This is a genomic window from Neolewinella marina (genome assembly GCF_002631205.1).
In the GTDB taxonomy this organism is placed as follows: domain Bacteria; phylum Bacteroidota; class Bacteroidia; order Chitinophagales; family Saprospiraceae; genus Neolewinella; species Neolewinella marina.
In genome coordinates this window covers 230687-461372 of sequence record NZ_PDLO01000002.1, presented here as the reverse complement: position 1 = coordinate 461372, position 230686 = coordinate 230687, and the positions used below count along the sequence as shown (strand labels likewise).

Annotated in this window: 194 protein-coding genes, 2 tRNA genes and 1 other RNA gene (2 of these 197 cut by a window edge); 110 read left to right on the top strand and 87 right to left on the bottom strand. The window is 61.9% G+C overall.

The window, feature by feature from the left end:
• On the top strand, positions 1–2067 hold the 3' portion of the coding sequence (locus tag CGL56_RS07375; RefSeq protein ID WP_099105883.1) for a PQQ-dependent sugar dehydrogenase. The gene continues 1065 nt to the left of window position 1, outside the view; only the last 2067 of its 3132 coding nucleotides appear in the window; its start codon lies off the left edge, out of view; the stop codon is at positions 2065–2067.
• 37 nt (positions 2068–2104) lie between these two features.
• On the opposite strand, the gene accC is transcribed toward CGL56_RS07375, so the two are convergent.
• The 5 genes from accC to CGL56_RS07350 all read right to left on the bottom strand — a co-directional run bounded on the left by accC (position 2105) and on the right by CGL56_RS07350 (position 5907).
• On the bottom strand, positions 2105–3457 hold the full coding sequence (accC, locus tag CGL56_RS07370) for an acetyl-CoA carboxylase biotin carboxylase subunit (protein WP_099105882.1): 1353 nt from the start codon (positions 3455–3457) through the stop codon (positions 2105–2107).
• 8 nt (positions 3458–3465) lie between these two features.
• Complete coding sequence (gene accB / locus CGL56_RS07365) at positions 3466–3990, bottom strand: acetyl-CoA carboxylase biotin carboxyl carrier protein (RefSeq protein ID WP_099105881.1); 525 nt, start codon at positions 3988–3990, stop codon at positions 3466–3468.
• Between the two features lie 17 nt (positions 3991–4007).
• Positions 4008–4568 carry an elongation factor P gene (efp, locus tag CGL56_RS07360; protein WP_099105880.1) on the bottom strand — a complete coding sequence of 187 codons (561 nt, stop codon included), beginning with the start codon at positions 4566–4568 and terminating at the stop codon, positions 4008–4010.
• Positions 4569–4652: 84 nt separating this feature from the next.
• Positions 4653–5375 (bottom strand): RadC family protein, encoded by a 723-nt coding sequence (radC, locus tag CGL56_RS07355; RefSeq protein ID WP_099106091.1) that lies wholly within the window; start codon positions 5373–5375, stop codon positions 4653–4655.
• Between the two features lie 106 nt (positions 5376–5481).
• The gene (locus CGL56_RS07350) at positions 5482–5907 is read right to left on the bottom strand and encodes an NUDIX domain-containing protein (protein ID WP_099105879.1); all 426 of its coding nucleotides are present in this window, start codon (positions 5905–5907) and stop codon (positions 5482–5484) included.
• Positions 5908–6027: 120 nt separating this feature from the next.
• Here CGL56_RS07350 and CGL56_RS07345 point away from each other — a divergent pair, with 120 nt between their 5' ends.
• The 7 genes from CGL56_RS07345 to crcB all read left to right on the top strand — a co-directional run bounded on the left by CGL56_RS07345 (position 6028) and on the right by crcB (position 11193).
• Positions 6028–7113 carry a PLP-dependent cysteine synthase family protein gene (locus tag CGL56_RS07345; RefSeq protein WP_099105878.1) on the top strand — a complete coding sequence of 362 codons (1086 nt, stop codon included), beginning with the start codon at positions 6028–6030 and terminating at the stop codon, positions 7111–7113.
• 34 nt (positions 7114–7147) lie between these two features.
• Positions 7148–7810 carry a sterol desaturase family protein gene (locus CGL56_RS07340; RefSeq protein ID WP_099105877.1) on the top strand — a complete coding sequence of 221 codons (663 nt, stop codon included), beginning with the start codon at positions 7148–7150 and terminating at the stop codon, positions 7808–7810.
• A 19-nt stretch (positions 7811–7829) separates the two neighbouring features.
• Positions 7830–8144: an MGMT family protein gene (locus CGL56_RS07335; protein ID WP_099106090.1), complete on the top strand. Its 315-nt coding sequence runs from the start codon at positions 7830–7832 to the stop codon at positions 8142–8144.
• Entirely contained in the window at positions 8141–8824 is a 684-nt protein-coding gene (gene tsaB / locus CGL56_RS07330) for a tRNA (adenosine(37)-N6)-threonylcarbamoyltransferase complex dimerization subunit type 1 TsaB (RefSeq protein WP_099105876.1), read from the top strand. Before CGL56_RS07335 ends, tsaB begins: the two co-directional genes overlap by 4 nt.
• A complete protein-coding gene (gene truA / locus CGL56_RS07325; protein ID WP_099105875.1) occupies positions 8821–9588 on the top strand; it encodes a tRNA pseudouridine(38-40) synthase TruA in 768 nt (255 codons plus the stop codon). The genes tsaB and truA overlap by 4 nt, the downstream gene beginning before the upstream one ends.
• 109 nt (positions 9589–9697) lie before the next feature.
• A complete protein-coding gene (locus tag CGL56_RS07320) occupies positions 9698–10816 on the top strand; it encodes a glycosyltransferase family 4 protein (RefSeq protein ID WP_099105874.1) in 1119 nt (372 codons plus the stop codon).
• Positions 10813–11193, top strand: a complete 381-nt coding sequence (crcB, locus tag CGL56_RS18230) for a fluoride efflux transporter CrcB (protein WP_167641605.1) — start codon at positions 10813–10815, stop codon at positions 11191–11193. The genes CGL56_RS07320 and crcB overlap by 4 nt, the downstream gene beginning before the upstream one ends.
• Here the strand turns inward: crcB and CGL56_RS07310 are convergent.
• Together CGL56_RS07310 and CGL56_RS07305 are read right to left on the bottom strand one after the other, a co-directional pair.
• Positions 11147–12598 (bottom strand): O-antigen ligase family protein, encoded by a 1452-nt coding sequence (locus CGL56_RS07310; RefSeq protein ID WP_099105873.1) that lies wholly within the window; start codon positions 12596–12598, stop codon positions 11147–11149. The two genes, crcB and CGL56_RS07310, sit on opposite strands and share 47 nt — an antisense overlap.
• Positions 12595–13710 carry a GumC domain-containing protein gene (locus CGL56_RS07305; protein ID WP_099105872.1) on the bottom strand — a complete coding sequence of 372 codons (1116 nt, stop codon included), beginning with the start codon at positions 13708–13710 and terminating at the stop codon, positions 12595–12597. The genes CGL56_RS07310 and CGL56_RS07305 overlap by 4 nt, the downstream gene beginning before the upstream one ends.
• A 276-nt stretch (positions 13711–13986) precedes the next feature.
• On the opposite strand from CGL56_RS07305, the gene CGL56_RS07300 reads away from it, so the two are divergent.
• Positions 13987–16896: a SusC/RagA family TonB-linked outer membrane protein gene (locus CGL56_RS07300; protein WP_099105871.1), complete on the top strand. Its 2910-nt coding sequence runs from the start codon at positions 13987–13989 to the stop codon at positions 16894–16896.
• 76 nt (positions 16897–16972) lie between these two features.
• On the top strand, positions 16973–18277 hold the full coding sequence (locus CGL56_RS07295) for a RagB/SusD family nutrient uptake outer membrane protein (protein ID WP_099105870.1): 1305 nt from the start codon (positions 16973–16975) through the stop codon (positions 18275–18277).
• Between the two features lie 160 nt (positions 18278–18437).
• Here the strand turns inward: CGL56_RS07295 and CGL56_RS07290 are convergent, their stop codons facing one another.
• Entirely contained in the window at positions 18438–19019 is a 582-nt protein-coding gene (locus CGL56_RS07290; protein ID WP_099105869.1) for an RNA polymerase sigma factor, read from the bottom strand.
• 636 nt (positions 19020–19655) lie between these two features.
• Here CGL56_RS07290 and CGL56_RS07285 point away from each other — a divergent pair.
• From CGL56_RS07285 to CGL56_RS07265, 5 genes are read left to right on the top strand one after another with little or no spacing between them, the layout of a single operon-like run.
• Positions 19656–21776, top strand: coding sequence for a nitrite reductase (locus tag CGL56_RS07285; RefSeq protein ID WP_099105868.1), 2121 nt, complete (start codon positions 19656–19658; stop codon positions 21774–21776).
• A gap of 5 nt (positions 21777–21781) precedes the next feature.
• Entirely contained in the window at positions 21782–22585 is an 804-nt protein-coding gene (gene cobA, locus CGL56_RS07280; RefSeq protein WP_099105867.1) for a uroporphyrinogen-III C-methyltransferase, read from the top strand.
• The gene (locus CGL56_RS07275; RefSeq protein WP_099105866.1) at positions 22578–23366 is read left to right on the top strand and encodes a precorrin-2 dehydrogenase/sirohydrochlorin ferrochelatase family protein; all 789 of its coding nucleotides are present in this window, start codon (positions 22578–22580) and stop codon (positions 23364–23366) included. Before cobA ends, CGL56_RS07275 begins: the two co-directional genes overlap by 8 nt.
• Positions 23367–23368: 2 nt before the next feature.
• On the top strand, positions 23369–24055 hold the full coding sequence (locus tag CGL56_RS07270) for a phosphoadenylyl-sulfate reductase (protein ID WP_099105865.1): 687 nt from the start codon (positions 23369–23371) through the stop codon (positions 24053–24055).
• A gap of 42 nt (positions 24056–24097) precedes the next feature.
• A complete protein-coding gene (locus tag CGL56_RS07265; RefSeq protein ID WP_099105864.1) occupies positions 24098–25132 on the top strand; it encodes an NAD(P)/FAD-dependent oxidoreductase in 1035 nt (344 codons plus the stop codon).
• A gap of 65 nt (positions 25133–25197) precedes the next feature.
• On the opposite strand, the gene CGL56_RS07260 is transcribed toward CGL56_RS07265, so the two are convergent.
• The 4 genes from CGL56_RS07260 to CGL56_RS07245 form a co-directional block, all read right to left on the bottom strand.
• The gene (locus tag CGL56_RS07260) at positions 25198–26064 is read right to left on the bottom strand and encodes an alpha/beta fold hydrolase (protein ID WP_099105863.1); all 867 of its coding nucleotides are present in this window, start codon (positions 26062–26064) and stop codon (positions 25198–25200) included.
• Positions 26065–26135: 71 nt separating this feature from the next.
• Positions 26136–26774, bottom strand: a complete 639-nt coding sequence (locus tag CGL56_RS07255) for an O-methyltransferase (protein WP_099105862.1) — start codon at positions 26772–26774, stop codon at positions 26136–26138.
• A 4-nt stretch (positions 26775–26778) separates the two neighbouring features.
• Positions 26779–27102, bottom strand: coding sequence for a hypothetical protein (locus tag CGL56_RS07250; RefSeq protein WP_099105861.1), 324 nt, complete (start codon positions 27100–27102; stop codon positions 26779–26781).
• Between the two features lie 67 nt (positions 27103–27169).
• Positions 27170–28186 (bottom strand): hypothetical protein, encoded by a 1017-nt coding sequence (locus tag CGL56_RS07245; RefSeq protein ID WP_099105860.1) that lies wholly within the window; start codon positions 28184–28186, stop codon positions 27170–27172.
• Between the two features lie 228 nt (positions 28187–28414).
• Here CGL56_RS07245 and CGL56_RS07240 point away from each other — a divergent pair, with 228 nt between their 5' ends.
• Both CGL56_RS07240 and CGL56_RS07235 read left to right on the top strand, forming a co-directional pair.
• The gene (locus CGL56_RS07240) at positions 28415–29785 is read left to right on the top strand and encodes a lactate utilization protein B (protein ID WP_099105859.1); all 1371 of its coding nucleotides are present in this window, start codon (positions 28415–28417) and stop codon (positions 29783–29785) included.
• Positions 29782–30348, top strand: coding sequence for a LutC/YkgG family protein (locus CGL56_RS07235; protein ID WP_099105858.1), 567 nt, complete (start codon positions 29782–29784; stop codon positions 30346–30348). The genes CGL56_RS07240 and CGL56_RS07235 overlap by 4 nt, the downstream gene beginning before the upstream one ends.
• Positions 30349–30429: 81 nt before the next feature.
• Here CGL56_RS07235 and rplS read toward each other — a convergent pair whose 3' ends face one another.
• Entirely contained in the window at positions 30430–30777 is a 348-nt protein-coding gene (gene rplS / locus CGL56_RS07230; protein WP_099105857.1) for a 50S ribosomal protein L19, read from the bottom strand.
• Positions 30778–31019: 242 nt separating this feature from the next.
• Between rplS and CGL56_RS07225 the strand changes: the two genes are divergently transcribed.
• Positions 31020–31415, top strand: a complete 396-nt coding sequence (locus CGL56_RS07225; RefSeq protein WP_167641606.1) for a DUF4783 domain-containing protein — start codon at positions 31020–31022, stop codon at positions 31413–31415.
• Here CGL56_RS07225 and CGL56_RS07220 read toward each other — a convergent pair.
• Genes CGL56_RS07220 through hemH form a run of 3 tightly spaced genes read right to left on the bottom strand, consistent with a single transcriptional unit; the run spans position 31395 to position 34152 of the window.
• Positions 31395–32378, bottom strand: coding sequence for a glycosyltransferase family 9 protein (locus CGL56_RS07220; RefSeq protein ID WP_209280327.1), 984 nt, complete (start codon positions 32376–32378; stop codon positions 31395–31397). The two genes, CGL56_RS07225 and CGL56_RS07220, sit on opposite strands and share 21 nt — an antisense overlap.
• 53 nt (positions 32379–32431) lie before the next feature.
• Positions 32432–33073, bottom strand: coding sequence for a dethiobiotin synthase (bioD, locus tag CGL56_RS07215; RefSeq protein WP_099105855.1), 642 nt, complete (start codon positions 33071–33073; stop codon positions 32432–32434).
• Complete coding sequence (hemH, locus tag CGL56_RS07210) at positions 33070–34152, bottom strand: ferrochelatase (RefSeq protein ID WP_099105854.1); 1083 nt, start codon at positions 34150–34152, stop codon at positions 33070–33072. The genes bioD and hemH overlap by 4 nt, the downstream gene beginning before the upstream one ends.
• 70 nt (positions 34153–34222) lie before the next feature.
• Between hemH and CGL56_RS07205 the strand changes: the two genes are divergently transcribed.
• From CGL56_RS07205 to hemA, 5 genes are all read left to right on the top strand, one after another.
• Positions 34223–34999, top strand: a complete 777-nt coding sequence (locus tag CGL56_RS07205; RefSeq protein WP_143470648.1) for a hypothetical protein — start codon at positions 34223–34225, stop codon at positions 34997–34999.
• Positions 35000–35063: 64 nt separating this feature from the next.
• Positions 35064–36131 carry a tetraacyldisaccharide 4'-kinase gene (lpxK, locus tag CGL56_RS07200; RefSeq protein ID WP_245851940.1) on the top strand — a complete coding sequence of 356 codons (1068 nt, stop codon included), beginning with the start codon at positions 35064–35066 and terminating at the stop codon, positions 36129–36131.
• 63 nt (positions 36132–36194) lie between these two features.
• Positions 36195–37499, top strand: coding sequence for a 1-acyl-sn-glycerol-3-phosphate acyltransferase (locus tag CGL56_RS07195; protein ID WP_099105851.1), 1305 nt, complete (start codon positions 36195–36197; stop codon positions 37497–37499).
• A gap of 3 nt (positions 37500–37502) precedes the next feature.
• On the top strand, positions 37503–38432 hold the full coding sequence (locus CGL56_RS07190; protein ID WP_099105850.1) for a calcium/sodium antiporter: 930 nt from the start codon (positions 37503–37505) through the stop codon (positions 38430–38432).
• Positions 38433–38541: 109 nt separating this feature from the next.
• Positions 38542–39753 (top strand): glutamyl-tRNA reductase, encoded by a 1212-nt coding sequence (gene hemA / locus CGL56_RS07185; RefSeq protein ID WP_099105849.1) that lies wholly within the window; start codon positions 38542–38544, stop codon positions 39751–39753.
• Positions 39754–39919: 166 nt separating this feature from the next.
• On the opposite strand, the gene CGL56_RS07180 is transcribed toward hemA, so the two are convergent.
• Entirely contained in the window at positions 39920–41476 is a 1557-nt protein-coding gene (locus CGL56_RS07180; RefSeq protein WP_099105848.1) for a hypothetical protein, read from the bottom strand.
• 202 nt (positions 41477–41678) lie between these two features.
• Between CGL56_RS07180 and CGL56_RS07175 the strand changes: the two genes are divergently transcribed.
• The 7 genes from CGL56_RS07175 (at position 41679) to leuB (ending at position 48539) form a co-directional block, all read left to right on the top strand.
• Complete coding sequence (locus tag CGL56_RS07175; RefSeq protein ID WP_099105847.1) at positions 41679–42833, top strand: 2-isopropylmalate synthase; 1155 nt, start codon at positions 41679–41681, stop codon at positions 42831–42833.
• A gap of 86 nt (positions 42834–42919) precedes the next feature.
• Complete coding sequence (locus CGL56_RS07170) at positions 42920–44371, top strand: PQQ-dependent sugar dehydrogenase (RefSeq protein ID WP_209280328.1); 1452 nt, start codon at positions 42920–42922, stop codon at positions 44369–44371.
• On the top strand, positions 44368–44733 hold the full coding sequence (locus CGL56_RS07165) for a c-type cytochrome (protein WP_099105846.1): 366 nt from the start codon (positions 44368–44370) through the stop codon (positions 44731–44733). The genes CGL56_RS07170 and CGL56_RS07165 overlap by 4 nt, the downstream gene beginning before the upstream one ends.
• 81 nt (positions 44734–44814) lie before the next feature.
• Entirely contained in the window at positions 44815–46203 is a 1389-nt protein-coding gene (gene leuC / locus CGL56_RS07160) for a 3-isopropylmalate dehydratase large subunit (protein WP_209280329.1), read from the top strand.
• Positions 46204–46366: 163 nt separating this feature from the next.
• Complete coding sequence (locus tag CGL56_RS18625; RefSeq protein ID WP_099105844.1) at positions 46367–46738, top strand: four helix bundle protein; 372 nt, start codon at positions 46367–46369, stop codon at positions 46736–46738.
• 140 nt (positions 46739–46878) lie between these two features.
• Complete coding sequence (leuD, locus tag CGL56_RS07150) at positions 46879–47472, top strand: 3-isopropylmalate dehydratase small subunit (protein ID WP_099105843.1); 594 nt, start codon at positions 46879–46881, stop codon at positions 47470–47472.
• Positions 47473–47483: 11 nt separating this feature from the next.
• Positions 47484–48539 (top strand): 3-isopropylmalate dehydrogenase, encoded by a 1056-nt coding sequence (gene leuB / locus CGL56_RS07145; RefSeq protein ID WP_099105842.1) that lies wholly within the window; start codon positions 47484–47486, stop codon positions 48537–48539.
• A gap of 176 nt (positions 48540–48715) precedes the next feature.
• Here leuB and CGL56_RS07140 read toward each other — a convergent pair whose 3' ends face one another.
• The 3 genes from CGL56_RS07140 to CGL56_RS07130 form a co-directional block, all read right to left on the bottom strand.
• A complete protein-coding gene (locus tag CGL56_RS07140) occupies positions 48716–49237 on the bottom strand; it encodes a YfiT family bacillithiol transferase (protein ID WP_099105841.1) in 522 nt (173 codons plus the stop codon).
• A gap of 44 nt (positions 49238–49281) precedes the next feature.
• A complete protein-coding gene (locus tag CGL56_RS07135; RefSeq protein ID WP_099105840.1) occupies positions 49282–50364 on the bottom strand; it encodes a DUF4837 family protein in 1083 nt (360 codons plus the stop codon).
• A 75-nt stretch (positions 50365–50439) separates the two neighbouring features.
• A complete protein-coding gene (locus CGL56_RS07130) occupies positions 50440–50901 on the bottom strand; it encodes a regulatory protein RecX (protein WP_245851937.1) in 462 nt (153 codons plus the stop codon).
• A 159-nt stretch (positions 50902–51060) separates the two neighbouring features.
• Here CGL56_RS07130 and CGL56_RS07125 point away from each other — a divergent pair, with 159 nt between their 5' ends.
• Complete coding sequence (locus tag CGL56_RS07125) at positions 51061–51885, top strand: mechanosensitive ion channel family protein (protein WP_099105838.1); 825 nt, start codon at positions 51061–51063, stop codon at positions 51883–51885.
• A gap of 12 nt (positions 51886–51897) precedes the next feature.
• On the opposite strand, the gene CGL56_RS07120 is transcribed toward CGL56_RS07125, so the two are convergent.
• A complete protein-coding gene (locus tag CGL56_RS07120) occupies positions 51898–52701 on the bottom strand; it encodes a pseudouridine synthase (RefSeq protein WP_099105837.1) in 804 nt (267 codons plus the stop codon).
• A 120-nt stretch (positions 52702–52821) separates the two neighbouring features.
• On the opposite strand from CGL56_RS07120, the gene ytxJ reads away from it, so the two are divergent.
• The 8 genes from ytxJ (at position 52822) to def (ending at position 61922) form a co-directional block, all read left to right on the top strand.
• Positions 52822–53145, top strand: coding sequence for a bacillithiol system redox-active protein YtxJ (ytxJ, locus tag CGL56_RS07115; RefSeq protein ID WP_167641607.1), 324 nt, complete (start codon positions 52822–52824; stop codon positions 53143–53145).
• Positions 53145–54023: a nucleoside phosphorylase gene (locus tag CGL56_RS07110; protein ID WP_245184073.1), complete on the top strand. Its 879-nt coding sequence runs from the start codon at positions 53145–53147 to the stop codon at positions 54021–54023. The genes ytxJ and CGL56_RS07110 overlap by 1 nt, the downstream gene beginning before the upstream one ends.
• 234 nt (positions 54024–54257) lie before the next feature.
• Entirely contained in the window at positions 54258–54863 is a 606-nt protein-coding gene (locus CGL56_RS07105; RefSeq protein ID WP_143470646.1) for a TetR/AcrR family transcriptional regulator, read from the top strand.
• A 12-nt stretch (positions 54864–54875) separates the two neighbouring features.
• Complete coding sequence (locus tag CGL56_RS07100) at positions 54876–56222, top strand: TolC family protein (RefSeq protein ID WP_099105833.1); 1347 nt, start codon at positions 54876–54878, stop codon at positions 56220–56222.
• A complete protein-coding gene (locus tag CGL56_RS07095; RefSeq protein ID WP_099105832.1) occupies positions 56219–57445 on the top strand; it encodes an efflux RND transporter periplasmic adaptor subunit in 1227 nt (408 codons plus the stop codon). The genes CGL56_RS07100 and CGL56_RS07095 overlap by 4 nt, the downstream gene beginning before the upstream one ends.
• Complete coding sequence (locus CGL56_RS07090; RefSeq protein WP_099105831.1) at positions 57438–60890, top strand: efflux RND transporter permease subunit; 3453 nt, start codon at positions 57438–57440, stop codon at positions 60888–60890. The genes CGL56_RS07095 and CGL56_RS07090 overlap by 8 nt, the downstream gene beginning before the upstream one ends.
• A gap of 18 nt (positions 60891–60908) precedes the next feature.
• Entirely contained in the window at positions 60909–61319 is a 411-nt protein-coding gene (gene ruvX, locus CGL56_RS07085) for a Holliday junction resolvase RuvX (protein ID WP_099105830.1), read from the top strand.
• 45 nt (positions 61320–61364) lie between these two features.
• Positions 61365–61922 (top strand): peptide deformylase, encoded by a 558-nt coding sequence (def, locus tag CGL56_RS07080; RefSeq protein ID WP_099105829.1) that lies wholly within the window; start codon positions 61365–61367, stop codon positions 61920–61922.
• A gap of 3 nt (positions 61923–61925) precedes the next feature.
• Here def and CGL56_RS07075 read toward each other — a convergent pair whose 3' ends face one another.
• Entirely contained in the window at positions 61926–62585 is a 660-nt protein-coding gene (locus CGL56_RS07075; RefSeq protein WP_099105828.1) for a ribonuclease H1 domain-containing protein, read from the bottom strand.
• Positions 62586–62635: 50 nt separating this feature from the next.
• On the opposite strand from CGL56_RS07075, the gene CGL56_RS07070 reads away from it, so the two are divergent.
• From CGL56_RS07070 to CGL56_RS07045, 6 genes are all read left to right on the top strand, one after another.
• Positions 62636–63427, top strand: coding sequence for a TatD family hydrolase (locus CGL56_RS07070; protein ID WP_099105827.1), 792 nt, complete (start codon positions 62636–62638; stop codon positions 63425–63427).
• Between the two features lie 334 nt (positions 63428–63761).
• Positions 63762–63849, top strand: a tRNA-Ser gene (locus tag CGL56_RS07065).
• 78 nt (positions 63850–63927) lie between these two features.
• Positions 63928–64656: a MotA/TolQ/ExbB proton channel family protein gene (locus CGL56_RS07060; RefSeq protein WP_099105826.1), complete on the top strand. Its 729-nt coding sequence runs from the start codon at positions 63928–63930 to the stop codon at positions 64654–64656.
• A 27-nt stretch (positions 64657–64683) separates the two neighbouring features.
• Positions 64684–65190 (top strand): hypothetical protein, encoded by a 507-nt coding sequence (locus CGL56_RS07055; protein WP_143470645.1) that lies wholly within the window; start codon positions 64684–64686, stop codon positions 65188–65190.
• Positions 65191–65212: 22 nt separating this feature from the next.
• On the top strand, positions 65213–65770 hold the full coding sequence (locus CGL56_RS07050; protein WP_099105824.1) for an ExbD/TolR family protein: 558 nt from the start codon (positions 65213–65215) through the stop codon (positions 65768–65770).
• 111 nt (positions 65771–65881) lie between these two features.
• Positions 65882–66358, top strand: coding sequence for an ExbD/TolR family protein (locus CGL56_RS07045; protein WP_099105823.1), 477 nt, complete (start codon positions 65882–65884; stop codon positions 66356–66358).
• Positions 66359–67162: 804 nt separating this feature from the next.
• Here CGL56_RS07045 and CGL56_RS07040 read toward each other — a convergent pair.
• Genes CGL56_RS07040 through CGL56_RS07020 form a run of 5 tightly spaced genes read right to left on the bottom strand, consistent with a single transcriptional unit; the run spans position 67163 to position 72349 of the window.
• Positions 67163–68473 (bottom strand): MFS transporter, encoded by a 1311-nt coding sequence (locus CGL56_RS07040; RefSeq protein ID WP_099105822.1) that lies wholly within the window; start codon positions 68471–68473, stop codon positions 67163–67165.
• Between the two features lie 26 nt (positions 68474–68499).
• Positions 68500–69282 carry a 3-keto-disaccharide hydrolase gene (locus CGL56_RS07035; protein ID WP_245184074.1) on the bottom strand — a complete coding sequence of 261 codons (783 nt, stop codon included), beginning with the start codon at positions 69280–69282 and terminating at the stop codon, positions 68500–68502.
• 55 nt (positions 69283–69337) lie between these two features.
• Positions 69338–70465, bottom strand: coding sequence for a glycosyltransferase family 4 protein (locus CGL56_RS07030; RefSeq protein WP_099105821.1), 1128 nt, complete (start codon positions 70463–70465; stop codon positions 69338–69340).
• Between the two features lie 46 nt (positions 70466–70511).
• Positions 70512–71648 carry a glycosyltransferase family 4 protein gene (locus CGL56_RS07025; protein ID WP_099105820.1) on the bottom strand — a complete coding sequence of 379 codons (1137 nt, stop codon included), beginning with the start codon at positions 71646–71648 and terminating at the stop codon, positions 70512–70514.
• 17 nt (positions 71649–71665) lie between these two features.
• Positions 71666–72349 (bottom strand): DUF2461 domain-containing protein, encoded by a 684-nt coding sequence (locus tag CGL56_RS07020; RefSeq protein ID WP_099105819.1) that lies wholly within the window; start codon positions 72347–72349, stop codon positions 71666–71668.
• 69 nt (positions 72350–72418) lie between these two features.
• On the opposite strand from CGL56_RS07020, the gene CGL56_RS07015 reads away from it, so the two are divergent.
• The gene (locus CGL56_RS07015) at positions 72419–74269 is read left to right on the top strand and encodes an ABC transporter ATP-binding protein (protein WP_099105818.1); all 1851 of its coding nucleotides are present in this window, start codon (positions 72419–72421) and stop codon (positions 74267–74269) included.
• 37 nt (positions 74270–74306) lie between these two features.
• Here CGL56_RS07015 and CGL56_RS07010 read toward each other — a convergent pair whose 3' ends face one another.
• The 6 genes from CGL56_RS07010 to CGL56_RS06985 all read right to left on the bottom strand — a co-directional run bounded on the left by CGL56_RS07010 (position 74307) and on the right by CGL56_RS06985 (position 81986).
• A complete protein-coding gene (locus CGL56_RS07010) occupies positions 74307–75281 on the bottom strand; it encodes a potassium channel family protein (RefSeq protein ID WP_167641608.1) in 975 nt (324 codons plus the stop codon).
• A gap of 205 nt (positions 75282–75486) precedes the next feature.
• On the bottom strand, positions 75487–78558 hold the full coding sequence (locus CGL56_RS07005) for a GEVED domain-containing protein (RefSeq protein WP_143470644.1): 3072 nt from the start codon (positions 78556–78558) through the stop codon (positions 75487–75489).
• Between the two features lie 687 nt (positions 78559–79245).
• Complete coding sequence (gene argH / locus CGL56_RS07000) at positions 79246–80583, bottom strand: argininosuccinate lyase (protein WP_099105815.1); 1338 nt, start codon at positions 80581–80583, stop codon at positions 79246–79248.
• Positions 80584–80615: 32 nt separating this feature from the next.
• Positions 80616–81035: a DUF5655 domain-containing protein gene (locus tag CGL56_RS06995; RefSeq protein ID WP_099105814.1), complete on the bottom strand. Its 420-nt coding sequence runs from the start codon at positions 81033–81035 to the stop codon at positions 80616–80618.
• 48 nt (positions 81036–81083) lie between these two features.
• A complete protein-coding gene (locus tag CGL56_RS06990; RefSeq protein WP_099105813.1) occupies positions 81084–81743 on the bottom strand; it encodes a nitroreductase family protein in 660 nt (219 codons plus the stop codon).
• Between the two features lie 36 nt (positions 81744–81779).
• On the bottom strand, positions 81780–81986 hold the full coding sequence (locus tag CGL56_RS06985; RefSeq protein WP_099105812.1) for a hypothetical protein: 207 nt from the start codon (positions 81984–81986) through the stop codon (positions 81780–81782).
• Between the two features lie 265 nt (positions 81987–82251).
• Here CGL56_RS06985 and CGL56_RS06980 point away from each other — a divergent pair, with 265 nt between their 5' ends.
• Entirely contained in the window at positions 82252–84717 is a 2466-nt protein-coding gene (locus CGL56_RS06980; protein WP_099105811.1) for a TonB-dependent receptor domain-containing protein, read from the top strand.
• Positions 84718–84792: 75 nt separating this feature from the next.
• Positions 84793–85137, top strand: a complete 345-nt coding sequence (locus CGL56_RS06975; protein ID WP_099105810.1) for a hypothetical protein — start codon at positions 84793–84795, stop codon at positions 85135–85137.
• On the opposite strand, the gene CGL56_RS06970 is transcribed toward CGL56_RS06975, so the two are convergent.
• Both CGL56_RS06970 and CGL56_RS06965 read right to left on the bottom strand, forming a co-directional pair.
• The gene (locus tag CGL56_RS06970; protein ID WP_143470643.1) at positions 85109–86107 is read right to left on the bottom strand and encodes a YqcI/YcgG family protein; all 999 of its coding nucleotides are present in this window, start codon (positions 86105–86107) and stop codon (positions 85109–85111) included. The two genes, CGL56_RS06975 and CGL56_RS06970, sit on opposite strands and share 29 nt — an antisense overlap.
• A gap of 201 nt (positions 86108–86308) precedes the next feature.
• A complete protein-coding gene (locus tag CGL56_RS06965; RefSeq protein ID WP_209280330.1) occupies positions 86309–87484 on the bottom strand; it encodes an exo-beta-N-acetylmuramidase NamZ family protein in 1176 nt (391 codons plus the stop codon).
• Positions 87485–87606: 122 nt separating this feature from the next.
• On the opposite strand from CGL56_RS06965, the gene CGL56_RS06960 reads away from it, so the two are divergent.
• Positions 87607–89016 (top strand): exonuclease domain-containing protein, encoded by a 1410-nt coding sequence (locus CGL56_RS06960; RefSeq protein WP_099105807.1) that lies wholly within the window; start codon positions 87607–87609, stop codon positions 89014–89016.
• Positions 89017–89334: 318 nt separating this feature from the next.
• Here CGL56_RS06960 and CGL56_RS06955 read toward each other — a convergent pair whose 3' ends face one another.
• The 5 genes from CGL56_RS06955 to CGL56_RS06935 all read right to left on the bottom strand — a co-directional run bounded on the left by CGL56_RS06955 (position 89335) and on the right by CGL56_RS06935 (position 96822).
• Positions 89335–90141 (bottom strand): sterol desaturase family protein, encoded by an 807-nt coding sequence (locus CGL56_RS06955; protein ID WP_099105806.1) that lies wholly within the window; start codon positions 90139–90141, stop codon positions 89335–89337.
• Positions 90142–90270: 129 nt separating this feature from the next.
• Positions 90271–91413 carry a T9SS type A sorting domain-containing protein gene (locus CGL56_RS06950; RefSeq protein ID WP_099105805.1) on the bottom strand — a complete coding sequence of 381 codons (1143 nt, stop codon included), beginning with the start codon at positions 91411–91413 and terminating at the stop codon, positions 90271–90273.
• Between the two features lie 78 nt (positions 91414–91491).
• Positions 91492–95175, bottom strand: coding sequence for a methionine synthase (gene metH / locus CGL56_RS06945; protein WP_099105804.1), 3684 nt, complete (start codon positions 95173–95175; stop codon positions 91492–91494).
• 251 nt (positions 95176–95426) lie between these two features.
• Positions 95427–96419, bottom strand: coding sequence for a YihY/virulence factor BrkB family protein (locus tag CGL56_RS06940; RefSeq protein ID WP_099105803.1), 993 nt, complete (start codon positions 96417–96419; stop codon positions 95427–95429).
• Complete coding sequence (locus CGL56_RS06935; protein WP_099105802.1) at positions 96400–96822, bottom strand: acyl-CoA thioesterase; 423 nt, start codon at positions 96820–96822, stop codon at positions 96400–96402. Before CGL56_RS06935 ends, CGL56_RS06940 begins: the two co-directional genes overlap by 20 nt.
• 177 nt (positions 96823–96999) lie before the next feature.
• On the opposite strand from CGL56_RS06935, the gene CGL56_RS06930 reads away from it, so the two are divergent.
• Positions 97000–97788 carry an NINE protein gene (locus CGL56_RS06930; RefSeq protein WP_099105801.1) on the top strand — a complete coding sequence of 263 codons (789 nt, stop codon included), beginning with the start codon at positions 97000–97002 and terminating at the stop codon, positions 97786–97788.
• Between the two features lie 24 nt (positions 97789–97812).
• Positions 97813–98964: a DUF819 family protein gene (locus CGL56_RS06925; protein WP_099105800.1), complete on the top strand. Its 1152-nt coding sequence runs from the start codon at positions 97813–97815 to the stop codon at positions 98962–98964.
• A 10-nt stretch (positions 98965–98974) separates the two neighbouring features.
• Here the strand turns inward: CGL56_RS06925 and CGL56_RS06920 are convergent, their stop codons facing one another.
• From CGL56_RS06920 to map, 11 genes are all read right to left on the bottom strand, one after another.
• Positions 98975–100357 (bottom strand): sodium-dependent transporter, encoded by a 1383-nt coding sequence (locus tag CGL56_RS06920; RefSeq protein WP_099105799.1) that lies wholly within the window; start codon positions 100355–100357, stop codon positions 98975–98977.
• Positions 100358–100371: 14 nt separating this feature from the next.
• Positions 100372–101580: a multidrug effflux MFS transporter gene (locus tag CGL56_RS06915; protein WP_209280331.1), complete on the bottom strand. Its 1209-nt coding sequence runs from the start codon at positions 101578–101580 to the stop codon at positions 100372–100374.
• A gap of 34 nt (positions 101581–101614) precedes the next feature.
• A complete protein-coding gene (locus CGL56_RS06910; protein WP_099105798.1) occupies positions 101615–102652 on the bottom strand; it encodes an LLM class flavin-dependent oxidoreductase in 1038 nt (345 codons plus the stop codon).
• 108 nt (positions 102653–102760) lie between these two features.
• Entirely contained in the window at positions 102761–103300 is a 540-nt protein-coding gene (gene rplQ / locus CGL56_RS18620; RefSeq protein WP_099105797.1) for a 50S ribosomal protein L17, read from the bottom strand.
• Positions 103301–103520: 220 nt separating this feature from the next.
• Positions 103521–104522 (bottom strand): DNA-directed RNA polymerase subunit alpha, encoded by a 1002-nt coding sequence (locus CGL56_RS06900; RefSeq protein WP_099105796.1) that lies wholly within the window; start codon positions 104520–104522, stop codon positions 103521–103523.
• 160 nt (positions 104523–104682) lie between these two features.
• Positions 104683–105297: a 30S ribosomal protein S4 gene (gene rpsD / locus CGL56_RS06895; protein ID WP_099105795.1), complete on the bottom strand. Its 615-nt coding sequence runs from the start codon at positions 105295–105297 to the stop codon at positions 104683–104685.
• Positions 105298–105407: 110 nt separating this feature from the next.
• Entirely contained in the window at positions 105408–105806 is a 399-nt protein-coding gene (gene rpsK / locus CGL56_RS06890; RefSeq protein WP_099105794.1) for a 30S ribosomal protein S11, read from the bottom strand.
• The gene (gene rpsM, locus CGL56_RS06885) at positions 105806–106183 is read right to left on the bottom strand and encodes a 30S ribosomal protein S13 (RefSeq protein ID WP_099105793.1); all 378 of its coding nucleotides are present in this window, start codon (positions 106181–106183) and stop codon (positions 105806–105808) included. The genes rpsK and rpsM overlap by 1 nt, the downstream gene beginning before the upstream one ends.
• 17 nt (positions 106184–106200) lie before the next feature.
• Entirely contained in the window at positions 106201–106317 is a 117-nt protein-coding gene (ykgO, locus tag CGL56_RS06880; protein WP_072010990.1) for a type B 50S ribosomal protein L36, read from the bottom strand.
• Between the two features lie 38 nt (positions 106318–106355).
• Positions 106356–106574 (bottom strand): translation initiation factor IF-1, encoded by a 219-nt coding sequence (gene infA, locus CGL56_RS06875; RefSeq protein ID WP_099105792.1) that lies wholly within the window; start codon positions 106572–106574, stop codon positions 106356–106358.
• A 127-nt stretch (positions 106575–106701) separates the two neighbouring features.
• Positions 106702–107556, bottom strand: a complete 855-nt coding sequence (map, locus tag CGL56_RS06870; protein WP_099106084.1) for a type I methionyl aminopeptidase — start codon at positions 107554–107556, stop codon at positions 106702–106704.
• 225 nt (positions 107557–107781) lie between these two features.
• Here map and CGL56_RS06865 point away from each other — a divergent pair, with 225 nt between their 5' ends.
• Positions 107782–108564, top strand: coding sequence for a ParA family protein (locus CGL56_RS06865; RefSeq protein ID WP_099105791.1), 783 nt, complete (start codon positions 107782–107784; stop codon positions 108562–108564).
• Positions 108561–110069 (top strand): glycosyltransferase family protein, encoded by a 1509-nt coding sequence (locus CGL56_RS06860; protein WP_099105790.1) that lies wholly within the window; start codon positions 108561–108563, stop codon positions 110067–110069. The genes CGL56_RS06865 and CGL56_RS06860 overlap by 4 nt, the downstream gene beginning before the upstream one ends.
• Positions 110070–110071: 2 nt before the next feature.
• On the opposite strand, the gene CGL56_RS06855 is transcribed toward CGL56_RS06860, so the two are convergent.
• Positions 110072–111343 (bottom strand): metal-dependent hydrolase family protein, encoded by a 1272-nt coding sequence (locus CGL56_RS06855; RefSeq protein WP_099105789.1) that lies wholly within the window; start codon positions 111341–111343, stop codon positions 110072–110074.
• Positions 111344–111394: 51 nt separating this feature from the next.
• Between CGL56_RS06855 and CGL56_RS06850 the strand changes: the two genes are divergently transcribed.
• Entirely contained in the window at positions 111395–112813 is a 1419-nt protein-coding gene (locus CGL56_RS06850) for a sugar porter family MFS transporter (RefSeq protein ID WP_320056740.1), read from the top strand.
• Between the two features lie 106 nt (positions 112814–112919).
• Here the strand turns inward: CGL56_RS06850 and CGL56_RS06845 are convergent, their stop codons facing one another.
• Together CGL56_RS06845 and secDF are read right to left on the bottom strand one after the other, a co-directional pair.
• Positions 112920–114077: a Gfo/Idh/MocA family protein gene (locus tag CGL56_RS06845; RefSeq protein WP_245184076.1), complete on the bottom strand. Its 1158-nt coding sequence runs from the start codon at positions 114075–114077 to the stop codon at positions 112920–112922.
• A gap of 137 nt (positions 114078–114214) precedes the next feature.
• The gene (gene secDF, locus CGL56_RS06840; protein WP_099105786.1) at positions 114215–117280 is read right to left on the bottom strand and encodes a protein translocase subunit SecDF; all 3066 of its coding nucleotides are present in this window, start codon (positions 117278–117280) and stop codon (positions 114215–114217) included.
• Between the two features lie 274 nt (positions 117281–117554).
• Between secDF and CGL56_RS06835 the strand changes: the two genes are divergently transcribed.
• On the top strand, positions 117555–118265 hold the full coding sequence (locus CGL56_RS06835; RefSeq protein ID WP_099105785.1) for a hypothetical protein: 711 nt from the start codon (positions 117555–117557) through the stop codon (positions 118263–118265).
• Here the strand turns inward: CGL56_RS06835 and CGL56_RS06830 are convergent.
• On the bottom strand, positions 118236–118847 hold the full coding sequence (locus CGL56_RS06830; RefSeq protein WP_099105784.1) for a hypothetical protein: 612 nt from the start codon (positions 118845–118847) through the stop codon (positions 118236–118238). The two genes, CGL56_RS06835 and CGL56_RS06830, sit on opposite strands and share 30 nt — an antisense overlap.
• Before the next feature lie 28 nt (positions 118848–118875).
• Positions 118876–120720, bottom strand: a complete 1845-nt coding sequence (locus tag CGL56_RS06825; RefSeq protein WP_099105783.1) for a glycoside hydrolase family 13 protein — start codon at positions 120718–120720, stop codon at positions 118876–118878.
• Positions 120721–120885: 165 nt separating this feature from the next.
• Here CGL56_RS06825 and CGL56_RS06820 point away from each other — a divergent pair, with 165 nt between their 5' ends.
• From CGL56_RS06820 to CGL56_RS06810, 3 genes are read left to right on the top strand one after another with little or no spacing between them, the layout of a single operon-like run.
• Positions 120886–121596, top strand: a complete 711-nt coding sequence (locus tag CGL56_RS06820; RefSeq protein WP_099105782.1) for a hypothetical protein — start codon at positions 120886–120888, stop codon at positions 121594–121596.
• Positions 121597–121645: 49 nt separating this feature from the next.
• Entirely contained in the window at positions 121646–122236 is a 591-nt protein-coding gene (locus CGL56_RS06815) for a 3-keto-disaccharide hydrolase (protein WP_099105781.1), read from the top strand.
• Positions 122236–123231 carry a Kelch repeat-containing protein gene (locus CGL56_RS06810; RefSeq protein WP_099105780.1) on the top strand — a complete coding sequence of 332 codons (996 nt, stop codon included), beginning with the start codon at positions 122236–122238 and terminating at the stop codon, positions 123229–123231. Before CGL56_RS06815 ends, CGL56_RS06810 begins: the two co-directional genes overlap by 1 nt.
• A 4-nt stretch (positions 123232–123235) precedes the next feature.
• On the opposite strand, the gene CGL56_RS06805 is transcribed toward CGL56_RS06810, so the two are convergent.
• The 3 genes from CGL56_RS06805 to CGL56_RS06795 form a co-directional block, all read right to left on the bottom strand.
• Positions 123236–123979 (bottom strand): MIP/aquaporin family protein, encoded by a 744-nt coding sequence (locus tag CGL56_RS06805; RefSeq protein ID WP_099105779.1) that lies wholly within the window; start codon positions 123977–123979, stop codon positions 123236–123238.
• Positions 123980–124099: 120 nt separating this feature from the next.
• Positions 124100–124741 (bottom strand): response regulator transcription factor, encoded by a 642-nt coding sequence (locus CGL56_RS06800; protein WP_099105778.1) that lies wholly within the window; start codon positions 124739–124741, stop codon positions 124100–124102.
• 10 nt (positions 124742–124751) lie between these two features.
• A complete protein-coding gene (locus CGL56_RS06795) occupies positions 124752–125354 on the bottom strand; it encodes a CopD family protein (RefSeq protein WP_099105777.1) in 603 nt (200 codons plus the stop codon).
• A gap of 350 nt (positions 125355–125704) precedes the next feature.
• Here CGL56_RS06795 and CGL56_RS06790 point away from each other — a divergent pair, with 350 nt between their 5' ends.
• Complete coding sequence (locus CGL56_RS06790) at positions 125705–126403, top strand: glycosyltransferase family 2 protein (RefSeq protein WP_245184078.1); 699 nt, start codon at positions 125705–125707, stop codon at positions 126401–126403.
• A gap of 75 nt (positions 126404–126478) precedes the next feature.
• Here CGL56_RS06790 and CGL56_RS06785 read toward each other — a convergent pair whose 3' ends face one another.
• From CGL56_RS06785 to CGL56_RS06775, 3 genes are all read right to left on the bottom strand, one after another.
• Positions 126479–128614 (bottom strand): M16 family metallopeptidase, encoded by a 2136-nt coding sequence (locus CGL56_RS06785; RefSeq protein WP_099105775.1) that lies wholly within the window; start codon positions 128612–128614, stop codon positions 126479–126481.
• A 40-nt stretch (positions 128615–128654) separates the two neighbouring features.
• The gene (locus CGL56_RS06780) at positions 128655–129989 is read right to left on the bottom strand and encodes a M16 family metallopeptidase (RefSeq protein WP_099105774.1); all 1335 of its coding nucleotides are present in this window, start codon (positions 129987–129989) and stop codon (positions 128655–128657) included.
• A gap of 61 nt (positions 129990–130050) precedes the next feature.
• The gene (locus CGL56_RS06775; RefSeq protein ID WP_099105773.1) at positions 130051–130461 is read right to left on the bottom strand and encodes a hypothetical protein; all 411 of its coding nucleotides are present in this window, start codon (positions 130459–130461) and stop codon (positions 130051–130053) included.
• Positions 130462–130590: 129 nt separating this feature from the next.
• Between CGL56_RS06775 and recQ the strand changes: the two genes are divergently transcribed.
• From recQ to CGL56_RS06755, 4 genes are read left to right on the top strand one after another with little or no spacing between them, the layout of a single operon-like run.
• Positions 130591–132759 (top strand): DNA helicase RecQ, encoded by a 2169-nt coding sequence (recQ, locus tag CGL56_RS06770; protein ID WP_099105772.1) that lies wholly within the window; start codon positions 130591–130593, stop codon positions 132757–132759.
• Positions 132756–133196, top strand: coding sequence for a gamma-glutamylcyclotransferase family protein (locus tag CGL56_RS06765; RefSeq protein WP_099105771.1), 441 nt, complete (start codon positions 132756–132758; stop codon positions 133194–133196). Before recQ ends, CGL56_RS06765 begins: the two co-directional genes overlap by 4 nt.
• The gene (locus CGL56_RS06760) at positions 133196–134452 is read left to right on the top strand and encodes an exonuclease SbcCD subunit D C-terminal domain-containing protein (RefSeq protein ID WP_099105770.1); all 1257 of its coding nucleotides are present in this window, start codon (positions 133196–133198) and stop codon (positions 134450–134452) included. Before CGL56_RS06765 ends, CGL56_RS06760 begins: the two co-directional genes overlap by 1 nt.
• On the top strand, positions 134449–137547 hold the full coding sequence (locus tag CGL56_RS06755; protein WP_099105769.1) for an AAA family ATPase: 3099 nt from the start codon (positions 134449–134451) through the stop codon (positions 137545–137547). Before CGL56_RS06760 ends, CGL56_RS06755 begins: the two co-directional genes overlap by 4 nt.
• Here CGL56_RS06755 and CGL56_RS06750 read toward each other — a convergent pair.
• Positions 137522–138406, bottom strand: a complete 885-nt coding sequence (locus tag CGL56_RS06750) for an alpha/beta fold hydrolase (RefSeq protein ID WP_099105768.1) — start codon at positions 138404–138406, stop codon at positions 137522–137524. The two genes, CGL56_RS06755 and CGL56_RS06750, sit on opposite strands and share 26 nt — an antisense overlap.
• Positions 138407–138529: 123 nt before the next feature.
• Between CGL56_RS06750 and hpf the strand changes: the two genes are divergently transcribed.
• From hpf to ssrA, 4 genes are all read left to right on the top strand, one after another.
• Entirely contained in the window at positions 138530–138832 is a 303-nt protein-coding gene (gene hpf, locus CGL56_RS06745) for a ribosome hibernation-promoting factor, HPF/YfiA family (protein ID WP_099105767.1), read from the top strand.
• Positions 138833–138962: 130 nt separating this feature from the next.
• The gene (locus CGL56_RS06740) at positions 138963–139913 is read left to right on the top strand and encodes a phosphoribosylaminoimidazolesuccinocarboxamide synthase (RefSeq protein WP_099105766.1); all 951 of its coding nucleotides are present in this window, start codon (positions 138963–138965) and stop codon (positions 139911–139913) included.
• A gap of 46 nt (positions 139914–139959) precedes the next feature.
• Positions 139960–140586 (top strand): fumarylacetoacetate hydrolase family protein, encoded by a 627-nt coding sequence (locus CGL56_RS06735; RefSeq protein WP_099105765.1) that lies wholly within the window; start codon positions 139960–139962, stop codon positions 140584–140586.
• 419 nt (positions 140587–141005) lie between these two features.
• Positions 141006–141378: a transfer-messenger RNA gene (ssrA, locus tag CGL56_RS06730) on the top strand.
• Positions 141379–141458: 80 nt separating this feature from the next.
• On the opposite strand, the gene CGL56_RS06725 is transcribed toward ssrA, so the two are convergent.
• On the bottom strand, positions 141459–144551 hold the full coding sequence (locus tag CGL56_RS06725) for a DUF4961 domain-containing protein (RefSeq protein ID WP_099105764.1): 3093 nt from the start codon (positions 144549–144551) through the stop codon (positions 141459–141461).
• Between the two features lie 96 nt (positions 144552–144647).
• Entirely contained in the window at positions 144648–145337 is a 690-nt protein-coding gene (locus CGL56_RS06720) for an RNA recognition motif domain-containing protein (RefSeq protein WP_099105763.1), read from the bottom strand.
• Between the two features lie 174 nt (positions 145338–145511).
• Between CGL56_RS06720 and CGL56_RS06715 the strand changes: the two genes are divergently transcribed.
• Complete coding sequence (locus CGL56_RS06715) at positions 145512–146711, top strand: C40 family peptidase (protein WP_167641609.1); 1200 nt, start codon at positions 145512–145514, stop codon at positions 146709–146711.
• Here CGL56_RS06715 and CGL56_RS06710 read toward each other — a convergent pair.
• The 4 genes from CGL56_RS06710 to CGL56_RS06695 form a co-directional block, all read right to left on the bottom strand.
• Entirely contained in the window at positions 146687–147022 is a 336-nt protein-coding gene (locus tag CGL56_RS06710; RefSeq protein ID WP_099105761.1) for a 2TM domain-containing protein, read from the bottom strand. The genes CGL56_RS06715 and CGL56_RS06710 overlap by 25 nt on opposite strands.
• A gap of 7 nt (positions 147023–147029) precedes the next feature.
• The gene (locus CGL56_RS06705) at positions 147030–147680 is read right to left on the bottom strand and encodes a phosphatidylserine decarboxylase family protein (protein ID WP_099105760.1); all 651 of its coding nucleotides are present in this window, start codon (positions 147678–147680) and stop codon (positions 147030–147032) included.
• 115 nt (positions 147681–147795) lie between these two features.
• Entirely contained in the window at positions 147796–149229 is a 1434-nt protein-coding gene (locus CGL56_RS06700) for a pyridoxal phosphate-dependent decarboxylase family protein (RefSeq protein ID WP_099105759.1), read from the bottom strand.
• A gap of 9 nt (positions 149230–149238) precedes the next feature.
• The gene (locus tag CGL56_RS06695; protein ID WP_099105758.1) at positions 149239–150648 is read right to left on the bottom strand and encodes a phosphohexomutase domain-containing protein; all 1410 of its coding nucleotides are present in this window, start codon (positions 150646–150648) and stop codon (positions 149239–149241) included.
• A gap of 123 nt (positions 150649–150771) precedes the next feature.
• On the opposite strand from CGL56_RS06695, the gene CGL56_RS06690 reads away from it, so the two are divergent.
• The 3 genes from CGL56_RS06690 to CGL56_RS06680 all read left to right on the top strand — a co-directional run bounded on the left by CGL56_RS06690 (position 150772) and on the right by CGL56_RS06680 (position 153939).
• On the top strand, positions 150772–151398 hold the full coding sequence (locus CGL56_RS06690) for a LysE family transporter (protein WP_099105757.1): 627 nt from the start codon (positions 150772–150774) through the stop codon (positions 151396–151398).
• An 80-nt stretch (positions 151399–151478) separates the two neighbouring features.
• The gene (locus tag CGL56_RS06685) at positions 151479–152585 is read left to right on the top strand and encodes an acyl-CoA dehydrogenase family protein (protein ID WP_099105756.1); all 1107 of its coding nucleotides are present in this window, start codon (positions 151479–151481) and stop codon (positions 152583–152585) included.
• Positions 152566–153939 carry a bifunctional PIG-L family deacetylase/class I SAM-dependent methyltransferase gene (locus tag CGL56_RS06680; RefSeq protein ID WP_099105755.1) on the top strand — a complete coding sequence of 458 codons (1374 nt, stop codon included), beginning with the start codon at positions 152566–152568 and terminating at the stop codon, positions 153937–153939. The genes CGL56_RS06685 and CGL56_RS06680 overlap by 20 nt, the downstream gene beginning before the upstream one ends.
• Here CGL56_RS06680 and CGL56_RS06675 read toward each other — a convergent pair.
• The 3 genes from CGL56_RS06675 to CGL56_RS06665 all read right to left on the bottom strand — a co-directional run bounded on the left by CGL56_RS06675 (position 153848) and on the right by CGL56_RS06665 (position 157907).
• Entirely contained in the window at positions 153848–155023 is a 1176-nt protein-coding gene (locus tag CGL56_RS06675) for a glycosyltransferase (RefSeq protein WP_099105754.1), read from the bottom strand. The genes CGL56_RS06680 and CGL56_RS06675 overlap by 92 nt on opposite strands.
• A 65-nt stretch (positions 155024–155088) precedes the next feature.
• Entirely contained in the window at positions 155089–156090 is a 1002-nt protein-coding gene (gene murB / locus CGL56_RS06670; protein WP_099105753.1) for a UDP-N-acetylmuramate dehydrogenase, read from the bottom strand.
• The gene (locus CGL56_RS06665) at positions 156087–157907 is read right to left on the bottom strand and encodes an ABC transporter ATP-binding protein (protein ID WP_099105752.1); all 1821 of its coding nucleotides are present in this window, start codon (positions 157905–157907) and stop codon (positions 156087–156089) included. Before CGL56_RS06665 ends, murB begins: the two co-directional genes overlap by 4 nt.
• A 296-nt stretch (positions 157908–158203) precedes the next feature.
• Here CGL56_RS06665 and CGL56_RS06660 point away from each other — a divergent pair, with 296 nt between their 5' ends.
• Both CGL56_RS06660 and CGL56_RS18340 read left to right on the top strand, forming a co-directional pair.
• Complete coding sequence (locus CGL56_RS06660; RefSeq protein WP_143470642.1) at positions 158204–159067, top strand: DUF6089 family protein; 864 nt, start codon at positions 158204–158206, stop codon at positions 159065–159067.
• A 92-nt stretch (positions 159068–159159) separates the two neighbouring features.
• Positions 159160–159576 (top strand): YqaE/Pmp3 family membrane protein, encoded by a 417-nt coding sequence (locus CGL56_RS18340; protein WP_209280332.1) that lies wholly within the window; start codon positions 159160–159162, stop codon positions 159574–159576.
• Here the strand turns inward: CGL56_RS18340 and lpxB are convergent.
• Positions 159573–160664 (bottom strand): lipid-A-disaccharide synthase, encoded by a 1092-nt coding sequence (lpxB, locus tag CGL56_RS06650; RefSeq protein WP_099105750.1) that lies wholly within the window; start codon positions 160662–160664, stop codon positions 159573–159575. The genes CGL56_RS18340 and lpxB overlap by 4 nt on opposite strands.
• A gap of 125 nt (positions 160665–160789) precedes the next feature.
• Between lpxB and CGL56_RS06645 the strand changes: the two genes are divergently transcribed.
• Both CGL56_RS06645 and CGL56_RS18560 read left to right on the top strand, forming a co-directional pair.
• Positions 160790–161245: a GNAT family N-acetyltransferase gene (locus CGL56_RS06645; protein WP_099105749.1), complete on the top strand. Its 456-nt coding sequence runs from the start codon at positions 160790–160792 to the stop codon at positions 161243–161245.
• A 753-nt stretch (positions 161246–161998) separates the two neighbouring features.
• A complete protein-coding gene (locus CGL56_RS18560; protein ID WP_099105748.1) occupies positions 161999–163276 on the top strand; it encodes a replication-associated recombination protein A in 1278 nt (425 codons plus the stop codon).
• Here CGL56_RS18560 and CGL56_RS06635 read toward each other — a convergent pair.
• On the bottom strand, positions 163273–164154 hold the full coding sequence (locus CGL56_RS06635) for an alpha/beta fold hydrolase (RefSeq protein ID WP_099105747.1): 882 nt from the start codon (positions 164152–164154) through the stop codon (positions 163273–163275). The genes CGL56_RS18560 and CGL56_RS06635 overlap by 4 nt on opposite strands.
• A 268-nt stretch (positions 164155–164422) precedes the next feature.
• Here CGL56_RS06635 and CGL56_RS06630 point away from each other — a divergent pair, with 268 nt between their 5' ends.
• Entirely contained in the window at positions 164423–165169 is a 747-nt protein-coding gene (locus CGL56_RS06630; protein WP_099105746.1) for a phenylalanine 4-monooxygenase, read from the top strand.
• Positions 165170–165252: 83 nt separating this feature from the next.
• Here CGL56_RS06630 and CGL56_RS06625 read toward each other — a convergent pair.
• From CGL56_RS06625 to folP, 3 genes are all read right to left on the bottom strand, one after another.
• A tRNA-Arg gene (locus CGL56_RS06625) sits at positions 165253–165326 on the bottom strand.
• A 55-nt stretch (positions 165327–165381) separates the two neighbouring features.
• Positions 165382–166566 carry a DUF4230 domain-containing protein gene (locus CGL56_RS06620; RefSeq protein WP_099105745.1) on the bottom strand — a complete coding sequence of 395 codons (1185 nt, stop codon included), beginning with the start codon at positions 166564–166566 and terminating at the stop codon, positions 165382–165384.
• A 59-nt stretch (positions 166567–166625) separates the two neighbouring features.
• A complete protein-coding gene (gene folP, locus CGL56_RS06615; protein ID WP_245184082.1) occupies positions 166626–167492 on the bottom strand; it encodes a dihydropteroate synthase in 867 nt (288 codons plus the stop codon).
• A 54-nt stretch (positions 167493–167546) separates the two neighbouring features.
• On the opposite strand from folP, the gene CGL56_RS06610 reads away from it, so the two are divergent.
• Both CGL56_RS06610 and CGL56_RS06605 read left to right on the top strand, forming a co-directional pair.
• Positions 167547–169076, top strand: coding sequence for a hypothetical protein (locus CGL56_RS06610; RefSeq protein WP_099105744.1), 1530 nt, complete (start codon positions 167547–167549; stop codon positions 169074–169076).
• Between the two features lie 45 nt (positions 169077–169121).
• Entirely contained in the window at positions 169122–170480 is a 1359-nt protein-coding gene (locus tag CGL56_RS06605; protein WP_099105743.1) for a pyridoxal-phosphate dependent enzyme, read from the top strand.
• A 206-nt stretch (positions 170481–170686) separates the two neighbouring features.
• Here the strand turns inward: CGL56_RS06605 and CGL56_RS06600 are convergent, their stop codons facing one another.
• A complete protein-coding gene (locus tag CGL56_RS06600) occupies positions 170687–171319 on the bottom strand; it encodes a metallophosphoesterase family protein (RefSeq protein WP_099105742.1) in 633 nt (210 codons plus the stop codon).
• 329 nt (positions 171320–171648) lie between these two features.
• The gene (locus CGL56_RS06595; RefSeq protein ID WP_099105741.1) at positions 171649–172794 is read right to left on the bottom strand and encodes a Gfo/Idh/MocA family protein; all 1146 of its coding nucleotides are present in this window, start codon (positions 172792–172794) and stop codon (positions 171649–171651) included.
• 362 nt (positions 172795–173156) lie between these two features.
• Between CGL56_RS06595 and CGL56_RS06590 the strand changes: the two genes are divergently transcribed.
• The 14 genes from CGL56_RS06590 to CGL56_RS06525 all read left to right on the top strand — a co-directional run bounded on the left by CGL56_RS06590 (position 173157) and on the right by CGL56_RS06525 (position 192222).
• A complete protein-coding gene (locus CGL56_RS06590; RefSeq protein ID WP_143470641.1) occupies positions 173157–176201 on the top strand; it encodes a T9SS type A sorting domain-containing protein in 3045 nt (1014 codons plus the stop codon).
• A gap of 47 nt (positions 176202–176248) precedes the next feature.
• A complete protein-coding gene (locus CGL56_RS06585) occupies positions 176249–176653 on the top strand; it encodes a nuclear transport factor 2 family protein (RefSeq protein WP_245851935.1) in 405 nt (134 codons plus the stop codon).
• 39 nt (positions 176654–176692) lie between these two features.
• A complete protein-coding gene (locus tag CGL56_RS06580; protein ID WP_099105738.1) occupies positions 176693–177199 on the top strand; it encodes a DUF3124 domain-containing protein in 507 nt (168 codons plus the stop codon).
• A 65-nt stretch (positions 177200–177264) separates the two neighbouring features.
• Positions 177265–177915, top strand: a complete 651-nt coding sequence (locus CGL56_RS06575) for a Crp/Fnr family transcriptional regulator (RefSeq protein ID WP_099105737.1) — start codon at positions 177265–177267, stop codon at positions 177913–177915.
• A gap of 117 nt (positions 177916–178032) precedes the next feature.
• Positions 178033–179745, top strand: coding sequence for a SulP family inorganic anion transporter (locus CGL56_RS06570; RefSeq protein ID WP_099105736.1), 1713 nt, complete (start codon positions 178033–178035; stop codon positions 179743–179745).
• 90 nt (positions 179746–179835) lie between these two features.
• A complete protein-coding gene (locus CGL56_RS06565; RefSeq protein WP_099105735.1) occupies positions 179836–180417 on the top strand; it encodes a YeeE/YedE family protein in 582 nt (193 codons plus the stop codon).
• Between the two features lie 4 nt (positions 180418–180421).
• Positions 180422–180835: a DUF6691 family protein gene (locus CGL56_RS06560; protein ID WP_099105734.1), complete on the top strand. Its 414-nt coding sequence runs from the start codon at positions 180422–180424 to the stop codon at positions 180833–180835.
• 61 nt (positions 180836–180896) lie between these two features.
• Entirely contained in the window at positions 180897–182240 is a 1344-nt protein-coding gene (locus CGL56_RS06555) for an MBL fold metallo-hydrolase (RefSeq protein ID WP_099105733.1), read from the top strand.
• An 85-nt stretch (positions 182241–182325) separates the two neighbouring features.
• Positions 182326–182778: a DoxX family protein gene (locus tag CGL56_RS06550; protein WP_209280333.1), complete on the top strand. Its 453-nt coding sequence runs from the start codon at positions 182326–182328 to the stop codon at positions 182776–182778.
• Positions 182720–183160: a sulfur reduction protein DsrE gene (locus CGL56_RS06545; protein WP_099105732.1), complete on the top strand. Its 441-nt coding sequence runs from the start codon at positions 182720–182722 to the stop codon at positions 183158–183160. Before CGL56_RS06550 ends, CGL56_RS06545 begins: the two co-directional genes overlap by 59 nt.
• Positions 183157–183801 carry a TlpA family protein disulfide reductase gene (locus tag CGL56_RS06540; protein WP_099105731.1) on the top strand — a complete coding sequence of 215 codons (645 nt, stop codon included), beginning with the start codon at positions 183157–183159 and terminating at the stop codon, positions 183799–183801. Before CGL56_RS06545 ends, CGL56_RS06540 begins: the two co-directional genes overlap by 4 nt.
• Positions 183802–183892: 91 nt before the next feature.
• A complete protein-coding gene (locus tag CGL56_RS06535) occupies positions 183893–184480 on the top strand; it encodes an SET domain-containing protein (RefSeq protein ID WP_099106080.1) in 588 nt (195 codons plus the stop codon).
• Between the two features lie 342 nt (positions 184481–184822).
• A complete protein-coding gene (locus CGL56_RS06530; protein ID WP_099105730.1) occupies positions 184823–191170 on the top strand; it encodes a T9SS type A sorting domain-containing protein in 6348 nt (2115 codons plus the stop codon).
• 197 nt (positions 191171–191367) lie between these two features.
• Positions 191368–192222 (top strand): phosphatase PAP2 family protein, encoded by an 855-nt coding sequence (locus CGL56_RS06525; RefSeq protein WP_099105729.1) that lies wholly within the window; start codon positions 191368–191370, stop codon positions 192220–192222.
• A 75-nt stretch (positions 192223–192297) separates the two neighbouring features.
• Here the strand turns inward: CGL56_RS06525 and CGL56_RS18225 are convergent, their stop codons facing one another.
• Positions 192298–192444 carry a hypothetical protein gene (locus CGL56_RS18225; RefSeq protein WP_167641610.1) on the bottom strand — a complete coding sequence of 49 codons (147 nt, stop codon included), beginning with the start codon at positions 192442–192444 and terminating at the stop codon, positions 192298–192300.
• Positions 192445–192675: 231 nt separating this feature from the next.
• On the opposite strand from CGL56_RS18225, the gene CGL56_RS06520 reads away from it, so the two are divergent.
• Complete coding sequence (locus CGL56_RS06520; protein WP_099105728.1) at positions 192676–194250, top strand: carbon-nitrogen hydrolase family protein; 1575 nt, start codon at positions 192676–192678, stop codon at positions 194248–194250.
• Between the two features lie 281 nt (positions 194251–194531).
• On the opposite strand, the gene CGL56_RS06515 is transcribed toward CGL56_RS06520, so the two are convergent.
• Positions 194532–195428, bottom strand: coding sequence for an aminotransferase class IV (locus tag CGL56_RS06515; RefSeq protein WP_099105727.1), 897 nt, complete (start codon positions 195426–195428; stop codon positions 194532–194534).
• Positions 195429–195437: 9 nt separating this feature from the next.
• Positions 195438–196163, bottom strand: coding sequence for a sulfotransferase (locus CGL56_RS06510; protein WP_222837662.1), 726 nt, complete (start codon positions 196161–196163; stop codon positions 195438–195440).
• 337 nt (positions 196164–196500) lie between these two features.
• Here CGL56_RS06510 and CGL56_RS06505 point away from each other — a divergent pair, with 337 nt between their 5' ends.
• The 9 genes from CGL56_RS06505 (at position 196501) to CGL56_RS06465 (ending at position 208577) form a co-directional block, all read left to right on the top strand.
• A complete protein-coding gene (locus CGL56_RS06505) occupies positions 196501–198312 on the top strand; it encodes a UbiD family decarboxylase (RefSeq protein ID WP_099105725.1) in 1812 nt (603 codons plus the stop codon).
• 310 nt (positions 198313–198622) lie between these two features.
• Positions 198623–200236, top strand: coding sequence for a T9SS type A sorting domain-containing protein (locus CGL56_RS06500; protein WP_099105724.1), 1614 nt, complete (start codon positions 198623–198625; stop codon positions 200234–200236).
• 226 nt (positions 200237–200462) lie between these two features.
• Complete coding sequence (locus CGL56_RS06495) at positions 200463–201650, top strand: molybdopterin molybdotransferase MoeA (RefSeq protein ID WP_167641611.1); 1188 nt, start codon at positions 200463–200465, stop codon at positions 201648–201650.
• Positions 201651–201661: 11 nt separating this feature from the next.
• Positions 201662–202768 (top strand): NTP transferase domain-containing protein, encoded by a 1107-nt coding sequence (locus CGL56_RS06490; RefSeq protein WP_167641612.1) that lies wholly within the window; start codon positions 201662–201664, stop codon positions 202766–202768.
• 119 nt (positions 202769–202887) lie between these two features.
• The gene (locus CGL56_RS06485) at positions 202888–203490 is read left to right on the top strand and encodes a DUF4202 domain-containing protein (protein WP_099105721.1); all 603 of its coding nucleotides are present in this window, start codon (positions 202888–202890) and stop codon (positions 203488–203490) included.
• Between the two features lie 3 nt (positions 203491–203493).
• On the top strand, positions 203494–204492 hold the full coding sequence (locus tag CGL56_RS06480) for a PAS domain-containing protein (protein WP_099105720.1): 999 nt from the start codon (positions 203494–203496) through the stop codon (positions 204490–204492).
• Between the two features lie 87 nt (positions 204493–204579).
• A complete protein-coding gene (locus CGL56_RS06475) occupies positions 204580–205665 on the top strand; it encodes a GNAT family N-acetyltransferase (RefSeq protein WP_099105719.1) in 1086 nt (361 codons plus the stop codon).
• A gap of 37 nt (positions 205666–205702) precedes the next feature.
• The gene (locus tag CGL56_RS06470) at positions 205703–206503 is read left to right on the top strand and encodes an enoyl-ACP reductase FabI (RefSeq protein WP_099105718.1); all 801 of its coding nucleotides are present in this window, start codon (positions 205703–205705) and stop codon (positions 206501–206503) included.
• A 94-nt stretch (positions 206504–206597) separates the two neighbouring features.
• Positions 206598–208577, top strand: a complete 1980-nt coding sequence (locus CGL56_RS06465) for a putative porin (protein ID WP_099105717.1) — start codon at positions 206598–206600, stop codon at positions 208575–208577.
• A 157-nt stretch (positions 208578–208734) separates the two neighbouring features.
• Here CGL56_RS06465 and CGL56_RS06460 read toward each other — a convergent pair whose 3' ends face one another.
• A complete protein-coding gene (locus CGL56_RS06460) occupies positions 208735–209997 on the bottom strand; it encodes an NAD(P)/FAD-dependent oxidoreductase (protein ID WP_099105716.1) in 1263 nt (420 codons plus the stop codon).
• A gap of 211 nt (positions 209998–210208) precedes the next feature.
• Here CGL56_RS06460 and CGL56_RS06455 point away from each other — a divergent pair, with 211 nt between their 5' ends.
• Entirely contained in the window at positions 210209–215752 is a 5544-nt protein-coding gene (locus CGL56_RS06455) for a DUF7619 domain-containing protein (RefSeq protein ID WP_099105715.1), read from the top strand.
• Positions 215753–215782: 30 nt separating this feature from the next.
• Here the strand turns inward: CGL56_RS06455 and CGL56_RS06450 are convergent, their stop codons facing one another.
• The gene (locus CGL56_RS06450) at positions 215783–216574 is read right to left on the bottom strand and encodes a M48 family metallopeptidase (protein WP_245851934.1); all 792 of its coding nucleotides are present in this window, start codon (positions 216572–216574) and stop codon (positions 215783–215785) included.
• Positions 216575–216918: 344 nt separating this feature from the next.
• On the opposite strand from CGL56_RS06450, the gene rnr reads away from it, so the two are divergent.
• On the top strand, positions 216919–219168 hold the full coding sequence (gene rnr, locus CGL56_RS06445; RefSeq protein ID WP_245184084.1) for a ribonuclease R: 2250 nt from the start codon (positions 216919–216921) through the stop codon (positions 219166–219168).
• Between the two features lie 404 nt (positions 219169–219572).
• On the opposite strand, the gene CGL56_RS06440 is transcribed toward rnr, so the two are convergent.
• Complete coding sequence (locus tag CGL56_RS06440; protein WP_167641613.1) at positions 219573–220049, bottom strand: transposase; 477 nt, start codon at positions 220047–220049, stop codon at positions 219573–219575.
• A 1314-nt stretch (positions 220050–221363) separates the two neighbouring features.
• Here CGL56_RS06440 and CGL56_RS06435 point away from each other — a divergent pair.
• The 4 genes from CGL56_RS06435 to CGL56_RS06420 are packed head-to-tail and all read left to right on the top strand — an operon-like array spanning position 221364 to position 223735.
• Positions 221364–221882 (top strand): OmpH family outer membrane protein, encoded by a 519-nt coding sequence (locus CGL56_RS06435; RefSeq protein WP_099105712.1) that lies wholly within the window; start codon positions 221364–221366, stop codon positions 221880–221882.
• A 43-nt stretch (positions 221883–221925) separates the two neighbouring features.
• On the top strand, positions 221926–222432 hold the full coding sequence (locus CGL56_RS06430; RefSeq protein WP_099105711.1) for an OmpH family outer membrane protein: 507 nt from the start codon (positions 221926–221928) through the stop codon (positions 222430–222432).
• An 8-nt stretch (positions 222433–222440) separates the two neighbouring features.
• Complete coding sequence (gene murI / locus CGL56_RS06425; protein WP_099105710.1) at positions 222441–223256, top strand: glutamate racemase; 816 nt, start codon at positions 222441–222443, stop codon at positions 223254–223256.
• A gap of 11 nt (positions 223257–223267) precedes the next feature.
• Positions 223268–223735: a DinB family protein gene (locus tag CGL56_RS06420; protein ID WP_099105709.1), complete on the top strand. Its 468-nt coding sequence runs from the start codon at positions 223268–223270 to the stop codon at positions 223733–223735.
• A gap of 11 nt (positions 223736–223746) precedes the next feature.
• Here the strand turns inward: CGL56_RS06420 and CGL56_RS06415 are convergent, their stop codons facing one another.
• Together CGL56_RS06415 and CGL56_RS06410 are read right to left on the bottom strand one after the other, a co-directional pair.
• Positions 223747–224163: a response regulator gene (locus CGL56_RS06415; RefSeq protein WP_099105708.1), complete on the bottom strand. Its 417-nt coding sequence runs from the start codon at positions 224161–224163 to the stop codon at positions 223747–223749.
• Positions 224126–225577 (bottom strand): sensor histidine kinase, encoded by a 1452-nt coding sequence (locus tag CGL56_RS06410; protein WP_099105707.1) that lies wholly within the window; start codon positions 225575–225577, stop codon positions 224126–224128. Before CGL56_RS06410 ends, CGL56_RS06415 begins: the two co-directional genes overlap by 38 nt.
• Before the next feature lie 469 nt (positions 225578–226046).
• Between CGL56_RS06410 and pnp the strand changes: the two genes are divergently transcribed.
• Positions 226047–228359: a polyribonucleotide nucleotidyltransferase gene (pnp, locus tag CGL56_RS06405; protein ID WP_099105706.1), complete on the top strand. Its 2313-nt coding sequence runs from the start codon at positions 226047–226049 to the stop codon at positions 228357–228359.
• A gap of 136 nt (positions 228360–228495) precedes the next feature.
• A protein-coding gene (locus CGL56_RS06400) for a glycosyl hydrolase (RefSeq protein WP_099105705.1) crosses the window boundary here: on the top strand, positions 228496–230686 show its 5' portion. 341 nt of this gene lie beyond the right edge of the window; only the first 2191 of its 2532 coding nucleotides appear in the window; it begins with the start codon at positions 228496–228498; the stop codon falls past the right edge of the window.

The window sequence follows — 230686 nt, the reverse complement described above, 5'->3', positions numbered from 1 at the left end:
CTGCGCATCCAACCGCTGGCGGAAGGGGGCTACGCCATCCCCGAGGGCAATCTATTCCCGGCCGACGGTTCCGACGGGGCGCCGGAGATCTACGTGATGGGGGCCCGCAACCCATTTCGGGTAACCGTCGATCCCTGGACGAACTACCTCTACTGGGGCGACGTGGGCCCAGACGTAGGGGAGGCCGGTCGCTACGGCCCCCAGAGCTACGACGAGTGGAACCAGGCCCGGGAAGCCGGCAACTACGGCTGGCCGTACTTCGTAGGGGACAACTTCGCCTACCCGGACCGCGACTTCGCCACCGATGCCGTGGGGGTTCTCTTTGATCCCGCGGCACCGCTGAACGACTCCCCCAACAATACCGGCCGCCGAGAACTCCCCCCGGCCCGCCCCGCCCTCATCTGGTACCCCTACGGGCCGAGCAGCGAATTTCCCCAGCTGGGTCAGGGATCGCGATCGGCCATGGCCGGTCCCTTTTACGATTCCACTCGCCTGCTCCCCATCGCGGGGCGGGCCCTGCCGGCCTACTACCACGGCAAGTGGTTCATCTACGAGTGGGCCCGCAGCTGGATCAAGGTCGTCACCCTCGACAGCGCCCGCCAATCGGTCGTCCAGATCGAGGATTTTCTGCCCGACTGGCCCGTCAGCAAACCCATCGACCTCAAGATTGGCCGCGACGGCGCCCTGTACGTCCTGGAATACGGCAACGACTACTTCATGAATAACCCCGACGCCCGGCTGGTACGCATCACCTACAGCCGGGGCAACCGGCCCCCGGTGGCCATAGCCGAGGTGTCGGAAACCGCGGGCGGTATTCCCTTCCGCCCCCGCCTGAGCGCGGAGCAGAGCTACGACCCCGACCCCGCCGACAGCCTGTCCTACCGCTGGTTTGTCGACGGAGCGCCCGCGGGAACTACGGCCGTATTTGAGCCCACCCTGACCTCTCCCGGGCCCCATCTGGTACGGCTGGAGGTGCGCGACCCGAGCGGGGCCCGCAGCGAAACCAGCCGGGAACTGGTGGTGGGGAACGCCCGCCCCCGGGTGACCCTGGCCACTAACGGCAACGCCAGCTTCCTCTTTCCCGACCGGCAGGAGATCAGCTACCGCACCCTGGTGGAAGACGAAGAAGATGCAGCCGGCGGAACGCTCGACGTCCGTCAGGCCGTGGTCAACGGCGACTGGATCCAGGATCCGGAGCTCGTCTCCGCCCTCCGGCTGGGCAAGCGCAGCCTGCCCGCCGGCGATCTGCGCTACGTCGCCGGTCAGGCCCTCCTCGCCGAAGGGGATTGCTCCACCTGCCACCGGGAGCGCTCCGCCAACGTAGGGCCCTCCTACCTGGAAGTAGCCGAGCGGTACGACGATGCCCCCGCCACCATCGACCGGCTGGCGGAGAAAGTGATCCGGGGCGGCAATGGAAACTGGGGAGAGCGGATGATGTCCGCCCATCCAACCCTTTCCCGGGAGGATGCGCGTGCTATGGTCGGCTACATCCTTTCACTGAACAATCCGGGACGGATGCCGCTGGCCGGCACGGTGCGTCCCGGACAGGGGGAGGGGAGCTACGTGCTGTCGGCCAGCTACCGCGACGCGGGGGGTAGGGGAGATGCTCCCGCCCTGACGGGGCAGGGGCTGGTGGTGCTGCGCGATCCAAGCCTCGAGGCGGAATCGGCCGCCGACGAACTCTACCGGGCCGCGGTGCCCGGCAGCGGCCAGCGCAACGCCTTCCGGGTGGTGAGTTTCCGGCCCGGCGGCTGGATGAAATTGGCGGACATCGACCTGACGGACCTCGGTGGTCTACGGCTGCGGCTGCACGCGGAAAGTGAAGGGGAGCTGGGCCTCTACCTGGGCGGACCGGAGGGGCAACTGCTGACGCAAACGACCGTCGCGGCCGGGGAGGGATACCGGGAGGTTGACCTGCGGTTGCCACCCCGGCGTGAGCGGGGCGACCTGTACCTGGTCTGGAAAGGAGAAGGTGGGGTGGTTACCGACGACATGGGCCACCACCGGCCAGCGGACCTGGGGTGGATCGATCAGTTGACCTTCTACCCCGGGAAGCTGGGAAAATAAAATAGCCACCCGACCCTTGCGGGCCGGGTGGTCTTGGTTAGTTACGGGGCAGCTCCTGCTTGCCGAGCCAGCCGGTATCGAAGTTGCCGTCGCGGAAGTCATTCTGCCGCAGCAGCCACTGGTGGAAGGGAACCGTGGTCTTGATGCCCTCTACGATGAATTCGTCCAGGGCGCGCTCCATCTTGGTGATGGCCTCCGCACGGGTGGGGGCGCGGACGATCAGCTTGGCGATCATGCTGTCGTAGTAGGGGCTGACGGTGTAGCCGGCGTAGACGTGGGTATCTACCCGCACGCCGTGGCCCTTGGAGCTGTGGAAGCTGGTGATCTTGCCCGGGCTGGGGCGGAAGTCGTTCCAGGGGTCCTCGGCGTTGATGCGGCATTCGATTACGTGCCCCTTGGGCAGGTAGTTCATTCCGGACAGCTTCTCGCCGTAGGCCACCTTGATCTGCTCCTTGATGAGGTCGTGGTCGATCGACTCCTCCGTTACAGGGTGCTCCACCTGGATGCGGGTGTTCATCTCCATGAAGTAGAAGTTCCGGTCGGCGTCGACCAGGAATTCCACGGTGCCCACGCCTTCGTAGTTGATGGCTTTGCCGGCCTGGATGGCCGCCTCGCCCATGCGTTCCCGCAGGTCGTCGGTCATGAAGGGGCTGGGGCACTCCTCCAGCAGTTTCTGGTGGCGGCGCTGCACGGAGCAGTCCCGTTCGCTCAGGTGAACGACGTTGCCGTACTGGTCGCCAACCACCTGGATCTCGATGTGACGGGGCTGGACGATGTACTTCTCCATGTAGATGCCGTCGTTGCCGAAACTGGCCTTGGCTTCCGCGCGGGCGCTGTTCCAGGCATTGACGAAGTCTTCCTTCCGCTTGACGATGCGCATCCCCTTGCCGCCGCCACCGGCGGTGGCCTTGATCATAACGGGGTAACCCATAGTCTCGGCGCGTTGCATGCCGTCTTCGGCGCTCTTGAGCAGGGTGCCGTCGCCGGGTACTACGGGTACGCCGGCGCGAATCATGGTGTCCTTGGCCGTGATCTTGTCGCCCATGGTCCGGATGTGCTCCGGGCGGGGGCCGATGAACTTGATGCCGTAGTCCTGGCAGATTTCGGCGAAGTCGGCGTTCTCGCTCAGGAATCCATAGCCGGGGTGAACGGCGTCGGCGTTCGTGATCTCCACGGCCGCCATGATCTTGGGAATGCTGAGGTAGCTGTCGGCGGAGGCCGGAGGCCCGATGCAGACGGCTTCATCGGCGAAGCGCACGTGGAGGCTTTCGCGATCGGCGGTCGAGTAGATGGCCACGGTCTTGATGCCCATTTCCCGGCAGGTCCGGATAATGCGCAGCGCGATTTCGCCGCGGTTGGCGATGAGTATCTTGTTGAATTTCTGGGCCATACTGGGGGTTAGGAGGGGTCTACCAGGAACAGGGGTTGATCGTATTCGATGGGCTGGGCGTCTTCGACCAGTACCTTGACGATCTTACCGGCTACTTCCGATTCGATTTCGTTGAAGAGCTTCATGGCTTCCACGATGCATACGGTATCGCCTTTGGCGATGCGGTCACCTACTTTCACGTAGGGGGGCTTGTCGGGGGAAGCCGAGCGGTAGAAGGTGCCGATCATGGGCGACTTCACCTCCAGCAGTTTGGCGCCGGAGTCACCGCTGCCACCACTCTTGGCCGGTGCCTCGGGGGCCGCTGCCTGGGGGGCGGCGGGCGGGGGTGCCGGTGCCGGAGCGTAATTCTGGGCTGCGGGGGCGGGTACGCTGATGATGGACGGCCCGGCGGGCGCCGCGTTCCCCGATCCGGAAGCCGGCGAGTAGGATTTTCCGCGGATGTGCAGGGATACCTGCTCGTCCTTGTATTTGAACTCCGAGACCTCGGTCTTGGTGATCAGTTTAATCAGTTCCTGAATGTCTTTAAGCGTCATGCGTAGGGCGTTGTGAATTACACACGGCTCATGTAGGAGCCACTGCGAGTATCTATCTTAATTTTGTCTCCCGTGTTCACAAACAGGGGAACGCGAACTTCGGCCCCGGTTTCCAGGGTGGCCGGTTTGAGGGTGTTGGTGGCGGTGTCGCCCTTGATGCCCGGTTCGGTGTAGGTAACTTCCATTTCCACGTACTGGGGCAGGTCGACCGTCAGGGGAGTATTGTCTTCGGTATTGTAGAGTACCTCGATGGTGTCGCCCTCCCGCATGAAGCCGGGGTTATCGATCATGGCTTCCTGGATGGTGGCCTGCTCGTAGGATTCGGCGTTCATGAAGTGGTAGCCCATGTCGTCCTTGTAGAGGAACTGCATCTTGTGGCGTTCCACGCGGACTTCGTCGACCTTGTGGCCGGAGGGGAAGGTTTCACTGAGGACGCGGCCGGTCGAGAGGCTCTTGATCTTGGTGCGCACGAAGGCGGCGCCTTTGCCGGGCTTGACGTGCTGGAATTCGACAACGCTGTAGATATCGTGGTTGTGCCGGAAGGTGAACCCGTTCTTAATATCTGAGGTGGAAGCCATAATTTTCGGTTTAGAGCACGGGACAATGTAAGCATTTGGCCCGTATCGGATAAGGAAGCGCGAAGATAGGTTTTCTCGACTTATCTATTCGGCCGCTTCCAGCATTTGGTGATCGGCGAAGCTGTAGTAGCGGTGGCCAGCCACGATGAGGTGGTCCAGGAGGTGGAGGTCGAGGTGGCGGGCCGCCCGCCCCAGTTTGGTGGTGAGCCGCAGGTCAGCGGCACTGGGTTGTACCTGTCCGCTAGGGTGGTTGTGGGCCAGGACCACCGAGGTAACGCTGCCGTGCTGGAGGGCGGTGCGGAAGATGGTGCGGGCGTCGGCCACGGTACCGGTGGTGCCACCGCGGCTGACGGTGTGGGCGCCCAGCAGGCGGTTGGCGCGGTTGAGGCAGAGGAGGTGAAATTCCTCGTGGTGGAGGTCGCTCAGTCGCGGCCGCAGGAAGCGAAAGCAACTGGCGCTGTCGGCCAGCACGGGCTTGCCCCGCCGGGGCGCGGCTTCCCGGCGGCGGCCGAGTTCAAAGGCGGCCACGAGTTGCAGGGCCTTGACGGGGCCCACGCCGGCGGTACGTATCAGGTCCTGCACCTGCCGGCCGGCCAGTTCGTGCAGGTCGTGGCCGGCCTGGAGCAGGAGGCGGCGGGCTAGATCAACGGCGGAGACGCCCCGCATGCCACTGCGGAGCAGGATGGCGAGGAGCTCAGCGTCGGTCAGGTTGCGGGGGCCGTAGCGGAGCAGTTTTTCGCGGGGCTGTTCGTCGGCCGCCAGGTCGCGCATTTGCAGGGGCGCGGGCGTAGGGGGTGGGTAGGCCATGGTTGGGCGGTTGGCGGACCGCCGGGGAGGAAGCAACGTCCCTAAGATATGCCCTGGTGGGATAATCTGCTCCCGCCGGGAGCCAGAACGGCCATCAAAGCGGGGGCTATTTCTCCATTTCCGAGTACAGCCGCCCCCGGCTGTAGGCCTTCAATACGTGGCGCACGGTGGAGGTCAGGTTTGGCGGCAGGTCCCCGTAGGGATGCCATTCCACGTTCTCGAATTTCTTGCGTTCCCGGCTTTCCGGCTCCCCCTCGTAGTGGTGGGCGCGGAAGTAAAGGACGATACGGTGGGCCTTTTTGTACCGTTTGTGAAGCACGTGGACCAGGGTGAGGTCGGCGGGGGTGAGCTCGATTCCGGCCTCCTCGAAGCTTTCGCGGATGAGGCTTTCCACGGCGTACTCCTTGCGTTCGATGGTGCCCCCGACCAGGCTGTAGTTGCCGCCGTTGGGCTTGGTCTGCTTCAGCAACAGGATGCGGCCGCGGTCCTCAAGGATAAGACGTGCCTTAAGGGAGACGTTAAATTTGGCCATGCGGGGGTTGGGCGTATGTTTGCGAAGGCTTGGGGGGCGCAATATACCCAACCCCGGGTACTGCCGCGACGTTTACGCGCTAGCAACTACCTTTGCCCGGCCTTTAATACCCCTTATTCTATGCGCCACGACAGTGTTCTACAAGCCATCGGCAATACCCCCCTCATTCGTCTCGATCGCATTTGTGGCACCCGTATTCCGGCCACGGTTTACGGCAAGATGGAATCGATGAACCCGGGGCAGTCGGCCAAGGACCGCGCCGCCCTGTACATGATCGAGCAGGCCGAGCGCAAGGGGCGCATCCTGCCGGGCGCTACCCTGATCGAAGCCACCAGTGGCAACACCGGCTTCAGCATTGCCATGATCGCGGCCATCAAGGGCTACAAGTGCATCCTGACGCTTTCCGACAAGGCCGGCCCGGAAAAGCAGGCCCTGCTGAAGGCCCTGGGGGCCAAGATCGTGCTCTGCCCCAAGGACGCCGCCCCCGAGGATCCGGCCTCCTACTACAGCCGGGCCGAGGAACTGGCGGCCACGATTCCGAATAGCTTCTACCTGCGGCAGAACTGGAACCTCGACAACAGCGGGGCCCACTACCACAGCACCGGCCCGGAAATCTGGTCGGATACCGAGGGCAAGGTGACCCACTACGTTTGCTGCGCCGGCACCGGGGGTACCCTGTCGGGCACCGCCCGCTACCTGAAGGAGAAGAACCCCGACGTGACCGTGGTGGGCGTCGACGCCTACGGATCGGTGCTGAAAAAGTACTGGCAGACAGGGGTGTTCGACCCCGAGGAGATCTTCAGCTGGAAAGTGGAGGGACTGGGCAAGACCATCATTCCCGATAACGTAGCCTTCGACCTCATTGACGAATTCATCAAGGTAGGCGACCGGGCCGCGGCGCTCCGCGCACGGGAACTTGCCCAGCGGGAAGGACTGTTGCTGGGCTACAGCAGCGGTGCGGCCCTGGAGGCGGTTTTCTCGCTGCGCAAGCAGCTTACGCCGGACGACGTGGTGGTGGTGCTCTTCCCCGACCACGGCAGCAAATACCTGGGCAAGGTCTTCAACGATGCCTGGATGCAGGAGCAGGGTTACCTGAAACCCAATGGGGAGCCCGCCTCGTACAGCGTCAAGCATTTGCAGCGGATGTACCGGGTGTACAAGCGGATGTACGGGCGCAAAATCAAACAACGCCTTAACTTGGTATAAGCCCGGGACATCCCGATCAACCTAACTGGCACCCATGAAAGCCCGAACACAAAAATTCAAGTCGAACGCGGACATCTCCCCGCCGATGTTCGAAAACAAGATACTGAACCGGCTGACGCAGACCCACATCGCCACGCCCATCATCATCTTTTTTGTTTACGCCATCGGCCTGCTCTGGTATACCGAGGTGCGTACAGATATCCCCGCCCTGGTGGTCGCCGCGGTCTTCTTCGCGGGCACCCTGGGCTTCACCTTCATGGAGTACGCCGTCCACCGCTGGGTGTACCACCCGCCCCACGGCGCCTCGGACACCTACAAGAAGGTGACCTACAAGATGCACGGCATGCACCACGATTATCCCAAGGACAAACGGCGGCTGGCCATGCCGCCGATCGTCGCTATCGTGCTGGCCACCAGCTTGCTGTTCCTCTTCGAGCTGGTGCTGGGGGAGTACTCCTTCAGCTACCTGGCCGGTTTCGTGGTGGGCTACGCCCTCTACCTGGTGGTACACTACACCGTTCATATCTACGCCCCGCCCCGGAATTTTCTGCGGGCCCTGTGGGTGAACCACTCCATCCACCACTACAGCGAGGACGAAGTGCTGTTCGGGGTTTCCCAACCGTTGTGGGACTACGTCTTCGGAACGATGCCGAAGTCGGAGAAGGATAAAAAGATGGCCCGCGAAATTCACCGCTAGTTTGGCCGTAGGGGGCTATATGGAAGACGTGCGGGCGGTGACCCGCCACATCCCGCCCGGGCGGGTCACCACCTACGGAGCCATCGCGGAATTCCTCACCCTGGGCAGCGCCCGCATGGTGGGCTGGGCCTTGTTCCAAGGGGTATCCCTGACGGACGATCTGCCCGCCCACCGGGTGGTCAACCGACGCGGTGAACTCAGCGGGCGCAACCACTTTTCAACCCCGACCACCATGCAGGAACGCCTGGAAGCCGAGGGCGTGGTGGTCCGCAACGATCGGGTGGAAGATTTTGCCACCCGATTCTGGTCTCCCAATGAGCTACTGAACCTATGATGCAATTATTGCTGGAAACCGCCACGGAGGTGTGCTCGGTGGCGGTGGCCCACCACGACCGGATACTGGCCGAAGTGACCGCCTCCGCTCCCCAACAACACGCCAGCCACCTCACCCTGCTGATCCAGGAAGTCCTGGAGCAGGCGGACTGTCCGATTACCGAACTGGAAGAAGTGGTACTCAGCGACGGCCCCGGAAGCTACACGAGCCTGCGGGTAGGGGCGGCCACGGTGAAGGGACTGTGCCTGGCCTTGCCCGGGCTCCAGCTCAGCGTAGTGCCTACCCTGGCCGCACTGGCTTGGGCGGCCCCCACCGACGGTGTGGACCGCATCCTGGCTACCGTAAACTCCCGCCGCGGTGAGGTGTACGGTCAGGTGTTCGCTGCGGATACCCGCGCCCGGGAATCGGAGGTGATGAACGTACGGCTGAAGGACAGTCAGTGGCGGGGGAAATTGCTGAACGGCCGGGGACTGGGCAAGATCCGGGTCTGTGGCCCGGGGCAAGATCGGATCCGTGAGGTACTCGATGGCGACAACGCCTTTTCCTTTGCCGCGCCCCTTGCTCCGGCGGCGCGATTCCTCCTGGCACCCGCGCGCCGCCGCCCCGCAGTGGCAGCTTACGAACCCCTTTACCTGAATCCGCCTTTCGTGACCCAGTCCAAGAAGAAATCCCTGCTGTGACGACCCGCCGCTACCTGCTGGAACTGGCGTACTGTGGAACGGCCTACGCCGGCTGGCAGCGGCAGCCCAATGCCCTGTCGGTGGAGGAAACAGTGGATACGGCCCTGTCCACCATGCTGGGCGCACCCATCAAGCTGGTCGGCTGCGGGCGGACCGACGCGGGAGTCCACGCCAGCGACTACGCCGCCCATTTCGACTTCGACGGAGCGCTGCCCCCGCGGTTGCTCGGCCGCCTGAACCGCTACCTGCCCGTCGACATTGCCCTGCGGGGGCTGTACCTGGTGCCGGAAGAACTGCACGCCCGCTTCAGCGCTACGGGGCGGGCCTATGCCTACCACCTGAACCTGGAAAAGGACCCCTTCCGCCCGGATACCGTAGCCTGGGTACCCGCGCTCGGAGCACTGGACTACGACCGGATGCAGGAGGCGGCGTCCCTGCTGCTGGACTACGGTGCCTTTGCGCCCTTCTGTAAAACGAACTCCGACGCCTACACCATGAACTGTACGCTGACGGAGAGCCGCTGGGAATTCGGGGAGCGGGCGCTGACGTACCACATTTCCGCCAACCGCTTCCTGCGGGGGATGGTCCGGCTCATCGTAGGCATGTGTCTGCGGGTGGGGGAGGGGAAGCTCGCCCTGGACGAGGTGCGGCGGGCGCTGGACGGGCAGCAGCGCTTGCCCCGACCGTGGAGTGCTCCGGCCTCCGGGTTGTACCTTACACGGGTCAGCTATCCGGACCGAACGTATTGGCAACGAGTTCCGTAATACTACCGCCGTGCGTTATCTTTGCGCCGGACAACACCCCCGCCCACCCACCCATCTGATACCTGGCGGCCCCTATGGGACTAGTCTTCCCCACCCAAAGCACACCTAGATGTTCGTATTTATACTCAGCTTTCTGATAGCGTTTGCCCTGGTCTTTGCGATTATGCCCAACGTAATCCGCATTGCTATCGAAAAGAAGCTCGTGGCCACGCCGGAGGCCCGCAGCAGCCACGCCATCATCACCCCCTGTCTGGGGGGCATCCCGATCTTTCTGGGCATCCTCTTTTGCGCCCTGTTGCTCACGCCGCTGGACCAGTGGGGCGGGCTGCAGTACATCCTGAGCGCTCTGGTGATCGTCTTCATGATCGGCACGAAGGACGACATCAGCCAGCTTTCGGCCGGCAAGAAGACGGCTGGGCTATTCATCGCCATTGCCATCCTGGTCACCCGGGGAGAGATCCGGCTGGAAAGTATGTATGACCTCTTCTACATTTCCGGTGACCTGCCCTTTTGGTTTTCCATTGCGGCCAGTGCCTTTACCCTGCTGGTCATTTCCAATGCCTTCAACCTGATCGACGGCATCGATGGACTGGCCGGCACGGTGGGCGTGATTGCCATGGTAAGCTTCGGTACCTGGTTCTTCGTGGTGGGCATGGTACACCTTGGCATTCTGGCCCTGGCCGCCGCGGGCGGACTGCTGGCCTTCCTCTACTACAATGTTTCGAAGGTGCAGAAGACCTTCATGGGCGATACCGGGGCCCTGGTCGTTGGTATGCTGCTGGGTATCATGACCATCGAGTTTATTGACGTGTGCTCCCGCGGGGCGATTCCTTCCGTTTACCGTTTCAATCAGCCGATCGCCGTGGCGGTGGGCATCCTGATCATTCCCCTGTTCGATACCATCCGCGTATTTATCACCCGGATCCTGAAGGGGCAAAGTCCCATGAAGCCCGATCGGCGGCACATCCATCACCTGCTGATCGATTCCAACCTCTCCCACATCCAGGCCACCTTCGTCCTGGCCCTGGTCAACCTGAGTTTCATCAGTCTGGCACTGCTGCTGGATCCGCTGCTGGACCTCCACCTTATCCTCCTCATCGAAATCGGAGTGGCGGTCACCCTGACTTACCTCCTCAACCGCCACGCCGTACGCATCAAGCGGCAGAAACGCGAGCTGACCGAGGGGCGGGAAACCACCGCCCCGGCACCCCAGCCCCAGACGGTGTGAGTGCCCTGCTGGTCTTTCTGGGTGGCGGGGTCGGAGCCCTGTCCCGCTACGGAATCGGCCGGCTTTTCCCTTCGGAAGGGGTAGGGGAGGGCGCTTTCCCCTGGGCTACCTTTCTGGCCAATCTGCTGGCGTGCATCATCCTGGGGGTGGCCCTGTCGCTGGTGGCCCGCGATCAACTGCCCCGCGGCGGACAGCTGCTGCTCGTAACGGGCTTTTGTGGGGGCTTTTCCACCTTTTCCACCTTTGCCGCCGAACTGGTGGGCCTGCTGCAGGCGGGTCATGCCAGCGTGGCCCTGCTGTACCTGGGGGCCAGTCTGTTCAGCGGACTGGTCAGTATCGTTGCGGTGGTGTACCTGTCGTCACCGGCGGCAGGGTAGCCGGCCTGCGGAACTTGCCCATCGTGATAAGGATGGCGGTACTGATGAAAAACAGTGAGCCCACCTTGTCGGTCTCGAGCAGGTCGTTGATGATGCTGAAGGCCGCTACGATGGTTACCGACAGCAAACTGGCTACTACGGCGGCCCGGGCGGCGGGGTCGGATTGCCGGGCGTACAGCGACTGACCGTAATAGAAAATGCCGATCAGGAAGGCCAGCAGGAAGAGCAGTCCCGGATAACCCTGTTCGACCAGCGTCATCAGGAAATAGTTATGGATCCCGCTGCGGTCCTCATTGTCGCTGACGTAGGTCTGGAAGTTGTTGTTGGTATAGGCCTGGTAGAGTTCCACGAAGCTGCCCGGGCCGAATCCGGTCCAGGGGCGGTAGGGAACCATATTTCCCCCCGCTACCCAGCGGTAGAACCGCTCCATGGTGCTGATGTCCTCCAGCTTGTAGGTGGCGGAGATGAGGTTGTCGAATTCCTGGTGGGCAATGGTGGTGTCGTAGTTGGGGGCGTACTCCAGGTAGTTGTTGTCGTAGACGAAGTACACCGCCACCGCGGCGGCGGCCACGAAGGCCAGGGTAACGGCTGGGCGCAGCAGGTGCCGGCGAATCAGCAGAAAGCCCATGCCGGCCAGGAAGAGGGCGATGTACGCCGCCCGGGTGTAGGAAAAGAAGATGGCCGCGACCCACAAGGGCAGCAGCAGGTAAACCATCCACCGGTAGGTCTTGCCCTCCCGCCGCCGGTACCAGATGAGGTACCCCAGCCAGGGGGAAAAGGTCGCCAGGCAACCGGCGTAGGAGACGTGGTTGCGCATGAAGGGGCTCATGGTGCGGAACTGGTCCGCGAAGCTGAAGCCGTAACCCGCGTGGCGGACCAGGGTCTGCACGGCCACGAACAGCAGGGGCCAGAAAACGCAGTGTGCGAAGAGGGTTACCGCCCGCGGCGTCCGCAGCAACAGGAGCGGCAGCAGGAAAAAGGCCCCGACGTACCAGAGTTTGGCGAGGGAAAACTTGAGGCTGATGAGTTTGAGTTCTCCGAACCCACTGGCCACCAGGATCCAGGCTACGTGGAGGTAGAGCAACAGGGCAATGGGGTGGAGGAAGGTGCGATGATCGTACTCCGGCCAGTGACGGGCGGCGTGCAGCAGCAGCCAACCCGTCAGCCCTACGGCAATGGGCTCGGTGGGCAGGTCGGTGCCCATGCCGCCGGGCAACTGGATCTCGGTGCCCAGGGGGATCATTACCAGCAGCAGGCCGAAGAAGGGGCGGATGTCGACCGCGGCCTGTATGCAGATCCACAGCAGCAGGGGCAGCCCCGCCAGCCAGTAGTGGCCGCTGCCGGCCGCCAGGGCGATGCTGAGCACCACCACCGCCGCGTAGCCGGTGTACAGCCGCCGGTTCATCGCGTGATGCTTCCCCAGTCGTAACGGCGGCTGCTATCCAGCAACAGTACCCCGATCACGGAGCACAGGAAGGTCAGTACGGTTGAAGCTACCACGATCAGCCACCGGATGGGGGAGCTCTTTACCAGGGGCGTGCGGGCCTCCTCGATGACTTCCAGGGTGCGGCGGTCGCCGTCGAGGATACTCTGGTACTGCTTCAGGCGGGTGCGGCTGTCGCTGAGGGCCTCGTTGGCCTGCAGGCGTTCCTCTTCCAGGTTGTCGATCTGCCCGATGCTGGCATTGAGCTTTTCCAGTTGAGTGGTCACCGCCCCGCGGGTTTCCCGCAGGCCGGCCAGGTCCACCGTCAGTTTGGCGATGCTGTCGCGGAGGCTCATCTCCCGGAAGGCGGCAAGTCGTGCCTGGGTGCCGGCAATCTGTCGGTCCAGGGTGCTGGCCGCAGTAGCCAGCGCCTCGCTCTGGGCTTCCGTGTTGTAGACGCCCGACGTTTGCCGCAATTCGGAAAGCCGCTCGTTGAGGGCATCCAGGCGGCGCTGGCTTTCGTCCGCTTCCCGTTGCAGGCCGCTGGCGTTGCGACCGTGGGTAGCGCGGATCAGCCGCAGGTTCACTTCGTTGATGCGCTCGCGGGCCGCGTTGGCCATGGCGGCCGCCCGTTCCGGATCGCGGTCCTCCACGGTCAGCTCGATGATGTCGCGGGGGTTGCGCTCGACGGAGAAGCGGCGCTGGAATTCCTCCACTACCCGCACGGGGCCCTTGCGGTTGGTGCTGTCGATGTTGTACACCCCGTACAGGTTGAAGGTGTCGATCAGGTAGTCGACCACTTCGTTGCTTTCAGCGATGCTCAGCAGTCGGTCGATGTCGTCGCCGGTGCCGTAGAACTGGATCCGCCCACCGTTGGTGCCGAAGGTGCTTTCGATCGATACCTGCTCCGGGCTGATGGCCACGAAGGAGGTATAGCCGGTGAAGTAGACCGGTAGCAATAGCGAGATAACAATTGAGACAACGGCCCCGATGGCGGTGGTGATCAGGATCGACCGGCGCCAGCGCCAGAGGGTACGCAGCACGCCGAGCAGGTGGACGGGTGGGGGAGTGGAAGTCGGGGGGGTAGGCAGCATAGGTCAGCTTGAAGCACGCTCGCCGACAAAGGTAACACGCGCCGGTTGGGACCGGTGCCACCGGGTAGTTCACCACCGCAGATGCTGTCACCTGAATCGATCCGAACAGGATACCGCCTAGGTCAGCCTAGGTAAACTATTGTTGCGCTTTATTTGAATTGTCACGACAACTATTTGTTGAATGTGAGTGTCAACGTGTACATTTAGGCACTTCAAGCAGCGGAATTCCCCCTAACCACGTTCTGGCTGCGTACCTCAAACTCACTAATAATCATTATGTTACGAAATCAACTGCCGCTCGCGGGGAGTCTCCTGCTGGCGCTCTTTTTGCCCTGCCTGCTGTTTGCCCAGTACCCCGTGAACGGAACCGTCACCGATCGGGATGGGGAGCCACTGATCGGGGTATCCATCCTGGTGGTCGGAACCACCACGGGAACCATTACAGATTTTGATGGACAATTTCAGCTGGACATACCCACCGATCCGGCCGAATTGCGGCTCACCTATACGGGATTTGCCCCCCAGGTGATTGAAGTTTCGCGTGGCATCGGACCGATTGAAGTGGTCATGCAGGAAGACATTGCCAACCTGGAACAGGTGGTGGTGACCGGCCTGGCGTCCACCATCAAGCGGTCTAACCTGGCGAATGCCGTGGCCACCGTATCGGGCGACGAGCTCAGCGGGGTAACCAGCCAGCAAACGGTCGACGGAGCCCTGTACGGCAAGCTGACGGGGGTGAACATCACCCAGACATCGGGCGCGCCGGGGGGTGGATACGCCGTCCGCCTGCGGGGGGTGTCGTCCCTGTCGGGTAACAACCAGCCCCTGTTCATTGTCGACGGCGTCTATATTTCCAACGTGGAAATCCCCAACGGCTCGCGGAATGCCTCCGGCGCCAACAGTGCCAGCGAGGAATCGGCCTCCAACCGCATCGCCGACATCAACCCCGACGACATTGAGAGCATCGAAGTGCTGAAGGGCGCGTCGGCCGCGGCCATCTACGGTACCCGGGCCAACGCCGGGGTAATCATCATTACCACGAAGAAGGGGGTATCCGGTGAAACGCGGGTATCCTTTAACCAGGACCTGGGCTTCAATACCATCATCCGCAAGGTCGGGCGCCGCTCCTACAACGCCGACCAGATCGAAGAGGCCTACGGTGCCTCCGCGCGGGCTGAATTCGAAGCAGCCCAGTCCCGCGGGGAGATTTTCGACTACGAAGACATCATCTACGGAGAGCAAGGCTTTATTACGGACAGCCGCCTGCGGGTAAGCGGCGGAGACGACAAGACCAACTTCTTCGTCAGCAGCAGCTGGCGCGACGAAGCCGGCATCATCAAAAATACCGGTTACGAGCGCTTTACCGCCCGCCTCAACCTGTCGCACAAGATCAACGACCGCCTCCGCATCCAGTCGAACACCAACTACATCCGGTCGTCGGCTTCCCGCTCCTTCAGCGGCAACGAGAACGAGGGCGGCTTGTCCTACGGCTACACCCTGGCCTTCACCCGCGACTACGTCAACCTCTTCCCAGACGAAAACGGAAACTACCCGGATAACCCCAACTTTTCCGGCAACCCCCTGCAGACCCGCGACCAGACCCGCAACGAGGAATACGTGGACCGGGTGCTGGAAGGCATCAACATCAACCTGAACCTGCTGCAGACCAACCAGCACTCGCTGAACGTGGTCCTCAACGGGGGACTCGACTTTATCCTGAACAAGACCTTCGTCTACGTTCCGGAGAACTTCCAGTCGCAGCGCGGCCGCCAGAACGGCTTCATCGCCGAGGGCAAGAACGACCTGTTCAACTACAACTACAGCGCGATTGCCGTCCACGACTACTACACCGACGGGGGCATCAACTTTACCACCCAAGCGGGTATCACCTACATCAACCAGTCGGCCGACCAGCTGCTGAGCCAGACCACCCAGCTGATTCCGCTGCAGACCAACCTGAGCCGTGGTGCCGCCCAGGAAACGGACCAGACGCTGCTCAACGTCGAGGAGTTCGGTTACGTGGTACAGGAGGAAGTAAACCTCAATGACCGGATCATCGCTACGGCCGGCATTCGCTTCGACAAGTCTTCGCTGAACGGCGACCCCAACAAGCTTTATGCCTTTCCCCGCGCCTCGGTGGCGATGAACCTCCACGAGTTCGATTTCTGGACGATGGGCGGTGGTTTCGTCAACCAACTCAAGCTGCGCGCCGCTTACGGTGAAACGGGCAACAGCGCCAGCTTCGGCCGCCTCTTTACCTCCCTGACCAACACCAGCATCGGTGGTCGGGCGGGCTTCACCGTGAACGGACAGCAGGGCAACAGCGCCCTGGAACCGGAAACGAGTTCTGAAATCGAGTTCGGTACCGACATCGGACTGGCCGACAACAAGGTCAACATCACGGCTACCTACTACGTCCGCGACGTAACCAACCTGCTCTACGACCGCTCCCTGCCCACTTCGTCGGGCTTCAGCAACGAGATCCGCAACGACCTCGACCTGCGCAACCGCGGCTTTGAGTTCCAGCTGGGCCTTAACCCCCTCCGGACGCCGGCGGTCGACTACCGCACCACCTTCAACTTCTGGCTCAACCGCAGTGAGATCACTCGCCTCGGCGTGGTGGACGGAAGTGAAGGCAAGGACATCCCCAGCTTCGTGCCGACCGGTGTTGCCTTCGGACTTGGCCTGGGTACCTTCTACATCAACGAAGGTTCCCCGATCACCGGACTGTGGGAGAACGTGAACGGCGTACCCACCCAGACCGGCAATACGGAGCCCGATTTCCAGTTTGGCTGGAACAACAACTTCACCTTCTTCGAGAACCTGGACGTAAACTTCCTTTTCCACTGGCGGGAAGGCAGCGAACTGCTGAACCTGACCCGTCTGCTCACCGACCTGGGCAAAACCACCCCGCGGGAGTTTGACGACCTCGGCGGCTTCATTGAGGATGGTTCCTACTTCCGGCTCCGGGAGGCCGGCGTGGCCTACCGCTTCCCCCTGGACAATAAATTCATCAAGGGGCTGAAGGTCGGCCTGTCCGGCCGCAACATCTTCACGATCACGGACTACAGCAGCTACGACCCCGAGACTTCGGTCAAGGGCGGTGGCGGACTGTCGACCAACATCGAGGTAGCTCCCTTCCCCAGCAGCAAGCAGTTTTACCTGCAGATCGGACTGGACTTTTAATCAATCAACCTAACTCATTGCTTTCGGGCGGACCTGGCACCCGCGCCCGCGCCCGAAAGCCGGAAACTATAGATTTATGCAACCATACGTAATCATTCTGCTGGCCGCCCTGTCGCTGGCCCTGACGGGATGCGAAATCGAGGAACAATTCGACCCCAACGGTCCGAGCCTCAGCGGCGTACTCAACAACGCCACCGAAGTGGAACTCGACCTGTTGGCCACCGGCGTGGAGGCGGGAATGCGCAACGGCTTCACCAGCTACGTCACCGCCTCCGGTACGATCGCCCGCGAACTGTACATCTTTGACGCCGACCCCCGGAATACCGAGGACCTGCTCGGCAAGGAAGACCTGACGCTCGACGCCAACACCTTCTACATCACCGGCCCCTTCGGTTCCCGTTACGCCGTGGTCAAGAACGCCAATGTACTCCTGGAAGCCGTGGCCAATACCGACGCGGTGACGGAAGCGGAAAAGCAGGGCTACCGGGCCTTCGCCAACACGATCAAGGCGTATATGCTGAGTCAGGTGCTGGACCTCCTCGGTGACAACGGCGTCCGCGTTGACGTGGCCGACCCCGAAAACCTCGGTCCCTTCCTGGGCCGGGAAGCCGGCTACGATGCCATCCTGGCCCTGCTCGATGAGGCCCACGGGCAGCTGCAGGGGGCGGAATTTGCCTTTACCCTTTCCAATGGATTTGCCGGCTTCAATACGCCGGCCACTTTTGCCCGCTTCAACCGGGCCATTGCCGCCCGGGTGGCCACCCACGCGGGGCGTTACCAGCAGGCCCTCGCCTACGTGGAGGACAGCTTCCTGGACCTGGACGGTGATATCTCCGTCGGCCCGGAGCACATCTTCAGCACGGTTGCCGGAGACCTCCTCAATCCGCTCTTCAAGGCGCCCGGCCAGAGCGGCGACCAGATCATCGTGCATCCCCGCATCATCGAAAACGCCACCAATGGCGATAACCGCCTGAACAAGTTCCGCCGCCGTGTGCAGTCGACCAGCCAGGATGGCCTCAACGGAGATTTTGAAACGGCCCTCTACGCCAGCGCCACTTCGCCCATCGACATTATCCGCAATGAGGAGCTCATCCTGATCTACGCCGAAGCCAACATTAACTTGGGCAACCTGGAGGAAGCGGTCGACGCCCTCGACGTCATCCGCACGGCCGCCGGGCTGGATGAATACGATGGCCCCGAGACCCAGGAAGCCCTCATCGACGAGATGCTCTACCAGCGCTGCTACAGCCTGTGGGGTGAGGGGCACCGGATGTTCGACCTGCGCCGCTACGGCCGGCTGAACGCCCAGTTCCTGCCCATCGACCGGGCGGGCGACGACGTGTTCACCAAGTTCCCGATCCCCCTCTCCGAAGGGGTGTAGGCCCTGGCTATTCTTGATAAACGAAGCCCCGCTGCACGTGTGCAGCGGGGCTTCGTATTTGGAGACATGCCTTTACGTTACCGGACCTGGACAGAAAAAGCCCCGTTACAGCTGGGTAACGGGGCTTTTTGTGTTGAGTAGCGTCGGGGAAAGGGCAGGGTTACTGCAGGACGATGTCCTTCTCCTCGATCATCTTGCGCATGTTGATCAGGGCGTAGCGCATCCGTCCGAGGGCGGTGTTGATGCTTACGCGGGTGAGCTTGGCGATTTCCTTGAAGCTCATGTCGGCGTAGTGGCGCAGGATGACCACTTCGCGCTGCTCGGGCGGCAGGGCGTCGACGAGCTTGCGCACCTTGTCGTGGGTCTGGCTGCGGATCATGCCTTCCTCGGCATTGTCTTCGGGGGACTGGAGGACGTCAAAGATGTTGAACGTCTCGGTCTGTCCAACCTGGGGACGACGCTTGTTGCGGCGGAAGGAATCCACGCACATGTTGTACGAGATCCGCATGGCCCACTGAAGGAACTTGCCCTCGTGGTTGTACTTGCCGCGGCGCAGCGTGTCGATGATTTTGATGAAAACCTCCTGGAAGATGTCTTCCGCTTTGCTGTGGTCCTTCGTGAAAAGGTAGATGGAGGTGTAGATTTTCTGCTGGTGGCGGTTGAGCAATTCTTCGAATGCACGGTCTTGGCCAGCGAGGTAGAGGTTGATCAGTTCCTGATCATTGATTGACTTGACGTCCATAACTAACACAGTTTCAAATTGGGATTATTCCCCGAAGCGGGATCCGGCGCTAATGCCAGTGGCAGTTAGTGTAGACGTAAGACGATAGTAAGACTTTAGACGATGAGAAGGGGGGTGCAACCCCTTTGCCTTTCAAAGATAAGCAAATCCCGTGCACATACACAAAGTGCATTGTTGCCTTAACCGATTTTAACACGACCGGTTTCCCGGGATCGGAAAAAAGCAATGGGGGGGTGATAAATTTTTAAAAGCTTAGCTATCAATGGGTAAGGGGCGTATTGCCGCCCTCTGTACCCCATGATTCCAGGCCGAAGAAAGGTGAAAAAAAAGTGAAATTACATGCAAAAAAACCTCATTTAACTCCAATCTCCTCGTCTTTGAGTTCCTGGGACTCAGCCGATTGACGCGTGACATTAGGAGAATGGATCTTCTCAATGGTAGGAGTGTGAGAGAGGGCTCCGCCGGGAATTCAACAAATAGGCATTTAAAATATATGTTAATGTTGGATGGTATCTGAATATGAAAATGTATAAATTACACAAGATCAAGTTTTTGCACCCTTAATTTGTTCGTTCATATGATCATTTCATCCTGATTCGACTCGACCGGGGCCATCGCTGACGGGTACCTTGGAGTATGAAATCGACCGAAGCCCCCGAACTCACCCACCTGGATGCCGCCAATCGCGCGGACATTGCGGAGCTCTCCGCCCGGATCGTCGCCTATCAGCGTGGCCGGGAGGATGAAGACCGCTTCAAGCATTACCGGCTCACCCGCGGGGTGTACGGGCAGCGACAGATGGGCGTCCACATGTTCCGGACCAAGATCCCCTTTGGCCACATCACCCCGGACCAGTTGGTGGCCTTGGCCAACATATCCGAAAAGTACACGAACGGCCGCCTTCACATTACCACCCGGCAGAACGTTCAGCTGCACTACGTGAAGTTGAACGACAGCCCGGCCATCTGGCAGGAGCTGGTGGAAGCGGGGATGACCGCCCGGGAAGCCTGCGGCAACACGGTGCGTAACCTCACCGCCAGTCCGCTGGCCGGCGTTGACCCCGAGGAGCTGTTCGACGTGAGTCCTTATGTATACGCCGCCTTCGATTATTTCCTGCGCAACCCCATCTGCCAGGAAATGGGGCGCAAGATCAAGCCCGCCTTTTCGAGCAGCGACCGCGACAGTGCCTTCACCTACTTCCACGACTTTGGCTTCATCCCCCGCCTGAAGGACGGGCGCAAAGGCTTCAAGGTGGTCATCGGGGGAGGACTCGGCGCCGTATCCATGGTGGCTCACACGGCCTATGAGTTCCTGCCGGCGGATCAGATCATTCCCTTCATGGAAGCGTCGATTCGGGTATTCGACCGCTACGGTGAACGGGAAAAGCGGATGAAGGCGCGGATGAAGTTCCTGATCAAGGACCTGGGCTTCGACCGTTTCATGGAACTGGTACACGAGGAATGGCCCGCCATTGCGCACAAGTCCTACACCATCGACGAGTCGCTGGTGCCCCAGCTGGGGCAGGTACCCACTGACAACTTTCCCACCGCTGAAGCGGTGCACCCGGCCCTTTACAACGAGTGGTTGAAGACCAACGTACGGCCCCAGAAGCAGGAAGGCTACTACGCCGTTGCCGTGCGGGTGCCCCTGGGCAACCTGGAAGCCGAGCAGGCCCGACTGCTGGCTGGCGTCATCCGCGAGTACGCCAGCGACGACATTCGGCTGAGCGTTCAGCAGGGTATGGTCCTGCGCTACGTGCCACCGAGCGCCCTGCCCCACCTCTTCAATGGCCTCTACGCCCTGGACCTGGGGCTGCCCGGTTACGACACCACGGCCGACATCACGGCCTGCCCGGGCACCGATACCTGCGCCCTGGGGGTGACCAACTCCACCGGTCTGGCCCAGGTACTGGAGCAGCTCGTCCGCGACGAGTTCCCCGAGATGGTGAGTGAAGACGATATCCGGATCAAGATCAGCGGCTGCATGAACGCCTGCGGGCAACATATGGCCGCCAACATCGGCTTCCACGGTTCCAGCATCCGGGTCGGCGACCGCATTGCCCCCGCCATGCAGGTGGTCGTCGGTGGCGGCATAGCCCCGGATGGACGCGGCTTCATCGCCCAGAAGGTCATCAAGGTGCCCACCCGCCGGGTGCCCGAGGTCATCCGGATCCTGTTCCACGACTACAAGGCCGAATCCCGGGAAGGGGAATACTACAACGACTACGCCGAGCGGCAGGGCAAGCGCTACTTCTACGGCTTGCTCAAGCACCTGGGCGACACCGCCGACATCACCGACGAGGAATTCTACGACTGGGGACAGGACGAGGACTACAAGCAGGAAATCGGCGTTGGAGAGTGTGCCGGGGTAAGCCTGGACGTCATCGGGGCCATCCTGAACGACGCCACCAACAAGCTCACCGCCGCCGGGCGCAGCTTGGCCGGCGATGCCCCCGCCGATGCCAGCTACCACGCCTACTCGGCCATGGTTACCGCGGCCAAGGCCCTCCTCCTGGCCGAGGACGTGAAGTGCAATACCCACATCGGTATCCTGAACGACTTCCAGGAGCATTTCGGAGAGCGCTTCGCCGAAATCCGGGATTTCAAATCCTATGTACTGCGCATCAAGGGTACGGAGCCGAGTCCGGAGTTTGCGGCAGACTACATCGCGGACGCCCGCGCCTTCGTGACCAAGGCCATTGCCACCCGCGAGCGGCAGCTGGACAAGCAGGTCGTGAGTGAATACTACAAAGCATAGCCACCATGACCATCAAGCAGCAAACAGCCGCCCGCATCACCCTGGTGGGCGCCGGACCCGGAGACCCTGACCTGATCACCCGCAAGGGGCTGCGGGCCCTGGCCACCGCCGACGTGGTCCTCTACGACGCCCTGAGCAGCGACGAACTGCTCAACGAAACCCCGGACCACTGCCAGCGCATCTTCGTGGGCAAGCGGGCGGGTTGCCACTCCAAGAAACAGGAGGAGATCAACGCCCTGCTCGTGGCCACGGCCCGGGAGTACGGCCACGTGGTACGGCTGAAGGGAGGCGACCCCTTCGTCTTCGGCCGGGGGCAGGAAGAAAAGGCCTACGCCGAGGCCCACGGCATCCCCGTCGAGGTGGTGCCCGGCATCAGCAGCTGCATCAGCCTGCCGGAGTTGCAAGGCGTGGCTCCGACCAGCCGCGGCTACGCCGACAGCTTCTGGGTGATCACCGCCCACACCCGCAACGGGGGGCTGAGCGACGACCTCTTCCGGGCGGCCCGCTCCGGAGCCACGGTGATCATCCTCATGGGATTGGGGCGGCTCGACCAGATTTGCGCCCTCTGGGACGCCGAGGGGAGGGGCGACCTGCCGGCCATGGTGATCCAGAACGGCAGCCGGCCCAACGAACGGTGTTGGGTAGGTACCGTCAATGACATCGGCGAACGGGTGGCCGCCAACCGCGACCGGGGCCCGGGCATCATTGTACTGGGAGAAACCGTGCGGCAGCACCGCGACTTCCCCCAGACCGCACAACTCCTGGCCCTCGCGGATCAGGCCCATCAATCCGACCCTTCCCATGGATAATCCACTGTACCCCGCCTTCTTCCGACTGGACCGCCTGGAAATGCTCGTAGTGGGCGCCGGGCAGGTCGGGGAGGAGAAGCTGAGCTTTATCCTCAAAAGCAGTCCCAACGCCCGGGTAACCGTAGTGGCCCCCTGGATGGGGGAGGAGCTGCAACAGCTGCTGGACCGTTACGCGGCCGAGGCGGGGGCGCAGGTGCCGGGCGACGCCGTGGAAGCTCCGGCCGAAACCCCGGCCGGCCGTTGGCGTACCGCCGCGGGGGGGCGGGTGACCTGGTTCCGCCGTGAGTTCCACCCCGACGACGTGAAGGCGGTGGACCTGGTCATCGCGGCCACCAACTTCCACGCGGTGAACCGCCAGGTGTGGGAGGCCGCCAAGGCGGCGCGGCGGCTGGCCAACATCGCCGATACTCCTTCACTATGTGATTTTTACCTCGGCAGCATCGTCACCCGGGGCCCCCTGAAGGTGGCCATCAGCACCAACGGGCAGAGCCCTACCTTTGCCAAGCGCTTCCGGCAGTGGCTGGAGGCGGAGTTGCCGGCCGCCGAGACCACCGAACTGATTGATAACCTCAAGTTGTTCCGCGACCGGCTCACCGGCGACTTTCGCACCAAGGTGCGCGAACTGAATACCCTCACCAGCGGTTTACTTGCCCCGGCCCGATCGGGGCCCCGCCGCTGTCCCCCCGGTGGTTGTCTGCTGGCCGCCGGCTCCGAACCAAATGACCTTGGACCCGCGTCCCCGCCCGAACTGGACGGTAGCGGAAGTGAAAACCTGAATTGAAGATGAGTTTACCCCACTCCGAGACCGCCCTGAGCTTTGATCTGGCGGCCCTGAATGAAGAATTTGCCGCCCTGGACTTCCAGGAACGCATCCGGCGCCTCTACGATTACTTTCCGGTGAACGAGGTGCTGTTCACCTCCAGCTTCGGCACCAAGTCGGTGGTAATGCTGACCCTGGTCAGCCGCGCCAACGCCGCCCAGAAGGTCCACATCCTGAATACCGGCTATCACTTCCCCGAGACCCTGGCCTACAAGGATACGCTGGCCGAACTGACGGGCCTCGAGGTGGTGGAAATACTGCCCGACGAGGAACGCAACCGCCTGACCCGGGAAACGAAGATGTGGGAAACCCAGCCCGGCCGCTGCTGCCACTATAATAAGGTAATGCCCCTGAAGGCCGTCAAGGCTCGCCACCGCGTATGGATGTCCGGAGTACACAGCTACCAGACAATGAACCGCGCGGCCATGGAAATCTTTGAAGAAGTGGACGGGCTCATTCACTTTCATCCGCTCATCGACATTGAAGAGGGAGAGTTTCTCTACCTTCTGGAAAAGGACAAGCTACCCCGCCACCCCCTGGAGGAACTGGGCTACGGCTCCATCGGCTGTACCCACTGCACCAAACCCGGACAGGGACGGGCCGGTCGCTGGGCGGGCACCGAGAAAGACGAGTGTGGGCTCCACCTCTAACGGGTGCGTGAACCATCTGATTACTGACTAAAAGATCTATATATGATTTCCACGGATATACTGATCATCGGTGCCGGCCCCGTCGGACTCTTCACCGTCTTCGAAGCCGGTCTGCTGAAACTGCGTTGCCACCTGGTCGACAGCCTCGGGCAACCCGGCGGACAACTCACCGAGATCTACCCCAAGAAGCCGATCTACGATATCCCCGGCTACCCCAGCGTCCTGGCCGGGGAGCTGGTCGATAACCTGATGGAGCAGATCAAGCCCTTCAACCCGGGATTCACACTGGGCGAACGGGCCGAGCGGCTCGAGAAGGTAGGCGAAAAGATGTACCGCCTGACCACCTCTCGCGGTACGGTTATTGAAGCCCCGGTCATCTGCATCGCCGGCGGACTGGGCTGCTTCGAGCCCCGCAAGCCGCCCATCCCCAATATCGAACGCTACGAAGACCGTGGCGTGGCCTACGTGATCCGTGATCCGGAGGTGTATCGCGACAAGCGAGTACTGCTGGCGGGGGGCGGAGATTCGGCCCTGGACTGGACGATCTTCCTGGCCGACGTGGCCCGGGAGGTGACCCTGGTGCACCGTCGCGACAGCTTCCGCGGAGCCCTCGACAGCGTGGAGAAGGTACACGAACTGGCCCAGGCCGGCCGGGTGAACCTGATCACCAATGCCCAGGCCGTAGGCATCGTCGGCACTGATGAAGTACAGGGCGTGACGGTGAAGCACAAAACCGGAGAGGAGGTAGTGGTCGCCGTGGATGATTTCGTGCCCCTCTTCGGCCTTTCCCCGAAGCTCGGTCCGATCGCCGACTGGGGGTTGACCATCGACAAGAACGCCATCGAGGTGGATACCCGCGATTACAGCACCGGCGTACCCGGCATCTACGCTATCGGCGACATCAATACCTACCCGGGCAAGCTCAAGCTGATCCTGTGCGGCTTCCACGAAGGAACCCTTGCCGTTCAGTCGGCCTTCAGCTACATCTACCCCGACAAGAAACTAAGCTTCAAGTACACCACCGTAAACGGGATTGAAGGCCTCCCGAAGGAGGAGGAGGCAACGGTTACCGCCTAGACAGAAAAACCGGCCGTCCCCCAGGGGCGGCCGGTTTTTTTTGCGCGATACCCTGGAGCTGCCGATTAGCGAACCGGAATATTCCGGTCGACGCTGGCCTTCGTCATGACGAACGACAGAATGTCCCGGTTGAGTCGCTCCCGGTGGGTGTAGAACAAGCCATGGGGCGCGTTGTCGTACTTGTGGTAGATGGCGTTGGGCAGCACTTCGTGGGTGGCGTCGCCGCCGACTTCTGCCGGTACGATCTTGTCGTCCTCCCCGTGAATGATCAGGGTGGGTACGGTAAATTTCTTCAGGTCCTGGCGGAAATCGGTCTTGCCAAAGGCCGTGACGCAGTCGATCGTGGCCCGGCTGGATCCAAGCAGGGCCATGCCCAGCGTCCAGGACAGGAATTCGTCGCTGACGGGGTGGTTGAGCAGGCCAACGCCGTAGAAGTTCTTGGCCCAGGAAGCGAGAAAGTGGGGGCGGTCCTTGCGCAGGCCGTCGATCATACCCTGGAATATTTTCCAGTTCACGCCGTCGTGGCCGTCGGTTTCCAGCATATAGGGGGTAACGGCGCTGATGAGGATGGCCGCCGAAACGCGGTCTTCACCGTACTTGCCGATGTAGCGGGCGATCTCGCCCCCACCCATGGAGAAACCGACCAGGGTAGCGTCGTGGAGATCCAGTTCGGTGAGCACGGCGTGGAGGTCGTCGGCGAACGCATCGTAATGATAGCTTTCGCCCACCCGGGATGAATGGCCGAAGCCCCGACGGTCGTAGGCGATGCACCGCAGCCCCTCCCGGCTCAGGGGTTCGAGCTGGTACTCGTACATGTCGCCGTTGAGGGGCCAGCCGTGAATAAATACTACGGGTTTGCCGCTGCCGTATTCCTGGTAGCGGAGCTTTATTTCCTTGCCCGACGCCTGGTCGGTGGTCTTGATGAATAGCATTGGGTGCAATTATGAGGTCGTGGAGGTGAAAAGCACCTCCACCGCTTAAAGGTCAATGCACCGGGGCTTGTTTACCCTATGTGCCGGCTGACGGACAGGCCGTCGCGGATGGGCAGGGTGACCGATTCCAGGCGGGGGTCGCTGACCACCATTTCGTTGTATTCCCGCAGTTTCCGGGCGGTGCGGTCGGGGGTGGAGCGGCCCGCCTTGCCGTCCCAGAGGACGTTGTCGGCCAGGAGGAGTCCACCCGGCGAAAGCCGGTCCACCAAGGCGGACAGGTAGGCCGGGTAGCCCCGCTTGTCGCCGTCCAGGAAGACCAGGTCGAAGGAGCCCGGCAGGGTAGGGAGGAGATGGCGGGCCTGCCCCTGGTGCAGGGTGATGCGGTCGGCGAAGGGAGAATGTGCAAAATGGCGGCGGGCCAGCAGGGCAATTTCGGGATCCCCCTCGATGGTATCGATCCGCCCTCCGGGGGCGAGGCCCTCCGCCAGGCAGAGGGTGGCGTAGCCGGTGAAGGTGCCGATCTCGAGGATCCGCCGGGGTTGCTTCAGTTTCGAGAGCATGGCCAGCAGCCGCCCCTGTAAGCGGCCGCTCATCATCTGGGGAGCCAGGGTTTTCAGGTGCGTCTGCCGCTCGACGTACTCCAGGTAGTCGGGTACGGGCCCGCTCAGGGCCTCGGCGTATTCGGTCAGGGGATCGATCCGGTCGCGCATACTGCTACCAGGCGTTGGGGTCGGTGAGGGGGCGGGGGCGGATGGCTCTTTTGGTGGCTACCCGGCGGCACTGCCGCTCGTACAGCAGGCGGGCGAGGGCCCGGTGGGGTGGAGTGTCCGCGGCCGGGGAGCCGAGTGCCTGCTGCACCTCCTGCTCGTTCAGGTCGAGGGTGTAGCAGAGGCTCATCAGGTATTCCGGGCGGAGGCGCAGCGCCTCGTCGACGCGGTCGGCGAGCCAGTTCAGCAGCTCGGCTTCCGTCATTCCCCCTTCCGGGAGGGGGAAGTCGCGGCGCAGCAGTTCCAGGGCGGTGGGATCGGCGGGTTTCACGCCCCAAAGATAAGAGGGCCGCCCCCGAACGGGAGGCGGCCCTCTGTGAAAGCTGGTAACCCGGGGGTTACTTCAGTTCCAGCTCGGTGGTACCTACCAGGAAGCCTTTGTTGTAGAGCTCCACGGTGTAGGTGCCCTCCATGTACTCCTGGCCGGGTACGTTCCACTCGGCGCAGTGGTTGGCGGCGTCGCCCTGGAAGTTGAAGGGTACGCTCTTGGTGTAGGGTACCTGCTCACCCTGGTCGGTGGTCAGTACGCCACTGCCGGCGGATTCGATGCTCATGGTTTCACCGTTGGGGTTGATGATGCGCATCTGGAAGGTTTCCTCACCGGCGGCGGCTACGGCGTTGTCCAGGCTGTTAAAGCAGACGTAGATGCGCTCGACGTTTTTGGCGTTGGTACGACCTACCCAGCGACCGCTGTTGCGCTGCTTCTGGCCTTCGGCGGTGATGTTGTTGGTCTTGATGACGCTGGCCACGTTGACCTTGCGGCTCAGTTCGCTGTTGCGGTTGGCGAGTTGCTCGCGCTCGCTGACCAGAACGGCACGCTCAGTGTTGAGCTGCTGGTTGGTCTGCTGGCTCACCTGGAGGTCGTTGCTCAGCAGGTCGCGCTCGTTGGCGATGCGGTCGCGGTCCTCGGTGAGCTGGGCGTTCTTCTGCCGCAGTTCCTCGAGTTCGGCCAGGTAGCCGGTGGTCTTCGACTTCAGGTCGGCCAGTTCACGACGGGCGGCGGCGAGGTTGCGGCTGTCGCGGGTCAGGCTGGTGATCTTTTCGTTCTGCAGGCGGAGTTCCTCCTTCTGCTGGTCGATGAGGGCGTTCAGCTCCTGGTTGCTGCCACGCATCTCCTCCAGTTCGGCCAGCGACTCGTAGTACTGCTTCTCGGCCTGGGCCTTGAACTGCTCCATCTCTACGAGCTCGGTCGAGAGTTGGGCGTTTTCGGTACCGCGGTTCATGAAGCTGATGCCCAGTACCGCCAGGGCGATAAGGAGTACCGCGATGATGCCCGCGAGCAGGGGCGTACGGTTCTTCTGGGACTTGGGAGCAGGGGTGAACTTGGGATCCGGATTATTCTGATAAGTTGCCATAGGGGCGTTGGTTTGATGATGGGCTGCCGCAAAAAATGTGCAACAGGCGGGCAGCCCAGATGAGGTCTGTTTTCTTCGTCAGACGGATTACTAAACGCGTGGTCACGGATTAGTATTACCAAATAATGTTAAAGTTTTCCATTCGCATATTCCCCGCGGCAGGCAAATCGAGGCCCTACCCGGACACAGCGGTACGGTTTCCCGGGGCTGATCGTCTATCTTTCTGCCATGACACACGCCCACCGCGCCGCCGCCTTTTTGCAGAATGAAGACCGGGCCAACTGGCACGACCAATCCCTCTGGCACGTCCGATCCAAGCGCGACGGCAGCATCGCAGGGATCCCCGAGTGGGAGTCGCTGCGTCAACTCGGTTCCGACATCAAGGACAACGTACTCAGTAACCTGGACACCTACCTCGAGGCCTTCGAGGAGAAGGCAACCGCCAACGGAGTGACGGTGCACTGGGCCACCGACGCCGAGGAACACAACCGCATCGTCCACGGCATCCTGCACCGCCACGCCGTTGACCGCATCGTAAAGTCGAAGTCGATGCTCACCGAGGAGTGCCACCTCAATGAATACCTGGAAGCCCGGGGTATCGAGGTAGTCGACACCGACCTCGGGGAGCGGATCATTCAACTCAGGTCCGAACCTCCCAGCCACATCGTCATGCCGGCCATCCACCTCAAGAAGGAGGAGATCGGCCAGCTTTTCCACGAGCACCTGGGCACCGAGGCGGGCGCCAGCGATCCCCAGTACCTCACCGAGGCGGCGCGGCAGCACCTGCGGGAGAAATTCCTGGCCGCCCGGGCCGCCATCACGGGTGTCAACTTCGCCGTGGCCGAAACCGGCGGTGTGGTGGTTTGCACCAATGAGGGGAACGCCGACATGGGCGTCCACCTGGCCCCCGTACAGATTCACTGCATGGGCATCGAAAAGATCATTCCCCGGGCCGAGCACCTCGGGGTGTTCACCCGCCTGCTGGCCCGCAGCGCTACCGGTCAGCCCGTCACCATCTACACCAGCCACCACCACCGGCCGAAACCGGGGGGGGAGATGCACGTGGTGATCGTCGACAATGGCCGCACTACCCAGCTGGCGCGGGAGGATTTCCGTAACAGCCTCAAGTGTATCCGCTGCGGGGCCTGCATGAATACCTGTCCCATCTACCGCCGCAGCGGTGGCCACAGCTACGACCACACCATTCCAGGGCCGATCGGCAGCATCCTTTCTCCCGGTATCGACCTGAAAAAGCACGGTGACCTGGCCTTTGCCTCCACCCTTTGTGGCAGTTGCTCCGATGTGTGCCCCGTCAGGATCGACATCCACGACCAGCTGTACAAATGGCGACAGATCGTCAGCAAGGAAGGCCATCTGCCGGCCACCAAGCGTCTGCCGCTGGCGGGGGCCGGGACGGTGCTGCAGCACAGTGGGCTGTACAATTTCATGGGGCAGGCCGCGCGGGTGGCCCTGCGGATGGCGCCGCGGGCCCTGGTCTACAACCGGCTGAACGCCTGGGGAGCAAGCCGGGAACTGCCCGAGGTGCCCGCCGAAAGTTTCAAGCAGTGGTACAACCGCAACAAAAATGACAAAGCGTGAGCAGCAAAGCCTCCATCCTCGAACGCATCCGGGCCGCGAAGCCGGCCGACCGGCCCCTGCCCAGCCTGCCCTCCGATCCCCCCGCCGCCCTCGCCGAATGGGAGGAAGCCTTCCGTACCGTGCTGGCGGCCAGCAAGACCACCTTCATCACCCGGGAGGAGATTCCCGGGTACGTGGCCGCGAGCGGGGCGAAGACCATCGTCTCCACCCGGCCGGAGTGTGATGGCAACCTGGATCCCCGCACCGTAGCAGATCCCCTGCAACTGGCCGGGGTAGACGTAGCCGTGCTTTCCGCTCGCCTGGGGGTAGCCGAAAACGGGGCCCTCTGGGTGAGCGAGGAGGAGGCCGTACACCGGGTAATGCCCTTCATCACCCAGCACCTGGTGCTCGTGCTGGAGCGGGAGCAGCTGGTGGGCACCATGCACCAGGCCTACCGCCGGATTGATATCGCCGCGACCGGCTTCGGGGTGTTCATCGCCGGACCGAGCAAGACGGCTGACATCGAGCAAAGCCTGGTAATCGGCGCCCACGGGCCACGGAGCTTGGCGGTGTGCCTCTGCTGAGTGGCGGCCAATGACAAAAGCCCGGCCCCCCTGTGGTAGGTGGGGCCGGGCTTCCGATACATGCTGAATCGCCAGTCGGACTTAGACGCGACGCTCCTTGATGCGAGCTTTCTTGCCCACGCGGTCGCGCAGGTAGAACAGGCGGCTGCGACGCACCTTGCCGTGCTTGACGACGGAGATGTTGTCGATGCTGGGCGACGACATCGGGAAGATCCGCTCAACACCAACGCCGTTGGACATCTTGCGTACGGTGAAGGTCTTGGTGAGGCCTTCTCCCTTGATCTGGATCACGTCGCCGCGAAACTGCTGAATCCGCGACTTTTCACCCTCAGTGATGAGGTAGTCGACCACGATAGTGTCACCGGCGCGGAAGGCGGGAAATTCTTTCTTTTTGCTGACTTGTTCGTGTACGAAGGAGATGGCGTCCATGGCTGCTTTAGATTTATACCGCTCGTTGCGGCCCGCAAAGGTAAGATTAATATTGGCAAACAACAAACGTCATGGTCTACTAATTTGGGCCCTACCGGATACCGGCCCGCCGGGCCACCCGGTTGTTAAATCACGTACTGCATAAAGATGCCATACGTTTAATGGCTGTACGTTACTTTAACGGGACCTTATTAACTCTCTCCCCGACCGGAACGTTTTATGTTCCATTTAGACCCTCGGTTATGAAAACGCTCTTCCTCATCCTGGCCATTGCCCTCACGCCCATCCTGGCGACGGATACGGCCACCGCACAATCCCTCGGCGCCATCACCCAGGCCCTGGGCAAGGGCGATACCGATGCCCTGTCAGCCCTGATGGACGGTGAAGTGGAACTGAGCCTGCTGGAAGACGAAAACCTCTATTCCCGTGACCAGGCCAGGAAAAAGCTGGCCGCCTTTTTTGCCACCCACAAGCCCTCGGGCTTCAGCCAGGTACACCAGGGCTCCTCCAAGTCGGACAACGCCGAATACTGCATCGGTAACCTGTCTACCAGTACCGGTGCCTTCCGGGTGTACATCTACGTGGCCAAGCAGGGCGAGCGGATGCTCCTACAGGAATTACGTTTCGACCGCGAGTAGCGCCGCCCGGGCAATTTCCGCCAGGTCCTGATCACGCATGCAGCGAAAGTGCCCGCGAGGACAGGCCGGATAACCAATCTTGGAACAGGGCCGGCACCCCAGGCCGGCAACCTCCGCTTGGGTGTGCGGTTGCCCCCCGGGTAGGTAGGGATACATGCCGAGGGCGGGCACGGTGTTGCCCCACACGCTGACGATCGGTTTGCGGAAAGCTGCCGCGACGTGCATCAGCCCCGTGTCGTGGGTAATCACCACCGCCGCCTGGCGAACCAGATCCGCCGAACCGTTCAGCGAATACCTTCCGCAGGCGTTCTTAATGTGGCCTCCCGTGGCGGCGATCCGCTCGCCGAGCGCTGCTTCGTCCGGCCCGCCCAGCAGTACGATGGGGGAGGGGATGCGCGCGCAGACTTCCACCAGCTGGTCTTCCTCCAGCCGCTTGGTGGCGTGGGCCGCTCCGATGACGAAAGCCACGAAGGGGCGGTCGGGCCCCGCCACCGCTTCTTCCGGCCCGATAAAGTAGTCGAGTCCGCCGCCGTCGTTGGTCACCCCCAGCGGGGCGGCCGCGTCCAGGTAGCGGTCCACGATGTGGCGATCCGGCATCCGATCCACCTTCAGGCGGGTCAGCAGCAGCTTGCGAAAATTGAGCTTGTCGAAGGTGGTCACCCGGGGCGGGCGGCGGCCCCGCCGGAGTTGTCCCCATCGCAACCGTTGCTTCAACTCCAGGGTGCGCAGGTTCCCGTGGAGGTCAATCAGGTGGGTAAATCCTTCAGCTACCAGCTCCGCGGCGATTTCCGACAGGTCGCGGCGGATGGTCCACAGGCGGTCCAGGTAAGGATTATGCTTCAGGGTGGCGGCAAAGGCCGCTTTGGTCAGGAAATGTACTTCGGATCCGGTCTGCTGCTTCAGACAGCGAATGACCGGGCTGGTCAGCACGATGTCTCCGATGGAGGAGAACCGGACGATCAAAACCTTGCTGCGGTCGGAACTGGGGGCGATGGGGGACGGCGGTTGGTCAGCAGCTACTGGGGTGAACGGGAAGGTAAAGCCAGGGGGGCGGCATCCAGCAGGCCCTGCAGGGTGGTGGGGTCGATCTGCGGCAGTTCCGGTAGACGAGCGAGCACGGGGGCCCCGGAAAGCTGAGTAATGATGCGCTCCGACTCGGGGTTTTCCCCTCCGCTGAAGACGATGCCCGCCAGTTCCATCCCCCGGCCCTTCAGCACTTCGAGGCTCAACAGGGTATGGTTGATGCTGCCGAGGTAATGTCGGGAAACCAGGATTACCGGCAGTCCGAGGCGGGCGGCCAGGTCGATCATGCAGTCGGTTTCGTTCAGGGGGACGAGCAGGCCGCCGGCCCCTTCCACCAGCAGGGGGCGCCCGGTGGGTTCGGGCAGCCGGAAGTCGTCGAGCTCGATGGATAGTCCGTCGAGGTGGGCAGCGTAGTGCGGACTGGCCGGGGTACGCAGACGGTAGCGCTCGGGGTGGTACCGATCGGCGGGCAGCCCGGTCCACTGCCGTACCCGGTCGCGGTCGCCGAAGTCCAGGTCGCCGGCCTGCACCGGCTTCCAGTAGTCGGCCCCGAGGGCGAGCTGGAGGTAGGCACTGGCTACCGTTTTTCCGACTTCGGTACCGATGCCGCTGACGAAGTAGGCGGGCTGACTCATACGACGGGTTCGCGGGTTTCGGCCCGGATCATGGACGCCAGGGCGTTGATCCAGCGTGGGTCATCGTTGAGGCTGGGCACCAGGTCGATGCGCTCTCCGCCCCATTTCTGGAACTCCTCCTGGTACTCCACCCCGATTTCGATGGTGGTCTCCAGGCAGTCGGCTACGAAGGCCGGACTAAAGCAAAGGATTTTCTTTGCGCCCCGCTCCTTGGCCCATTCTTCCAGGACGTCGATGGTGTACGGCTTGGCCCAGTCGTCGAAACCCAGCCGGCTCTGGAAGCTGGTGGTGTAGCGGTCGGGGGTGAAGCCCAACTCCTCGGCGATGGCGCGGGTAGTGGCGTGGCACTGGGCACTGTAACAGAACTGATTGACCCGGGAGATGCTGTTGCAGCAGCCCTCTACCACGTAACAGTGGTTGCAGTCGTCGGCCTTTTTCAGCTGCCGCTGGGGCAGTCCGTGGTAGCTGAAGACCACGTGGTCGTACTGGTCCAGGTCACCCAGGTCGCGGGCGTTGTCGGCAAACACCCGGATCAGCTCGGGCTGCTCGTAGTAGGAGTTGACGAACTGTACCGGAGGGATGGTCTGCCGCCGGGAGAGGACGCGCATGACCTCCTGGTGTACCGAGCCCGTAGTGGCACTGGCGTACTGGGGGAAGAGCGGAAACACCAGGATACCCGATACCTGCTCGGCGAGCAATTCGTCCAGGGCGGATTCGATGCTGGGGTTTTGGTAACGCATGGCCAGGCGGACGCTGTAGTCTTCGCCCAGGGCCCCGGCCACCCGTTCCGTAACCACTTCACCATAATACTTCAGGGGACTGCCGTTTTCCGTCCAGAGTTCCTGGTACAACTTGGTGGAGCCCCCGGCCTTGAAGGGGTTCACGATTCCGGAGCGCACCGGCGCAATGATGCCGCGCACCAGCAATTGCTGGGCCACACCGGGGAGGTTGTCGATTACCCGGGGGTCCGTCAGGAACTCCCCGAGGTAGCGGTTGACGGCCGACGGGGTAGGGGCATCGGGGGTGCCGAGGTTGACGAGCAGCACGCCCTGTTTACCGTAGTGCGACTGGAGGGCCATAGCGAGAGCAATTTATGGGTATGAGCTACTAACCCCGCAGCCGGCTTTCGGTTGTATGCCCAAAAGATCCATGGCATTATCTCTCCGCGCCTGGCGCCTCATCCTGTTGGTCACCTTCCTGCTGGTTCCCCTGGCCAATTACCTGCCCATTTTACTCTACGTGCCCCAGGACCAGTTCACCGACGGTACGGACACCCGGGTGGACGCGGCGGGATACGCCTTCAGCATCTGGGGGGTGATCTTCACCGGGATGATCCTCTTTGCGGCCCTGCAGTTGCGGGTGGCCGCGGCGGATGAGCACCTGCGGCGGGCCTACCGTTTTCTGGTGGTGGCCGGCCTGGCCAGTATAGCCTTCGTGCCCATCAGCTTCGGCAGCAATTACCTGTGGGGGGCGGTCGACCTGCTCTGGCACCTGCTGGCCCTCATCGGGGCCTACACGGCACTGCGGGCCCACGTGCGCGTGGCGGGGCGGCCCCAATACGGCTGGACCTATTTCGCGCCGTCGCTTTATCTGGGATGGATCAGTGCCGCCACGGTCATCTCCCTGGCCCTGGCTTTACAGCAGGTAGGCGTGGATTTCCCGCCAGACACCGCCGTATGGATTGCAACCGCCCTGGTCGTCGTGCTGACCCTACTGGGGGTGTTTTTGGGCGGCCGCAGCGATGGCTTTTATGGCTTCACCGTGGCCTGGGCCCTGGTAGCCATCGCCGTGGAGCAACGGGATGCCGCTCCCATTTTCTGGGCGGGGCTCGCGGGTGCCGGGGTACTGGCGATCCAGGGCATATTCCGCTTGGTAGGGCAGCGGCCTTTCTTCTATGCTACCTGGCCGGGGAGCCGTTCCGCCTGAACGCCCCCCGAATTTTCACAATCTTTGTGCTTTCCCCGGCCCGCGGGCCCCGACCTCTATCCCCGTGGTAAACTCCACCGTAGCCAAGCTTCTCCTCGCTCCCGTTTCCCTGCTCTACGGCATGGGGGTTGGCTTCCGGAACTGGGCCTACCGGCGGGGCATCCTGCGGGGCATCTCCTTTTCCGTGCCGGTGATCAGCGTGGGGAACCTCTCGGTGGGCGGGGCGGGCAAGACCCCCCACATCGAATACCTGATCCGCCTGCTGAATCCCTACCTCAACCTGGCCACCCTCAGCCGGGGGTACCGCCGCAAGACCCGCGGCTTTCTGGTCGTGCGTCCCGAGATGACCGTGGAGGAAGTTGGCGATGAGCCCCTGCAGTATGCCCGCAAGTTTCCCGACGTAACCGTTACGGTAGTGGAGGAGCGGGCCTTCGGCATTCCCGAAATCGTGGGTCGCCGCCCCGATACCCAGCTGGTGCTGCTCGACGATGCCTTCCAGCACCGGGCGGTACAGCCGGGGCTCAACATCCTGCTCACCCAGTACGAGCTGCCCTTTACCCGCGACTACCTCCTGCCCAGTGGGCGGCTGCGGGAGTGGCGCAGCGGCTACGAGCGCGCCGACGTGATCATCGTGAGCAAATGCCCGCCCGACCTCGACCGCGCCGCGGCCGATGCCCTGGTGGAGGAGATCCAGCCCCTGGCACACCAGCGGGTGTTTTTCAGCTATTACGATTACGGGGCACCGTATTATATGCTCGACCCCCGCTACCGCTTGCGGATGGAGGAGGGGATCGACGTGCTGCTGATCTCGGCCATTGCGAACACGGATTACCTTTTACAGCACCTGCGCTCCGCCGCCCGCACGGTACGCAGCCTGGAGTACGCAGACCACCACTACTTCACGGGCAATGACATCAGTAACCTGCAACGCAGGTTCGCCGAAATGAGCGGCCGCCACCGGGCCATTATCACCACCGAAAAGGACGCTACCCGCCTGGAGGCCTACCGGGAGATTTTCGCAACTGAAAAGCTTCCCGTCTTCGTGCTGCCCCTGGAAGTGAAGTTCCACTTCGGGGAGGGGGCGGCCTTCGACGAACTGGTGAAGGACTACCTGCTCAATTTCCGCGCCTGATGCGGTGAATGGCCCCGGGCCCCGCGGATTATCCCTTACTTTGCAGCCCCTTACGCAACTGCTATGTCGAAGCCCTTCTTCTGGGTCCTGCACTTTATGAGCCGCTGGATGCTGCGGATCTTTTACCCGTCGATGGAAACGGAAGGCGTAGCCCATGCCAACCACCCCGGCCCCACCCTCCTCTGCGGCAACCACCCGAATACCCTGGCGGATCCCCTGATGTCGGGCATCCACCTCGACCATCAGACCTACTTCCTGGCCAACGCCGGACTGTGGCTCAATCCCGTCATGGCCTTCATCATCGACCCCTTCTGTATCCCGGTGGCCCGGCCCAAGGACAAGGAGGCCGGCGCCGACAAAGGCAGCAAGGACGAGGTGTTCAACCGGACCTTCCAGGCACTGGAATCCGGCAAGATCATGTACATCGCTCCGGAAGCCTACTCCGAACTGGAGCGCAAACTCCGCAAGGTGAAGGCCGGGGCGGCCAGCCTGGCCCTCGAGGCCGAATCGCGGAACAACTGGCGGCTCGGCGTCACCCTCCAGCCGGTGGGCATCAACTACGAAAGTCCTACCACCCCCTTCAGCCGGGTATTCGTGCGCTACGGCGAACCGATCGTGGCCGCGGAATGGCGGGAAGCGTACGAGAAAAGCCCGATGCGCGCCGTGCGCGGGCTGACCAACCTGCTCAGCGACCGGATGCAGTCGCTGCTGATCCACACCCAGAACAAGACGGAGGAACGGTGCCTGCGGCGCATCGAGCGTAGCGTACAGAACGACCGCCCCCTGTCGGTCTCGGCCCACCACTACCGAACCCAGGCGATCCTGGAATGGCTGCGTGAGGTGCCCGCCGAACGGCGGACGGAGCTTTGCGAACTGGCGGCGGAATACGACGGTCTGCTGCGGGAGACCGGTCGGTCGGACCTGCGCTTCAGCACCCACCCCCGCCGGACCTACGCTCCCGGCCTGATCCTGGCCCTGCCGTTCTTCCTTTACGGATTGCTCAATCACCTCCCCTGGATGCTGGCCATGCGGGGCATCTGGAATGCCCTGGGCATCGACCGGGGATACAAGGCCACGGTACTTACGCTGGGGTCGTGGATCCTGCTTCCCATCATCTACTTGCTGCAGACCCTCCTGTTCAACTGGGTCTACCCCGGGGGCATCGGTTGGCTGTACCTTCTGAGCCTGCCCGTTTCCGGATTGTTCGCGCTGCGCTACTGGGTCACCTACCGGCCCTTCTGGCTGGGGCGCCTGGCGGGGAAGGACAGTGCGGACGACCGGCTGCGCGAGCTCCGCAATTCCCTCATGAGCCAACTCCCACAGTGGGACGATGCCACTCCCGCCACCAGCCGGGCCACCCTGTCTTAGCGTATGGATCTGGCAATCCAAATCGGCATATTCGTAGTTGCGATCGGGGTCCTGTTGTGGTCCAGCGACCGCTTCGTGGAGTCGGCCGAGCGCATCGGCCTCTCCCTGGGCATCAGTCCCTTCATCATCGGGGTGACCATCGTGGCTTTCGGCACCTCCCTGCCGGAACTGGCCACCAGCATCGTCTCGGTACTGGAGGGGGCCAGCCAGATCGTGGTGGGCAACGTGGTGGGGTCCAACATTACGAACATTGCCCTGGTCCTGGGCCTGACGGCGGTGGTGGTGCGCAACATCGACCTGGAGTACAACCTCTGGCACATTGACATTCCCTTCCTGTGGGGTAGTGCCTTCCTGCTGTATTTCGCCGTCATGGACGCGAGCCTGTCCCTGTTCGAATGCTTCCTGTTCATCGGGGGCATCATCATTTTCCTCGGCTACAGCCTCAAGGACCAGGAGCGGCCCGCCAAGGAGGATCGACCGAGTGCCAGCGTAAAGGATTACCTGCTGCTCCTGCTGGGCGGCGGGCTGGTGAGCGTTTCCGCTACCTACGTGATCTCCTCGATCACCACCATCAGTGCAATACTGGACATTGCCCCCACCGTAATCGCGCTTTCCGCGGTGGCCGTCGGCACGAGTCTGCCCGAAGTGGCGGTCAGTCTGGCGGCGGCGCGCAAGGGCAAGGCTTCCATTGCGGTGGGCAATGCCCTGGGGTCCAACATCTTCAACACCTTCCTGGTGATGGCCATTCCGCGGTTCTTCGGTGAGCTGGTTATCCCGGACAGCATCATCACCGTTTACCTGCCCCTCATGATCGTCATGACGGTGCTGCTGGGCGTGATGAGCAACAACCGGAAGATCACTCGCTGGGAGGGCTACGTTTTACTGTTGTTTTACGCTTGGTACTTCTCGGCGATCATCCAGGAGGTGGGGTAGGGGGTTTGTAATACCGTACTGTGATACTACCCACCCTGGCTATTTCTACCCCGCCGTGACAGAATCATTTTTACCGTAATTTATCTTTGTGGCCGTTTCGACCCCATCTATGCTGCAGCATTTTCACATTCTTACGCTTACTCACCGCAATGCCAAACTCAAGGAGATCGGCGAGCTGGTGACCGCGTTTGAGGGCCAGGACGGTCTGCGCGATCGCCTCACCCGCCTGCGGGAGGAGGGGATGGTGGAGGAAGTGTTCTACGCCTCGACCTGCAACCGCCTGCTGTTGCTGTTTACCACCGACCGGAGCGTCGACGATGATTTCAAGCGGAACCTGCTGACCGAACCCATCGAGGGGCTGCAGCGCCTCCGCCACCTGTCCGGCCTGCGGGCCATCAAGCACCTCTACGAAGTGGCCGGCTCCATCGATTCCCTGGTCGTGGGGGAGCGGCAGATCCTGGGGCAGCTGCGCGAATGCCAGGAGCGCTGCCGCGAGTGGCGACTGATTGGCGACGACCTGCGCATCATCACCAACCAGGCCGTACTGGCCGCCAAGGACATTTACGCCAACACCCGCATCGGCGAGAAGTCGGTTTCCGTGGTGTCTCTATCCATGCAGGAGCTGCAGCGGTACGCACCCAGCCGGAAGTCCCGCATCCTCCTCGTAGGTGCCGGACAGACCAACGTGCTGGTCACGAAATTCCTTCGCAAGCAGGGCTACAGCAACGTCACCGTAGCGAACCGTACCCCCGAGCGGGCCCGGCAGCTGGCCGCGGGCTTCGAGAACGGCCAGGCCATTCGCCTGGACGAACTGCACACCTACACCGGTGGGTTCGACGTACTCTTCGTCTGTACCGCGGCCTCGGAGGCAACCGTTACCCCGGAGCGCTTCGCGGCTTTGCTGGCCGGAGAGTCGCCCGTGGGTAAAATCGTAGTCGACCTCGGCGTTCCCGCCGACGTCGCCGAGGAAACGGTGCGCGGCTACGACTTCACCTACATCTCCATCGAGCACCTGCGCAGCCTGGCCGAAGAGAATATGGACTTCCGCCGCCGGGAAATCGAAGTGGCCCAGTCGATCATCGCCCGCCACCTCACCGAAACGGAAACCATTTATCAGACCCGCCTCATTGAGCGCGCCATGTCGGAGGTACCCCAGCGCATCAAGCAGATCCGCCACACCGCCGTCAACAAGATTTTCCGCAAGGAACTCGCCGATCTTGACCCCGAAACCCGCGAACTCATGGACCGCATGATGCTGTACATGGAGAAGCGGTGTATTGGCATCCCCATGCAGGCAGCCCGGGAGGCGGTAGTGCGGTGATCCCCGGTCCGCTGGTTTCCATTTGTATTTCTACCTGAAGCTTTCCACCCGAATCAAGCCCCCTTCCTACGGCTCCTTCACCGAGCCTCCCATTACACCCACGCCAGAGTGGCGCAGGCAGGGCCTAGCGCAGTACGTTGCAGGTAAGCAGTAAGGTAGTGTTCCCCTAAGCCAGTTGCCGGTTCTCCTCGAACTGCCGGCGGATGACGTCCTGGACGGAAACGTCTTCGATCTTGGCCTGCAGCCAGCTCGGGATGTCGAGGTAGGTGAAGGGGCGGGATTCGAAGGGCTTCTTGGCCACTTCGTCGAGGCGGCTTTTCAGCTCGATGAATTCATCGCGCAGGTCTTCTTCCCGGATGCGCGGGATGCGGCGCAGGAAGCGGAAGATGATTTGCTGGATCTCCTGGAGGTGCTCGACCTTGGAGAGGAAGCGGTACACGCTCTTCACCTGGTACTCCACCAACTGGACGTTACCCATCTCGAAATGGCAGATGAGGCTCAGTATCCGGGCGTAGGCCTGGATGTCGGAGCGGTAGTTCGGGCTGCGCTGGTTGATGATGAGGTTGAGGTAGTCGATGGCCGTATCGTTGTCTCCGGCCCCGAAGTACAGGCAGGCGATGCGGTAGTAGAAGACCATGTGGCGGTGGTCGTCCCAGTTGTAGCGGTTGTCCTCGATCACTTCCATGATCTGGGGCACCAGTCCGAGCCCCTGGCTGAAGGTGCCCTCCATGTAGTGGCGGCGGATCTGGTGGTCGAACTGGTAGAGGTGGTACAGTCCGGCCACGTTCACGTTGTTGGTGAGGTCGAACTGGTGGGGGAAGAGATCCAGGCTCTGCAGCTCGGCGATGAATTTATCGTACTGCCACATGTTGAAGAGGGTCGCCAGGTGGTTGTGCAGCCCTTTCAGGTACAGGGGGGCGTTGACCTCGATCATTTTGGGGTTTTCCCGGAAGAGGTCGACCCACCGCTGGGTGTAGCGGTAGCAAAGGGGGTACTCCTGGCGGATGAGGTGCATCCAGGTGTAGCTCTGGCAGTAGTAGATCTTGCCCCAGAAATCCAGGTCCTCGAAGTCTACCTGCGGGAGGTTGTCGTGGAAAAACTTGCCAACGGCCTCGTACTCGGCCTCGTTGCTTACCTGCCCCTCGTTGAGCCAGTGGCCGTACAGCCGCAGCGAGAGGTTGCTGAAGGCATTGGTCGCGTCAATCTTGCGGGTCAGGGTCTCGCACTCCCGACTCAGTTGCTCGGCGCGGCCTTCGAGGCTGCGGGTGATGTACTGCCCCTCGATGAGCTTTTCAAACTGGGCGGTTTCCAGGGCGATGGTGTGGGATTCGATCTCTCGGGCCCGCTTCTTGGTCTTGTCGAGAATGTCGAGCGCCTGTCGGTACAGTCCTTTATTATAGAGGATGCGCGCGTAGTCGAGGTTCTCGCGCAGGGTGATTTCGTCGTCCTTGTTGCGGTTGAGCAGGCGCAAACTGGTCAGCAACTGCTTGTACAGGTGAGCCTTGAGGTTGCTCAGCTGAGACTTTTTTATACCTTCGATCCGCTTAAGCAGGTACGCCTCGTCGTATTCTCCGGTGCGCTCGAGGATGTCGAACAGCTGCAGGAAGAGGATCTCCGAATTGGACTGCTGGTTGCGCTTGACGAACAGTCGGAAGTGCCGTTTCTCGGCACGGTTCAGGGAAGCCACCAGTTTGAGTAAGTCGTCGGTCTTCTGCTTAGGCATTGTATAAACTGTTTCAGTAAGTTACTGGTAAGGAGCGAGTTGTAAAACTTTCGCTTCGGCACCCACGTAACATTTCAATAGATTAAGTAAACTGACCGTCCCCCGAATCTGCCGGGTAAACGTTATTTTTATGAGATCGACTACTTGCTGTAACAATAAGCCCTAAAGATATAATAAGACCAATCAACTGGCCCGATCAGGTATGAACACGAACCAAGTACACATTTTCGACACCACCCTGCGCGACGGCGAGCAGGTCCCCGGCTGCAAGCTGGATACGAAACAGAAGGTCATCATCGCCAAGCAACTGGAACTGCTGGGAGTCGACGTGATCGAGGCCGGCTTCCCCATCTCCAGCCCCGGAGATTTCCGCTCGGTGGCCGAAATCGGCAAGGCCGTCAAGGACGTTATCGTCTGTGGCCTGACCCGCGCCGTCATGAAAGACATCGACGTGGCCGCCGAGGCCCTGCAGACCGCCCAGCGGCCCCGCATCCATACCGGCATCGGCGTTAGCGACAGCCACATCCAGTACAAGCTGCGGACCACCCCCGAGAAGATCATCGAGCGGGCCGTAGCCGCTGTAAAGCACGCCAAGACCTACGTAGAGGACGTAGAGTTCTACGCCGAGGACGCCGGCCGTGCCGACAACGAATTCCTGGCCCGCGTCATCCAGGCCGTGGTCGACGCCGGAGCCACCGTGCTGAACATCCCGGACACCACCGGTTACTGCCTGCCCCAGGAGTACGGCGCCAAGATCGCCTACCTGCGCGACAACGTTAACGGTATCCACAACTGCATCCTGAGCACCCACTGCCACAACGACCTGGGCCTGGCTACCGCCAATTCCATCGCCGGCATCCAGAACGGGGCCCGGCAGATCGAATGTACCATCAACGGCATCGGCGAACGTGCCGGCAACACCTCCCTGGAGGAGGTGGTGATGATCATGCGGCAGCACCCCTCCCTGGGGCTGTACACCAACGTTAATTCCAAGCTGCTGCTCGAAACCAGCCACATGGTCAGCGAAAGCATGGGCATGATGGTGCAGCCGAACAAGGCCATCGTCGGCGACAACGCCTTTGCCCACAGCTCGGGCATCCACCAGGATGGCGTGATCAAACGGCGCGATACCTACGAAATCATCGACCCCGCCGAGGTGGGCGTCGACCAGTCCAAGATCGTCCTGACCGCCCGCAGCGGACGGGCGGCCCTGGCCTACCGCTTCAAGAACCTTGGCTACAACCTGACCAAGGTGCAGCTCGATGAAGTGTACCAGGAATTCCTCAGCATCGCCGACGAAAAGAAGGAGGTGGAGGACTCCGACCTCGAACAACTGATGAAGGGCGTAGCCGCCTAGGCACCCCCGAACGCGGCTTTTCCGATCGGGAGGGATGAACTTGTCCCCGGCGGTGGGACTTCCTACACCACTGCAGATCGTGAACCGTGAACCGTACCCTGCGCATCCTGTGGGTAGGCCTGCTGGCGTGTACGCTGGCGGGGTGCTACCGGATCCTGCCGTCGAAGGGCGGGGGACAACTGGCTGATCCGCCCGAACGGCGGTTCACGGAACCTGCGCACGTACGCCTGCCGGAAGGATACCGCATCGAGGTGGTCGCGGAAGGGCTTACCTACCCCACGGCCATTACCTTCGACGAAGCCGGAACCCCCTACGTCGTGGAAGCGGGTTACGCTTACGGGGAAGTGTTCCTCGAACCCCGGCTGCTGCGCATCGACCCCACCGCCGGACTGATGCCCGTTTACACCGGCTCCCGGAACGGTCCGTGGAACGGAGTGACTTTTCACCAGGGCTACTTCTACGTGGCCGAAGGCGGACAGCTGGAAGGGGGAAGGATCCTCCGGATCAGCCAGGACGGGGCGGTTGAGGTGTTGGTGGATAACCTCCCCAGCCGAGGCGACCACCATACCAACGGCCCGCTGATCCAAAACGGCTACCTGTATTTCGGGCAGGGAACGGCTACCAATGCCGGAGTGGTCGGGAACGACAACGCCGACTACGGCTGGCTGCAGCGTTTTCCCGACTTTCACGACGTACCCTGCGCGGACATTACCGTGACCGGGCATAACTATACCACCGACAACGTCCTCACCGCGGATCCCAACGATCGGGCGGTTACGGGGCCCTACAGCCCGTACAACCAGTCGGTGGAAGCCGGGCAGCTCATTCCAGGTGCAGTACCCTGCAACGGAGCCATCCTGCGCGTCCCATTGACCGGGGGCAAACCAGAGGTCGTCGCGTGGGGGGTGCGTAATCCCTACGGACTGGCCTTTTCACCCGATGGGGAATTGTACGTTACCGATAACCTGTACGACGTCCGCGGCAGCCGACCCATCTGGGGCACCGGGGATTTGCTGTGGAAAATCGAAGCGGGCCAGTGGTACGGCTGGCCGGATTTTTACAAGGGTATCCCCGTCGAGCGGCTGGAATTTCCCGGTGGGCAGGCCCGCCAGCCCGTCCTGCAAAATCACCCGAATAAGCCCCCGCCCGCCGTGGCGAGCTTCGGAGTGCACGCATCGGCCTGCGGCCTGGATTTTGCGCGGGGAGCGGCTTTCGGTTTTCCCGGCCAGGCCTTCGTTGCCCAATTTGGCGACCTGGCCCCCGCGGTGGGCAAGGTGCTGGCCCCGGTAGGGTACCAGATAGCTCGGGTGAATGTCCAGACGGGAGTAGTGGAGCCCTTTGCGATCAACCAGGGCAAAAAACACGGGCCCGCGAGTTACCTGCGGTCGGGAGGGTTCGAGCGGCCGATTGATGTACAGTTTGATCCATCAGGAAATGCACTCTACGTGGTAGATTTCGGAACCGTGACGATGAATGGCAGTAAACCGGTTCCCCAGCCCGGTACGGGGGTGGTGTGGCGCATCAGTCGGGAAGAATGAAGAACCTCAAAAGCAAGGTTGGCCTGCTGGTGTTCTGCCTGTTTTGGGGGCTCGGCTGTGGGACGCCACGACTGCAGGTGCCGGGGAATGCCTTTGAGATGCCCACCGCCGACCTGGAAAGCGGTCGGATTTTGTTCAACGAAAAGTGTGCCTCTTGCCACCCCGCGGGCCGGGCCGGGGTAGGGCCTTCCATCGTAAACAAACCCCTCCCGAAGTTCCTCATACGCTTCCAGGTACGCCACGGCCTGGGGGTGATGCCGGCCTTCCCTGAGCAAATCCTTTCCGATACCGAAGTGCGACAGATCGCAGACTACCTGGCGTGGCTGCGGCGGCCATCCTTAGCCACCGTGGATCAGGAGTAGTTTGTCGCTGTGCTACCTCCGGCGGAAGCCGCCGGGGCCGGCCGCCCGTATTATCTTTGGCGGATAAAGTAATAGATCATCATGCCCACCCTCTTTGATAAAGTTTGGGACGCCCACGTCGTGACCTCCGTACCCGGCGGTGCCCAGGTCCTCTACATCGACAAACACCTCATACACGAGGTGACCAGCCCCCAGGCCTTCAACGGACTGCGGCAGCGGGGCATTCCCATCTTCCGCCGCGACCGTATCGTGGCGACCGCCGACCACAACGTTCCCACCAAGGACCAGGACAAGCCCATTGCCGAGCCACTCAGCCGCAAGCAGGTGAATATGCTTACCTCCAACTGTGAGGAGTTCGGGGTAGAGCTCTACGGCCTGGGCCACCCTTACCAGGGCATCGTCCACGTAATCGGACCCGAACTCGGCATCACCCGCCCGGGCATCACCTTGGTATGCGGCGACAGCCACACCAGTACCCACGGGGCCTTCGGCGCCATTGCCTTTGGCATCGGTACCAGCCAGGTCGAGCAGGTGATGGCCACCCAGTGCGTGCTGATGGAGAAGCCGAAGAAGATGCGCATCAGCGTCGACGGTGAACTTCAGCCCGGCGTAACGGCCAAGGATATCATCCTCTACGTCATTTCCCGCCTCGGCACCGGCGGCGGCACCGGCCACTTCGTGGAGTACGCCGGCACGGCCATCCAGGGACTGAGCATGGAAGGTCGGATGACGATCTGCAACATGAGCATCGAGATGGGTGCCCGCGGTGGACTTATCGCACCGGACGACACCACCTTCGACTACATGAAGGGGCGGGAGTTTGCGCCCCAGGGGGCCGACTGGGACGCCGCGGTGGAGTACTGGCGTACCCTCCCCACCGACACCGATGCCACCTTCGACAGCGAGTACCACTTCCGCGCCGAGGACATTCCGCCCATGATCACCTACGGGACCAACCCGGGTATGGGTATGGGCGTGACCGAGCGCATCCCGACCGAAAGTGAGATCCACGGACAGGCCACCCTGAAAAAGTCCATGGAGTACATGGGGCTTGAACTGGGTAACAAGATGGAGGGGATGCCGATCGACTATGTATTCATCGGCTCCTGCACCAACAGCCGGATCGAGGACCTGCGCCTGGCTGCCGGACTGATCAAGGGCAAAAAGGTCCATGAGAACGTCACGGGCATCGTTGTCCCTGGCTCCCAACAGGTAGCCCGGCAGGCGATTGCCGAGGGGCTTGACCGCATCTTCACCGACGCCGGCTTTGAATTCCGAGGCGCCGGCTGCTCGGCCTGTCTGGGCATGAACGAAGACAAGATCCCGGCGGGCCGCTACTGCGTATCCACCTCCAACCGCAATTTCGAGGGCCGGCAGGGCCCCGGGGCCCGCACCATCCTGGCCAGTCCGCTCACGGCGGCGGCGGCGGCGGTGAGCGGATGGATTGTAGATGTACGGAAACTGAATTAATGTACCATTTACCAGGTACCATGTCCAATTTACAATTGTCGCTGCCGATTGTGATCCAGCACAAACGCGATGTAGGGCAATCCAGACCAGGAATTGCAAACATTTTGTTTGTAAATTGGGGGAAATTGCCTAAGTTCGTTAGTGCACCCATAATGAATGGAAAATGAACGCTGACGACTTAGAGCTCCGGTTGGTAAAATTCGGGGTACGCTGTACCATGCTTTGCCGCGCCCTACCCATTGAGGAATACTACGATGCCAAACATGTCGCAAATCAGTTGCTGCGCTCGGGGACACACGCCGGATTCCACTATCCGGAAGCACGGTCTGCTGAGTCCCGGCGAGACTTTTTACATAAATTGAAGGTCCTTCTGAAAGAGCTGAGGGAAGCCCGGGCTGAGTTGCGGTATGTTTACCACATGAATTACGTCGCCCCGCACAGGGTGACACCATTGCTAAAGGAAGCTTCGGAACTAATCGCCATTTTCATGGCCACTACAAAAAAGCTTTCCAGGCCGAATGAGCAGGCTGCTTGAGGTCTACTGGGAATCGATAAGTCAGGATTGGTGCTTAAAGACCCTTCAGTAGAAAATTTGAACCTGCCATCGGTTTTCTGAACTGCCAGGTTACACCAAATTGTACATGGTACTTGGTAAATTGTAAATTTTAACGCTACATGCAACCCTTCAAAAAACTGACCTCCACCGCCGTTCCGCTGCCCATCGAGGACGTGGATACAGACCAGATCATTCCGGCCCGCTTTCTCAAGGCGACTACCCGGGAGGGATTCGGGGAGAACCTGTTCCGCGACTGGCGGTACGACAAGCTGAATCATCCCCGGGAGGACTTTGTTCTGAACAGTCCGGCCTATTCCGGGGAGATCCTGGTCGCGGGGGCCAACTTCGGCTGCGGATCGAGCCGGGAGCACGCCGCCTGGGCGATCTATGACTACGGTTTCAAGGCGGTGGTTTCCAGCTACTTCGCTGACATTTTCAAGGGCAATGCCCTCAACAACGGGCTGCTGCCGGTGACGGTGAGTCCCCAGGTGCTGGACGAGATCTTCCGCACCATTGAGGGCAATCCCGCCGCCCGCTTCACCATCGACCTGGAGGCCCAGACCTTCACCAACGAAGAGACGGGTACCTCCACCCACTTCGACATCGACGAATACAAAAAGACCTGCCTGATCAACGGCTACGACGACATCGACTTCCTGCTCAGCCAGCGGGAGAAGATCGAGGCATTCGAAGCCCAGCGGGAAGAACATTAGACCCCATTAACGTGAGCAACTTCAATATCGCCGTCCTGGACGGAGACGGGATCGGACCCGAAGTCATCGCCGAGGCCATCAAGGTTCTCGACGTCATCAGCAAGAAATTCAATCACCACTTCGAGTATACCTACGCCCCCGTAGGCGCGGTAGCTATCGACCAGACCGGCGATCCGCTACCGGAGGAAACCCTTGCCCTCTGCAAGCGGTCGGACGCCCTGCTGTTTGGCGCCATCGGACACCCCCGGTTCGACAACGACCCTTCGGCCAAGGTGCGCCCTGAACAGGGTTTGCTGAAACTGCGCAAGGAACTTGGCCTGTTTGCCAACCTGCGCCCCGTGGCCGGCTACGACGAACTGGTGGACCTGAGCCCCCTGCGGCCGGAACGGATCCGCGGGGTAGATATGCTCATCGTCCGGGAGCTGACCGGCGGAATCTACTTCGGGGAAAAGGGGCGTAAGGACGACGGCAATACCGCCTACGACACCTGCACCTATACCCGGCTGGAGATCGAGCGGATCGTGAAGATGGCCTTCAACGAGGCCCGCGCCCGCCGGGGCAAGCTTACCCTGGTCGACAAGGCCAACGTTATGGAGAGCAGCCGGCTGTGGCGGGAAATCACCCGCGAACTGGCCCGCGAAAACGAAGACGTGGAGTTGAACTTCATGTTCGTGGACAATGCGGCCATGCAGCTGATCCTGAACCCCGCCCAGTTCGACGTCATCGTGACCAGCAATATGTTCGGGGATATCCTCTCCGACGCCTCCAGTGTACTGGCCGGCTCCCTGGGACTGCTGCCCTCCAGCAGCGTGGGATCCACCGTGGGCATGTTCGAACCCATCCACGGCTCCTGGCCGGAGGGTGCCGGACAGGACCGCGCCAACCCCGTGGCGGCCATTCTTTCGGCCGGCATGATGCTCGACCACCTGGAACTGCGGGAGGAAGCCAACGCCCTGCGCCTGGCCGTCAACCGCACCCTGGCCGAAGGAGTAGGTACCGAAGACCTCCGCCCGCGCGAGCAGCTCGGCACCCGCGCGTTTGGCGACCGGATTGCCGCGGCGGTCTAGTAGTGGTCCCGCCACCACATGCAAGCGCCCGTTTCTTCTTTAAGGAACGGGCGCTTTTTTGTATGGTTGAAGAGGAATATTGTCGATCAGAAATGGCGGGTAATCTCGCCCCAGGCAAGGTGTACTGCGAATGAAAGCGACCTTATTCCACTAATTATATCGAGTCCTCCTAGTGGTTAAGTTTTCAGGATCAGCCGCAAATGCCCCAGGTGGTGATCTCCGTGCCAGGCATAGTGGGCGGCCAGGGTATCCAGGTGGTAGGTAATGCCGCTGCCGGGGTGGTAAGCGGTACGGGCCCACTGTTCGTCGGTACACTGCGACAGCAGCACCGCAAGGCGGAGGTGGATGCCCCTCAGCATCTCCACGCTGGCCTGTACGGGTACGGCCATCACGTCCGGCAGCTCGCTCCAGGCCTCCTGGTTGTAGGGGACCAGGGTAGGGTGGTCTTCGACCAAGGTGACCTTGTGGCGGCGGTAGGCGTGCAGGTGGCTGTCGGCCAGGTGGTGGATGACCTGCTGGGCCGTCCATCCGCCGGGGCGGTAGGGCGTATCGAGAAGGTCACGGTCGTGCAGCTCCCGGGCCAGCCGTTCCAGTTGCTCGGGCAGGGCACCGATGCGCTTGACGGATTCCATGCGGGCGGCTGCGTCACCGTGGACGGGTGGGGCCGGCCGGCCAATGGGGTATTGCAGGGATTCCATATGTTGATTTTGGGTGGCCGGTGCCGGTAAGGAAAGAAGCTAAACTAGATGATTTCGGCGGTACGGAGCACCTGGACGATCTCCGACATAAGGTCCCGCTTCTTGCGGCCGGGGGCGTAGACGAATCCGTCGACCAGGACCAGCTGATTGTTGGTGGTGTCGTTCAGCAGGTAGGACACGAAGGGCCCGGCCAGGAAGTCGTTCTCAATCTCCCAGATGCCCCGGCCCTCGATGGCGAAGGCCCCGTTGAGCTGGGTGGCTTCGGTGAAGAGGGGCAGGTCCTCGTCGTTGATGCGCATGTAGGTATTCGCGATGGTGGAGCTGACGTACTCCTTGCCGATGCGGTCGCGGATGGCCTTGAGGCCCTCCTTCGACAGCTGGGATTCATCCTCGTAGGGGGCCTTGGTAACCATGATGTTCATGCTGGCGCCCTGTACCTCGCGGCGGAGCCACACTACGTCGTCCGCGTTCAATGGCACCCGGGTGTAGCCGCCGGGCACATCAAGGGAAACCCCCAGTTCGTCGCGGATGGTATCACTGAGCCGGCGGTTGACGCCCTGGAAATAGGTCGTTACCCGGAGCCGCTCGTCCTCCCCTTCCTGGAGGCGGTTCACGATTCCGGGGTGGGCCTGGCCGAGGCCAGTGAGGAGCTGGTCGTGGGTAGTGCCTACCACGTAGATCAGTTGCTGGCCGGTGGCCCACTTGTTTTTGGCCACGGCGGTACCGAAGCCGTTGTCCCGGATCTCCTGCAGCTTGGCGTCGTTGAGGTCCTGGAGGGCCATCTGGGTGGTGGGGCTGTCCTTGTCGCTGAGGTCGGCCAGTACGACGTAGTTGCGCAGCTGACCCCAGGTGGGCTCGGCTTCCACCCGTTCGGGTTCGATGAAGCGGACGTCGAAGATGGGTTCGGGCTGGGGGAGGAGGATGTAGGGCGCTTCAAAGAAGTAAGCCACGGAATCGCCCACGCCAGCCTCCCACGTACTGCTGTCGGCGATCACTACCAGGCTGTTGATCTGACCGAAGGCCGAGGGCGTTGGCTGTAGGGTACGCTGTACGTCCTCCGTGCAGGCGGAGAGGAAAAACAGGAAAAGCAGTGAAAGGGAAAAAAGCAGGGAAAAGCGTCGGCTCATGGATTACGTGGTTCTGTCCTTGGAACAGATGTCACCGCCGCGGGTTTTGACGGGTGGCCCGGCGGATATTGTCGCCTAGAGCTCGAGATCATTGATGGCCTGCCAGACCAGCCCCGACTCGTAGCCGCGTTTCACCAGGTAATCGGCCAGCCGCCGCCGCCGCAGGTAGGGGTGTTGCCCGGGCTTTTCCGCGGCGTTGCGGCGCTCGAGTTCCCGGCAGAGGGTATCGTAGTACTCGGCTTCGTCGATCTCCGTCATCGCTTTCTTGATGCAGTAGGCGCTGATTTTGCGCTGCTTGAGCTCGTTGCGGATCCGGTAGCGCCCCCAACGCTTCATCTTGAACTTCCCCCGGGCGTAGGAGCGGGCGAAGCGCTCTTCGTCCAGGTATTTGTCGCGGATCAGCTCGACGATGATCTCCTCGGCGGGTGGGCCGCCGTACCCGAGTTCGTACAGCTTGTCCCGGGCTTCCTGGTGGCAGCGATCCTGGTAGGCACAGTAGTGCTGCAGGGCCTCCAGGGCCTGTTCCGCCGTATACACCACCTTTTTTTCGGGATAAGCCAGGATGAAACTATTTGTGGTAAAAATACGGAAGGAATATGGTATTCCCTAATCCCCGCCAGATAGGCCACCCTCACCGTGAACCGGTTGGGGCGAAGCGGGCTTTCCTATCTTCGCCCGCCAAAATCCCCCAACCCAATGGATATACGTGAACTCTGGGAAAATTACGAGCCCATTCTCTTACAGATTGGCCTGACGGTACTGGCCGCGGTCTTCCTGCTGGTCGTCGGCTTCTGGCTGATCAACTGGCTGGCGCGTCAGCTGAACCACCTGATGGACAAGCGAAACGTTGACATCAGTGTTTCCGGCTTCCTGACCAGCTTCATCAAGATCGGGCTCAAGGTGTTGCTGTTGCTTTCCATTGCCGGGATGTTCGGGGTGGAAACTACCTCCTTCATTGCCATCCTCTCCGCCCTGTCGCTGGCGGTCGGCCTGGCGCTGCAGGGTAACCTGGGGCACTTCGCCAGCGGCATCCTGCTGCTCACCTTCCGCCCCTTCAAGGTCGGCGACGTCATTGCCACGAACGGGTTTACGGCCACGGTGAAGGAGATTACGGTCTTCCATACCATCCTCAATGCGGTCGACAACCGGCTCATCATCATCCCGAATGGCAAGGTGATGGGCAACGCCATTGAAAACTACACCGCCCAGGGCGTGCGCCGCCTCGACCTGACCTTCGGCATCGGCTACGGAGACGACATCGACAAGGCCCGCGCCGTCATCACCAAAACCGTAGAGGAAACCCCGGGTATCCTCCTGGATCGCGGTGTCGATATTTTCGTACGCACCCTGAACGACAGCAGCGTTGACCTGGCCTGCCGCGCCTGGGCCGAGAACCCCAATTACTGGGCCGCCCTGATCCACCTCAACGAACAGGTGAAAAAAGCCTTCGACCGGGAGGGCATCAGCATTCCCTTCCCCCAGCGCGACGTCCACATCAAGCGGTCCGACGCCGTAGCCTAGCCGGCAGCGGCCCTATTTGAAATACTTCAGCCGCCGCACCTCCTCCTCGGTCAGGTAGCGGTAGAACCCCCGGGGCAGGGCCTTCTTGGTCAGCCCCGCTAGGTAGGTGCGGTCCAGTTTCTCGACCGTGTAGCCCAGGTGTTCGAAAGCCCGGCGTACGATGCGGTTGCGGCCGCTGTGGATTTGCAGGCTCACCGTCATGGGGTCGTCTTCGCGGGCGAAGCGGGCCCAGTCGGCCTGGAAGGGGCCGTCGTCGAGGTCGAAGCCGGCCGATAGCTTCGCCAGGTCCAGGGTATTGAAGGGCTTGTCCAGGGTAGCCTCGTAGATCTTGGCCGTTTCGAAGCGGGGGTGGGTGAGCCGGGTGGTGACGTCTCCGTCGTTGGTGATGAGCAGCAGGCCGGTGGTGTCGCGGTCGAGGCGGCCCACCGGGAACAGCCGCATGCCCTTCAGGGCCGGTTCGTCGAGCAGGTCCATCACGGTGGTACGGTCGTGTTCGTCGTTGGTGGTGGTGATCACGTTCCGCGGCTTGTTCAGCAGCAGGTAGACGAAGCGCTCGGAAGGAGCGACGACTTCACCGTTGTATTCCACCACGTCGCCTTCCTGGATCTGGTAGGCGGGGTTGTCGAGCACCTCGCCGTTCACCTTCACCTTGCCGGCCTTGACCATGTCGCCGGCCGTGCGGCGGCTGGCCACCCCGGCGTGGGCGATGTACTTGTTGAGCCGCATGCCCACCACTTCACCGGCGGGCCGGTCTAGCCCCGGGGGGCGGCCGGAGTTGCGGGCCTGGGAGCGTTGGAAACGGCGGGGACTTTTCATAACGGATGGTTAGGTACAGGGGGCTGGGAAACACAAATATCCGGCGAATTGCGGTAGGGTACCCTTGCCCTACGGCGAACCGAGTTCGGGGGCGGGTGTTTGCAAGGCATGTTTCATACCATGAATACCCCCCCGGACCTCGACGCGGCCCTTGCGGCCAGCCATGAGCAACCCATCGTCATCTTCAAGCACAGCAACAACTGCCCGTTCAGCGCCCGGGCGCAGGAGCAGGTGGCCAACGCCAAGCACGATCTGGAGGTCTACGGCCTGGTGGTACAGTACACCAAGGAACTTTCGGCGGCGATTGCCGAGCGGCTCGGAGTGGAGCACGCCAGCCCCCAGGCTATCGTCGTGCACGAAGGGGAAGCGGCGGCCCATTACTGGCGTTCCGAAATCCAGGAGGACACCCTCAAGGAAAAAGTAGCTAGCCTTAAGCGGTCTTGATGATTCCAGCCTCCGAACTCATCCTGCGGCCCGACGGGTCGATTTACCACCTCCATTTGCTGCCGGGCCAGGTCGCCGACACCATCATCACGGTGGGCGACCCCGAAAGGGTAGGGGAGGTGAGCCGCCGCTTTGACCGCATCGAACTGCGGGTGGAAGCCCGGGAATTCGTTACCCACACCGGCGAACTCAACGGCCAACGCCTCAGCGTAATTTCCACCGGCATCGGTACCGATAACGTGGACATCGTCCTGAACGAACTGGACGCCCTCTTCAACATTGACCTCAAACGGCGGGAAATCGCCGCCAAGCCCACCTCGCTGACCTTTTTGCGCCTGGGCACCAGCGGAGCTTTCCAGTCTGATATCCCCCTCGATTCGGTGGTGCTTTCGACCGCTAGCCTGTCGCTGGACGGCCTCCTCCCGTTCTACCCCACCACGGCAGTGGATAGCGGACTGAGCGCTGCTCTCAGCCGCCACCTGGAAGAAGCCGGCACCCCCTTGCCCACGCCCCCCACGGTAGTCCGCCCCCTGCTGCCCGACTTCCTGGTCAACCCCGACCCCGACCGCATTGCCACCGGCATCACCATGACCGCCTCGGGTTTCTATGCCTCCCAGGGGCGGGTGCTGCGGCTGCCTACCGCACTGAACGGGAGCGTGCTGGAGGCCCTGCGCAGCTTCCGTTCCGACTCCCTGCGCATCACCAACATCGAAATGGAAACCGCCGGCATCTACGCCCTGGCTACCGCCCTCGGGCACCGCTCGGCCTCCCTTTCCGCTCTTCTGGCCAACCGGGCGCAGGGCACCTTCAGCCGCCAGCCCGCCCGGACCGTTGACCAACTCATTGACTACGGCTTGTCCCTGCTCACGGGGAAGTAGCCACCGAAGGAAAAATTCCGGGAAAAAATTTCCCTTCGCAGACCACTATTCTTTTGGGTGGAAAGCCCGTTTCCCCGACTAATCTTCCGGCGGCGGAGCGCGGGTCCCACACTCGTTCGGGAAAGCCTGAAACCACCGTTTCAGCCCCGAGAGGACGCAGCCTAGTACGCTGGAAACTTTGCAACCATTCAAAGTTTCCAGCGTTTAACCGGCGTGAATGCTACCAATAAAGAAGTGTTGAAGCTTGTAGAGTCCGCCCGGGACCTCTTCATGCGCCTGGGAATCCGTAGCGTCAGCATGGACGATATCGCCCGGGAACTCGGCATCTCCAAGAAGACCCTTTACCAGACCGTTGCCAACAAGGAGGAGCTGATCCAACTGGTACTGGACCATGGGATGGAGGAGGACGTCAGGACGCTGGAGCACAACCGCACCGAATCGACCGATGCCATCGAGGAACTCCTCAACAACAGCCGCTACTTCGTCCGGCAGATGCGCAAGGTGTCGCCGACCACCATGCACGACCTGCGGAAGTACTACCCCGAAATCTTCCACGGCAAGGTGGAGGCCCACCAGCACCATTTTCTGCGGCAGGTGATGGAAAATCTGCAGCGAGGCAAGGCCGAGGGACTGTACCGGGAGGACATCGATCCGGAGGTAATTGCCAACCTCTACGTGGGGATGACCATGATGGTCGTCGACCGCGGGGTCTTTCCCGCCCTGGAGCGTCCCCTTTCGGACATTCTCTTGCAGCACTCCACCTATCACTTTTACGGCATCGTCAATGAGGCCGGTCGCCATCGCCTTCAGGAATACCTCAAGGAAGAGGAGCTCAGCTAATTACATCAGACCATGAAATACCTGATTTTCGCACTCACCCTGTTCGCTACGGGGAGCCTACGTGCCCAGGAGGGTGGGGGTGAGGCCGCAGAACCGCCGGTGTACTCCCTCGAGGAGGCCGTAAATTTTGCCCTCCTCAACGCCAACAGCATCCGCAACGCCCGGGTCGACATCCTCGACGCCGAGCAGAACGTCCGCGAGCGCCTCAGTACCGGCCTGCCCCAGATCAGTGCCTCCCTCGACTTTACCCGCTACCTCAAGGTGCCGGTACTGCCGCTGCCCGAAGCCTTCGCCGCTCTGAATCCGGATCCGAATGCCCCGGCACCCGAAGGCATCGCCTTCCAGCGGAAGAACAACTTCATGAGCGGGATCAACGTGAGCAGCATGCTCTTCGACGGCTCCTACTTTGTGGGGCTGCGGGCGGCCCGCGCCAGCCGCGACTACTTCAACCTCCAGCTGGAAGAAGCCCAGCGGCAGGTGCGCAACCAGGTTACCCAGAGCTATTTCCCGGTACTGCTGCTGTCCACCAACCTGGAAATCGTGGAGAAAAACATCAGCAACCTGGAAAAACTGCTGCGGGAAACCCAAGCCCAGTACGAGGCCGGCTTCGTAGAACAACTCGACGTAGACCGCCTGGTGCTGAGCCTGAACAACCTGCGCAGTACCCGAAACGACCTGGAGCAGCAGCGGGAGAATGCCCTGCGGGCCCTGAAGTTCGTCCTTAATTTCCCCGACGACCAGCCCCTGGCGGTCTCCGACGACCTGGAACAGCTGGAACTGGAAGTGGAGGCCGCGGCCCTGACCAGCAACATCCCCTACCAAAGTCGCAGTGAGGTGCGCCTGCTCGATCAGACCCTGGCCCTGCAGGACCTGAACGTGGAACTGCAACAGGCCGCCTACCTGCCCCGGCTGAACGCCACGGCCGCGGCCCAGTACCAGTACCAGGGCGACAACTTCTCCGACGGCTTCTGGGCCCCCACCGTCCTGGTGGGCGTATCGGCCATCATCCCCATCTACGATTTCGGCGGCCGCAGCGCCCGCCTGGAACGCGCCCGCCTGGACAAGGAAAAGGTGGTCAACCAGCGCGACGACCTGGTGCGCAGCATCGCCCTGGAGGTCCGCAACGCCCGCGGCACCTTCAACACGGCCCGCGAGCGCCTCCAGAATACCCGCGACAACCTGGATCTCGCCCAGCGGATCTACGACACCACCCAGATCAAATACCGCGAAGGGGTAGGCAGCAGCATCGAGGTCGTCCAGGCCGAGCAACAGCTCTACGAAGCCCAGGCCAACTACCTCAACGCACTCTACGACACCCTGGTCGCCAAAGAAGACCTCTATATAGCCCTCGGCCGATGAAAACCTTTAAAGCCAATCTCCCCATGCTGCGCGCAGCCACCCTGCTCTGCCTTGCCATCGTTCTCTGCACCTGCGGCCGCGCCCAGGAAGAGACCCTACCCCAGACCTCCGAGGAACTGCAGGAAGCCCTGCGCACCCGCCGCGGTGAACTGCGGGAACTGACCAAGGAGGTCGAGGAACTCGAGGCCCGCCTCGCCGAGGTCGACCCCTCCTTCGCCCCCAATGCCACCCTGGTTGCCTACGAAACCATCGGCACGGCAAACTTCGACAACTTCGCCGAGGTGCAGGCCACGGTGCGGGCCGCCGAAACCGCCATGGCCACCCCCGAAATCCCGGGCCGCATCCTGCGGATGAACTTCGAGGCGGGCGACCCCATCCGGAAGGGCCAACTGGTTGCCGTGCTCGACGTGGAAGGCACCGAAACCCAGCGCGCCGAACTGGAAACCGCCGCCAGCCTGGCCAAAACGGTCTACGAACGCCAGCAGAAACTCTGGGAGCAGAACATCGGCTCAGAACTCCAGTACCTGGAGGCCAAGAACAACTACGAAAGGATCCAGCAACAGCTGAAGGCCATCGACATCCAGGCCAATAAGCGCAACGTCTACGCCCCACTGTCCGGCACCGTGGACCAGGTGATGCTGCGGACGGGGGAAACCGCCGCCCCCGGCACCCCCATCCTGTCGATCATCAGCACCAATGACCTGCAGATCGTGGCCGACGCGCCCGAGTCGCTGCTCAGCAAAGTGAAGCTTCGGGAGAACGTCGGTGTCCGCGTACCCGCCCTGGGCATCGAATTCCGGGCCCCGGTCACCCGCATCGGGCGCACCGTCGATCCGGCCAACCGCACCTTCGAGGTGGAGGTGGACGTGCCCCAACAGTACATCAGCCAGCTGAAGGCCAACCTGCTGGCGGAGGTGGAAGTCCTCAACTTCCAGGCCGACGACATCATCGTAGTGAGCCAGGACTACATCCAGCAAGAGGTTGACGGCCAGCGCTACGTCTTCGTCGCCGAAGAGGAAGACGGCGACCTGGTGGCCCGCAAGACCTACGTAACCACGGGACAGAGCTACAACAACCGGGCCATCATCGAAAGCGGCCTGGAAGTTGGGGCCCGCCTCATCACCAACGGCGCCCGGGGGCTCACCGACGGCCAGCCCATTGCCCTGAGCCAGTCGCCCCTCCAGCAGCCCGCCGACGCGAAAATCAGCAGCACCAATGGCTAATCAGCAAAAGCGAACCTTCGGGCTCACCAACCTATCGGTCGACAACGGGACGAGCGTCTTTCTGCTGGCCATCATGATCCTGATCTTCGGCCTCTTCGCCTACGAGCAGGTACCCAAGGAACAGTTTCCGGAGGTGGAACTGCCCCAGGTATACATTAATACGCCCTACTTCGGCAACTCGGCCGCCGACATCGAGAACCTCGTGACCCGGCCCATCGAAAAGGAGCTCCAGAGCGTGGACGGGGTGAAGACCATTCAGTCTACCAGCATCCAGGATTTCTCGGTCATCACCGTGGAGTTCAACTCCGATGAGGACATCGACGACGCCACCCGCCGGGTGAAGGACGCCATCGACCTGGCCAAGCAGGAATTGCCCACCGACCTGGACACCGACCCCACCGTACTCGAGATCAACCTCTCCAAGCTGCCCATCGTGACCATCAACGTGAGCGGCGACTTTCCCCCGGAAGAACTGCGCCGCTACGCGGAGTTCATGGAGGATGAACTGGAGGAAGTCGACGGCGTCAGTGCCGTGAACCTGAAAGGCGTACAGGAGCGGGAAATCGAGATCGCCGTGGACCCCCGCCGCATGGAAAGCCTGGAGATCACCTTCGCCGACATCGAAAACACCATCTCCGGGGAGAACCTGACCCTCTCCGGCGGAGAAATCGTCAACAACGGCGTCCGCCGCGCCATCCGCGTCGTTGGTGAATTCGAGGACGCCGAGGCCCTGGCCAATACCGTCATCAAGCGGGAGAACCAGCGGCTGGTCTACCTCCGCGACATCGCCGAGGTGAACTTCGGATACGAAGACCCCACCAGTATTGCCCGCGCCGACGGCCTGCCGGTGATCAGTCTCGACATCATCAAGAAGTCGGGAGAAAACCTCCTCAGCACCGCCGCGGCCGTCCAGGCCACCGTAGAGGAAATGAAGGCCGAGCTGCCCGCGGACATCAGCATCACCTACTTCAACGACCAGTCGACCAACACCCGCAGCGAGGTCGACAATTTGGAAAACAGCATCATCTCCGGCGTCATCCTGGTGGTGGTCGTCCTGCTGTTCTTCCTCGGCCTGCGCAACGCCCTCTTCGTGGGCATCGCCATTCCGCTGTCGATGCTCATGGGCATCCTCTGGATCTGGCTCACGGGGGTGACCCTCAACATCGTGGTACTGTTTGCCCTGATCCTGGCCCTGGGCCTGCTGGTCGACAACGGTATCGTGATCGTGGAGAACATCTACCGATACATGCAGTTGGGCGAGGTATCCGACCGCGCCGCCAAGTACGGCGCCGGCGAAGTGGCCTGGCCCATCATCGCCTCCACGGCCACCACTTTGGCGGCCTTCCTCCCGCTGGCCATCTGGCCGGGAATCGTAGGGGAGTTCATGAAGTACTTTCCCATTACCCTCATCCTGGTACTGACCAGTTCGCTGATCGTGGCCCTGGTCATCAATCCGGTGCTGGCCAGCCGCTTCATGCGGGTGGATCGCCGCGCCCTCACGGCCGCCGGTCGCCGCCGCAAGGTGCGCACCACCCTCTTCACCGCGGCGGGCCTGATGGTGGTGGGCGTAATCGGCCTGATCGCGGGCCTCACCTCACTGTTCAACCTGATGGTGATCGCCACCATCGTCACCCTCGTGTACTTCTTCCTGCTGCGGCCGGCCTCCTTCGTGTTCCAGGACCGCTTCCTGCCCTGGATGGAGAACAAGTACAACCGCTTCATCGGCTTCGCCCTGCGGTACAGCAAGTCGATGTTCGGCGGCACCATTGCCCTGCTGCTGCTGGCCCTGGTACTGACCGCCATCAAGCCGCCTCAGCTGGAGTTTTTTCCCAGCCCCGACCCCCGCTACGTCAACGCCTTCGTGGAACTGCCCCTGGGTTCCGACATCGCGGCTACGGACGAGGTAGTAAAGATTCTGGAGGAGCGCATCCTCACCATGCTGGAACCCTACGACGAGGTGGTGGAAGCCGTGCTGACCCAGATCGGAGAGAACACCTCCGACCCCAACGCCCCACCGGAACCCGGGGTAACGCCGAATAAGGCGCGGATTACCGTCAGCTTTGTACCCTTCCGCGACCGCAACGGCGTGAGCACCACCGACATCATGGAGGAAATCCGCCAGACGGTGCGGGGGCTGCCCGGCGTGAAGGTGAGTGTAGACCAAAACGCCAGTGGTCCGGCGACCGGAAAACCCATCAACATTGAAATTTCGGGGAACGACGTCGACAAACTCGTCACCCTCGGCGACGACGTGATCAACTACATCAACCGCCAGGGCATCCCCGGCATCGAGGCCCTCAGCGCCGACATCAAGCTCGGCAAGCCGGAGCTGCTGGTGGAAATCAACCGGGAGGCGGCCCGCCGCTACGGGCTTTCGACCTACCAGATCGCCTCGGCGCTGCGTACCTCCGTATACGGCAAGGAAATCAGCACCTACAAGCTGGGAGAAGACGAATATCCCATCTACCTGCGACTGAATGAAGCCGACCGCAACCAGGTGGAGCGGCTGCTCGACCAGCGGATCACCTTCCGCGATCCGGCCACCGGCCGCATCACCCAGGTGCCCATTAGCACGGTGGCAAACGTGGAGTACAGCACCACCTACAGCGCCATCAAGCGCAAGGACCTGGACCGGGTGATCACCATCAGCTCCAACGTGCTGGACGGCTACGTGGCCAACGACATCATTCCCGAAATCGACGCCGCGCTGCAGGACTACGACCTGCCGCAGGGCTTCTACTACGAGTTCACGGGGGAACAGCAGCAACAGCAGGAGGACATCGGCTTCCTGTTGGGGGCCTTCGTCTTCGCCCTCTTCCTGATCTTCATCATCATCGTGGCCCAGTTCAACAGCATCAGCTCGCCCTTCATCATCCTTACGTCGGTCATCCTGTCGACCATCGGCGTATTGCTGGGCTACTTCTTCTTCGGCGGTACCTTCTCGGTGGTCTTCACCGGGGTGGGCATCATCTCCCTGGCCGGGGTAGTGGTGAACAACGCCATCGTACTGATCGATTATACCACCCTGCTGATGAAGGAAAAGGTAGAAGAGCGGGGACTGGAAAAGATCGCCGAGCTGGAGCTCAGCGACATTCGCGAGGCCATCATCGAGGGCGGGGCCACCCGCCTGCGGCCCGTGCTCCTGACGGCCATCACCACGGTGCTGGGACTCATCCCGCTGGCGGTCGGCTTCAACTTCGACTTCTTCAGCTTCATTGCCACCTGGGACGGCCGCCTCTTTATTGGCGGCGACAACACGGCGCTGTGGGGCCCCATGGCCTGGACCGTCATCTACGGACTGGTATTCGCTACCTTCCTTACCCTGGTTGTGGTACCGGTGATGTTGTGGATGATGTACAAGTCGCGGCGCAGCGTCCGCCGGCTGGTGGATAGATTCAGTTACACGGAACCCGCGCCCGAAGCCCTGGAAGTGGAATCCACCTAAGCCCAAAAACCCTTTCCCTTGCGCATTCTGGCCATCGACTACGGTAGTAAGAAGTGCGGCATCGCCGCCACCGACCCCCTGCAACTGATCGCCCAGGGACTGGAAACGGTGCCCACCCACCGCCTCTTCGACTGGCTGGAAACCTACCTGCAGGCGGAGGAGGTGAGCGACCTGGTGATCGGGGAGTCGCTGCAACTGGACGGGACGGACAACCCCATCCAGGCCGAGATCCTGGGCTTCGAGCGAAAGTTCCGTAAGCGGTATCCCAATATCCAGCTGCACCGGCAGGACGAGTTCCACACCAGCCGCCGGGCCCGCGAAAGTATGCTGGCCATGGGGCTGAAGAAGAAGGACCGCCGCGACAAGCAGCGGGTAGACCGCATTGCCGCGGCCCTCATTCTCCAGGATTTCATGGAGACCCGCGGGTGACGTTTTATCTTTGCAGTTTAGACCCGCAGGGAGCCAAATAATACCATGATACTACCAATCTACGCCTACGGACAGCCGGTCCTCAAACAGGTGGCCAAGCCCATCGGCCCGGATTACCCGGACCTCACCCAGCTCATCAGCGACATGTGGGAAACGATGGAGGAAGCCAACGGGGTAGGCCTGGCCGCTCCCCAGATCGGCAAAAGCATCCGGCTGTTCATCATCGACAGCGCCCCGATGTACCCCGAGGGGGAGGAGGACAAGGGCATCAAGCAGGTCTTCATCAACGCCGAGATCATCGAGGAAGCGGGCGACGACTGCAGCTATGCCGAAGGGTGCCTGAGCATCCCCGACGTGACCGGTGACGTGGACCGCCCGGAGGAGATCACGATGACCTACCAGGACGAGAACTTCGAGACCCATACCCAGACCTTCACCGGCATGAACGCCCGGGTGATCCAGCACGAATACGACCACATCGAGGGGGTGCTGTTCACCGAGATGCTGAGTCCCCTCAAGAAGCGGCTCGTCAAGCGGAAGCTGGACAAGATCCGCAAGGGCGACATCGACTTGAAGTACCGGATGAAGTTCGTGCGCGGCTAACGGCTATTTCCTGCCGAAGTCGGCGGGGATCTCTCCCCACACCTCCGTTTTCCATTTCAGGACGGGGTTGGTGATCCGGTTGGCCTTCAGCCAGGCTTCGGCGCGGTCGATCAGCTCGTAGAGCTCGGCGGTCTTCTTGTTGCGGGGTAGGGTGGTCTTGCATTTCCCCTTGCGGATCCAGCCCATGGCGATCTTGGAGTCGGTATAGATTGGCAGATCGGGTTGTTGCTGCTTTTGCAGGAAGGCCAGGGCGTGGACCAGGGCCAGGAATTCTCCGATGTTGTTGGTGCCAAGGGGGAAAGCACGGTGAAAGAGCCGTTCCTTGCCGACGGTCGTGACCCCCTGGTACTCCATCCGGCCGGGGTTGCCCGAACAGGCGGCGTCGACGCTTATACTGCGGCCGATGATGGCATCCGAGGAAGGGAAGGCGGAAGAAGCGGGGCGCGTACGCGGGTTCCGTGCCGCACCCGGTGCGGGGGGTATCGCCTGTTTGAGGTAGGTGGCGTAGCCGTTGCGGAAGGCGGCTTCGGCCTGGGCGCGGTCGGGGAATGATTTATACTTTGCACCTTTGTAGCCCTCGATTTGCTGCTTGGCCTTGTCCCAATCAGTATAGACGCCGGGGACGTGCCCCATCCAAACCACGTACCATTTCTTTTTCGCCATGGCGCGAAGGTATACACCAAAGCCAACCCCCCCTGACATCTAACTACCAAATGTTGATTGATACCCACACCCACCTCTACAGCGACAAATTTGCCGAAGACCGCAGTGAAATGCTGGAAAGGGCCTGGAACAGTGGGGTAGGGATGGCCCTCCTGCCGGCCATTGACCGCAGTACCCACGCGGCCATGCTGGAGCTGGAGGCGGCCTGCCCCGACCGCTGCCTGGCCATGATCGGCCTGCACCCGGTAAGCGTGGGCGCCGACTATGAGGAGGAGCTGGCCGAGGTAGAACGCTACCTGAAACAGCGCCGCTGGGTGGCCATCGGGGAGATCGGGATGGACCTGTACTGGGACAAGTCCTTCCGCGCCCAGCAGGAAGACGCCTTCCTGCGGCAGTGCCAGTGGGCCATCGAATACGACCTGCCCATCAGCATCCACGCTCGTGAGGCCATCGACAACCTCCTGGAACTGATCGAAGGGTTGAACGATCCGCGGCTGCGGGGAGTGTTCCACTGTTTTACGGGTGACGCCCGCCAAGCGGCCCGGGCCCTGGACCTCGGATTCTACCTGGGAATCGGAGGCGTGCTGACCTTCAAAAACGGGGGGCTGGAACCCGTGATCCGTGATTTCCCGAAAAACCGTGTCCTATTAGAAACGGATTCGCCCTATCTTGCCCCCACTCCCCACCGGGGGAAACGCAACGAAACGGCCTATCTACCCCGCATTGCGGAAAAAATGGGCGAAATTTGGAACCTTCCGACGGAGGAAGTGGGGCGCATCACCACGGACAATGCACGGCAACTGTTTGACCTAGACCAATTTGCAGATTTACGGTTAAACTGAGCCAGGCTTACATACGTCGCAAAGCGCGGGCTTATTTTCCGGGGGCCCGATAAAAATTTTGTTTTGTTGATCGTTTTTACAATTTTTGCGTCTACGCCGGCGGTTCCCACCAGCACGGATGCAGCAGCGGCTCTCGATGGAGAACTGTTATCTTGACAAGAATTATTTAGGAGAAGTGCTCGAGTGGTTGAAGAGGTACGCCTGGAACTCTGAGGAGGAACGACTATCAGCCGCAGGCTAACGCGTAGATGCGGTAAGCCCGCCCCCCCTCACCCTTCCGCTTCTCCGAACCCTCATCAATGGATGGGGGGCTACATTGACAAAGAATTATTTAGGAGAAGTGCTCGAGTGGTTGAAGAGGTACGCCTGGAAAGCGTATATACGGTAACCCCGTATCGAGGGTTCGAATCCCTTCTTCTCCGCAGCACCCGGCGCCCCTGGCGGCGTCGGGTCATTATCTTATTATTACGCAATCCATTCGTTAAACCTTAAATACGGCTATGCGACATCTATTCAAATCACTGGCGGTACTTTCGCTGGTAGCCTTTTCGGCAGCGGACCTGGCAGCCCAGGATTCTGCTGGATTCCAGGTTCTCAAGAAGCAATTTATCGACGGTGACTGGCGGTTCATGGCGATCGTACTGATCTGTCTGATCCTGGGGCTGGCGTTCTGTATCGAGCGCATCATCACCCTCAACCTCGCCTCCACCAACACCGACAAGCTCCTCTCCCGCATTGGTGAGCGGCTGGAAGCCGGTGACGTGGAAGGTGCCAAGGAAGTAGCCAAGTCGACCCCTGGCCCCACCGCCAGCGTACTCTACGAAGGACTGCGTCACAGCGCCGAAGGCCCCGATGCCGTTGAGAAGGCCATCGTGAGCTACGGCTCGGTACAGATGGGCCTGCTCGAGCGCGGCCTGGTGTGGATCTCGCTCTTCATCGCCATTGCCCCCATGCTCGGCTTTATGGGTACGGTAATCGGTATGATTCAGGCCTTTAACCGGATTGAGACGGTAGGTGACCTTAGCCCCGCGGTTGTTGCCGGTGGTATCAAGGTAGCCCTTCTGACCACGGTATTCGGTCTGGTAGTGGCCATCATCCTGCAGATCCTCTACAACTACATCGTGAACAAGATCGACGGTATCGTTAACCGCATGGAAGACGCTTCGATCGCGCTGGTAGACATCATGGCTACCAACAACACCTTTACTACTACTCGTCCCCGCGTCTAATCAGTCGCTCGCAAAATCCAATCAATTATGTATTCATTTTTGAACAAATACGGCCAGGCTCTGGCCTTCGGGATTGGAGTGCTGATTACCATTATCTTCCTTGCTTCGATCTTTTCTGCCGACGATACGACGCTGGAAATGCTCCAGGCCAACGATAAGACGGCAGAAACCTACGAGACCGACATCTTCAACTTCGGCATTTCCATCTCGGTTATCCTTACCGCCCTGGCCTTTGTCGTTGCCCTGATCTTCGGTGTTGTACAGATGGCCAGCAACCCCAAGGGATCCCTCAAGGGAATCGCCGGACTGGTTGGTCTGCTGCTCATCCTGTTCATCGGCTACTCGATGGCCAGTGGTGAAGTGACCGATCCGGAGATCGCCAACGCGATCGAGAAGTTCGAAACTTCCCAGGAAGCCGAACTGACCGAGGGGAACCTGAAGTTCATCAGCGGGTCCATCCTGACGGCCCTGGTGATGATCGGACTGGCGATCCTGACGCTCATCGTGTTCGGTATCCGCGGTATCTTTAAATAACTAACTTAAACAGACCACGACCATGGCAAAGACCAAGACGAGAGACCGGATGAACAATGAGATCAATGCCGGCTCGATGGCGGACATCGCCTTCCTGCTGCTGATCTTCTTCCTGGTCACTACCACCATCGCCGAAGACAAGGGTATCCTCGTAAAGTTGCCGCCCTGGTCGGATGAAGAGCCCGACATCACCAAGCTCAAGGAACGTAACGTGTTCTCCGTACTGGTAAACGCCCAGAACCAGCTCCTCGTCCGCGACGAGCCGGCCCGCATCGGCGAACTCCGGGAGCGCGCCAAGGAGTTCATCATGAACCCCACCCGCCGCCCCGACCTGGCCGAAGGACCGCGTAACGCCATCATCTCGCTGAAAAACGACCGGGGTACCGACTACGAGACCTACCTGGCCGTCTACAACGAGCTGAAAGGCGCCTACGATGACCTCTGGAACGAGGAGTCCCTCAAACGGTACGGCGAGCCTTACAGCGAAGAGATGCCGTTTGCCCAGCGCAAAGCCATCCGCGACGATATCCCCATGGTATTGTCCGAGGCCGAGCCCACCAACTTTGGTGAAGAAAATTAGGTTTAACCAGCGGGTCGGTCAGCAACTGGCCGACCCGCTTTTCTTTACACCCACCAAACTGGCCGCTGGCTGCATCTTCCATCCAGTACCGTTACCAACCAATAATCTACTATGGCTAAGTTCAGTAAAAAACGCGGTAAGTCTTCCCCCGCGATCTCGACGGCCTCGCTGCCCGATATCATCTTCATGCTTCTCTTCTTCTTTATGATGGTAACCGTGCTCCGGGACTCCGACCTCAAGTTGCAGGTCAACACCCCCGAAGCCACCCAGCTTACCAAACTGGATGAAAAGTCGCTGGTCAACTACATCTACATTGGCCGCCCCACCCAACAGTACCAGGCCGTATACGGCACCTCTCCCCGCATCCAGCTGGGCGACAAGATCTCCACGGTCGACGATATCCCCCTCTTCCTCGAACAGCACAAGGTGAAGCTGCCCGAAGCCAAGCGCTCCCGGATTACCTCCTCCCTGCGCGTCGACGGTGAAGTAACCATGGGTATCGTACAGGACGTGAAAACCAAGCTTCGGAAAAGCAACCAGCTGAAGATCAACTACAGCGCCGGTCAGCGGACCCAGGCCCTCGACTAGTACCGGATCCCTATTCGGTAAAAAGCCGCTTCCCCGACCGGGGAAGCGGCTTTTTTGGTTTACAGACGGGTCGAGGGCCTGCGGGCCGACTTGGTTGCGGAAACCACGGAGGGCACGAAGAACACGGAGCTGTACCCCAGGCCTCAACTCAATAGAACTCCGTGCCTCTGTGGTCGACAGGGTGTGGGAATTACAAATTACAGTGTACCAGTTCCCACCATTTGCAGGCAGCTCGCCGCGCCCTTCATCAGGTCGAGGGCCTGCGGGCCGAGTTGGTTGCGGAAACGACGGAGGGCACGAAGAACACGGAGAAGTACCCCAGGCCTCAACTCAGTGGAACTCCGTGCCTCTGTGGTCGACAGGGTGGGGGATTTACAAATGGCTGTGTACCGGTTCCCACCATTTGCAGGCTGCTCGCCGCGCTCTTCTTCGGTCGAGGGCCTGCGGCCCGAGATGATTGCGTAAACCACGGAGGGCACAAAGAACACAGAGCAGTACCCCAGGCCTCCTCAGTGGACCTCCGTGCCTCTGTGGTCGACAGGGTCGGGATTTACAAATGGCTGTGTACCGGTTCCCACCATTTACGGGGCAGCTCGCTGCGCCCGTAACAGGTCGAGGGCTTGCAGCCCGAGTTGTGAACCAAACCACAGAGAGCGCTGAGTACACGGAGCAGTATCCCAGGTTTCCTCGGTGGAACTCCGTGCCTCTGTGGTGAATATCCTGCGGTCACCACCAACAGTGAAAAGGCCCCTTCCACGCGGGGTGGAAGGGGCCTTTGAAGCAATTTGGGGCGGAGATTACCCTTTACCGGGCGGAGCCGGGGGTAGACATGGCATCGGGGTTGAGTACGGCCTCATCGGCCGGTACCTGGTGGCGATTGCGCATGTAGAAGTACAGTCCGGTGAACAGCACCACCAGAATGATGGGGAACCACATCATGGTGGATAGTGTAGCCTGCCCGGCTATGATGTCGGCCTCCGCACCAATGGCGCCGGCGGTTTCCGCCGTGGCGCGTGCGTCGTCAAGCCAGCCGCCAATGATGGGGTTCCAGATCACCAGGGCAAACATCCCTGCACCACCTACGAGCGACATGCCCAGGGCACCGGTCTGGGGGATGTATTCCCCTACGAAGCCGATCATGGTGGGCCAGAAGTAGCAGATGCCGAGGGCAAAGACGATGGCGCCGAAGTAGACGGCCCCGCCGGTGAGGGTGCTCAGCAGGTAGATGCCGATGGTCGACAGCACGGCGCTGATCAGCAGTACCCCGGTGGGGTTGAGGTTGTGCACGATAGGGCCGGCAAAGAAGCGGCCGACGGCCATCAGGCCGGTCACGAGGGCCAGAACGATCATCGGGCTGGCACCGCTGGCACCGAGGATCTTCTCTACCCACTGGGTGGTGCTGAATTCGGTGGTGGCCGTCAGGGTCATACAGAGCACGATGAACAGGAACAGTGGGGTAGCCAGGCTGCGGATGTTCTCGCCGGTGTCCTTGCTGATGGCATTGGACCGGGGGAACTCCTGTCCGAAGATCAGGAAAGCGTACAGGAAGGTGGGGATGAACATGGTGGCGATCAGTCCCTGCCAACCCAGGGCATCACCGAAGAAGTTGGCGATGAGTGATCCGATCACGATACCGCCGGGGAACCAGACGTGGAACTTGTTCAGCATCTGGGTCTTCTTTTCAGGGTACATATCCGCTACCATGGGGTTACAGGCCGCTTCCACCGCCCCGTTGGCGAATCCGATGAAGAAGGTGGAAATCATCAGGCCCCAGAAGCCACTCAGCGGGCCGATATCGCCGGCGAAAATCGTGAGGACCAACCCAAGGAGGTGACAGATGAAGGCCGTCCAGAGCATGTTCCGGGGGCCGATGCTGTTGTAGAGGAGGCCACCGATGATCATGGCGATCGGGAAGCCGAGGAAGGCCATACTGTTCACCCAGCCCAGCTGCGGACCGGTGAGGGCGAAGGTGGTGCCCAGTTCGGTCAGGATACCGGCCCGGATGGCGAAGGTCATCGAGGTGACGACCAGGGAAACACAGGCCGCCAGGAAAAGCCGGTCGCGGTTGGCGGGAATACCCGCCGCGGCCGCCGCCTGGGTTGAATCAACGTACATATGAGTTTGCTTTTGTTGGTGGTTAATTATTTCGTGTCCAGTTCCCGGATGCGGATGTTGCGGAACCAGACGGGGTCGCCGTGGTCCTGCAGGCCGATCTTGCCGGAAGTGGTCTTGCCGAAGCGCTCAAAGTCCTTGAACTTCGAATCGGCGATCATGGCCTCCCATTCGGAGCCCGTATTGTTGTAGGTGAGCAGGCGCTCTCCGTTCTGCCAGTGCTCTACCCGGCCATCGGTGACCACCAGGCGCACGCGGTTCCATTCGCCGGCGGGGCGGACGTTCTCGGGCTCTCCGGTGATCATGTCGTAGAGGTCGCCCGCGCGGTGGGTGACGATCTCGGCGTCGGGGTGGCAGTCGTTGTCGAGGATTTGCATTTCCGGGCCGGTCAGCCATGGGTAGTCCAGGTCGTCGGTTTCGGTGATGTTGTAGATGATGCCGCTGTTGCCGCACTCGCCGATCTTCCACTCGAGCTCGAGCTCGTAGTTTTCGAACGACACATCGGTGACCAAGTCCCCGCCGCCTTCAATTCCGTGCTCGCCCTTGTTCGTGGTGTCGAGGTAGAGTACGCCTTCTTCGTCGAGTTTCCAGGCCGAGCCGGCTTCGTCCTCGTTGTAGGAATGCCAGGCTTCGAGGCTGTTGTCGGCCAGCAGGTTGGTCCATTCGCCGCTGCCCTGCAGCATCGGCTCGCCGCGGGTGGTGAGGGCGGTGTCGGCCTCCGCATCTGCCTCTTCAACGGTGTTTGTTTCGGAGGAACCGCAGGAGGTAAGGAAGAAGAGAAGGAGTAAGGCTAAGGAATAGGTACTGTGCATGGTCTGAATTTAGTGTTGTAAGGTAAGGTGCCGGGTGGAAAATGTGAAACGCGTTTCAGTCGATTGCACGACCGAGCACCCGCCGGTAGGCGGCGTCCAGTTTCCGGGCCGATTGTTCGCAGTGGAAGTGCTGGGTGATATAGGCCTGGCCGGCCGGACCCAGCCGCCGCCGCAGGGCTTCATCTTCGACGAGCTCCACGATGGCGTCCACCATCGCGTATTCATTACGCGGGGGAATGACGCGAGCGGTTTCTCCGTTGATGGCCAGGCCCCGGTTCCCGGCAATGTCGGTCAGGATGGTCGGGCGGGCCAGGAAGAAGCTTTCGAGCAGCACCTTGCTCAGTCCCTCCCCCTTGATGCTGGGCAGCAGGCTGATGTCGGCGGCCGCCACCAACTCCAGGGCGTCGGAACGCCAGCCGGTGAAGGTGAAGTCTTCCTCATCGTGGTAGGGGCTATCGGCCAGGTCGGCCAGCAGGTCATTGGTTTCCAGTCCGCGGCCCACGAACATCAGGTGAAGGGGCAGCTCGGCGGGCAGTCGGCGGATGGCGGTGCCCAGGTAGTCCATGCCCTTCATTCGCCGGGCATTGGCCACCACGACCAGGACGATGCGGTCGGCGGGGATGTTAAATTCAGCGTGCAGGTCCGCGGGCTTGACCCGCTCGTACCAGGCCGGGTCGTGCCCTTTGGGGACCACCACCGTCTTGCGGGAATCAAAGAAGAGCTGGGCGTCGAGGTCCTCCTTGACCGCCGGGCTGACACAGGTGATGAGGTCCACCCGGGGGTGCAGGTGCTGGAGATAGGCCGTGGGGTCCCACCAGTGCACGTTGCCGGTGTATCCGCGGTAGGTGATAACCTTGCCCGGCCACCCCTGGGCGGCCCTTACGCCGGTGGCTACGGCCCTGTTGTTGAAAAGGTGCAGCAGGTCGTAGCCGCCAGTGTGGAGTTCCTCCCGTAGCCGGTCGCGCTCGGCGTTACTGAACTTCCGAGTTGGGTGCCAGTCGATGATGCGTACCCCGGCGGCTTCCAGCTCATCCAAGTAGCTGGCTCCCTCCCGGTGGGTCATCAGCGTGATGCGGTAGCCGAAATTGCGGGCCAGTTCCACGAACCACCGGCCCTCGGGGCGTACTCCGCTCAGGGAATCCCGGTAATCGGATACAACGAGAAGGGAAGGGGGGACGGACAAGGGTTGCGCAGTTTGGAGCCGGCCAAATGTAGTTGATTCTGATCGCTCAGCGGGTTTCCAGGGCCCGCCGGTAACTTTCCATCAACGCCTCGGTCGTAGCCGCGGCCCCGAACCGCGCGTGGGCGTAGGCGTGGCCGGCGCTGATCAGCCGGTCGCGCAGGGCATTATCGTGGAGGAGGCGGTGGAGGGCCGCCGCCATCTCCTCCGGCCGGTTCGGGTCGACCAGCAGGGCGCCGGGGCCACCCGCCTCGGGCAGTGAGGAGACCGTACTCGTGACGACGGCCGTCCGGGAAAGCAGGGCCTCGGCCACCGGCAGCCCGAAGCCCTCGTAGTGGCTGGGGTAGAGCACCGCCCGGGCCCGCCGGTAGAGTTGCCGGAGGTGTCGGTTGTCGTCCAGGTCATCGATCCACCGCAGCAGGGGGTGGAGGGGGCGGTAGCGGGCTTCCGCCATGAGGCGGTCGCGGTATCTGGTGCCCCGGCCCACGATCAGCAGCGGCAGACGGTCCGCGGGCGGCAGCTGCAGGTAGGCGTCCAGGATAAGGGGCAGGTTCTTGCGGGGCGTAAGGCTGCCCACGAAGAGGAAAAAGTCGGCGGGCAATGCGTAGCGGGTTAGGGCATCTGCGGGGAACGCCGGGTCTGCCTCGGTGTAGAACAGGGGGTCGCAGCTCTGGTAGACCACGTCGATTCGTTCGGAGGGCGCCCCGTAGAACTCCACCAGGTCGCGCTGGGTGTGCTCGCTGATGGCGATGATGCGGTCGGCTTCGCGGCAGGCGTGGTGCACCTTGCGGTCGTAGATCCAGCGGTCGACGGTCGGGTACCACTCCGGGTGGCGCCGGTAGATGAGGTCGTGGATGGTCACCACCGAAGAGATACCGCCACGGTGGAGGCCGTAGGGGAGCTCGTGGCTCAGCCCGTGGTAGAGTTTGACGCCGTCGCGCCGCAATTGGCGGGTGACGCCGAAGCTCCGCCACAGGGGGGCGGCCCATCCCGTGGCGGTACGGACCACGTAACCGGAATCTTCCCGGAAGGGCAGGGCAAAGGCGTTCTCACTTGACTTCGGACTGTATAGGAAACACTCCAATTCAGGGTGGGCCGCCCGCAGGTTGGCGAGCAGGGTACGGCTGTAATTACCTAGCCCGGTGGCGTTGTGGAAGAGCCGTTTGGCGTCAAAGCCTAAGCGCATGGGAGTTGCGTTGCCGCTCAGAGGATGCTTTCCCCGTTGGCGTCGGTGGTCAAAATCTCGCTGAAGTAGTCGAAGAAGGGGCGCAGGCCGAGGATCACCTCTTCGGCCCGGTCCAGAAAGTCGGGGGCGAGGACCTCGGCTTCGGTGAATTCCCGGGCGGCGTAGAACTGCTTGTAGCGGAGCAGGTCGATGTCGGGGTGATCGCGGGGGAATCCCTGGGGGGCGGTCTTGAGCTGTTCGCCGCGCAAGGTGCCGAACAGGCGGACGAATTCCGGGGCATTCACGATGTCCCGCATGGCACCCGCGTCCGCGCCCAACTCCTCCCGGATGCGCTTCAGGTCGTCGCGCTCGATCCCGTAGAAGCCTCCACCGACGAGGTTGTGGGCGGGGGAGAAGGTGAAGTAGTAGCCGCCCCGCCGCTGCCGGCCGTCGCGGGTGAAGGAGCCGGCAATGTTGGTCTTGTAGGGGTCCTTGTTCTTGCTGAAGCGCACGTCGCGGTAGATCCGGAACAGGGACTTGCGGCCGCTCTCGGTGCTGATGACGTCGTGGTGGCCCAGCCGCTGCAGCAGTGCCTTGGCGAAGTCGGCTACGTTGTCGCGGGCGGCCGTGTACCGGTCCTTGTGGGCGTTGAACCAGTCGCGGTCGTTGTTGGCGGCCAGGTCGCGCAGAAAATCGTAGGTTGACTTGTGGATGACGGACATGGGGCGAAAGTAAGGCAAGCGGGCTACACCGCGCCGGGCCCAACCGCCGCCTCGCCTTACCTTTGCCCGATGCAATCTTTCCGCCGGCTCCTCGGCTACATGGGCAACTACCGCGGCCTCGTGGCGCTGGCCATCGCCTGTAATATCCTGACGGCGGTATTCACCGTCGTATCCATCCCCATCTTTCAGCCCTTTTTCAACCTGCTCTTTGAGCAGACGGAGCCGGTGATGGTCGCTCCGGCCTCTATCGACTCCCTGGCGGACCTGGAGCAGTACGGCGGCTACCTCGTCACCCAGTGGATCGCCCGCGAGGGGAGGGAGCAGGCCTTGCTGTACGTCTGTGCCCTGATCCTGCTGTCGTTCCTCCTCAAGAACCTCTTCCGCTACCTGGCCCTCTTCTTCATGTCACCGGTGCGCAACGGCATCATCCGTGACCTGCGCAATGAGCTGTACACCCACCTACTGCACCTGCCGCTGGGCTACTTCACCGAGGAGCGGAAGGGCAACCTGCTGAGCCGCATCACCGGCGACGTACAGGAGGTGGAAAGCAGCATCCTGAACGTGCTGGAGGCCATCTTCCGCGAGCCCTTCATCATCATCGGGTCGCTCACCTTCATGATCATCGTGAGCCCGTCGCTGACGCTCTTCGTATTCGGGCTGATGGTCTTCACCGGGGTGGTGATTGGCGGTATTGGCAAGCGGCTCAAGCGCAGCAGCGGCGAAGTGCAGGAAACGCTGGGCGAGATCGTGAGCCGCACGGAGGAAAGCCTCGGGGGGCTGCGCATCATCAAGAGCTTTGGCGCCGAGAACTACCAGTCGCGGCGCTTCGCCGAACTGAACGACCGCTACCGCCACCGGTTGGTGCGGCTGCTGTGGCGGCGCGACCTTTCCAGTCCGCTCACCGAATTCCTGGGCATCGCTACCGTAGCGCTGCTTTTGCTCTACGGCTCCCGGGAGGTGTTTGCCGGAACCATGGAGGCGGGTACCTTCATCGCCTTCATCTTCGCTTTCTACATGGTCATCGACCCGGCCAAGAATTTCTCCAAGGCGTGGTACAACGTCCAGAAGGGTCTCGGGGCCCTGGAGCGGGTAGAGGCCGTGCTCGACGTCCAGAACCCCATGCTCGAAACTCCCGCGGGCGGCGCCCCGATCGCTATCGGAGCAGAGGCGGGAGCCAAACAGCCGGCAGCCGCGGGAGGCATCCGTTTCCACGACGTCAGCTTCCGGTACACCTCCGAGGGGCCGGACGTACTCCACGGCATCGACCTGGCGATCCCCACCGGCAAGGTGGTGGCCCTGGCCGGCGCCAGCGGCGGGGGCAAGAGTACGATCGCCGACCTGTTGCCGCGTTTCTATGACCCCACCGGGGGGTACATCACCCTGGATGGTCGTGACCTGCGCGACTACGAGTTGACGGACTTGCGGTCGCGCTTCGGCATCGTCAGCCAGGAGGCCATCCTGTTTAACGACACGATTTACAACAACATCGTCTTCGGCATGAAGGACGTGACCCCCGAGCAGGTGGAGGAGGCCGCCCGGGTGGCGAACGCCCACGACTTCATCGTCCGCATTCCGGGCGGCTACCAGTCCAACATCGGCGACCGCGGCACCAAGTTGAGTGGTGGGCAGCGACAGCGGCTTACCATCGCCCGTGCCGTACTTCGTAACCCCGATATCCTCATCCTCGACGAGGCCACCTCGGCCCTTGACAGCGAATCCGAACGCCTCGTGCAGGAGGCCCTCCAGCGGCTCATGGCCAACCGTACGGCCCTGGTCATCGCCCACCGCCTGTCGACCATTCAGAACGCCGACCAGATCATCGTCCTGGACCGCGGCCGCATCATCGAGCGGGGCACCCACGGCGAGCTGCTGGAGCGGGGCGGGGCCTACCGCAAGCTGGTGGAGCTGCAGGAGGTCTGAGGTTTTCCACGGCTGGTCCGCGGTTTAGTGTTAAGGGCTAATCCTTCGAATAAACGTCCGCCCACCCATAGCCTCCCTGCCGTAGTACGGCGCCCAGGGCCCGGCTGTTCTCGTTGGTTGGTGGGCTGTACCCAGGCGTTTCCATTACTTCCTTCATCCATTGCTGGCGTAGTTGGACATGCTGCCCATCGTCCTCCATGCGCAGCTTGTCGGGGATGTGGGCCACCTCTAGGAAGTACGCAAAACTGCGTTCCAGTCGGTCGGCGTGCGCGAGTACTTCCGGGTTTGCGCGGTAGCGAATGCGCAGGGCGACCAGGCATTCATACAGGGCTGCCAATTGAATCACGGCCGACCACGCCCCCCGGTTGGAATGAAAGTAATGGACGATCGGGTAGCTGAGGTGATCGTTCAGGTGGCTGTTCAGCTGGTTCACCAGATCGTCAATGCGCCCGGAAAACAGGGTGCCGTCCGGATCCGTAGTGAAATAGGCCAAGAGCTCGGAGGGCGTTTGCCCCATCCCCGATATGAAGGTGGCCAGGTTCTTTTTCTGGGTTACTGCTCCTGTAACCGAGAGAATGTAAGTAATGGCCGTGGTCAGTACCCCAAATCCCAGCAGGGAGTAGACTGCAGTGACGTGGCGGCCCATCGAATTACCCGGCGCATAGTCCCCAATGCCCAGGGTAGAAAATACAAAGGCGGTATAGTAGGCCCGCTCGGAGGCGGTGGCCGGCACTTTCGTGGCAGCGCGCACGACCATTTCATCATCCGATAGATACACCAGGAACCCGCCGGCGAGCAAGAGGATAATCCACATAAGCAAGGAGGCTACCAAGTGGATCACTCCTGTCCAATTGCGCATTCCATCGGAGTGGGGTACGAGCAGTTTACCCAGCAGGCGGTTGAGCCCCGTCGACAGGTAACCCGAACCGTTGCAGGAAAGGGTGGTGTAGATGAAGTCCGTAAGGGCGATCGCTACGATACCGATGCCGCCGAAGAAGAATAGACTGTCCATGCTTGGGTAGTTCCGCAGATTGGACGGCATATCGGGGATGGATGTTCACCTCGTCCGGGGGGCCAGGGATCGGGTTTATACGTTATCCGACCAATAGGGTTTAGCCCTGCAACCATTCCATGCTTCCGCGACAAAAAAAAGCAGGCCGCCCGGGGGCGGCCTGCTAGGGGGAGGGAACCAGGTTAGCGGTTTCCCGCGGAATCAATTAGCGCTGCACCGAAATGCGGCGGCTGATGCGTTCCGTTCCGTCGGTGACGGTCAGGGTGTACACCCCACTGGACAGGGAGCGAGCGCCCAGGGCCAGGGTTACGGACGGCGTGCCGCCAGATACCTCGCGATTGATTACCGCACGACCGAGGGGGTCAAGGATCCGGATGCTGGTCGTCTGGGGCCACCCACTCAGGTCGACGGTCAGGGTCTCACCGGCAGGGTTGGGGTAAGCAGTAACCGTTGGTACCTCAGCAGAGGTCAGCGAATTGCGTCCGCCTTTCTTTGCAGGGGCCGAAACGGTTGCCGGAGCACAGCTGCTTTGCACACCGATCAGGTCACCGTGGGCCAGGTGGGCGTCGAGGGCGTTAAAGCTGATGCAAATGTTGTGGGCGTTTTCCGGATTGCCGGGGGGGATGTGCAGAATCATGATTTTTTCCTGTTTTCCTTTCCCGCACTTCCAGTCGTCGCTGTAGGCATCGTAGTCGAGCACCTGGCTGCAGTCGGGGATGCCGTCGCCGTTGTTGTCCACGCGATCATCCACGCCGGGGCACACGTCACATACGTCACCTACGGTATCGCAGTCGGTGTCGGCCTGCTCGCTGTTGGGGGTCATTTGACAGTTGTCGAGTTCGTCGGTTACGCCGTCATTATCGTCGTCGGTGTCAACGCAGTCAGGTAGGCTGTCTCCATCGTTGTCGGCCGCGGTGCTGTTCAGGTCCAGGGGATTAGAACCACAGGTGAGCTCATCGTTGTCGGTTTGGCCGTCGTTGTCGTCGTCGCTATCGGCGTTGTTGCCAGTTCCGTCACCGTCGGTATCGATCCATTCGGTGGAGTCGAGGGGGAAGGCATCTTCGGTATCGGTTACGCCGTCGTTGTCGTCATCGGTATCGGCGTTGTTGCCGGTTCCGTCACCGTCGGTGTCGATCCATTCAGTGGCGTCGAGGGGGAAGGCATCTTGGGTGTCGGTTACGCCGTCGTTGTCGTCGTCGGTATCGGCGTTGTTACCGGTTCCGTCGCCATCGGTGTCGATCCACTCGGTGGGGTCGAAGGGGAAAGCGTCATTGGTGTCGAGGTAGCCGTCGTTGTCATCGTCAGCGTCCACGCAGTCGGGCTGGTTGTCCGCGTCGTTATCGGCCGAGGCGCTGTTGATGTCCAGGGGATCGGAACCACAAGCAAGTTCATCCTCGTCGGATTGTCCGTCGTTGTCGTCGTCCGTATCGGCGTTGTTGCCAATACCGTCGCCATCCGTGTCGGTCCACTCGGTAGCGTCGAAGGGGAAAGCGTCATTGGTGTCGAGGTAACCGTCATTGTCATCGTCAGCGTCTACGCAGTCGGGCTGGTTGTCTGTATCGTTGTCGGCAGAGGTGCTGGCCAGGTCCAGGGGATCGGAACCACAGGCAAGCTCATCGTTGTCGGACTGGCCATCGTTGTCGTCGTCGGTGTCGGCGTTGTTGCCGCTGCCGTCTCCATCGGTGTCGATCCACTCGGTGGGGTCAAGGGGGAAAGCGTCGCTGACATCGGCTACGCCATCGTTATCATCGTCGGCGTCGCACTCGTCGGGGGTGCCATCGTGGTCGGTATCGACAAATCCTTCATCAACCTGTCCGTCGCAGTCGTTGTCGATGCCGTCACAGATCTCCTCGGCTCCGGGGAAAACAGTAGGGTCATTGTCGTCGCAGTCATCACCACCACAGCTTGCATCCGCGAAGCCGTCATTATCCTTGTCCTCACAGCCAGCGGTTACAGTGATGGTGTAATCTTCGATTTCCCCATAAAAGGTGCTGCATGCGGTTGGGTTACTACGGTACTGGTACTCGCTGACGATCCGCATGCGGTATTCACCCTTGGCGGTGGAGGGGACAGAGAATGACCCGGTACCCAAAGCGCCGGTGGAAGGGATGAAGATTCCCGAGGCGACGGTTTCGTTGGCATCCTCAAAGTCGCCGTCCCAGTTCCAGTCTACGAAAACGAATCCCCACTGGGGGTAGCTTCTGCCGCCGAGTTGCACACTGTAGGACTGGCCAGCGTGAAGAGACAACGCCAGGTGGCTGAAGTCGCCGTAGCCTCCATTGCATCCGGAAATGTTGTCGAGGTCGTTGATAATGACCCGCTCGAGGCCCATGTGTCGGCACGCAGTAGCCGTAGAGGGCTGGCAGTAATTGATGGAGGAAAGCACGATTTCACAAGCATCACCGGTTCCATCGCCGTCTTCGTCGGCCTGGTCAGGGTTATACATCAGGGGGCAGTTGTCGACTGCATTAACCACGCCATCGTTGTCGTTGTCGGGGTCACAGGAATCACCGATCCCATCTCCGTCGGCGTCGCCCTGGTCGGAATTGGAGTTGGAAACACAGTTATCGCAAGCGTCACCTATGCCGTCTCCGTCCTGGTCGGCCTGGTCTGGATTGGGGGTAGTATTGCAGTTATCCTGGGCATCGGTAATGCCGTCGCCGTCGATGTCATCCACAATGCGTACAGCGACCCCATTGACGGTTGCTTTGATGCCATGTACATTATTACCCGTGGCGCAGTCGTCATACTGGACAACCACCAGACGATTGATCTCACCCTGGACAATGAAAGGGGAAAGATTGGCCGTCACCGGATTTCCACCGAGTACAATGTCACCACCTTCTACGTAAGCTCCGTTGGGGTGGGCGCTATTGAAGATGTAAGCGCGCGCACCGTCATCAACCGCACTAAAGGTTACGCGGCACTCGCTGATTGCAGTTCCGCTCGCCGGGAAATTCACAAAGGCCTCGAAGTAGGTGAAGTCGACGGAGGTCAGACAGGGCACGGAGGAATACTCGGAAAAGGAAACCTCGCCGGAACCATTGACCGGTGCACTGGTCCATCCTCCGTCATTGGTAGCGGGAATGCTGGCGTACTGGTAGGCGGAGCTGTGTCCGTGGTACGGCAAGCGCTCCGCCAGGGTGATGTGCCCTTTGCCCCGGTGCATCCGCCAGTCGGATCCCAGAATCTCGGTTGATTGGGCATTCACCGAGGAGGCTGCCGCGAACATGAAAAGAAGCCCGATGAACGGACGTAAATAGTAGAGTGACCTCATTTCTTGAGTTTAATAAAACCATGAATGAAATACCTGACTAGGAGTCAAATAGGCACGCAATGATCCCTTCCGCGACTGATCGCCGATGATAAACACGGAAGATCCGGACGGGGAATACCGATATAATGAAATTAGCGTGCGCTATCAGCCTTGGTCAGGCAGTAATATGAAATAATTGTGTCTGCAAATAATTATAAAAGCAAACAGTGAGCCGGTACCGCCGGCATGAAGTAATTCCAAAAGGAATTTTTTGAATATAAAGTAAGCTTAATCAGTAACTTGGGTACTCCTTCATCTTAGAGTCCGTTGCTGCTAGTGAATAATATCGGAGAGTATCCTTTACATTCAAAAATGAATGTAAAACATGAAGGCATATTCTATAATGGATATATTGTAAAACCTAAACGTTAATGTCTGGCTTGATAACAATAAAAAGACCAAACATTACAAAATATACCAATCCGCTCTCCGGAATTGCTTGCGTTGCAAAAGTAATTTAATAATATGTTGCCACGACGCCAACAGGTGTATATGTGCTGAACGGTCCGGTTTATGATACGAATGGTTATCGAGACAATAATTGTTATGCCAGCCAGCTCGTCCATTGACCACTCGTCGGACCACTTGTCGTCCGACGACTAACCGTCGGACCACTTAAGTCGTCCAACCACAAAACCGCGGACCAGCCTACAGCAACGCCTCCGCGGCCCGCCGCCCGCGCTCGAAGTCGAAAGAGGCCATGACCGCCTCCCGCTTCGCGGCAATGCGCTCGTTGCCCGGGTTACCCAGGCTGCCGAGGTGGGTGTGCTTCAGGTCGGTAGGGGGAACGAAAGTGCCCGCCTCAATATCCTTGCCTACCCGCTGGTAGGCATCCCGGAAGGGCACGCCTTCGAGGACGAGGTTGTTGACCGCCTCCACGCTGTACAGGTAGGTGTAGCGCGGATCTGTGGGCAGCTCCTGGGCGTGCACCCGGGTGCGGGGCAGGGCGTAAAGCGCAATGGCCAGCCCGTCCTCCAGCTGGTCCAGGGCGGGGAAGATGGCCTCCTTGAGCAGCTGGAAATCCCGGTGATACCCGCTGGGCAGGTTGGTCGTCAGCTGGCTGATCTGAGCCGGCAGCGACTGCAGCAGGTTGCAGCGGCCCCGGAGCAATTCAAAGACGTCGGGGTTTTTCTTGTGCGGCATGATGCTCGAGCCGGTAGTCAGGTCATCCGGCAATTGCAGGAAGCCAAAGTTCTGGCTGCTGTACAGGCAGACGTCCATGGCCATCTTGCCCAGCGTCTGGGCCAGACCGGCGATGGCGAAGGCCACCGTCAGTTCGGTCTTGCCGCGGCCCATCTGGGCGGCCACGACGTTAACGACCGGCTCCCGGAATCCGAGGAGTTCGGTGGTGCGGTCGCGGTCGAGGGGGAAGCTGGATCCGTAGCCGGCCGCCGAGCCCAAGGGGTTCTGGTCCACGGTGTCGTAGGCCGCGAGCCACAGCCGCAGGTCGTCGATCAGGGCTTCGCCGTAGGCGCCGAACCAGAGGCCGAAGCTGCTCACCATGGCTACCTGCAGGTGGGTGTAGCCGGGGATGAGCTTGTAGCGGTGCTCTTCGCTGAGGTCAGTGAGGGTACGGCTCAGCTCGGCGGTCTGCTCCACGATACCCTGGATCCGGTAGCGGAAGTACAGCCGCAGGTCCACGAGCACCTGGTCGTTGCGGCTGCGGCCAGAGTGGATCTTCTTGCCGTCGTCGCCGAGCTCGCGGGTGAGGAGGAGCTCGACCTGGCTGTGGACGTCCTCTACGCCGTCCTCGATGACGAACTCCCCGTTGTTGGCCGTCAGGTAGAGCTCGCGGAGTTTGGCCTGGCACCTGCGCGCCGCCGCCGAATCGATCAGTCCTACCTCCTCCAGCATGGTCACGTGGGCCAGGGAGCCGAGGATGTCGAAGGGGGCCAGTTCGAGGTCGAGTTCGCGGTCGCGACCGACGGTGAAGTCGGCGATGCGTTGGTCCAGGGAATAGTCTTTTTGCCAGAGTTTGTCAGCCATAGCGCTAAGATGCGGCAAAGCCACGGAATGGCTCAGCGGTTGCCGTAGTCGTAGCCCTTGCGCATCAGGGCGACCGCTTCCGGGCTCAGTTCCCCGGGGCCGGACAGCCGGATGGAATGACGGAACTTTTTCTGCCCCATGTGGTCGGGGGCCGACCGGTGCAGCACCGGGGAGTGCAGCAGCTCGCCGGTGAAGAAGCTCAGTTCGAGCAGCTTGGACATTGGGCGGTCGACCATCCACGCCCGCTTGTTCGTGAACATGACGGCGTGGCGGGCGGGGGTGATGAGGTTCGGCTCCCATTCGGCGGTGGCCACGAGTACGTCGTCGAAGGCCATCACCACCTGGTCGGGCTTGCCGGCAAAGATCTCGTCGATCGTCTTTTCACTGCAAACGTGCCACTGTCCGGCGCGGCGGAAGGGGCGTTGGCATTTGGGGCAGGTCCACATGGCCATCCCAACGAGGTGATGCGACCCCAGGTTCAGCCCCGTGGGGTGAAGTAATCAGTACCAGCAAAGCACCTCATCCAGCCCCTTGCGCTCGATCACGGGTACCCGGGCGTCGGGTGCCGGCAGTCCCACGGGCAGCAGCAGGTAGGGGCGCTCGTTTTCGGGGCGGTCCAGTACCCGCTGGAGGAAATTCATGGGACTGGGGGTGTGGGTCACGGTCACCAGGCCGGCCCGGTGGATGGCCGCGATCAGGAAGCCGCAGGCGATGCCGACCGACTCATTGACGTAGTAGTTCTTGTGCCGCCGGCCGTCAGCGTCGAGATCGTAGGCTTTCTTGAACACCACGATCAGGTAGGGGGCGGTGGTGAGGAACGGCTTGCGCCAGTCGGTACCGAATTTCTCCAGGTCGGCCAGCCACTCCTCCGACATCCGGCCGTGGTAGTTCTCGTACTCTTCCTGCTCGGCGGCCTCCCGGATGCGGGCCTTGAGGGCAGGGTCTTCTACCACGCAGAAGGTCCAGGGCTGCTTGTGGGCACCGGAGGGGGCGGCGGCGGCCGTACGCACGATGTCTTCCACCACTTCCCGGGGCACGGGGGCATCCGAGAACTCCCGTACCGTCCGCCGGAGGTTCATCTCCGTGTAGAAGTCGGCGGAGGCGGCCGTCATTTCAGCGGCGGTGCGCGGGCTGTGGACCAGTGGGGTGTATTCGGACATCGGTGGGGGATTGGGCGCGGGCGCGGGTGCCGGGGTTTAACCCGCTACCCGGTTCTCGTAGAAACTGATGCCCAGGGTGAGGAGGCCCACCAGGCAAAGGGCCCGCAGCAACGACCAGTCGAGGTAGTGGGAGCCGGTGAAGATCTCGCGGGCGTACAGCAGAAAATACACAGCAACGGCGGAAAGCAGGATGCCGGCCACGGCGTCAAGGGCCGCGCGGTTGGGGGACGGATTACCGTTCATGATAAGGTAAGCTAACGATGTAATGCGGCCGGGGCGGTTAATGCTGCGTAGGGCAAAAGTAAAAAATTGCGGCTACACAGGGGTGCTGGTCCTGCCGTTTAGTGGTCGGACGACTTAAGTGGTCCGACCACTAAATGGTCGGACGAGCTCATTCATTGCCTCTGATGGTAGACTTTCCTCTGCCGTTCGTCGAAGAGGTCGGCGAGGCCGTAACCCGCGGGCAGGGCAGGCTGTAATTTTGACACCTTCCCCAGGCCACCCCACCATGAAAGCAATTCTTCTTCTTCTCTCGATCCTGTCAGTTCCGCTGTACGCCCAGTTTCCCGGCGCCGGGGCAGCCCCTTCCATCAAGGGGGTTATCCGCGGACAGGTAACCGACGCCCAGTCGGGTGAGCCGGTTGAATTCGCAACCATCGTGCTGCTCTCGGCCGACGGTCAACAGCAGGTCAACGGGACCCTCACCGAGGCCGACGGCAGCTTCAAGCTGGTCAACGTAGCCCCTGGCGACTACCAGGTTAAGGCCACCTTTCTGGGTTACCTGGAGCAGGTGATTCCGGACGTCAAGACAACGAAGAAGAGTCCCGACCTTACCCTCGATCCCATCGTCCTGGCCACCGACGCCGTCACCCTGGAAGGGGTAGAGGTAACCGCCCAGGCTTCCCTGGTGGAGAACCGCATCGACAAGATGGTCTACAATGCCGACCAGGACGCCACCAACAGCGGCGGCGACGCCAGCGATGTACTGCGGAAGGTGCCGCTGCTCAGCGTCGACCTGGAAGGGAACGTAAGCCTGCGCGGCTCCTCCAACCTGCGGATCCTGGTCAACGGTCGCCCGTCGACCATCTTCGCCAGCAGTGTGGCCGACGCGCTGAAGAGTATCCCCAGCGATCAGATCAAAAGCGTGGAGGTCATCACCACCCCCAGCGCCCGCTACGACGGCGAGGGCAGCGGTGGCATCATCAACATTATTACCAAGAAAAAGGAAGCCCAGGGATTCACCGGTACGGTGAACTCCAGCGTCGGCACCCGCCAGAATAACTTCGGCCTGAACGCCAATGCGCTGATCGGCCGCTTTGGCATGAACGCCGGGGTGAACAGTTTCTGGAGCTGGAAGCGAGCCGCGGAGAACCAGTTTCTGCGGACCGATTTCGGCAATGGCGCACCGGTTCGCCAGCTCGAGCAGGGGGGACTGAACGAATCGGGCTTCTTCGGCGCCAACGGGAACCTCGGCGCCTTCTACGACTTCAACGCCTACAACAGCCTCAACCTGAGTGGACGCTACAACCGCTTCGCCCGGAGCCAGGAGGGGACGACCAACGGCTTGATCGACTATTTCGGAACCGAAAACAACGTCGATTTCGCGCGCTTCAACGACAGTGAAAACGCCAATTCCGGCTTTGACGCTACCCTCGATTACCGCCGGACCTTTGCCGATCAGCCCGACCGGGAACTGATCCTGGCCTTCCAGCTCAGCGGACAGAACAGCAACACCGACAACATCGTCGACCAAACGGGGGACCTGCCGATCTACCAGCGAGACCTCATCAATACCAACGACGGACTGAACCTGGAGTACACCGGTCAGCTCGACTACGTCCACCCCGCCGGGGAGCGCCTGAAACTGGAAACCGGCTTCAAGGCCGTGCTGCGCCGCATCGACAGCGACTACCGCACCCAGGTGAAGCCCAACGACGGAGGGGACTTTGCTGACGATCCTAAACTTACCGACCTGTTCCTCTACGACCAGGATGTCTACGCCGCCTACCTGAGTGCGAATTGGTCGATCAACGACAACTGGGGACTGGTAGCCGGTGCCCGCTACGAAACTACGGAGATCGGCGGAGGATTCCGCAGCGAGAACCCGAGCTTCACCAACAGCTACCAAAACTTCCTGCCGAGCATCATCCTGAACCGCAAGCTCTCCCAGTTCAGCAACCTGAAAGGAAGCTATACCCAGCGCATCCAGCGGCCGAGCCTGTTCTACATCAACCCCTTCACGGCGATCTCCGACCCGAACTCCCTGCAGATTGGCAATCCGGACCTGAAGCCCGAACTGGTAGAACAGTATGAGCTGGCCTATAATACCTACGTCAAAGGGGTAGTCATCAATGCCTCCACCTACTACCGCCGCACGGATGACCTCATCGAAAGCTTCCTCAACGTTGATGACGACGGCATCGCCAGTACCACTACCTTCCTGAACATCGGCAGCAGCGATACCTACGGAGCGAACCTCTTCACGTCGGTCACCCTCTGGGAAAAGCTCCAGTTGCGGGCCAGCCTCAACTACGGCCGCTACAACGGTACGGGTACGGTGAACGGCGAACTGCTGGAGCGCTCCGCCGACGTGATTAGCGGCAACGGGGGCGGCAGCTTCCAGTTCAACGACAAGTTGCGGGCCGACTTCTTCGCCTTCGGGCGGGGACGGCAGCAGACGCTGCAGGGCTCCAATCCTAGTTTCAGCATTTACGGCGTCGGGATGAACTATGAAGTGAGCGAACGCACCTCCTTCGGGCTCCGGGTAATCACGCCCTTCAGCGAAGACAAGGTTTTCGCCTCCAGCTTGCGGGGGGAGGACTTTACGCAGGAGAGCAGCTTTACCATCCCCTTCCGCAGCTTCGGCGTGAGCTTTAACCACAAGTTCGGCCAGATGGATTTCCGGGCCCAGAACCGTCGCAGCCGCGTACGCAACGACGACCAGAAGGAAGGGGAGGGCAACCAGCAGTTCTGATCTTGTCCGACCACTAGACGGCGGACCAGCTCGGTCCTAACTTGCCCCAATCCTTCCAATACCTACAGATCGCCCATGTCAACGCCGAATACCTCTTCCACCCTGACGTCCTTTACCCTGGTTATTTTGGTCGTGGTCGTGCTGTACGCTCCCTGGTATCCCCCCGGTTGGGAGGCGGTGGTGCTGCCCCTGGCCCTGGGGTTGATCGCCCTCGGGGGGTACGTTGCCTGGCGCTCCACGGCGGGCGAAGCGGTGGAGAAGCGGCTGAGCTGCCTGCCGGGCATCTTTTTCTTCGCCGCGGCGGTCTGCTTTACCGAGGATTATCATCCCTTCGGTGAGGAAGGACTACTAATAATCCTCGGTACTCTGCTGCTGGCGGTCGGTGGATACCTTACGTGGCGGGCGAAACTGCCGGCGTAGCTTCAGGATACCGCATCCGCAGAAAGGGGGTGGGGTCGAGCTGGTAGGTGAAGTCGAGGTACTCGGGGGTACCTTCTTCGTCCGGGAAGCGGCCGATAATGTCCGGATTGGTCAGTCCGCTCTCGTAGTCGGCCAGGTTGTAGGGCCCGTAGGTGGTGATTCCGGTACGGATGGCCAGCAGTCCGCCCTCCGCGGGTATCGATAACCGCACGGTCGGGAAGTCCGTAGAATCCGCCTGGCGCACGTAGGCTTTCAGACTTGCCCGGTCGATGACCAGCAATTCGCCGAGGTCCTCGAGCAGGGATTGGCGGGGCGTTTCCTCCAAGAGGCCGAGCCGCAGCTCGATGCGCTCGGGCACCATCAGGGCTGTCGGGGGGAGCTGGGCCAGCAGGTTCAGGGCAATGGACACTTGCATCTCGTCGATCAAGCTGTACTGCATGGTCTCGGTGAGCAGGATGTCGATCGCGGGGGTGGGCTCCACTGCGTAGGTGGAGGCGTCGGTCTGGACCACCCGCTGGACATAGGCTTCCAGATCCAGTTCGCGCAGCAGTTGGCGGACGGCCCGGTAGCTTACCGTATTGATTTCCAGGAAGGTGAACTGCAGTTGCTCCGGCGTAAAGCGGGTCATCAAGGGCAGCGCCAGGGTAGCGAAGGGGCCGGTGCCGGCGTAGAGGACGTGTACCGGGCCCGGATGCTGCGCCAGCCGTTCGCTGACGGCCAGATGGAGGCCCGCCACGAAGCGCTGGGTGCGCAGTTCGTCGTCGATGCACAGCGCGGCCCAGGTCGCCCCGATGGCCATGCCGTGGCCGGTATCGTAGGGGTGGAGGCTGTCTTCGTCGCCGAGGTCGAGTCCGGAGGCGGAAAGCAGCAGGTCGCGGTAACGGTCGAGGGTATCGTGAAGGAGGTCGGGTCCGGTGGCGTCATCCAGCAGGATGTCGGCCAGGGACGCCAGGGTGGCCATTCGGCTCATTGGGGGAAATTGGCGTACCACCAACGGTGGGGGAGACGCTGGGGCAAAGATACACTGACGCGGGGTGGCGTGAGTTGGTCCAATGAAAATTCGTTGGACGACTTAGTGGTCCAATGGAAAGTGGTCGGACGACTTAGTGGTCCGACGACTAACCGGTCGGACCACTAAGTCGTCCGACCACTAAACCCTGGACCAGCCCCCCTAAGGGTACAGCAGATACTTCTCCCGCATCGTCCGGTAGGCGGCCAGTTCGCCCACCCATTCCTGGCGGATCTCCGCTTCGGTCTTGCCGGCCTCAATCTGTTTGCGTAGGGCATCGGTGCCCGCCAGCAGGTCAAAGAATTCGGCGCGGCTGAAAAATTCCACGCCCTTGCCGGTCAGCTCCCGGTGGGTAGCCAGCAGGGGCGCCAGGTCGAGTTGGTACTTGCGGAATTCCTCCGCCGGCCGGTCGCTGAGGTCGTGGCCGCGGCAGGTCTCCCCGTTGAGCTTGGGGTCGGCGGCGCCGGGGCCCGGGCGGGGGGTGAAGGTATCTGGTCCCGAAAGCCGCGGGTGGCCGTAGACCTGGAACTGTCGGTTGGTACCGCGACCCACGCTCAGCGCCGTACCCTCGAAGAAGCACAGGCTGGGATAGAGGTAGATGCTGCGCTGGTTGGGCAGGTTGGGGGAGGGGGGCACGGGCAGTTCGTACACCGACTCGTGGGTGTAGTCGCGGCAGGGCACCACCGTCAGGTCGCACTTCAGGCCGTTGCCTAGCCAGCCTTCCCCGTTGACCATGCGGCCGTATTCGCCCACGGTGAGCCCGTGCACCACGGGGATGGGGTCGAGGCCCACGAAGCTCTCGAAGCCCGGCTTGCGGATCGGCCCGTCCACGTAGTGGCCGTTCGGGTTGGGGCGGTCGAGGATCACCACCGGCTTACCCACCTCGGCGGCGGCCTCCATCACGTAGTGTAGGGTGGAGATGTAGGTGTAGAAGCGTACCCCCACGTCCTGGATGTCGAAGACGATGAGGTCCAGGTCAGCCAGGTCGGCCTCGGAGGGTTTCTTGTTGCGGCCGTACAGGGAGCGGATCACGAGCCCGGTACGGTTGTCCACCCCGTCGGTGATGGTCGCTCCGGCGTCGGCTTCCCCGCGGAAACCGTGTTCGGGAGCGAAGATGCGGTGGACGTCCATCCCCAGCGCCAGCAGGGTATCGACCAGGTGGGTGGTGCCCACCATGGATGTCTGGTTGACGACCAAGCCCAGCTTTTTGCCCTCCAGCAGGGGCAGGTAGGATTCCGGTTGGTAGGCGGCGGGGTACGCGGGTGCCGGGGAAGTCTCGGAATCCCGGTTTTGCTGGGTTTGGGCCGCTACGTCGGCCGGCTCATTGCGGCTTTCCACGGCACCTGCGGACGCGCCGGATTTAAAACAATTTGCGGTAAGCGTAAGGGCTAAACAAATAATAAGGTATACCTTGGCCATTACAGTGCATTGAAGACCGCCGCAGGAGGCGGACCGGAGCTATGAGTAAGAGAGAATACGCGATCGTAGACATCGAAACGACGGGTGGGCGGGCCTCCCGTTCCCGCATCACCGAAATCGGGATTGTGGTCTACGACGGCGAAAAGGTAACAGAAACATACGAGACCCTGATCGACCCGGAGCAGTACATACCGGCGGGCATCGTCGAGCTCACCGGAATTACCCAGGAAATGGTGGCCGGCCAGCCCAAATTCTACGAAGTCGCCAAGCGGATCGTAGAACTCACCGAGGGGCGCATCTTCGTGGCCCACAACGCCAAATTCGACTACGGCTTCCTGCGGGCGGAGTTCGGTCGCCTCGGCTACACCTTCTCCCGCCGCCAGCTGTGCACGGTGCGGCTGGCCCGCAAGTGCTTCCCCGGGCTGCCGAGCTACAGCCTGGGCAACCTGATCCGCCACTTCGGCTTCCAGGTCGACGCCCGCCACCGCGCCCTGGCCGACGCCCAGGCCACCACCGAACTGCTCGAGCGCTGCCTGGCCGGGGAGGACTGCGCCGCCGAAGCCCAGCAACTCATCAACCACGGCATCAAGGAAACCCGCCTGCCCAAGCAGATCAAGCTGGAGCAGATCATGGAACTGCCCGAGGAAACCGGGGTCTACTACTTCCACGACGCGAACGGCGACGTGGTGTACGTGGGCAAGAGCACCAACATCCGCAAGCGGATTGCCCAGCACTTCAACGACCATACCACCAAGGGCAGCCGCATTGCCGAGAAGGTGGCCGACATTACCTACGAGATCACCGGCAGCGAACTGGTGGCTCTCCTGCTCGAAAGCGAGGAAATCAAGCGCCTCCAGCCACGCATCAACCGCGCCCAGCGGGGACAGCGCTTCAGCCATGCCATCCACAGCTACGTGAACGAGCGGGGCTTCCGCTGCTTCGACGTCATCCGCAACACGGCCCAGGCCCGCAAGGAACTGGACATCATCAGCGAGTACCCCTCGATCAGTCGCGCCAAGGGCCGCCTCAACTTCGTGCGCAAGCACCTGGAGCTCTGCAGCGCCTTCACCAACATCTACCCCAGCAAGTCGGCCTGCTTCCACTACCACCTCAAGCAGTGTCGCGGCGGCTGTGCCGGCGAGGAAGATCCCGGAGAATACAACCTGCGCGCCGAAGAAGCCCGCCTCCACCTGCGCTCCGTCTTCGACGACGACTTCCTGCTCTTCGACTGCGGCCGTTCCCACGACGAGGCCTCCGTCATCCTGGTGGAAGAAGGAAAATACCAGGGCTTCGGCTTCATCGACAAGGAATGCGCCCACGACATCGCCATGGCCATCGACAGCGTCAAGCGGACGGTCACCTATCCCGATACGGCCCGCATCATCCAGCGCTACGTAAGCGAAAAGGGGGGCAAGATGGTGAATCTGAGTACCGGGAAGGTGGTGCGGTAGTTTTTTAGGCGATTCGTTCTTTAGTCCTTTAGGGCAGTGCATCATTGCAACAGTACGGTAGTAGAACAGTACGGTAGTACCATACTTCAGTAGTACCATAGTCCGGCGGTACATTCGTCCGGCATTTCGACACCCATTTGTATATCAATACACTATTGCCCCGGTTCGATATATAGTCTGTGCATCCACATATGATGATCTGGACTTCTAAACAGCCAAAGCTCCGATCCCTGCCGACTAAAAAGCTGGATCATAGAGAAGCACCAAATCACTACCGACCATAGGACTACTGTACTAAAGAACTACCGTACTAAACAACTACCGCCGCTCAAAAGGAATCCCCAGCATCCGGCGAATACTCTGATGGTGCTCTTCCTCCATGTGGGTATCGACGCCGTAACGGATGTCACGATGGTCCAGCTCGAGATACGTGCCGAATAGGCGGTCCCAGAAACTGAAAATGTTGCTGTAGTTGCTGTCCGTATAGGGGAGGACGTAGTGGTGGTGAACACGGTGCATGTCGGGCGTCACGAAGATGTAGCGCATGACGCGGTCCACGGGGCGGGGCAGGGTGATGTTGGCGTGGGTGAATTGACTGCCAATGACGCTCAGGCTCTGATAAAGGAAAACCAGCCAGATCGGTGCCCCGAGTACCACGACGCCCAGGGTGGTGAAGGCGAAGCGGACGACGCTTTCCCCCGGATGGTGACGGTTGGCGGTGGTGGTATCCACGTTCTGGTCGGTATGGTGGATGAGGTGAAATTTCCAGAGTACGGGCACCCGGTGCTGTACCCAGTGGGGAAGGTAGGCCCCCAGCAGGTCCAGCAGGGGCAGCCCGGCCACCACCATCGCCCAGGCCGGCAGGTTCAGCCACTGCAGCAACCCGAACTGCTCCGCCACCGCCCACTGGCTGCCCCTAACGAGGATAAAGGCCAGCAGGAAGTTGACGACCACCGTGGTCAGGGTAAAGAATAGGTTGATGCCGGCGTGACGCCACCTTTTGTACTCCGCGGTGAAGAGGGGAACGGCGCTTTCCACTAGCCAGAACAGCGTGAGGCCACCCACCAGGATGAGGGTGCGGTGACTGCTGGGTATGGTCTCGAAGTACTGGATGATCGCTTCCATAAGGGAAAGGTACGGCAACCTCCGAAGGCAGGGTGGTAATTTGGCAGACAAGAATAGCCCCCTCCGTGAAGGCAAAACAGTAGACGCCGTCATCCTGGATATACAGGCGCTACGGCGCAGCCTCGACCGTTAGCCTCCCACCAGCAGCCGCTGGGTGGTCAGGGTGCGGCCACGCTCGTTGGTGATGCTGTAGAGGTAGGTGCCCCGTGGCAGGCGGCTTACGTCGAGTTCTACGCGGGCGGCGTGGCCGGTGGGCGAGAATTGCTGACGGGCAACCTGCCTGCCGAGTACGTTGACGACCCTCAGGGTGTAGGTGCCGGCATCCAGCCCTTCCAGGTCGAAGGTCGCTGAGCGGCTAGCGGGGTTGGGGTAGAGGGTGATGCGGGCCTGCCGCTGGAAGGGATCGCGGATGGAGCTGGTCGCGTCGCTGCGGATGAAGGTCATACCCTTTGGCTTACCCGCTTCGTCGAGGGTGACGGTGGCAATGGTTTCCTTCTCGGACTGGGCCCAGAAGTAGTAGGTGGTCCGCGGGGGCTGCTGACCGAAGAATTCCGAGAATTCCGGGACCGCCGGAGCCACCAGGGTAGTTACGTCGGTAAAGGGCAGGGCACCGATCTTGACGGCGATGCGGTTGTTCAGCGTTTCGGTGCGGCGCTCCCGCAGCACCTCGTAGGTCTGTCCGTTGAGGGTCAGGGAGCCGTAGGCGTCCACCACGTCTTCCCGTTGGCTTATCGAGGTAATGCGGATGGAGTCCACGCCGTTGAGGGCGCTCCCCAGTTCGGCAATGGCTTCGGCCGGCAGGCTGTCGGCGGCTACCGTCAGGGTATTGGTGGTGTTGGTCGTGAAGGCATCCTGATAGGCCAGCGGCGCACGGCGTTCGGGGCGGGCCGGGTCTACCGGGGCTTCGAAAGTGTAACCCGGCAGTACGGGCAGCACCCCGCGGAGCCCCACCAGGGAATAGGCCCCGCCGGATACCCGGTAGTAGCCCAGGGTGGTGGAGTCCAGATTTACGGAAAGGCTGGCGGTAGAGAACACAGGATCGCCGGCTACGGCGGTGATTACCTGATTGGCTTCGGCCTCGGCGGCGAGGGTTCCGAAGTCCCACTGCCGGGCGGCACCGGGGGTGAGCAGGTTCAGTCCCCCCACGTTCTCCGTTGCGCTGTACCTCAGGGTGTCGCCGGCTATCGGGAAGTAGGCGTCGGTGAGCACCACCTGGGCGCGGAGCGCGGGTGCCAGGGCCAGCAGCAACAGCAATGGGAGGGTTCTCAGCATCGGGAGGTGGGGTAACACCTCCGTAAGTTAGTTCCTTTTCCCGGTACCGCGCACGTGGGCGTATTGCTTGTTTGCGACTTATCCGCGGATGGGCCCCAGCCAGCGATCGGCCGTCGCGGGGTCCCAGTTTTTCCGCTCGGCGTAGTCGCGTGCCTGGTCGGGCTGGATGCCCCGGACGGTGAAGTATTTGGATTCCGGGTGACTGTAGTACCAGCCGCTCACGCTCGAGGTGGGGTACATGGCAAAGCTCTCGGTTAACTGCATGCCGATGGCGTTCTCCACGTCGAGCAGCTCCCACAACTTGGCCTTTTCGGTGTGTTCCGGGCAGGCCGGGTAGCCGGGGGCGGGCCGGATGCCCTGGTACCGCTCGGCGATCAGCGCTTCGTTGTCGAGGGCCTCGTCGCGGGCGTAGCCCCAGTAGTCGCGGCGGACCCACTGGTGGAGGGCTTCGGCGAGGGCTTCGGCAAGGCGGTCGGCCAGTGCCTTGAGCATGATGGCGCTGTAGTCGTCGTGGGCTTCCTCGAAACGGCGCACGTGTTCTTCGATCCCGATTCCAGCGGTTACGGCGAAGGCACCGAGGTAGTCCTGCTTGCCGCTGCCGGCGGGGGCTACGTAGTCGGTCAGGGCCTGGTTGGGTAGGCCCGCGGCCTTTTTGCTCTGCTGCCGCAGTTGGTACAGCTCGTAGCGGCGGTTGTCGGCCTGCAGGCGGATGGTATCGGTGGCGACGTCGGCCTCCGCGGGGAAGAAACCGAAGACCGCCCGGGCCTGCAGCCACTTTTCGGCCACGAGGCGGTCGAGCATTTGCCGGGCTTCGCGGTAGAGCTGGGTGGCCTGCTCGCCTACCACCTCATCGGTGAGGATATCGGGGTACTTCCCGGCCAGCCCCCAGCTGCTGAAGAAGGGCGTCCAGTCGATAAAGTCAACCAGCTCATTCAGGTCCACGTCGTCGAGCACCTTGGTGCCGGTGAAGGTAGGAGCCGGGGGGGTATAGTTCTCCCAGTCGAGTTTGAGACCATTCTTGCGGGCCTCGGCGATGGACAGCGTCTTCTTGTTCGACTGCTTGTTGGCCCGCTGCACCCGCACCCGCTCGTAGTCGGCGCGGATGCTTTCGTGGTAGCGCTCGCGGCCGCCGGGTTCGGAGTTCAGCAGTTCACTGACCACCGTCACGGCCCGGCTGGCGTCGAGGACGTGGACGGTGGGGCCGCTGTACGCGGGTTCCACCTTCAGGGCGGTGTGGGTCTTGCTGGTGGTGGCCCCGCCGATGAGGAGGGGGAGCTTCATGCCGCGGCGTTCCATCTCCGTGGCTACGTTCACCATTTCGTCCAGGGAGGGAGTGATCAGGCCGGAAAGACCAATCACGTCCACCTTCAGCCTTACGGCTTCGTCGAGGATCTTGTTGGCCGGGACCATCACGCCGAGGTCGTGAATCTGGTAGTTGTTGCAGGCCAGCACCACGCCGACGATGTTCTTGCCGATGTCGTGGACGTCGCCCTTGACGGTAGCCAGGAGTACCCGGCCCTTGTGGTCGGCCTCGGCACCCGCGTCCGCGCCCAGAGCTTCGCGCTCCGCCTCAATGAAGGGCTGGAGGTAGGCCACGGCCTGTTTCATTACCCGGGCGCTCTTGACGACCTGGGGGAGGAACATCTTGCCGGCGCCGAAGAGGTCGCCGACCACGTTCATGCCGTCCATCAGCGGCCCCTCGATCACGTGGAGGGGGCGGGGGTACTTCAGCCGGGCCTCCTCAGTGTCGGAGATGATGTACTCCGTGATGCCGCGCACCAGGCTGTGGCGGAGGCGCTCCTCGACGGTGCTCTCCCGCCAGCCGAGGTCGCGCTGCACGGTACGGCCGCCGACCTCCTTCAGTCCCTCGGCGAATTCCATGAGGCGGTCGGTGGCGTCGTTGCGGCGGTTCAGGATGACGTCCTCCACCCGCTCGAGCAGGTCGGTGGGGATGTTTTCGTAGACCTCGATCAGGCCGGCGTTCACGATGCCCATGTCCATACCGGCGCGGATGGCGTGGTAGAGGAAGGCCGAGTGCATGGCCTCGCGCACCACGTCGTTGCCGCGGAAGGAGAAGCTGACGTTCGAGACGCCCCCGCTCACCTTGGCGCCGGGGCAGAGCTGCTTGATGCGGCGGGTGGCCTCGATGTAGTCGACGCCGTAGTTGTTGTGCTCCTCGATGCCGGTGGCCACAGCGAAGATGTTGGGGTCGAAGATGATGTCCTGGGGGGGGAATTTGGCCTGCTCGGTGAGTAGCTTGTAGGCCCGCACGCAGATGTCAACCTTGCGGTCGATGGTGTCGGCCTGCCCCTGCTCGTCGAAGGCCATGACCACGGCCGCGGCGCCGTAGCGCTTCACCAGTCGGGCCTGGCGGAGGAATTCGGCTTCCCCTTCCTTCATGCTGATGGAGTTGACCACGCACTTGCCCTGCACGCAGCGCAGGCCAGCCTCGATGACTTCCCATTTGGAGGAGTCGATCATGACGGGCAGCTTGGCGATGTCGGGCTCGGCCATCATCAGGTTCAGGAAAGTCTGCATGGCCTCCTGGCTGTCGAGCAGGCCCTCGTCCATGTTCACGTCGATGATCTGGGCGCCGCCTTCCACCTGGTCGCGGGCCACGTCGAGGGCGGTGGGGAAGTCGCCCTGCTTGATCAGGCGGGCGAATTTTCGGGAGCCGGTCACGTTGGTCCGCTCACCCACGTTGACGAAGTTCGTTTCCTCCCGGATTTCCAGGGGTTCCAGTCCGCTGAGGCGGGTGTTGGACACAGGTTCCGGGATGGGGCGGGGGGGCAGGGCATCCACTGCCCGGGCCATGGCCGCAATGTGGGCCGGGGTGGTGCCGCAGCAGCCACCGATCATGTTGACGAGGCCGCTGGCGGCGAATTCGCGGATGTACTCCCGCATCTCGGCCGCGTCCTGGTCGTACTCCCCCATTTCGTTGGGCAGGCCGGCATTGGGGTAGGCGTGGACGTAGCACTCCGCGATCTTGGAGAGGGAAGCCAGGTGGGTTCGCATTTCCTTGGCGCCGAGGGCACAGTTCAGTCCGATGCATAGCGGATTGGCGTGGGCCACGCTGATGTAGAACGCCTCTACCGTTTGTCCGGAAAGGGTACGGCCGCTGGCGTCGGTGATGGTGCCGGAGATGATCACCGGCAGTTCGATGTCCCGGGTATCCCGCACTTCCTGGAGGGCGAAGAGGGCCGCCTTGGCGTTCAGGGTATCGAAGATGGTTTCGATGAGGATGCAGTCGACCCCGCCGTCCACCAGTCCCTCGATCTGGGTCTGGTAGGCCGCGGCCAGTTCCGTGAAGGTGATGGCCCGGTAGCCGGGGTCGTTCACGTCGGGAGAGATGCTCAGGGTCCGGTTGGTGGGCCCTACGGCGCCGGCCACGTAACGGGGCTTTTCCGGGGTGGAAAAGGCGTCGGCGGCCCGGCGGGCTACCTCGGCGGCGGCCTTGTTGAGCTCGTAAATAACGTCCTGGGTACCGTAGTCGGCCTGGGCGATGCTGGTGCCGCTGAAGGTGTTGGTCTCGATGAGGTCTGCGCCGGCTTCCAGGTACTGGCGGTGGATCTCCTCGATCACGTCCGGGCGGGTGAGCACCAGCAGGTCGTGGTTCCCCTTCAGGTCGCTGGGGTGGTCCTCGAAGTGGCCGTGGCGGTAGTCGGCCTCCGTCAGTCCGTATCCCTGGATGAGGCTGCCCATGGCGCCGTCGAGTACCAGGATGCGTTCGGCGAAGCGTTGGGAAAGGGAGGGTCGCGTCATAATGCTTGGGGTGAAGGGCCCGGCCGTTCCGCCCGGGAAATGGAAGTCAAAAGCAAGCGGCAAAGATATACAATTCACCGCCCTGGTTGGTTGGAGGAGAGTGCTGCGGTAGTGAAGGAGTGAATTAGTGAATTAGTGAATTAGTGAATTGGCACCCGCGCACCCGCCCCTGTAGTACACTCAGGTTCGTCTGAGGTCGGAAGCGGCCGCTATTCACTCATTCTCCAATGCTGTAATTCTATTCTTCTGGCCTATTCCTCCTCCACCAGCGTCAAATCGCGGTGAACGGCGATCGCCGCGTTCAGCTCAAAACCGATGATGAGGATCAGGGCGTTGAGTTGCAGCCAGAGCATCACGATGATGATGGTAGCGATGGAGCCGTAGAACTTGGCGTAGGTATCGTAGCGGTTGAAGCCGTCGATGTAGAAGCTGAAGGCCACCGAGGTTGCCAGACTCAGAATGGTGGCCAGCGTCACCCCGGGGCTCACGTAGCTGAAGCGCTTGATGGTGGCCGCCCCGTAGCGGTATAGGGTACCGATGATGATGTAGTAGAGGGCCAGCATGGTCGTCCACCGCACGGCGTTGATCAGGAAGCGGGTGAAGCCCCCCATGGAGGTATAGAAGTCGATCCACCCCACGATGCTGTCGCCCAGGATCACCAGTACCACGCTGGCAATGATGAAGATGCCCACCAGGAAGGTCAGGCCCACGGCCACCATCCGCTTGCGCAGGAAACCCCGCTGCCGGAATACCTTGACGTAGCTCTTCTCGAAGGCCTGCATGAGGGAGAGCATGCCGTTACTGGAAAAGAAGATGGCCAGCAGGAAACCGAAACTGAGCAGGCCCACCTTCGGCGAGTTGGTGATCTCCTGCACGAAGCCGAAGACGATGTCGCCCGCCTGTCCGGGCATCACCCGCTTGATCTCCTCGTACAGCGTCATGTTGAAGTTCTCCAGGGCGGGGAACCAGATGGTGAGCACGTCCAGCACGAAGGGCACCAGGGTGAACAGGGTGAGGATGGAGGGAAAGAGCGAAAGAAAAATGCTGAAGGCCACGCTGTTGGCGCGGGTAAAGAGATCGTCGCGGGTGGCCTCGTGGATCACGAAGACGACCACGTCGTAGATCGGTACGCCGTGGAAGCCGATGAAGCTGTTTTCCCGGGCATACTTCTTTATCCCGATAACTACCGGGTGCTCGGTGAAGAACCGCTTGAAGGCCGAGGTGTCAATTTTTTTCTTGCTCAAAATGGGGCCGTATGACCTGCAGAAGGTATTCCGGAGCGGGTACCGTGCGCTCGGTCTCTACATCGACGAAACACAGTTTGATGGACCCCCCGTTCACCAATTTACCGTTTTCGTTGTGGATCTCGAAGTGGAAGGTAATGGTGCGGTCGGGAACGTGGCGCAGGCTGGTGGTAATGGTGAGCACCTCGTCGTAGCGCGCCGGGCGGATGAAGCGCTGGTTCATGCTCATCACCGGCATCATGATGCCGTGCTTGCCCTCCAGTTCGGCGTAGCTGCGGCCCACGTCCCGCAGCATCTCCACCCGGCCGATCTCGTAGAGCAGGGCGTAGTGGCCGTGGTACAGGTAGCCCATCTGGTCGGTCTCTGCGTAGCGAACGCGGTGGGTAGTCTGGGTGGTCAGCATGGTAACTCGGGTTTAGCCCCCGCTGGCTGCCGGGGTGGGCGCAAGGTAACTGAAGCCGGCCGCAACACCCTTCCGTCGGTAGAGCGATTGCCGCCCTTCAGGCTTCGCCCTCCTACGCAGGTCGAAAGCCTGAACCGCCGATTTGTGTTATCTTGTTTGGCTTGCGACCTTCACCGTATGAAAAGTAAAACCACCGCCGGAATTTTCGCCCTGGTCTTCGGCGGACTGGGCGTGCACCGCTTCTACCTCGGTCAGAAAGGATTGGGGATTCTTTACCTGCTGTTCGTCTGGACGTTCATCCCCACCATCATCGCCATGATCGACGGGATCGTCTTCCTCACCCAGGATGAAGACAAGTTCAACCGCAAGTACAACACCGAGTACTGGGCCATGCAGCACGCCCAGCAACAGCAGCAGCAGTACCACCACCACCATCACTACCAGTCGTCGCCACCCCAGCCGCCACCCCGCACGGCCTACGCCGAGGAACCGCGCCGGGAAAAGAAGGATCCCTTCCAGGTGAGCGCCGACCGCAAGTACGCCGACTACGATTTCGAGGGGGCCATCCAGGATTACCGCCGCTCGCTCAACGTTGATCCCCGACAGGCCGACGTCCATTTCAAGATGGCCTGCCTGTACTCCATCCACGAGGATACCGATACGGCCCTTTACCACCTCAGCCAGGCCCTTGAGCACGGCTACTACGACTTCGACGAGATCGAAAAGCACGACCACCTGGCCTTCCTGCGCTCGACGCCCGACTACCAGGCCTTCAAGTCGAACGGCTACCGCATTCCGGCCACGTCGCCTGCCGAACCCGCCGCCGCGAACCCCGTGCCACCGGATACCCTGGAGCTCAGCGACGACCTAATCACCCGCATTGAGCGGCTGGCCAAACTCAAGGAAGACGGCATCCTCTCCGAAGACGCCTTCCGCCGGGAAAAGGCCAAGATCCTGCGTTCCTAGTCGTAACCCCCAGCACCCCCCTCCATGATTACGGACCCCTTGCTGCTGCTGGCGATACTTTGCGGCAGCGTGGTGGTTTCCGAGTGGCTGGCCCGTCACACCTTCCTGCGCCACCTGGGTACCGCCCTGGTGGTTATCATTGTAGTGGCCGTCTGGGCTAATCTGGGCTTCATCCCCTCCGCTTCCCAGGGGTCGGTGGTCTATTCCGGCATTTTCCGCTACCTCGCCCCGCTGGCGATCTTTTACCTCCTGCTGGACGTCAACCTGGCCAGCGTACGCCGGGCGGGTACGGCCATGCTGGGACTCTTCGTGGTGGGCAGTCTGGCCACGGCGGTCGGGGTGATCGCCGGGATGTACGTCATTGACGGCCACACTCACTTTGGGGGCCTTTACCCGGCCATCGCCGGCATGTTCACCGGTACCTACACCGGGGGCAGCGTCAACTTCAACGCCGTGGCCATCCACTACGACATGATGCGGGAGGGCGTCCTTTACGCGGGCATGACGGCCGTGGACAACATCATCACCGCGGTCTGGATGGTCGTTACCCTGGCGGTACCTATGCTGTTGCGGCGCGGCCGCGGGTCCCGGGTCAAGACCGCGAATGCCGGGGCCACCGTTCACGTCGAGCGGGAGACCGAATCCATCGGCATCGTCTCCCTGGGCCTGCTGCTGGCCATGGGCTTCGGGGCACTCTTCATCGCGGACCGGGCGGCGGGCCAGTTCGCGGCGATCGGGTATACCGTCCCCTCCATTCTGATCCTGACCAGCATTGCCCTGGTACTGGCCCAGATTCCCTGGGCCCACCGGCTGGCGGGCGGGCAATTGCTGGGCCTGTTTATGGTCTACCTCTTCCTGGCCGTGATCGGGGCATTTTGCGAGCTGGCCGCCCTGGGGCAAATTGGCGATCTCGCCTGGCGATTACTGGTGCTCGTCGTGGTGACCGTAGGAGTCCACGGACTCATTATCGGGGCGGCGGCCTTCCTCTTCAATATTGACCCCGACGTAGCAGCCGTCGCCTCCCAGGCCAACATCGGTGGCTCCTCCTCCGCCCTGGCCCTGGCCAAGAGCCTGGACCGGATGGACCTCTACTTGCCGGGGATTCTGGTGGGAGCGTTAGGGAATGGATTGGGTACCTATCTCGGATTCCTGGTGGCTGGACTGTTAGGCGGGTAACCCCCGGCCGCTACAGCATGGTCCATGCCTTGGCCAGGAGCAGCAGGATAATGCCGATGGGGATGACGTAGCGGAACTGGAAAGAGAGCCGCTGCCGGTCGGCAACCGTAACCGGGTGCCCCCCGTACTCCAGTTCCGCGAAGAAAGCCGGTAACCCCCATACTTTCAGCAGGAACCAGCAGAGCAGTAATTCACCCACGAGCAGGGATATGCTGCCGAACCACTCCAGGAGGAAGTTGAAGTAGCCCAGTCCGGGATCGCCCATGGCCGCGAAATTGGTCAGCCAGTCCGGGCCGTCCGGGGAACAGGAAATGACCACCGGCACGGCGAGGATGAATACCACCAATCCGATCACGGGGCCACCCCAGCTGCGCTCCCATCCGTAGCGCTCGGTGAAGGTGCGCAGGGCCGGCTCGAACAGGGAAACCGCCGAGGTGAGGATGGCCACCCCAAGCAGGAAGAAGAACAGCAGCCCCACCCACTGGGCAGCCGGACCGTAGGTCTTGAAGATCTCCACGAGGTTGATGAACACCAGTGGTGGCCCCCCATAAATGTCGCCCTCCACGCCCCCCAGAAGGGGCACAACCAGCAGGGCACCGAGAACGGCCACCACGGTATCGAGGTGGACGATCTGCGGAGCGGCGCGTAACACGTCGGTATCCCGGTCGGCGTGGGCGGCGAAGGTGAGCATGGATACCGCGCCGAGCCCGAGACTGAAAAAGGCCTGGCCAAGGGCGTGAAGAATCCCCAGCTCCCGGTTGGCGGTAGGCACGAACAGACCCCGCCAGTCAAACTTCAGCAGGTTACCGTAGTCCACCGCTTCGGGCCGCAGGAGGGGCAGGGATACGATGAGAAAGATGAGCAGGATACCCAGCAGCGGCATGGCAAACTTCCCCAGTCGCTCGATGCCAGCGTAAAGCTCTCGGCTGCAAACGAGCGACACCAGGGCGGTAAACAGTCCCGTAAACAGCAGGGCCCGCGGGATGTCGCCGATAGCGGCCCCGAAGGCCGGTGCGGCGGGGGTAGCGGCTACCGTGGCGTAGTCCGTCAGGTACTTCCATACGTATTCGAGGGTCCAGCCCGCGAGCACGAGATAGAAGGAAGCCACCATGATGGCCGTCAGAATCCCCAGCCAGGCCACCAGCTTCCAGTTCCGGGAGGCGCCAGGCCATTCGAAGGCCGCAACCGCGTCGGTACCCCGGCGCTTGCCCATGGCATTTTCCAGCACCATCAGGGGGATGCCCATCAGCAGGGTGAAGGCCACGAACGCCAGGATGTAGGCACTGCCGCCGAAGTAGTGCACCCGGTAGGGGAAAATGACCAGGTTGGCCACGCCGATGGCGGCTCCGGCGGAGGCAAGGACGTGGCCGAGGCGGGAAAAGCGAATTGACATGGCGGCAAGATAGACTAGGAAGGCCGGGAAGCCACGGCAATACGGCGGCTCCCCAGGTTCAGGAGCACCAGCGCCACTCCGGCACACAGCGCCATCATGCCAGCCATCGACAGTGGCGTCTCATCCTGCAGGATGCCCACCAGGGCCGAAGCCAGGGCACCCACCGCCATCTGCAGCGCTCCCATCAGGGCCGAAGCACTCCCCGCCGTATGCCGCATGGTGTCGAGCGACAGGGCAGAAGCATTGGGAAAAATGAAGCCGAGACAAAACAGGTAGCAGAAGATGAGCCCCGTGGTAAGGTAAAGGTTGGTGTAGCCCGAGAGGGCGTCGGTAAGCAGGAGGATGGCTACCGCGAACTGACCGGCCAGGGCCAGGAAGACAATGCGCTCGCTGGACCGTTTCCGCAGGGTGCGGTTGTTGAGCTGGGTCGCCGTGACAAGTCCCACGGCGATCACCGCGAAGACAATGCCGTACTGCTGTTCAGTGATACCATAAAGTTCCAGGTAGAGGTGGGGCGAGCCACTGATGTAGGCGTAAAGCCCGGCGGAGGAAAAGGCTCCGGTGAGGGCGTAGAGGATGAAGTGGCCATCCGTCAGGATGGAAAGATAGTTCCGGCCGATAGCGGCGGGCCGCAGGGAATACGCCCGGTTTTTGCGCTCGTAGCCGGCCAGGAGGAAGTAGGCGCCGGTGAGGATCAGCAACGACATCCCCGTCAGGATGCCAAATACGTAGCGCCAGCCAAAGGCCGCGGCGATGAACCCGCCCAGGGTAGGGGCGATGATTGGTGAAACGGCGATGACCATCATCAGCAGGGAAAACACCTTTGCCATTTCCCGGGTATCGAAGAGGTCGCGGACAATAGCGCGGGAGGCCACCAGCCCACCACAGGCTCCCAGCGCCTGGAAGAAGCGGAAGATGATGAGGGCCTCCACTGAGGTCGCCAGGGCGCAGGTTACGGAGCTCAGGGCGTAGATTAACAGTCCGATGTACATCGGCCGCTTGCGCCCAAAGCGCTCCAGCAGGGGTCCGTAGATGAGCTGACCGACGGCCAGCCCGACGAAAAAGCTCGACAACGACAGGGAAACCTGGCTGATGTCCGTGGACAAGTCCGCAGCGATGCCGCCGAAGGCGGGGAGGTACATGTCGATCGACAATGGACCAATGGTGGTCAGGGAACCCAGGACCAGGATGAGCAGGGTGCGGCTTTGCAGGGGAGTATTCACGCAATCAGTAGGTATGGGGTATGGAAGGGAAGACTCAGACGAACTGCGCAGCCTTCACGCGGGGAGCCACCTCCTGGCCGATGAGCTCGATGGCCCGCAGGCGCTGTTGGTGGCTGAGTTCGGCGCTGTCCATCTGGAAGGTGAGCCGGTCGATGCCGCCGAGGGCCTCGGAGTGGCGCAGGATCTTTTCCGCCACTTCCTCCGGGCCGCCCACGAGCAGGGCGCCGAGGGGGCCGCGCTGGGCGTCGAAATGGGGCCGGCTCTGGGGCCTCCAGCCACGCTCGCGGCCGATCTTGTTCATGGTGCGGGTGTGGCCGGGGTAGAAGTCTTCCACGGCCTGCTCCGTGGTTTCCGCCACGTAACCGAGGGAATGCAGGCCCACCCGCATGCCCGCGGGGTCGTGACCGGCGGCGTGCCAGGCTTCCCGGTAGCGGTCCACCAGGGGGCGGAAGCGGTGGGTTTCCCCGCCGATGACGGCCACCATCAGTGGCAGCCCGAGGGTGCCCGCCCGGGAAAAGGAAGCCGGCGTGCCGCCTACCCCCAGCCAGATGGGCAGGGGATCCTGCGCCGGACGGGGGTAGATGGGTTGGTCGTTCAGCGCCGGGCGGAAGCGACCCGACCAGGTTACCCGGCGGTTGTCGCGGATCTGGAGCAGCAGATCCAGTTTCTCGGTGAAGAGCTCATCGTAGTGTGCCAGGTCGTAGCCGAACAGGGGGAAGGCATCGATGAAGGAACCGCGGCCTACGGTCATCTCCGTGCGTCCCCGGGAGATCAGGTCGAGGGTGGCAAAGGCCTGAAATACCCGTACCGGGTCGGCGGCGCTGAGTACGGTGACTGCGCTGGTCAGCTTGATGCGCTCCGTGCGGGCGGCCGCCGCGGCGAGAATGGTTACGGGGGAGGAGTCAAAATAGTCCGGCCGGTGGTGTTCTCCCATCCCGAAGACGTCGAGCCCCATGCGGTCGGCGTGGGCGATGCGGTCGAGCAACTCCGTCATCGACCGCTCGGCGTGGAGTACCGCGCCGGTGTTCTCATCGAGCACCGCCGATCCGAAACTGTCCAATCCGATTTCCATGCTGAATATTTCGTGTACCAACCGTTAAACGGCAGCAGAGTTGCCCCCGACGCAAAAAGCCCGGAACGCTGGGCGTTCCGGGCTTGTCTATCGCTGGATTGGGAGAAGTTACTCTTCCTCGTTCCCTGCTTTGGTCTCCTTGGTGGCGGCGGCAGCGGTGGTTGCGGCGGCAGCTTCCTTGGTACCGGTGGTTTCGGTCTTGGCGTTGGCGGTGTTTCCGCTTCCTCCACGACGGCGGCGGCTGCGGCGGGTGCGGCCTTTCGACTTGTCGGCGTCCTTGTTGTAGACTTCGTTGAAGTCAACGAACTCGATCATCGCCGTTTCGGCACCGTCGCCCAACCGGAAACCGGTCTTGATGACGCGCAGGTAACCACCGGGGCGGTCTCCTACCTTCTCGGCAACCGTGCTGAAGAGCTCGTTTACGGCGTCCTTGTTCTGCAGGTAGCTGAATACCGTACGACGGTTGTGGGTGTCGTTGGTCTTGGCCTTGGTTACCAGGGGCTCGGCGAAAGTACGCAGGGCCTTGGCCTTGGCCAGGGTGGTGTTGATCCGCTTGTGGGTGATCAACGCAATGGTAAGGTTGCGGAGCAGGGCCTTACGGTGGGCGCTCTTGCGACCCAAATGGTTAAACTTCTTACCGTGACGCATGTCAGGAAAATTTGCCGACAACACTCACCTCACGCTCTTGTGCGGATCGGGCAACCGCGAGGGGGAGGGGTTAATGCCGTGGTGTTTTAAAAAAAACTACATCGCGATGCGATGACCCGGGGAGGAGGTTAGTGCTTTAGGCTATTAGTTCTTTAGTCTTTTAGTTCTTTAGGCGGGTAGTCTATAGAACTAAAAGACTAAAGCACTAAAACCCTCCTCCTTACTCTTCGTCCAGCTTGTACTTGCTCAGGTCCATGCCGAAGGTGAGGCCTTTCTCGACCAGCAGCTCTTCGATCTCCACGAGGGATTTCTTACCGAAGTTGCGGAACTTGAGCAGTTCGTGGGTGTCGTAGCGGACCAGTTCACCGAGGCTGTTGATCTTGGCGGCCTTGAGGCAGTTGTAGGCGCGTACCGAGAGGTCGAGGTCCTCGAGGCTCGTCTTGAGCAGCTTGCGCATGTGCAGGATGTGCTCGTCGACGATGGTTTCCTCACGGGTACCGGTGCTCTGGAACTCGATGGGCTCATCGGTGATCAGCATCAGGTGCTGGATCAGGATGCGGGCGGCTTCCCGTACGGCGTCCTCGGGGTGGATGGTGCCGTCGGTCTTGACCTCCAGGATCAGGTTCTCGTAGTCGGTACGCTGGCCAACGCGGGTGGACTCCACGCGGTAGGCGACGTTCTTGATGGGGGTGTAGATGGCATCTACGGGGATCACGCCGATGGGGGCGTTCTTGGGCAGGTTCTCATCCGCGGGGATGTAACCGTAGCCCTTGGTGACGGTGAGCTCGACTTCCAGGTTGACGAAGGGCTCCATGGTGCAGAGGACCAGGTCGGGGTTCATCACCTTGAACACGTTGGTGTGCTCGTCGATGTCGGCCGCGGTGAACTGCTCCTTGCCGCTGATGGTGAGGTAGATCTTCTCCTCCTCCATGTCGTCGTTCTCAATGGTCTGCTTGAGGCGGACCTGCTTGAGGTTGAGGATGATCTCAACGACGTCTTCTACCACACCACGGATGGTGCCGAACTCGTGGTCGACACCGGCGATACGCACGGCGGAAATGGCAAATCCTTCGAGGCTGCTGAGCAGCACCCGACGCAGGGAGTTACCGATGGTCTGGCCGAACCCAGGTTCCAGGGGCTTAAATTCGAAGTTGCCGTGGAAGTCGTCCGACTTCTGCATCGTGATCTTGTCCGGCTTCTGGAAATTTAGGATACTGCTCATACGTTATTTATCTGACTTAGAGTGCATTATGGCCGCGGGGAGGCGGAGCAACAACACCAGGACTATAAAAATTAGTTTGCCCCAACCGGTACGTGACCGAATCAGGGCGAAGAGGGGTGGCCGAAGCCCGGTGGTGGTCACGGCCACCCCTATCCAAAAATTACTTCGAGTAGAGTTCGACGATCAACTGGGTGTTGATCTTCTCGGGGATGTTCTCGCGCTCGGGGTAGTCGAGGAAGGTACCTTCCATCTTCTCGGGGTTGAACGAGAGCCAGCCGTGGCTGCGCACGTCGCTCTTGCCGTTCATGGTGTCGCGGATGACGTCCAGGCCCTGCGACTTACCGCGTACCGAGACTACGTCTCCGGGGCGGATCTGGGTGCTGGGGATGTTGTTGAGGCGGCCATTGACCATGATGTGGCGGTGGCTCACCAGCTGGCGGGCGGCGCGACGGGTGGGGGCCAGGCCGAGGCGGAAGACGATGTTGTCCAGGCGGGCCTCCAGGAACTGCAGCAGCAACTCACCGGTGACACCCCGCGAGGCGGCGGCCTTCTCGAACAGGTTGCGGAACTGGCGCTCGAGTACCCCGTAGGTGTACTTGGCCTTTTGCTTCTCCGTGAGCTGGAGCTTGTAGTCAGAAGGCTGACGGCGACGGCCGCGGCTGTTGCCGTGCTGACCGGGCTTGTATTTTTTACGTTCGAAGGCGCGGCTGTATCCGAAAATCGGTTCGCCTAACGCACGGGCTTTTTTAGCCTTGGGACCAGTATATCTAGCCATAGTGACGTGATGTCTTTAGTTGTTGCTGAATATCTCCTCCGGGGCGGGAGATGGAATAGCGTCTTGCCACTACCGGAGGGGGAGTGGCAAGCCCGGAAAACGCACCGGAATTAGACGCGGCGGCGCTTCGGAGGACGGCAGCCGTTGTGGGGCATGGGGGTTACGTCCTTGATCTTGGATACGCGGATGCCGGCGCCGTCGATGGCACGGATGGCGGCTTCCCGACCACTGCCGGGGCCCTTTACGTACACTTCAACCACGCGCAGACCGGCTTCGTAAGCCACGCGGGCGGCGTTACCAGAGGCCACCTGAGCGGCGTAAGGGGTGCTTTTCTTGCTGCCGCGGAATTTCTCCTTACCGGCACTGCCCCAGCTGATGACGTCACCCTGCTTGTTGGTGATCGAAATGATGATGTTGTTGAAGGTCGCCTGGATGTAGGCCAGTCCTTCGTTATCAACTTTTACCTTCCGCTTTTTGGCAACGCGGCTGCTTGCCTGTCTTTTAGCCATTACTTAGTCGCTTTTTTCTTGTTCGCTACAGTCTTCCGCTTGCCTTTCCGGGTACGGGCGTTAGTCTGGGTGCGCTGTCCGCGGAGGGGCAGGCCCTTGCGGTGGCGCAGGCCACGGTAACAGCCGATGTCCATCAGACGCTTGATGTTGGTCTGGACTTCCGTACGGAGGTCTCCTTCCACCTTGTACTCATTGGTAATGAGGTTGGAGATGGTACGAATGTCTTCGTCGGACCAATCCTGCACCTTCGTGTCGTGGTCCACTCCTGCGCGGTCGAGGATCTCCCCGGCGCGGGTGCTGCCTACGCCGAAGACGTAGGTCAGGCTGATGATGCCGCGCTTGTTACGCGGCAGATCTACTCCTGCAATTCTTGCCATAGTAACTCTAGCTTAGCTTATCCCTGACGTTGCTTGAACTTGGGGTTCTTCTTGTTAATGATGTAAACTTTGCCCTTGCGACGGACGATCTTGCAATCGGCCGAACGCTTCTTGACGGAGGGTCTGACTTTCATAGGAAAAGGGATTTACGACCAGCGGCAGTGCAGCGGGTTTATTTGTACCGGTAGGTAATGCGTCCGCGACTCAGATCGTAGGGACTCATCTCCACCGCTACCTTGTCTCCTGGAAGGATTTTGATGTAGTGCATCCGCATCTTTCCGGAGATCGTCGCCTTGATTTCGTGGTCGTTTTCTAGCCGCACCCGGAACATCGCGTTCGAGAGGGCTTCTTCAATCACGCCATCCTGCTTGATCAGGTCTTTTTTGGACATGTTTTAAATTTCGGAGGGCAAAGGTAAGATTATTTTCTTACCAACCCAAAGGTTCGCAAAGCTATTTTCATATAGTAAAGGCCCGGCAAGCACAAAGAGTTGACTACCCCCGCGAATGAGGGCCCCACTAGGCCACGACGGCCGGCTGATAAATGGCTACCAATTCCTCATCGAGGTTGTCGACGTACTTCAGATTGGGGTTATTGCGGATGGCCTCCTCGATGGGGCGGTGGTCGCTCATCAGGTCGGCGGGGGCCCCGTCCGGGCTGATGGCAATGGAGTGCTCGTAGTGGGCCGCGGGGCTGCCGTCGATGGTCACGATGGTCCATCCGTCCTCCCGGCTGACGACGTTGCGCTTGCCCAGGGTGATCATGGGCTCAATGGCGATGATCAGTCCGGCCTTTAATAATGGACCCCGGCCGCGCTTGCCGAAGTTGGGTACGTCGGGCGCCTCGTGGAGGCTGCGGCCCAGTCCGTGGCCCACCAGTTCGCGCACGGCCCCATAGCCGGATTCCCGCTCGGTGTAGTGCTGGACGGCGTGGCTGATGTCGCCCACCCGTTTGCCGGCGCGGGCCGCGTCGATGCCCAGGTACAGGCTGTGCTTGGTGCGGCGGCAGAGTTCCATGGTCTCTTCGGCCACGTCGCCCACGCAGAAGGTGTAGGCCGCGTCCCCGTAGAATTCATCGACCACGGTACCGCAGTCGATGGACAGAATGTCGCCGTCCTGGAACACCTGCTCCTCGGTGGGCAGTCCGTGGACCACTTCCTCGTTGCGGCTCACCAGCAGGGTGGAGGGGCAGCCGTAGAGTCCCTTGAAGCCGGGGACGGCGCCGTTGTCGCGGATAAATTCCTCGGCGAAGGTGTCGATCTCCTTTCCCGTCAGGCCGGGGCGGAGCATCTTGCCCACCTCGGTGAGGGTGCGGCACACCAGCAGGCAGGCGGCGCGGCTGCGCTCGATCTCTTCCGGCGTCTTGTAAATCATTTTGCGGCCGTTCCTGCCCATAGTTTTAGCTTGCGTTCGGAGGTTGTTAACACCAAGAGGCAGCCCTGGTTGAATGACGGGAAGGGTTTCCTGTTGGCGGGGTGGGCCGTTATACTTCCCCCGGCACCCGCGCGCCGCCGCCGTCTGGCGGACGGAAAACCCACCGGTCACCATTTCGTACGGCAGGCTCCTTCACCTTTGGTCCTTTGCCGTACCTTCGCGGCCATGGCGAAAGTAGTAGCGATTGCGAACCAAAAGGGTGGGGTGGGGAAGACCACCACGACCATAAACCTGGGGGCTTCTCTGGCCATCCTGGAGCGCAAAGTGCTCATCGTGGATGCCGATCCCCAGGCGAATGCCACCAGCGGCGTGGGTATTCCGGCCGAGGAAGTGGAGGCCAGCATCTACGACGTGATGATCAACAACCTCGACGTGAACGAGGTGATCTACGAAACCGAAACCCCCAACCTGCACATCCTGCCCTCCAGCATCAACCTGGTAGGGGCCGAGGTGGAACTCATCAACCGCTTCCGCCGGGAGGACGTGATGAAGAACAACATCATCGAGCCGCTGCGCAGCTACTACGATTATATACTGATCGACTGCCTGCCGAGCCTGGGGCTGCTGACCATCAACGCCCTGACGGCGGCCGACTCGGTGCTCATCCCCGTACAGTGCGAATACTTCGCCCTGGAGGGACTCAACAAGTTGCAGAACACCATCAAGCTGGTGCAGCAGCAGCTCAACCCCCGCCTGGAACTGGAAGGGATACTGCTGAGCATGTACGACCAGCGGCTGCGGCTGGCCAATATGGTGGTGGAGCGGGTGCGGGAAAACTTCGGCGACGAAGCCTTCAAGACCATCATCCACCGCAACGCCCGCATCAGCGAGGCCCCGAACATGCACCTGCCCGTGGTGATGATCAACGCCGGCAGCCGGGGAGCCAAGAACTTCCTGTCCCTGGCCGAAGAGTTCCTGATCAAGAACGGCGAACGCATTACCCGGTGAGCAAAAAGAAAAGGCGCAAGCCACAGACTACCCCCGCTACCGCCCCGGCCACCGAACCGGCGGTATCCAGCCGCTGGCGCTTCTTCACCTGGATGTCGGCCTTCTTCTTCCTGGCCGCCCTGGTGGTCCGCCTCGACGTCATCACCGCTTGGCCGGGTGGGGAAGGGTACGCCCTGGCCCGCGCCCTGGACGCCGGCTGGGGAGATTACCTGCCCGCGGCCGTCAACCACGCCCTGATGCCGCTGGGACAGGCCATCGACGCCAATACCGACGCGGTTTTCCTCTTCCCCCGACTGCTGTCGGCCTTTTGGCTGGTGCTGGCCGCCTTCTTCACCTACCGCTGGGCGGGCCGGCTGTTCGGCCACACTGTGAGCCAGCTGGCGCTGCTTTGCGCCGGGGCCTCCTTCTTTTTGCCCTTCTTCGGCAAGGTGGCCACGGCCGACACCCTGGCCCTGCTGGGGCATTCGGGGATGCTGTGGACGGTGCTGCTCTACGGCCTGGCCCGCGACAAGAATAAGCTGTTCCCCTTCGGGGTATTCGTCCTGCTGGGGGCCATTGCCGCTCCCGTATCCACCCTGCTGCTGTCGCTCATGTTGGTGGTGCTGGCCGTCTTCCAGCGTACCGACTACGACTGGCAGTTGCCGGCGGTCATCTCCGTGGGCATCAGCTGCCTGGTGCTGGTGGTGCAGGGCCCCCAGGGGGCCAGTACCTACTGGTTCTACGGGCAGGAGGACAGTCGCGTGCTCGACCTCCTCTTTTACGGACTCCTGGGCATGCTTCCGCTGGCCGGCTGGGTGGTGGCCGGGGTGCGCGACCTGGTGTTCAAGGGGCGCCAATTCGAGCAATTCTCCCTGCTGGTGGGCATGGCGCTGGTGGTCACCCTGCTGGCGCAGTCGCTGCTCTTCATGTTCCTGGTGGCCCTGCTGGCCGGCAAGCAGATGCAGCTCTACTTCCGGGAGCCGAACTACCCCTGGAAAGACTGGGTCAAGACCGTTTCGGTACTCCACCTGGTCCTGGCCTTCGCCGGAGCGTTCCTGATCCTGGCAGGCGGGGGCATCGCCTTCCCCGGAGCAGGCTTCCGGGCGGCCCTCGGGATGGCCGGGGCCTACTGGATCTTCAGTTTGCTGGGGGTGCTGGGGGTCTTTGGCGACCGGCGCGACTTTGCCCTGGGCGGAGCCATTCTGTCCGGCCTGCTCACCGTCATGTTCTTCTGGGTGCAGGTGTACCCCTACCTGGAGGTGGAGCGTTCCTGGCCCAACGACCTGCTGGAGGCGGCGGGCGTGACCCCGTCCACCCTGCAGTGGCCCGACGAGGCCGACGAGAGCGAGCTCAGCACGGCCCTGCCTTATTTCCGGCAGGCGGGGTGGACCCTGGTACCCGAGGGGGGCGACTACCGGCTGGAGCATTATCCGGCCAGCGATACGACGGCTGCCGGGGGCGGCGGTGCGCGGGTGCCAGGGCGGGCGATTGTGCGCCAGCGCCGGTTCGGGTTGGTCCCCCAGTAGCCCTACTCGATTACCTTTCCTTCCTTCATGACGAAGTTCACTTCCGTCATCGTACTGATGTCGGTGGCGGGATTGCCGGGCACGGCCACGATATCGGCGACGTAACCCGGCCGGATGCGGCCCAGGTCGTCGGCCCGGCCCAGTACCTCCGCGGCGGTAACGGTGGCCGAGCGGATGGCGGCCAGGGGCGGGACACCGGCTTCGACCATATAGATGAACTCCCGGGCGTTGTCGCCGTGGGGGCTCACGCCGCTATCGGTGCCGAAGGCGATTTTCACCCCGCGGGCGTAAGCCTTCTCAAAGGTTTCCCGCAATTCCTGGCCGATGCTGAGGGCCTTGGGTACGATGATGGCGGGGAAGTACCCCTCCACCTTGGCCTTTTCGGCCACGAAGGTGCCGGCGCTCAGGGTGGGGACGTAGTAGGTGCCGTGTTCGACCATCAGGTCCATTACCTCCTCGTCCATCAGGCTGCCGTGCTCGATGGTAGTGATGCCGGCCCGGATGGCCCGCTTCATGCCCTCCGTACCGTGGGCGTGGGCGGCGGTGTGCATGCCGTAGTCCCGCGCGGCGGCCACGATGGCCTCGATTTCCTCCTGGGTAAACTGGGGGCCGGAGCCGTCCTTGGCCACGCTGAGCACCCCGCCCGTGGCGGTGATCTTGATGCAGTCGGCCCCGTTCTTGTAGCGGGTACGCACGGCGTGGTAGGCTTCCTCGGGGCCGTTGATTACCCCCTGCTCCGGACCGGCGTCGAAGGAGAGTTCCCGGTTGCGGCCGTTGCTGGGGTCGGCGTGGCCGCCGGTGGTGCCGATGGCTTTCTCGGCCGTGTAGATGCGGGGGCCGGTGATGTAGCCGCGGTTGATGGCGTCGCGCAGGCTCACGTTCACCCCGCTGCCGCCGAGGTCGCGCACGGTAGTGAATCCGGCCTTCAGGGTTTTTTCACAGTAGGCGGTGGCGCGCAGGGCCACGTCGGCCGGGTCGAGGGTAAACTCTTCCATATAGGCCCGGGGATTGCTTTCCCCTTCAATGTGGACGTGGAGGTCGATCAGGCCGGGCATGACGGTGCGGTCCTTGAGGTCGACTACATTGGCGCCGGCGGGGGGGCGGGCGTAGCCGTCCTGTACTGCGGTGATGGTACCGTCGGTAATGATGACCGTCTTCTGGTTCTGTACGGATTCATTTTCGCCGTCGATCAGGCGGCCGCAGTGTAGGTAGGTGACCTGTTGGGCGGTGAGCCACAGCGGCAGGAAGAGCAGGAGGGTCAAAATGGCTTTCATGGTGCCCAAGGTAGCCAAGTTTGCCCCTTGGGCGGTGGAGGTTAATCCACTATTAATTCGCCGAAATTCCCGCCAACTGATCCAAACTGCTACATTTACGGGGATGCGGAATATTCCGTATCGGCAGAAACACTCAGAATGAATACCGCACGCGTCTGGACCTGGGCCATCACCGTTGCCCTCGGGGGCTTTCTATTTGGATTCGATACCGCCGTCATCAGCGGTGCCGAACGCGCCATCCAGGCGGAATTCGGGCTCAGCGACCTGGCCATCGGGCAGATCGTGGCCATGGCCCTCTACGGTACCATCATCGGGGCCATCTTCGGGGGCGTGCCGGCCGACCGCTACGGGCGGAAGGTCACCCTCATCGCCATTGCCATTCTATACCTAGTCTCCGCGGCGGGCTCGGCCCTGGCGGCCGACCCCCTCCAGCTGAACATCTTCCGCTTCCTGGGTGGACTGGGGGTAGGTGCCAGCTCGGTGGTAGCCCCCCTCTACATTACCGAGGTAGCCCCCGCCAACCAGCGCGGGCAGTTGGTGGCGGCCTTCCAGCTGAATCTCGTAATTGGTATCCTCGTGGCCTACTTCAGCAATTACCTGATCGTGAACGCCACCGACGGCGTCGACTGGCGGCTAATGCTCGGCGTCGAGGTGGTACCGGCCCTGATGTTCCTGGTACTGCTGTTCTTTGTACCCCGCAGTCCGCGCTGGCTCCTCACCAAGGCCGGCAACCGCGACGAGGCCCTCGACGTGCTGATGCGCATCGACCCGTCCACGGCCGACTACGAGCTCAAGCGCATCGAGGCCTCCAATACCACCCAGGAAACCGTGGCGCTCAGCACCTTCTTCAGCGGCAAGTATAACCGGCCGATCCTCTACGCCTTTCTCTTCGCCTTCTTCAACCAGGTATCGGGCATCAACGCCGTGATCTACTACGCCCCCCGCATCTTCGAGGCCGCCAGCCTGGGTACCGAGAGCGCCTTTTTGTCATCGGTGGGCATCGGGGTGGTCAACGTACTGTTCACCTTCATCGGGATGTACCTGATCGACCGCAGCGGCCGCAAGAACCTGATGTACATCGGCTCCTTGGGCTACATCATTTCCCTGTCGGCGGTTTCCTGGGCCTTCTTCACCGGTAACCTGGAGGGCCTTATCGTACCCATCTGGCTGTTCGTCTTCATCGCCAGCCACGCCATCGGGCAGGGGGCCGTCATCTGGGTGTTCATCAGCGAGATCTTCGGCAACGAAGTCCGCGGCCTCGGGGCTTCCCTGGGCAGTACGACCCACTGGATCTTCGCCGCCCTGATCGGCGGCAACTTCCCCTTCCTGGCCAGCACCTTCGGGGAGGGGCCCATCTTTGCCCTCTTCGCCCTTTGCATGGTGGGGCAGCTGGCCTTCGTCTACTTCCTGATGCCGGAAACCAAGGGCGTGGAGCTTGAGGATCTCCAGGAAAAGCTGATCAGCCGATAGGCCGCAGCGGCTACCCCCAACAAAAAGGGGAGGATGCCCGGCGGGGAACGGTGTAATCGTTCCCCGGGCATCCTCCCCTTGATTGTTTATGTCAAGTGGGCCTAGCCTACAAGCGGCTCCATTTCTCTCCGCTGCGGGAGTTTTCCACTACTACCTCAACGAAGCGCATGCCCCGCAGTCCGTCGTAAACCGTCGGGAAGTCGCTCTCGATGTCGGTGGGCTCCCGGCCTTCCATACGGGCGCGGACGGTGGCGGCGAAGTTCTTGTAGATGTTGGCGAAGGCCTCCAGGTAACCTTCGGGGTGACCCGGGGGCGGCACCCGCTGGGCAGCTACGGCGGCGGGGTCAAGCTCACCCACGCCGGTGCGGTAGTGGATGGCGGGCTGTTCGTGGCGCTTGTAGATCAGGGTATTGGGTTCCTGCTGGTGCCACTCCAAGCCACCCGTTTCCCCCCACACGCGGATGTTGAGGCCGTTCTCTTCTCCCACGGCGATCTGGGAGCAGTGCAGTACCCCCTTGGCGCCGCCCTCGAAGTGCAGCAGGATGTTGGCGTCGTCGTCGAGCCGGCGGCCCTCCACGAAGGCCGTCAGGTCGGCGCATACCTCGGTGATCTTCAGGTTAGTGACGTACTCGGCCAGGTTCTCGGCGTGGGTGCCGATGTCGCCCATGGCACCTCCGAGGCCGGACTTGCTGGGGTCCGTCCGCCAGCTGGCCTGTTTGTTGTCGGTTTCCTCCTTGGCGTTGGCCAGCCACCCCTGGGGGTATTCGACCACTACCTTGCGGATCTTGCCGAGCTTGCCTTCGCGGATCATGGCCCGGGCCTGCTTTACCATGGGGTAACCGGTGTAGTTGTGGGTGAGGGCAAAGACCAGTCCGGACTTCTCCACCAGGTCAACCAGCTGGCGGGCCTCATCGACGCTGAAAGCAAGGGGTTTGTCGCACACCACGTGGAATCCGTTCTCCAGGGCCAGCTTGGCGGGGCCGAAGTGGACGTGGTTGGGGGTTACAATAGAGATGAAGTCCATCCGTTCGCCCTCCGGCAGTTCCTTTTCGCGCAGGATCATCTCCTCGTAGGAGCCGTATACCCGGTCGGCGGGCAGATAAAAATCCTCCCCGGAAAGCCGCGACTTTTCGGGGTCGGAGCTGAAGGCGCCGCACACCAGTTCAATCTGCTGGTCAATCGCCGCCGCGATGCGGTGAACGCCACCGATGAAGGCCCCGCGGCCGCCACCGACCATTCCCATTCTTAATTTCCTTGCTACCATGATCGATTTTCGTTTGCCGGCAAGTATAGGGAAAAGTTGATTGCGGCGGCCGCCGTCGGGTGGCCCTGGAATGAAAGAAGCCCCACCCGAATCAAATCGGGCGGGGCTTCCTGGCGCAACTGTGGGAGGACAGCTGCTTACACGCTGACGGAAGTGTCTTCCGGGGCTTTCACCGAGCGGGCTTCCTGCTCGTCGGTCAGGTCATACACGATCGGGGTCGCGATGAAGATCGAGGAGTAGGTACCGACCACGATGCCTACCAGCAGGGCAAAGGCGAAGCCCTTGATGCTGGCTCCTCCGAAGAGGAAGAGCACGAAGACCACCAGGATGGTGGTGAACGAGGTCATCACGGTCCGGCTCACGGTGCTGCTGACGGCGTTGTTGATCATCGTCTTCTTGTCTTGGCTGACGTGGTTGTTCAGGTACTCGCGGATGCGGTCGAATACTACCACCGTATCGTTGATCGAGTAACCGATCACCGTCAGGATGGCGGCGATGAAGGCCTGGTCTACTTCCATGTTGAAGCCGATCCATCCCCAGCAGGCGGCAAAGACGCCCATGGTGATGATGGTATCATGGAAGAGGGCCACGATGGCACCCGTCGAGAACCGCTTGCCCTTGAAGCGGACGAGGAGGTACAGGAAGATGCCCAGCAGGGCGATGGCACCCGCCCAGAGGGCCGAGCGCTTGATGTCATCGGCAATGGTCGGGCCCACCTTGCTTACGCTGGTGATGTGGGTGCCACCGTCCGACTCGATGTTGCCGAATTCCTCCAGCGTCAGCGACGTATTGCCAGTAGCGGCGACCACGCCTTCGTAGAGGGCGGCGAGGACTACGTCCTGCGGCTCCTTTCCGTCGATCTGGCCGGTTTCCTCCACCAGGTAGTTGGTGACGATGTTGTAGGTGTTGTCGCTATCCACCGACTTGATGGTCGGGGTGCCGTTCAGGGGTCCCGTAAGGCTGCTGCGCAGTTCCTGGGCGGTGAGGTCCTGATCCAGCACGACCGTGTAGCTGTATCCGCCCTTGAAGTCGACGCCGAGGTCGAAGCCACGGACGAGGATGGCCGCCAGCGAAGCGATGACCAGCACGCTGCTGATGCCGTAGGACATTTTGCGGAACTTGAGCCAGTCGACGTTCACGTCGGCAAATAGGTTCTTGCTGGGGGAGGTCCAGAACGACATGTCGCCCTTCTTTTCCACCCAGTAGTCGACCATGAGGCGGCCCACCAGTACGGCGGTGAACACCGAGGCGAGTACACCAACGATCAGTACCACGGCGAATCCCTTGATGGGGCCTAGGCCGAACCAAGCCAGTACAGCCGCCACGATGATGGTGGTCACGTTGGCGTCGATGATGGTGGAGTAGGAGTTGCTGAATCCGTCGCGGACGGCCTGTCCGACCGTCTTGCCAGTCCGCAGTTCCTCACGTACCCGCTCGTAGATGATCACGTTGGCGTCGACCGCCATACCGATCGTGAGCAGGATACCGGCGATGCCGGGCAGGGTAAGCACGGTACCGAGGCTGGCCAGGGCACCGAAGATGAACACCAGGTTCAGCAGCAGCGACACGATGGCCACTACGCCGGCGCCGCCGTAGTAGAAGAGCATGAAGGCCAGTACCAGGCCGAAACCGATGATCAGGGCCGTCATGGAGCTGCGGATGTTGGACTCACCCAGCGAGGGGCCCACGATGCTTTCCTGGATGATCTCCAGGCGGGCGGGCAGGCGGCCTACCTGCAGGATGTTGGCCAGGTCGGTGGCCTCCTGTACGGTGAAGTCGCCGGTGATGCTGGTGCTGCCGCCGGTGATGGGGCCGTTTACGCGGGGGGCGGAAACGACCTGGCTGTCGAGCACGATGGCCACCTGGCGGTTGCCGGCGTTGGCGGCCTCCGTGGTCATGCGGGCCCAGATGCGGCTGCCTTCGGAGTTCATGCTCAGGTTTACGGCTACCTGACCGTTGGGGTCGGGGCCGGAGCTGGCACGGGTGACGTACTCGCCGGTGAGGGGAGCCTCACCACCGCGGGGTACGGACAGCTGGTACAGCTGGTAGAGGTTGCCGGGGGTACCCGAAGCGTCCAGTTCCAGCGGGGCGTCGGCCCAGCGGTAGATGGCGTTGCGGGGGAACAGGCGGGCCACCTCGGGGTCGCGGAGATACTCCATTACCTGCTGGCGGTCATTGCCCTGGGCGATGCCGACCACGGCGGGGCCGAAGTTGCCCTGGTTGGGCGTGAGGATGCTGAACAGCGGGCCGGCGGTCTGCCGGGGAACTTCACGCTCCTCGATGGAGGCGATGCTGTCGGTGAGCAGGTTGCCGTTCTCGTCGGTGGCGTAGATGGTGTCGAGTACGATCTCGGTAGCGGAAAGCTCGGAGCTGTCCTGTCCGGCGGCCAGGGCCTGGCGGCGCTCCAGCAGCTGGTCGGCCTGGATGAGGGCGTTGACGGTAGCCTGGTCGATGTTCAGCACGTCGTAGAACTCCAGGTTGGCGGCGGCCTGCAGGAAGCTGCGGGCCCGCTCGGGGTTCTCTACACCGGGCAGTTCGACGAGGATGAGGTCGCGTTCGGCGTCGAGGCTGACGTTAGGCTGTACCACCCCGAGCTCGTCGATGCGCCGGCGGAGCATGTCGTAGGTCAGGCGTACGGTCTCGTCGGCCTTCTCCCGCAGGATGCGGATCACCTCGGCGTCGCTGGTGTTGACGCCGATCTGGTCGCGCAGGGCGTCGTTGCGGCTGAAGATGGAGGCCAGCGACTGGTCGCCGGAACGCTGGATCCAGGCGTCCCCGAAGAGGGAAATGAAATCGTCGTCGGCGTTCTGCTGAGCTTGGGAGGCTGCGTTGAGGGCTTCTTCGAAGGTGGGGTCCTTGGTATTGCGGGCCAGGGTTCTGAGGAATTCCCGGAGGTCAACCTGGAGTACGACGGACATGCCGCCCTTGAGGTCCAGACCGAGCGCGAGCTGCTGGGCCTTCAGGTCCTGGTAGGTGTACGATTTGATGAGCGGAAGCCGGAAGACTTCCTGGTCAGAAATGCTGTCCAAAAAGGACGCGCGAGCAATGCGGTAAGCTTCACCTGAGTCTTCCCCCGTGAGGTTCTGCGCGTAGTTGTCGGCATCGGCTTCCACGGCATTGGTGGGGATGACGAACAGGTACTGCGCAACCGTCACGAGGATCATGACCACAAGGAAAAACTTAATCAGTCCCTTGCCTTGCATAGTAAAAAATTTAGGTTCCGGCGGTGCCGCCGTCGGAATCGGGCGGACCACCACGTTGAAGAAGGATGGTGGAAAAACTCCACGCCCGGGGCCTCCCAGACCCGGTTTCGCGAAGGGCCGCAAATATACGGTTCGCGGGGGGAAAAATTTGTTCACGCTCCGACGTCGGTTTTTTCGTCCCCGGAGCGCAAAAGACAAACAGGCCGACTGCTGTGACCCGGGCGCACCTCCCACGTCTACCCTGGGTTATGTTTGCAGGCTAAATCCTTACTTCATGCCCCAGGTCCACCGGTATGACCACCCTTACCGCTTTCTTGCCCTGCTCCTCTGCCTGCTGCCCTGGCTGCCCGGGAGTGGCCTGAAGGCGCAGTCGCCCCTCGACGTGGGATTTCACTTTTCCCCCCAACTGCGGTACGTAGGTTCCTCCGCCGCGGGTGAGGTGCCCACCACCGGTACCTATACACGCGGCAAGGATGGGCTGTCCGTCGGCGCCGGTGCCGGTCTCTACCTCGAATACGAAATAACCCCCTACTGGTACCTGCGGGGCGGGGTAGACTTTTCGTACAAACGGAATTACTACGCGACGGAAAAGGTGGTCATCGAGGCCGATACCACCCTGAAGGGACGCAACCAGGTCATTTTCAGCAGCATCGAAATCCCGGTAGCCGTGGTGTACCGGTTCGATTACCTCGACAACGGCGATAACTTTCTCGTGGGCGTAAGTACCACCCTGAACCGGCGGCTGAGCAACCCCCGGGCCTGGTCGACCTTCGGCGGCAACCGGGGGGTGAAAAACAAGGTGGACTTCGCCCCCCGGACCGTCACGGTCTTTGCCGGCTACGAGCGCGAAATCTTTCCCTATGTTCTGACCAGCCTGGAGCCCTACCTGACCTACGCCCCAACCCGCTTCCGGCTGGAATCGACCACCGAATCAAAGGTCTGGCTGGAAGCGGGCCTATCGGTCCGGGTCCGCCTCGACAACTGATACCACCCCCCGCGCCCAGTCGATCCACTGGATGTTGCTCAGGCCCACCTTTCCGGCCAGGGCCACTGCCTCGTTGCGGATCCGGTCTAGCAGGGCGGGATCGGTGTTGTTCGGCTTTTCATTGCGGCCGTGTACTTCGGCCTGCACGCAATTTCCGACGCGGCGCACCACGAAGGTGTTCGTAGCTCCCGCAGCGAAGAAGTGGGCCACGGCCTCTTCGTCGGTGCCGGGGGCGGGGCAGGGGGCCACGGTGATGCTGGCGTAGGGAAATTCACCGTCCACCTCATCCATTTCGGTGATCGCTACCCAGTCGTATCCTCCGCCGCTGGGACTCCCTGGCCCCGGAAGGTCAATGCGGATGCAGTCACCGACCCGGGGGAGACGGTCAACCGGGCTGCCATCTGCGTCACAAAGCTGGAATTCCGTCCGGACGGCCTGGTTCAGCAAATGCCAGCCGTTGATGTTCAGCAGCCGGGCGTGGGCCTCCCGGTATGCTCCGGTAGCGTCCGAGTCGTGGCAGTGCATGCTTACCGTGTCGTGGTGGGAGCCCTCCCGGCGGGGGGGCAGTGCGGGTCCTGTCATGGGGTAGGAGGTTGACGAGTAGTAAAATTTACTGGAGAACAAACACAACCGCCGATTTGCTGGGTACGGCCAGTCCCCGGCTGAGGTCGACCACCTTTCCGTCCAGGCCGGTGGCCGTCGTGACCCCCTTAAGCAACTCCTGGTAACGGGCGGGGTCGAGGGTGACTTCCTCCGCGTTCTTGTTCAGAACTACCACCACCCGCTCGGTAGCGTTGTAGCGGCCGTAAACGTAAGTGCCATTTTCGGGGGCGAAGTGGAGGGTCTGTCCCGTGGCGATGACCGGGTGCTCCCGCCGCCACTGCAGCAGTTGCCGCAGGTGCGTCTGCACCTCCCGCTGCCCGGGGCTGAGACCGGCCCCCGTGAAGGCATTTACCGCGTCTCCGGCCCATCCGCCGGGCATGTCGCTGCGGATGATGCCGTGGTCACCGGGGGCTTCGTCGTTGTCCAGCAGCACCTCACTGCCGTAGTAGAGCTGGGGAATGCCCCGCACCGTAAGCAGGTAGGTCAGGGCCATCTTGACGTGGTCGACGTCTCCCCCGAGTTGGGTAGCCAGGCGGTCCATGTCGTGGTTTTCGGCGAAGACCATGATGTCGCGGGGCTCGGCGTACTGGAAATCATTGGCCAGGGCCTCATAAAGCTTGATCAGGCCGGAGTCCCAGCCTTCATCATTCTTGAGGGCGCTGATCAGGGAGGCCTGGAGGGGGAAGTCCATCACGCTGGGGAGACAGGAGATGTAGCCGTCGGGATTGTCCTTGCCCCGCTGCCAGTAGGCCACGGTAGCCGGGTTATATGACCACTCCTCACCCACGATGGAGAAGTTGGGATACTCCTGCATGATGCGGCAGGTCCAGTCGGTGAGGAAGTTGGCGTCGGGATAGGGGTAGGTATCCTGGCGCACGCCGCCCAGCCCCAGGGTTTCAATCCACCACAGGCTGTTCTGGATCAGGTAGCGGGCCAGGAAGGGGTTGCGCTGGTTGAGGTCGGGCATGGTGGAGACGAACCATCCGCCCACCATCCGCTCGGCGTCCACCCGAGCGGCGTAGGGGTCCTGGTGGATGCTGCGGCGGTGGTTGGTGATCTGGGGGGCGTCCTGGAAGTTGAGCCAGTTGCCAAAGGGGAGGTCGTCCATCCACCAGTGGCCGGAGCCGGAGTGGTTGACCACCTGGTCCATGATGAGCTTGATGCCGCGGGCGCGGGCCGCGTCGGCCAGGGCGCGGTAGTCCGCCAGGGTGCCGAAGCGGGGATCCACGGCGTAGTAGTCGGTGATGGCGTAGCCGTGGTACGACCAGGCCGGCATATCATTTTCCAGCACCGGGCTGGGCCAGATGGCGGTAAACCCCATGGAGTCGATGTAGTCCAGGTGGTCGGTGATGCCCTGCAGGTCACCCCCGTGGCGAGCAAACCCCTGGGTGCGGTCGAGAGCGGTCTCCCGCAGGGTGTCGACTACGTCGTTGGAGGGGTCGCCGTTCGCGAAGCGGTCCGGAGTGATGAGGTAGATCACGTCGGAGGCATCAAACCCCTGGACCGCCTCCGGTGAACGCTCGCGGGGCCGCAGCTCGTAATCCTGGGTCGCTACGGTTTGGCCCCCCCGGCTGAAGGTCAGCTGGACGGTGCCGGCGGTGGCTTCCGGGCGGATGCTCAGGTCGGCGAAGAGGTAGTTCGGACTGTCAGCCCGGTGAGTGCCCAGCAGTACCACCCCCTGGCCACTTACGCTGAGTTCCAGGGAACCCGCGTCCGCGCCGTAAATGAGCAGTTGCAGGGAGGTATCCTGCATGCCCGCCCACCAGTTAGGAGGCTCCACGCGGTAAGTCTGGGCCAAGAGGGGCAAAAACGCGGCCAGCAGACAAAAGGTGAGTATCGGGCGCAGTGGCATAGGGTCAGGGTTTGGGCGTAAAAGTACTGCTGGGCGGGAGTTAAGAGGACGGTGGAGCCTGCTTTGCCTGGCCGAAGGCGGAAGATGCTCAGCGGGGGGTGTAATAAACCGTGGCTGAACATGTTATGATCCTTTGACGTAACTTGCCCCCCAAATACCAGCCGCATGCGGATCAACCGGTTCCGGATCTTCCCCCTCGCAGCAGTCCTGTTTTTCTTCGCTGTATTCCCTTCTTCCCTGGCCGCCCAGCAGCGGCTTGACGTGGGGGTACACCTCACGCCCCAGTTGCTGCCGATTCAGGCGCTGAACCGGGGAGAGGTCGAAAGGGAAGGTGACCTGATGTATACTTCCGGCGAAGACGGGATAGACCTGGGCGTTTCCGCCGGTGGCTACCTGGAATATGAGGTAGCTTCCGGATTGTTCCTGCGCGGCGGCCTGGACGTGGTACGCAAGCGCTACCGCTACACCGTCCACGCCAAGCGGGCGGATGCCTCCCTCGACCAGAGCGGGGTGAACCGCGTAGCCTACACGGCCATGGAGATTCCGCTGGCCATCCTGTATCGCTTTGATTACCTGCCCAATAACGATCGCTTCCTGATTGGCGTGGGAGCCGTTGCGGGCCGCTGGGTGGGCGACCCCCAGTTGAAGTCGGCTTTCTACCGCGGCAGCTCCAATCATCCGCCGTTTCGCTACAACCCCTATACGCTGAACCTTTTCGCCGGCTTCGACCGCTACCTGGATTCCCGCTTCGTGCTCGGCTTTGAACCCTACGTGAGCTATTCGCCCACGCCCACCGAGTTCCGCCTGGAGACGCGGACCAAGGCGGTGGCCCAGTTGGAGGCCGGCCTGTCCCTGCGGTTGCGGTTCGACAATTAGGCGGCGGAGCGCGGGTGCCGGTTAACAACCGATAGCGTATTTTCCCGGCATGAAGAACATTATCCCCCTCCTCGGCCTGCTGTTCATGATGAGCTGCAGCCGCCAGACCACTGATTTGTTTAACGGCGAAAGCCTAGCCGGCTGGGAAGTCCACGGCACCGAAAAATGGTACGTCGAAGACGGAGAGCTCGTCTGCGAAAGCGGCCCCGACGCAGAATACGGCTACCTGTCCACCGAAAAATTCTACGACGATTTCGAGCTTACCCTCGAGTTCAAGCAGGAAGCCGACGGCAACAGCGGAGTATTCATCCGTTCGACCTTCGAGGGCACCAAGGTCAGCGGATGGCAGGTAGAGGTAGCCCCTCCGGGCCACGATACCGGCGGCATCTACGAATCCTACGGCCGCGGCTGGATCATCAAGCCCGACCCGGAAAAGGACAGCGCCCTGAAAATGGGTGAGTGGAACAAACTGAAGATCCGCGCCGTCGGCCCCAAGGTCACTACCTGGCTGAATGGCGTCCAGATGGTGGAACTGGAAGACGAAAAGATCGGACAGGGTAAGGGTGCCGTAGCCCTCCAGATTCACGACGGCGGCGGCATCAAGGTGCGCTGGCGCGACATTGAAATCAAGCCCCTGTAATGCTGACCCGCTCCCTCCCGCCCGCCCTGGCCCTTCTGCTCCTGCTCTGCTTCAGCTGCGCTACCCGTCGGACGGAAGTGGCCAGGGTGGGGGAGTGGGAAACGGTGGAAACCGCTACCAAACCCGTCGCCCGCCACGAGGCGGCCTTCGTGGCCGTAGGTGATCGCTACTACCTGTTGGGAGGCCGTGGCATCCGGCCGGTGTCCATCTACGATACCCGTACCCGCCAATGGACGGAAGGCGCCCGCCCCCCGGTGGAGATCCACCACTTCCAACCCGTGGTCTACGGCGGTGAGGTCTACCTGCTGGGGGCCATGACCGGCGGTTACCCCGGCGAGACGCCCCTGCCCCACGTGTACATCTACAGTCCGGCCACCGACTCCTGGCGGCAGGGACACGAAATTCCCGCGGATCGCCGCCGCGGCGGCGCCGGGGCCGTGCTGCACGAAGGTCTCATCTACCTGGTAGCCGGCATCCGCGACGGTCACCGGGGCGACCACAAGCCCTGGCTCGACGCCTACGACCCCGCCACCGGAGAATGGACCCGGCTGCCCGACGCTCCCCGCCCCCGCGATCACTTCCAGGCGGCCGTGGTCGACGGCAAACTCTACGCCGCGGCCGGTCGCACCACCGTCGCTGCCACCAACCCCTTCGCCAATACCATCGGCGCGGTTGATGTATACGACCTTGCGTCGCAGCAATGGACTACCCTGGAGGAGGAAATCCCCACCCGCCGGGCGGGCACGGCCGCCATCGGACTGCCCGGTCAACTGATCGTGATCGGCGGAGAATCCGACACCCAGGAGCTGGCCCACGCCGAAGTGGAGGCCCTGGACGTAAGCAGCGGCCAGTGGCGTACGTTGCCCCCGCTGGTCCGGGGTCGCCACGGTACCGGTATCGTGCACGACGACGGCCACCTACTGATGGCCAGCGGCTGCGGTCGCCGCGGCGGAGAACCGGAGCTTGCCGATATGATCCGGGCGGCGGTACGTTAACCCCCTACAGGGCAACCGGCACGAAGTGCCACAAACCCGCGGCCACGGCCGCGCCGAGCAGGGGACCCACCACGGGTACCCAGGCGTAGGACCAGTTGCTGTCGCCCTTGTGCCGCAGGGGCAGGGCGGCGTGGGCGATTCGGGGACCCAGGTCGCGGGCGGGATTGATGGCGTAGCCCGTCGGGCCACCCAGCGAAAGGCCAATCCCCAGTACCACCAGGGCCACCGGCAGGGCGTCGAGGGCACCGAGGCTCCCCGGGCTGTCACCGAACTTGGGACCAGTGATGTAGAGCACGGCAAAGACCAGCACGAAGGTGCCGATGGCCTCCGTCAGCACGTTGGAGGAGGAGCGGGGGATGGCCGGATCGGTACTGAAGGTGGCCAGCACCAGGCCGCTGTCCTCGGTAGCCCGGTAGTGGTCGCGGTAGGCCAGCACGGCCACGCACTGCCCGATAAAGGCCCCGATCACCTGGGCGATGAAGTAGCCCGGCACCAGCCCCCAGGCAAACTTGCCCGCCAGGGCCAGCCCCAGGGTAACGGCGGGGTTGAGGTGAGCCCCGGACAGGGGCGCCGAGATAAAGACGGCGGTGAATACCGCAATGGCCCAACCGAAAGTGATGACGATAAGGCCGCTGTCGTGCCCCTTGGTGCGGGCCAGCAGCACGTTGGCTACGACCCCGTTGCCGAGGAGGATAAGGATAGCGGTACCGATGATTTCACCGAGGTAGGCAATTAGCTCTATGGTCATGTTCGTAGCAAGCGTAAAGTAGGTAGAAGGACGCGCCGGCCGGCAAAAGCGGACGGCGCCCCATAATACGGACAATAGCGGTTCGGACCATCATGCACTGCCGGTCGGGGCGGTTCGGAATTAAATTTCCCCCTTGAGTTTCTTGTGGACCACCTCCATCTTGGAATTCACCTGCAACTTGCGGTAAATGTTCTTGATGTGATCGCGGACGGTCTCGATGCTGATGTCGAGCCGCTCGCCGATCTCCCGGTAGCTGAGGTTGTCGACCAGCCCCTGTACGATGTCCAATTGACGCGTCGTCAACTGGTCGGCGGCGGAAACGCTGGCCTTCTTGCGCTGCTGGTTGTGGAAGGCTACCACCTGGCGGGCGATACTCGGACTCATATAGCTGCCGCCCCGGTGTACGGTATGCACCGCATCCCGGATAATGCTGGGGTTGACGCGGCGCTTGGAAATGTAGCCCACGGCACCCGCCTGCAGGGCCCGGAAGATGTTGTCGCTCTCGTCGCTGTTCGTCAGCATGATGATGTCCATCTCGGGCCACCGCTCCAGCAGCCGGGGGATGCCGGCAATGCCGTCCATACCGGGCAGCATGATGTCCAGCAGCAGGGTATTCAGCGGGCTGCTGGCCGGCAGTCGGCTCAGGAATTGCTCCACGCTGGTGGCGGCCAGTTCTACCCGCACGTCGCGGTTGGCTTCAAAGCATTCTTCAATGCTGGCGAGCATAATAGGCTCGTCCTCGATAATGCCCAGGTGGATCATAGTAGTTTGCTTAGGATTTGGGATGGGGTGGCCCGGGGTCGGGGTCGCGGCGGTTGCGGTAGGCAACGGCGCCCCGGTATACCAGCAGGCAAAAAATCAATACGCCAATACCAAGGTAAATATAACTAAGCTCTCCCACCTTGCCATACACGACGGTAAACACGATAAATACCAGAAAAAAGGTGGGTACCTCATTCCACAGCCGCAGTTGCCAGGGCGTCAGCGGGCGTTTGCCGGCCTGCATGGGCAGCATGATGCGGCGCTTGGTGTAGAGTTGATACCCCACCAGGCCGACCACTGCTCCGAGTTTGACCGCCAGCCAGCCCGCCGTGCCACTGACGAAATAGGCCGGATTGAGGGCCACCATCAGTAAGCCCCCAACCCAGGTGAGCATCATGGCCGGATTGGTAATGATGCGGTATACGCGGTCTTCCATACCCTCATATTCTTCGCGCAGTATCGCGGCGCGGAGGGCGGCGTCCGGGCGGCCGGAGCGGGCCACGGTATCCGTTTCGGCGTGGTTCACCAGTAGGCGACCCAGGAAGAACAGGCCGGCAAACCAGCTGACGAAGCCAACAACGTGCAGGGCTTTGGCGAACAGGATCAGATTCATAGGCGCTAAGGTAGCCTCACGGCCCGCGGGCGGGCTCACCGCGCGGTCAAAAGAAAATTGGGACCAATATGGTTTGGATTAAATAGCAGAAAATATTGATAAATCTTTGAACGTTTCTACAATTAGCCGTTGTTTTATACAGGTATTGATCCGGTTCCGGGTACGCCGGCCGTATCACATACCCCAAAAAACAAGACCGAGCGGCTGACCCGTTGCGATAATGCCGTAATCGGCTCATCACCCTGCGTTTACACCCACACCTATGAAATTCGACGACCTTTGCGGAAAGCTATTCGTAGTTTTACTGCTGATAGCCCTTCTGTACGCCTGATTTGAATCGTCCCCCGACGTTGTCCATCGTTATCCCGGCCTTTAACGAGGGCCGAACCATTCACCGCATCCTGGACCGGGTGCGGGAGGTGGTGCTGATCGGCGAACTGGACAAGGAGGTGATCGTGGTGAACGACTGCTCCACCGACAATACGGAGGAGGCCGTCCACCGCTACATTGCCGATCACCCCGGGCTGAACCTCCGCTACCACCGGCATCCGCTGAACCGGGGGAAGGGGGCCGCCTTGCATACGGGCATCGCCCTGGCAACGGGAGAATACCTCATTATTCAGGACGCCGACCTCGAGTACGACCCCCGGGAGTACAACGAACTCCTGCGCCCGGTACTCGACGGCTTCGCCGACGTGGTGTACGGCAGCCGCTTCCAGGGCAGCAAGCCCCACCGGATTCTCTTTTTCTGGCACACCATCGGCAACAAGTTCCTCACTACCCTGAGCAACGCCTTCAATAACCTCAACCTCACGGACATGGAAACCTGCTACAAGCTGTTCCGGACCGAGATGCTGCAGTCGCTCACCCTCAGGGAGCAACGCTTCGGCTTTGAGCCAGAAGTAACGGCCAAGATCAGCCGCGTGCCCGGCGTCCGCATCTACGAGGTAGGGATCAGCTACTACGGCCGCACCTACGCCGAAGGCAAGAAGATCGGCTGGCGCGACGGGGTGCGGGCCATTTACTGTATCGTGAAGTACGGGATCTAGTCCCCGAAAACAACAAGGCCCGGCCGCCCCGAAGGACAACCGGACCTTGCCGTGATGCGGATTCGTTTCCGTTTATCAGTCCATCTCGAACAGGGCGGGGTCCAGCTCCGTGTTGAGCTTCAGTTCCGTTACCTGCAGTTGGATGGGGAAGGGGGCCATGCCTTCCAGTACCATTTCCCGCGGGAAGAGGATGCCTTCCGGGGTGGCCTGGTAGTCGGAGTAGGTCTGGGTCACCGTCTGCGGGCCCTGCTGCCGTTCGGTGCGGCGCTTGAGTCCGGTTTCCGCGTCGTAGTACTCCCGCACGGTGCCGGCGGGGGTTTCCACGGCCAGGATATAGGCGCGTTCCCCGTCGACGGACTCAACGCCTTCGAGGGTGATCTTATCCAGACGGTCGAGGTAATTGCTTTCGGGGAAGATCACCGCCTGCTCGGCCATGGCCTGTACCGCGGCTTCGGGCAGGGGGATGTTTTGTCCCTGCTGCTTCACCTGGGCCTTGCCGTCGGCGTAGCGCTGATCGGCGACCGTCATGCCCATCATGTTGGTCTGGCTGCTCATCCGCCCGTCGCGGGTGGTGGCCATGGTCTGCCGGATGGTCTGCCCCTGTACGCTGCCTTCCATGGTCATGCTGACGTTCTCCAGGGCCAGGGCCGGTTCGCGGCCGCCGATGGCCTGGAAGTAGTCCATGATCACCTTCTCGGGGGTCAGGTCGACCGGGGCCGACATTTCCTCCTGCTGTACCGGCTGACCGTTCACGTCGTAATAATTCACCTTCCCGGAGGTGGCAAAGCGGGCAAGCTTTTCGGCTTCGGCCCGGTCGCCCACCACGATGATGTGGGTGTTGCGGGGGGTGATGATGTCCCGGGCCACTTCGCTCACGTCGTTGAGGCTGGTGTTTTGCACCACCTGCAGGTACTCGGGGTAGAAGTCGCGGTCGAGGTCGTAGCGGATGGTGTTCAGGGCGTAACCGGCGATGCGTTGGGGGCTTTCCAGGGCCCGGCCGAAGGAGCCAGCGATTTGCATCTTGGCGTTGGCCAGCTCGGTGGAATCCAGGGGCTCACTGGCGATCCGGTTCAGCTCGTACATGAACTCGGTGATGGACGAGTCGGTGACTTCGTTGCGCACGTTGGCGTAGGCCCGGAAATTGCCCACCAGGGGGTCGTCGCCGATGCTGGAGTAGGCGCCGTAGGTGTATCCTTTATCCTCCCGGAGGTTGGCGAACAGCCGTCCGTTGAATCCGCTGCCCAGGGCGATGTTCAGCAGGTTGGCGCGGATACTCTCCTTGGTGCCGGGCTGCAGGTCCACGGGGTGGCTGATCACTACGTTTGATTGGACCGAGCCGTTGCGGGGTACGAAGTTCACCGTCACGCCCGCGGGGGGCTGGGGGGTGGGGAATTCGGGGGCAGCTACCTCCTTCGCTTCCCAGTCGCTGAAGTGCTCCGTGGCCAGGCGGCGGGCCTCCTCGGGGGTCAGGTCGCCGACCATCACCAGGTAGCTGCGGTTGGGGACGAAGTAGGTCTCGTAGGCCGCCTTCACCACCTCCAGGGTGATGCTGTCGAGGGTGGCTTCGGTCATCAGTTCCCCGTAGGGGTGGTTGCTGCCGTAGGTGATGGCTTGCCGTACCCGACTGGCGATGGCGTCGGGGGTGCTCAGCTGCTGGACCAGGGCGGCCCGGGTATCCTCTTTCACCTTGGCAAATTCCTCCTGGGGAAATTCGGCCTTCAGGATGACGTCCGCCATCAGTTCCATCACCTGGTCCTTGTACTTGGTGATGGTGGAGGCGTAGGCACCGGAGCCGCTGGTACTCAGGGTGGCACCGATGAAGTCGATGGCCTCGTCGATCTCCTCCTTGCTCATCTCGCTGGTGGCCCGGCTCAGCATGCTGCCGAGCAATTGCTGGGTGCCGGCGTACTTGCCTTCCAGGTGGGGGGGGACGTCCACGAAGAGCTGGTAGCTCACGCGGGGGAGTTTGTGGTTCTCGACCAGCACGACCTGGAGGCCGTTGTCGAGGGTGAAGTCTTCAAAGTCGCCGAGCTTGATCTCGGGGGCCGGTCCCGGTTCGGGGGCGGTGGCGCGGAAGTCGGCTTCCGCGGTTTCCGTAGGCGCGGGCGCGGGTTCCGGGGAAGGGGCCGGAGCCGTTGTATTCTTCGGGGTGCCACAGGCGGTGATGAGCAGTAAGAGCAGGGCCGCCAGGCTAAAACAGATGCGTTGCATGGGATATTCGCTTTGGGGGTAAGTGGGTTAGGGAATACTACTAGCGGCTGGAGGGCTGGGGGAGCCAGTACAGCACGACGCGGTTGTCGTTGGTGTAGTATTCCCGGGCTACGCGGCGGATGTCTTCCTTGGTTACGTCGAGGTAGCGCTGGGTTTCGGTATTGATCAGGTTGGCGTCGCCGAGGAACATCTCGTTGTCGGCCAGGCTCTCGGCGATGCCTGCTACGCTGCCATAGCCCGCAATGGCGTCGACCTCCACCTGGTTGCGCAGCTTCTGCAGCTCACGGTCGGTGATGGGCTCATTCTGCAGGCGGGTGATCTCGGCGTTAAAGGCCTCTTCTACGGCTTGCAGGTCTGTGGTGCCGGGGCGGGCGATGGCGAAGGCGATGGCCAAGCCGGGATCCTGGCTGGAGGCCGGAAAGCTGCCCACTTGGACGGCCAGTTGCTTGTCGTCGACCAGCGACTTGTTCAGCCGGCTGCTCTGTCCCTGGCTGAGAACCTGGTTCATCATGCTGATGGCGTAATAGTCGGGGTGGCTGCGCGCTACGGTGCGGTAGCCCATGATGAGGGCGGGCAGGGGGACGTTGTCGTATACCGTATCCCTCACCTCGCCACCCAGCGGGGCTTCCACCACGTCGATCCGGGGAGGCTCGGGGCCGCGGGGGATGTCGGCGAAGTACTTCTCGATGAGGGCCTTGGTTTCCTCGATGTCGATGTCACCGGCGATGCTCAGGATGGCGTTGTTGGGTACGTAATAGGTTTTGTAGAACCGCTGGAAGTCTTCCATCTCGGCGTTGTTCAGGTCCTCCATGTAGCCGATGTTGGGATCCTTGTAAGGGTGCTCCTTGAAGGCCCGCTTGTACAACTCCATGGAGATGGTGCCGTAGGGGCGGTTGTCGTAGTTCTGCCGCCGTTCTTCCTTGACGACCTCCCGCTGGGTTTCCACGCCCTCCATCAGCACCCGGGCGTGCAGCAGCCGCTCACTCTCGATCCATAGGCCCAGGGCGAGTTGGTTGCTGGGCAGGATCTCGTAGTAGTAGGTGCGGTCCAGACTGGTATTGGCGTTCAGGGCGCCGCCGGCGGCCTGGACGTAGTCGTCGATCTCGCCCCGGCCCAGGTTCTCACTCCCCTCGAAAAGAAGGTGCTCGAAGAAGTGGGCGAAACCGGTACGGCCTTCGAAACTGTCCTTGCCGCCCACCTCGTACATGATGGATACGGCCACGATGGGGGTGGTATTGTCCTGGTGCAGCAGCACCTTCAGCCCGTTGTCGAGTTCGTATTCCACGAAATCAATGGCCGGGGCCTGGGCGGTCAGTCCCAGCGATAAACCAAGCAATAAAAACGGCCAGACCAGTCGGTGTGTCAGGGTGTGCATAAGGCGTAGCTTTTTCCCGTAAACGAAAAAAGCCCGGCTTCGTTTGCCGGTGGTGCCGTGATTACACGGCCCCCACGTCCTTGCGCCGCCGCTCCAGTTCCTGGTGGATGATGCAGCGCAGTCGCTTGCCGCGGTTGTGGCATTTGAAGCGGCCCCGGACGTAGGAAACCGCCGCCACCAATAGCAAGCTGAGGAGGAAAAGAGCGGCCAGGGTACCGTAAACGACGGGGTGCCAACCGAATAAGCCGGCGGCGGAAGCGACGAAGAGCATCAGGGGTACGCAGGCCGACAGGCGAAAGATGGTGCGGCGCAGCTCCCGCAGCCGCATGCTTTCCAGCCGCAGGCGGCGCAGCAGGTGGTGAAGCTCGTGGGTGGCGTAGGCGCTGGCTCCTCCCGTTAGGATGAGTAAAAAATCATTGTTCCCCGCGCGTTCGAGGCGGTTGATTTGCCGGTTCCAGAAGCGATCAGCCATCTTAAAAGCTAAAATTATAGTCTGACCTCCCAGGTTCAAAGGAATGAAGTACATTTTTAACTTTCAAACACCCTTGCTTTTTGTAAAACAATTTGTAATATTTGCCGATCCCACTTCAAAGAGAAAGAAATGACCTCCGCCCAGGCCCGTACGGCCCTCAAAAAGTACTTTGGCTACGATGATTTCCGGCCCCTGCAGCTGTCGATCATCGAGCACGTGTACGCGGGCCACGACGGCATCGTACTGATGCCTACCGGGGGGGGCAAATCGATGTGTTTCCAGATCCCCGCCGTCACGATGACCGGCACGGCGGTGGTAGTCAGTCCCCTCATCTCCCTGATGAAGGACCAGGTGGACGGACTGCGCGCCGCCGGTATCCGGGCCGCCTTCCTCAACTCCAGCCAGCAGGGCAGCGAAAGCCACGCCGTGGAGCAGGCCTACGAGAACGGGGAGCTACACCTGTTGTACGTGAGTCCGGAAAAGCTCCTTTCGCCGGGCTTCTTCTCCTTCCTCAAGCGGCGGCGGGTGTGCCTCTTCGCCATCGACGAGGCCCACTGTATCTCCGCCTGGGGCCACGACTTCCGCCCGGATTACACCATGCTCCGGCAGCTCAAGTCGGCCTTCCCGGAAGTGCCCGTACTGGCCCTGACCGCCACCGCGGACCGGCTGACCCGGCGGGACATGGCCGAACAGCTCGGCATCCCCGACGCCAAGCAGTTCATCGCCTCCTTCAACCGGCCCAACCTGAGCCTGGAGGTCCGCCCCGGGCAGAAGCGGCGCGAGCAGATCGTCCGCTTCATCCGCGAGCGGCCCGAACAGGCCGGGATCGTATATTGCCTGAGCCGCAAGCAAACCGAGCAACTCGCCGAAAAGCTCCGGGAAGCCGGCTATAACGCCGAAGCCTACCACGCCGGACTGAGCGCCGACCGCCGCGGCAAGGTGCAGACCGACTTCATCAACGACAAGACGCTCATCGTCTGCGCCACGGTGGCCTTCGGCATGGGGATCGACAAGAGCAACGTCCGCTGGGTCATCCACTACACCCTGCCCAAAAACCTCGAGAACTACTACCAGGAGATCGGCCGCGCTGGCCGCGACGGCAGCAAGGCCGACACCCTCCTGTTCTACTCCTACAACGACTACACCACCCTCAAGGACATGATCTCCGGCGGGGGCAACGCCGAGATCCAGCTGGCCAAGCTGGAGCGGATGAAGGAGTACGCCGAAAGCCTCGCCTGCCGCCGCCGCATCCTGCTCAATTACTTTAGCGAGGACCACGGCGACGACTGCGGCAACTGCGACGTCTGCGCCAACCCGCCCGAGCGATTCGACGGAACGGTGCTGGCCCAGAAGGCCCTGAGCGCCGTTGCCCGCCTGCAGCAATCGGTGGGGGTGGGGATGGCCATCGACGTCCTCCGCGGCAGCAACCGACAGGACATACTCAAGCAGGGCTACGACCAGGTGAAGACCTACGGCGCCGGCCGCGACCTGTCCACCTACGATTGGAATCAGTACTTCAACCAGCTCATCAGCCTGGGCTACCTCTACGTGGCCCACGAGGACTATAACAAGCTGCGCCTGGCACCCGCGGCCCGCCGCGTCCTTTTCGAAGGAGAAACGGTGGAGCTGGTCAAGTTCCAGACCATCCAGAAGCGGAAGAAACAGGAAGAGGGCAAGACGGCCAAGCGCGCCGCCGCCCCCCGAAGCCGGGGCAGCCTCTTCGATGCCCTGCGCGAGCTGCGCCGCAGCCTGGCCCGCGAGGCCGCCATTCCCCCTTACCTCATCTTTTCCGACAAAACCCTGGAAGAGATGTCCGCCGCCGCACCCACCACCCCCCGCGCCCTGTCGCGCATCTCCGGGGTGGGGGAGGTGAAGCTGGCCCGCTTCGGCGACCACTTCCTGCAGGCCATCCGCCAATACGGCGGGGAACCCCCCGCCGCCCGCCGGGCCGCCGTCCCCCCCGCCGATGCGGCCCCCCACCTGCTCACTTACGATGCCTACCTCCGGGGGAGTGAAGTGCGGGAGATCGCCCGGGAACGCGGCCTGAAAACCTCGGTGGTGTACACCCACCTGGCCCGGGCCTACCGGGAGGGCAAGGAGCTGGAAATCACGGACCTGCTGCCCGGCCAGGTTATGGACTGGATCGATGAAGCCATCCGGGCCGTACCCGATACCGCCGGCCGAAAGGGCGTACTGGCGTACATTGCCGAACATCAACAGGATGGCGTTGTCCGCTCCCACCACCTGGAGCTGGCGGAAGCCTACCGCCACCGTAACCCCCTACCCACCACTCCATGAGCCGCTCCTCCGAATACCTCTTCGTCTACGGCACCCTCCGCAGCGACATCCCCTCCAGCATGAGCAAATTCCTGCGGCGGCGGGCCACCCTGGTGGGGAAGGCCACCGTGGCCGGGAAGCTGATCGACCTGGGGGGCTACCCCGGTTTCATCGCCGGCGGTGGTACGATGACCAAGGGGGAGCTCTACCGCATCCGGGAAGATCAGGAGGAGGAGACCTGGCAATTGCTGGACGCCTACGAAGGGGTGTCGGGATTGCCGTCCGAGGAGTACCGCCGCATTGAGGTGGAGGCCCGCGTGGCCGCCGGGGGCAAGTTCATGGCCCAGACCTACGAATACCAGCAGTCGACCGGTGGCAAGGCGGAAATTCCCCACGGCGATTACCCCCCCTTCTACCGGAACAACCCCGCCCACCGCAAATTCACCGGCAACGACTGATGCGTATCCTTCATACGGCAGACTGGCATTTGGGGCATCGGCTGTACACCCGCGACCGCACCCCCGAGCACCGCGCCGCCCTCCAGTGGCTGCTCCGCACGGTGGAGGAGGAAGCGGTGGACGTGGTGATCATTGCCGGCGACGTATTCGACGTAACCAATCCCTCCAACCAGGCCAAGGAACTGTACTACGAATTCCTGGCCGGACTGGTAAAGACCCGCTGTGCGTCGGCCGTTATCGTAGGGGGGAACCACGACTCGGCCTCCCTGCTGGATGCCCCCCGCGGACTGCTCAGGGCCCTGCAACTCCACGTGGTAGGGGCCGCCCACACCGATGCCTCCGAGCGAGTGCTGCCCATTCGCTGCGCGGCCGGTGAGCTGCTGGTGGCCGCCGTGCCCTACCTGCGGGAGCGGGACCTGCGCTCGGCGCAGTTCGGGGAAGGCAGCACCGACCGGCTGCAGGCCCTGCGCGAAGGGATCCGACGGCACTTTACCGAAATCGCGGAGGCGGCAAGGGAGATGCGACAGGATCCGGGAACACCCATCGTGGCCACCGGCCACCTCTTCGCGGCCGGAGCGGCGGACGACGAAGAGAAGAAGTCCTACATCTACCAGGCCGACGAAAACAACATCGAAGCCGCCCATTTCCCCGATTGCTTCGATTACGTGGCCCTGGGACACGTGCACCGCGCCCAGCGTATCGGCGACAACGACCGCATCCGCTATGCGGGCAGCCTGGTCCCCCTCACCTTCGTGGAAGGGCAGGCCAGCCGAAGCGTTTGCCTCGTGGAATTGGGCCGGGCCGGAGAGGCCGTCCGTACCCGCAAGATCAACGTGCCCGCCGCACGGACCCTGCTGCGGCTGCACGCCACCTTTGCGGAGGTAAAGGATCGGCTGCGGGAAGCCGTGCGGGAACTGCCACCACCCCCCGCCCTGCAGCCCTGGGTGGAAGTGAGAATCAAGACCGATACCCCCATCCCCAACCTGCGGGAAAAGCTCTACGCGGTCATCCGGGAAGCCGCCGGCGACACCCCCGATGCCGCCCCGGTGGACATCCTCCGCATCAGTACCGAGCGGCAGACGGCCCGGCCCGGTGGACAAGCGGATGACACCCCCCGCCAACTCGACGAGTTGCAGCCCGTCGACGTCTTCGAGCAGCTGTGTGAACGGGAGGCTTTCCCGGCGGACCACCGGGACGGATTGAAGAACGACTTCCGGGAATTGTACAACTGGATCAGCGAACAGGACGAGGCATGAGGATACTCCGCATCGGGATACTCAACCTGAACTCCCTGAAAGGGGAGCAGGTAATCGACTTTACGGTTCCCCCCCTGGCCGACAACCCCCTCTACGCCATCGTGGGGCCCACCGGGGCCGGCAAGACCACCATCCTCGACGCCATCACCCTGGCCCTCTACGGGCAGACCGAGCGGAACAAGAAGGAAAACGACCGCCCCGACGGCGTCAATTCGGTGATGACCCACGGTACCGGCGAGTGCCGGGCCGAGGTGGAATACGAAACCCTTTCCGGCCGCTACCGCAGTGTATGGCGGCGCCACCGTGCCCACCGCAAGCCCACCGGTAACCTGGTGGCGAGCCAGCACGAGATCAGTCGCTACAACCCTACCACCGACAGCTACGATATCCTGGCGACCAAGAAAAAAAAGGTGGCGGCCCTGACCGAAGAAATCGTCGGTCTGAACTACGAGCGCTTCGTGCGTTCGGTGATGCTGACCCAGGGAGAATTCGACCGCTTCCTGAAGTCGGATGCCGGCGATAAGTCCGCCATCCTGGAGCAGATCACCGGCACCGAGATCTACCGCCAGCTGAGCGTGGGGGCCTTCCAGCGCCACAAACTGGCCCGAGAGGACTACGAACGGCTCGGCAACAGCCTGACGGTCAAGATGCCCCTGCCTGCGGACCAACGCCAGGCGCTGGACCAGGCCATCACCGACCGGCAGGAAACCATTGAGCGGGACGGGGCCCAGCACGCCCTGGTCACCCACCAACTCGGAGCCTACGAAAAGGCGGCCAAGCTGGAAGTCCGCGCCGAAGCCGCCGCCCGACAGGAGGAAGAAACCACGGCGCGTTGGGAGGAAATGGCCCCCCAGCGGGAGGCCTTGCTCCGCAGCGAACAACTCGACCCCTGGCGGTCGGAACTGGACCGGGAACCCAAGCTGGCAGCCGAACGCGCCGGCCTGGCCGAGAAACTGGCCGCCACCCGGCAGGCCTACGCCCGGATGGAAGCATCGCTCGGGGAAGCTCAGCAGCAGGTGGAAGCAGCGGTCCGGAAACAGGAGGAGTTCCGCGCCGCGGCCCCGGGCCGGGAGCAGAAGCTCACACAGGCGGAAGCCCTGGAAACCCGCCTGGCCAAACTGAACCAAAGCCGCCAGCACGCGGAAGTTGAATTGGCCCGGCACCAGCGGACGCGCCAGCAACTGGAGGAACGCCTACAGAAAACCTCGGCCACGGTCGAGGACATCCGCAAGCGGCTCAATGGAGTGGACGGCTCCACCCTGGAAGACCGTACCCGCGAACTGGAAAACCAACTCCCCGCCTGGGAAGCCCACGACCGGGAAGCCGAACGCGCCTTGGCCTACCTCAGCCGGGAAGCCGAACTGGCCGCCAAACGACTGCGACGCGCCCAGTTGGCGGAAACCCTGGCAGCGGAGGAGGCCACCGAAGCCCGCCTGAAGACTGAGGTAGCTGCGGCGGAGAAGGACATCGACCATCTGCGCACCAAACGCGAAAACATACGTCTCCGCGCGAGCCTGGAGGAACACCGCCATAACCTGGCGGCGGGACAGCCCTGTCCGCTCTGCGGCAGTCACGACCACCCCTACCGCAGCAGCCGACCGGAACCGGGCGAGCTGGACCACCTTATGCGGGAACTGACCACCGCCCAGAATACCCTGACCGAGGTCGACAATCAGTACACCGGAGTGATGCGGCGGGTACAGACGCTGCAGGAGCAACTGCGGCAGGCCACCGCCGACGAAGCCGAACTCAGTGAGGCACTCTCCGCCATGGCTACCCCCGAAGTGGCCAGCGCCGATCAACTGCGGGCGGAGCGCGAACAACTCGGGCAGCAGCTGATTCAGGCCCGCAAGGAACTGGAAGGCCTGCGCCAATTGCGCCCCCTGCTGCCGGAACTCCGCGGCGGGGAGGCCAGCCTGACCAGCCTGCAGGAACAACTTACGGAGGTCGTGGCCCTGATCGATGCCGCTCAGAAAGCCCGACAAGAACTGGACGAAGAGATCACGGCCGCAACGGAGGAGAAGCGCCTGCTGATCGGTGAATTCACCGCCGCGGAGTGCCGCCGCAAACTGGCCAGGCGGGAGGAGGCACTACGGGAAACCCGGGACTCCGCCGAAGCTACCCTCCACGCCCGCCAGCAGGAAGCATCGACCATCAGGGAACGCCAGTCGATCCTCGAGGACCGGCAACACCAGCTGGCCGAAGAACACCAACAACTGACGGAAACCCTCACCGCGGCCCTCGCCCCCCGGCCCCTGGCCGAGGCCCGGCAGCAGTTGCTGCCGGTGGAGCAGGCCGCCGCCCTGCGCCAGCAGCTCCACCTCGTGGACCGCGAGCGACAGACCGCTGCGGCGCTGGCCCGGCAGGCGAAGCACGAACTGGAGGCGGCCCGCGGGGAACTGGCCGGACTGCCGCCCGAAAACGCGCTGAGCGCCAGCCAGGAAGCACTCGCCCGCACCATAAATACCGCCCGCGAGGAGACGGGCAAACTGCGCCACCAGCAGGAGGAGGACGACAAACGGCTGCGCAACCACGAGAAATTGCGAGAGCAGCTGGAGGAACTGGGGCGGGAACGCGACCGGTGGGCGCGGATGAACGACCTGATTGGCTCAGCGGACGGCAAGAAATTCCGCAGTTTCGCCCAGAGCATTACCCTCCAGCGGTTGGTGGGCCTTGGGAACCAGCACCTTGAGACCATCAACCCCCGCTACCGCATGGTGTACAGTCCGCCGCCCGCCGGAGGGAAGGAGGAGCTGGAGCTGGAAATCATCGACACCTACATGAACGACAACCGCCGAACGATGTCGACCCTCAGCGGGGGAGAAAGCTTCCTGGTGAGCCTGGCCTTGGCCCTGGCCCTGGCCGACCTGGCGGGAGGCAAGCGGCTGATCCAGTCCCTGTTCATCGATGAAGGATTCGGTACCCTCGACGGCAAAACCCTCGACCAGGCGATGGTCACCCTGGAACAGCTGCAGGCACAGGGCAAAACGATCGGCATCATCAGCCACGTCCAGCAACTCCGTGAACGGGTACACTGCCAGATCCGGCTCGAGCCGGTGGGCGACGGCTTCAGTCGTATTGAACTAGCCAATTGAGCACGGCGTGGCGGAAGGTCTCCGGTGCCTCGGCGAAGGATACGTGGCCTACCCCCTCCAGGGAGAGGAATTCGCAGTTCGGCAACCGCCCGGCGTAGGCGCACTGGTGTTCATAGGGAATAATGGGGTCGCGGTCCCCGGCAATCACCAGGGTGGGGGTCTGGATGTCCTCGATCTCGTCCATGAGGTCCATATCCAGCAGGTAGCGGAACAGGGCGCGCTGGTCCCGGATGTTGTGGCGGCGTACGTCGGGAAAGATGGCCGCGAGGGTGGGGTCGAGCGGCGGGTAGCGCAGGAGGTGGCGCCAGCGGCGGGCGTAGAAGAGGGTAGCGACCTTGAGGAAGAAGACGTGGCGCTGCATCACCCACCAGCTCAGGTGGAAAATGGCGCGCCGCAGCCCCCGCCCCCGGGCAAAAAACTGTAGGACGCCCTCGAGCCCGCGGGCCCGCCCCGTCATGAAGCCGCCGATGCTGACCACCGAGGCCACCCGCCCGGGGAATTTGGCCGCGTAATTCAGGCAGGCGAAGCCGCCCAGGGAGTAACCCACCAGGTGAAATCGCCCTTCCGGCAGGACGTTATCGATTGATCGGCGGATTAATTCGGCAAAAATTTTTTCGTCGAGGCTGTCGGGCGTAAATTCCCCATCAAAGCCACTGGGGTGGTGGAGGGGCAGGCTCACTGAATACCAGGATCGCTCGCGGGTGATTTCGGGGTACATCGCCGCTTCCCAAAACCGCAGGCTGGCGGTCAACCCATGGATCCACACCACCGGCAATCGGCTGGCGGCGGGATTGGGATGGGACAGGGTCGCCAGTCGATGGCCACGGTATTCGATGTAGGAGAGCTGGGGATCAGTCATGGTCTTCGGGGCGAACGAAATCGACGGCCGGAGGGTTAGACAGGGGCAATGCGCCGGCCGCAGGCCGCCGCAAGGTAGGCTTCCCCAGGCTTACGCATATTTCATCACCAAAACCAAGCTAGCATGCAGGTTCTCATTCACAAGTCTTCCGAGCTCTCCGACCGCACCATCGCGGTCATCAACGACAAGGTGAACAAGCTCGAAACCTACTACGACCGGATCGAGCGGGCGGAAGTATTCATCAAGGAAGACGACGGCAGCGCCGCCAACGGGCACACCGTTGAAATTCGTCTGGCCATCCCCGGCAACGACCTTTTTGCCACCCACACCGACGAAAGCATCGAGCGCGCCACCGCCGAGGTAACCGAAGCCCTGCGTCGCCAGATTCGCAAGCATAAAAACAAGCACTCCCACCACCAGGCCTAGCGCCAGCAGCATCACCTAACGGGAATGGCCCGGCCGATACATTCGGCCGGGCCTTTTTCGTAGCCGGCGGCGCGCGGGTACCGCAAGCCGCTGCCGCAAATGCCGTAATATTGCCCCCAAACCTCCTGTCATGGCCGATGCCCTCCGCGAAACCCACTTCACCTTCGATCCCCCCGCCGAACTGTACCGCGGCAAGGTCCGCGACGTCTACCGCCGCGACGGACAGCTGCTGATGGTGGCCAGCGACCGCATCAGCTCCTTCGACCACGTGCTGCCCCGGGCCATCCCCCACAAGGGACAGATCCTGAACCAGATCGCCGCCCACTTCCTGGAGGCTACCCGCGACATCTGCCCGAACTGGCTGGAGGGCAACCCCGACCCCAACGTGGCCATCGGCAAGGCCTGTGAGCCCATCCCCGTGGAGATGGTCATCCGCGGCTATCTCGTGGGCCACGGCTGGCGGGAGTATTCAGCCGGCAAGCGGGAACTCTGTGGTGTGCCCCTGCCGGAAGGCATGCGGGAGGCCGACCAGTTCCCCGAACCCATCATCACCCCCGCCACCAAGGCCGAGGAGGGCCACGACGAGGACATCAGCCGCGAAGCCATCCTGGAACGGGGCATCGTCGATGAGCTCACCTACCGCAAGCTGGAGGACTACACCCGCCGCCTCTTCAACCGGGGCACCGCCATGGCCGCAGAGCGGGGGCTGATCCTAGTGGACACCAAGTACGAATTCGGTATCCGCGACGGCCAGGTCTACCTGATCGACGAGATCCACACCCCCGACTCCAGCCGCTACTTCTACGCCGAGGGCTACGCCGACCGCCAGGCGCGGGGGGAGCACCAGAAGCAACTCAGTAAGGAGTTCGTCCGCGAGTGGCTGATGGAGCACGGCTTCCGCGGCCTGGAGGGGCAAACCATGCCGGAAATGCCGGATGCCTTCGTGGAAAGCATCACCCAACGGTACACGGAACTCTACGAGCAAATCACCGGCAAGGCCTTCGTTCCCGCCGATACCACCGACATCGAAGGCCGCATCCGCCGTAACCTCGCCGCCACCAGCTGGAGCGTACAGGAATAGGCCACGGTCACCACCATTCTATATCCCCCCCGACGACGCAACACCCATGAAATTAATCTGTATCGGGCGCAACTACGCCGCCCACGCCGCCGAGCTCGGCAACGCCCGCCCGGAGCAACCCATCGTCTTCATGAAGCCGGGCTCGGCCATCCTGCCGAACAACAAGCCCTTCTATTACCCGGAATTCAGCCAGGACATCCACTACGAAGTGGAAATTGTAGTCAAGATCGCCAAGAACGGTCGCCACGTAGACCCCCAGTTCGCCATGGACTACGTCGAGAGCATCGGACTGGGCCTCGACCTCACCGCCCGCGACCTCCAGCAGGCCTGCAAGGAAAAAGGGCACCCCTGGGAGATCGCCAAGGCCTTTGACCACTCGGCCCCGCTTTCGCCGGATTTCCTGGCACCCGCGTCCTTCGCCCAACTCGACGACATAGAGTTCAGCCTGGAAAAGAACGGACAGGAGGTACAGCACGGCCACAGCCGCAATATGCTCTTCCCCATCCCCGAGCTCATCACCTACGTGAGCCAGTTCTTCCGCCTGCAAAAGGGCGACCTGATCTTCACCGGTACCCCCGAAGGGGTAGGGGCCCTCACCCAGGGCGATGAACTGGTAGGCTACCTGTACACCACGGAAGGAAAGCGGGAAATGCTGCGTACGCGGGTACGGTAGGTTCTCGCTGTCGCTCGGGTTGGTTTCTCGCTATCGCTCGGGTTGCTGGTTACTGGTTGCATCCTCGCTATCGCTCGGGTTGCTGGTTGCTGGTTGGTTTCTCGCTATCGCTCGGGTTGCTGGTTGCTGGTTGGTTTCTCGCTATCGCTCGGGTTGCTGGTTACTTCCTCGCTATCGCTCGGGTGCTGGTTGGGTCCTCGCTATCGCTCGGTTGCTGGTTCTTGGTAAGAGAGTGATCCCCCCCGAGCAACGCGAGGGGAAAATGGATGCCAGCAACCAGCAACCAGCACCCAGCACCCAGCAACCAGCACCCAGCACCCAGCAACCAACAACCAAAATTCTCTTCCACCCAAAACAACCCCCCACCTCAGGCGTTTACCACCAGAAGGTCGGCTCTCCCCGGAAAGCCGAGTCCCAACGGGGGCGTACCGGAATCGACAGGGAAGTAAGCTTTGTAGTAAGCATGCCGGAGCATGATTGGTTACTCCGTAAAAAATAACGATCTACCCTTTAGTTGGCACTCCCAGCTATGCTATGGCAGCCTAAACTCAGTTTAGCTGTCTAAATGTGCCGTGTGGTTGACGCCTGATACACACCGCGCCGCATATCATCACCCCCTCGGGCTGGCCCGTGACCCTGATCTGAGTCACGAGTGAGATTAAGGATCTAAGGCACCGAATGAGTGGGTTACCAGACTTACCCGGTGCTCGAAAATCTGATTGGTAAATAAGCATGTAGAAAGCTGCCTTGCGCTTTCGCTGGACGCGAGTTCGACTCTCGCCGCCTCCACACTTCCGGGCCGCTTGCGGCCCAAGAAAAAGCCCCGACATTCTCACGAATGCCGGGGCTTTTCTGTTTCCAGCCGGTACCGTTTACCGCAGGATCAGCGGGCGGACGGCCGACTGCCGCCCCTCCGTAATCCGTACGAAGTAGGTGCCCGCGGGCAAGCCGCCCAGTTCCGCCGCGAGTTGCTGGGGACCGGCCGGCAGGAAGCCACTGTGCAGCTGACGCACCGGGCGGCCCATCAGGTCAATCAGGGTGACGCTAACCGTTGCGGCCTGCTCCAGGAAGAAAGACGTCCGCAGCTGCCCACCCGTGGGGTTGGGGCTCAGGGTGAAGGCCAGTCGGGCCACCTCCTCGTCGTTGGTGGACGTCAGGCGACCGCCACTGCGCTCCACGGGCTGGGAGAGGTAGAGGCGGTATTCTCCCGGTGCCAGCTGAATGGAGGCGGAGGAGTTGGTGATCTCCACCGATTCCCCGGTGAAGTAATCGTACCAGGTGCCGGCCGCGGGCACGGCGTGGGTGGTGGTATTGGTGGTAACGCCGAAGTTGCCAACGATGGCCGCGGGACCGTCCTCGCTGTCCAGGTGAACATACTTTACCTCACCGCCAAAGTTGGAGGCCGTCACCTCCCCGTGGAAGTAATCGTAGTTGTTGCGGACGTACAGCAGGTCGGCGATGGTGTGGTAGATTTCCTGCCGCTTGGGATCGTTGCGGTATTCCCAGACGATGGGCTTGGGGCCGGTGCGGCAGCCGTTATTCACGGTCCCGTCCGTGCAGTAGTTGATGGGGTAGTCGTACCCCAGCTCCCCGAACTGCCAGAGCATCTTCGGGCCGGGCAGGGTGTAGAAGAAAGCGCTCGCCAGCTCCACCCGGTCCAGGGCGGTACCGGGGTACTTCACGCTGTAGCTGCCGCTGCCGTTGCCGAACTGCAGGTTCTTGTACGCCATCCGCTCCTCATCGTGGCTTTCCATGTAGGCCACCAGGCTGCGCTGGCCGAAGCCGCGGTTTTCGGCCAGTACGGAGCTGAAGTTGGAGCCGTTGCCGGCGTGGTAGCCCATAGCCGCTTCCAGGTAGGCATCGTGGGGCTGGTAGCCCGACCAGAAGTACATGCCCTGACCGTACTGGGCCAGTTCATTTTCCTCCCGGCTCTCGCCCAGATGCTCCATGATCATGTAGGCGTCTTCATTGACCGACCAGACCAGGTCGGCGTACTCCTTGATGATGGCGATGCGGTCGGCATCGTAGCGGTTCCAGGCGCCGACGTCGTTGCTGAAGTTCTGAGTGAAGCCCTTGCTGAGGTCGAAGCGGAAGCCGTCGATGCGGAACTCCTCCAGCCAGTACTGCAGGGTGGTCTTTACGTACTCCCGCGTCAGGGCACTTTCGTGGTTCAGGTCATAGCCCACGTTGAAGGGGTGGCGGGCCGTCACGTTGGCGTAGGGGTTGTCGGGGCCGGGGGCGTAGGACTGGTTGCCCGGCCACATCCGGATGAGGGAGCTTTCGCCGAAGGCGTGGTTGTACACCACGTCGAGTACCACGGCCATACCGCGGGCGTGGGCGGCGTCGACGAAGCCCTTCAGTGCTTCGGGGGAGCCGTAGTACTTGTCCAGCGCCATGTGGAAGCTCGGGTTGTAGCCCCAGCTGATGTTGCCCTCGAACTCACTTACGGGCAAGAGTTCGATGGTGTTCACGCCCAGCCGCTCCAGGTAGTCGAGGGTATCGGTGAGGGTCTGAAAGTCGTGGGCGGCGATGAAGTCGCGCACCAGCAGTTCGTAGACCACCATCTTTTCGGGGTCGGGCATGGTGTATTCCTCAGTTTCCCACTGGTATTCGGGGGCGTCGAGGCGGAGCCAGGTTACGATGCCTTCCGCTTCACCACTGGGGTACTCCGGGATGCCGGCAAAGGTCTCGGAGCCGATGTAGGGATCGTCGTCGGGGTCGAGCACCAGGGTGCTGTAGGGGTCAGCGAAGCGGCCGTCGTCGTCAACGGCGTACTGGTAAAGCAGGTCGCCGGCGGGCAGGTCCTCGGGGGCAATTTTCAGCCAGAAGGAGGTATCGTTCGGGGCCACCTTCATCCGCGCGCTCGCGACGGGCGTCCAGTTGTTGAAGTTGCCCACGACGAATACGTCAGACTTTAGCGGCGCGCGCAGGTGCAGGAGAACCCCTCCATCGGCCGTGCGCGTGGCACCGGGCCGTGCGTTGTCGGGTACGGCAGCTACTTCGGGGTCGCCGGTGATGAAGGTAACGGCCGTGGTGGCCGTATCCCCGCGGTAGGTGGCGACGACGGTGTAGGTGGTTACCGATGCGTTGGGCAGGTTGACCATGGTGGTGATGCGGTCGCTGGTGGTCTCGGCAATCACCTCGTCCTCGTGCCGCAGCGTCAGCCTGGCTTCCACGTAGGAGTAGGCGCTGATGGTGACGGGGGTGCCGGGGGCGGCCGTGACGACCGGGCTGTTGGGCAGGAAGCGTTCCACCACCAGTTTGCCGGTGATGCGGAAGGAGTCTTTGACCTCCTGGCCGTCGGCGCTGGCGACTACCTTCAGCACGTGCTCACCCGGATCCCGGAGGCGCACGTCATAGGTCAGTTCCGTACCCACAGTGGTGGTGAGCAGGCTGTCGTTGTCGTAGAGCTTCAGGGTGGCCTCCGCGGTGGCGCCCACGGTGACGGGCAGGCTTTTGCCGAGCGGGTAGGTGGCGCTGCCGGGGTTACCGACGAGGTTGACGGCCAGGGCCGTGCCGCTGTTTACGTCGATGAAGATGTCGCTGCCCCCCGTGGCTTTGCCCTCGCGGTTGCCGGGGCCATCGCGAAAGACCAGGGCGATCTGCTTGATCTCGGTGCCCGATGGCACGCCGAAGTATTCCCGGATGGAGGGGGAGAAGGTGTAGGTGTATTTATTGGGCTGACCGCTGACGGGCTGCAGCTTCCAGTCGGGGTTGGCCTCCCCCCATATTGTCTTCACATACTTCCAGTCGCTGGAAGAAGTACTGCCGTCGGTGATGACGCCGGCGTGGAGGTATACGTCGCAGCCGCAGTTCTGCAGTCCCCCGGTTCCCTGGGTGGCGTCGAAGGTGATGGTAAGGGCCTGTCCGGCCACCGGCGCGGCCGGATCGGTGGTCACCAGTTGGGCCTGCAGGCAGGAAAGCCCGAACAGGAGGAATAAAAACAGGAGTAGCGGTTTTTGCATGGTCAGATTTTAGGGATGCGGCGCGAAAGATAGAATGAAAAAAGCCCCCCGGAAGCGATTCCGGGGGGCTTTGTCTGGTTGGGGGCCTTTCGGCTCCTAGTCGTTGTAGTCGTTCTGGCGATTGTTACGGGGACGACGGCTGCGCTCATCGTAGCGGCCGAAGCTCTCGTAATCCTTGTCGCCGCCGCGGTCGTAGCTGCCGCGATTGCCACGGTCGTAGCGCGAGCCGCTGTCGCCGCCGCGGTCGTAACCGCCGCGCTCGTAGCCGCCGCCACCGCCGCCGTAGCCGCCACGGTCGTAACCGCCGCCGCCACCGCCGCGTCCGCCGCGATCGTAGCCGCCGCCTCCGCCGCCGCGTCCGCCGCGGTCGTAACCGCCGCCTCCGCCGCCGCGTCCGCCACGGTCATAGCCGCCGCCGCCGCCACCGCCTCCGCGGTAACCGCCGCCGCCACCGCCGCCACGGTAACCGCCGCCGCCACCGCCTCCGCGGTAACCGCCGCCGCCACCGCCGCCGCTGTAGCCGCCACCGCCGCCACCACCACCGCCTTTGCGGTCGTTTTCTTTGACGACAATAGTGCGACCGTCGAGGTCAGTTTGGTCCAGCGCTTCAATAGCAGCTTGTGCTTCGTCGTCGTTTGGCATCTCCACGAAACCAAAACCACGGGAGCGACCGGTTTCCCGGTCTAGGATGATCTTAACCGACTCTACTTCACCGTAGCTGGTGAAAGTGTTGCGAAGCGTGTCTTCGTCGGTATCCCAGCTGAGCCGGGCAACAAATAAATTCATAATGAAAGAGAAAATGGATAAAACAAATGGTATTGTTGGAGGCGATGCCTAAAAGGATAATGAATGCACAATCAAATAAACGGTAGCCTACTCCAAGACCGTGATATAATACGTTACAGTAACAACGTTGAACCGGAAAGTTCCGGCTTCCGTGCAAAAATAACCCCCAAATCAATGCGAAACCTAACTTTTTACTTATTTCTGGCCATTCTCTTCACCGCTTGTGCATCCGATGACCGGGCCAACGACCGGCTCACCGCCCTGGAAGACCAGCTGCAGGAGTGGAAAGGCGACTACGCTCCGGACCGGCGGACGGACCGTCTGGAGGTCAGTGTAGAGCGGGGGCAGGACAGCCTGTTGCTGAGTGGCTATACCACGGTTGCCGCCGCCTGGCGGCGGCTTGACAGCCTCGCAGCGGCCGACCCTGAAATCTATAATGAGGTGCGGCTGCTGGGGCAACGGGATTCTTTCGGCCTTGTCCGCGTTTCGGTGGCCAATATTCGCACCGAACCCGGTCATTCCCAGGAGCTTACCTCCCAGGCCCTGATGGGTACCCCCCTGGAATTGCTGGACCGGGACCACGGGTGGTACCTGGTGCGTACCCCGGACCGCTACCTGGCGTGGCTGGAAGAAGGGGCCATCCAGCCGGCGGACCAGGGTACCCTGGCGGACTGGTTCAGCGACGACCTCCGCACCTGCGTACCCGCCCAGAGCAACGTCCTGACGGCCCCCGGCGCCTCCACCATCGTTTCTGAGCTGGTGGCCGGCGACTTGCTGCAGGTTACCGGACAAACCCGTAGTGGCCACCAGGAGGTCCGGCTTCCCGACGGGCGGACCGGTTGGGTAGCCGCCGGTGACCTGGCTCCCTACGACGCCCTGGCCACCCCGGAAGCGGTGCAGACCGAAGAAGTTCTGACTACGGCTTTTGCCCAGGTGGGACGACCCTACCTGTGGGGCGGCACCAGCCCGAAAGCCATGGACTGCAGCGGGTTCACCAAGACGGCCTACTACCTCAACGGCTACGTCATCCCGCGCGACGCCAGCCAGCAGGTGCACGCCGGAACGGACGTTCCCCTGGACGACGACTTCAGCGCGTTGGAACGCGGCGATCTGCTCTTCTTTGGCAACTACCGGGAGGACGGCAGCGAGCGGGTTACCCACGTGGGCTTCTACCTCGGGGAGGGGCGCTTCCTGCACGCGGGTGCCGACAACGGATACATCACCGAGAATTCATTGCGGGAGGGGGATGCCGACTACGCGGCCCACCGGCGCAACAGTCTGCTGCGGGCGCGGCGGCTGGAGGAAGGAACGCCGGGGGTAGTGCCGGTGGCGGAGGCTTTCCAGGAGCTTTATACCAGGTCCTCGTCGCGGTAGGGCCGCTTCTCGAGTTCCCGCAGTTCCAGGGCTTCATCCTCGAGGTCGGGCAGGGCAGTGCCCCGCTCTTCCTCCCGAGGGTGAATGTCATCGGGGTCGGCCAGGGGGCCGTAGAGGCTCATGGCCTGCATGGAAACGCCGATGCCCCAGCCCAGAATGGGCCAGATGGCCCAGCCGATGCTGCCAATGGTGAGCAGGTTGAGCACGATAAAGAAAGCGCACATCACCAGGTAGGTACGCAGGTGGCGGCGGAAGTCGATCTTCTTCTCCCGCAGCGTCTTCTGCTCGTATCGGCGCCGTTTCTTTCCCATGGTTGGCTTATTCCAACTCGGCGATCACCGTCCGGTTGCCCTTTACCTTCTGTCCGATGTCCACCCGCAGCTGGGTGCCCAGGGGCAGGAAGATGTCGACCCGGCTGCCGAACTTAATGAAGCCGAAATCTTCGCCCTGGACGACCTGCTGGCCGACTTCCAGGTAGTTCTTGATGCGCTTGGCGAGGGCCCCGGCGATCTGCCGCAGCAGGATCTCGGTTTCCCCGGTATCGATCACCACCGTGGTGCGTTCGTTCTCGGTGCTGCTTTTGGGGTGCCAGGCCACCAGGTACTTGCCGGGGTGGTACTTGTTGTACTTCACCAGGCCGCTCACCGGATTGCGGTTTACGTGGACGTTGACGGGCGACATGAAGATGCTCACCTGCAGGCGGTTGGCCTTGAAATATTCGGGCTCGTAGGCTTCCTCGATGACCACCACCTTGCCGTCGGCGGGGGCGTAAACGAGGTGGTCGGCCTCCTCGGGCACCATGCGGGTCGGGTTGCGGAAGAACTGCAGGATGGTCACGAAGAAAATGCCCGACGCGATGGCGACGACGGGCAGTTGGGCCGGTGCTTTCCAGTAAACCAGGGCACAGATGACGGCCAGGCCGATAAACAGAAAAGCTAACATCCGGCGACCTTCCGGATGTATTCTCATTGGCTTGCGCAAGGCTGGGTGGTTTTGTAGCTGGGCAAAGATCGGTCTTTGCCCCGAATTGGTATTGGGTTAACGCCGCAGACGGGGGAGGGTTCTGTTTCCGGGATGATCATCGCTAGGCGCCAAGGTTTGCGCGCAGGGCCAGCCATTCGTTGCCGAGGGCTACCACCTGCTCCAGCATCGCGTCCAGTTCCGCCGTGGTAGTGAAGGCATTGGTCAGGGTGCACCGCAGGTACACCTCCCCGTCGAGGGTGGTTTGCACGATGTAGGTCTGCCCGCTTTCCGTCATCCGGGTCCGGATCAGGCCGTTCAGTCCGTTGCGGGAGGCGAGGTCCAGATCAGGGCGGTGGAAGCGGAAACAGACGATGTTGATGTCGGGCGGCATAAAGAGCTCCAGTTCCGGGCGGCGGTTGACGCCGCGAGCCAGCTCCTGTCCGAGCTCGCCCACCCGGCTTACGTAGTCGACGAACAGCTGGGACCCGTATACACTCAGCAGGGTGAAGATGCGGAGGCTCAGCATCCGCTTGGTACATTCGAAGCTGCGCCGGGCGATGTTCGCCCAGTCTTCCGGCTCCTCCGTGGCCGTCAGCAGGTATTCGGCCCGCTGCTGGAAGGTGCGGTAGGCGTCGGTGCCCCGGCGGAAGAACAGTCCGGTGGTGATGGCCGGGGCCATCAGCATCTTGTGGAAGTCGAGGGTAAGGCTGTCCACCCGCTCGAGCCCCTCGACCAGGTGGCGGCGCGCCGGGTCCAGTCGCACCGCGGCCCCGTGGGCCCCGTCGATGTGGAGCCACAGCTGGTGTTTCTCCGCCGCATCGGCCAGGGCCGTGATGGGGTCGTAGGTGCCGGTGGCCGTGGTGCAGGCACTGCCGACCAAGGCGATGGGGGTGAGGCCGCGGTCGCGGGCGTCCTGGAGTAGTCCGTCGATGAGCTCGGTGCGCATCCGCAGGTGATCGTCGGTAGGGACGTGCACGATGCCGTCTGCTCCCCAGCCCATGACACGCACGGCCCGCTCGATGCAGTAGTGGGCGTGCTCGTTGACCAGCAGGCAGTACCTCCCTCCACCGTCGCGGCTTTCGTGGCGGGCGCGGGCGGCCAGCAGGGCGGTCAGGTTGGCCAGGCTGCCCCCGCTGGTGAGGAATCCACCGGCACCGGAATCCAGCTCCAGCAATTCGGCAAAGCGTTCGATGACCAGCCGCTCCATGGCGGTGCCCGGGCGGCCCATCTCGAAGATGGCCATGCCGGTATTCAGCAGGCTGGCGGCGACATCGCTGAGGGCCGAGAGCGGGGCGGGGGGGACCACCTGGTGGCCCAGGTAGGCCGGGTGGTGGAGGTGAACGCTGCGCGCGATGACCCGCTCGAAAATCTCTTCCGCGCCGGCGCCCCGCGCGAGGAGGGCCCGGAATTCTTCCAGGCTCTCCTCGGGGGTTGCGTAGGGGTTGGCGGGGTAGTCGTCCACCCGCTCCAGGTAATCGGCCAGCTGGTCGATGAGGGCGTGGCCCTGGCGGCGGAACTCCGCCGGAGCGTAGGCGCGGGTGAGCAGGTCACTCATGGCGGCGGGTCAGATGCCCATTTCCGCCCGTCCGGCGTCCAGGATCTTGCGGGTCTCGGCGGCGTCGGCGCCCTGGGCGTAGACCCGCAGGACGGGCTCCGTACCGCTGGGGCGGACCATCAGCCAGCGGTCCTCGCCGTCGAGGTAGAACTTCGTGCCGTCCACGTGCTTGACGTCGGTGACGGTGTAGGGGCCGATCTTCTTGAAGGGGTTTTCCTCGGCCTGCTTGACGATCTCCCACTTGCGGTCGTTCTCCACGTGGACGTCGTCGCGGTCGCAGTTGAAGCTGCCCACCTTGTCGTAAACGTCCTTGATGAGGTCGTTGAGCGACTTGCCGGTCTTGGCCATGTACTCCGCGATCATCAGGCCAATCCAGATGCCGTCGCGCTCGGGGATGTGGCCGCTGACGGCCAGGCCACCGGATTCTTCGCCGCCGACGATCACGTTGCGTTCGGCCATGATCTCGGCGATGTACTTGAAGCCGATCTTGGTTACCTCGTACTCGAGGCCGTATTTCTCGGCCAGCTGCTTGAGCTTGTCGGTCACCGAGAAGGTGAGGATTACCTCTCCTTCCTTGATGCCCTTGTACTCGTACTGATACATGAGCAGGAGCAGGAGGATGTGGTGGCTGTCGACGAAGTCGCCGTTCTCGTCAAAGAGGCCGATGCGGTCGGCGTCGCCGTCATTGGCGATGCCCAGCTGAAGCTTGGGGTCTTTCTTGATGACGTCGCTCAGCTGAGTGAGGTTGCGGCCAATGGGTTCCGGGGCCTGGCCCATGAAGCTCGGGTTGTACTCGCAGTGGAGGTGGCGGGCTTCGGGGAGGAGCTTGATCATGGCGGACTGCCCGGCGCCGTACATGGCGTCGTAGGCGATGCCGAAGTCGGCGTTGCGGATCAGGTCCATGTCGAAGTTGGCGTAGACGTGGTCGAGGTAGATCTGTTCGAAATCGTGCTCCTCGATCAGGCCCTGCTGGCGCAGTTCGTCCATCTCCGGCAGGTCGGTCGGCACGGCGTCGGGGATCAGGTTCTCCACCGCGGTCACGTCGTCGGGGATGCTGGGACCGCCGAGGCGCGACTTCAGCTTGAAGCCGTTGTAGGACGGCGGGTTGTGGCTGGCCGTGATCACGATGCCGAGGTCGGCTTCGGTTTTCACCACGCCGAGGCTCACCATGGGGGTGGAGATGAAGGCCGGGGCCAGCAGGCTGGTGATGCCGTGCTTGCCCAGCACCCGGGCGGTGGCTTCGGTGAAGAGCTCGCCGCCAAAGCGGCAGTCGTAGCCGATGACCACGCGGGAGCCCCCCTGCTGCTTCAGCCAGAGGGCGGTACCCTCGGCCACGCGCATTACGTTGTCGACCGTGTATTCCTGGGCGATGATGGCCCGCCAGCCGTCGGTGCCGAATTTAATCTTGATGGGGTTCATGGAAGAAGTTTGTAGGGTGAATCCGGGTGTGTTGCCGGCCGGCAATATTGCTAAATATTCTCCGTCCGGCGTAATGGCGTTGGGAAATGTACGCAAAATCCCGGGGGTGGCTACCTTTGCGGGGTGTATTCACTCACCGCAGTTCTGATCGGGCTGGCCGCCGCCGCCGGGGCCACCTTTTTCCCGGGGATGCTCAACATGACCAGCGTCAGCGTCAGCTTGCGGGCGGGCCGGCGGGCGGGTTACGCCTTCGCCGCGGGGATGGCTACCACCTTCACCGTCCAGGCCGGCCTGGCGGTGTTCTTCGCCAACTACTTCACGGATCACCCCGCCATCATTCCCCTGCTCAAGGAATGGGCCGTCGCGGCCTTCGCCGTACTGGCCATTTTCTTCTTCTTCAAGGGGTACCGGGGGCGGGTGGCCGAGGCCGCCGCGGAGGAGCAGCAGTACCGGGGCAGCCCCTTCCTGCGCGGACTGGTGCTGGCCCTGATGAACCTGCTTACCGTACCCTACTTCTTCGCCGTCAGCGGCTGGCTGCTGGCCGACGGCTACCTGGCGGGGGATGGGCTGGGCCGTCTGGGCTTTACCCTGGGCGCGGGCGCGGGTGCCCTGATCATCTTCGGGGCTTACGCCCGCCTGGCCGAGTGGATGCAGCGCAAGGCCTTCTTTCTTACCCGGAACATCAATTTCCTCCTGGGCGGACTGCTCATGATCCTGGCCGTGGTCCAGGGGGTCCGGCTGTGCAGCTGAAGCATCCGTGGTGCCTTCCTTCCTGAATTTTTTCCCGCAGGCCCAAACACCGGGGCGGGGTTGGCACTTTTGGTACAACGATGTCCGTACCCATTTCCAATCAGCGCCCGCCCTTCGACACCGCCCGGTGGGATGAGTTGCGCCAGCGGTTCGCCGCCTGGGCCCCGTCTACTTTCGCCGATGGCGGCTTCCCCACCCGGGAGATGGACGCCCTGCGCACGGAGGGCCTGCTCGGGGTCACCCTGCCCGGCGCCCCGCTGGATCAACGCCACGGCCATACCCCGGCCCAGCTGCGGTTGCTGAAGGAGGTCGGCCAGGCCAACCTGTCGGTCGGGCGCATCTACGAGGGCCACGTGAACGCCCTTCAGCTGATCGGAATTTACGGAACGGAAACCCAGCGGACGCGCTGGTTCGCCGACGCCCGGGCGGGCCACCTCTTCGGGGTATGGAATACCCAGATGGCCGATGGCATTTCCTTCCACCCCGACCCCGACGGGCGGGTGAAGGTGACCGGCAGCAAGAGCTTCTGCAGCGGATCGGTGCGGGTGACCCGCCCCCTCATCACTGGCAACCTGCAGGGTGGCTGGCAGATGGCGGTCGTGCCCCTGGACGACCACCCCGTGCGGGTGGATGAGTCCTTCTGGAATCCGGCCGGTATGCGGAACAGCGTCAGTTACAAGATCGACTTCACAGGCATCACCCTGGAAGCCGCCGACCTGCTGGGCGGTCCGAACGACTACAACCGCCAACCCTACTTCAGTGGCGGAGCCATCCGCTTCGCCGCCGTTCAGCTGGGGGGGGGCGCGGCCCTGCTGGAAGCCACCCGCGACTACCTGCGTGAAGTGGGCCGCACCGAAGATCCATACCAGCGTACCCGCGTCGGCCAGATGGCCATCTACCTCGAAAGCGGCCACCTGTGGCTGGAACGCGCCGGTCAACTGGCCGACCAGGGCGGCGACCCGGCACACATCGTTCACTACGCCAACATGACCCGTACGGCCATCGCCGGCTACTGCGAGGCCTGCCTGGAACTGGCGCAGCGGTGCGTAGGGGCCCGCGGCCTGCTGCACCCCCATCCCCTGGCACGGCTGCAGGCCGATCTCACGATGTACCTCCGTCAACCCGCCCCCGATGCCGTGCTCGAAGCCGTCGGACAATATCACCTGAATGACCCTGCTGCCCACTGATCCGGACCAGGTAGCCCGCCGCAAGGCGACCCTCTACGAGGACGCCCCGGTCCACCCCGCAGGCGACCTGGCGGCCTGGCAATCAACCGTGGTTTTCTCCCCCCACCCGGACGATGAATCCCTCGGCTGCGGCGGCCTCCTCCTTCGCCTGAGCTCCCGCGGGCAAACCGTTCGGGTGGTGTTCGTGAGCGACGGAGCGATGTCCCACCCCCGGTCGGAGAAATTTCCCCGCGCGGCCCGGGTGGCCCTGCGGGAACGGGAGGCGATAGCCGCCTGTGGCCTGCTGGGCATCCCGGAAGACCACGTGCACTTCCTCCGCCTGCCTGACGGGCAAGTACCCGCCGAATGGCAACCGGAATTTCCCGCCACGGTGGACGCGCTGACCAACCTGGTGACCCCCTGGAAGGCCGATACCTTCGTCGTGCCCTGGCGGCGCGACCTCCACGAGGATCACCGGGCAACCTGGGACATCTGCCGCGCAACCGTGAACCGTCTTGAGCGACGCCTGCGCTGGATAGAATACCCGGTCTGGATGTGGGAAGCAACCAATCTAACGGATCTGCCCCGGCCGGGCGAGATGGTGATCTGGTCGCTGGACGTTGCCGACGTCATGGACCGCAAACTCTCCGCCATCCGGGCCCACGCTTCCCAGTGGAACGGGGTAATCGACGACGATCCCGAGGGCTTTCAGCTGACGGAAGGCATGATCGGCCACTTTACCCGGCCCCGGGAAATTTACTTTGAACCCGCGGAGAAGCGCCACCACAGCCTTGGCGGGGACTACTTCGCCGCCGTCTACCGCGAAAGTGAGGACCCGTGGCAGTTCGAAACCAGCGAATACGAACGCGCCAAGTACGCCGCCACCCTGGCGGCCTTGCCCGCCGGAAGGTTTAGCCACGCCCTGGAAATCGGCTGTTCGATCGGGGTGCTCACCGAGCAACTCGCCGAACGCTGCGATGACCTGCTGGCGGTGGACGTAAGCGAACGCGCCCTGGAGCGAGCCCGGGAAAGGCTTTCCGGAAGGTCCGGGGTCCGGCTGCGGCAAATGTCGATTCCGGCAGAATTCCCCGACGAGAACTTCGACCTCATCGTACTGTCGGAAGTGGGGTACTACTGGGGCTACGCCGACCTGGAACGGGCGATTGAACTGATCCAGACCGCCCTGTGCCCGGGGGGCGTACTGCTGCTGGTACACTATACGCCCTACGTTCCGGACTACCCACTGACGGGCGACGAAGTGCACGAGGCCTTCAGCCGGGCCCTCAAAGGGTTTGACCAACCAGGGCAGCGGCGGGAAGATCGCTACCGGCTGGACGTTTGGAGGAAGCGCGGCGCGTCCAGGCCGAACGGGTAAACCGCCGCAGGTCGCGGATGGCCTCCGGAAAGGGGGCGTCGGAAAAAGCGTGGGTACGTTCCAGCAGCTGGCGGATGTCCTGGTAGAGGGCGCCAAAGGTCGGCGCCTCCACTACCCGCCGCTGAAGTTCATCCTGGGACATGGAGAGATATTCCGCCAAGTGGGGCAGGGCGGGGAGTCCCCCGATCCGTCGTTCGTAAAAGGCCCGGCGCAGGGCTACCTTCCACTTGTACAACTGGATGCAGTGCTGCAGACCGAAGACTACGGGTTGCCGTCCTTCGTCCAGCATGCGGGTCCACTCGTTGAGCGACTTGCTGAAGGCCACCCCGTCAATGCGGTTGCTGTCGCGGTCGGAAGTATAGGCCCGCACGGACGGGTCGTGGACGAATTCCACGTCGATGCGCTCCAGGGCCCAGGCGAAGGCGGCATCCTCGATGCACTTCACGGGGGGCATCCCGCCGCAGGCCAGGTACTCCGCCACCCCCACCGCGAGGCTGGGGCCGTAGTGCTGGAAATGGCGGGGCCAGGGATCGGCCGGGCGGGGGTCAATCATCGATTCCAGCAACGTCTGCAGGCTGCGGTAGGTGACGTCCTGGAGGTGGATCTTGCGGTAACCCTGCCGTTCGCTGGGGGGGACGATCACGCGTCCGCCCACCGCACGCGCGCCGCGGTCGAAGGCGCGAAGCGTAGCGTGTACCCACTGGCGGTCGACCCGGGTATCAGCGTCCGTCATGGCGATGATGCCCCCGGGCGGGAGGCGGCGGGCGGCTTCGTCCATCATGAGCTTGCGGGCCATGCCCACGCAGGCCCATTCACCGGGCAGAGTCATCTCCACTACGTGCAGGCGGAAATCCGGGTAATCGGCGCTGAATCGCCGGGCTACCGCGGCGGTGGCGTCCGAACAGTTGTTGGCCAGCAGGATGACTTCGAACAGCTCGGGGCAGAGTCGCTGGCCCCGGGCGTCGGTTTGCCGGTGCAGGGCCTGCAGGGTAGCGCGGATATACTCCGCCTCGTCCTTGGCGGGGACGGTGACGCACATCCGCAGGGCGGGCGCGGGGGGCGGCAGTTTGGGAAGGGCAATCATGGTGGGGCCCGGGTGAAACCCGCCGGTGCCCGCGGGGTTCGGAAAAATCGCGAAATCCGCCGTGGTTAGTGGGCCGTACCGTTCGGTACGAGCTGGACTTCCCGCTCGATCTCCACGCCAAAGCGGTTCATCACTTCGCCCCGGACGTTTTCGCTGAATGCGAGTACGTCGCGGCCGGTAGCCCCACCGCGGTTGACCATCACCAGGGCCTGTCGCTCGTAGGTGCCCACCTTTTCATTGCCGGCACCGCGCAGTCCGGCGCGGTCGATGAGCCAGCCCGCGGGCAGCTTCACATAGTCGTCGTCGATGGGGTAGGCGGGCAGGTCGGGGTGGTCGGCCTGGAGGGCGGCGTAGTGGCTGCGCGCTACAACCGGGTTCTTGAAGAAGCTGCCGCTGTTGCCGAGGAAGAACCAGTCGGGCAGCTTGCTGCGCCGGATACGGGTGACGGCATTTGCCACGTCGCGGGGCGTGGGGTCGGTGATGCCGGCGGCTTCCAGTTCGGCGGTGATGGCGCCGTACTCGAGTTTCAGGGGACGGCGGCCGCTGAGGTCGAAGTCGACCGCCGTGATCAGAAAGCGACCGGGCTCACGCTTGAAGCGGCTGTCGCGGTAGCCGAAGGCACAATCTTCCGGGGAGAGCTCTACCATGCCATGGCCGTACTCCCAGGCGTGGACGGCGGTGATGAATTCGGCTACTTCGGCCCCGTAAGCCCCGATGTTCTGGACGGGGGCGGCGCCGACCGTGCCGGGGATGAGGATGAGGTTTTCCAGCCCCGGAAAGTCGTTGTCGAGGGTGTAGCGCACGAACTGGTTCCAGTCGGTGCCCGCCCGTACCCGGAAGCGGCCGCGGCCGTCGGCGTGGGCAATACCACTCATCAGAACGTGGACCGTCAGGCCCGGAATTTTCTCCAGGAGGAGGAGGTTGCTGCCGCCGCCGAGCACCAGGGTAGGGGGCTGGCGAAATTCGGGGCTGGCCAGCTGGGCGGGGTCGGTAAGGGGCAGGTAGCGTTCGGCTACGGCGGGGAGGCCGAAGGTGTTGCAGCGGCGCAGGTCGACGTTTTCTCTCATTCGGCCAGGTCGAATTGCAGGCGGGCCAGGGCGGAGTACGCACCGTGGGGGCGGCCGCTGAGTTGGTGGTGGGTGCCGGACTCGACGATGGTACCGTTCTCGATGACGTAGATGCGGTCGACGTCGCGGATGGTAGCCAGGCGGTGGGCGATGATGATGCTGGTGCGGCCCTCCATCAGGTTGTCGAGGGCTTCCTGCACTACCCGTTCGCTTTCGGCGTCGAGGCTGCTGGTGGCCTCGTCGAGCAGGAGGATTTTGGGGTCCTTGAGGATGGCGCGGGCGATGGCTACCCGCTGCCGCTGGCCGCCGCTGAGCTGGATGCCCCGGTCGCCGACCACGGTGTCCAGCCCTTCCGGGAAGCCGTCGATGAAGTCCAGGGCGTTGGCCTTGCGGGCCGCCTCGCGGATTTCGGCTTCGGTGGCCGTGAGGTTGCCGTAGGTGATGTTCTCGCGGATGGTGCCGCCAAACAGCAGGACCTCCTGGGGAACCAGCGCGAGCTGGTCGCGGAAGTCGTGGAGGTCGAAATCCTCGATGTTCCGGCCGTCGACCGTGATCTGCCCGTGGGAAACGGGGTAGAAGCGCAGGAGGAGTTTTACCAGGGTAGACTTGCCACTGCCACTGGCGCCCACCAGGGCTACCTTTTCACCGGGGGCTACGTTCAGGTCGATGCCCGATAGTACGGTCACGTCCGGGCGGGTAGGGTAGGAGAAGCCCACGTTGCGGTAGCGGATGGCTCCGGCCAGGGGGCTGCGGGTCGTGGCATTCGCGACTGGTCGTGGCACCTGCGTGCGCGCCACCTCCTCGGTTTCCTCGCTGTCCAGAATGTCCACCACCCGGTCGGAGGCGCCCAGGGCGGAGACAATTTCGGTGTAGAAATTGCCCAGACTGGCGATGCCCGCCCCGATGATGGCCGTGAAGACCACGAAGGAGAACAGGTCGCCGACCGGCAGCTCACCGGCTTCGACCAGCAGGATGGCGCGGTAGATGATGTAGAACAGGGCCCCGAACATCACCGTAACGATGAAGGCCGAGAAGAGTCCGCGAACGTTGGCCGTACGGATGGAAATGTCCACCGTATCGTCGATGCTGCGGGAGTAACGGTCGAGTTCAAATTCCTCGTTGGTGTAGGCCTTGACGGTGGCGATGCTCTGGAGGGTTTCCTCGACGATGACGTTGCTCTGGGCCAGTTTCTCCTGCCGCTCCTTGGTCATGCGCCGCAGGTACTTGCCGAAGAACATGGCCGCGATCACCACCGCCGGGAAGATGAGCAGGCTGACCAGGGCCAGCTTGTACATGGTGAAGAGGATATAGGTGATCGCCCCGAGCAGGATGATGATCTGGCGGGCGAACTCCGTGAGCGTCAGGCTGAAAATGCCCTGGATCTGGGTGATGTCGTTGGTAATCCGGCTGGTCAATTCGCCAACGCGGCTGCGCTCGAAAAAGGGAATGTTCAGCCGCAGGATCTTGGCGAAGAGGTCCTTGCGCAGTGAGGCCATGGCCCGCTCGCTGACGATGGCCTGGATACGGACGCGTAGAAAGCTCAGGGGCGCCTGGGCCACGATGAGGACCGCCAGGAGGAGGAAGATTTCGTCGATGGTCAGGCCATAATTCCCCTCGCCCACGTAAACGTTGAGCGCCTCCCCCGGCAACTGGAGGATGGTGAGGAAGACCAGGCTGCTGACGCCGAGGATGACGAAGCTGAGTAAAAAGAGCCAGCGGTAGCGCCAGACGTAGTCGAAAATGCGCAACGAACGGTTCAGCCGATCCTTGGTGATCCGCGGCTTAACTTCTTCGGGCTGTTGGGGGGAGGTAACCATGTATCACAAAGGAAACGCATTCGTGGGCAAAAGGTGACGCGGGGTCGGTTTTTTGAACATTCTGTGAAGAAAGGGGGTACTAACGGGTGAAATGTGTCGCACACTTTACCGGCGGCGATTCACTTCCTCAATTCACCCTTCCGGCCTCATCGTATCCGTCCTGGCGCCCGGCGGACAGCTTTTGCCGTGCGTGACGCGCTCCGGGGCGGCTGCAACAATTTTCCGGGGGGGTGTACAGTTTATTGTGCGTTATACCCCGCGTCTCTTTTCACCGCATCAGATTGAAACCAAGCAAAATGAAAACATCGATCTCCTTTAGCCTGCTGGTGGCGCTTTGTATGCTGCTGTCGCCCAAGCTGGCCGCCCAGCAATATTTCGAACTGGGTGTGCAGGGTGGAGACATGCCCTACAACGGCGACCTAAGCGATCCCGGAATGGGCTTCCTGAAGGACTGGAACACTTTCGGCGGGTTCTACCTGCGCTACCGCCCCGTGAGCCGGGTGGGGTTCCGCTTCAACGGCATCTTCGGCAACATAGCCGCGGAACAGAATACCAACTTGCCGGACGGCCGCGGTAATTCGGTTACCGTCACCCGGGATTTCCGCTCCAAGATTCGGGAGTTCAGCCTCGCTGCGGAACTGGACCTGTTCTACCTCGGCGATCCCGAGGACCGCTTTATTGCTCCCTACGTGATGGCGGGCATCGGGCGGACCTCCTTCAACCCCCAGTCGCAGATCGATGGGGTGTACTATGACCTGCAGCCACTGCGGACGGAAGCCCAGGGCGTGGCCGGCGGCGAATACGAGCCCGTGCCCTACGAGCTGGACATCACCACCTTCCACCTGGGAGCGGGCGTGCGCGCCAAGCTCGGCGAGCGTTTCGTGCTCGGTGGTGAGGTCAGTGGCCGGTTTACCGGAACCGACTACCTGGATGACATTTCCGGTCGGCGGGTGAACTACCTCGACGTGTTGTCCAACCCCCAGTCGAGCACCCAGGGGGCCTACTTCTCCAACCCGGCCGTCGATCCCGCCGAAGCACCGGCCGACCTGGTGTACGCACGGGGCGGAGAGTCCAACGACTTCTACTACCTCATCAACCTGACGCTCGGCATCCGCCTGGGCAACTGGGGTGGTGGCGGTAACGGATGTTACTCTTTCTAGGACCGTAAAAACAGCAGGCGGGCAACAAACCTTGGCCAATAAACCCGGTTTGTGGGAATGGCAATATTGCCGACACGCAATTCCCACATCCTATGAGCCAACGCTACCTTACCCTCAGCTTGTTGCTGGTGACGATGCTCTTTGGCAGCCTTCAGGCCGCCATCGTCGTACCCGCTAACTCCTCTCCCGCGGCTACCACTCCCACCGAAGCCGAAGCCCTCGCTGCCGCCCGCGAATACCGTGAGTCGCTCAAGGAAATGACCGGCAAGGAACGCCGCGAACTGAAGCGCGAGCAGCGCAAGGCCGTCAAATCTGCCCTGAAGGACTACCAGGACGCCGACACCAATACCATCCTGCTGGTCATCCTGGCCATCCTGCTGCCCCCGGTAGCCGTGCTGGTACACCAGGGTGAGCTCAACAGCAAGTTCTGGATTGCCCTGCTGCTCACCCTGCTGTTCTACCTGCCGGGATTGATCTACGCCCTGTTGGTCATCTTCGGTAACGCCTAAGGTTTATCCGCAATAATGGCCGCCGCCGCTCGCCCGGCCGCCCCGCCCTCCCCGAGGGCTTGGCGCAATTCGGCCAGATCGCTCAGTTGCCGGTCCCGCTCGGGGCCGGCAATTGTTTTTTGTAGCTCTTCGGTCAGGCGCTCGGCGGAGAAATTGTGCTGGATGAGTTCGGTTACTACCGGGCGGTCCATCACCAGGTTGACCAGGGAAATGTACTTGATCCGACTCGCCACCAGTTTCCGGGCCAGCCAGTAATTCAGCGAGTTGCCGCGGTAGCATACCACCTGGGGTACGCCGAAGAGGGCCGTCTCCAGGGTAGCCGTGCCGCTGGTCACCGCCGCCGCGCGGGCTCCGGCTAGTACCTCGTAGGTGCGTCCGCTGACCAATTCCACGTTTGCAGGGCTTCCGCATTCCTCCAGCAGTCGGTCGTATACGTCCCGGTCCTGGCTCGGGGCTCCGGCCACCACGAACCGTTCCCCGGGCAACCGGGCGGCCGCGGCGAGCATCACGGGTAAGCTGCGGCTGATCTCCTGCTTGCGGGAGCCGGGCAGCAGGGCGATGTGGGTAGCGGGGCGGTCCTCTACCTCGCGCACCACGTCGAGCAGGGGGTGTCCGACGAAGGTGGCCTCCACTCCGTAGCGGGCGTAAAAGGCTGGCTCAAAGGGCAGGATTACCAGCATCCGGTCCACGTTGGCCTTGATCTGGTGTACTCGGCTGGTGTGCCACGCCCAGATCTGTGGACTGATGTAGTAGCTGATGTCGTAGCCCCGGGGGCGCGCCCACTTCGCGATCCGCAGGTTAAAGCCGGGGTAGTCGATGAGGATCAGCCGGTCCGGCCGGAAGGCATCAATATCCGCCTGACACTCCCTGAAATTTGCCAGAATGGTGCGCAGGTTCATCACCACCTCCACGAAACCCATAAACGCCAGGTCGCGGTAGTGCTTTACCACCTCCGCCCCGGCTTCTTGCATCAGGTCGCCACCCCAGGCCCGGATCTCCGCCGCGGGGTCCTGTGCGCGCAGGGCGGACACGAGGCGGGCGCCGTGGAGGTCGCCCGATGCTTCGCCGGCGATGATGTAGTAGCGCATATCAGGGGTGGGTCAGAAAGTCAGTATTCAATTTTTGGTTGGGCGCGGCCGCGGGTGCCGGGGAAACCCAAAGATAGCCGAGTCGTTTGGCTGCGGCTTCCGAACTTGCCGCCAAACTCTTCCCAATGTCCGTCACCTGGAAATGCTACGCCTTCGACGAACTCGACGTTCACCTGCTGTACGCCATTTTGGCCCTGCGGCAGGAAGTATTCGTCGTAGAACAAACCTGCTGGTACCAGGACGCCGATGGCAAGGACCAGGCGGCCCTCCACGTCGTAGGATCGAGGGCGGGGGAGGTCGTGGCCTATACCCGCTTGCTGCCCCGGGGCGTGTCGTATCCGGAGTACGCCAGTATCGGAAGGGTGATCACGGCACCGGCGGTGCGCGGCGAGGGACTGGGCCGTCCGCTCATGCGGGAATCGATCCGTCTGCTCTATGAAAGGTACGGGGTGCAGCCCATCAAGATCGGCGCACAGGCTCACCTGCAAGACTTCTACGGTAGCCTGGGTTTCGTGGGGGTAGGGGGGATCTACGACGAGGATGGGATCCCCCACCGGTCTATGGTGCTGGAGCCTGCGTAAGCAGGAATACCCGACCGCTATCCCCACCTACTACCGCGATAGACGCTGCGCCTGCCCCCCCCCAAGTAATGCCTTGATGGCCATGGTCCCGTAGCACTTACCTAGCCGCTGCGCCCCGGTGGAAGCGAAGCTGGACCAGTAGAGCCACTGGTAAGCTTATAGGTGGTTTACCTTAGGGGTGATCAAGGGTGACTGCACGCGGAGGGAATCCGGGGCAGAGGATTAGGATTTCAACTGAGTAGATGGGCAGGCACGCTGTGTGGTGGCCACCTCAGTCACCCCTGGGCTCAAAAGCTAGCCAAAGGTGTGGGCTATCGCGACCGGGTAGACGGCTCCTCTGAGTGGGTGGGAGAACCCACCCGACCGCCGCCACGCTGGCCTCCTCCCCACGCCCCTGCCACCGCCCACGCCGGTGGCCCGTCCGCACCGCGCAACGGGCGGGCGAAGGAAGGTTAAGTAATCGACCTCCCTTTACCGGCGGTACCTAACAGCGGTCAAGGCGGGTGATTTATGGCTATGGTCCGAAGGTGGACAGGGAGCGGAAGGAGAATCTACCGCGGATGAGTGTGCAGCATAAAAGGTCACCGCTGCCAGGGGAAGATAGGGGCTGTGATTAATAAATACAAATTGTTTTAACTTTGGGCCCACCTGCTCCCCTTACGCGCGCCAAACAAAGCCGATAGGATTCTACTTTCTTTGCGTATCCCCATGTACCCCGCCGTGTGACCACGGGGACCACCAAACATCTGACCTATGCAGCCCCTAGCCGAAAGAATGCGCCCTACTACCCTCGACGAATACGTCGGCCAGCAACACCTGGTCGGCAAGGGGGCGGTGTTGCGCCGGGCCATTGAGACGGGCCGGCTCCCCAGTTTCATCCTGTGGGGCCCTCCCGGCGTGGGCAAAACCACCCTGGCCCGGATTGTCGCCAATCAGTTGGAAGTCCCCTTCTACATGCTCTCCGCCATCAACAGCGGGGTAAAGGATGTGCGGGATACCATCGACAAGGCCAAGCGGGGCAAGTTTTTCGAGTCGGCCTCGCCCATCCTGTTCATCGACGAGATCCACCGCTTCAGCAAATCCCAGCAGGATAGCCTGCTTGGCGCCGTGGAGGCCGGGACGGTTACCCTGATCGGGGCGACCACCGAGAACCCCAGCTTTGAAGTCATCCCCGCCCTGCTTTCCCGGGCCCAGGTTTACGTCCTGCAGCCTCTCGGGCGGGAAGAGCTTACCGGAATGATCGACCGGGCCCTGGCCGAAGACATTTACCTGCAGAAGATGGATGTGGAGGTGAAGGACTACGATACCCTTATTCGCTTCTCCGGCGGCGACGGCCGCCGCCTCTACAACGTCCTGGAACTGGTGACCCACGAGGCCGCCGACGGACAGAAAGTCGTACTGGACACGGCCTACATCACCAGCCGCGTCCAGGAGAATATGGCCCGCTACGACAAGACAGGCGAGCAGCACTACGATATTGCCTCGGCCCTGATCAAGAGCATCCGCGGCAGCGACCCCAACGGTGCCGTCTACTGGCTGGCCCGGATGATTGAGGGAGGGGAAGACCTGAAATTCATCGCCCGCCGGCTGGTCATTGCGGCTTCGGAAGACATCGGACTGGCCAATCCCAACGCCCTGCTCATGGCCACCACCGCGGCCCAGGCCGCCCAGATGGTGGGTTACCCCGAGGCGCGCATCATCCTGAGTCAGGCCGCCGTCTACCTGGCCACCAGCCCGAAGTCCAACAGCAGCTACCAGGCCATCGGCGCGGCGCAGCAGGCCGTGCGGGCCTCCGGCGATTTACCCGTTCCCCTGCACCTGCGCAACGCGCCCACGAAGTTGATGAAGCAACTGGATTACGGCAAGGACTACAACTACAGCCACGACAACCCCGGCAACTTCCGCGCCCAGGAATACCTGCCGGACGCCCTCTCCGGAACGGCCTTCTTTAAACCCCAGCGGAACAATCCTACCGAGCTCAAGATCGCCGAACGCATGCAGCAGCTGTGGGGCGATAAATACCGCAGCTAGACCTCGTCCAGCAGCAGGTGAAGGTAGTGGCGCAGCAGTTTCGGCGCCGTGTACAGCAGATCGTGTTGCTTGTCGGCGACCATGTGGTGGATCACCAGGGGGGCATTCACCAGTTTCTCGCAGGCGTAGTAGGCGTTCCGCGGGTAGATCAGCCAGTCGTCGGTACCGTGAAGGATGATGGTCTTGGCGTCGATGTGGTCCCACTCGTTGGCCATATCGAGGAGTTCGGCCTCGTGGGCGAGTTTCTCGTGGTTGGCGGTATTGATGCCGCTGGGCATCATCCAGGAAAGCGTCCAGTGAGAAGTGGGGTGGGAGATCCAGTAGGTGTATTCCTGTTTGGGCGCCAGGCTGGCCGACTGCAGCAGCAGTCCGTCTACCAACTCGGGAAAATCCATGGCCAGTCGCGCACTCACCGTCCCCCCGTAGCTGCTCCCGTGGATGATAATCTTCTGGCCCGGCAACCGCCGGCTCCGGATAACGGCCGCCACGTTTTCCGCCTGTTCCTGCACCGACGTCATTGGCCGGCCCAGTCCGCTGCCCCCGTAACCCGGTCGGTCAATGGCCAGCAGGTTCGCCTCACTGCGCAGGGTGCTGTCGCGCATCATACTGAGCCACCAGGCACTCGACGAGGGCGCCCCGTGGATGAACACCAGCAGTGGCTTGGTGGAATCCTGGCCAATCTGGAGGAAACGCATTCGACGGCTCGTCCCCTGCTGGTAGCCGATCTCGGCGTAGTCGATGTTGGCCCGCAGGAGGGTGGCACTGAGTTGTTCATCATTCATCTGAATGCGCACGTAAGGCTCAATGCGGTAGATGGCGTAGGTCATAAACACCAACACCGCCACAAGCAGGTACAGCCTTTTTTTCTTCAGTAGCATGGATGGGGCCTCTGTATAGAAGACGTTTGGAAGCCGGGGCAGGTTGCCCTATTTCATTGGGAATTGCGGGAATTTGAGTGCGCAAAACGCGGCCCGGCTCCCGAATTTTCCAAATGCGGCGAGCGCGGGTTCCGGGGCAAAAACTTGCCGGCCTCCCGGTTCGCCAACTTGGTCCTCCAGCCGCCCGCCGGGGGGTTGTTTGCCACAAACTTTTCGCCTACATTTACAGTTGCGGTAACAACCGTTGTCTTAACAAAATTAATCGATCATGCCCGCCACTGCCCCCGCTACTCCTACCCAGAATTACCAGGCCTACACGGCCACGGATTACCGGATCTGGCGCTTGCTGGCCCAGCGGCAGATGGCGGCCCTGAAGCCAGTAGCCGCCGCCGAATACCTGCACTGCCTGCATCAGCTGTACCCCATTCTCTCCCCGGAGCATCCGCCCCGCTTTAGCGACCTGAACCGGGCCCTGCGGGAAGCCCACGGCTGGTCGATCGAAGTGGTCAAGGGATTCCTGCCCGTCGATGAATTCTTCGAATTGCTCTCCCGGCGTAGGTTCTGCTCCAGCACCTGGCTGCGCAACGAAAACCAGCTCGACTACCTCGAAGAGCCGGATATGTTCCACGACATCTTCGGCCACATCCCCCTCTACCTGAACCAGGACTACGCCGACTTCGCCCAGAAGCTCGGTGCCCTGGGCGTGAAGTACGCCGGCGACGAAGAAAAGGTAACCCAACTGCAACGCCTCTACTGGTTCACCATTGAGTTCGGGGTCATCCGCCAGGAAGGACAACTAAAGGTATACGGCGCCGGAATCTGCAGCAGCCCCCAGGAAACCAAACACGTATTCGAAAATCCCGACGTGGAAGTGCTTCCCTTCGACCTCGATCAGGTGATGCAACAGCAATTCGTAATCGACAAGGTACAGATGCGCTACTTCGCCATCGACAGCTTCGCCAGCCTGTACGGCGCGGTGGACGAGCTGGAGACGCGGTGGGGGAAGGCTGTGTAGTGCTTTAGGCGGATAGTTCTTTAGGCCCTAAAGAACTATCCGCCTAAAGCACTAAAGAACTAATAGCCTAAAGAACTAAAAAGTGCCCCGTAAAGGATTCGAACCTTTGACCTGAAATTTAGAAGATTCCTGCTCTATCCAACTGAGCTAACGGAGCGTAAGGCTGCAAAATTAACCCTCCGACGGCAGACGGCAAAGCGCCGGTTGAAGGGCTACTTCCCGAGTTCCCCCTGAGTGGTGCGAATAGGAGCCCCCCGAAAGCTCACGACCAGCCGGTACTCCGGACCGATATTGGACACCAGCGGCCCGAACATCGTATCCATCAGCTGCTCGGCCTGGGTTTTGGCCCTTTCCATGATGTTGCTTTCCAGGGCGTCTTCGCGGAAGCTTTCCCGCAGGGCATTCACCCCCTCATCGATGTTGACCCCCTTGACCTCGCGCAACCAGCCGATGTCGAGTTTTTCCACTTTCGGCAGCACCTCGTGACTGAGGATGACGGGCTCGGGTAGGGTGATGTTTACCGTCTTATTCTGCTCATCCAGCTGGAGGTCGAAGTACTCATTCAGCCGGAAGCCCACTTTCAGGATCGACAGGGCAGTGATCTCTACGTCGGTCTCCGAGACGTTCATACCCCAGATGGTAGTCTGGAGGTTCTTGTTGATGCCTTTTTTGTCCCTCACCTCGATGGTGGCGAGTTCGCCGATGACGTTCTCCACCTTCTCCTGGAAGAGCCCCTTGCTCCGGCTGAAGTCCTCAATGGCTGCCCGCTCGCGCATGCGCGCCACCAGCGGTTGGAGGGCTTCGCCCATAGCGATGGCGCAGGGGTTCTGTACGTCCGCCCCCCGCGCCAGGATGTTGCCGTTGCGGGTGCGGATCACGGCGGCCAGCACCTTGTTGAGCATGAAGCAGGTATAGTTGCTGGCGACCTCCTCAAAAATTTCGGTCACCTTCTGCCCACCCTCGTCGTACCAGGTTTCGTACACCGCGGCGCTGGTGTCGCGCAGCCGCATGAAGTCGTTATAATAGAGATCGACAAACTGGGGGTGCTGCAGATCATATTCTTCCAGTACCGCTTGTTGGAGGCTGTCGTTCAGGCCCAGGCGGTTGCTCACGTGGCGGAGTATATCGGTGTTGATGTCGTGCACCAGCTCGTTGAATTCCCGCCGGTACCGCCGCGGGTTCCGCAGGATGGCCAGGGCCGTCTCGTTGTCGATGTTGAAAGCGAAGTCGGCCGGACGGTACTGCAGCTCATATTCCGCCGGGCCGGCCAGAAAGCTGCCCGGGGTATTGCGCAGGGCCTTGTAGCCCAGGAGGCCAAGGATGCCCACAATCGCCACCGCAATGATGATCTGTACGGTGCCGATTCCTTGGTTGGACGGGGCGGGGGATTGGGCCATGGGTTTTCCGGGGGTTAAGCGTAGGGAAAACAAGAGAGCCCGGCCAAAGTTGGGTACCCTCAGCGGCCGACTATTCGGGCTTCCTCCAGCAACCGCCAGAGTTTGATGACCTCCACGCCCTCCTTCACGTCGTGTACCCTCAGGATGGAGGCCCCCTGCTGCAGGGCGTAAAGGTTCACCGCCGCGGTGGCGGGCAGACTGCCTTCCGCCGTCGTTTTCAGGGGTTTGTAAAGCATGCCCTTGCGGCTCATGCCCGCCAGCACCGGCGCACCGAGGTGAGCGAAAGCGTGCAGGTTCTTCAGCAGTTCGTAGTTCTGCGACTGCGACTTCCCGAATCCGAACCCGGGGTCCACGATCACATCCTTGATGCCCATTTCGCGCAGGGCGACCAGCCGTTCCGCCAGAAAATCCCAGATGTGGGTTACCACCCGGTGGCCGTAATCGTGGGTATGCTTCTGCATGGTTTCCGGGGTGGCGCCCTCGGGCATATGCATGAGCACGTAGGGAACATTGAGGCTGGCCACCGTGGGCAGCAGTTCCTCATCAAAGCGGCCAGCGCTGATGTCGTTGATCATGCCGGCCCCGGCATCCACGGCGGCGCGGGCGGTAGCGGCGTAAACGGTATCGCAGCTGATCACCACCTTGGGCGCCGCGCGGCGGACGGCTTCGATAACGGGTATCACGCGGTTGATCTCCTCTTCCGCCCCGATCAGTTCCGCGCCGGGCCGGGAAGACATGCCGCCAACGTCCACGATCGTGGCACCCGCTTCCTGCATGGCACCCGCGGCCTCGCCCACGGCCTGTGCATCCGTTCGGCTGGCCGCGTGAAAGCTGTCGGGCGTCGCATTCAGGATGCCCATCACCACGGGGCGTTCGACGGTCAGCAGACGGCCATTGCAGTTGAGGGAGAAGGGTTGGAAGCTCAAGGGCGGAGGAAGTTATCCGCGAATTACCGCATTATGTGCGACTTTTGCGAACCGATGCCCTATTCCGAACAGCAGATCCGCGGCCTGGCCATCAATTTTCTGCGGTTTCACTACAAGCTGCGGCCACGCTACGGTGGTAGCGGTACCCGCATCGTCGACAAGCCCCACTACTACCAGGGCGTGCTCATTGACGCGCGGCTGGCCTACCAGCGGCCCGACCGCACCTACTTCATCGCCACGGTGGAGGCCACCAGCCTGGACCGCCGCGACGAGATCCTTTACCGCGTCAATTACTGGCGCATCGGCATCCACGCCCTCGTGCTATCGTGTGCCCTGGCCGCTGCTTTCGTCTGGTGGGGCGGCGGCGCGCGGGTGCCCGAGTGGAACCTGTATGCCGTGTTCGGGAGCCCCCGGGTGTACGGGGTACTCTTGCTGTCCTTCGCGGCCCTCTTCGTCACGGTAGCCGGATTGCTAAGCCGGTTGCGGGGATACCGCTACATCTACGCCGTCGACCAGTTTAAGCACTTCTACGCCGACGCCCAGTGGGTGGCCTACGACGCAGAAATTTTCGCTCCCGACACCTGGCGCACGCGCCGGCAATACCGCGAACTCGAGCGGCAGTGCGTGAAATACGGCTTTGGAATACTGGCCGTGGAAGCCGACAAGGTGGTCCGCAACGTGATGAGCCCCAGCCGCATCGACCAGTTTAGTGGCCACCGCAGCCTGCTGCCCCGCTGGCTGGCGCGGGCCGAATCCGTCGCACCCCCCCAGCCGGCCCTTCCACCCCCCGAACTGGAGGAAACCGATCCCCTGGCCTTGCCGCCGCCCCCGCCCGCCCTGTTGCCCGCCCGCCCGGGCCGCCCTTCGGTCTACCGTCATCCCCGCCGCGCCCAGCTGCTGTTGCGCGCCCGCCTGCGTCGGTGGTACCGCAGCCTGTTTCCGGATGAGTTGCGGCGGCGGCCCGGTTACTACAAGTTGGGGTGGTGGGTCTTCCTGCTGGGAGTCCCCGCCGTGGTAATGTTTGGCTGGGGCCTCTACCGGCAGTCGACCTACAGCCCCCTGGCCGTGGCCGGCGGCCGCTACGCCGAACCCGATCTGGATATGCTTGAATCCACCCGCGATCCGGCCCCCGCCCTCGACCCCGAAAGCGGGGAGTTCCAGAGGAGCAACGATTCCCTGACCGCCGAAGGGGAGGAACCCGCCGCCACCCGCCCTGGCGTGGCGCTGGTGGCAACCGACCGTATCGAGGACCTGGAGTTGCTGCGCCGCTACCAGATCGATGAACGGGGCGGTGCCATGGTGGACTACGACTGCGTGCCCCTATACCAGCAGGAGGCCCCCGTCTTTATCCTCTTGTTCGGCCGTTACCAGTCCTTCGAAACCGCCCGGGCGTGGGCCCTGGAGCTCAACCGGCTGTACGGCTCGGTGGTTACCGTTGCGGCGACCGACTGCGTGCTGCCCGAGGGGACGGGCTATTTGCTTTATCTCGACCAGCCGACCACCGACGAGGGGACGGCCAACTATATTGCACGCTCATTCGCCCGGGAGTTCGGTCTGGGGGTGGAGATCATTGAAATTGAATAGTGGTCGGACGCCTAAAGTCTTCCGACCACTAGTACGAAAAATAATATGGAAGTAAAAAACAACATTCTCGAGACCATCGGCAACACCCCGCTGGTAGAACTCCACAAGGTGGTCAAGGGACTGCCCTGCCGCGTGCTGATGAAGGTGGAAACCTTTAATCCCGGGCACTCCATCAAGGACCGCATGGCCCTGAAGATGGTCGAGGACGCGGAAGCCGATGGGCGCCTCAAGCCCGGCGGAACCATCATCGAATGTACCTCCGGAAATACCGGCATGGGACTGGCACTGGCCGCCTGCGTCAAGGGATACCGCTGCATCTTCACCACCAGCGACAAGCAGAGCAAGGAGAAACTGGATATCCTGCGCGCCATGGGCGCTGAGGTCATTGTCTGCCCGACGAACGTATCCGCCGACGACCCCCGCAGCTACTACTCCGTAGCCGAACGCCTCAGTGAGGAAATCCCCAACAGCTTCTGGTTCAATCAGTACGACAACCTCAGCAACCGCAAGGCCCACTACGAAAGCACCGGCCCGGAAATCTGGCGGCAAACCGACGGGCAGATCACCCACCTGGTGGTCGGCGTCGGAACGGGCGGCACCATCAGCGGAACCGGGAAGTACCTGAAGGAGCAAAACCCCGGGGTGCAGGTCTGGGGAGTAGATACCTACGGCTCGGTCTTCAAGAAGTACCACGAAACCGGGGAGTTCGACCACAAGGAAATCTACCCCTACATCACCGAGGGGATCGGGGAGGACATCCTGCCCAAAAACGTCGATTTCGAGGTCATCGACCTGTTCGAGAAGGTTTCCGACAAGGACGGAGCCGTCATGGCCCGCCGCCTGGCCCGGGAGGAAGGTCTCCTGCTCGGTTACTCGGCCGGTAGCGCGGTAGCCGGACTACTCCAACTCAAGGACCGGCTCAAGTCCGATGACCTGGTCGTCGTAATCATCCACGACCACGGCAGCCGGTACATCGGCAAGGTCTACAACGACGACTGGATGCGCGACCGCGGGTTCCTGGACACTGAACTGCGCGTCCGCGACCTGCTCAACCACAAGAAAGAATCCTCCTTCACCGGCGTGGACAAGGCAGAAACCGTCCGCACCGCCCTCAAGACCATGAAGGAGCACGAATACAGCCAGATGCCAGTCCTCGACGGCGAGGAAGTGGTCGGCGCCATTACGGAAACGGACGTACTGAACTTCCTGCTCCAGAACCCCATGGACCACTCCGAGCGCCCCGTAAGTGAGATCATGCGGCAGCCCTTCCCCGAAGTCGGTACCGATCTCACGCTATCCGAGCTCGGCCGTCACATCACCAAGGAAAACCCGGCCGTAATGGCTACCGACCGCAGCGGGCGGAAGCACCTCATCGCCCAGTACGATATTCTGCAGGCGATCTAGGTGGCAGACATCGGATGTTGGTAGGGTGACTTTTTGTCAGACATCGGATGTTGTGATGGCTGGGAAAGGTCTTTTTTACGAAATTTCGCGAATAATTCCTTTGGTCGAAGCATGGATGTGCTAAATCCTCAGCATTTAAGCGGATTGTCATTTTGTCAGACATCCGATGTCTGACAAAATGTCCTGCGCACAACATCCGATGTCTGTCACCCCACCCAGGCCTCGAAAAACACCTCCCCACTGTCCAGATTCAGCGCCGTCAGGTAGCCCATTTCCGGGTGGGGGAGGGCACAGCCGGAATCCAGGCAGGCCCGCCGGGTGAGTTGCATCTCGCCGATCTCTTCCCGGACGAGGGTGGCCGGCCGGGGCGTATGACCGTAGAGGAGGACTCGGTCACCCAGCCAGTCGGAATTCAGGGTGTCTTCCCAGCCGCGGATCCAGAGCATGGCCTCCTCATCGGCCAGCGGGTCGTCGATCTCGAAGTTCAGGCCGGCGTGGACCAGCAGGTAGCCCGGCGTCTCGTAGTAAAAAGGCAGGTACTCCATCCAGTGCACCGTCTGCTTGCGTTCGCGGCGGTGGGGGAGGTAATCCCACGCCGGTCGTCCTTCCCGCAAGGCGTCCAGCAGCATCTGCTCGTGGTTGCCACGCAGACAAACCACCCGGTACCCCTCGCCCTGCAGTTGCCAGATGTGGTGGAGTACCCCCCGGCTGTCGGGGCCCCGGTCGATATAATCCCCCAATAAAAACAACTCATCCTCCCGCCCGAAACCGATCCGCTGCAGCAGGGCCGCGAAGGTCTTGGCGCAACCGTGGATGTCGGAAACGGCGTACCTGGGCATGGGGAGGCAAGGGTTAAAGGGGCTAAGGAGTCAAGGGCGGCTCTGTGTCCCTCGCTTCGCTCGGGTAGGGGGAGGCAAGGGGTAAAGGGGGCAAGGGACTAAGGGGTCAAGGGTATGGCAATTGTCCCTCGCTTCGCTCGGGTAGGAGGAGTCAAAGGGACAAGGGGTAAAGGGGCTAAGGGGTCAAGGGCGGCTGCGTGCCCCTCGCTTCGCTCGGGTAGGGACATCATCCATTTTATTTTGGACCGCCAGTGTTAGCCACTTGAAAAACCAATTGATCCAGTGGCTCCTTAGCCCCCTGACCCCTTGACCCCTTAACCCCTTGAAATCTAAAGCTTCACCCAAGCCTGCTCCGCATTACTCTTCAGGATGGCGTCGCAGAGGACGAGTTCCTGGTGTCCGTCGGTGAAGGTGGCGTAGAGCTCTTCACCGGCGGCGGTATCGCCAAGGACGGCGTCGTAGAAGGCGCGGAAACACTGCTTGAAGGTGTCGGGGAATCCTTCGTTGTGTCCTCCGGGGTAATTGATGTAGGGGGCGGCGGTGCCGGTCATGAGTCCGGGGTCCTTCATGAGCACCTGGTTAAGCTCGCCGCGGCGGCCGATGGCCAGTTCGTTGGGGCGCTCGCTGTTCCACTCGTAGGCGGCGTCCTGGGTAGCGATGTCGTACTTCAGCTGGTTCTTGTGGCCGGCGCTCACCTGGCTCACGAAGAGCTGGCCGCGGGCCCCGCCCTTGAACTTGAAGAGGATGCTGGCGCAGTCGTCGGTGGTGACATCGATGGTTTCGGTGGCCTGCTCCTTTTCGGAGTCCTTGGTGAAGGAGGAGACTTCACCGATGGGGCGCTTGCGCTGGGGGTGGACGGTCGTCAGGTCGGCCAGTACGGCTTCCGCTTCCAGTCCGGTGACGAAGTGTACCAGGTCGAGCCAGTGGGTGCCGATGTCGGAGACGGCGCGCAGGGCTCCCCCCTGGTCGGCGAGTACCCGCCAGTTGTAGTCGGTGTCGTAGAGGAGCCAGTCCTGTTGGTAGCTGCCCGTCACGGCGAAGATGCGGCTGCCCGACTTGGCCAGGCGGTCCTTCACCTCCAGGTTGATGGGGTAGAAGCGGAGGTTGTAGTTCACCCCGGTTTTCAGGTTGCTCTTGCGGGCGAGCTCCACGAGTTCGGCCCCTTCCTCGGAGGTCATGGCCAGGGGCTTTTCGCACATCACGTGCTTGCCGGCGGCCAGGGCCTTTTTCACCATGCTGTAGTGGAGCACGTTGGGGACGGCCAGGTGGACGGCGTCGATTTCCTCGTCGGCCAGCAGGTCTTCGTAGCTGCCGTAGGGGTGTTCGAGGTTCAGTTTCTTGCAGGCGTCGGTTGATTCCTGGAGGTCCTTGCCGAGCAGTCCCTTGACGCGGATGCCCAGGCGGCGCAGTCCTTCAACGTGAACGGGTCCGATGAATCCGGCACCGGCCACCGCCACGGTAATGGAGTTGTACATATGTGGGAAATTGGAAGTGTGTATGAACCGCCAAGATAGAAAAAGCGACGGGCTAGGCCGTGTACCATCCGCGGCGGGATTTACGGGCGCTGCACGCAGGTGTCGGATAATTTGGTTTACCGCGACGTGTAGCGTGGAGTTTCACAAACTCCCTACGTTAGGAGGGGCCCTCCGGGACTCAGCCTCGCGTGATCGTCGGCCAACCGGGGTAAGTGACTCGTTCGGCGACTGAACTAAGAACGGCGGCGCCTGGGCGCCGGGTAAATTGATTCCACAGCTTCACAAAATTGACTGCATTTTATATGAACTAGGATGTATTTTTCTGACCGTTTATCTATTAGATCCAATCCATTATAGGTCATATGGTGCACTACTATCTTCCCTGTGTTTTTCTTGCACTTTTGCTTTCATTTTCTGCTCTAGCCCAATTCCCTGATTTCGAAACCCGGGTGCTGGATGTCAACACCGAACCGTCCGTTCGGCTATCCTCCATTCCAAGCTATTTTCCACTAGAGGGTAGCCGGTTTTTCTTTAATTTCTATAATTCCGATCCCAATCCACTTTTCTTTTTCAACGGAGAAAAACTGACCAGGCCCGTAGAGGATATTTTACTGAATGGCCGCATCTTGGCTGCCGATAGGGGTGGTTATTTGCTCTACACCAACGACGGCACTTACGAAAGCACACAAACGTATTATCTCGACAAGGAGACCCTTACGCCGGTCCCGCTGAGCGAATTGAATTTTGCCCTGGCCCTTACTTTTCCCGGGGGCCGGGTCCTGCTCCGCTCCGGGGGACAACTATTCGCCATTGAGGACGGTCCGGAGACCTTCGTGGACCTGGAGGCATATACTGCTCCGTACAATTACACCTTCACTCCCTTCGGCGACTGGGCGATATTTGCGGGACCGCGGTCCACTTGGGTCACCGATGGCACCAAGGCCGGCACCGTAGAACTCCCGGCTCCGGCGGCGATCTACGGCTCCAAATATATCGTGGCCGGCAGCAAATTCTACTTTCTCACCGATAGCGGCAAATTGTACGTCAGCGACGGGACCATCTCCGGAACCCGGCAGATTGATTTCTCCTCCCTCCCTGAGGCAGAACGGCATTACTTCGGCCAACCACATGCCACGGCGAATGGCGTAGTATTTTCCGTTTCTACCGCGTCGAACGACAGCCAGTTGTGGCGCAGCGATGGTAGTGCGGAAGGAACCGAACCGCTATCCATCACTATCGGGAGCTCGGGTACCGCTTCCAACGACAGCGTGGTCGTATTTCGGGGAAATAATGATGCGACCGGTAGCCTCTGGGTAACCAATGGCCTTACCGCCGGCACCCGGTCCCTGCTGAACTTCGCCGGCCGTACAATCGATAATCCAAACTGGAAGATCATCGGGCTTGCCGCACTGGACGATGGCACGCTGTACTTTCTAACGGATGAGGTCTACCCGACAACCTTGTGGACACTACCGCCGGGCGGTGTCCCCGTGGAAATCCATGATGCCACCCCCGACGATGGCTACGGCAACAAATATTATCGGACGGACAAGCAGCTGTTCGTCGAGCTGACCGGCGGCAACCGCGGCCTGTATACCCACGACCTGGGAGCGGACCACCTTACTCCGCTGGCAAATTACGAGCGGTCGCAGGGCTACACCCTCCTTAAAGGCGGCGGAATCCTTGTGCAAACCTCCGGAGTCTACGGTCAGGGGCCCTTCAACACCGTCATTCACTATCGGGACTCAACACATGTTTTGGATGGCCACCTGGGCTTCAATCTCAGTGGGGTGCGTCCCGCGAATGGCACGCTCGCCTTACAACAAGTGGGCGACCGGCTTTACGGACTGGGCGTGCATCCGGCCACCGGAGAGGCTGCCGTGGAGATCGATCTGGTAACCGGAGAGCAGCGGGCCCTGGATGATCTTTTTCCCTACACCCAGAGTTCCGCGCCCAGTAACCTCCAGCCCGGAGACGGTGCGGCTTTCTTTAGTAATGGTGACTATGTCTATGGGTCCGCGACCGCTGACAAATTCGAGCCACTTTTTTACTCCCAGTCACGAGTCAACGTAGTCCCACTGCCCGGTACCGGACGGTCGTTGCTGTACTTCTCGGGCCGGAGGGATCACTGGCATTTCAGCGATGGTACTGCCGGCGGTACCACCGACCTGGGGCCTCCGGCATATTCGGTACTCAGCCAGGTAGTGGCCTACCGGGGAGATCTCTACTTCCTCACCAATTATATCCCTGACGGCACGACAAGCCGGTTCTTGGGACTTATCCAAATCGACGGCCGTACCGGCACCCAACGCAAGGTAATGAGTACCCAACTTGCGTTGAACAGGGGCTATTATACTCCCACCCTGGCTTCCTCAGGTGACTGGCTTTACTTTCCCATGACTACCAACGGGCGCACTTATAGGCTCTGGCGGAGCAACGGTACCGTGGCGGGCACCCAAGCCGTCTCCGGATTGCCGGCAAATGCCCAGGCTTTCCCACTCACCATTTCGGGTACTTCCGGTGCGGTTAGCTTTCAGGTCGAACACCGCTCCGGCGATCCCGCCCTATCCACTTACCTGCTACGGGACGATACGGGAGAGGCGCTATTGCTTCCGGACGCGGACCTTAAATCGTACGCGGCACCAATCCGACTGTCCGGTCATACCCTTTACCTGAATAAACAGGGCCTGAACCTGCTAAGGGATGGCTCCACCCAGCCCGACCTACGGGTGGCCTTCGCACCCCGGCAGGGGGAGGAATTGCGGAGGGTGGACGAAAGTACCGCGATCTACACCCGGTCTTCCAACGACAGCCGCGACCTCTACTCCTTCCGGATCGCCGATCTCAGCACCCAACTTCTGCTCGACGAGCTTGCCTATGTAGCGGGGTCACATAAGTTGGCAGTACAGGACAGTCTGGTGCTCGTGCCCCGCAGGTGGGGTGGGTACTCATATTACTTCGACGAGCTCCGCCTGGTAAACGCCCTTAGCGGCCATTCTACCCTGGCAACACCGGACAGCAGCCTGCACAAAATCGGGGAAATTGTGTCTGTCGGAAACCGCTTCCTGTACGTAGACAAAGATAAGGGTTACGGAGAGGAGGTATTTGCCGTGCTCTTCGGTGAAGCGGGCTCGGTGGCCACCCGGGATACTCGCAGCAATACTGAGTTATCGCTACAGGTTTATCCCAACCCTGCCCGTGAGGGGGTCTGGATTGAGCGCCCCGTAAGCGGTGACTATGCCTATTCGATCTATTCATCTTCCGGACAATTGTCCCGCAATGGAAGATATTCGGGCACGCGCGCCTTTGTCGAAACGGCGGATCTTCCCGCTGGCACTTACTGGTTACGGCTGGTCGATCTAGGCAGTCAATCGTTCGGACTACGCAGGGTGGTGATCACAAAATGAGCGTCCAAACCGGTAGCCTTGGTATATTCGACCCCAAACCCCGTCCGGTGCAGTTACCCCTCACACTATTTTTTGTAGTCCTGTCATTTTTTGCCGTGGGCCAGTCGTCCGTCGACCCATTTGCGGCGGTCACCCCCGTGCAGACCCAGCTGGACGCCTACAACACCGGCGACCTGGAGCTCTTCCTGAGCGCCTACGCCGACGACGTCCGCCTCTACAATTTCCCCGACGAGCTTACAGGGGAGGGCAAGGACAAGATGCGGGAAACCTACGGCGCCATGTTCGCCAACCGACCTGACCTGCAGTGCCGGCTGGTGAGCCGAATCGTGATGGGCAACCGGGTGCTGGACCACGAGAGCGTGGTGTTCGATTCAAAGTCGCCGCCCGTGGAAGTGGTGGCCATGTACCTGGTGGAAGACGGCCTAATCCGCGAGGTGCGCTTCCTGCGGTAGGGTAGGCGACAAAATCCCCCGCTGCCGTACCTTGGAAGCATGTACCAGCTCGGCCTTTTACTCCTGCTCCTTACCCTGACGGCCTGCAACCCCGAGCGGCCGATCAGCTCCGTGGACCCCACCAACTGGGAGATCCGCCGCGCCGCCCTGCCCCTACCGGATTCCCTCCTGTCCGGCGCCACCTACCTGAGCAGCTACTCCCAGATCTACACCGAAACCGAGCACCACACCTTCGACCTGACCGGCACCATCAGTGTCCGCAACATCAACCTGCGCGATTCCATCTTCATCCGCCGCGCCGCCTACTACGGCACCGCCGGCGAACTGGTGCGCACCTACTTTGCCGACCCCATCGTGCTGCGCCCGCTGGAAACCGTGGCCATCATCATCGATACCCACGACCGCGCCGGCGGCACGGGCGACAACTTCTACTTTGAGTGGAGCATCCCCCCGGGCACCCACGAGCCACTCTTCGAAGGGATATTCATCTCCACCTACGGGCAGCAGGGCATCTCCTTTACCACCCGGGGCGTAAGGGTGGAGTAGGCGAAACTGCCGACGTATGAAAACTCCGTCATGTATTCATACGTTGGCGTAGGAAACCTACCGCGATGAACGACCGACTGAGCAGCCAGGAAGTACGGCGGTACTTTCCCGTTTTTGTGGAGCCCGAATTGCAGGAGGCCATTGCCGAACTGGGCCAACTGCACACCATTGCCGCGGGGGGGATGCTGATGGACTACGGCAACTTCGTGCGGATGATGCCCCTGATCATGAGCGGCACCGTCAAGGTGAGCCGCCTGGGCGAAGACGGATCCGAACTCTTCCTCTATTTCCTGCGGCCGGGGGAAAGTTGCGTCATGACCTTCACCTGCTGCATGGCCGACAAGCGCAGCCAGATCCGCGCCGTAGCCGAGGAGGACACCACCATTTTGGCCCTGCCGAAGCAGACGCTCGACGAGTGGATGATGCGCTACAAGAGCTGGAAGAACTTCGTCATGACGGCCTACGACCAGCGGATGAACGAGATGGTGCAGACCATCGACCAGGTGGCTTTTCACCAGTTGGACGAGCGACTGTACGACTACGTCGTCAAGCGGGCCTCCCTGCGCCCGGACGCCACCATCCAGGCTACCCACCAGGAGATCGCCGACGACCTCAACGTGAGCCGGGAGGCCATCTCGCGACTGCTGAAGACCCTGGAGAAGCGGGGCAGTATCGAACTGGGGCGCAACCGGATCCGGCTGCTGGACGAGCGCTGAGCGCACCGGTCGGGAATCCCCGGCCGTCCGGACCACCTTTTTGGCGGCGTGTGATGCACATCACCAAGGGTGGCCTGCCCGCCCCCCGACCTTTGTGGTCAATTAATGATAAACCCTATGTCTTTGCTGCGCCGACTACCCCTTCCCGACTGGATCCTTCACTACGACCGCCGCTGGCTGCGCGGCGACGTTGTGGCCGGCCTGACGGTTGGCGTCATGCTGATCCCCCAGGGCATGGCCTACGCCATGCTGGCCGGCCTGCCCCCGATCTACGGACTTTACGCGGCTACCCTTCCCCTGCTGGTGTACGCCCTGATGGGCAGTTCGCGGCAGCTGGCGGTGGGACCTGTAGCCATGGACTCCCTGCTCACCGCTACCGGCGTGGGGGCCCTGGCGGCCGTCGGGACGGAGAACTACCTCTACCTGGCCATCCTGCTCGCCTTACTGGTGGGCATCATTCAGTTTTCGGCCGGCGTACTCCGGCTCGGCTTCCTGGTCGACCTGCTGTCGCGGCCCATCATCAGCGGGTTCACCTCGGCGGCGGCCCTGATCATCGGGCTCAGCCAGCTGCAGCACCTTTTGGGCGTGAACCTGGGGCGCAGCTCCTTCGTCCACGACATCCTGATATCCGCGGTGCAACACCTCAATGAGGTCAACCTGCCGACCCTCGGGATCGGGGTAGCCGGTATTGCCCTGCTGTTGCTGGTCAAGCGGTACGCCCCCGTGGTACCCGGCCCCCTGGTGGTGGTCGTGGTGGCGGCACTGGCCGTATTCTTCGGTGGGCTGGCCGACAGTGGCGTGAAAATCGTGGGGGAAGTGCCCGCCGGTCTTCCGGCCTTCGGTATCCCGGGCATCGCCTGGGGTGACGTGCAGGCCCTGCTGCCCACCGCCTTGACCATTGCCCTGATCGGATTCATGGAGGGGATCGCGGTCGCCAAGGCCGTCAACGCCCGTCACCGCCACTACACCGTGGAACCGAACCGGGAGCTGCTGGCCATCGGTGCCTCCAACATCGGCTCGTCCCTGGTGAGCGGATTCCCCGTGGCGGGCGGGTTCAGCCGTACCGCCGTCAACGATCAGGCGGGTGCCCAGACCGGCCTGGCGTCCATCATCAGTGCCGCGCTCATCGTGCTTACGCTGCTGTTCCTGACGCCCTGGTTTTACTACCTCCCACAAGCCGTTCTGGCCTCCATCATCATGGTGGCGGTTTTCAAGCTCATCGACTGGCGGGAAGCCCTGCGGTTGTGGCGGGTGGACCGCTCCGATTTCTGGATGCTTACGGCCACCTTCATCGCCACCCTGGCCCTGGGCATCCAGAACGGCATTGCCGCCGGGGTGGTACTGTCGATCGGCGTCCACGTCTACCGCAGCATGCGCCCCCACCTGGCGGTACTCGGGCAAATTGGTGAGACCCATACTTTCCGCAACATCAACCGTTTTACGGAGGCCCGGGAGTTGCCCGGCATCCTGGTGGTCCGCTTCGACGCTCCGCTGTACTTCGCCAACCTGTCCTACTTCCAGTCGCAGCTGGAGCGCCTGCTGGCCGAGCGGTCCGGGGAAGTTTCGGTGGTAGTCATCAACGCCGAGGGCATTTCCGGGATCGACAGCAGCGCCCTGTACGCCCTGCGGCAGTTCGTGGAAACCCAGAAGGAAAATGGGCTGACCATCCGGTTCGCCGGCCTGATCGGCCCGGCCCGCGACGCCCTGAAAAAGGGGGGGCTGTACGAGATCATCGGCCGGGAAAACTTCTACCTCGACGTAGCCGACGCCGTAGCGGCCGGGGCCGGCGAGGGCCAGTTGCAGCTTGCCCTGCAGACCAATGTTACCTGAGTTAGGGCTGTGTGATGCACATCACTGACTGTGCACCTACCCACCCCTAATTTTGCCTTATCAATCAATCACAAGAAATTAATAATCAATATGATAGAATGGATTAGCGAACCCTGGCACTGGTCGGTCAGCGGGGTGGCCATTGCCGCCGTTATGTTTATGCTGCTGTACGCCGGCAAGGAGTTCGGCGTCTCCTCCAACCTGCGCACCATGTGTACCATCGCCGGAGCGGGACGGAAGTACGAATTCTTCCGCATCGACTGGCGGGCCCAGCGCTGGAACCTCACCTTCATTGCCGGATCGGTACTGGGGGGCTTCCTGGCCTTTTTCGTCTTCCCGTCCAGCGAGCCGGTGACCATCTCGGCCGAGACGGTCAACTACCTGCAGTCGCTCGGCCTGAGCGCGCCGGGCGAGGGCGACTTCCACTCCTCCTATGTTCCCGCGGAGATATTCGCCGTGGACCAGCTGTTCACCCTGCGTACCCTCGTGGTGGTGATCCTTGGTGGCTTCCTGGTCGGTTTCGGGGCCCGTTGGGCCGGGGGCTGCACGAGCGGACACGCCATCAGTGGCCTGTCCAACCTGCAGCTGCCCTCCCTCATCGCCGTGATCGGCTTCTTCATCGGCGGGCTCTTCATGAGCTGGTTCCTTCTTCCCTTCATCCTCCAACTCTAAGTCCATGCGATTTCTAACCTACCTCCTCATCGGTACCTTTTTCGGCTTCGTCATGACCAAGTCGGAGGCCATCTCCTGGTACCGCATCCTGGAAATGTTCCGCTTCGAAAGCTTCCACATGTACGGCATCATCGGTACGGCCGTCGTACTGGGCGCCATCGGGGTGGCCCTGGCCAAACGCTTCGGCCTGACGGCCTTTGACGGACAGGCCCTCAAGCTCAATCCCAAGCAGTTCAGCGTACCCCGCTACCTCTACGGCGGCATCCTCTTCGGTCTCGGCTGGGCCCTTACCGGAGCTTGCCCCGGCCCCATGTTCACCCTGCTCGGCCAGGGGATCTGGCTCATCGGGCTCGTGATCCTCAGCGCCACGGCGGGCACTTTCACCTACGGCGTCCTGAGGAACAAACTGCCCCACTAATATTTCTATAGGGCGGGGACGCTGGTGCCCCACCCTCATCAAAACCAAAAAATAACGAATCATGAACATCCACCAATTTTTCGACGACGGCCTCGCTCACGCTTCCTACGCCATCATTGTTGACGGAGTCGCGGCCCTGGTAGATCCCGCCCGGGATACCGGACCTTACCTCGACTACCTCCGCCAGCACGACGCCAAGCTGGAGGCCATTATTGAAACCCACCCCCACGCCGACTTCGTCTCCAGTCACCTGGAGTTGCACGAGTCCCTGGGTGCGCCGATATACGTCAGCGGCAAGGTAGGAGCCGAGTATACCCACACCGCCTTCGACGGCGGCAAGGAGATCAAGCTGGGCGACCATACCCTGAAGGCCCTCGATACCCCCGGCCACTCCCCCGACAGCATCTCGATCGTGCTCAGCGACGCCAGCGGCAAGCAGTTAGCGGTCTTCACCGGCGATACCCTCTTCGTCGGCGACGTCGGCCGGCCCGACCTCCGCGAAGGGGACGGCAGTGAAGTCAAGAGCCAGCGTAAGGAACTGGCCCGCGCCATGTACCACAGCCTCCACGACCAGCTGGCCAAGCTGGACGAGGACGTGAAGGTGTACCCCGCCCACGGGGCCGGAAGCCTCTGTGGTAAAGGCATGAGCGACGAGCGCTCGAGCACCCTCGGCAAGGAGCTGCGTACCAACCCCGCCTTCCAGCAGGAATCCGAGGAGCAGTTCGTCGACTGGCTGCTGGCCGACCTGCCCTTCGTACCCAAATACTTCCCCTACGACGTGGCACTGAACAAGCGTGGCGCCCAGGCGCTGCAGGAAGGACTCCGGAAGGTGCAGAAGCTGGACCGCAATTTCCGTCCCGACGAAGGGGCCGTCATCGTGGACACCCGCGACGAAGCAACCTTCAAGCAGGGCTACCTCCCCGGCGCGCTGAACATTCAGAACGGCGGAAAATTTGAAACCTGGCTCGGTGCTCTGGTGGCGCCCAAGACCGAATTCTACCTCGTGGCCGCCTCGGAGGAGGCCCTGGAAGACGTGATCGCCAAGACGACCAAGATCGGCTATGAGTACTTCATCCGCGGTGCCTTCATCATGGACGCCGGCCAGGCCGGTGCCCAATTGGACGCCCTGGACGTGGACCATTTCCGGGCCCACCCCGAGGAGTACACCATCGTCGATGTCCGCAACGCCTCCGAGCTGGAGCAGTCGGGCAGGAAGTTCGAGTCGGCGGTCAACATCCCCCTGCCCGAACTGCCCGAGCGGACGAATGAGATTCCGCGCGGCAAGCCCGTAGTGGTGCACTGTGCCGGCGGATTCCGGTCGGCCGTAGCGGCCAGCGTGGTTGCCGCAGACCTGAACGGCGACACCCGCGTGCTCGACCTCAGCGAGGCCGTTAAGGATTTCTAAACGCCGCCCTTGTGTGATCTGGATCACGGAATAGGGCAGGGTGGGCGGCTACCTTTGGAAGAAAGAAACCCTTACTACCCAGCCTATGCAACTTACCGTCACCCAGACCTCCGTCCGCATCCTGCGCGTAATGCTCAGCGGCATTTTTCTGGTGGCCGGTGCGAACCACCTGCTGCACGTCGATGAGACGGTGGGGCGAATGGAACGCGCCAGCCTCAAGAATTTTGCCCTTTACTTCGGTGAGCCCGACACCCTCGTCATCCTTTCGGGGATCGTGATGCTGGGTGCCGGGCTCACCTTTATGTCCGGCTACCTCACCCGCTATGCGGCCGCCGTCCTGCTGCTGGTCCTAATCCCGATCACGATTACCGTCCAGGTCGGGCAGGCAACCACCCTCGGGCCGTTGTTTAAGAACGTAGCCATTGCCGGCGGACTACTCTTCTTTATCCTTAACTCCTTCACCCCTGTAAAACCAACCCATGAAACGACTGATTCTCGGACTACTCGTCCTCAGCCTGACCACCTTGTTCACTCATAAGCTGTCCGCCCAGGACCAGAGCCGCGTTACGCCCCACCATACGGAGCAGCAGAACTACGTGGTCCTGACCCGCAAGATTCCCCAGCTGAAACCCATCCTGCTCACCGCCGAGCACTTCAAACAGGAGGATGGGGCCGCCTTTGGAGACTTCCGCGTTATCGTCTGCGGACAGGACGTGGACCAGCTCACCGATGCAGCCACCATGGATCCCTTTCTGAAGCAGGCCGAAGCCCTGGGCGTCAAGATTGTCGCCTGCGGTTTTTCACTGAATAAGTTCGGCGTCGATCGCGCCGCCGTACCGGCCGCCATCGAAATTGTCGAAAACGGCATCCAGTATAACTTCACCCTGCAGAAGAACGGGTACTATTCCATCAGCCTGTGAGCCCTGGAACCAAAAAAGACCTCGCCTTTTACGGCATCGCCGGAGTCGTGGCCCTGTTACTCTACGTTACCGGGCTGCACACCCAGGCGATCGCCTACGTCCAGCAGGGCATCCTGGCAACGGGCCTGATTCGGCCGGATACCGATGGGGTGGGGCTTTCGGATGTAGCCCCGGAACCCGCGGTCCCCGCCCCCCCGGCGGCTGCCTCTCCGAATCCCCTGAACTTCCCGATGGTCGACGTGAATGGTCAACCTGTGGTCGCCGGTAGCCTGTCGGGCAAAGTCGTCTTCCTTAACTTCTGGGCGGAATGGTGCCCGCCGTGTCTGGCCGAAATGCCGGGCATCGACAAGCTGTACCGCGACTTTGCCGACGACGACCGCGTGGCTTTCGTGCTCGTGAACGTGGACCAGGACTTTGCCAAGGGAAAGGCCCTGGTTGAACGCCGCGGTTACCGATTCCCGATCTACCACCTGGCCGGTCCACTGTCGGGGCCACTGGATGTCTCCTCCCTGCCCTCCACCTACCTGGTGGCGCCGTCGGGGGAAGTGCTGCTGGCCCACCACGGGATGGCCGATTACGACACTCAGGAGTTCCGCGAACTGCTCCAGAAACTGGCCGACGAGGCAGCCGGAGCGCGGTAGTCCAAAGTGTCGTAAATTTAGGGGGCGGGGTATTGCGAAAGCGACTAATTTGCAGCGCCGCGGCCCCAAAACCCAATCCCGCGACCCTTCAATGATCCATCCCAATACCCGCCTGGAATACATCAGCGACACCATCGGCTACGGCGTTTTCGCTACGGCCGACATTCCCGAAGGGACTATCGTCTACGTCAAGGACACCCTGGAGCTCGTCATCTCGCCGAGTGACTACGTGAACCACAGTCCGGAAATGCAGGAGGTGGTCGACAAGTACTCCTACATCGACGAAAACGGCAACCGCATCGTGAGCTGGGACTTCGCCAAGTATGTCAACCACTGCTGCGACTGCAACACGATCAGCACCGGTTACGGCTTTGAAATGGCCATCCGCCCAATCAAGGCCGGCGAACAGATCACCGACGAGTACGGCATCTTCAACCTCGACGTGGAGATGCAACTCGAGTGCAGCAAGCCGGGCTGCCGCAAGCGCATCGGCCCCGGCGATTTCGACCGCCACTACCGCGAGTGGGACCGCAAGATCCGCGCCGCCATCCCGAACCTCTTTCAGGTGGAGCAACCCCTGCTGCCCTTCGTGGCCTCGGAAACCCGCCGCGAACTCGACGCCCTGCGCCGGGATCCGGAGCGGTACAAATCGGTTTATGCCCTGAAATTGCGGGATTAAAGGCTGGGCGGACTGCCCAGGCTTATGTTTCCATTAACTCCGGCGCCCCGGCTGCATCATGCGGCCGGGGCGCCGGAGTTTTTTCACTGCGTGCAAGCGGTCCAGGCGGAAGGAAGTGAGGTGCAAAATAAGTTATGGTTTAGTGAGGTAGTTTTAGAATAAAGTGCCAAGCAATTGAGGTTTGTGAATATTTAATTACGAAAATATTGCAAACTAAAAAATAAATGATATTTTAGGCGCGCCTTGTTATCCCCCGCTACTTAACACACACACCCGCTCCTGCAGGCCATCCGCTGCAAGTTAGATGCCCGTTTGTTTCTACGGGGGCTGCAACACAGGATTATGTACATCTCCAAGTTTGGGCTGCCGGCGCTTTGCCTGGTACTGGCCTTCCCATTTATGGCCAAGGCCCAGCAGGGCTTCTTCCCCGAGTGTGCCGAGCTCGCCAATGGTTTGGGAACCTCCAGCAGCGTTCACCGATTCTGCGTCAGCCAGGGCGAAAGCGACTACTACATCAATTTTGGCTACCAGAACATCGCCCCGGCGGGGGTGGTGTGTGACTGTAGTGAACCCCAACGGGAAATCATCGTAGCCCGCTACAGTTTCCGCAGTGGAAACAACTACTTCCGCTTTTCACCACCCAGCAACCAGGTGACCGGAAGCTATCAATATGGATTTGGTCCGGGAAAGAAAGACGATTTCTATCCCCGGGCAGTTTACGCCGGCCAATCCCGTCGGATTACCTGTCTGACCTCCGGTACCTGCTACGAGGAATCCCGGGGCGACGCTTCCGGCAGCCTGGGGGCCATCACCGGGTATACCCAGGACATCCGCAAGCCCAGCGGCCTGTCTGCTACCGACGGAGCGCATCAGAACAAAATCGTTCTGACGTGGACCCGGGAAACGGATATTCCCGACAACTCGCACCAGTACCGCATCTACCGCAATGATTCCCTCATTGCCACCGTCAACGGGAATGTTTCCCGGTACGAGGATACCTCCATCACGCCCAACGAAACCTACAACTACGAGGTAACCACCTACACGGCATTCTGGGGAGGCCACGAATCCGGTGCGGTGGCCGACAAGGGCTCGGCCTACCTGCCCTTCCTCAACGCCAGCGACGGAACCCGTTATAACTCCGTCCGGCTGGAATGGGCCAATATGTCCAACGTAGCTGACGAGATCCGCATCGAGCGGTCTTACCTGGATGAGAACAACGTGGAGGTGCGCGAGGAGCTTGCCGTACTGAGCAAGAACGCCGAGGGTTACAACGACCAGGACGCCATCCCGGGCTTTGCCTACACCTATCACCTGGTACCCATCGGTGGAACCGCTTCCGCTCTGAGCGACGTGGGCTACAGCCGGCCCGACGGGGTCATCAAGGGGTACGTGCGCTCCCGGCTGGGGGCCGGAGTGAGCGGGGTGGACGTGACCGTGCGCCTGGATCAGGCGATTCCACCGGGCGGCGCGGGCTTTCCGGTTGCCTGTGATGCAATGTCCTACTGCGCCACTACCGACATTGACGGCTACTACGAGATCCGTGACATCTACTACCACGAACAGGCCACCTTCCGCATCGAACCCGAGAAGATTGGCAACACCATCACCCACGTCTTCAATCCCACCCAGGTCACCCGCACCCTCGACGTGAACGCCAAGACCCTGGGCGGGGTAAACTTCACCGACGAGACGGTCTTTACCCTCGCCGGCAAAGTGCACTTTCCGGCCTACCAGGGGCTGGGGCCCGAGTGCGGGGTGCCGGAGGTGTCGATCCTGATCGACGACGCCGACTTCGGTATCCGTACCGACGGCAACGGTGAGTGGAGTTTTTCCATCCAGGATGAGGGCACCTACTCCGTTACCCCCGTCTTCCTCCACCACACCTTCATCCCCAGCGGGGCGGTAGCCGACCCCCAGAACATCCTGGTGGACAGCGACGTCATCGACATCGACTTTGAAAACACCACCACCGATTCCCTGCGTATCGTGGTCCAGGGCAGTTGCGGCACCAGTCTGGGCACCGAAACCAAGGTGACGGTAGCGGCCCGGGATCCCTTCTGCTACAACGTAGAGTACGATATCCCCGAAAGCGGAATCCTGACCCTCTACGACCTGCCGGCCCGGGAATACCGGGTACGGGTAACCGACGTGGCGAGCACGAACGTATTTGACCAGATCGGCAACAAACCCCTGATCGTGGACCTTACCGTCCGTGATACCGCGGAGCTGATCACGGAAAACGAAACCACCACCATCACGCCGGCCGTATTCGACACCCTGGCCAACGACTCAATCATTGTGGTACAGCCCGCCGATACCGTCCTGGCCGGATCCCTGGATACCCTGCGGGCGGAGGTGGAGCCGGAAGCGAGATTCATCTACCGGGCTCCCCTCATTATTTCTTCCAACCTGCACGAGGAAGCCCGGGTGCCGGCTTGCGCGGGTGCCCCGGGAATCCCGGAGTACATCATGGAGCAGGGAGAGAGCTACACCATCACCCTGGAGATCCGGGAGGACGTAAACGTCGACTGCTATCTGGATACGGGTTTCGTCAAGATCTACGATTTCATCTCCGACCGCGGCGGAGAGGCGATACGCCTGCCGATCCGCAACGGGCAGGTGATCTACACCATTGAACCCGGCGCGCCCAACCTGGCCACCAGCGGCGGCGTGCGCGACTACCAGAAGTTGCTCTACATCATCCCTGAGGTGGATTTTGCCGAGGCCACTCCGGTGGAGTACTGGGCCCTGGTGGAGGGCGTCAAGTCGAACACTCCAACCTTTATCAGCCGCACGCCGGATATCCCCATGCTGATCCTCCACGACCCGCCGGGCGACAACAGTTACGCCTACGTGGAAAAGGGAACGACCATTGAGGCCTTCACCACGGTGGAAACCGAGGTCGGCGGTTCCGCTGGCGGCTTCATCAACCTGCTGCTGGGCGCCAAATTCAAGACCCCCTTCAGCGGTCATGGTTTCGGTACCATCATCCGCTTTTCGGCCGAGGCCGGCCGCGACAACTTCAACCGCAGCGGCATCAAGACGACGATGACCTTCAACGAGACCTTCAAGACCTCGGACCTGGAGAACATCACCGGCCACGACGGCGACGTCTACGTGGGCGCGGCCTTCAACCAGGAGTTCTCTCTCTCCGAGTCGCTGACCTTCAACGAGGACAGTTGCCGGGCGCTGGTGGACATCATTCCCGCCATGGCCGACAACACCTACGCCACCACCTTCGTCTATACCGAGCAGCACATCCGCAACGTGCTGCTGCCCACCTTCGGCTTCCTGCGGGCCAACCTGCTGGACGACCAGGACTTCAACTCCCTGCCCCTGGTAGAACAGCTCCGGATCAATAACCTGATCGCCGACAGTCTTTCCTGGGAAAATATCCTGGCCAAGAACGATACGGCCCGGGGCGAAAATGCCGTCTTCCAGGAGAACATCAGCTTCAGCGCGGGGGCTTCCTACGCCGAGGACTGGGAGGAATCGGAATCCACCAGCGTATCCTACGAGTACAACCGTTTCGTCAATACTGAATTTGCCCTTGGAGCCAAGATCGACAACGAGGGTGGCATCTGGTTCGACAGCGAACTGGGGGTCATGGGCAAGTTCCGCTGGTCCACGACCAACGATTCGGGCAGTGAAACGACGAATACCCGCAAGGTGGGCTACGTGCTGGAGGATAACGACATCGGTGACTTTTTCAGCGTGGACATCCTGCGGGATACCAGCTACGACGTGCCGGCCTTTAACCTGAAACTCGGCACTACGAGCTGTCCCCAGGAACCCGGGACCCAGGCACGCGACCGACCCACCATCCTGATCCCGCGGCCCGAGCGCGACGACGTGCCCTCCGACGGCACGGCCACCTTCGCCTGTCAGATCACCAACTTCAGCGAGAGCCGGGAGACCCGGGAGTACCACGTACGTACCGTAAGTACCACGAATCCCGACGGGGCCATCCTGACCCTGGGCGGGCACCGGATCAATAACAGCCCGGCCTCCTTCTTCCTCGATTACGGGGAAACGATGACCCTGGAGCTGGCCGTACAGCGGGGCCCCCGTGCCAGCAACTACCGTGACATCGGCATCATGGTGTACCCCCCCTGTGAATACGAACTCTGGCAGGACAACGGCGTGCTCCGCAACGCGGATACTGCCTACATCAAGTTGCTGAATTTCTCGACGGAGTGTACCAATGTGAGCCTGCGCTTTCCCTTCGATAACTGGGTGGTCAATGCAGCCTCGCCCACGGAACTCAAAACCACCATGTCGGGCTACGACCTGAACAACGAAAGCTTCGAGTCGCTCAGCCTGGAGGTAAGCCGTGAGGGCGAGGGGTACGCAGAAGTGCTCAACGTATCCAAAGAAGACCTGGAAGGGGCCAACTACGATTACCGTCTTGACCTGACCAATTTCCCGGACGGGAAATACACCTTCCGGGCGGTGGCCTACTGCGGCGCGGAGGGGGTTACCTACTCCACCGAGAAGCGCGGTATTATCGACCGCAAGAGTCTGGCACCTTTCGGCTATCCCCAGCCGAGCGACGGCTTCCTGCGGCCCGGTGGGGAGGTGTCAGTGACCTTCGACAAGCCCATCGACTGCGCGTTCCCCGCCGTTGGCAACAACCCCGTCTTCCGGCTCACGCGCAGCGACACCGGAGAGGAGATACCGGTAACGGTGGGCTGTAGCGGCGACAAGGTGATTCTGCAAACCAGCCCCCCCCTGACCCAACGGCCCGAACTGGCGGGCGTGGTGCTCAATGCCCGCGTCGACAGCCTGGTGGACCTGAACGGCAACATCCAGAAGTACGCCACCGAATGGTCCTTCAAGGTGAATGCCCGGCCGGTCTTCTGGGATCCCTCACCCGTTACCTATACCGGCAAGGCCGGGGCTACCCACGTGGTTGAGGCCGTGCTGAAGAACAATTCCCTGTTGTCCAAGCCTTTTACCCTCGACCTGCTCGACAGCTCCGGAGTAGTTACCTACCCCGAGTGGCTTACGCCCCGCCGGATCAACGGCACCATCCTGCCCAACGCCGATGAGGTGCTTCGTTTTGACCTCGACCCCGACCTGACACCAGGTGTCTACACCGGCGAGATCGTGGCCCTGGTGGACGATGAGGCCGTGGCTACCCCCGTAACGGTGGAGCTGCTGGCCCAACCGGTCCACTGGCCGTTTGATCCCACCGCTTTCCAGTACAGCATGACGGTGGTGGCAACCTTCAGCCTGGATGGCACCGATGCATTGTTGTCCACCGACGAGCGCGACCTGGTCGGCGCCTTCGTCAACGGGGAAATCCGCGGGGTGACCAATATTGAATACGTTCCCTCCCTCAATCTTTACCGTGCCTTCCTGACCATTTACAGCAACGACGTGGGCGGCAATAACGGCGAAACGGTAACCTTCCGCTTCTGGCACGCCCTGAACGGGGTAGAGTACGGGGCGATCGAGCGGCTGACCTTCGTCACCGGGACCTCCCAAGGTTCCCCCGAGCAGCCGCTTATCCTTCACCCCGAGGGAATCTTCCAGGTTATTCCCCTGAACGTGGGATGGAACTGGATCTCGTTGAACGTAGCGACGGATAACATGACCCGGGAGCACCTCCTAGCCAGCATCGTCGGCGACCAGACGGCCAACGACGTGGTGATCAAGAGCCAGAGCAATATGTCGGTCCACGAGGCCGGCAAGACCTGGAGTGGCAACCTGAAAACGCTGGCCCTCGGCGAAGGCTATCTCCTCCACCTCAACAATCACCCCGATACCCTGAAGGTGGTGGGGCTGCCGAGCCCAACGCCCCTGGACGTAGCAGTGAGCCGCAACTGGAACTGGATCGGCTATCCCCAGCTGGAGCAACGTCCGGTAGACAGCGTACTGGCCGGGCTCAACGCAACCGCCGGCGACCAGCTCAAGGGGCAACGGATCTTCTCCATGTTCAACACCACGGCCGGTGGCTGGGTGGGCAACCTGCGGCAGTTCGTTCCCGGCAGCAGTTACAAGCTTCACCTGTCCCGGGCGGGTACCATCAGCTTCCCGGCGGCGAAGAGCCTGGACGAGGAGGTTGACCCCGGCTTGTTCGAACACAACCTCAGCGTGGTGGGTACCTTCGACCTGGCCGTGCTGGAGGAAGCCGCCTTCGGCCCCCTCGAGGTGATGGCCTATATCGGTGAAGAGTTGCGTGGCCGTGGGCCCCTGGAGCATTGTCCGACCGTAGACGCCTATCGCACCTTTTTGCTGGTACACGGCAATGCGGACGATTTTGACCGGCCGGTCACCTTCCGCATCGTCAATACCGACACTGAACTCGAATACATCGCGGACGGGGAGGCCATTCCCTTCTCCCCGGACCTGCTGATCGGAGACATCGACGAGCCCTATCCCTACCTCAGTCTGAGTACCTCATCCTACGACCCCCTGCCCGCCGGCTACGAACTGCTGGGTGCCGCCCCGAACCCGACGGCCGGTGAACTTACCATCACTTTCCGGATCCCCGTCCCGGAGGAAGTACGGATCACCATTACCGATCTGAACGGTCGCCCAATGGCCCCCGGGACCCGCAACGACTTCGCCGCCGGCCTGAACCGGCAGACGGTGGACCTGGGCGGACTTCCTGCGGGGATTTACTTCTACCGCCTAGAATCACCGGGCTTCAGCGTAGCGCGCAAGGTGGTGGTCCACTAGCCAGTTAAGCTGAACCCCATACGAGAGGCGTGACCGTGAGGGTTACGCCTCTTTTTTTGGGCAATGCATTATGTCCTCGGTACGCGGGAACGGACATGAGCTCCTTCCAGGGAGGATCATTAGCGATACTGAATCAGATGGGTAAAACAAACATATCCGCGGAACAAGGGGTAGTAGCTCTTCAACAACCCTGACTTATGCTACGCTATTTGTTGCTCGTCATCTGTTTGCTTATGCTCCAGATGACGCCGTTTGCCCAGACCACCATTCGCAAGTCCGACGACGATACCGAAAAAGTCTACCGCGTAAAACCACTCCCGGAACTGGCCGCCGCGGCAGCCGGGCTGGGCGTGACCATCTATGCCTTTCAGAAGATCAACGGGAAAGATGACTTCGACGCCAACGCCCTGGACCGGGAGGACGTCCCGGCTATCGACCGCTGGATCTTTCCGGAGAACACCGACCGCGTGTCCAAAGCCAGCGGAGCCAGCGATATCGGATTCTACGGCGGAATTGCCTTACCATTCGCGCTGTTCGTCCACCCCGATATCCGGCAGGACTGGTTCGACATCACAACGCTTTACTTACAGGCCCAGGCCCTGAATGGCCTGCTGTACGCCGCTACGCCAATTGGCCCGAGCGTAGTGGACCGGGTACGCCCTTCCGCCTATTACCCGGAGGCATTTGACGACGGCACTGCTCCGGGCAAGGACCTGAACGCCTTCTTCAGTGGTCACGTAAGTACTACCGCCACGGGTACCTTCTTCGCGGCCAAGGTGCTGTCCGATTACCATCCCGACTGGACCGGTGGCCAACGCGCGCTGCTTTTCGGAGCGGCCAGCATCCCGCCGCTTTACGTAGCCGTGCAGCGGGTGCGGGCCCTGCGCCATTTCCCCACCGATACTGTGGTCGGCTTCGGCATCGGCGCCGCCGTAGGCGTCCTCACCCCCCACATCCACAAACGGTGGCAGGAGAAGCACCGTTCTTCACTGGGCCTGAGCGCCTCCTTCGTGGGAGATGCGGGGGCGGTGGGTTTCGGACTGGTGTTCTAGGATACTCCGCAGCAGGATGGTAGGGTGGGGGAGACTACCACTAAATTGGAATAGCAGAGGTATCGCTTGACGCGATCAATGATCCGCCGCATTGCCGTACCACCAGTGCCCGAATTCATGCCCGGCCAGTCCGCTGTAGTAGTAGAGCAGATTACCGATAATGCCCAAGGCCGCGATGATTAATAGTAGTTTGATGTATTTCTTGGCGGATATAGAGTACATGGATGGGTAGGGTAGCGGTGGAAATTCTCCTATCCGGAGTATGGTAGAATTTGTTTGCGACGATAAAAGTCGGGCGGCTCAGTCTACAATAAGTAGACTGGCGAAGGCTTGTTGAATCTCGCCTTGTTACATGGCATCATGTTTCCCCCGGCACCTGCGCGCCGCCGCAAACTCCCGCCCCCCACGACGTGTTCCATCCCTTTAACCCCACCCCGAAACCAACCCGTTCCTATGGCCAGTCCCAATACGCCGGAAGTAAAATCGCCCCTTGTCCACCCCGAAATCGAGAAGGTAGAACTGAAGTACCTCACGATCCGGGAGTACAAGCAGCTGCGCTCCATCATGGAGAAGGCCTACGCCATGCTGCCCGACGCGGCCTGGTCGCGGGGGGAGATCAAGCAGCTCATCGAGCGGTTTCCGGAGGGGCAGATCGCCATCCACATCAACGGGCAGCTGGCGGGCTGTGCGCTGTCGATCATCGTGGACTACACCAAGTTCACCGACAACCACACCTACGAGGAAATTACCGGCAAGTACACCTTTGATACCCACGATCCGGAAGGGAACATCCTGTACGGCGTAGACGTGTTCGTGGCGCCCCAATTCCGCGGGCTGCGCCTCGGGCGGCGGATGTATGACTACCGCAAGGAGCTCTGTGAGGAGTGGAACCTGGAGGGCATCATGTTCGGCGGCCGGCTGCCGAAGTACTACGAGTACGCCGACGAGCTGACGCCCAAGCAGTACATCGACCGGGTGAAGTCGAAGGACATTCATGATCCCGTGCTGAATTTCCAGTTCGCCAACGACTTCGTGGTCAAGAAGATCATGAAGAACTACCTGGAGGGCGACCACGAAAGCAAGGAGTACGCCGCCCTGCTGATGTGGAACAACGTACTCTACACCGCCCCGACCCGCAAGGTGGGCACCGACAAGAGCGTGGTGCGCCTGGGACTGGTGCAGTGGCAAATGCGCCCCTACAGCGGCATGTCGGAGGTGCTGGAGCAGGCGGAGTACTTCGTCGATGCGGTGGCGGCCTACCGCTCCGATTTTGCCCTTTTTCCGGAGTTCTTCAACGCCCCCCTGATGGCGGCCTACAACGACCTGCCGGAGCCGGAGGCCATCCGCAAGCTGGCGGAATTCACCGAGCCGCTGGTCAAGAAGTTTTCGGAGTTCAGCATCTCCTACAACATCAACATCATCACGGGTTCCATGCCTTCGGTGGAGGACGGACAGCTCTTCAACGTGGGCTACCTCTGCAAGCGCGATGGTACGGTAGAGAAGTTCTACAAGCTGCACGTTACCCCCGACGAGGCCAAGGTGTGGGGCATGGTGGGCGGCCACCAACTCCGGGCCTTCGATACCGACTGTGGCAAGATTGGCATCCTGATCTGCTACGACGTGGAGTTCCCCGAACTGCCCCGTCTGTTGGCCGAACAGGGCGTCGACATCCTATTCGTCCCCTTCCTCACCGATACCCAGAACGGATACAGCCGGGTGCGCCACTGTGCCCAGGCGCGCGCCATCGAGAACGAGTGTTACGTGGCCATCGCCGGCTCCGTCGGTAACCTGCCCAAGGTGCACAATATGGACATTCAGTACGCCCAGTCGATGGTTTTCACTCCCTGCGACTTCGCCTTCCCCAGCAATGGCGTCAAGGCAGAAGCCACCCCGAACACGGAGATGATTTTGGTCGCCGACGTCGACCTGGACTTGCTCAAGGAACTGCACGTACACGGCAGCGTCCACAACCTGCGCGACCGGCGTACGGATGTGTATGACCTTTCGCTGCGGAAACGGAAAGGGTAGGGCGGACCGCCCACGCGCCGCGTGGGCAAAATCTGCGTTAATCCGCGAAACCGAATCTGTGGCCATCTGCGGTAACAAAAAGCAACACTGGTGAAGCACCAGTACCGCTTCGCTTCCTGCGGAATCTTGCGGGTAGGTTCTCGCGGATTACACGGATTGGGTCGCAGATTTCTATGGGTAGTGGCCCACTTCTCAATTGTTGACTTCCACTCGGCGAGAGAGTACCGCCCCCGCGGACCGCCCACGCGCCGCGCAGACAGAATCCGCGGTAACAAAACGACCTACACCAGCCGCGTCCCCCCGGTAGCCGTAAGCTTGCGGAACAGCGACTGAATCCGTTCCAGCACCGACTCCCCGTGCTTGTTCACGATCTCCCGGCCGTCGATGGCGCTCACCCGGGTGAGTTCTCCCATGGTGCCGGTGGTGAAGACCTCGTCGGCGACGTAGAATTCGGTGGTCGACAGCCGGGCTTCCTCGCAGGGGATGCCGTGGTCGTGGCAGAGTTGCAGCACCGTGGCCCGGGTGATGCCGGGCAGGCAGTAGTCGGCCCAGGGCGTCCGCACCTTGCCGCGGCGGATGAGGAATACGTTTACGCCGTTGGCTTCCGCGACGAAGCCGTCCTTGTCGAGCATCAGGCCGGCGTCGGCCCCGGCGTGGTTGGCTTCGATCTTGGCCAGGATGTTGTTGATCAGGTTGTTGTGGTGCACCTTGCTGTCGATGCTCATGGCACTGTTGCGGCGCACCGAGCTGGTGGAGAGGGTGATTGAGGCCGGGTAAACCGGGGGCTTGTGTTCGGCCAGGACGATGAGGGTGCAGCCCCGCTGGTTGAGGCGGGGGTCCATACCGGAGGTGATCTTCTCGCCGCGGGTGAGGGTGAGCCGGATGTGGACGTCGTTGTGCATGTTATTCGCCTCCAGGGTTTGCCGGATGGCGTCGACTACGGTCTCCCGACTGGGGACGTTCTGGAACCACAGGGCGTGGGCGGAGTCGAACAGGCGGTCGAGGTGGGCGTCCAGGCTGAATACCCGGCCGTCGTAGACCCGCAGTCCCTCCCAGACGGCGTCGCCACCCTGTACGCTGCTGTCGAAGACGCTTACCCGGGCTTCCGAACGGGGCAGCAGCCGGCCGTCGATGTAAACCTGGATGTTTTCGTTGGCGGGGTTGAATCCTTGGAGCATGGGGAGGGATTAAAGGGCGTGTTGCAGCAGCCGCTGGTAGATGGGGTGGCACACCTCGGCTACCGTCGCGAGGTTGGGGGGGAGTTCGATGACTTTCTTCGGGCGGGGCTCGAATCCGGCGCTGCGGTGAACGCCGGCGTACCAGTGGTCGGCCCAGGCCCCGTCGTAGGGTTTGGGTCCGGGTTCCCACTGCAGCATGGCGGGGTCAAATGGCAGGTCGAGGCGGTCGCAGAGACGTTCTAGCACGCCCGGCGGATCGTCCAGCAGGCGGCCGGCGTCGACGACTGCGGTAAGGCTGCCCGTCACGGTAAGTCGGTTGAAGAGGTCGCCCTGCTGGGGCAGGCCCACGTCCGCGGCGGTCACCCGGTCGACCACCCGGCCGAAGGAGGCCAGGATCTCGTCGGGGTCGCGGATCAGCAGTACGTTGGACATGGCGTAAAGGAAGGCCGGATCCAGGTCCACCAGGTGGTGGGTCATCTGCTTGAACACCACGTTTTCGGTGCCGTAGTCGTGGTTTTTCAGTGTATCAACCACCCTGGCCCCGTCGTTCTCCTGGCTGGCTAGCACGGCTTCCCGGGCGGGGTGTTCGGCTTCCGTGGGCTGGTGGGTGAGGTAGTGGGCGTAGAGGGGTTCGTCGACTACCGTGGTATCCGGTCGCTGGGCGAAAGAATACATCAAGGCCGTACTAATATTACGCGGCGATGACCACAGGTTGATGCGTCGGCGGGTTCTCATGTCATGGGTAAGAAAGACAAGAAATTCAAGAAAAAAGAAAAGGGCAAGAAAAAGAAATGCTGCGAGAAGTACATCCGCAAGGGTAAGTATTGCAAGCGTTGCCCGCTGGCCCCGGATTAATCCGGCCGGTCCCCCGAAAACCGGTTTGTAAAACCACCGGCCAACCCCTAGTTTTGAAGCGACCTACAAACGTGTCAATACCACTACGGTGTGAATGAACAGGATTTTAATTCAGTGGTAATCCACCCCCAATCGACTACGGTTGGGGGTTTTCATTTTTTAGCGGTGCGCGCGGGGGTTCCGACAACCAAAGCCCCCGGCGGCCTATTTACCCACCATGTACGCTTCCCTTCGCGCCGCCGCCGCCGACCTTGAACGCACCGGTCAGCTCATCCGCATCTCCGAGACCGTCGACCCCGACCTGGAAATGGCCGAGATCCACCGTCAGGTGTTCGACCGCCGGGGGCCGGCCATCCTATTTGAGCGGGTGAAGGGCAGCCCCTTCCAGGCGATCTCCAACGTGTACGGCACCCCCGAGCGAACCGATTTCCTGTTCCGCAAAACCCTGCCCGCCGTTCAGAAGGTGGTGGAGCTCAAGGCCGATCCGGCCAGCTTCGCCAAGGATCCCCTGCGCTACGCGGGCAGCCCCCTCACGGCGCTGTCCGCCCTGCCGCGCCGGCACCTGCGCCCCGCCGTCAAATACGCCCGCACCACCATCGACCAGCTTCCCCTGGTTAAGTCGTGGCCCATGGACGGGGGCGCCTTCGTGACCCTGCCCCAGGTGTGTACCCTGCCACCGGGTAGTCGCAAGCCCATGGAAAGCAACATTGGCATGTACCGTATCCAGCTCACCGGCAACGACTACCGGCTCAATGAGGAGGTGGGCCTCCACTACCAGCTGCACCGCGGCATCGGCGTCCACCATACGGAATACAACCGCTCGGACGCCCCTTTCCGCTGCTCCGTCTTCGTGGGCGGCCCGCCGAGCCACGCCTTCAGTGCCATCATGCCGCTGCCGGAGGGGCTCAGTGAGATGACCTTCGCCGGCATGCTGGCCGGGCGCCGCTTCGGTTACGCCTGGGACCGCGACTGGCTGCTCTCCGCCGACGCCGATTTCGTCATTACCGGCACCATCCGCAAGGGAGAGAAGAAGCCGGAGGGCCCCTTCGGCGATCACCTGGGCTACTACTCCCTGGAGCACGATTTTCCGGTCATGGACGTGGAGGCCGTCTGGCACCGCAAGGACCCCCTGTGGCACTTCACCGTGGTGGGCCGCCCGCCGGCCGAGGATTCCAGCTTCGGCTACCTCATCCACAAGATCGTCAAGAAGCTTACGCCCGGGGAGTTCCCCGGCATCCGGCAGATCAACGCCGTGGACGAGGCCGGCGTCCACCCCCTGCTGCTGGCCATCGGTTCGGAGCGCTACATGCCCTTCCGCGAGCGGGTGCCGGAGGAGATCATCACCCAGGCCAACCGCATCCTGGGCAGTGGGCAGACGAGCCTGGCGAAGTACTGCCTGATCGCCGCCGACGAGGACGACCCCGCCCTGAACGCCGACGACCAGCCGGGCTTCTTTCGCCACCTGCTCGAGCGCTTTGACCCCACCCGCGACCTGCACTTCCAGACGCGGACCACCATTGATACCCTGGACTACTCGGGCTCGGGCTGGAACGCGGGTTCCAAGCTCATCTGGGCCTGCCGGGGGGATCGCCGGCGGGAGCTGTCCGCCACCGTGCCGGATGCCCTGGAACTGGCACCGGGCTTCGGGCGGCCGCGGGTGGTCGCTCCGGGTATTCTGGCCGTTCAAGGTCCCGCCTTCACCGAGGAAACCGGCTACGCTTCCCTGCAACCCTTCCTGCGGCAGCGCGCGGGTGCCGAGCTACTCGCCCGGGTGCCCTTGATTGTCGTGTGCGACGACAGCGAGTTTCTGGCGGCCAGCTTCGCCAATTTCGTCTGGGTCACCTTTACCCGCAGCAACCCCAGCCACGACGTCCACGGCGTGGATGCCTTCACCGAGCACAAGCACTGGGGCTGCCGTGGGCCAGTCGTGATCGACGCCCGCATAAAGCCATGGCATGCCCCCGGCCTGGTGCCCGACCCGGCCGTGCAGGAGCGGGCGGCGGCCATCGTGGACCGGTATTTGCCGTAGTGCGCCATCCTGATCGGAATAGGGTAGAAGCTGGACTGAAAAATTACTGGTGCCCACCTACATGCGATAATTACGCCGGCTGCAATAATGGCTCCGGCACTTGCATCGGGTCCCGGGTATCGTTGGTATTTTGACTTTACATGGTTAAGTTTGTGAGGGTACGCGGCCATTCGGTGGGCCGCCAGCGCAATGGCAGCAAGACTATTGTCGTCCGTTCGCGTACAAATAGTCGGTGCAGTTAGTACTGCAACCGCTCGGCCGTGGACCGTCCTTTAAGTTCCAGGGTAATACTCACCACCAACACCTTTGAATGAATTTTCATAAGACACTTTTCCTCACCTTTTTACTTATCGCCATGCTGCCCTCCGGGGTAAATGGCCAGCAAAGCGAAGACTACTTCGCGATCCAAGCCTGGTCTCCTGTGCCTGAACCCTATGTAGCCAACGCTACCGCCCTCGATCTCGGAGCGGATGGGGATCTGGACATTGTATACCCCAACCGCAATGAACTGACGGTGCTCGAAAACGACGGCGCCGGAAATTTTACCCAACGACCAGGCCTGCGCACCCTCGATCCGGACCTGCCGATTGATTGGCCCCGGGACCTTGCCGTGGCTGATTTCAATGGCGACGGGATTGATGACCTGTTTATCGCCGACCACGGTGACGAGCCCGCCGGTGTACCCTTTGAAGACTGGCCGGGGGGGCAGAGCCACCTTTTTCTGCAGACGGCGGAGGGGAAGCTGGTGGACGTTACGGCAGACCGCCTGCCCCGGGAAACTTCATTTACCCACGCGACCGCCGTCGGGGACGTCACTGGTGACGGAGCGCCGGACATTTTTCTTGCTAGTTACGTCAACATCGGTAGCCACCCGGAGGCACGCTTCTATATCAACGATGGGACGGGGCACTTCAGCTCGGAACCGTCACGCATTCCCCACCACCTGCGTCAAAACTACCCCTCCGCGGAGCTTGCCGACATTGATCTCGACGGGGACCTCGACCTCATTCTGGGGGGCAACCCGGTTCAGGCCCGCGATGCCCTCCTCCTGAATGACGGCAGCGGGCAGTTCAGCCTGGCCACCGAAACGGCCCTGCCGCTGCGCTTCGCCGATAGTGAAATTCCGGCGGGTGACTGGCGAAAGAGCGAGTGGGCCACGTGGAATATCGAGGCGGCCGACTTCAATGCCGACGGGTATCCCGATCTGGTCATGGGAACCTTGTTCGACCGGTCATCGACCCAACACCCGAACTCCAATCCAGGGCTCGAAACGCGGATCCAGCTCCTGCTTAACCAGCGGGACGGCACCTTTCGCGACGCCACGGAACTGGTGGACCAGGACCTGGCTGCCGTCGCGGGCTATAATTCACCCTGGGTACTGTTTTCGTACCCCACTGACCTTAACGACGACGGCTTTACCGACCTGGTCGTAAATGTCTGGAACGGGGGGACGCGTCTGTTCTACAATGACCGGGGCCAACGGTTTATCGACAAATCGGAACTAATCCCCCAGCTGGTTGATTCCTGGACCCTTGCCCTTCCCGGCGACTTTACCGGCGATGGGGCTATTGACCTGGCCGTGCTTGTCGACCGAGGGGAGGGACCGTACCTGGCCGTCAACAAGCAAGCTTTCAGTACGGCCGCAACCAACCCTGAGGGCCCCCAACTTTCCGCCTTGGAGGCCTTCCCCAACCCCGGTCGCTCGTCGACGACTATCCGGTATTCCGTGCAGTCACCCGGTAAGGTTACCATCGAGGTGTTTGACCTGCTCGGCCAAAGGGTTGCCACGCTTGCCGACGGCCGGCACGGGGCGGGGGAGCATAGTATCAGGCTCGCGGCGCCTGGACTGGCGGACGGCGAATACGTAGTGACAATGACCACCCAAACGGGCGTAAGTTCAGTACGGGTGTCTTTGGTACGTTAAGCCGGGATATGGCCGGAGACCAGGCGCGATATCGGCATCCAGGGTGAATCAACGGATGTGTAAGTGGTCCAGTCGGTAATTTCCGGGTTGATCGCTGCTACAGGCCGCCGACCGGACTGGCACCCAACAGGCAGTTGCAGGAATGGATTATTGCCATCGTAGACCGGTATTTGCCGTAGACCGCCGGTCTGGTCAACCCGCGGACAGGTACCGTCGTATATCTAGCATGATCAGTTATCCCGAAGCCCTATCTCGCGTGCTGCAGCAGTCCTTCGACTGGGGCGTGGAGCGCGTGGCCCTGTCCCGCTCCGGTGGCCGAGTACTGCGTCAGCGGGTATACGCCGACCGCGACCAGCCGCCTTTCGACCGGGTAGCCATGGACGGAATTGCCTACGACTACAGCGCCTACGCCGCCGGGCAGCGGCGCTTTCCGGTGGCCCACTTGGCCCCCGCGGGCCGCGCCCCCCGCCCCCTGGAAGACCCCGGCAAATGCGTGGAAGTGATGACGGGCGCGCCCCTCCCCCCCGGCACCACCACCGTGATCCGCTACGAAGACCTCCAACGGGAGGGGGAAGCTTTCCTGCTGCCCGACGGCCTGACCGACGGCAACAGCATTCACCGCCGCGGTAGCGACGCCCGGGCCGAAACCCTGATGATGGAACCCGGCCGGGTCATTGGTCCGGCGGAACTGGCGGTACTGGCTACCTACGGCGTCACCAAGGTGGCCGTAAGCCGGCGGCCCCGCGTGGCCATTGCCTCTACCGGCGATGAAGTAATCGATCCGGGCGTACCCCCCGAACCCCACCAGATCCGCAGTTCAAATGTCTACCAGCTCGCCGGACTCTTCCGCGCGGTGAGCATAGAGCCTACTCTCGGCCACCTGCCCGACGCCGCCGACCAGGGACAGGCCATCCTGAAGGCTCTGCTCAAGGACCATGACCTGCTGCTGCTCAGCGGCGGCGTATCCAAGGGCAAACTGGACCACGTACCCGACTGGCTCGCCGCGGCCGGGGTCGAGTGCCTCTTCCACCGGGTGGCCCAGCGCCCCGGCAAACCCCTCTGGGTAGGCCGCTCCACCGGAACGATGGTTTTCGCCCTGCCCGGCAACCCCGTTTCCAGCCTGGTCGGGGCGGTGGCCTACGTCGGCCCCTGGCTGCGCCGGCAACTGGGGCTGACCGAACCCCGCACCGAAGTCGCCCTCGCGGAGGCGGTTGAATTTGCCCCGGAACTGACGCTGTTTCGCGCGGTGAGGGTTTCTCCAGCTGGTGGGCGCTACCTTGCCCATCCCGTTACGAGTGGGGGGAGCGGTGATCTGGTCAGCCTGCTGCGGACCGACGGCTTTGCCGTATTGCCGCCCGACCGGACGGTCTTTTCCGCCGGAGAATGTTGCCCTTACCTGCCCCTGCGGCTTTAAGCCAGACTACCATGCACCAGAAACACCCCAAGATCGCCCGTCCCGCCCTGGGCCACTACGCCCGGACGGAATTTGCCTTCCTTGGATCCACCTGCGCCCGCATGGAAGCGATCATGCTGCGGTGGGCCGACGCCCTGTCGGACAGCTACCGTTGCCTCACCGTCACCGGTGAGCACCAGGAGCCCGAAGTCGCCACCGCCCTGCGCCACGACCGCAAGGCGTTCACCTCTCCCCGCCAGAACTGGAATGAGTTCGACGACCACCTGCTGGGCAGTACCTACGACCTGGCCCTCGTCAACGGCAACCATTACCCGGCCAGCCAGCAGATCGTCTTCGTGGATGCGGGCAAGGCCGGTACCCTCGAGCGCCGCCGCGAACAGGTGACCGACGTGCTGGCCGTGGTGTACGTAAGCGGAGAGCTGCCCGACTGGCTCCCGGCGGATGCCCCCGTTGTCCCCCTGGAGCGGGTAGACGACCTCCTGCCCCGGATCGCGGAAGCCCTGCAGCAGGCCATACCGCCCCTGAAGGCCCTGATTTTGGCTGGTGGGCGCAGCCAGCGAATGGGCGAGGACAAGAGCCAGATCGTGTACCGCAACGGGCAGAAGGAGGTGGACCGCCTCGCCGCCCTATGTGCCGATCTTAACATCCCCGCTTTTGTAGCGATCCGCGACGAAGGGGACAGTGGCCGCTTTTCTCAACCTACGGTCGCCGACCGCTTCCTAGGCCTGGGCCCGGCCGGAGCTATCGCGTCGGCCTTCCTCACCGACCCGGACGCCGCCTGGCTGATCCTGGCCTGCGACCTGCCGCTGCTGGAGGCACCCATCGTGCGTCGCCTGGTGGAGGCCCGCCGCCCCGACCGGGTGGCCACCGCCCTGCGCGGGGCCGGACGCGAATGGCCCGAACCCCTGGTGGCCATCTACGAACCCCGTGCCTACCAACGCTTGCTGCAATTCCTGGCGCTGGGCTACTCCTGTCCGCGCAAGCTCCTGATCAACAGCGACACGGCCGTTATCGACCTGGAAGACAATTTGCCGCTGACCAATGCCAACACCCCAGAAGACCGGGAACGGGTCCGGGACTTATTAGGAGATCCTTCTACCGGTAAAGTGGGTGGGTGACCCGAGGGCATTCTGAATCATACCAGGGGGGTACGCCAAGGCGTCGAAGATCACTGAGTTCGCCCGTCCGTAAAGGGAGTGATAACGTCGAATATTCCGATTCGCACTACCTTTCGCGAATGGATCAACCCGAACAGGGCTCACAACTGACAGCCGCCTTTGCCGCATTCGACCGCGCCAACGCCGCCGACCCACGACTGGTGGACGACGGTGGGGAGAAGGTGCCCTACGAGTTGTTGTACGCCCGCCGGATGACGGAGGAACTGAACCGCTTCGCACCGGATGCTTCCGTTGCCCTGCAACTTGCCGCCCGGGCTCAGCACCTGGAACGCTGGCGCAGCCCCCGGGAAGATTACCCCATGGACCGGGAGGGTTACCTGCGGTGGCGCACTGATCTGAAGCAGTTCCACGCCGCCCGGGCCCAAGAGATCCTGGCGGAAGTGGGCTACCCCCCGGAAGTGCAGGAGCGAGTGGCCTTCCTGCTACAGAAAAAGCGCCTGAAGCGCGACGCCGAGACCCAGACGCTGGAGGACGTGGTCTGTATCGTATTCCTGAAGCATTACGCCGCCGAATTCGCCGGTGAGCACCGCCACGGGAAGGTCATCGACATTCTTCACAAAACCCTGGGCAAGATGTCCGATCGGGGCCGGGCCGCCGCTCTGGAAGCCGAACTGCCGTCCGCCGTGCGGGGGATGGTTCTGGAAGCCATGGAAACCGAGTAGGGTATGGGTGAAAATCGCGTCTTCTCAAAACTCCGCAGCGCCCACCTGCTGGCGCTTGTGCTGATCGGCCTGGCCCTCGTCGGGGAGCTGCTCCTCGTCGACGGCTTTCTCGCCAACCAGAAAAAGGACGGTGAGATCATTAACGTGGCCGGCCGGCAGCGCATGCTCAGCCAGCGAATTGTAAAGGGGATTGCGATAAATCACCCGGAGGTAGAAGCCGACATCAGCGAATGGCAGGCGCGCCACGTGTGGCTGAAAGATGACCTGGAGGGTAATCCAGTACAACAAGATTTGCACGCCCTGGATAGCCTCGTCTACGCCCTTTCCCGCGCAGCACGGGACACCGCGGCGGGGGTGGAACAGGTCAACCTGCTGGCGGACGAGTTCCTCTCCGGGATGGACCGGATCGTCGATGAATTATCGGCCGCCGCAGCCGGCAAGGTGGATCGCGTGCAGACCCTCGACCGCTGGCTTACGGCCCTGACGCTCGGCCTGCTCCTGCTGGTGTTGTTGTTCATTTTTCCGCCGGTGGTCCGGCTGGTCCGCCGTCAATACGAGCACATAGACAGTGAACGCAGGGCCCAGGAAGCGGCGCGACATACGGCGGAGGAGGCGGTTGCCGAAAAGGAGGCCACCCTGCAGGAACTCTACGCCCTCTACGGCACCCTCGATAAGGTAACCCTGTACGCTTCCCTGAGTCGCGACGGTACGGTCGTTCATCTGAACAGGCAGTTTCGTGACCTGCTGGGCACGCCGGCTCCGGTCACCGGCCGCCCTTTCGCCGAAATCCTTAACCGGCAGGAAGAGCGACAGCTGCGGATGGCCGAGCTGCTGCAACAGGCATCCATTACACCCTGGCGGGGCCAATGGGCGGTAACCCTCGCATCCGGGGAGCAACGTTTCCTGGAGTTGTGTATCCTGCCCACCCGGCGCACCGGCGGGGAGGTCAACTTCATTGTGTTGGCGACCGACGTCACCGAGCAGCAGAAATCGGGGGAATAACCCGACAACCTTGGGGGACAATAAAACAATTTGGTTACTCCGCGGGGTTTATTTTTATAGCTCCGTTACCCGTTACCCCACCGCCCCTTGGCCACTCACATTATTCACCCCCGACAGTTTCTTGAGCCGGAAAACCTGGATGCCTTCCTGGAGCGGGGGTGGCGCCCCACGGGGCAGTCCATCTATACTTCCGATTACTTGCGGACGGACGACGACGAACTCCACGGTTGCCTGCAGATCCGCCTGCCGCTGGAAGGGTTCTCCTTTAAAAAACGTCACCGCAAATTGCTGCGGCGCAACAAGCAGCGGTTCCGACTGAGCTACGAGCAGGCTGGCCAGCCGGATGAGGAATTGTTGCGCGTCAACCGGCTGTACATGGCCGAGCACCCGGAAAAGACCCGCGAGGACCTGGAGTACAACGTCTTCAGCGAGGACGGGCAACAGGTACTGGATACCCGAGTGCTGCGCATCTATGACGGTGATCGCTTGGTTGCCTTCAGCTACTTTGACGTGGGCCGCCGGGTGATGTACACCAAGGCCGGCATCTACGATCCCGCCTACGCCGACGCCAGTCTGGGACTGTACACCATGCTGCTGGAAGTCGAGCTCGGACTGGAGGCCGGATTGGCGTACTACTATCCGGGCTACTATTCCCCGACCTTCTCCGCCTTCGACTACAAGCTGCGGCTGGGCCCGATGGAATACCGCGACATCCCCACCGGGCAGTGGCGCCCGCATTCACTGGCTCCGGGAGTGGCGCCCGCCGACCCCCTGGCCATCAACCGCGAACGGCTGCAGGAGGCCCAGCAAGCCCTGGCCACGGCCGGCGTGCGGGCCCAGTTCCGGGAATATCCTTCCTTCACCGGGCGGTTCCGTCCGGTACAGCAGGGCGAAAACATCATGCTCGACGCTCCCCAGCTCCTGCTCATCGGCCGCCCGCTGCCCCTGGAATTCTATTTCGTCCTCACCTACGACAACGAAGTGCAGCGGTACCGCTACGACGTAGTACGCACCGCAAATCTTTACGACATGCGGGTGCAGGTGCTCAGTAAAAAGGGGACCCCCCGCTTTACTACTCCCGTGGTGGTACACAACCGAATCCTGGAGTCGGACCTCCTTCCACTGATCGTCCGAAAAGTCTCTGAACGGGTAGACGGCAGTACCAAAGCCTAACCGTTACCTTTGGCGCTCATACGTAAACGAAAACCATATGAGCACCCAACTTCTTGCCGGCAAGCGCGGCGTCATCTTCGGAGCCCTCGATAACCAAAGCATCGCCTGGCAGGTCGCCGAGGTCTGTGCGGAGATGGGCGCTACCTTCACCCTCACCAATGCCCCCGTGGCCCTGCGTTTCGGCAGCCTCAACGAGTTGGCCGAGCGGCTGAACGCCGAGGTGATCCCGGCCGACGCCACCAGCATCGAAGACCTGGAAAATCTCTTCACCCGTTCCGAGGAGGTGCTGGGTGGCAAGATCGACTTCGTCCTTCACGCCATCGGGATGTCGCTCAACGTACGCAAGGGCAAGGAATACACCGACCTGAAGCACGACTGGATGCTGAAGACTTTCGACATCAGCGCCGTAAGCTTCCACAAGATGTGTCAGGTGCTCTACAAGGGCGATCATATGGCGGACTGGGGCAGCATCCTGGGCCTCACCTACATCGCCGCCCAGCGCACCTTCCCGGACTACAGCGAAATGGCCGAATCCAAGGCCCTGCTGGAAAGCTTCGCCCGCAGCTTCGGCTACCACTTCGGCGAGAAGAACCACGTACGGGTGAATACCATCAGCCAGTCGCCCACCATGACCACCGCCGGCAAGGGCGTCAAGGGCTTCACGGAGTTCTTCGACTACGCCGACAATATGTCGCCCCTCGGCAACGCCTCCGCCCGCGCCTGCGGGGAGTACTGCGCCACCCTGTTCAGCGACCTGACCCGCTACGTCACGATGCAGAACCTCTTCCACGACGGAGGATTCAGCAGCATGGGCATGAATCCCAAGGCGCTGAAGTAACCGCCAGGTCCGCCGCCGCCGCCCCCCCCCCCCGCTCACCCGTCGGATGGGGGCGGCGGCAGACGGATCGCGGCTGAATTTCGTTTAAATCCCCATGACCAGAATCCTGCGCCACAGTTCCCTGCTGCTCCTGCTGTTGTTGCTCGGCACCAGCGTCCGCGCCCAGATTCTGGATCCCAGCGATACCGGAGAACTGGACCCGGACGATCCGGATTACGACGCCGCCTCCGCCCGCCGTGGCCGGCCCCAGGACCAGCGTCTGGTCGCGCCGGATACCTTCGGGATTTTCCTCTACCGGGTCGACAATCCGAACCGCGAAACCCGCTTCTCCGACAGCCTGCTCAACGGCTTTCAGCAGTACGCCCCGGACCGGGCCGTGGACTTCGACTACGCCACCCTGGGACAGCTGGGGTCGGCAGCCTACCCCCTGCGCTACCGCCCGGAACACCGCCGCGGCCTGGAGGTAGGCTTCCGGCAGTTCGACCTGTACAAGGTGGACGCGGAAAACCTCGACTTCTACCGCCTCGAGCGACCCTTCACCTACTTGGAATACCTGCGCGGCAGCGAGCAGAATGACGGGTTGATAAACGCCCGGTTCAGTCGCAACTTCGCCGACGGGGTAAACCTCCTGCTGAACTACGAACGCATCTTTCAGGTCGGGGACCAGGACCAGTATCCGGGTGCCCGGGTACGCAATACCCACGTCGGGGTGGGGGTGTCCGTCCGTCCCCTGGGGAGCCGCTACAGCGGATTCTTCAGCTATGCGGCCAATACTTTTGAGGAGGAGCAGAACGGCGGCATTGCCAACTTCGGCGAGACGGAGGACTTCGGGGAGATCGACAACCTCGCCCAGCTGCGGCCCTTCCTGGCCAGTACCTATTTGCGACACGCTTACCGGGAGTTTGCCGCTACCCAGTACCTGCAGTTCGGGGCGGCTACCGATACCCTGACGGGGCGGGAGCGGCGGGCCTTCACCCTGAAGCACCAGTTTAAGGTCGACCGCCAGCAGTACCGCATGACGAGTGAGCGGACGGACACCGATACCAGCTTTTATCTCCTATACCCCGAGCTTGACTTTGACGCCCGCGGACTGCGCAACCGCATCACCCACGACCTGGTCAGTAACGAGGTGGGCTTCTCGACCTTCCGCCGCGGACAGTCGGCCAGCCGTGAGACCGTGCAGCGCGACGTCCTCGAGGCCAGCCTGACCCACCAGTGGCACCGGCTGGGGGGCGACCGCGGCGACAGTACCGTCAACTTCCTCCTGGCCAACGCCGGCGTCGGGCTGCGGCCCAGCGACCGCCTGCAGTTGTTCGTGGAGGGGCAGCTGAACCTCATCGGACAGATCGGCGACTACCGCGTAGCGGCCACCGGCGAACTCGATCTCGGCCGGGCCGGCAAACTGGAACTCGGGGCCGTCAACCAGCTCTATTCCCCCGACCTGGTCCAACGTACTTATTACCTCAACGACCGGATGCTTTACGACCGCGACTTCGGCAAGACGCTGGAGTTGCGGGTAGAAGGGGCCTACACCCTGCCTTTCGTGGGCGTACGCGCCGGACTGGCCTACAGCGTGCTCACGAACTACATCTATTTCGACGAGGCGGGCCTGCCCCAGCAGAGCAACGGACCCCACAGCATACTGCAGCTTACGGCAGAGCGCGATCTGGCCTTCGGCAGCTACCGGCTGGACAACCGGCTGCTGCTGCAACGGGCCGATGCGACCGTATTCCGCTTGCCAGAACTGTACGGTGAACACAGCCTGTATTACGCGGGAAAATGGTTTGGCGTACTGAATGTGAACCTGGGCGTGGACGTCCGCTATGCCTCGGGCTATCGGCCCTACTACTACAATCCGGTACTACAGCGTTTTCAGCTGCAGGAGCGGCAAGCGACAAATTTCTACGTACAGGTAGACCCCTTCTTCAGCCTGCGGGTCACCCGGTTTCGATTTTTTGTCCGCTACATCCAGGCGCAGACCCTGATCAACGACCAGTTATTGTACCTGACGGCCCAGCACCCGTATCCGGACGCTGCCCTGCGACTGGGCGCCAGCTGGCGGCTGCTCGACTAGGGGCAAAAAAAAGAACCTCCTGACCCGCATAATGGGGTCGGAGGCTCACTTTACACTCACTAGTATATATGAAACTTAATCAACTACCTGCCTAACTACGGCAGAATGCTTTTTGTTACAAAAGCGCACAGTTTTTTTGATCTCTTTAACATTTTTCTTATTTGCGGACGATGGCCGGTAATTTCCCCGTCTTGGTACGGAACATTTTCCACCAGAAGCCCGGCTTAACCAACTGCTTGCGCAATTCGAAGTCGGTGTACATTCTACAGAGTAGTTCGATGACCTTAGGGTTGGCCGCGACGATGCCGGTAAGGAAATTTGTTATCCATTTATACTGCATAATCTGCTGCAGGCGGTAGCTCAGCCGGAGTTCGGTGCGCAGTACCCGTTCGATCCGCACGTCGTAGGCCGCCAGGAAAGCCGCGTCGAAGCGGTTTTCCGCCACGCACTTCTCGGCCAGCTCCGCGGCGATAAAGCCTGAATAGACGGCATTCCCGATCCCTTCCCCGGTGAGGGGGTCGATGAGGTGACCGGCATCACCCGTAAGCAGGTAATGGTCGCCCGAGAGGGTGCGGTCCTTGGAACCCAGGGGCAGTCCGTACCCCACCGTGGGGGTGATCTGCTCCGCGCCGCGGAAGCGGTCGCGGAACTGCTCCGAGGCCACGATGGCGTCGAGTTCCCGGCGCAGGTTGAGTCCCTTCTTCTTCACGATGTCGGAGCGCATGCCGAGTCCCACGTTGGCCTCCCCGTTCGGCAGGGGAAAGATCCAGAAGTAACCGGGGTTATAGTCGTCCAGGAAGTGGAGTTCGATGAAGTTGTCCGGGTGAAAGCCCGTCACGCCCCGGTAGTAGGCCCGCACGGCGGCGGCGTGGTGGTCCTTGTCGGTGTCGAGGCCTGCTTCGTGGCGGCTGAACTTGCTATGGGCCCCGCTGCCGTCGATGAGGAGCTGGCAGTCCCACGTCTCTCCGCTTTTAGCCCGCAGGTGGTAGCCTTGCCCGTTGCGTTCGGTAGCGACGATCTCCGTTTCCAGTCGCAGGTCGATGTCGGGCCGGCGGCGCACTTCCTCGATCAGGAAGGCATCGAAGTCGATGCGCTTGCTCACGTAGCCCGGAGCCTCGTCGGGAATGCGTTCGTAACCCACCTTAAAGGGCAGTTCGATGAGTTTGCGGCTGGGGGGGTAAAAGCGGATGCCCCACACGTCGGCCGGGGTGAAGCGGCGGCGGAAGCGGTCCATGATGGCCGGATCCAGGCGGTTGAGCAGGGTGGGGACCTTGCCGGAAATCGCATCGCCGCACACCTTGTCGCGTGGGAAGGAGGCCTTGTCGATGAGGACGCTGGGGATGCCCAGGTAAGAAAGCCGCAGGGCGGTGGCGGCACCGGCGGGCCCGGCACCAACGATCACGATGGGGGTTGAAGACATGGCGGCAAAGGTAAGCCAGGGCGGTGGGGAGTGCGGGCATTCCGTGGGGGCGCGGCCGCGGGTGCCGGGGTAATAGGTACATCCAACCAAAATATCCGGGGAAAACTTGTGTAGTCCCTTAAAAACCCGGAATTTATAGAGGCTGCATATGCTTCCTGACCGGTGGTATTTGGGTAGGAAGTGCGCAGCGCGCTTACGAACACTATGAGAAATGGTCAGGAAAATCAACTCCCTGGTCCGTAACTGCCTCTTGGCAGCCTTCACGGTCCTTCCCCTAATTGCCTTTGGACAGGTAGAAACCGAGCCCAATAACAGCCTGAATGCCGCGGATGATCTCGCGGCTGCATCGTCGCTGCTGGGTACCGTGGGCTGCTCTGCCGTCGATCGCGACGATTACTTCACCACGGAACTTCCCGGTGACGGGACGGTCCGCCTGCGGGTTACGTATACGAACACCAGCGGGAATGCGGGTGCGGATGCCGTAGCCTACGTCTACGACGCCAACGGCAGTCTGCTGGCCAGCCAGGCGCGCAACAACGTAGCCATCGGGGCCACGGTCACGGATACGATCTACGCCTACTCCCGGGCCAAGGGAAAAATGTACTTCCGGCTTAATTCCACCTTTTGCTTCGGCTATACCGTCAGTTACGATCTGCTGCCGCCGCCAACGGATGCAGATCCCGAACCGAACGACGACCGGTCTACCGCTGCCCCCGTGGCCCACCGGGAAGTCACGGAAGGGCGCATCGGTTACCTCAGTGGCTCGGGACAGGACAGGGAGGATTACTACCGGGCGATACTGCCCGACGACGGCACGGTACAGCTGACGATCACCTACGACAACACCAGCAATAATCCGGGCGCCGATGCCTCGGCCTACATCTACGACGGAGACGGCACCCTGCTGACCTCCCTGGCCACCAACAACGTAGGAGCGGGAAGTCAACAAACCGCCACCCTTACGGCCTACGGCCGGGGAAAGGATACGGTCTATTTCCGCGTGTACTCCACCTTCAGCTTCGGCTATACCCTCGAATACGAGCTGCTGCCCCCGCCCACCGCCGGCGACCCGGAGCCGAACGACCGGCGGGAAACGGCGGCCGCCCTGCCACTCTCCACCCTCACCGAGGGGCGCATCGGCTACCTGTACGCGACTACCCAGGACCGGGAGGACTACTTCAAGACCACACTTTCGGACGATGGCACGGTACGGCTGATCGTCACCTACCTCAACACCAGCAACAATTCCGGTGCCGACGCCTCAGCCTACATCTACGCCGCCAATGGTACGCTGCTGCGCTCCAGCGCGACGAACAACGTGGCCGCCGGCGACAGCAGAACCGACACCCTCTACGCCCCCGGGCGGGCGCAGGATGTCGTGTATTTCCGCATCTATTCCACCTTCAGCTTCGGCTACCGCCTGCGGGTGGATGTGCTGGAGCCGGAAACCGGCGGCGACCAGGAGCCCAACGACGATCGGGCCACCGCGGCATTGCTGCCCTATAACCAGGAGACGGAGGGCCGCATTGGCTTCAGTAGCGGCACCGGACAGGACCGGGAGGATTACTTCCGGGCGGTATTGCCGGACGATGGTACGGTGAAACTATCCGTCACCTACCTCAACGAAAGCGGCAACCCCGGGGCGGACGCTTCGGCCTACATCTACGACGGCGACGGCACCCTGCTGACGAGCGTGGCTACCAACAACGTTCCGGCCAGCGGGCAGGAGTCCGCCACCCTCTATGCCTACGGGCGCGCAAGGGATACTATGTATTTCCGCATTTACTCGACCTTCAGCTTTGGCTACAGGGTCACCTACGAAGTCCTGCCGCCGCCTACCGAGCCCGACCCCGAGCCCAACAACGACCGCTTCAACGCCTCGCCGATTGCTCACCGGGCGGCGACGGAGGGCCGCATTGGTTATTCAGATGCGACTTCCCAGGACCGGGAGGACTTCTACCAGGCCATCCTGCCCGACGACGGCTCGGTGCGCCTGACCATCACCTACGAGAACACAAGTAACAACCCCGGCGCGGATGCTTCAGCCTACATCTACGACGGTGACGGTACCCTGCTCACCAGCGCCGCGTCGAATAATGTAGCGGTGGACGGCAAGGCTACGGCTACCCTCATCGCCCACTGCCGGGCGCGGGATACCATCTACTTCCGCGTGTATTCCACCTTCAGCTTCGGCTACACCCTGGAGTATGAGCTGCTGCCCCCGCCGACTGCCGGCAACACAGAACCCAATGACACCCGGGAGCAGGCGGCCCCCATCCCCTACAACGAGAAAATTGAAGGCCGCATCGGCTACCTGACCGCCACCACCCAAGACCGGGAAGACTACTTCCAGGCGGTGCTGCCCGATGATGGTGCCGTACGGCTGATGGTCACCTACCACAACACCAGCGACAACGGAGGCGCCGATGCCTCAGCCTACATCTACGCAAAAAGCGGCACCCTCCTCACCAGCCGGGCCAACAACAACCAGCCGGTTACGGGGACCCGGACCGATACGCTATTCGCCTACGGGCGGGCGCGGGACACCGTTTTTTTCCGCATCTACTCCACCTTCTGTTTTGGATATGAACTGAAGTACGACCTGATCGAACCGCGCTTCGGGCCGGATCCGGAACCAAACAACACCAGGATGGAGGGAGCACCCGTCGGGAATTCCTTCGTGGGCCGGGTTGGTTTCCTCGGAGAAACTCAGGACCGGGAAGATTATTTCCGGCTCCAGAACGCGGACTTGGCTTCCTTCATGATCCACCTGGATTACGAGAACGAGAGCAACAATACCGGGGCAGACCTCTTCGTCCACCTCTACAACGGCCAGGGACGCATACTGAGGACGTTCCCCCTTATCAACCAACCGCTCGGTCCCCAACGCACCACCCTCGAGGTGGAGTGCCTCGATCCTGATGAAGTATACCTGCGGATCTCTTCCTCCTTCGCCTTCTCCTACCGGGTGCGGCTGGAGGTTATTGCCGAGCAGCCCCACGCGGAAATCGAGTACTCCCGCTTCGGCAACCGCTTCGCCTTCGTGGCCAACAGCCGGCGGGCGGAATCTATTCTGTGGGACTTCGACGACGGCAGCAGCAGTACCCAGCGCTACCCGGTACGGGAGTTTCCGATCGGGGTGTACGACGTCACCCTCGCGGCGACCAACGAAGCCTGCGAAGAAACGGTGGTGACTACCGAGCAAATCCAGGTTACGGGGATTGAGTCGTATACGCCGCACTCCGCATCGATGTACGTGCCCAGCGGCTTCTTTGCCATTCGGGTATTCGGCGCCGGTTTCGGTGAAGGAACCGAAGTATCGCTTTCACGCGCAGGGGCCACTGTTGCTGCCGACCGGATTGGAATACCATCACCCGCCGAGCTTACGGCCATATTCCGCTTTGATCAGGCAGGCCCTGGTACCTATGACCTGCGCATCAAACTGGGCAACGGCGAGACCTTCGACTTTCCCAACGGGTTCACCATCATTCAGGATGATATTGATGAAGAAGTTGACCTGGACGTTGATATCTCCGGGCCGGCCAACATTCGAACCAACCGCTGGGCGAATTTCAGCCTGATGGTCACCAACAACCGGTCGAGGCTGGCCAATGGAGTAGTTGCCTGCATTGTCACGCCGCGAAACGTGGAGACGGACCTGATGGACATCGTCAAACGACGCTCCGGAAAGCTGCTGATCAAGGGTGATATGTGGAACCGGCTGACGATTGACCGCGAAGACTTTAATGAGGTATACTTCGACGGGGAGTTTGATCCGGACGTGGATACGGTGGAGGTAGATTACAACAGCGTCTACAACCACCTGGAAACCTATATGAAGGTAGATATTGACACCCTTTACGGCGACCCTTTCCGGGGGACGCTGCATATGCTTTACATCCCCCTGGTGCGGGGAAATGAAACCCGGCAGGTAACCTTCAAAATGCGGAGCCCAACGAGTCAGTCGCTTACGCTGGCAGGCTATGCCCTGCCCTTTACAATCCGGAACAACCCCATTAGCGGAGAAACCCTGGACTGGATACACGAAGGCGGAACCCAAGCCGCTGCCCTGGCCGGTGCCGCACCCCATCCCTGGCTGAAGGCCCTTGGCAAGGCAGCCGGGTATGTTGATATAGGATCCCAGATCGTATTCGCGGAAGGGGTCGATCTGTACTACGGGACCAATACGGCGGACGCGGAGTTCTACGCCAAGCAGGGCGTATCCCTTGGCGCGGAAGTATTCAATAACCACGGTCCCCAGTTCAAAAAAGGAAGTACGGGGGCCCAGGAGCGGGCGCTAGACTTTAATAAGCAAGCCAACCACTATGCCACGAATGCCAAGGTGGTGGAACGGCAGCTGAAGATTGGCAAGTTCCGCGAGGGAATGCAACAAGAACTTACCGACAAACTCAATCGCTACAAGAATGAAGTGGCCCGCCTGCGCGAGGCGGGGGCCACGGAGGAAGCCATTGATCTGGCAACCCTGGAATTTAAAAACTGGGCAAAGGGCCGCGGTATCGATATTACCAGCCGGGGAATTCAGTCGTTAATTGATTTTCCGGATGATACGGACGACAACCGGCCGAAACGGATCAACCGCCGGCGGGTACGATCCATCACCTCCCGCGATCCGAACGCCATCTACGGAGAAACGGGAATGGGCGACCGGCAATATATCCGCGGGGATGAGGTCCTGTCCTATTTCGTGGCCTTCGAAAACGTAGACACTGCCGAAGCACCCGCCCAGATCGTACGGGTAGAAGTCGCCCTGGATACCACCAAATTTGACTGGCGTACAACCACCCTCGGCCACGTCACCTTCGGCGGTAACACCTACTTCCTGGAGGAGTCGCGCCAGGAGTACTGGAGAGACATCGACCTGCGGCCAGCACAGAATCTGGTGGTCCGGGTCAACGCGAAACTGGATACCCTTACCGGGCGGTTATCCTGGCAGTTCACCTCGCTCGATCCCGATACCGGGGGGTTGCCGGCTGATGCCCTGGCGGGCTTTCTGCCTCCCAACAAGAATTCCCCGGAAGGGGAGGGGGGGCTTACCTTCTCCTCCCGGCTCCTGCCCGGAGTGACCAACAACGACAGCATCGGGGCCCAGGCATTGATTTACTTTGACGACAATGATCCCATTGCTACCAATGTGTGGACGAACCGGATCGACGCGGCCGGGCCCGTATCCGAACTGGAACCATCTTACGTAGAAGTGAATGATACCACCATTCGCATCCGGTACGCTGCGGTGGACGAAGAGAGTGGGGTAGAGAACTACTTTCTCCGCTTCCGGCGGGAGGGTGATGCCTGGACAGAGGCGGCAATCCCCCTCGAAGCAGATGGAGAAACCGAAGTCTTCGCGGACAACAATTATGCCTACGAATTTTACGTCGTGGCCCAGGATTCGGTCGGCAACCGCGAATCGAAGGAGCCGCGGGCCGAACTCTCCGTCACCCTGGGTACGGTTGCCGTAGCTGAAACGGGGCTTGACGAAATCGGAATATCCGTTTTCCCCAATCCCGCAGCCGAGGGGCACGTCTACCTGAAAAGCGAAGAAACCGTGCGCGGGGCCCGCATCGTCTTACTTGACCCCGTGGGGCGGATGGTTCGAGAATATCGCCTCGACCTGATGGCCGAACTTCCCCAACCCCTCCGGCTGGGTCGGCTGGGCCGTGGGGTGTATACTTTGTGGGTAACTACTCCAGAGGGGCGTCGCTGGGCACGACAGGTTTGGGTGCAGGGGATGCCCTGATCAGGCTACCGATCCAGGAGGTTGCCTTGCCTACTCCATCAGGTTATCCTTGAACGTCCGGAACCGCTCCTGGCTCCCCGTTTCGGTGGAGCAGCCCTTGTCCGCGGCCCGCTGGTTGATGGCCTCCACCCGGTTGTCGGGGTTGGGGTGGGTGCTGAGGAACTCCGGCGGACTGGGACCATCCTGGATGGATTCAAAGAAGCCCGCGGCTCCGTTGGCGGCGTACTGGGTGTTGCAGAGGTAGTCCACCGACCGCTCATCGGCTTCCGTTTCATCGCCCCGGCTGAAGCTGAGGGTAAGGAGGCTGCCGGCTACCTGGCTGATGAGCCCGGGGTCCGCCCCGCCCGTAATCAGGCTCAGCAGGGTGGAGAGGCCGAATTGCTGGGTGAGCTGATCGGTGGAGTGGCGCTCGGCGGAGTGGGCGATTTCGTGGGCCAGCACGCCGGCCAGCTCGTCCTCCGTCTCCAGGGCAAGGATCAGTCCGGTGTACACGTAGAGGAACCCTCCGGGGGTGGCAAAGGCATTCTCCACGTCCTGGTCGATGATGGCCACGTCGTAGGGGAACACGTCGGCGTAGGGCACCATTCCCTTTTCCACGATCTCATCGACCATTCCCTGCAGGTAAGCATACGCCTGGGGATGATCCGCCGGGTCCAGGATGGGGAATTCGGAGGGCTTGCTGCGGATCTCCGCGTCGGCCTGTTGCCCCAGTTTGAGGTCCTGCTCTATGGAGAAGACGTTGATGTCGCCGTCTTCCGAGCAGGAGCCCATGGCCAGGACCAACAGGAGAGGAAGCAGGGTACGGTATAGCGCGTTTTTCACGGTCAGGCTTTTGGTGGGGCAACCGCGGGAACGCGGTAAATTGTTCGATCCGGTACGGCGGGCGGGGGCGCGGGTGCCGATGCCGGGCCCTGGCCGGGCATTGTGGAGGGGAAGCAGGTGAGGGCAGCGCGAGATTTCTGACCCGCTGGCGGGCCTAGCGCTCGTGGCCCCGGCTCCCTGCGAAAGGCCCGTGGCACCCGCGCTCCGCCGCCCTGTCGCTACAGCCCATAACAAACTTCTGCCGGATTCAGGTGTTGCGAAAAGGAGTATACAGAAACCCAAATACCGATGCGCCAGTTATGCGCACCGATCGCCCAAAGGGGGTGATCGTATTGATACCTTACATGTCTAAAAAGAACACGAAGAGCGGTAAGCTCAAGGCCCGCGATTTGGAGCGCGCCCTCTACCAGGAGTTCAAGTCCAACGCCCGCAAACAATTCAATCCCAAGCAACTCCAGCGGAAACTCAAGGTCAAGAACAGCCAGGAAAGCATCCAGGCGGCCCTGGACAAGATGGTCAAGACCGGCAAGGTCAAGGAGAACGGCGACCACCTGTACCAATTCAACCGGGCCGCTGCCGAAAAGCGCAGCAGCCAATACGCCGAGGGCCGGGTCGATATGACCCGCAGCGGCGCGGCCTACATCATCATGGATGGGGAGGCCAACGATATTTTTGTTTCCCAGAACCGCCTCGGCAATGCCCAGGACGGCGACAAGGTGAAGGTGCGCTACTGGACGCCCAGCGGCCGCCGCAAGCCGGAGGGTGAGGTGTCCGAAGTACTCGAACGCAGCGTGACCCACTTCGTGGGCACCCTCAAGATCCACGAGAAATTTGCCGAGGTCGTCGTAGACGGACCCGGTGGCAAATCCATCAGCGTAGCCGTACACCGCTCCGAACTCATCGGCGCGAAGAGCGGCGAAAAGGTGGTCGTGCAGATCGTCGATTGGGAGGAAAACCGCTTCGGACAGATCAGCGGCAAGATCACGGCCGTACTCGGCGAACCGGGTACGAGCAACATCGAGATGCAGGCCATCCTGATCAACAACGGTTTCCAGATCACCTTCCCCGACGCCGTGCTGGCCGAGAGTGAGGCCCTGCCGGGTGAAATCACCCCCCAGGAGATCAACATCCGCCGCGATATGCGGGAGGTGACCACCTTCACGATCGACCCCCTGACCGCGAAGGACTTCGATGATGCCCTGTCGATCCAGACCCTGGAGGACGGCCAAATTGAAATTGGCGTCCACATCGCCGACGTGAGCCACTACGTGAAGCCGGGCAGCGCCCTGGATGAGGAAGCGGCCAGTCGCACCACCAGCGTTTACCTGGTCGACCGCGTGTGCCCCATGCTGCCGGAAAGAATCAGCAACGAACTCTGTTCGCTGCGGCCGAATGAAGATAAGCTCACCTTCAGCGCGGTCTTTAAATTCGACCCGAAGAGCTTCAAGGTAACCGATCGGTGGTTTGGCCGGACGGTGATTCACTCCGATCGCCGCTTCACCTACGAGGAAGCCCAGGAGGTGCTGGACACCGGCGAGGGTGACTTCGTAGACGAACTGGACCTGATGGACCGGATCTCGGACAAACTCCGCAAGCGTCGCTTCAAGGAGGGGTCGATCGACTTCAATACCAACGAGGTGCGCTTCCGTCTGGATGAGGAAGGCAAGCCCCTGGAGGTGTACATCAAGGACCGTATCGACACGAACATGTTGATCGAGGACTTTATGCTGTTGGCCAACCGCGAGGTGGCCACCTTCATCAAGAAGAAGGAGGAACGGCTGAAGCAGAACATCCCCTTCGTGTACCGGGTGCACGACGAGCCGGATATGGAGAAGGTGGCCGAACTGGCCAACTTCGCCGCCGCCCTGGGCTACGAGATGGACCTGAGCTCGCCCAAGAAAGTTACCGAGAGCTACAACAAGTTGCTGGCCAAGGCGGACGAAGATCCGATGGTCAAGATGCTCGCCCCGATCGCGATTCGCACCATGTCAAAAGCGGTCTACACCACCCAGAACATCGGGCACTATGGACTTGGCTTCGAGAACTATACCCACTTCACTTCCCCGATTCGTCGCTACGCCGATGTATTGGTTCACCGCCTGCTGGAGAAGAACCTGGAAGAGGGCAGCCTCTACAAGGCCAATCCGGAAAAGCTGGAGGAAACCTGTAAGCACATCAGCAGCCAGGAACGCAAGGCGGTGACCGCCGAGCGCGAAAGCATCAAGTACAAGCAGACCGAGTTCATGCTCGGCAACGTAGGCGAGGAGTTCGACGGCGTCATCAACGGCCTGGCCGACTTTGGCGTATTTATCGAACTGATCGACAACTTCGTGGAAGGCATGATCCCCTTCGACAAGATGGACGAAGCCTACGACATCAGCGCCGGCAAGCTATCCATCACCGGCAAGCAGTCGGGCAAGAAGCTCAAAATGGGCGACGTGGTGCGGGTCCGCATTGAAGACGTCGACCTGGACCGCCGCCGCATCGATATGTCGCTCGTCAAAGTGCTGAAGGTACACGGGCAACCCGAGCGCAAAGAGGACGCCAAGCCGAAGAAATCGCGCGGTAAACGGCGGAAAATGCGGAACGGGTAGGGGAGGGGTCGCCCAAGGCTTCGCTTCGCTACTCCCTTGGCTGAGGGTCGTTGTCCCCTCCGGGGCCAAATGCGCTGTGGTGATGATGGTGGTCCTCACCTGATGTCGCCCAGGGCTTCGCTTCGCTGCTCCCTTGGCTTGTGGGTAGGCGTGCCTTCCAGGCCCGCGGTCTCCGCAGGAATGGTGGCCCTGGAAGGGACACGTACGGATTGGGGAGGGAAGCGCCGCCGTGCGGCGTGGCCCTCCCCGAATGAATTTGGGTGCGGGGCCATTTTTTTTCGCCCAAGGCTCCGCTTCGCTGCTCCCTTGGCTGTGGGTTTTCGTCCCCTCGGGGCCGAGTCCGCGGTGGAGATGGTAGTGGCTCTCACCGGAGTTTACCGCGTCGCTCCATAGCGCCGAACCCCCTACCCGTCATTATCAGGGTTGGGTTCGGTAGGGAACAGGTAGTCCGGATGGTAATCCAGGTCAAAGTCGCGCAGAAATTCGAGCATTTCATCTTCGAACGTCAGCTTCGCCGTCATTCGGTAATTGTCGAGGGAGCCATAGTGGTGTTCCTTCTGTCGCTCCACGTAATGGATGATCCTTGCTACGCGTCTGTAGTCGACGGGATGGGTACCGTAGCCATTTTGCCACCAGAAGTCGGGGTAGCCCTGTTTGGCCATCCACCGGGAACTTTGCGACTTGATGTCCTCCAGCACCTTAGCAATAGTAACGGTACGCGGTAGCCCGTGAACGATATGGACATGGTCCAGGGTTCCGCCAATGGTGTATACGTGGCAACCCATTTGCCTTAGCCGGAAGGACAGGTACTCGTGGAGCCGATTTTCTATACTAGGATGAATGGTGGGCAGCCGGTACTTCGTGCTAAAGACAGTATGCAATACAATACGGAGGTAGGATTGTGGCATTTTCTTTTTAAGTAAAACGAAAAGTTTGTTAAAGTCAAGGGTTGAGTTAGTTTTCTTGGTTTTATTTGTTCGCTTGGGGGATCGTTTTCGCCGGGGGGCGTTTTCGATGGGGATCGTTTCCGCCCAGGGCTCCGCTTCGCTGCTCCCCCGGCTTGTGGGTGGGCGTGCCTTTCAGGCCCGCGGTCTCCGCAGAAATGGTGGCCCTAGAAGGGACACGTACCGATAGGGGAGGGAAGCGCCGCCGTGCGGCGTGGCCCTCCCCGGATGAATTTGGGTGCGGGTCCCTTTTTTTTCGCCCGGGGCTCCGCTTCGCTACTCCCCCGGCTTGTGGGTAGGCGTGCCTTCCAGGCCCGCGGTCCCGGAGTTGGTGGCCCTGGAAGAGACACTGACCCATAGGGGAGGGAAGCGCCGCCGTGCGGCGTGGCCCTCCCCGGATGAATTTGGGCGCGGGTCTTTTTTTTCGCCCGGGGCTCCGCTTCGCTACTCCCCCGGCTCGTGGGTGGGCGTGCCTTCCAGGCCCGCGGTCTCCGCAGGAATGGTGGCCCTGGAAGGGACACTGACCCATAGGGGAGGGAAGCGCCGCCGTGCGGCGTGGCCCTCCCCGGATGAATTGGGTATAGATCTATTTTTTCCGACCGGGGCTCCGCTTCGCTACTCCCCCGGCTCGTGGGTGGGCGTGCCTTCCAGGCCCGCGGTCCCGGAGCTGGCGGCCCTGAAAGGGACGCTGTGGGGTAGGGAAGGGAAGGCGTAATCCGGAGGATTGCGTTCGCCCTTCCCGTAGGGTAATTGTTCGCCCAAGGCTATGCTTCGCTACTCCCCCGGCTTGTGGGTGGGCGTGCCTTCCAAGCCCGCGGTCCGAGGATTGGCGGCCCTGAAAGGGACGCTGTGGGTTAGGGAAGGGAAGGCGCGATCCGGAGGATTGCGTTGGCCCTTCCCGTGGGATAATTGTTCGCCCAGGGCTCCGCTTCGCTACGCCCCCGGCTTGTGGGTGGGCGTGCCTTCCAGGCCCGCGGTCCCGGAGTTGGCGGCCCTGGAAGGGAGGTGATTGGGGTAGGAAAGGGAAGGCCCTACCCGGAAGATTGCGTTGGCCTACCCGTTAATATTTGGTTAAACAGCCCCCAGGAAATCAGCGCTGGAGGGGGTGTAAGGGTTTGATAAGCAGCTTTTTGCGTGCTGAATGCGGGAATTAAAACTTCCTTACCGAAGTAACTTCGCTAGTGTTTATGCGTCTATTTCCTAGCAGAACGGCACGTGCCTCTGTACTTTTGTCATCCAAAAATTACCTCCATGCGTATTCGCAACTATTTGATGGTCGCTATTTTGGCCCTTGCCGGCTTTGGTGCGCAACTGTCCGCCCAGAAGATCGCCTCCATCGATATGGAGCGTATCCTGACGAGCATTACCGAATACCAGGAGGCCCAGGAGCAGCTCGACCAGTTGGCGGCCAAGTGGCAGCAGGAGATCAACCAGGAATACGACGCCATCAAGGGGATGTACAACAAGTACCAGGCCGAGCAGGTGCTCATGACCGACGAGCAGCGGCAGAGCCAGGAGCAGGCCATCATTGATCGCGAAACCCAGGTCCGCAACATGCAGCGCGAACGCTTCGGTCCCGAAGGGGCCCTTTTCCAGCGGCGGCAGGAACTGGTCAAGCCGATCCAGGACGCGGTCTACGAGGCCGTGGAAACCTACGCCAACCAGAATAACTACGACTTCATCTTCGACCGGGCCGGCGCCGCCGGAATCATCTTCTCGAGCGACCAGTACGACAAGACGGATGAGATCCTGCGTGCACTGCGCAACTAACCCCCCGGTCCGGATCACAAGTACTAACCCCTAAATTACAACCATGCACCAAGTATTCAAATTCACCTTCGTTGCGCTCCTTCTGATGGTAGCAACCGCCACGGCCAGCGCCCAGAAGTTCGGCTTCGTCAACTCCGCCGAGATCCTCGCCGATCTCCCCGCCATGAAAGCCGCCGAGTCCAACCTGGAAGGGTTGCAGAAACAACTCCAGAAGAAGGGACAGGCCATGGTAGAGAGCTTCCAGGTCGACTACCAGGCGCTGCAGCAAAAGGCCCAGGATGGTGCCTTGAGCCCCAAGCAGCAGCAAGAGGAGGCTGCCAAGCTGCAGAAGCGTGAGCAGGAAATCGGCAACTTCGAGCAGAGCATGATGAATGACCTGCAGAAGAAGCGGCAGGAGCTGCTGGAGCCCATCTACAAGTCGGTCAACGACGCCATCAAGGCCGTAGCCGAAGAGAATGGCTACCAGTTCATCTTCGACCAGCAGGTGCTGCTGTACGGACAGGACAGCCAGGACGTCAGCGGACTGGTCCGCGCCAAGCTCGGCCTCTAGACTGCGCAGTGTTTCTGCCCCGACACCACGGATCAATTGGAGTCTTCGACTCCGGCATTGGCGGCCTCTCGGTCGCCAATGCTATTTGTGGGCTATTGCCCCGCGAAAGCCTGCTCTACGTCTCCGATAATCGGCATGCCCCCTATGGCGCCCGTACGGATGCGGAGGTCTTCGATTTCAGTCGCCGGATCACCGATTTCCTGTTGGGCGCCGGAGTGAAACTCGTCGTAGTGGCCTGCAATACCGCCACCAGTATCGCCATCGATGGGCTGCGGGAGGCGTATCCCGGCGTACCCTTCGTGGGACTGGAGCCGGCCGTAAAACCAGCCGCCGGCGGACAGCGGATCGGGGTGATGGCTACGGCGGTTACCCTGCGCAGTCCCCGCTACCAAAGCCTCAAGGAGCGCTACCTGGCCGGCCGGCCGGTGTGGGAGAGCCCTTGCCGGGGTCTGGTGGAGCGCATCGAGCGCCACGGGGCGGGATCGGCCGAGGTGCGGGCGTTTCTGGAGGAACTCTTTGCCGAGCCGGCGGCGGGGGAGCTGGATACCGTGGTGCTGGGCTGCACCCACTATCCGCTGGTCATCGCGGACATTCGGGCGGCCCTGCCCCCCGGGGTGAACGTCATAGATCCTTCGGGGGCGGCGGCGCGACAGGTGCAACGGCTGTTGGAAATGCCCGGCTTCGTCGCGGCGGAATCTCCGGCCCCGGCCCGGCATGATTTTTATGGCACCGGCGGCAGCGCCCCCCTGCAGCGCACCCTCCACGCCCTGCCCGCCCTGAATGCCGGACGGCGTTGGGTAGTGCCTTACCTTTCCCTTCCGTAATCTTTCACCCTATGTCTCCCAGCCTGAATCAATCCCTGGCCTACCACCTGCAGGTGCGCCGCAATATCCTGGCCCTCACCGAGAGCGTGAGCCTGGCGCAACTGAACTGGGTGCCGGAGTTGATGAGCAATAACCTGATCTGGAACGCCGGCCACGTGATCGCTACCCAGGAGTTGCTGGTGTACGCCCTGGCCGGGCACCGTACCCCGAGCGGAAAGGATTTCATCAACCGCTACCGCAAGGGTACCCGGCCGGAAGGGGAGGAGCCGGCGGAATCGTACGCCTACATCCGGTCTGAACTATTGGAGGGCCACCAGCGGCTGCGCGCGGCCTGCAATGATTTCGACTGGTCAAACTACCAGCCGTATACGACAAGTTTTGGGGTCGAACTGACTGGCCTCGAAGATGCCCTGGCGTTCAACAACCTGCACGAAGCCATGCACTTCGGCACCATGATCGCACTGCGCAAGCTGGTCTGAGCCGGGGGGCGCTAGCTGAAGTGCCGGTCGAGCAGGGCCGTGATCTTGTCTTTGGTCAGGGGTTTGGCTTCGTGGCCGTCGACGACGCTGTAGGTCTGGCAGCGCTCGTAATCCTGGTCGCCGATCGAGGAAGTAAGCATGGTGATGGTCACCCGCGCCCGGCGGTCGGCGTCGAGGTGCTGGTACTCATCCAGAAATTCCCAACCATCCATGACGGGCATGTTAATGTCCAGGAACAACAGGTCGGGGCGGGTAGGGCGGCTGCCGTCGGGCAGGGGAGTGGTGAAGTATTGTAACCCTTCCCGGCCATTGGCCCTCACCACGATTTCATCAGCGATGCCCATTTTGTTCAGGCGACGCGTGTGGATGAAGTTATCGGCATCGGAATCATCAATGAACAGAACGCAACCCAACCTCTTCGTGCTCATAACTCCTCGGTATAGTAACGGTGAAGGTACTTCCCCTTCCCGGCTCGCTTTCAACCTTGATGCTGCCGTGGTGTAATTGTACTATTTTTTGGCAAAACGCAAGGCCAATTCCTTGTCCGGCGTAATCTTCCGGACGATTCAAGCGGGTAAACAGGTCAAAGATTTTTTGCTGGTCGGCCCTATCCATCCCGATTCCGAAGTCGCGGATCGAGACGGTTACTGCTTGTTCGGTGGACTTGCCGGTAATGACCACCCGGGGGGGCACGCCGGGGGGGTGGAACTTAAGGGCGTTGGAGATTAGGTTCTGAAACAATTGGCGCAGCGCCACCGGGTAGCCATGGGTGGAGGGAAGTTCCTCGATCTCAATGGAGGCACCCATTTCCTCGATCTGGAGGCTGAGGTTTTCCAAGGCCTCCTGAACCGACCGCGACAGGCTTACCTCGGAGGGGGCTTCCGTGCGGCCCACCCGGCCATACTGTAGTAAGGTGTCGATGAGCTTGCTCATGCGGTCCGTAGCCCGCAGGATGACTCCGAGGTGAGAGTGCCCCTCTTCGTCGAGGCGGTCACCGTAGTCCTCCTCCAACACTTCGACGTAATTGCGTACCGTGCGCAGCGGCTCGCGCAGGTCGTGGGAAGCGATGTAGGCAAACTGGTCGAGCTCGCGGTTTTTGAGGTTCAGGCTCTGGATCAGCTCGGTATTCATCTGCTCCACACGGCGGCGTTCGATGATCTCTTCCGTCAGCTTCTTGTTCGAGGCACTGATGCTCGATACCAGGGGTTGCAGCTGGTTGTAGATGTAGTAGAGTACGGTGGCCAGGCCCAGGGCGCCAAGAAAGCGGAGAATGGTAGTTACCGTACTGAGGTTGTCGAGCTGGCTCTGGCGGATGCGTACGTCGCGGTATTCGGCCTGCCGCAGCAGCTGTACGTTGTGCCGCACGCTATCCATGTACTCCTTTCCCCGCTGCGACCGCAGCAGTTGGTTGAGACTGGTAGTGTCGCCGGAATACTGGAGGCTGAGGGTTTGGCGGATGTCGCGGAACTTCAGGTTGGTGAAGTACCGAAGCCGTTCGGCCCGTGCCTGCTGCAGGGAATCCCTTTTTACTTCGTCGACGATCCGGGCGAGGACGGCGTCTACGGAATCGAGGGCGAAGGAATAGGGGGTGAGGTAGCTGTCCTCGTGGGTGAGCAGGTAGCCGCGCTGTCCGGTTTCAGCCCCCTGTACGGTCAGCAGGAGCACTCCGAGGTCGCGCTCCAGGCGCAGGGCGTGGTTGAGTTTTTTCCGGACGTCGATCGCGGCAATTTCGGTGACTATTGAGGCCAATACAATCAACGTGAGCAGGCTGAGGCCTGCAAAGAGAATACGGAAGAGGCGGTTGCTCTTGCCGGATACGTGATCGATGGGAACGTTGGACAACGACTAAGCGGGTTAAAGGGTCATAAGGTCAGACGAGCAGACGTGGAGACGGGGAAAGCTGAAAGGTGCGATTGTCAAGGTAAGCAAATAAAGGGCGTCCATGGATGAGCGAAACTACGGCCTGCCCGTTAGCCAGCCACTAAAAAATAAGGGAAAAACGGCCGCCGCGGTGGTTTACGGGAACATTTTCGGGCCCGGCGGAAATGTTTCGTATATTCGCCGCGATACAAAATGACTAAATGAATTGCCGCGACTGCGCGGTATCCGTCGGTCTTCAGCGACCCCCGGCGGGATTGAGCGAAAATCGTGGTGGATTTACCACGTTCCACGGCTGGTTCTCCGTGCCGCTCGGCACCCGCGGACCCGCCCTCACCCCCATCTTCCGCTTTGGTGTTTTGTGTCAACCCTCCCGCTCCGCTTCGTCGGGGGAGGCAACGAACGCATATTATCATTTAAAGTCCAATCAATAATGGGTAATCAAACCCCAATGTCGGTGAACTTCGAGCTGCCCAACGGGCGGGAAGTCACCATCGAGACCGGCAAGCTGGCCACCCAGGCCGACGGATCGGTCGTCGTAAAGTGTGGCAAGACCATGCTGTTCTGCTCCGCCGTTTCCAGCACCAGCGTACGGGAAGGCCAGAGCTTCTTCCCCCTCAGCGTGGATTACCAGGAGAAGTTTGCCGCCGCCGGCCGCATTCCCGGTAACTTCTTCCGCCGCGAAGCCCGCCTGAACGACTACGAGATCCTCATCTCCCGCCTGGTCGACCGGGCCATCCGCCCCCTCTTCCCGAAGGGCTACATGTTCGATACCCAGATCATCATCAACCTGATCTCGCTGGACGAGGAGGTGATGCCCGACGCCCTGGCCGGACTGGCCGCTTCGGCCGCCCTGACCTGCAGCAACATTCCCTTTGAGGGCCCGATCTCCGAATGCCGCGTAGCCCGCATCAACGGTGAGTACGTCGTGAATCCCGACCGCAGCCAGCTGATCGACGCCGACCTCGACTTGATCGTCGCCGCCGACCAGAAGAACATCATGATGGTGGAAGGCGAAGGAAAGGAAGTGGAGGAGAGCGCCATCCTGGAGGCCCTCAAGGTGGGCCACGAGGCCATCCGCACCATGTGTGAAGCCCAGCTGCGCCTGAAGGAAATGGTGGGTGACAAGGCCATCACCCGCGAAGTGGAAGTCCACGAAATCGACGCCGAGGTACTCAGCTACGTCGAGAGCAAGGTGAAGGAGGAGATCCTCCGCGTAGCCCGCAGCGCCTCCAATAAGGCCGACCGGAAGAATGCCTTCAAGCAAGTGAAGGACAACTTCAAGGAAGCCGCCCTGGAAGAGAAAGGGGAAGAGTGGATGGACGCCAACAAGGACGACATCATCCCCGCCTACGACAAGGTGCAGAAAAACACCATCCGCAACGTGATGCTCGACGAGAAGAAGCGCCTGGACGGCCGCGCCTTCGACGAAGTGCGTCCCATCTGGACGGAGGTGGATTACCTGCCCGCCGCCCACGGTTCGGCCATCTTCAACCGCGGTGAGACGCAGTCGCTGACCAGCCTCACCCTCGGTACCAAGACCGACCAGGCCATGGTTGACGTAGCCCACAGCAATACCTACGACAACTTCATCCTGCACTACAACTTCCCGGCCTTCTCGGTAGGGGAAACCAAGCCGATGCGCGGCCCCGGCCGCCGGGAAGTAGGCCACGCCAACCTGGCCGGCCGCTCCATCCGCCAGGTGCTGCCCGATGACATGACCCACACCATTCGCCTGGTTTCCGATATCCTGGAATCCAACGGTTCGAGCTCGATGGCAACCGTCTGTGCCGCATCGCTGGCCCTGATGGACGGCGGCGTACCGATCAAGCGCCCCGTAGCCGGTATCGCCATGGGTATGGTTGCCGAAGGCGACAAGATTGCCATCCTCAGCGACATCCTCGGCGACGAGGACGCCCTGGGCGATATGGACTTTAAGGTCACCGGTACCTCCAAGGGAATCACCGCCTGCCAGATGGACATCAAGATCGACGGACTGCCCTACGAGCAGCTGGAGCAGGCCCTGGAGCAGGCCCGCGTCGGTCGCCTCCACATCCTCGGTGAAATGGGCAAGACCCTCAGCGAGCCCCGTGAGGACATCAAGCCCCACGCCCCCCGGATCGTCAAGCTCATCATCGAGAAGAGCTACATCGGAGCCGTTATCGGACCCGGTGGCAAGATCATCCAGGAGCTGCAGGAACTCACCGGCACCAACATCAACATCGACGAGATCGACGGCAAAGGCCACGTATCCATCGCCAGCTCCGACAAGGCGGCTATTGAGGACGCGGTTGCCCGCATCAAGAAGATCACCTTCACCCCCGAAGTGGGAGAGGTGTACGAAGGTACCGTCAAGACCATCATGCCCTACGGCGTGTTCGTCGGATTCGAAGGAGGCCGCGACGGCCTGCTCCACGTCAGCGAGATGAGCCACAGCCGCATCGACAGCGTGGAAGACGAGTTCAACGAAGGCGACAAGGTGAAGTTCAAGATCGTCGACATCGACGAACGCACCGGAAAGCTGCGCCTGAGCCGCAAGGCCATCATGCCCCGCGCCGACGGCACCATCCCCACGGATGAGGAGCTCGAGGAAGAACGCAAGGCCTCCAAGTCGCGTGGACGTGGCGACCGTGGCGATCGCGGCGACCGTGGTGACCGCCGCGGCGGTGGCGGACGTGACCGCGGAGAGCGGCGCAACGGTGGCGGAGGCCGCCGGGGCGGACGCGACCGCGACGACCGCGACTAAGCGTATCCGGTTTTCCGACCTTTGACGAGCGCCCGGCAGCATCCGCTGCCGGGCGCTCCGTCTTTGGAAGACACCGTACATTAGGGCAGCCGCTAATCCGTCACGGTGGATCCTCACCCCCCAACTCCTCCGGAGCATGAAAGTCTGCACTGTATTCCTTCTTTTCCTGCTGTCCGCAGCCCTGACAGGACAATCGATTGTCAACGAACGTACCGCCCGCCCCTGGACGTACTGGTGGTGGATGGGCAGTGCGGTAGAGGAGGCGGAGATCAGCCGGCAGCTGCGGCAGTACGCCGACAGCGGATTGGGGGGCGTGCACATCATCCCCATCTATGGTGCCAAGGGCTACGAAGACAAGTTCCTTCCCTTTCTCTCGGAAGAATGGATGGCTGCGGTACGCTACACCATCGCCGAGGCGGAATCGCTGGGCCTCGGGGTCGACCTGACCATGGGAACCGGCTGGCCGTTCGGCGGTCCGTGGGTAGGGGAGGGGGAAGCCGCCAAAAAACTGGTGGTAACGGATAAGGGTTTTCACGGAGAACCCACGGGGCAGCAGGTCAAGCGGGCCGCCCCCGGGGGTGAGGGGCCGGTGATGGACTATTTCTCCGGCGCGGCGGTGGACCACTACCTGGCGCATTTTGATTCGGTGTTCACCCACACCGCGCATCCCGTGGAGCCCCGGGCGTACTACCACGATTCCTACGAGACGTACGGGGCGGACTGGACCACCGACTTCCCCCGCATTATTGCCGAGCAACGGGGATACTCCTTCGCCGACCGGGTCCACCTTCTGCGGGATACCCTGCATCCTGAGCGGCCGGCTTTCCTGCACGACGTGCGGGCCACCCTTTCCGACCTCCTGTACGCGGAATTTGCTACGCGCTGGACGGAATTCAGCAAGGCGCGTGGCTTCCTGACCCGCCTGCAGGCCCACGGGTCACCGGGCAACATCCTGGACCTTTACGGCCTGGCGGACATTCCCGAGACGGAGTCTTTCGGCTGCAGCACCTTTGGGATTCCGGGGCTGGCGTGCGATCCCGACTATAGCGAGGAGCAGTTCGGTCGGCCCAGCACCCTGATGATGAAGTTTGCCAGTTCGCCTGCCCACCTGATGGGCAAACCCCTGGTGAGTTCGGAAACGGCTACCTGGCTGGGCAACCACTTCAAGGTTTCCCTGCGGCAGGTCAAGCCCCACCTCGACCAGCTTTTCGTCAGCGGCATCAACCACGTCTTCTACCACGGCACTACCTATTCGCCGGAGGAGGCGGGCTATCCCGGGTGGCGGTTCTACGCTTCCACCAACTTTGGTCCCACGTCTCACTTCTACGATGAGCTGCCCCTGATGAACCGCTACGTGACGGAGGTACAGTCGCGGCTGCAGGCGGCGGAGAGCGACAACGACGTGCTGCTTTACTTTCCCATTTCCGACCTGTGGACAAAGGCCCCCTCTCCGGTGACCGTCTTCCTGAACGTCCACCACTACGATACCTGGTTCGGGGCTACGCCCTTTGGCCGCACGGCTGCTCAACTGGAGAAGGAGGGGTTTGCCTTTGATTACATTTCTGACCAGCAACTGCAGAAACTGGAAGTCAGCGCGAGGGGAGAGGTCTTCCACGCCGACAATCCCCAGGTCCGCTACCGGACGATCGTCGTTCCGCCCGTGGACTATCTACCCGCCGCAACGGTGGAGGCCCTGCGCCGGCTGGCCTCGGCGGGCGCTACCATCCTCTACGAAGAACACCTGCCGCGGGCCTACGCCGGGTTAGGGCACCAGCAGTTAAGCGAGGGGCCGGCTGATCGACTCCCCGGCGGGACGGGATCGGCCAGGGTGGTCGAACGGCTGCCCGAAGCGCTCGTGGCCGCGGGAGCCCGCCGGGAGGAATTGAAGAAATCCGGGCTGGACTTCCTCCGCAAGAAGAATGCTTCCGGCCAGTTGTACTTCATCACCAACCTGGGAGAACGGGCGAATGCCCGTCCGCTGCAGCTGGCGGCCGACTACGCCTACGTGACCATCACCGACCCCCTGACCGGGCGCAGTGGCTACGTGGCTACCCGGGATTCGTTTACGCTGGAGGTGGCCCCGGGGACGTCCTACTTCCTGCAGACGAGCCGGGAGCGGCCCAACGGGGAACCCTGGCAATATCGCCGGACTAGGGATACGATGGCGCTGCGGAATTCCTGGGAGGTTTCCTTCTCGCCCGGGCGGTCGGGTGCCCCCCGGCAAGTGTTTCACCACGACACGTTAACCTCCTGGACCGGGTGGGGCAACGATACCCTGGAGTACTTCACGGGCAAGGCTACTTACCGGACTACCTTTCACCTGGCCG

Bases quoted from the DNA above. Each gene is read 5' to 3' on its own strand.
- leuC (WP_209280329.1), top strand. From the start codon at position 44,815: ATGCCCACCCTCTTTGATAAAGTTTGGGACGCCCACGTCGTGACCTCC.
- CGL56_RS06560 (WP_099105734.1), top strand. From the start codon at position 180,422: ATGCGATTTCTAACCTACCTCCTCATCGGTACCTTTTTCGGCTTCGTC.
- tsaB (WP_099105876.1), top strand. From the start codon at position 8,141: ATGATGCAATTATTGCTGGAAACCGCCACGGAGGTGTGCTCGGTGGCG.
- CGL56_RS18340 (WP_209280332.1), top strand. From the start codon at position 159,160: ATGAGCCAACGCTACCTTACCCTCAGCTTGTTGCTGGTGACGATGCTC.
- CGL56_RS06695 (WP_099105758.1), bottom strand. From the start codon at position 150,648: ATGAACCCCATCAAGATTAAATTCGGCACCGACGGCTGGCGGGCCATC.
- CGL56_RS06600 (WP_099105742.1), bottom strand. From the start codon at position 171,319: ATGCCCAGGTACGCCGTTTCCGACATCCACGGTTGCGCCAAGACCTTC.
- CGL56_RS06995 (WP_099105814.1), bottom strand. From the start codon at position 81,035: ATGGCCATGTGGACCTGCCCCAAATGCCAACGCCCCTTCCGCCGCGCC.
- CGL56_RS06630 (WP_099105746.1), top strand. From the start codon at position 164,423: ATGCCCGCCACTGCCCCCGCTACTCCTACCCAGAATTACCAGGCCTAC.
- CGL56_RS07345 (WP_099105878.1), top strand. From the start codon at position 6,028: ATGCGCCACGACAGTGTTCTACAAGCCATCGGCAATACCCCCCTCATT.
- CGL56_RS06510 (WP_222837662.1), bottom strand. From the start codon at position 196,163: ATGAGAACCCGCCGACGCATCAACCTGTGGTCATCGCCGCGTAATATT.
- CGL56_RS06700 (WP_099105759.1), bottom strand. From the start codon at position 149,229: ATGAGTGACCTGCTCACCCGCGCCTACGCTCCGGCGGAGTTCCGCCGC.
- rnr (WP_245184084.1), top strand. From the start codon at position 216,919: ATGTCTAAAAAGAACACGAAGAGCGGTAAGCTCAAGGCCCGCGATTTG.
- CGL56_RS07120 (WP_099105837.1), bottom strand. From the start codon at position 52,701: ATGAAAAGTCCCCGCCGTTTCCAACGCTCCCAGGCCCGCAACTCCGGC.
- CGL56_RS06605 (WP_099105743.1), top strand. From the start codon at position 169,122: ATGGAAGTAAAAAACAACATTCTCGAGACCATCGGCAACACCCCGCTG.
- CGL56_RS07335 (WP_099106090.1), top strand. From the start codon at position 7,830: ATGGAAGACGTGCGGGCGGTGACCCGCCACATCCCGCCCGGGCGGGTC.
- CGL56_RS06645 (WP_099105749.1), top strand. From the start codon at position 160,790: ATGTCCGTCACCTGGAAATGCTACGCCTTCGACGAACTCGACGTTCAC.
- CGL56_RS07035 (WP_245184074.1), bottom strand. From the start codon at position 69,282: ATGCACAGTACCTATTCCTTAGCCTTACTCCTTCTCTTCTTCCTTACC.
- CGL56_RS07070 (WP_099105827.1), top strand. From the start codon at position 62,636: ATGTTGATTGATACCCACACCCACCTCTACAGCGACAAATTTGCCGAA.
- CGL56_RS06775 (WP_099105773.1), bottom strand. From the start codon at position 130,461: ATGGCTGATCGCTTCTGGAACCGGCAAATCAACCGCCTCGAACGCGCG.
- CGL56_RS06675 (WP_099105754.1), bottom strand. From the start codon at position 155,023: ATGATTGCCCTTCCCAAACTGCCGCCCCCCGCGCCCGCCCTGCGGATG.
- CGL56_RS06515 (WP_099105727.1), bottom strand. From the start codon at position 195,428: ATGCTCCAAGGATTCAACCCCGCCAACGAAAACATCCAGGTTTACATC.
- CGL56_RS06565 (WP_099105735.1), top strand. From the start codon at position 179,836: ATGATAGAATGGATTAGCGAACCCTGGCACTGGTCGGTCAGCGGGGTG.
- CGL56_RS07320 (WP_099105874.1), top strand. From the start codon at position 9,698: ATGTTCGTATTTATACTCAGCTTTCTGATAGCGTTTGCCCTGGTCTTT.
- CGL56_RS06810 (WP_099105780.1), top strand. From the start codon at position 122,236: ATGCTGACCCGCTCCCTCCCGCCCGCCCTGGCCCTTCTGCTCCTGCTC.
- CGL56_RS07140 (WP_099105841.1), bottom strand. From the start codon at position 49,237: ATGGAATCCCTGCAATACCCCATTGGCCGGCCGGCCCCACCCGTCCAC.
- recQ (WP_099105772.1), top strand. From the start codon at position 130,591: ATGACCTCCGCCCAGGCCCGTACGGCCCTCAAAAAGTACTTTGGCTAC.
- argH (WP_099105815.1), bottom strand. From the start codon at position 80,583: ATGGCTGACAAACTCTGGCAAAAAGACTATTCCCTGGACCAACGCATC.
- murB (WP_099105753.1), bottom strand. From the start codon at position 156,090: ATGAGAGAAAACGTCGACCTGCGCCGCTGCAACACCTTCGGCCTCCCC.
- CGL56_RS07125 (WP_099105838.1), top strand. From the start codon at position 51,061: ATGGATATACGTGAACTCTGGGAAAATTACGAGCCCATTCTCTTACAG.
- CGL56_RS07015 (WP_099105818.1), top strand. From the start codon at position 72,419: ATGCAATCTTTCCGCCGGCTCCTCGGCTACATGGGCAACTACCGCGGC.
- CGL56_RS07055 (WP_143470645.1), top strand. From the start codon at position 64,684: ATGTATTCATTTTTGAACAAATACGGCCAGGCTCTGGCCTTCGGGATT.
- CGL56_RS06610 (WP_099105744.1), top strand. From the start codon at position 167,547: ATGCCCTATTCCGAACAGCAGATCCGCGGCCTGGCCATCAATTTTCTG.
- CGL56_RS06910 (WP_099105798.1), bottom strand. From the start codon at position 102,652: ATGGAAATCGGATTGGACAGTTTCGGATCGGCGGTGCTCGATGAGAAC.
- CGL56_RS06485 (WP_099105721.1), top strand. From the start codon at position 202,888: ATGGATCAACCCGAACAGGGCTCACAACTGACAGCCGCCTTTGCCGCA.
- CGL56_RS06820 (WP_099105782.1), top strand. From the start codon at position 120,886: ATGCGGATCAACCGGTTCCGGATCTTCCCCCTCGCAGCAGTCCTGTTT.
- CGL56_RS06970 (WP_143470643.1), bottom strand. From the start codon at position 86,107: ATGAGCCGAATGGCCACCCTGGCGTCCCTGGCCGACATCCTGCTGGAT.
- CGL56_RS07010 (WP_167641608.1), bottom strand. From the start codon at position 75,281: ATGGACAGTCTATTCTTCTTCGGCGGCATCGGTATCGTAGCGATCGCC.
- CGL56_RS07190 (WP_099105850.1), top strand. From the start codon at position 37,503: ATGGATCTGGCAATCCAAATCGGCATATTCGTAGTTGCGATCGGGGTC.
- CGL56_RS06680 (WP_099105755.1), top strand. From the start codon at position 152,566: ATGACCCTGCTGCCCACTGATCCGGACCAGGTAGCCCGCCGCAAGGCG.
- CGL56_RS06635 (WP_099105747.1), bottom strand. From the start codon at position 164,154: ATGCTACTGAAGAAAAAAAGGCTGTACCTGCTTGTGGCGGTGTTGGTG.
- hemA (WP_099105849.1), top strand. From the start codon at position 38,542: ATGCTGCAGCATTTTCACATTCTTACGCTTACTCACCGCAATGCCAAA.
- CGL56_RS07300 (WP_099105871.1), top strand. From the start codon at position 13,987: ATGTTACGAAATCAACTGCCGCTCGCGGGGAGTCTCCTGCTGGCGCTC.
- rpsM (WP_099105793.1), bottom strand. From the start codon at position 106,183: ATGGCAAGAATTGCAGGAGTAGATCTGCCGCGTAACAAGCGCGGCATC.
- CGL56_RS07245 (WP_099105860.1), bottom strand. From the start codon at position 28,186: ATGGCAACTTATCAGAATAATCCGGATCCCAAGTTCACCCCTGCTCCC.
- CGL56_RS06435 (WP_099105712.1), top strand. From the start codon at position 221,364: ATGCGTATTCGCAACTATTTGATGGTCGCTATTTTGGCCCTTGCCGGC.
- hpf (WP_099105767.1), top strand. From the start codon at position 138,530: ATGCAGGTTCTCATTCACAAGTCTTCCGAGCTCTCCGACCGCACCATC.
- ykgO (WP_072010990.1), bottom strand. From the start codon at position 106,317: ATGAAAGTCAGACCCTCCGTCAAGAAGCGTTCGGCCGATTGCAAGATC.
- CGL56_RS18225 (WP_167641610.1), bottom strand. From the start codon at position 192,444: ATGTACTCTATATCCGCCAAGAAATACATCAAACTACTATTAATCATC.
- CGL56_RS06490 (WP_167641612.1), top strand. From the start codon at position 201,662: ATGCACCAGAAACACCCCAAGATCGCCCGTCCCGCCCTGGGCCACTAC.
- CGL56_RS07110 (WP_245184073.1), top strand. From the start codon at position 53,145: ATGATTCCAGCCTCCGAACTCATCCTGCGGCCCGACGGGTCGATTTAC.
- CGL56_RS06465 (WP_099105717.1), top strand. From the start codon at position 206,598: ATGACCAGAATCCTGCGCCACAGTTCCCTGCTGCTCCTGCTGTTGTTG.
- CGL56_RS07265 (WP_099105864.1), top strand. From the start codon at position 24,098: ATGATTTCCACGGATATACTGATCATCGGTGCCGGCCCCGTCGGACTC.
- accB (WP_099105881.1), bottom strand. From the start codon at position 3,990: ATGACGCTTAAAGACATTCAGGAACTGATTAAACTGATCACCAAGACC.
- CGL56_RS07180 (WP_099105848.1), bottom strand. From the start codon at position 41,476: ATGCCTAAGCAGAAGACCGACGACTTACTCAAACTGGTGGCTTCCCTG.
- CGL56_RS07225 (WP_167641606.1), top strand. From the start codon at position 31,020: ATGAAAACGCTCTTCCTCATCCTGGCCATTGCCCTCACGCCCATCCTG.
- CGL56_RS07165 (WP_099105846.1), top strand. From the start codon at position 44,368: ATGAAGAACCTCAAAAGCAAGGTTGGCCTGCTGGTGTTCTGCCTGTTT.
- CGL56_RS06920 (WP_099105799.1), bottom strand. From the start codon at position 100,357: ATGTCAATTCGCTTTTCCCGCCTCGGCCACGTCCTTGCCTCCGCCGGA.
- CGL56_RS07040 (WP_099105822.1), bottom strand. From the start codon at position 68,473: ATGTACGTTGATTCAACCCAGGCGGCGGCCGCGGCGGGTATTCCCGCC.
- CGL56_RS18625 (WP_099105844.1), top strand. From the start codon at position 46,367: ATGAACGCTGACGACTTAGAGCTCCGGTTGGTAAAATTCGGGGTACGC.
- efp (WP_099105880.1), bottom strand. From the start codon at position 4,568: ATGGCTTCCACCTCAGATATTAAGAACGGGTTCACCTTCCGGCACAAC.
- CGL56_RS06845 (WP_245184076.1), bottom strand. From the start codon at position 114,077: ATGGTAGCAAGGAAATTAAGAATGGGAATGGTCGGTGGCGGCCGCGGG.
- CGL56_RS07305 (WP_099105872.1), bottom strand. From the start codon at position 13,710: ATGCTGCCTACCCCCCCGACTTCCACTCCCCCACCCGTCCACCTGCTC.
- CGL56_RS06665 (WP_099105752.1), bottom strand. From the start codon at position 157,907: ATGGTTACCTCCCCCCAACAGCCCGAAGAAGTTAAGCCGCGGATCACC.
- CGL56_RS07050 (WP_099105824.1), top strand. From the start codon at position 65,213: ATGGCAAAGACCAAGACGAGAGACCGGATGAACAATGAGATCAATGCC.
- CGL56_RS06580 (WP_099105738.1), top strand. From the start codon at position 176,693: ATGTACCAGCTCGGCCTTTTACTCCTGCTCCTTACCCTGACGGCCTGC.
- CGL56_RS07025 (WP_099105820.1), bottom strand. From the start codon at position 71,648: ATGCGCTTAGGCTTTGACGCCAAACGGCTCTTCCACAACGCCACCGGG.
- CGL56_RS06735 (WP_099105765.1), top strand. From the start codon at position 139,960: ATGAAATTAATCTGTATCGGGCGCAACTACGCCGCCCACGCCGCCGAG.
- CGL56_RS07350 (WP_099105879.1), bottom strand. From the start codon at position 5,907: ATGGCCAAATTTAACGTCTCCCTTAAGGCACGTCTTATCCTTGAGGAC.
- CGL56_RS06550 (WP_209280333.1), top strand. From the start codon at position 182,326: ATGCAACTTACCGTCACCCAGACCTCCGTCCGCATCCTGCGCGTAATG.
- CGL56_RS06805 (WP_099105779.1), bottom strand. From the start codon at position 123,979: ATGACCATAGAGCTAATTGCCTACCTCGGTGAAATCATCGGTACCGCT.
- CGL56_RS06865 (WP_099105791.1), top strand. From the start codon at position 107,782: ATGGCGAAAGTAGTAGCGATTGCGAACCAAAAGGGTGGGGTGGGGAAG.
- CGL56_RS07090 (WP_099105831.1), top strand. From the start codon at position 57,438: ATGGCTAATCAGCAAAAGCGAACCTTCGGGCTCACCAACCTATCGGTC.
- CGL56_RS06455 (WP_099105715.1), top strand. From the start codon at position 210,209: ATGGTCAGGAAAATCAACTCCCTGGTCCGTAACTGCCTCTTGGCAGCC.
- CGL56_RS06755 (WP_099105769.1), top strand. From the start codon at position 134,449: ATGAGGATACTCCGCATCGGGATACTCAACCTGAACTCCCTGAAAGGG.
- leuD (WP_099105843.1), top strand. From the start codon at position 46,879: ATGCAACCCTTCAAAAAACTGACCTCCACCGCCGTTCCGCTGCCCATC.
- CGL56_RS06855 (WP_099105789.1), bottom strand. From the start codon at position 111,343: ATGAAAGCCATTTTGACCCTCCTGCTCTTCCTGCCGCTGTGGCTCACC.
- bioD (WP_099105855.1), bottom strand. From the start codon at position 33,073: ATGAGTCAGCCCGCCTACTTCGTCAGCGGCATCGGTACCGAAGTCGGA.
- CGL56_RS06535 (WP_099106080.1), top strand. From the start codon at position 183,893: ATGATCCATCCCAATACCCGCCTGGAATACATCAGCGACACCATCGGC.
- hemH (WP_099105854.1), bottom strand. From the start codon at position 34,152: ATGGCCCTCCAGTCGCACTACGGTAAACAGGGCGTGCTGCTCGTCAAC.
- accC (WP_099105882.1), bottom strand. From the start codon at position 3,457: ATGGCCCAGAAATTCAACAAGATACTCATCGCCAACCGCGGCGAAATC.
- CGL56_RS06985 (WP_099105812.1), bottom strand. From the start codon at position 81,986: ATGAACGGTAATCCGTCCCCCAACCGCGCGGCCCTTGACGCCGTGGCC.
- CGL56_RS06720 (WP_099105763.1), bottom strand. From the start codon at position 145,337: ATGAATTTATTTGTTGCCCGGCTCAGCTGGGATACCGACGAAGACACG.
- CGL56_RS07260 (WP_099105863.1), bottom strand. From the start codon at position 26,064: ATGCTATTCATCAAGACCACCGACCAGGCGTCGGGCAAGGAAATAAAG.
- CGL56_RS07240 (WP_099105859.1), top strand. From the start codon at position 28,415: ATGACACACGCCCACCGCGCCGCCGCCTTTTTGCAGAATGAAGACCGG.
- CGL56_RS07295 (WP_099105870.1), top strand. From the start codon at position 16,973: ATGCAACCATACGTAATCATTCTGCTGGCCGCCCTGTCGCTGGCCCTG.
- CGL56_RS06835 (WP_099105785.1), top strand. From the start codon at position 117,555: ATGCCCCAGGTCCACCGGTATGACCACCCTTACCGCTTTCTTGCCCTG.
- CGL56_RS07310 (WP_099105873.1), bottom strand. From the start codon at position 12,598: ATGAACCGGCGGCTGTACACCGGCTACGCGGCGGTGGTGGTGCTCAGC.
- CGL56_RS06740 (WP_099105766.1), top strand. From the start codon at position 138,963: ATGGCCGATGCCCTCCGCGAAACCCACTTCACCTTCGATCCCCCCGCC.
- CGL56_RS06520 (WP_099105728.1), top strand. From the start codon at position 192,676: ATGGCCAGTCCCAATACGCCGGAAGTAAAATCGCCCCTTGTCCACCCC.
- CGL56_RS07255 (WP_099105862.1), bottom strand. From the start codon at position 26,774: ATGCGCGACCGGATCGATCCCCTGACCGAATACGCCGAGGCCCTGAGC.
- CGL56_RS06900 (WP_099105796.1), bottom strand. From the start codon at position 104,522: ATGAGCAGTATCCTAAATTTCCAGAAGCCGGACAAGATCACGATGCAG.
- CGL56_RS07285 (WP_099105868.1), top strand. From the start codon at position 19,656: ATGAAATCGACCGAAGCCCCCGAACTCACCCACCTGGATGCCGCCAAT.
- CGL56_RS06765 (WP_099105771.1), top strand. From the start codon at position 132,756: ATGAGCCGCTCCTCCGAATACCTCTTCGTCTACGGCACCCTCCGCAGC.
- CGL56_RS06725 (WP_099105764.1), bottom strand. From the start codon at position 144,551: ATGCAAAAACCGCTACTCCTGTTTTTATTCCTCCTGTTCGGGCTTTCC.
- CGL56_RS06530 (WP_099105730.1), top strand. From the start codon at position 184,823: ATGTACATCTCCAAGTTTGGGCTGCCGGCGCTTTGCCTGGTACTGGCC.
- metH (WP_099105804.1), bottom strand. From the start codon at position 95,175: ATGACGCGACCCTCCCTTTCCCAACGCTTCGCCGAACGCATCCTGGTA.
- CGL56_RS06525 (WP_099105729.1), top strand. From the start codon at position 191,368: ATGCTACGCTATTTGTTGCTCGTCATCTGTTTGCTTATGCTCCAGATG.
- map (WP_099106084.1), bottom strand. From the start codon at position 107,556: ATGATTTACAAGACGCCGGAAGAGATCGAGCGCAGCCGCGCCGCCTGC.
- secDF (WP_099105786.1), bottom strand. From the start codon at position 117,280: ATGCAAGGCAAGGGACTGATTAAGTTTTTCCTTGTGGTCATGATCCTC.
- CGL56_RS06710 (WP_099105761.1), bottom strand. From the start codon at position 147,022: ATGGGAAAGAAACGGCGCCGATACGAGCAGAAGACGCTGCGGGAGAAG.
- CGL56_RS07045 (WP_099105823.1), top strand. From the start codon at position 65,882: ATGGCTAAGTTCAGTAAAAAACGCGGTAAGTCTTCCCCCGCGATCTCG.
- CGL56_RS07135 (WP_099105840.1), bottom strand. From the start codon at position 50,364: ATGAGCCGACGCTTTTCCCTGCTTTTTTCCCTTTCACTGCTTTTCCTG.
- CGL56_RS06460 (WP_099105716.1), bottom strand. From the start codon at position 209,997: ATGTCTTCAACCCCCATCGTGATCGTTGGTGCCGGGCCCGCCGGTGCC.
- CGL56_RS06505 (WP_099105725.1), top strand. From the start codon at position 196,501: ATGTACGCTTCCCTTCGCGCCGCCGCCGCCGACCTTGAACGCACCGGT.
- CGL56_RS06750 (WP_099105768.1), bottom strand. From the start codon at position 138,406: ATGACTGATCCCCAGCTCTCCTACATCGAATACCGTGGCCATCGACTG.
- CGL56_RS07100 (WP_099105833.1), top strand. From the start codon at position 54,876: ATGAAATACCTGATTTTCGCACTCACCCTGTTCGCTACGGGGAGCCTA.
- CGL56_RS07275 (WP_099105866.1), top strand. From the start codon at position 22,578: ATGGATAATCCACTGTACCCCGCCTTCTTCCGACTGGACCGCCTGGAA.
- CGL56_RS06800 (WP_099105778.1), bottom strand. From the start codon at position 124,741: ATGATCCACCTGGGCATTATCGAGGACGAGCCTATTATGCTCGCCAGC.
- CGL56_RS06960 (WP_099105807.1), top strand. From the start codon at position 87,607: ATGAGTAAGAGAGAATACGCGATCGTAGACATCGAAACGACGGGTGGG.
- CGL56_RS06935 (WP_099105802.1), bottom strand. From the start codon at position 96,822: ATGCTGACCACCCAGACTACCCACCGCGTTCGCTACGCAGAGACCGAC.
- CGL56_RS06975 (WP_099105810.1), top strand. From the start codon at position 84,793: ATGTCAACGCCGAATACCTCTTCCACCCTGACGTCCTTTACCCTGGTT.
- CGL56_RS06955 (WP_099105806.1), bottom strand. From the start codon at position 90,141: ATGGAAGCGATCATCCAGTACTTCGAGACCATACCCAGCAGTCACCGC.
- CGL56_RS06415 (WP_099105708.1), bottom strand. From the start codon at position 224,163: ATGAGCACGAAGAGGTTGGGTTGCGTTCTGTTCATTGATGATTCCGAT.
- CGL56_RS07340 (WP_099105877.1), top strand. From the start codon at position 7,148: ATGAAAGCCCGAACACAAAAATTCAAGTCGAACGCGGACATCTCCCCG.
- CGL56_RS07095 (WP_099105832.1), top strand. From the start codon at position 56,219: ATGAAAACCTTTAAAGCCAATCTCCCCATGCTGCGCGCAGCCACCCTG.
- CGL56_RS06980 (WP_099105811.1), top strand. From the start codon at position 82,252: ATGAAAGCAATTCTTCTTCTTCTCTCGATCCTGTCAGTTCCGCTGTAC.
- CGL56_RS07020 (WP_099105819.1), bottom strand. From the start codon at position 72,349: ATGTCCGTCATCCACAAGTCAACCTACGATTTTCTGCGCGACCTGGCC.
- CGL56_RS06590 (WP_143470641.1), top strand. From the start codon at position 173,157: ATGGTGCACTACTATCTTCCCTGTGTTTTTCTTGCACTTTTGCTTTCA.
- CGL56_RS06825 (WP_099105783.1), bottom strand. From the start codon at position 120,720: ATGCCACTGCGCCCGATACTCACCTTTTGTCTGCTGGCCGCGTTTTTG.
- CGL56_RS07205 (WP_143470648.1), top strand. From the start codon at position 34,223: ATGGCATTATCTCTCCGCGCCTGGCGCCTCATCCTGTTGGTCACCTTC.
- cobA (WP_099105867.1), top strand. From the start codon at position 21,782: ATGACCATCAAGCAGCAAACAGCCGCCCGCATCACCCTGGTGGGCGCC.
- CGL56_RS06480 (WP_099105720.1), top strand. From the start codon at position 203,494: ATGGGTGAAAATCGCGTCTTCTCAAAACTCCGCAGCGCCCACCTGCTG.
- CGL56_RS06795 (WP_099105777.1), bottom strand. From the start codon at position 125,354: ATGAATCTGATCCTGTTCGCCAAAGCCCTGCACGTTGTTGGCTTCGTC.
- CGL56_RS06685 (WP_099105756.1), top strand. From the start codon at position 151,479: ATGTCCGTACCCATTTCCAATCAGCGCCCGCCCTTCGACACCGCCCGG.
- CGL56_RS06760 (WP_099105770.1), top strand. From the start codon at position 133,196: ATGCGTATCCTTCATACGGCAGACTGGCATTTGGGGCATCGGCTGTAC.
- CGL56_RS06495 (WP_167641611.1), top strand. From the start codon at position 200,463: ATGATCAGTTATCCCGAAGCCCTATCTCGCGTGCTGCAGCAGTCCTTC.
- ytxJ (WP_167641607.1), top strand. From the start codon at position 52,822: ATGAATACCCCCCCGGACCTCGACGCGGCCCTTGCGGCCAGCCATGAG.
- CGL56_RS07290 (WP_099105869.1), bottom strand. From the start codon at position 19,019: ATGGACGTCAAGTCAATCAATGATCAGGAACTGATCAACCTCTACCTC.
- CGL56_RS06705 (WP_099105760.1), bottom strand. From the start codon at position 147,680: ATGAGAATACATCCGGAAGGTCGCCGGATGTTAGCTTTTCTGTTTATC.
- CGL56_RS06575 (WP_099105737.1), top strand. From the start codon at position 177,265: ATGAACGACCGACTGAGCAGCCAGGAAGTACGGCGGTACTTTCCCGTT.
- CGL56_RS06545 (WP_099105732.1), top strand. From the start codon at position 182,720: ATGAAACGACTGATTCTCGGACTACTCGTCCTCAGCCTGACCACCTTG.
- CGL56_RS06780 (WP_099105774.1), bottom strand. From the start codon at position 129,989: ATGCACACCCTGACACACCGACTGGTCTGGCCGTTTTTATTGCTTGGT.
- CGL56_RS06930 (WP_099105801.1), top strand. From the start codon at position 97,000: ATGAAAAGTAAAACCACCGCCGGAATTTTCGCCCTGGTCTTCGGCGGA.
- CGL56_RS06420 (WP_099105709.1), top strand. From the start codon at position 223,268: ATGTCTCCCAGCCTGAATCAATCCCTGGCCTACCACCTGCAGGTGCGC.
- rplQ (WP_099105797.1), bottom strand. From the start codon at position 103,300: ATGCGTCACGGTAAGAAGTTTAACCATTTGGGTCGCAAGAGCGCCCAC.
- CGL56_RS07195 (WP_099105851.1), top strand. From the start codon at position 36,195: ATGTCGAAGCCCTTCTTCTGGGTCCTGCACTTTATGAGCCGCTGGATG.
- CGL56_RS07005 (WP_143470644.1), bottom strand. From the start codon at position 78,558: ATGAGGTCACTCTACTATTTACGTCCGTTCATCGGGCTTCTTTTCATG.
- CGL56_RS18560 (WP_099105748.1), top strand. From the start codon at position 161,999: ATGCAGCCCCTAGCCGAAAGAATGCGCCCTACTACCCTCGACGAATAC.
- CGL56_RS07175 (WP_099105847.1), top strand. From the start codon at position 41,679: ATGAACACGAACCAAGTACACATTTTCGACACCACCCTGCGCGACGGC.
- CGL56_RS06660 (WP_143470642.1), top strand. From the start codon at position 158,204: ATGAAAACATCGATCTCCTTTAGCCTGCTGGTGGCGCTTTGTATGCTG.
- CGL56_RS06595 (WP_099105741.1), bottom strand. From the start codon at position 172,794: ATGTACAACTCCATTACCGTGGCGGTGGCCGGTGCCGGATTCATCGGA.
- rplS (WP_099105857.1), bottom strand. From the start codon at position 30,777: ATGGACGCCATCTCCTTCGTACACGAACAAGTCAGCAAAAAGAAAGAA.
- CGL56_RS06815 (WP_099105781.1), top strand. From the start codon at position 121,646: ATGAAGAACATTATCCCCCTCCTCGGCCTGCTGTTCATGATGAGCTGC.
- CGL56_RS06570 (WP_099105736.1), top strand. From the start codon at position 178,033: ATGTCTTTGCTGCGCCGACTACCCCTTCCCGACTGGATCCTTCACTAC.
- lpxB (WP_099105750.1), bottom strand. From the start codon at position 160,664: ATGCGCTACTACATCATCGCCGGCGAAGCATCGGGCGACCTCCACGGC.
- infA (WP_099105792.1), bottom strand. From the start codon at position 106,574: ATGTCCAAAAAAGACCTGATCAAGCAGGATGGCGTGATTGAAGAAGCC.
- CGL56_RS07270 (WP_099105865.1), top strand. From the start codon at position 23,369: ATGAGTTTACCCCACTCCGAGACCGCCCTGAGCTTTGATCTGGCGGCC.
- CGL56_RS06950 (WP_099105805.1), bottom strand. From the start codon at position 91,413: ATGCTGAGAACCCTCCCATTGCTGTTGCTGCTGGCCCTGGCACCCGCG.
- def (WP_099105829.1), top strand. From the start codon at position 61,365: ATGATACTACCAATCTACGCCTACGGACAGCCGGTCCTCAAACAGGTG.
- CGL56_RS06990 (WP_099105813.1), bottom strand. From the start codon at position 81,743: ATGTCCGAATACACCCCACTGGTCCACAGCCCGCGCACCGCCGCTGAA.
- CGL56_RS06715 (WP_167641609.1), top strand. From the start codon at position 145,512: ATGCGAAACCTAACTTTTTACTTATTTCTGGCCATTCTCTTCACCGCT.
- rpsK (WP_099105794.1), bottom strand. From the start codon at position 105,806: ATGGCTAAAAGACAGGCAAGCAGCCGCGTTGCCAAAAAGCGGAAGGTA.
- CGL56_RS06925 (WP_099105800.1), top strand. From the start codon at position 97,813: ATGATTACGGACCCCTTGCTGCTGCTGGCGATACTTTGCGGCAGCGTG.
- CGL56_RS06555 (WP_099105733.1), top strand. From the start codon at position 180,897: ATGAACATCCACCAATTTTTCGACGACGGCCTCGCTCACGCTTCCTAC.
- rpsD (WP_099105795.1), bottom strand. From the start codon at position 105,297: ATGGCTAGATATACTGGTCCCAAGGCTAAAAAAGCCCGTGCGTTAGGC.
- CGL56_RS06785 (WP_099105775.1), bottom strand. From the start codon at position 128,614: ATGCAACGCATCTGTTTTAGCCTGGCGGCCCTGCTCTTACTGCTCATC.
- CGL56_RS06470 (WP_099105718.1), top strand. From the start codon at position 205,703: ATGAGCACCCAACTTCTTGCCGGCAAGCGCGGCGTCATCTTCGGAGCC.
- CGL56_RS06500 (WP_099105724.1), top strand. From the start codon at position 198,623: ATGAATTTTCATAAGACACTTTTCCTCACCTTTTTACTTATCGCCATG.
- CGL56_RS06620 (WP_099105745.1), bottom strand. From the start codon at position 166,566: ATGGCCCAATCCCCCGCCCCGTCCAACCAAGGAATCGGCACCGTACAG.
- pnp (WP_099105706.1), top strand. From the start codon at position 226,047: ATGGGTAATCAAACCCCAATGTCGGTGAACTTCGAGCTGCCCAACGGG.
- radC (WP_099106091.1), bottom strand. From the start codon at position 5,375: ATGGCCTACCCACCCCCTACGCCCGCGCCCCTGCAAATGCGCGACCTG.
- CGL56_RS07060 (WP_099105826.1), top strand. From the start codon at position 63,928: ATGCGACATCTATTCAAATCACTGGCGGTACTTTCGCTGGTAGCCTTT.
- CGL56_RS06830 (WP_099105784.1), bottom strand. From the start codon at position 118,847: ATGACAGGACCCGCACTGCCCCCCCGCCGGGAGGGCTCCCACCACGAC.
- CGL56_RS06430 (WP_099105711.1), top strand. From the start codon at position 221,926: ATGCACCAAGTATTCAAATTCACCTTCGTTGCGCTCCTTCTGATGGTA.
- CGL56_RS07075 (WP_099105828.1), bottom strand. From the start codon at position 62,585: ATGGCGAAAAAGAAATGGTACGTGGTTTGGATGGGGCACGTCCCCGGC.